Genomic DNA, 230,686 nt, shown 5'->3' with positions numbered 1-230,686 from the left:
TCTTCGTTTTTCTTTCTCCAGGTTTTCTCCCTCGATTCTACTCGCTAACGCTTTATAATAATCAACATAGGCACTATCTAATTGCCAATAGGGATGCGATACCAAATCAAAATCTTTACCACTGTAAACATAGTGGTAAATCGGGGTGATACCCCGTTCTCTCATCATACTCCTGGCCGTATTGCGTAAAAATTCATCACAAGTTTCACGATACACTGACCGCTGGGTTTCAGCCATTTTGTCTTGTATCGCCTTCGAGGGGTGGCTCCCCCAAAATACCCGCCAGCCGGTATTCCATTTTTCATCCACCGTTAAATAAATATGTTTCTCTATTTCTTTAACTTGACGTGCCGCCGAATAGCCTAGACCTGCCAGCATCAAGACGCCGCCCACAGCAAGACCAATGGGCCCTGCCGCCACAGCAGCAGTACCGCCGGCGATAAAAGCACCCGTCACCGCCAGGCCAACGGCAGCACCTGCCACCGAGAGGCTACCCGAGACGATCAGATCTTGCCGGATATCTGGGTCAGTCTCGGTAGCCAGTTGTGAGAACGATCGATAGGCGCCATAGATATCAAAACCCACACCCACTAAACTTAACGCGGCACCGCCTACTTTGATAAAGCGCGCTTTTGTCGCCATGTTGTCACCGAGTTTCGCCGCACTGCTACTCATTGAGGCAGTCATTCTACTCAGCCCATATTGTCCGATATCAACGGCGAAATTCGTGTTAATAGAAGCAATGGCAAAATTACGCTCAAATTCAAGCTGCTGCCTTTTTTCTGGCGTTAATCCCTGCTGCTTTAATGCCTCCTCATAACCGGCGATAGCTTTATATCCTAAATAATAACCGAGACCAGACATGCCCAAGCCGGCATAGCCAGTGACATTGCTAACCCGATGCCAGCGACTTTTTGGCTGCAGCGATGGCATCAGTGTCGGTTTGACGGTAAGCGTTCCGTCAGTGTTAACGAGGGTATGGCGATTAACTTTGCCGAGTAAGGCCAAGGTCTTTTTTGCAATTTTCTGCTCTTGCAGTAACCCCCGTGCTAATAGCGGCGAGGTATCCCCATCGATCCCGTTCATTCTTTGCCTGATCAGACGCAGCCCCGGTTCAAAAGCCGGATCATTGAGATTATTTTTCGTTAAAAAATCGTGCAATTGTTGAGGCCGAAAGCGAAGGGTTTTTAACGATGCACTGTCAGTATCAGTAAAATGCTCCAGAGTCCTGGGTTTGCCCTCAAAAATGGCCCCCATATCCAGGAGGATATTAGTGGGCAGCGTCACGCCGTCGAGGGTGACAGAGGATAAGAGCGTACGGGCGGCCACCTCATTATTGAGTGAGGTTTGAAATTCGCCAAGGGGGGTGAGCGCGCGGGCCTGTTCAATATTCACTTGATAGGCAGCAAAAGCGTATCTTGTGCCTGTTTTTTCAATGCCATACTGCTGAGAACGCGTCTGGCCGGCCGCGTTTGTCCCTTGTAAATAGTTGTCCAGTAGGCCGTGTAACGCCGGGCGATGTTCGCCCGTACTCAGCGCAGTTAAATCAACACTCCCCACCTGAGGATCATACAATGAATAAGTGTAACCGGATCCACTTTGATGAATATGTAACGCCACCGAGTGGTGCGTGCCTTTTAACAAATAAGCCCCTGCGGCAGGCGTTGCACCGAATAAATCCTGTACGTTATGACGGGTAAAAATCGTCGGATTGTCGACAGAGAGAGCTGAGCTATTTTTTAGCTGTTCGAACTGACCATGCAGGTAATCACTGTAAGCCATTTCACTCCCCGAAGCACTGCCATCGATAAGCCGCGCTCGCCGCCCCGCATCGGCAGTTAAGCCAGCGGAAAAAATATCATATTGTGTTTTTCCTGCCTGTTTGGCGTCTAAAAAAGCCAAAGACCAGGCATCGCTATCGCGCCCGCTGTCGATTCCCTTTCTGAGGGAATACGAGGGGGGAATCAAGTGCGTGTTAGTCTCCACCCCTGGATTCACTTTTTGAGTATTAGCACCCGCTTGAAAAAATTCACGGGCCCGCTGTTGTTGCTGCTGGTGTAAGTGCTGTTGTTGCGCTAAGGCGTCCTGTAGGCTTAAATTTGCTTGCTCATTATAAGTTGCAGGATCTTGCAACAGCTGTCGAATAGCCTTATCCCATGCTTGACGGTTTTCCGGACTATGCGCGTGGAGCAGTAATTTCTGGCTATCTAACTGCCCATCGGATAAATGAAAAGCTTCGGTGAGAAGGTCGCGTGAGGCCATGTCCAATGATTGTATTGTTGTGCGTCCGTCGGCTACCTGATCTAACAGCTCTGTTGTCCGATGTAGTTTAGTGGGCAAATTATCGGGAACTGGCGTCATCGGCAGATTAACAGGCTGGATTGGCTTCACTGGATGATTAAATCCGGCATTGCCACCGGGCATGCCGGTTTGTCTCGGTGTGGGAGCCTGCTCAACAAGATCTTGGATAATGATATGGCCTTCAGCAGACGTGGTCAGTGGAACGATATAATCCATAGTGACTGAACTCCGGAAAGGTAGAGGTTCATTATCTGCGTCAAGATCGCTGATCCCAGTAATTTGACCTAATTTAACCTGGATATTTTCTGCGCGAATGCCGGTTAAATTTTCATTAATAAAGCCGAGTATCATTTTTTGAGTATCGTCCAATGATTGCCCATTCCATCGTGTTGCTTCCGTTTGTTCATCGAGTGCATCATCTTGCACCACAAGTGTGCCATCGGGCAAAAACGCCACTTGTTCAGCCTTCACGAATCCGCTCACGTCTTTTTCACCGATAAAGAGCATGCTCACAGATGGGTTAGGGGTCAAGGCTATGGTTCTTCTAAATGCTTGCAGTGCATCTTGTGGCACATCAGCTGGATTGCCATTCGGTGAATAAAGGTTTAGATGCTCTCCATGCATACCGATAAGGAACCGACGCCCCTGATCTTCTTTTAGCCACTGTCCCGCCGCACGCATCGCATCTTCATCATGTGCTTGCACCACGACTATTTGGTAGAGAATGGAGGGGATCGAGCTCTCAGTCGGCTCACCTGAATAGGATAGCGGAGGTCTACTCTCTCGCACAGTGGGCGCAGTAACGGGAACGGAAGGCATAACCGAAAATGTATGAGCGGGTCTTGGTGGTACCGGAGGAGGTATATCCACGGGTTTGGGTGGGACTTCAAATGCACGAAATTTTTCGGAAGAGAGTAGGCTTGGATCGTCTAGTTTCATCTGTGTTGCGTGATCAATGGGAGGTTTGTAATGCCCGCTCTCGTTGGTCCATTCTAGCAATTCACCGTTGCTAAACGTTAACTCTCCAGCATAATAGACGCTCTCGGCGTCTACAAATGAGACTGAACTATCTTTATGTCTCACAGTCAGCGATGAATGTCCCTGTGCATCATCTTCATGAGCGACTATAATTTTTCCGGCATTTTTTCCGATAGGATTGACAAAAAAATATTTTCCATCTGGCGGTATTTTTCCATTCGGTGTGACTTCATTTATTAGGATATAAGTTCCATCTGTTGCTCTTTTTAGTTCAAAGATAGATATTGGCGCAGCGGGTGTTTGGTCACGCATGACAGAAGGCAATTCTGTCCTTACAGAAGGTTCTGCTGTCATTGTATTAAATCTTTTGGTTACTTGAGAGGTAGGTGAGAGTACATGATCAATTTGTGTCACGAGGCGCATGAGCTGAGGTGTGAAAACTATACGCTCATAAATATCAATACATTGATACATTGCATTTAACGCAATTTTTATATTTTCTGACTTTAAACCATGCTCATTCAGTAATTGCTTAAATTGCCCCTTAATAATAAAAATTTTTTTATTTTGCTCACTGAGATCTTTATCCTGATTTAAATAATATTCAGCCAGTACATTGCGAATATTATTCAATCCTGGTAATATTTCTCCGCTGTCTACTATTTTTATGAATTCAGTAATATATTTATCAAATTCGTTTAATGAAGGTAAGCTATCACCCCATACAATCATTTTAACTTGTTGTTGTCCATCACTGCTGGTTGTCACAGATAATGAATTGTAACTACGATTACGATAAACAATATAGCCTTGTTGATGAATATCTCTAATAACCTGTTGTGTATCTTCCCAGCGGGTTGTTAAAAAAGTTTTTCCTTCAGGTGTTATTACAAATAACCGCTGATCTTGTTCAGGGAATGGATTATCCATTTCGGAACCATGGTTTACTAACGTGCCTCCTTGATAACCTGCTTCTTTGGCCACTCTATTCAAATCGTTGATATCATCACGGAGCCATACGGGTAAACGCCCTTTTTCAGTATCACTCTGGCGTCTGGCAATTTGCCCCAAGCCCTGCTCAGAAATAAGCTGAGTAATTTCTTTTAGTGAGTGCTTTCTACCTCCTAACGTTTTAAGATCAACCACATTCTGCAGCTTCGGAGCAACCATAAACAAATCGTAATCTGCTGTCAAAGGTGTAGTGATTCCATTGATTTCTTTACCAATGACCTCTACTGGGCGCCAAGTAAAAGTTTCATTTAAGGTTGAAGCAGCAGTCGGTAAAGTTCGATAATCAACCGTATAATTATTGTCGTCTTGTTTATTTAAACGGAATTGATATGTATCAGCTCCTTTATGCAGAATAATTATTTCTCCGGTTGTAGGCTGCCAATTTAAAATACCTTTGTCTTGTAATTCTTTTAATCGATCCATGTCAATACGCAGAATGGTTTTCTTGATTGAACCCTGACTATCATTAATTGAATGAACATTATTGGCATTTCCTTTAATAACGGCATCATGATTACCAAACTGTTTACTTAAATCCTGATCAAAGGGAATATAACCTGCCATCGGTCCCCAATCTGCACTTTTACCATGTACCTCCATCCCTTTAGTTGCAGCGCCTTGCTTAATTAATGAGGTCGAAAGGCCATTGACTGGACGAAATATAAAAAAAGTATCTTTTCTTTTAGCCAGTTTAATAAATTGCTTGACATGTTCATCGACAAGACCAGATGCTTTAATTGCATCTTCTCCTTCTATAACTGGAACAAAATTACTAAAGGAGTGATGTTGTTGGCTGTTTGTCATCATATATTCCTGGTTCGGTTAAATGGTAAAACTATTTTAAATCGCAAATTTTAAAAGATAATTTCACTTTAATTGACAAGAGTAAAAAATACATCATTTTTATATAAATGATGATTATTAATATTGTATCAGGTCGTTTTTTTATATGAATATAATTTGTATTAATTGAAGACAAATAACAACAATAAATTGCTTTATAAATATTATTTTTAATTAATTTTATTAAACAGCGCTATTAAATGACCGTTCAAAACTATACATTTTTATAATTTAAGGATGATGCTTTATAAAATTAATCCGTTAACGAAAGAAGATTAATTAGCAATGAGCCAGTGAAAGAGTGGTTAACGAAAATGTGATCGGTGTGCTTAAGCGTTTCAGAATTATTGCTGAAAAATATCGCAACAGGCGAAAAAGGTTTGGACTTAGATTTAATCTTATTGCCGGAATATATAACTGGGAGCTCAATTTGCGACATATACCCTGACACAGGGCAGGGCGGGATTCCACTTTGCTAATTTTTTAACCAAAAATAAGTTTACTACGAAAATCGGCTGACCAGGCGGCACGTCTACGTTTACTGGCAATACTATCTTGTTTACCTTTGTGCTGTTTAATCACACCCAACGCGACGCGATTGAAAAGAGCGACATGGGCTGCTCCATCCGGAGCTTTTATCAAGAGTTCATCTTCTCTAAACACCACATCCAATACCCAGTGAAGTTGATTTTCTATCCCCCAATGCAGCCGAATTGCCTGTGCCGCTTGTTCTGCATTCAGCGTTAATGAGCTGACATACCAACGTGACCGACAGTGGGTGACATTATTTTTTGTTCGTTCACTAGCGACCTCAATGAAAGTACGAATGGTAGGCCATTTCGCTTTTAATTCATTGGGTAATTCCGCATTAATTTGCATAACCGTACGTTTTTCTATCCGGCCATGCCCCTGATTAGTCTGCGTATATTCGTGCAATTTATCGCTATCATAGGCAAAAGCAAATTGCTGTTTTACCTGTTCAAACAGCTTCTTTTGAGTCGCTTTAAGCTGCACCACAAAATTGCCTTTACGTTGCGTGATAAGTGATGAAGTTGAGGTTTGGCAATGCAATGAATCGAGCGTCACAATAGCATTATCCAGCGCTAACGCGTCAATGCTCTGACGGGCTAATTCTCCTTCTTTTCCCTTATTGTTCGCCGCTTTTTGATAAAGCGTAATACCAGCATCAACATCATAGGCACTCACCACATGCAGCGCAGTGCAAATCTCTTCAGACCAGGTTCTCCGCAAGGTTTTACCGTCGATGGCGAGCAACGTCTTACCGGCTCGTTGGCGTCGTTCGTTAATCCATAAAAACAAGGATTGAATCAGCAAATTTGTATCTAATGCATTGATGATTTTAGCAATACAATGACGACGTGGGCTCTCACCATGATAAGAGCCATATTTTTTTAGCCAATCGAGCTGAGCTTCGCCAAAATCCTGGATGGATTTCCATCCCGAGGCCCCACTTAACACGTCGGCAAAAAACAGGAAAATAACATCGAGCAGGTGATGTTTGATATTAATATCTTTACGCGGGTCAGGGATCAGGGCTAATTGCTTTAAAATACTCATGATTACATATTCTTTAGGATACATAATATTATGAGCTTACTGCCTATTATTAGTTCACATTAAAGTGGGATCCCGCCCTGCCCTGTACTGTAGACTACTCAACGTACACTTCCACTAGCGTACGTATTTATTTTGCCAATGATGTCCGTTTGCACGCCTTTTTTTTGAACATAAGGATCCATATGAAGACAAACGTGCTTCATTGCCAGGCAACCATCGATAAAGCCTTCCGCGACTTGTATTTTTCTGCGGATTTCACTTTCGGAGCATTTCCATTTTTTAGCGATGACGCGTTTAGGGATACAATAAACATAATGTGCCAGAATAAGCGTTAATTCTTCCGGTTTACGCACTGCTTTTAAACGTCCTACCGCATGATCAATAATCATTCCATCATCGTCACTGCATGAAATTGTTTTATTTGGACTCGCTGGAAAGAGTCCTTTAAATCCCGCCGCGATAGGTGAATAATCCATCCTTGAACTATATCTTGCCCAAGTCCCCCAACGCTCTAGTATTAAATTTATATCTCTCATGTCATTTCCCTTTTTAACATTGAATTATTTATAGAATAAATTTCATTTTATATTTGATCATATAAACCGACCGTAAAAAATCACTTTTTTATTATTAATAATTAGTAATTATTATAAAAGTTATATTCTGATTGTTAATTTATTTGAATGTTTGTATATCGATTGTTGCGTTTACTAAAGGGTCGAAAATTTAATCTCGTTTATTTCTTTTACTATTTGATTGTAAAGCAGATAATTGATTGTAGATCGTATCCAGTTTTGTGTCTATGATGTTCTGAACACGGATGTGATCCTCGCGTCGTACGTATTTTAATGGCAGATCAGCACGAAACTCCAAAAATGTCCTCTCTGAGCGGCTAGCCGTTTTCACGTTCTGATAACAGGCCATTTCCAATGCGGAAAAACGTTCATGGAAGCGCTTTTCTATTTGTGTGAGTAATATTCGGCCTGCTGCAAATAAAAAACCAAAAAAACTCAACAATAAACTGATTAATGTCCAAATTTCTAATTCGACTTTCACAGTGTTAACCCAACCCATTGATGTAATCAAGTAACCCATTAACTTGCGCTTTTAGTGCTTGACATTGTTCACCGTTGTCATTGATGTTGGCGAGGATATCTCGGGCGGTGACGCCACTGGCGTATAATTTGCCATCAGCGGGTACGCCGCCACTGGGCGTTGGGATAATGCTGCCGGTAAGGGCGGTATTGTCGTTCGTGGGTATGCCGTTCGCTTTGTTGTATTGCTGCACGAAACCACGAGTAAACACACACTGCATAGGGTGACTTTGACCCTGTTGGTCAATATAACGCTGGGTGAAATCATTGATTTTCCTTTGTAATTGCGCATTGTTGGTGGTTAAGCGCTGCCGGGTGGAGAGGTAGGTTTGTTCGAGTTGATTAGCGCGAAGTGTTTGTTGCTGATAACGCTCTATTGCAATCTGTAATTCAGCGAGATGGGCTTCTGCCTGCTGTTGTTTTTTTTGGCTAAATTTTGCCTGTTGCTGTGCTAAGGCACGCTCTCCTAACGCTTTAGCATGTTGAAAACCATGGGTGTGTCCGGTGTAATACAGGCTGGCCATTAGCACTGTGCACAATGTTAAGCCCAGAATGCCCAAGACGATAGAGGTTTTATTCCACACAATAACTGCCTCCCCATAGCAGGTAACGTGGCGCGAGTGTATGTAGGATCCGTTGCGGATAGTGGCGATTTTCACGCCAATTGGCCTGAGAGCGTCCTGCATTGACGGTTTCGACCTGTTTGAACCATCGCAGGTGATCTAACTCTTTTTGAACTGCCAGTTTTTGATCTCGCTGAACCCATTTTAGTCCACCGTTATAGGCTGAAAGGGTCATCGCCATCTGTTCACAGTCATTAGCCGCTTGGATGCGCCACCATAACCAGCGGTCGTAGCTGATCAATGCCCGAATGGCCCACGAAGGATTAAAGGGCTGATTAGCACGTAAAGCGGGGATCATATTGCTGAACCAGCGTGCAGTAGACGGTATAAACTGTGCAAGCCCTTGTGCGCCTTGTGGTGACATGGCACTGGGTATCCAGCTACTTTCTTGGTGGAACTGGGCGGCAAAATCAGCAATAGGGGCATTGATCCCCCATTCGATTCGTGCGTTACGGATCACATCGGTTCGATAGGGCAAGGATGCCGGTGCCGGATTGGCTACGGCGGTATTGCATGCGATCATTGATAGAAAAATAATGAACAATAATCGTTTGCAGGAATGAAGTCGGTAAGGAAATGTATTCATGATTTATAAACCTATCGCCACTGCGATACATACCGCGGCGACAATCAAGGCTCTGCGGATCATGATCGCTGAAAATACTCGTTGATCCCCCCTTGATACCGGGTAACGGTTTTTAGCTGTTACATCACCTTCATCACAGAGGTACTGATCGGGGCGGGCTTTAGGAAACAGTGAGCGATCAAGCCAATAGCCCAGTACCGCCGCCAACGTGATCAGAGAAAGTTTGTAGATGACAACCGGTAACTGTTGCGGCGAAATAAGACTGATAATCGCAAGGAGTAAAATAGAAGTGATGATCCAGCCACTCAGGCGGGGTTTATTTATTTTTTTCATGTGATTTATCTCGTGATGAATGGGTCAATCTCGTTTTATTTTGAAACGGACTGTCATGAGGTTATGTTATTTATAATAAGTAAAACCTCACACTATGATAAAAAAATGATAGCGTGAGGATAGCGCCAGGTTTTTAAGTAGAGAAATGGCTTGTGAAACGCTCAAAAAAAGACGTATCGTCGGCTATTTATTTACCATCTACATAAAACATATTAATTTTCATTCTATGGTCGTTAGAAAACTTGGCGAGCATGGCTGCACAGGAATGGCAGGGCCTCAGGGTTGACGTGATATTCAATGTATAATCTCCTGGATTCATACCGATATAGTGGTGCACGGCTTCTAACAATTTTGTTTCAGTATCCGTACTTCTCGAAACCGGTTGTTCCCCGCCCATGGTAGAAATCGGATATAACTTAGCAGGATTTTCGTCTCGCTCACTGCCGTGAATATAGTGAACCTCTGAGTTTAAATTGTGGAATCGATAAGTTAGCGGGTCAAAGTCACCAGAAAATGCCGTGAATTCTTGTACGATTTCTCCTTTTGACTCAAGGGTTGCATACAGGGTATTACGGCATTTCACTATTTTTCTTAGCAATAGGCCATCACGTACCATCTGATCTGTAAATGTTGCCGCCAGAGCAGGTTTTATTCTTTTCTTGTGTTCAAGATCTGTACGAATGCTCTTTGTTTTTTCGCCTCCATTGTGTACGTCTGTCAGAAAGTTTACTGTTACGCCTACCATATTCGCTGTCTGTTGAGGGGACGCTGCCTGCATAATATCGCCTTGCTCAGCAAATTTATGATATTCGGCAACGATACTCCTGGATGATTCATTTTGTTGTTCCAGAGCTTCTATGAACAATTTGCCTAAATCCTCGTCGTGTTGGTTTACCATTTCTTTATAAAATGGTTGTGCTAGTTCGTTTAATGTTCTGTCACGGAAAGGGATGTGCAGTGTTCCTTTTACATGGTTGGCGAACCCGGTAAAAGCCTGGAGACCCTCTTTATGATTAATATCGATTGGGGGTGCTAATCCATCTTGGTCAGACAATAACACAGGGTTATTCCTGACCATGCGATATAAGTTTAGGCCATCGATGGTGCCAGCAGGATCAGCGTTGAGCCAGCGGCCGATCCACGGTTGGTAATAACGGTAACCGTAGTAGTAAAGCCCTGAAGCATCCCGCTCTTTACCCGAATAACGCAGGGTTTTGTAACTGGCTTCGATTGTACTGCGTGCTGCCCACAGTGCGGTGCCACCAAAGGGGTAATATTCTTCCTGGCTGATAAGATTACCGTCACCGTCCAGTTCCAGTTGACTGCTGCCAATCGAGTTGTCGTAGCTGTAGCGAAGGGAGTTATTCTGGATCCCATGCGGTGGGGGCGTTTCCCAATGGAGTACGCGTACTTGTGCCTGCCCCGCGACACCCACATTGATCACCTGCAGTGATTCTTTTATCTCATCGCCCCTCTTTTTTGTATGCAGTTCCAGGCCAGACAGGTAGACCACTTTTTTCTGAGACAGTGTTCCACCGGTCAATGTGAACTGTTGTTTGATCACCCGTCGCCCCGTGCTGTCATAGTGATACTTTTCTACATCATCGGGGTTTCCATCACGGTTAACACGTATGACCTGCTGTAGTTGATTACGGCTATTCCACATTAATTTTTCGGCGTGATATTGCAGTTGTTGTTGATTGCCTGCCGCATCGAAAAGCGATTCTATCTGATGTGATTGCCGCTCATCGCCATCTTGAAACAGTGCGTGATTAGATTGCTGAGAAACGTTGATATGGGTGGTATACCGATTCGCGCCATGATGCTGGATCTGAATTAAATTCCCTCCGCTGTCGTAGGTGTATTCACGGCTGTAGTTGACCGTGCGATTTTGATCGCCAATGAGGGGCGGTGGCGTAACAACTTGTGGGTTCCTTTGTCCATACGACTCACGACCTGTCGCTGTGCTCAGTTGATAGAGTGCATCGTAGCTGTAGCGGCTTTGCGCTTTTATTTCCTGATTTTTGTAAAATCGGCGGTTAATCGCGTGATCTTCAATACTGAGAATATTGCCAACGGGATCGTGTTGGTAGTGTAAGTCTTGTAGAATTTTTCTATCACTTTGCCGTGTGGTTTTGCTGTTGATGAGCCGTAAGTTCTGTGGGTCGTAGCGGTATTCGGTTTTCACCCCATTACCACTGATTTCGCACAATTTTTGTCCGGCGGCTGAGTAGGTTAATGAATCGACTATGCGTTGTTCGGGTTGATTATGTATCGTTAACCGGCTTGCTTGCAGTTGGCCTGCCACATCGTACACCAAACCTTGCTGATTCCCTTTCGCATCGATGTGCGTGATCGGCTTGCCCGCGGCGTTATAGCGGTTGCGGGTGGTGAACGTCTCTTCTGCTAACAAGGTATTCCAGGTGGTTTGATCTTCTCCCCGCCAGTCCAGCGGCTGATCGATATTACGGAGTAGCTGACATGCTTCACGTAACGGCTGGCCGGTTAACGCCACACTTCTCAAGGTGTTGACACCTGTCGTGTTGTAGTGGTGCAACAATCGGCCGGACAAATTGTATTTTTTATTTTCTTCGTTCACTGGCGCGTAGATAAAACGTTCAATCACCCGATCCGCCGTGCCCCCTACTGGCTGCTCAGACACCGCCAGGAGACGTCCATTTTTTCCTGTTTCATATTGCCAGCGCTGTTCTGTGCCACGCGCTTCTCTTTTCCACACGGGACGACCCTCAATGTCCTTGAGTATCATCTGACAACCGGCATCAACACTGTCAGTGTACAGCGCATTGCCAACCAGGTCAGATTGGTAAGTGAAGTTAGGTTTTATCGATAACTGTGTTAATTGCGCGTGATATAACCGAGGGTCGATATGGTTGATCACATGCCCCTCGGCATTATATTCACTGCGGCTAATGCCTTCTTTTACGCTTTCTTGTTCGCTGGTGCGATTGTATTGCAGTTCACGCACGGCTAACCCGCGGTTATCTACTACCTTAATAGTAGGCGTGCCACGGTATAGGTTGGGGTTAAAATGTGTTGTCATGATCCTGGCGTCTCCGTCATATTTTGCTGTCTTTTTTCCAATACCTCCGCGGCGGTATCATTTTCGTCCTCGTGCACGGTAAACCAAGGAAAGAAACGTGTCCGACTCAGGTAACCTTTCGTATCAATCTTCTGTATCTCGCGCCCGAGTGGGTCATAATAAACTACATCAGAAACACGGTTTTCACGCGCGCTGTCATCATTGACGTAACGCCAATCATCGAGATAGTAAGGGGGATAAATGCGCACCGGCTGACCTTTATGATCGTATTCCTTGCGTCCGGTGACCGCCCAGCGGCGCGCAGTAAACTGGGGCGCTGTTTGCATCAGGGCGCCCTCACTGTGACGTTGATAAGCCGTGCCCGCCTCATGGCGCACTGAGGTTTGTAGCAGGCGACAAAAACCGTCGCTGAACATCACTTGCTGGCTGAGTTTTTGTGGTGCATTGTCGACATAACGATCGGTCACCACGGTGGCAATATGTGGTGGTAATCGATGAGGCTCTTTCATCATCCACGAATCGACAGCAAAAACGTGGAATTGGGCGACAGGCAGAGGGCCTGTCCATGCCAAGGCTTCATCTACTGTCCTGGGTAGATGAAATTGCCCGGGTTCCGGCTTGGGAAATCCGACAGCGATTCCCTCTTCAATGCCGTAAAAGCCGCTGGCGCATAGGCGTCCCAGGGCATCAAATTGGGCCCAATGCGTATTGTCGTTCAAATCTTTAATTTGAAAGGGTGTTAAGAAACGATAGTCGTAGTCGGCTTCAGTCATCTGACCGACACTGTCTGTTATTTTTTTTATTACACAGTAGTATTTATCCCAGGTTAGTGTGCTTTTACCCATCAATGAAGTGCTGCATTGTCTCAATGGGCGATAAAAACCCGTGCTGTTTGCATAGTCGGTTTGGCCTTGACGGATCAGCCAAATTTTCTCACTCGGGGAAAATTGTGCGCTGGCCGGTAAGTAACCCGCTGCCACTAACTGCCGCTCAAGGGCTTCCCCTGTTAATTTATCAGCAAATGCGGTTAAGGTACGTTCATTTAGCACGGCGGTTTCAGTAAAAGCGACTAACGCTTGCACCGTGGGTTTTTCCAATGGTCTATCCGATTGGTTGGCGGTATAAAATATCTGCTGTTGCCCGGCGAAGGTTGATGTCTTGTGCTCTGGGTTGAGTGGTTGCACCTCTCTTGATAAACCCTGCTCAGGTATTTGATCTTGGGCATAGTGTAAGATATCGGTTTGCTGCAAATCAGGAAGCCCTAATCGCCATACACCCTGCGTGGTCAGATGATGCCACCGTTGCCGAGTGACTGTCGAACGTAATACCTCTTGTTGTTGGTCATAACTGCTCGACCAGCTGGTGAGCGGCAGATCGGTTGGATAGGGACTTTCGGTTGCGCGCGGCCTTCTTGGATAGTGAAGGGTGGCACTGTGCAAGGGGTAGCCCCATTCATCCGATTGAAACAAGATCTGTTGCTGACATTGGGGATCACTGATGATTCGTTCGTAATAATAGTCACGTTGCTCAATCAATAAAGGCAGTACGACGATAGACAGATTTTTCCTCTCTGGGGACGGCATCGAGGCTTGAATACGTCGTACTTGATAACGTGATTCGCTGACGGTGTAGGGAGTACTGGCTTTGCTGTTTTTATCGGACAGATCGCCATCCAGTCCATAGACTTCAGTGCGTAACATGCTGCCGTTGAGCGCACGGTATAGCCAATATGCTTCTTCTGTCGGTGTGGTTGGCTGGTCTTGATCACGGTTAAATGTGGTGAATAATGTTGCTTTACGGGGAAAGGCATGGCTGTCTTTTGCCCAAAATTCGTGCTGATGACGGGTTTCGTCCTGCGTTTGTCCCGTATGGTACCAGGTGCGACTCTGTTTGGTGTTCGCTCCATTGCCTAACGTTTCGGTATCCCAGGTGTCTACGCGACCAAAACCACGAAATTCGCGTTCTCGGTTATCGTAGACACCCTGGGAGTAAGACGCAACTTGGGTTAAGCGATTGCCGGTGATCTCATCTTCAGTGCAAATTTTAGTCAATAGATGAAGAGGGAAAGGTAAATCACTGGCATGAGGTTGCGCTTTTACGGTGGCTTTTTCATCCAGCCAACATTGAGCGGAACTGCGATACTGCAGCTGATAACGCATCCCACGGTTATTATTGACGTCGGTGAGCAAGTTAGACTTCTTCTGTACCCAATCACAGCGCCAGTGACGCGGTGTTGGATGGAAGAGACTGAGGATCACACTGGTGACACCTTGCCCCTGGATATCGGCGAGTGTGATCTGACAGCTGTCGTCATAACGGATGTCGGGGGGCAGCAGCAATATTTTCGGTTCTGCAAAGTGGTTACCACTCTGATTGCAATAAATGAGCAGACGGTCTGACTGGGCATACACCAGATCAGGTAGCCCTGAGCCGTCGAGATCGGCTAAAAATACGTAATTGGGCTGAAAAGTCGCACGAGGTTGCTCAAAACCAGGCAGAGTAATCGGTTGCCCAAAACGTCCCTGACCTAAATTCGGCCAACAGGTGACGCCATCGTGTCGTATTTGTACCCAATGAGGTTGTCCAGAGCCTAATACATCACTGAATGCTAACCATGTTAGGCTGTCTGTGGGTGTAGGTAGGCTAACACCTTCCGGTAGCGTGATCCCCTGACTCTTAGAAAAACCATCCCGCTGGTTAGCATAAACTCTGACACTGTTGCCCTCAATCAACACCAGATCAAACAATCCATGACCCATTAGGTCTGCCTGTTGCGCAGCGGGGTGGAAAAATTCACTGGGCAAGGCGGATAAGGGGGTAAAGTGAGTCCAGGTTTTATCCGCGCGTATGCCGTAGTAACCGGCGATGTTAGCCTGAGTGACGACCCAATCGAGGCGGCCACTGCCTGTCATATCCATCAAACGTGCACCGTCACGTAAAGAGGGGATCTGAGGCAAACGGGTGGCGGCAGAATAAGTGACAGTGTCATTTTCTGGTGTCACTTCACCGTCACGCTGTGGTGCCCGATACCACCATGCTCCCTGATCCTGATACAGGATCCCGGGTATTCCTTCGCCATACAGATCAACCAGCTGGTAATTTCGCCCGTCTTGGAATCCATTCAATCCGTTGCTTTGTTGCCAAGAAATGGGTTGCCACGGAGACGAGGTTATTGTTGGTTGAGAAGTTTGATAGCCAAATTCTAGCGGGGGGAGGGCACAAGGGTTCCCCGTTTCTTCGTGAGCAAGATGGCGACAAGAAACCAAGGTTGTCACCGCGGTATTTTGTTCGTAGGCTAATAGCCATCGACTGACTAATGCCGGCGTTTCGTCGGTGACGTTTTCCTCACCACTGAGTGCTTTTAAGCGATGAAACATCAATATTTGGTGACAAAGTCGCCGGGTACGTAGGTTAAAACCGTATTCATAGCGAGAAAAACAGTCAAGACGCACTGGCCAGCTTATCTCGGTATTAAAGGTAGGGCGGTCTTTCACGCTGAAAGATCGTTCGCCATAATCAAACACCAGTGTAAATAGCCAGTTATCGGCAGTAGGTACCTGTGTATCCCAGGAAAATAATGCCTCTTTCGCTGCGAGGTTACCGTAATAGATATGTGAGAGATACTGTTGCGCTGAATCTGTCGTATCATCTTCTGCACGGTAGGTATAACAAATATGTTCACCTGTCGGTGAGACCGACTCTTCGAGTAGCCAAATAGCAACACGGCGGTTATCTGCGGGATCGGCGATCCGGGCGCTGGCGTTTTTGCCCAGACAATGTAGCTGGCCATCGGCTGTGTAGACGAGCCAAAACGGTCGTGTTGGGCTTTCGTCCATCGGCTGCCAATATTCGATACGGCTAAACGCTCTTTCAACACGCGGTCGATAACGGGTAACGGTAAAACTTTCGCTTAGGGGGATACCTTGGCATTCAACAATATGATTCTGACTGTCGGGCTGGCCATCAGCCGTTTTCTGAACAATCAATACTTCACCGTCTGGACCGATAAAATCGTCCTGTGAGGTATAACTTGGTACACCTTTATTACTACGGCGTCGGATCGTCATGATCCCCACTTGCCAACCTAGGCCAAAAACCCCGTTACCGGTATCGCTGTTATAACTGAGCGCTAGGTCGGGTGCATAGCCTCGCCCCTTTGAAACCGGTAGTGGTAATGTAAAGGTGGCACTTCCGCCTGATGTGATAGTTCCGGGTGTTTCACCCATGCCTTGTACGGTGCCACCACTTTTTGGCAAGGAAAGTTCAGTAACTTTGATGCCCTGTTTTGAATTTTGCATAGCAGATCCCTGACAGGCCAAAAGAGGCCTGTTTTATTGAGTGATGTGTTATTTATTTTGTAAGAAGTTTAATCACGAATGGTATAACGAATGTGTAAAATGATATCGTTTAAGCTTTGTAACAACAGGTGCTGTTTATGTCCGGATTCGGTCGCGTTGGGGAAACGCAGCACTAACGTGCCAGGATCATTGATGTTGATACCTTCAAAAGGCAGGTATTTTCCGTCATTGAAATCCAGTTGAAACTGTCCACTGTCATTCATACCACGTGATACCGCAATGGCGGTACAACCTTTCGGAAGTGGGGTCGTACCCAGGTAACTTAGGGTTGCCTGAACATCCTGATAAGGGCCTAATAGCATCGGTAAACTGACACTGATTTGTTTGATACGCTTTTTGTGGTTACTGCCCGGTAATACTTCATCGGGGTAATCATCACCGATATTGAGCGCCGAGAGCGTGATCGAAGCAGATAAAATCCCGTTTTCAATTTTCAGCTGATGTTTTTCATCATCTTCGGGAAAAAGCGACGATGGGGTGTCTTGAGGATCAGAACCGCTTTGGGGCTCAGGGATTTTACTGGTCAGCAACCACGTAATTTTTTCTGCTAAATCAAAGCCGCGTTCAAAGGCCAATCCTTTATACACCTCCGCCAAAGAAACAGTACGTTCCACTTCCAACGCCCTGGCTTCCCACTGTAAATAAGCTGTTTCCATTGTAGCCAAATTCAGCATCAGTTTTTCGCCACTGAGTAGCCCCGCATAAGTGTCTTGCCAGACTCCTGCTTTGATAAATTTGTGGGAGTCTTTCCCGGTTTCCCACAGCCAAGCACGTTCTGCCATATGACAACGTGAGAGTGTTTGGTCATAGAATCCTTGATAAATGGTCATTAATTGCCCGCGCAACCAACTATAGAGCTTTTGATTACTGAATTTACTCTGTAGGAGTGATAATTGATCCTGGATGTGTGCTTGTTGCATCTCTAAGTATTTTTTTTGCATATCCGCCGCTTGGATACGAATATTTAATCCATTAATCTGTGCGGTTAACTGATCAATTTCTAACCTTGCGCTCTCACGTTGAATATCCCATTCCTCACGACGGCGGCGATACATCTCAAATTGCGAGGTTCTATCGGCAGCTGTCATCAATCCTGACGCGACCATTTCGGCTTTCTGTGCCATGCCTGTCGCCAATGCTCCCCATCGCATACCGCCATTGGATAAGCCAAAAATATTCGGCGCCATTGCCAGCCCTGCCGCCGTCATATGGAGTGTTTGTGCAGCCATCGTTGCCGATGATGAGCCAGTACGTAAATCCATCGCACTTTGCTCACCTTGGGTGATGTTTCTTTCATACAGATTATGATAGTGTTCAAAACGGACCCTAGTCCCTGTCAGACGGCTGTTCAGTGCGGTCAATTCTTCCTGCAATTCTGCTTGTGTTTTATCCTGTAGCTGGATACTGGTGACCATTAATGCCTTAGCTTGTGTTTGTAGTAACGCGTTTAACGCTTCTGCGTCTTTGCGTTCGATAACGTTCAGCAGGGTGGCGCCAAACTGCATCAATTGTGACACCATCCCCCGTGCGTGATTTAGCATCTGAGGAAAGCGTTGTAGCATCCGCGGTTCAATGTCTTGTGTCGGTATGCTAGAAACGTCTTGCGGAGAGGAAAAGAGTGCTCCGCGTAACACGCTGGGTTCGAGGGGATTTGTGTAGAGAGGCAAGGGTAAGGGTATGCCGTCAATGGTCAAATTGTGACGTAAATTGTACAAACGTCTTTTAAAAATAGGCCAGTAGCTTCTAAGTTTGATATTTTCTTGTGGATAGAAAGGGTACCTTATTTCTGATGTTGTCATGGATAACGATGGAGCAGATCGCTCTGCCTGTTGTGCTGGCCTGGTGCTGGGATCCAGTGTGGGATTTTGCCAAATAACCATGTTAGGTTCAGGTTCTTCACCCAAGACATCCAGTGCTTGCATATACCACATTTGTGCTTCTACCAGGGTATCCCGCTCTAATTGACGGTAGGCATGATCACCGCGCTTGAGCAACAAATCGAGATAACGCATAAAGGTCGCAATACGATAATGGAGAGGGTCTGCCTGAGCGATAGCATCTGGGTCTGTGCCCCCGCTGTTTTCTAAATTATTAACACGTCCATCATTGGCGTCCTGTAAAGGAAGCACATTCCAATACTCTGTCTTACTATTGCGGCCAATATGACGAGCAGGTGCTTTAATATAGCCCGCAGGATGATAGACATATTTTAACCAGCGACTGGCTTGGCTAAAATGTTGTTCCTGTAACAAACGTTGCATGACCATCATGGGTAGATAGTAGAACAGTTCCCAGAAGTAAAGCGCATTGGCACCGCGAAATTCTATCCGCTCCTGACCAGAAATATCCTCCTGTTTTTGTGTGTCCAGATTTAATACTGCGTCGATGCTACGATTGGCTAAGGAAGTCAATTTTTTGGCAAAGCGTGTATTAAGGTGTACACGGTGACCACTGTACTTCATATATTGCACGCCATTAACGTCTTTATGTAGATCAAATATTTTATTGTCACCGACGGCGCGATAAGTAATAGGAATAGTCAGATTTTGTGTATAAGGTGTGGTTCCTATTTTAACCTCAAAAGGCACCTGGATAGCGGTATCACTAGTGATAGCAGCAACCCCTATGCTTATTTCATCCGTTTGGTAACGGTTATTTTTTTCGTTAAATGAGACGGCATTGTTTTCTTTTTTATCATTGAATGACGTCTTTATACCATGAATCCGGGTATCGATTCTTATCATTTTTTGTACAAGATTAAGGTGTGTATCTTTTTCATCTCCTTCACGTACAAAATAAGAAAAGGATTGAGTTAAGAAATTAATTTTATTTTCTGGCGTCCCTTCTACGTCTATTGCAAAGTGAGGGTCTAACATAAATTCATTAACGTCGTAAATGCTATAGAGAGCCTTAAGCATGACGGGCCTAAAAATAATTTTTTGCGTAGTGACCTCAAGATGCTCTACCTTTTCTGTTACCTGCCGATAGAATTCAATTTTGACATCGGAGGCATGAAAATAATGATAAATGCCTATTTTCATCTTATCTAAAGAGATAACAACTTTTATCATTGGTCTGTCTGTAACTTGATCATTTAACGTAGAAAGAGCAAATTCCCCGCCATGAGGAGACAGTAATTTCATCAGTTCTGTTTGATGCGGATCTCCCCCTTGATACGCAACGCTGACGCCCACTCTGAAAAATATTTTCAATGTTTCATGAATCTGTCCAATTTTTATAGAAGACAGACTGTTTTTTACTATAAGACTGAATCCGTTATGATTTACGGTATTTTCTTGTCCGTTGATTTCGGCGGCATAATGATAAGGTGAAGAGTAGCACTTATTAACTTTTATCGTATTGTCTGTATCGAGCTGGTTTTTTATACTGTCAAAGTGTATCTGTAATGCACTATTTTCAATTTTATCACAGACCATTTCATCAGAAATAAAAAAACCTTGCTTTATATTTTTTTCACCTTTTTTATAAAAAAGAATCGCTATTTTTTTATTTTTAATGTCTTCGGCGCAATAGATACCTACTTTTGCTTTATCATTAAAAAATAATTCTTCCGCTTTTTCACCGGGTCCTGATTGAAAAAATTCAATTGGGAATTCAATAGAGGAACTCCAATTACCATCATAACGATGATGCGCCACATTTAATTTATATTTGTTGACACTGTTGCTTTTTTTATCATCATCTTGATCTATTTCCGTTTCCTGACGTTTCTCTATCCATACCAGATAAAGACGTGATTGATAGACCACCGGACGGATCAGTTGATCCATTGAATTAACCGCGCAGTCAATTTTTTTCCATTGACTCCAGGCACCAATGAAGAATTTCCCCTTACTGAATTGTTTTTGATCAACATGCCGCCAATAATAGATCCCTTTTTCATCCGGATTTTCACCGACAAAATAAGTCAATCCCTCGTTACTATTCACATTGTCGTGATAAGCACTGATAATCGATAAATTCGCGATCTGTTCAAATTCGGTCAGATACGCTTTAAATGCCTGTTCTATCACTTCATTATTCAGCTGAGTCTCGCTAATCGCTTGCTGAAAATTATCCATCATTTGGCTTTGCCCAAGGCGCTGTAGTGGGTCAATATAATTTTCTGGTTGATAACGAAGCTTGGCCGTGGCAGCCCAGGTGCTATAACGACAGTTAATGCTCTCCCAATTTTGAAAGAAAGGTTTATTTAATATGTCTGTATTTAAGCCCGCTTTCTCTTGACGTTGTAAAGTCCGATTAATATAGAGCTGGAGAGCAGCGATGGCCGCCGCGATTTTGCTGGTTTTCACTTCCGCCGAAATCTGGTTATCAATCAATAAATATTGGTAGAGATGGTCGCGGGTGGTCAGGGTATTTAACCTCGGCTCATCGACAACAGAGTAAAAATTAATAGAGTGCTCGCTCAGGGCGGTGCTTAATCCTTCATCAAGCTGAATATTTACCTTCTCGGCTTGTTGTTTATTCAGTCCCGTCAATAAAGCCGTCGCGACTGCTTGCCAGTCCTGATAGGTTGACAGGGCATTGAGATCGATGAGTTGACGCAAGGTATTGGTGTCAATATTGAGCCATTGTGCGGTATTTAACCATTGTACGGTGCCGATAATGCTTAAGATATCAATAAAGGGCGAGGAATCGGTATAATCAGCCAGATTAGCGGCCTGTTGTAGCGTTTCTATGTCTGTCTGCATTGTAAGCGCTAACCTATCCGTCAACTTATCCGCCGTCAGGTTCCGCTGCTTTAATGCCATTAGCACCTGGGATGCGTGATCACCGAATGAGGTTATTTGACGGTGAACACGGGTTAATAATTGCAGATCGGTGATGTTGTTCTTAATTAATGTGAGGGATCGATCCAAACAGTGAGGCTGCTCGACGAGTAGCGATAGTTCGGCTTCACTGAGTTGTAAACGGCGATAAATGAATGCTAACTGTTGCAAACGTTGACAAAAAATGATCACCTTTTCATTGATTTCTCGATGATCTTGATTCCATTTTATTATTTCATCTCTGAATGTATTGACATTGATAATCAGATCGTCTGGAGCCGTTTGTGGAATTAATTTATCAAGCCAATTTAACAAACAGCAAGCCACTGTTTCTGAAGACAGTTCCAATGAAGAGGCAATAAAAGGAGCGATCTGTTCTGACACCTGTATGGCTGTTTCAGGTTCTGCCTGAGCAGGTACCCAATCTAAACCCATGGCGATGGTGTTAATTAATGCTTCGATTTCAGGCGTCTTTTCACCGTTATATTCTGTGGTGGTCATGTCATACAGTTCATTAACCCGCCATCCTTGCTCACGCAGCCAATAAGTGAGTTGATAGAGCTTCTCCATCAACGCAGCGCATCGATCATCGCTCATTTCTATGGAGAAAGTGATTGGATTTTCTGATAGATTACCTAACATTTTCAACAGTATAGCGAGTTCAGAAACAGTAAGTCCGTGAATACGCGCGAGTAACCGAATACGATACAATGCAGACAGGTAGGTGATTTGAGACACGGTAGTATCAGAAGTCAGCATCTCACGCATGATGCTCAGCCCTCTCTTATCGACAGCCAATGCCTGTCTTAATACCGCAGCTTCTTCGGCTTCTAAGGCGTCATCAGTGCATCTTTCCACGCCTGTGAGTTCATAACGAACCCCCTTTAAGGGTGGCGAATTAAATAATTGGTCAAATTGGCTTGGTGATCTTGGATCATGCTGACTTCGGGTTGTTAATATGGAATTATTCTCTAGGATAAATGCTTGCTCTTCCGGTATGTTATAGCGATCCTGGTATTTTTTTATTCTGGCTATTTTATTTAATTTTTCAAGTATCAAAGATCCAGGAAGTGTTGAAGATCCAAGGATAGGATCCATTATTTTTGCAGATAAGCCCCTTTCTTTATAATAAGATGCTATTTTTTTATGTCTTTTTTTACGCTATTCAATCGCAATGGCGTCAGGGTTAATTCTGTACATAAAAGAATGTCTTGATCTATTTCTTTTGCCAAAGGCATTTCTTCCATTAAGCGTTTAACGTTTATTTCACGCGCGTGTAATACCTGATAAATTATTTCCTTGGCATAATGAAAATCGCTCTTGGTAGAAAAATATTCATATATGTCACCTTTATTCCCATCGGCTGACGGATCCTGCTCCCTTTTTTCTATAAGCTTTTGTAATAAAATATCATTAGACAGCGTTAAAGTACTCACTTCCTGATCCATATTTTCCTGGCTAAGCTCGAGTGTTTTTAAATCTGGCCGCCGTTTATCTAAATGGTAGTCTGATGAGTGAGCATGTAGTGCACGTGCTTCATGGTATAATTTGTAGAGATAAGCAGGCGCTGAAAACATAGAGGCGGCAGTACCAGGCACAGCGTATCCGTGCTGAAGTGAGAGAAAACTCGAATCATATGTCGGCTTCTCCGTGGGTGGTTTATATTCGCTGATAATCCGTCCGATATTTATTTCCGGATTAGCACGCGTCAATGTTTTTCTCAGTCGGTTCTGATTTTCAATCGCGGTATCATACAGCACTTGCGTATCTTGCCAATCGAGTTGGTAAAATTCTGCCTTTTCCAAAAAATCATTAAACGGCATTTCTGCCACTTCATTTAATGAAGAAAGCTTAATTTGTTTTAGGGAATCATTAATGTTCATAAAATCCTTATTATATTTTTTCGTATAGCCGATTTAGTATTTGCTGTGGATCACAGCAAATAGGGATTTGAATGTAGACTTGCTCTGTACCCTGGACTTTTTACAAAATCGTTAATCACAAATAATGTAACGAATATGCAAAATGATATCGTTTAAACTTTGCAATGGCTGTTTTTGTTTCGAGGTCGCATTAGGGAAACGAAGCACTAGCGCGCCAGGATCTTCGATATCGATACCTTCAAATGGGAGGTATTTTTCGTCATTGAAATTCAATTGAAACTGACCGTGGTCATTGATGCCTCGTGAGACTGCGATGGCGGTACAGCCCTTTGGCAACTGGCACGAACCTTGGTAACTTAACGTAGCCTGAACATCCTGATAAGCGCCTAGCAGCATCGGCAAACTGACGCTGATTTGCTTGATAAGGCGTTTCTTCAGGCCTTTACCTGGTAACAGGGCGACAGGATAATCTTTGCTGATTTGTAGCCCGTGGATATTGACTGACGCAGACAAGGTCTTGCCATTAATTTGCAATGTATTTTGGTCTTTACCTCGCGTTTTAGTTTCCGGGTTGGTAATCAATTCTTTGATCTCTTTTGCCAAATCAAATTTATTTTCACCCAAAGCTTGCTGGTTATACACTTGCGCTAAAGAAACAGTTCGTTCCACTTCCAACGCTCTGTTGTCCCACTGTAAATACGCGGTTTCCATTTGAGTCAAGTTCAACATCAATATTTCACCACTGAGTAGCCCCGCATAAATACCTTGCCAGGCACCTGCGGGGATAAAATTTTGTGGTTCTTGAGCGGTTTCCCACAACCAAGCGCGCTCTGACATCTGACAACGCGAGAGGGTTTGGTCATAGAACCCTTTATAGATTGCCGTTAACTGACCGCGTAACCAATGATAAAGTTTTTGATTACTGAATTTACTTTGTAGAAATAGTAACTGCTCCTGAATCTGTTTCTGTTGGGCCTCCAAATATTCTTTCTGTTTATCCGCTGACTGTATACGGATCTCCGTCCCATTAATCTGTGCGGTTAGCTGATCAATTTCTGATTGCGCACTCTTGCGTTGGAGATCCCATTCTTCACGACGGCGACAATACATCTCAAATTGTGAGGTTTTATCGGCAGCTACCCTCAATCTAGCGGCAACAATTTCAGCGCTCAGCGCCATACCTCTGGCTAATCCATCCCATTTGCAACCCCCATTCGAGGCACCAAAAAGATTAGGTGCCATGTCTAGCACCGCCGCAGTCGTATTGAACCCTTGTGCGACTGTCATCACTGATGACGCATCGGCAGATAAATCCATTACACTTTGCTCACCAGGATTGATGTTTTCTTCATACAACTCATCATAATGTTTATAGCGGGCAGTGGCCCCGGCTACACTGAGGTTCAGTGCGGTCAAGTCCTGTTGCAATTCTTCTCGGGTTTTATCTTGTAACTGGATGCTGGTCGTCATCAGTGCCAGAGCCTGAGTCTGTAATAGCTCGTTTAACGCTTCTGCATCTTTACGCTCGATAACGTTCAGTAGGGTGGAGCCAAATTGCATCAGCTGTAATACCATTTCCCGGGCGTGATCGAGCATCTGTGGAAAACGTTGTAACATCGGCCGCTCAACACTCTGCGTGGGTAAACTCACAATACCTTGTAAAGAGGAAAGACTTGCTGAGTGCAACGTGCGTGGATCCGGTGGCGTTGCGTAGAAAGGCAGTGACAACTGTGCGCCATCGAGGGTCAGATTGTGACGTAGGTTGTATAAGCGATGTTCAAAAATACGCCAATAGCGTCTGAATTTGGTATTTTCTTCTGGTAAAAACAGTTGTTCTCCTGGTATCACTGTTAATGATGCTCCCTGTGGTAAGGAATAATCTTCTTCTGTGTCAGTGACCAGACTTGCCTGCTTGAGCGTGGTTTCCTCATTCCAAATAAACGCTTTAAGCACCGGCTTTTCACCTAATAAATCCAGTGCTTGCATATACCACATTTTCGCTTCTACCAAGCTGTCTCTCTCTAATTGACGGTAAGCATGATCACCGCGTTCAAGCAATAAATCGAGATAAAGCATGAGAGTCGCAATACGATAATGAATAGGTTCCGCCTGAGCGATGGCATCGGGATCTCTGCCACCACTGCTTTCTAAATTATTCTTCTTTTCGTCGACGTGTAAGGGAAGCACGTTCCAACGCCTCAATGCACCAGTATCAGTCGGTGCCTCGGCATAGCCAGCGGGATTATAGACGTATTTTAACCAGCGACTGGCCTGGGAAAAATGTTGTTCCTGTAATAAACGTTTCATCACCATCATAGGGACGTAGTAGAACAGTTCCCAAAAATAGATAGCGTTAGCACCGTGGAAATCCCTCTGTGCTTTACTGGAAATCTCCTCCTGTTTTTGTGTTTCTAAATTTAATATCGCATCGATGCCTCGCGTGGACAGAGAGACAAGTTTTTTAGCAAATTTCGTATTCAGGGGTTCTCGGTAAGCCTCATTCAATATCAAATATTGTATACCAGCATCGTTATTAATTTTTAGTCTCGACGTGTCCGCTTTATGTGTGCGCTTAATTTTAATTGCCCATTCCTTGGTGGTTATCACTGCACCTTTATGAAAATTCATACTGATGGTGGTTGTAAAAATATCGCTAGAAAACAGGGCATTTTCGATAATATATTCAATTTCATCGGATTCGAAGACGATTCTATCGCTGTCTAGCTCGGAAAAAAAATTGTCAGTTTTTTCCTTATGATGATTTCCCATCGATATAAAAAAATCGGTAATAGTGGGTTTGATTTCTTTGGATGATTTAATAAAGTTCGTTTCAAAAAAAATATTATCAAATTCTATATTTTCTTCTGCCAGTTTAATTTCAACACATTCATTAAATTTCATAATGTCATTTTGTGGTGTTTGAAATTGTATCGGGCGTTCAGATTGATATTTGAATTCAGAGATATGAAAAATATTTTTTCCGCGTTTTATTATTATCGGTTCGAAGAGTGGGTTTTCTCTGCCATAAAAATACAACTTAATATTTTTCGTTGGATCGGGACTGGAGTAAGGATTAAAAATGCCAACTGTACATTTATTCGGACAGATGACAAGTGTTATTTTGGTGCCAGACTGATGCTTCTTTTTATTTTCTATTTTATAAAAAATATAGTTGTCATGGCCAACTTCCCCCATTTTTTCCATAAGCCCAATGAGCGTATGTTGCGATTCCTCATAACCAGAAAAATAATTATGTGCAAATTGCAAACGTGGTTTGATAAATAATTTCAAATAATTTTTTTTATGACTTTCACATGTTACGAATAAATTTCTTTCAGATTCTATACTGTCTATTATCCCGATATCATTGGACAGTTTTAGACGGCCACTGATCAGTTCATCTTGATTATCTGTGATGCTATAGTTGTATAATCCAGGATAGGGATAACTTACTTTTTTATTCTTTTGATTAAGCACATCAAATTCATTTTTTACATGAGGAAAATATTCTATAAGTGATTCATGAGACATGACATGACAGATCATGTTCTCAGAAATAGCATAACCCACTGTATGCTCAGGTGTTAAACTATAATGACTGTCCTGTTTTTCATAAAGATAAACTGCGATGATGTTTTTTTCATTATCTTCTGTACAAGATAATCCTAAATTCTTAATCCGTTTTTCTTCCAAAATATTGAATGAAAACGTTGAACTCCAGTTACCATTATAATTAAGATACGCGATTTTTAATTTTTGTTTATTGATTTTTATCTGTTTTCTGATATCAGTATTATCTGCTGCCATTTCCCATTGATCTTCTATCCATACCAGATAAAGACGAGATTGATAGATCACAGGTCGGATCAATTTAGCAACCGGATTAGCGGCACAATCAATTTTTTTCCATTGACTCCAGGCACCAACAAAGAATTTCCCCTGACTAAATTGTTTTTGATCAATACGCCGCCAATAATAGGCCCCTTTTTCGTTAGGATTTTCACCGACAAAATAAGTCAATCCCTCATTACTCCTAACACTATCGTGATAAGCGCTGATAATCGACAAATTAGCAATCTGTTCAAACTCTGTTAGATACGCTTTAAATGCCTGTTCTATCATTTCATTATTCAGCTGAGCATCACTAATCGCTTGCTGAAAGTTATCCATCATTTGGCTCTGCTCAAGGCGCTGTAGTGGGTCAATATAATTTTCCGGCTGATAACGAAGCTTGGCCGCGGCAGCCCAAGTGCTATAACGACCGTTACCATTCTCCCAATTTTGAAAGAAAGGTTTATTCAACACATCTGTATTTAAGCCTTCCTCTTCTTTACGCTGTAAGACGCGGCTAATATAAAGCTGGAGAGCCGCAATGGCCGCTGCTATCTTGCTGGTTTTCACTTCGGTTGAAACCTGGTTATCAATCAATAAATGTTGGTAAACCTGGTCGCGCGTTATGACGGGTGGTGTAGTTTGGCTTCCATGGGAAGCAACATAGTAATGACTCAATCCTCTGCTGACTATTTTATCAAGCTCAAGCGCGATCTTCCTGCTCTGTTGCGCATCCTGCCCGGCGAGCAACGCTGTTGAGACGGCTTGCCAATCCGGATAATCCGCAAAGTATGCTACATTTGATAACCTGAGTAGCTTGCGTAAATCGTCAGTTTTAATACCAAGTTCTTGTGCCATAGTTAACCATTCCAGCGTATTTGTGATGCTGGAAAAGTCAGAGAAGCGCATATCCTCATGGGAATCCGCAATCTTCCGAAGATCGGCGGCTAATTTTTTCGCTTCTGTTTTTGTAGATTCTACTGCTCCTAGCGTTTGATCGAGAAGAGAAACCTCTCTCTGCCCTTTCTGCTCGCTGAATATCGACCTGTTTAGCCGCCTGTTGTAGCGTTTCTTTGTCCATTTGTATCATGGGTGCCAAAATGGCCGCCGTCAGATTGCGCTGCTTTAGGGCTATTAGCACCTGAGGAACCTGATCACCGAGTGAGATTATTTGGCTATGGATACGGGTTAATAATTCAAGATGTGCGATGCTGTGCCCGATTAATGTGAGAGAAGCGTCTAATAAATGAGGCTGTTCGACTAGTAGCGATAATTCGGGTTCACTGAGTTGTAAACGGTGATAAATGTGTGCTAACTGTTGTAAACGTTGACAAAAAATGATCATTTTTTCATTGATTTCTAGATGATCTCGATTCCATTTTATTATTTCATTTCTAAATGTATTGACATTAATAATCAGACTGCTTGGATTGGCGTGTGGAATTAATTTATCAAGCCAAGCCAGTAAAAAATTAGCCACTGTTATCGAAGGCAAAGCCAATGAAGAGAGGAAAAAAGGGGCGATCTGTTCTGATACCTGTATGGTTGTTTCAGGGTTTTCCTGGGCAAGTGCTGAACTCAAACCCATGGCGACGGTCTGAATTAAGGTTTCGATTTCAAGCGTCTTTACACCGTTATATTCTGTGGTGGTCATGTCATACAATTCATCAACCCGCCATCCTTGCTCACACAGCCAATAAGTGCGCTGATAGAGTTTGTCTATCAACTCAGCGCACTGATCATCGCTCATATCGATAGGAAAAAGGGTTAGGCTCTTTGATGGATTGACTAACATTCTTAACAGCATAGCGAGTTCGGAAATAGTGAGTCCGTGAATACGCGCAAGTAACCGAATACGATATAACGCAGACAGGTAGGTTATTTGAGAGACGACAGCATCAGTCAGCATTTCGCACATGATGCTCAGCTCTCTCTCATCGACAGCCAATGCCTGTCTTAATACCGCCGATTCTTGGGCCTCTAAGGGCGCATGAGTACGTTTTTGTGCGCCTGTGAGTTCATAACGAACCCCCTTTAGGGGTGGAGAATTAAATAATTGGTCAAATTGACTCGGTGATTGGTGATTATTATTTTTTGTTATTAATATGGTGTTATTATCTAAAATAAACGCTTGCTCTTCCGGTATGTGATAACGCGCCTGGTAGTTTTTTATTCTGGTTATTTTTTCTACTTTTTCAAAATCTGACTGTTCATGTTGAGATACAGGATCAATGATAGCGTCAATTATTTCTGAAGATAAACCAGTCAATTTATAATAATATTTTGTTTTTTTAGGCGTAGTCACTATCTGGTAAAAAAGGAAATCATTTTTTTCTTGTAATAAAGGATTTAGATTACTTTTTATCATTCTTTTCGCGAAAAAAGGGTTGTCCAATAAGCGACTGACCGTTGTTCCTTGCGCTTTAAGTGCCCATTCAATCACTTCATAATGATAGTTAAAATAGTAATTAAGATTTACATTACCGTTAGTATAAATTTTTCTCTCATAGAGGAATCGATATATATCATTTTTATTTTTCCTATCAAGCGTACTGCCCTTTTCTTTCATTTTTTCTTTTACGTATTGCAATAAAATGTCATTAGAAAGCGTTAGGGTGCTCACTTCCTGATCCCTATTATCCTGACTAAGCGCTAATGTTTTTAAATCTGCCCGCCGCTTATCTAAATGGTAGGGTGAGTGCTTAGCATGTAGTCCATATGCCTCACGGTATAATTCAGCCAGATAAGCGAAAACTGAAAACATGGAAGCGGGAGTATCAGCAACAGCATAATCATGTTTGATGGTAGTAAAATTTTCGTTATATTCATGCTGTGGTGATACATCCGTATAAATAATATTAGGAATGTTCTTTAGCATCGGATTAGCACGCGTCAATGCGTTTCTTTGTTGACTCTGTTCTTCAAGTGCTGTGTTATAAAGCACTTGAGCGTTTTTTTCTTCTAAGGAGTAAAACTTTGTTTTTTCTAAAAAATCATTAAATGAGATTTGTGCCACTTCATTTAATGAATAAAATTTAAGTTTTGCTAGAGATTCACTGATACTCATAAGATCCTTGTTATATTTTTGTTGTATAGCCTGCTTAACATCTGCTGTAAGTCTCAGCAAATAGCAAGTTAAAACCAGGCGAAAAAGAGTGATGAGTGCTACCTAGCCATTATTAATCGCTGTGTTATTAACAGCTAGGTGGCACTACCTATCACATTAATACAATTTCTGCGTCGCGCAGGAATGATTTTTTTCTCGGAGAGGAAAATTTTTTTCAGGCATTTACTGCACGGCCATCAGGTAAAGGGTGGCTGTTATCGGATGATCATTAGCTCGCTTGTTTTGTCTTGATTTATCGTCTTGACGGGACAGAATGGTTGATTCTGCTACAATTAATATATTCAAAGCATGTATAACTATGAACAAAATACAAAATGAATGTAGAAAATAAAATATTGGAGCGCCATTCCTATGAATTTAAAAAAGAATTTTTGTCTCTTTTTCGTACTTATCATGAAGTAACTTATACCTGTATTGATACAGTAAACCGTTGTGTTCATGCACTGCCCAGCAATTATATTTGGCATTTGCAATATTGGGACAGTGATTTGGATAGGCATCTTAATGAACGCTTAAAACACACAATGAGTTATTGGGGTGCCTATTCCAGCGAGCATGGCAATACGTTAAAAAAATTAGAAAATGGCATAAAAAAAATAGATATGACTTGCTACGACAAAGGTAGATTTGAGTTATTTTCCGTAAGTTTCAGAACGGATATGCTGTTGCCAGATCTTTTCTACTTAAACAAAGTAAAATCCGCTATTAGTCACTACGCAACAAGAAAAATCAGAGGGATTGATGGTGATAATATTGCTCTGCCATTACGTGCGCACATAGACAGTCCGTTAGCGCATCAGACAGCTGGCAGGGATATAAATTATAAAAAATTTAAATTTGGCGATATCTCTCTCTCTGAGCTGGAACTAGAAACAATACGTTACCTGCTGGAATTAAAATCGATTAAAGAAATAGCCTGGCTCCATTGTTGCTCAGCAACGGCGGAGAAAAATCGGATAATACGTATTAAAGAGAAAATAGGATGTGCCAATATGCCCCTTTCCAGAGTTTTTACCACACTCAAAAAATATGGGATAATAGCCGCATGTCTGGGTACTTATATTATCTCTTATTAGAACCCGTTCGACATCTCTTGTAACCTATACCCTTCGCCTTTCAAGTTACGGCGACGTTGGCTGCTCGCACTCATCCCAGTCATGTACTACTTGTACACTCCTGGGATTCGATTGATTGCCGCCTTGCTGTAACTCGAAATTCATTGGGTATAGATCTTGCGTTACGTGGAATGATGAGGATAAAAATATGTTGACATGGAAACAACGCCTTGGTGTGGTGGCAGGAAACGCGTGTGAATTCTATGATATTGCTCTCTTTGCCGCGATTTCTGGTTATATCACAGTGGAATTCCAACAAGCGGGGATGGGGAATTCAACCTATATTGTTTGGGGGATTTTTGCCTTACGTTTTCTGATCCGACCGTTAGGCGGTTATATTATCGGTTTGTATGCAGATCATTATGGACGTAAGGCGGCACTGATCCTCACCAGTACAGTTATTGGGCTGTCTACATTAACTATGGCGGTGTTACCTATTTCTAAATTAGGTGCTGCCGCTCCGTTGCTCTTTTTAATTTTACAAATGCTGCAAGCCTTCAGTTTTGGTGGGGAATATCCGACCATCATCCACTATCTGCTCAGTGAATCAGAACAGAAACAGCGAGCGAAAATCAGCAGTATGATCGTAGCCAGTTCTCTTGTTGGTGTCTTGATGTCATTACTGATTGTCTATTTTATAAACAATCTATTAAGTCCCGAGGAGATGCAACAGATTGGCTGGCGTATTCCTCTGCTGATTGCATTGGTAAATATTGCAATCAGCTTCTATTTTCGCCAAAAATTGAAAGAAATATCACCCTGTGTCATCAAAAATCAAGGGATAACGCTTTTAGCTGTTTTGAAGATTTTTCTTATCGTTATTCCCGGTGCTGTGGTGTTCTACGTGCAAAATTTAGCGAGTACTCTCTCCAAGAGAGCGCTGGATAACGGGACGCTGCAGACACTTTATCCATTACTTTCCAGTAGCCTGTTGTTGGTCTTTGTGCTATTTATCGGCTGGTTAACGGATAAATACAGTACGCCGCAAAAAATCTTTCGCCTTGGTATCTATGCGTTACTGATAGCCGCTGCCCCTCTGTATCTGCTGCTAGCCAGCAAGAGTGTTGTGCTGGTCATTATCGCTCAATTGGCGTTAACCCTGATTGCAGCACTGATCCTTAGCAATCTGGCTGCGGTGCTGTTTGAAAAAAGCGCAAATAAAACAGCGATCTTGGGCCTAGGATACAACGCGGCTTTGTCGGTTTTTGGTGGTTTATCTCCTCTTATTATCGCGCTATTGATACCCTTTGGTGGACTCTTCCCAGGGATTTATGTTGCTGCGTCAGGGGTGGCATTTGTCGTGGCGGGATACATTCCTGCAATCCGAAAATCCACATGCTGTACCAAATAGTATTGATATTAAAAATAATAAGACGGGTATAGCCTTGACGTTTGCACAAAACTGGTTTATATCGTTCGCACAATGTTGCATTTTTTTATCTATTCATCATTTCGCTGTACTCATTGATATCCCGCATTTAAAAAATAATAGACTTCTTGCAAAACCGTATTCGTTATGCGAACTCAAGGCGCCCGTCGCACAGTCACTGTGCGGTGCATAGAGTACATGAGGATTGCGGGCACCCGATAACGTAGAATTTGCGGCACGTAGCAGGTTTTGCAAGACGTCTAATGTTTAATCAAGGATGATGTATATTATGCCAAATCTAGAACTTGCCAAAGAAATAGATAATTTTCTTTCACAGAATTTTTTTATTTTAACTAAACCCGATGAAAACGAGTTGATCGCCGCCTTGGTAGAATATACCGTGATGAGTAAGAGGGAGGTCCTACCAAAATATGAAATGGAAGCGTTAAGCCGCATACTTTATTGGGCGGTGAAATGTAATTATTACCCTTTTTACAAAAGTAAGCTACTTAACATTATTAAACAACATATCGCTGTTTTATCTGAAACAGTACCACCGAAAATACATTTTATGTCCCTAATTGGGTTTGAAGCGATTCAGTTAGACTATATTAATCTTTGGATACAGGAAAACGCCGAAAATAATACAATAAACATTTGGACAGACTCCACCACCTTATTAGCAGAAGAACTTTCCACACGTATAGAAGAAGTGGCCGTTCGCCATGCCCGTAACGGAAAATATACAAGCAAGCAAGCCTTTAGATCAGAACTGATTATGTGGCAAAATAAAGCTTGTAATAGCATCATCAACACGATGTTACACAATGATCCCGCACAGGACGGAAACAAAAAATTTTGTTTTGATCAGGCTGTGATAATCTTTTTAGAAGAAGAAGGGTTAGCAAAACCGGGAGAATTGGCTGAAATTCGCCAAACCCATACTGAGCGCTTTAACTCAGCCATTCAGCAATTAAAACAGACAACCCGTCACCCTGATAACGTCACCTTTATCGATTTTCACTCTCTGAACTATTTGCCAGGCTATTTTCTATATCTTAAGGAACTGGTGTTAAGAGGTAATCCGGTCACGGCGCTGGATGTTAGCCGATTGCTGATACTCAAAGATCAGGGGGGCCTTTACCTTGATACCGACTTATTGCCCTGTTTGAATGAAATTATTTTTTCTCGATTGATCGCAACCCATTCCAGCAATACGGCCCATCAATACAGTCCAGAAGTCATTATGCAAGTGGTGTTAGATGAATTGACGCACCGAGGATCGATGCCAGGACGTGCTGCCGTTATTAAGAATACAAATCGGGGAGACTACCCTAATCCTCTGCAAATTATTGATGAATCAGCCAGACAATACATTAAAAATGTCGTGATAAGTGCACTAGATAGCGGACAGAGCCTTTTTTCACCCCTTGGCCGATTGGCCGTGGACCCTTATTTTGCATGTAGCTATAGCGGGGATAATAATAAAGCGATTGTTGCTGCAAAAGGCAGTGAATTTATTGATCAAATTTTAATCTATATTGCACAAATACATAAAGTAATGCGTAGGCATAACATTGATGGACTAGATCCTGATCAACCCATTCCACGTGAGATCAACCGAAAAATTGCTGAAGATTTACAGACAAATAAGCTGTTCCCCGATAGTCGATCATTATTCGCTTATCGCGAAGGGGGTCCGTATAGTGCTGACATTCCCAACCGGCTAGCACCTTACCGTCATGCCTATACCCTATTGATGAAAGAAGCGGGTGTGGTAGCAGATAATAGGATACAGCCCTCACTGCATAAAACGATTCCCCCTTTTCGCCGTGCTTTTTTTTCCACCGAAGAGGCTTATCTGTCACGTTTGCGTGAACGCGGGGGAAGGTTTCCCTGTGATTTGTTTCGCCAAAATAGCCAATACGACAGTCAGTATATTATACAATTGCAGGATGATGAGGAGGTGAGTCAAATGGCGCGTTTCCTCTATAACAAAAATGCTGATCGTACTGCCCATTATTGTTATCAGGCACAAACAAATACCTTGGCTATCGTAAATGCTGCCCCTGATTTTGTCTTTCACGGTAAAACCCGCATTATTTTTATAAGCCATGGTATTTTTATGAAGGCAATGGGAGGTGAAAAAATCGTTCAGTTGCTGATCACTCGCGGGTTATTACAAAAAGATACTACAGGCGACTTCCAAAAAATCGATAGAGTGTCAATAGCAGCCTGTTATATCAATGAAGCCACACCGGCTAACGTAGTCATGAACCGTCCGATTCAAGACGAAAATTTTATAGAAAATATTTATCGTGCTTTTTCCATTGAAAAAATCCCCGTTGGGAGTATCAGTGTGCGCGAAAAATTAGTGCTAATCGATGCATTAGGACGCACATGGACTGGGCTAATAAAAAATCCTCAGATACCGGAAGAGCAATGGCAGGTTGATTGGACATTAGTCAAAGAGAGTAACCGAAAAATTATTTTTACTCAGGGAGAGGATGGAGAAATAGTGAAGACGCGTATCGGTTTGCTAAAGGAGGCTTCTGCGCGCACGAGATTACTAAAAACCTCTTATAACGGTCGTTTTGGCGTAGATGATGTCTTCGACGGCTACCAAACAAAACTCAGTGGCGCCATTAATGTAAAAATCGCCCGCCAGATTGTGGAAAATATAAAGAAAGGCCCCGTTCTGATGGTGGCTGATATCATGGCATTGATAGCGGGAATGTGTGAAGAGGTCGCGCCACATCGAATTATTATCAACGCGAATAGGCCGGATATGACTGCACTGCAGCATATTTTACGGCAAACTGAACAATATCATGATTATATTCATTGGTTGAATGAACTTGACCTGTGGGGTGGGACAAAAGAATTAAAATTGCTGATGGAGAAACTATTTACCCAGCCGCAAACCGCTTTCCTGCGTTTGAAAGAACGGTATTTGCATGATAATTTTGATTTATTCAGTCTCAATCTCAGTGATCCCGCCAGTGCTGGCATTATTGAGCGTGATAAACGCGACAAAGCACCGATTAGAAGTATTTATTTAGGCCAAGTTGAGCAGCATTTCGGTGAAACAATCAAAGAAAGCCTAGCCTACAACGATGATCCCGAGACTTCTCTGAAAAAAATGAAAACCAGCATTGATAATATAGAGCAAAATCTAAAAAAATTAAGTAAGGGAGAAGGAAACACGTCACTTTATTATCATTCTGAACTCACACGCCAGTCAGAACAGGCGACTATTAATAATAGCAAATTGAAAAGAAAATATACCAGCCCGCGTTACCTCATCAAAGCACAGGTGTATTACGCCAATACATTGAGTGCTCATTCATACCGAATGGTTATCGATCACTGTGATGCATTGGTTAGCGCAAATCGAAATTTATTGACTCAAAACCATTTGGAGACGAATAAATGGGGGTGCTTGTTGTCAACCCTCACCTACAACAAAGAAATTCAGCAGTATGAGATGTATTATCTTCACCAAGATAAAATGCAAAAAATACAGCTTACAACCGATAATACTATTTTTGCTGAAATGAGGCGTTATTTGGAACAGCAACATGAACGCCTCATTAAATGCTACCAGCGAGTCAATGGACGCCTCTATCCAAATCCCTTTTTCAGCACAACAGAGATCACCAGTATGGGGATCAACACAGTATTTAGCATTATAGCCATCCAACATTGGCTAAAAAATGGGATCAGGGTACCAGGAAATACCCCATTAGCGAAAACACTGCAAGCCCATACCTATGTTGCCATGACGCAGGTCACTTTCAATACCACTAGCGACAGTATTGCTGTGTTGCAAGCGGCTTTAAAACAGACGGAAAATGGCGCTTTTACCCGACTTTTTCAATGGGTTGGGCTCCCTGTTGGCCTAGGATTAGGTCTGGCTGATGTTGTCTTTAGCACCATTGAATTGTGCAAAGCTGAAAACGAGTCACAACGTATCCTGTCGATCACACAGCTCACTTTTTCCTCATTGGGCTTGTCGTTATTTATTTGCAGCATTGTTGCCGGCTTTCTGGGCTTAACCTTGCTGGTCAGCGGATTATTTATTACCGGTATTGCGTTAGCGGTGACCAGCTATTTTGTGCAATCAGCGATAGCAAATAGGCTTGATGACCTAGAAAAAGCGAAAATTATCGCCAATTATTTTAATTGTATGCTGATGGGCTGGCAGCAAGGAGGATTTATTTTCCAGCACGGGATACTCTTGCCCAATCAAGGCGTGGTCATCACGCAAGTCGATCTCCGCAACCCACAGTCTGTTGCTGTCGTTTTGGATCCAACAGGTCAGAAAATAAAGAAAAAAGGCGTGGTTGATGATTCAGCAAGCAGTTATATCAATTTGTATCCGCTACGTCAGGCAGCACAAACGGTATCCGCTCTGCCACTCACTGGTAACTGTGCGTATATTCAAACCCTAATTTTACCCACACAACCCCGAGTAAAAATTGACCCTATTTCTAGTACAAGAGTTAACTCGGTAGAAAAGTACACTGTATTTAACGGCATGCATTTCTTTTCACGCCAAAATCGGGATTTTCCTTTTGAGATTAAGAAAGATCCGTACTCTGGTTTAGCTTACTGTAATACGCCAATTGAACTGAAGTTTCATTATATTCCCACCAATATTGATGTTTTATTGGGTAATCATCGCTATCATCTCACCGCACCGGGGATCGATAAAACAGGAGGGGTGCCTATCCTGATCACGCCTCCCGAATACAATCAACATTTACACTATAAGCTCATTGCACCCCAACAGGGCGAGGCGACCGTCACTGTGGTGCTGAATAAAGCGCAAGCAAACATGACTATTGAATGTGATAATGAACAGGTAAAATGGATCATTGATGCTCACCATGTCAATGGTATTGAATTGATCAATGTGCCCGTCATGTCAAAAGCGGAAAATAGACTCAAATTTATTTGCCGTACACTGATAGCGCCGCACGAATACAATGAAGAAGTTATTACCACCATCACACTGAAAAATACGGTACAAACCAACATTACCCTACGCCTTCCACAGGGTGAAATAGTGCTGAACCGGCAGCAAAGTGTTTTTTATTATCTTAATATTGCTCAATTGAATTTGAGTCATGATCCAAATATGTATTACGACAACAAGGTCACGCAGGCGGTACAAGCTTATCTGCTCACGCAAAACCAGCATAATTACCACGCGATCAACAGGATTCGGCTCCACGATTTTATTTATCCTGCTAACGGGCGGGAAAACGCTAAAAAAATTGAGGATTGCTTTTATTCGTTGAAATATGCCAGGTTACTCTATACAGCCAACCACAATGATACGATTTTCAATGACACCTGTCCCCGAAGCAACGTTGAGTTGCTTTTCTACAATCATACCTCTGCTTGGTACCGCGGCGATTTTTCTTTTACTTTCAACGATGGCTTACGGTGGTCTGATAGGGTGACTTATGAAAATATTTTTTGGGTATCAGATATTGCTACCAAAAAGTTACACTCTGTTTACCTGCCTATTCTTCATTTACCGGTTATCAAGACAGATACGATAAGATGGCCTCCTGCCGCCGCCTCGGAGATCATACAGACACAGGTAGTCGACAAGGGTATCGTATTTGAGCAACATTATACCTACTTTACAAATGAGATAGAGAAGCAGATCCAGCTTGTCTACCTGATTGATACAGCGTGTTTCACCGGGCATCTGACACTGCTTGAAGTGCGGAACCTCCCTCCAAACGTGATGCAGGATTTGATTAATAGTAGTAACCTGGTGGCACTGCATCAATTTATGCAACAATCGGTATCCGAGTCTTCGGCAGGGCCGCAACTTTCTTCCTCCACTCATCCTACTATCGCGACATTGCGTGTCCCACAGACGACGACCACGGTTTCTATCGGTGACAAACTAATATGGCCATTACCGGGTGACGTTACCAACGTGAATGGCAATATATCGGCAAACATTGAGGGCTATCTTCTCAATAACACCGATTATTTAATCACGCTATCTGCTGTGATCACGGGAGATCACCCTGATCACTACCTTTGGAGTGTGATAAAAACCGAGAGTTATCAACTGTACACACTCTATTTGCAAACAGCTCAAGAGACCGCAAAAGAGGTGCGATTAAGTGATTTTGGTTTGCTAGCGACAAACGTCGTGAGCATCACTGTTGCCCAGTGGGGCAGTACGATCAATATGAAAAATGGGGATGACTACCATCTCGGCATCGATGAGAGACTCAGGCTACAGAGCCTGGGCGCCTATTGGCGAGCGACGCCTCAGAATTGGTTGATCCCGTTGATAAAGGATATCCAGGTATTCAAAGAGCAACAGAAAGGACCTTTTTTAGAGAAAAGAGGACAAACAAAAGCCATCCAAATTGCACCCATCCTCGCTATTACCGGTCTATTTCGACGCGATGGCAGCACCCTGCTCCCAACCTGGTATGACAATCTGGGCCAAAGATTGTTAATTTGCCAAGAAAGCCCCCGTTCAGGTACGCAATGGCATTGTTTAGGCATGGCAAATGACCAGCAAGGGGCTTGGCTACTGGATCATTGCGGTGACAGTGTTGACATCGCTTATTTACCTGCAATCAATATCGATGCAGAATTGACGCTTTTTGATGGCCATTGTCTACTGATTACGGCAGAAATACCTGCTCTGCAACGCCTGCCAATGGACAGACTCCCGAGTCAAGATCATTGTACTGGTGTGTCTTTAGCCGGCAATGGGCATCTAAACCTGATAACACGAGGTGGGATTATTCTTGATATGAATCGACAAGTGGAAGATTTTATCGTCACCTTATTAGGGGTCACATCTACGTTTAGTGATGCCTATTACCGCTCTCCAACACAGATAAATCGTGGTGAAGTAGAGAAAGCCTTGTGTTCTCTTTGCGCAAACTATCTTTGTCCAGAAATTATCGCGCTTCCGTTGAAAGAAGGGCGATATGGCTGGTATCACCCAGAGAGTGCAGGTCTATTTATTCCCCCGGCGGAGGAGAGTCACGTGCATTATCTTGGTTCTTGTTTTAGTGAGGGTGAACAAGTTGCTTACTTTTCTGTTAATCGTTCCGGCTATTTACTGAAGATCGCGGCTTCTTATGATCATGATTTTATAGAAAATAAGGCTGGCATTTACCAACGGTTGGGTGAGTATCTGATTTTAAATGCAGACACAGGGGGCTCTTCTGATTTTAATACGGCTAAAACACCTTATTATCTCAATATTGATGAGGTAACACGTTTGTGGATCCGTACCACTGAACAGCAAAAAGCGACTCAACACATTATCTATGATATTGAGTCGTTTGATTATGATGTGATCGAGATAACACATCGGGGGAGGGGATCACTGTATTTCCGTTATAAAGATCCTCTAGAAAGCATTTCCATCATACGCAAAGGTGAACGTCTTTTGGTCGTTATCCCAGACAAAATCCTAATCATCCACGATATCTTTGATCCACACAAAAACAGCGCCTATGGCAAACTGCGGCTGATGTTTGCCCAAGAGGAAATAACGGCCAGTCAGTTGGCCAGTCATTGTGATGATTATGATGGTCCACTGGACGGTAGCGGGTTGTCTATTCTTCAAGCTGTCTAAAGAAATGAGTATGAAGATCTGAATGCCATGGGCACATTTGCCGAATCTGAGCGCTCCCTGATCAGAGAGCGCCAACGTGAAGGTATTATTATTGTCTATTTAATTTCTCGTTTATGCTCCTGCTATGAAAGGTGTGCTGAGGCTGCCTACATGGGGGTTAACCGGCGTGAGTGACGCGGGTGTCTGTGCCTGTGTAGCACGGCCTGAAGATGGAAGGCCTGACATGGCTTCACGTAATGCACTGGACACCTGAGCGTCATCTCGATGGGCCGGTCTTTCTTTTTGCACCTCTTGCAGTCCGTTGAACAGGACCTCGTTTTTTGGCGTGACATCCAATTTATCAAAGACGCCGTTTTTATCTTGTAACCAAAGATGACGGTACTCTGCATGTTTCATAAAGTGTTTGATACGGACAGTCGGATACGAACTCGGGGCGCTCGCGTGGCTCAGCACCACATCGTTGTTATCCTGTTTTTCTATCCGCATGTTTTCGAACGACCACGGCAGTAGCACGACATCTTGGGCGATGTATCCGCCGTTTTCGCTGCCATTATCTTGGTTATCAATCTCGACATTACGGGCGCCAGCCTGGATATGATACCTGTCTGCCCCCCCTTTACCCTTGAGTGTATCTTTGCCATGTTGGTGCCATAAGCGATTATTTTCCTCGTCTCCCGGCAGAGGCGTGGTTGACAAGGTGTTATTTCGTTTGTCTCCTTGCAGGTGGGTGCTAAATTTCGTCCCTACCTGCGCCAGTTGTAAAAAATGAGGCACCCGGGTCGGGCTATTATTTTCATGACGGCTGACCGGTTTTCCCTTGATGGTGACTTTCACTTGTTTTTCACCCTCACGGCTGGGGGTGATGAATTCAACCTGGATGTCCTCCGGTCGGGCCGCACGCAGAAACGCTTGTCGGCTTTGGTCATGCTCGGGAATGTAGTGCGCGGTTAACGGGGTCAGGGATGGCCAATGCCCGTCGGCGGCGCGTCTGAGCGTTTGTGGCCATCCGGTGATGCGCAGGCCATCACGGGTATGGAGGACATAGGCGTGTTGCAGGCTTTTTTGCTGACCGTCTGCGTGCAGACGGTACATGTTTTCTAACCTTAGCTCAGTGTGGGCCCCGTTATCGCCCCGCAGTTGCAGCCACACCTCTTCGCCGGCCAGCCGAATACTGGCGATGTCTTCTGCGTCATAATCCAGGAGCACGTTGCTGTGTGCCTGCGGCTCCACCTGCTCTTTTAACGTTATCTGTGCGCGTGTTGCGCTCTGATTGCGAAGGATATGGTAGCTGTCTGTTCCTTTTCCTCCGGCTGCATACCCGCGCCCTAAACCGAGGGTATTGTTACCCGCGTCTCCTGTCAGTAAGACAGACACGTCACTCTGTCCGTAGGCATGTTCAATGTGGCTTAACCGAGCCAGTGTCTTAACATGCGCCAACGCGTTTAGCTGCGTTATCGCCTCTTCTCGCGCCTGCCCCGTTAATTGCGCAATCCGGGCTAACCGATCAATCACATCCTGGCGCTGCCCCTCACGGTAATACGCGGCGAGGCCAATATCGAGCGCCAGCAGGGTGCTCTTGCCATTCATTGGTTGGCGCGAGGCGATCACCGTATCTCCCTGGTCACGATCGCTCCCCGCACCCTGCCCGCCATCCAGGACGTGCGGGGTGGTCGGCGCCGCTTGACCCAAAAGTCGAAAACTGTCTGCCTGGCTGCCCCCAGTAAACTGTTTGGTGCCGCCGCCGATGTCGAAGTCATTTTTTCTGTCCCGCTTGCCCAGGACTCTGTCATTACCCTCGCCCATATTCACCTTGTTGATGGAGTCGGCCTCCGAGGGTCGGCGAAAAGGGGCTCGGACTGCCTCGCCGGTGGGACGGAGGGACACTAAGAATTTTTCGCCGTTTTCGTCAATAATGTTCACGATTTGACTGGCGCCACGGGGCGCGAAGCGGTTCTGGCGACTTGCCGCCTTCGCCGGGCCAAAGGTGCCATCGGCTTGTCCCTCTGCAATGGTGTAGCTTCCATCGTCTTGGATCACCACTAAATCGGCGCGGTGGTCGCCATTCATATCATGCAGCTGTATTTGCGCATTATTGAATTTCTCTGGCGTGAACAGCTGTTTTATCCCGTCATGATGTTGTACTGCTTTGGCGATAAAAGGCATCTGGCGATTGCCGCTGCTCAAGAGCGTGTAGAGGTCCCCTGTTTTGGTGATGGAAACAATATCGTCATCACCATCGCCATCAATATCGCCGACCACACGATGAAGATAGGCCGCCACAGACGCGGGGACGGACGCGGGGTATAACGTGGAAAGCGCCATTGACTGCGCGGGTTCAAAAATACCGGCGGCGGCGGCCAGCGCATCGTCGGCCTTCACGGGTTTGCCATAACTGATGTTGACATGGCCTAGCCCGCTGCTGTCGCGGCTAACGTCTCGTGTAAATGACACAAAATCCGCCCGGCCGTCTTTATCCACGTCCAGTAACACCGGGGGGGGCGTCACTTAAAAATGACCGCTGCAGGCCGTTTGATTGCTCGCGACGGGCAAAGGCCCCGTTTTTATGGGCTAAAAAAATCTGTACCGGGTCGCTACTGTCGCCGACGGCCACCATATCGTCCCATCCATCCCCGTTGATATCCCCGACCGTCGTTCTTATTGTCGGCCAGATCAGCGGCACGATGCTATCGATACGCTGTTGAGTCCCATAACCGCCTTTCCCATCAGATTTTAGGAAATAGAACCCATCAATAGAATAAAAGGCGAGCTCACGGTGACCATCATGGTCAATATCGATACTGATTGCGCGCGTATCATTTTGTAAGGGATTCAAGCTCACCGTGGGCAAGGGGTGATCGGCCGTCGCAACAAAGGACCCTACCGGCTGGTCCGCGCCGATAAAGGGTTTTTTTAGCACGGTCGCGGGCAGACGCGCGTCCTCATCATTCAGATCAACGACCTCGTCGACCCCCTCCGCGTAAGGCAGGTAGTAGTTTAGTGAATATTCTTCCAGTCTCACGACGGCTTTCCCTTCGCTTTGTTGGAAGGTCAATACCCTGTTTCCTCTGCTATACCGCATGGCGTAGCTGGCCGCCTCTTGTTGCATGGCGTCTGATGACGGTATTGCTGTCGGGGGGATGCGGTCACGTATGATGTGCTCGCCCTTGGCGATGTCTGTCGCCACGATCCGCCGATAAGGGAGGGGGTTCAGCTTGACGACCCCTCGGCTGAGGTACAGGGTCTCAATGTTGATGTTAGCCCGTAATACGGTTTTAGCAGCCTGTTCCAATCGGGCGGTCAGTGCTTCCTCTGCCTCCTCTTTTAGCTGGTAGGCCGTTACCTGGTTTTCCACCTCCGGCGTCTGATCTTGCCCGGTAAAGGCCAATACCCCGGCTTGAAAGGTTTCCCACCCGTCTAATTTGACGATTTTTTTGATCTCGTCCACTTCACGGACTGCCGAATAAATGCCGCCAGCTAAGAGCAGCGCCGCCCCGAAGGCCAATCCCACCGGGCCGGCTACCGCGGCGGCGCCGCCGCCAAGTGCAAAAGCAAGGGGGACGCCGATGCTTACCAGCGCGCCGGTGAGCGATAAAGACCCTTCGACGATCAAATCTTGGCGCAATGTCGGATCGGTGGTGGTGGCGAGCTGACTGAAAGCACGGAATGCCTGGTAGAAGTCAAAACCGCTGGATAAGACGCCGAGCGCCGGGCCGCCAAAGCGAGCCAACTGCAGTTTGAAGCCTGACTGCAGGCCCATCTGGGTCAGACGACTGCCCCAAATGCCGAGCCCCTCTTGGGTGAGATCAATCGCCATGTTGGAACTCAGTGCAAACAGGGCCATATCCCTTTCTCGTGTCAGCTGTTCTCTTTGTGCGGGGGGTAAGGATTGATTTTGCAGTCGCCGGTTATATTTGGTTAGATCGCTCAATGAACGCAGGTAGCCGTAGCCTTGCATGGTGCCGCCCGCGCGGCTGGTAAAGCGCTGCAGACGCGCCCTGCCGGCTATCGGCACGCTTTTTAGCGTGTCGCCCAGTGTTGGTGCAATGTCTAACACCAGCTTGGTCGCCTGGCTGCCCGCCGTCGGCTGTGGCCTGAAGGTCACCTGCTGTCGGATCGCATCCAGCTGCGCCAGCACACTGGCTTTTGCGGCGGGATTGCCGCTGTCGATGAGGCGATTTTCCATACTGCCTTCCGCCGGTATTTGCTGCCGGAGGAAACGCACGGCCTGTTGTGCTTCAACGGTACTGTAATCAGCCTGGTGCAGATAACGCGCCAATTTTTGGGCATCAAAACGCAGTTGCTCCGCCACCTGTTGTGGTGAGAGGCGTTGGAGATGATCGACTGAAAAGGGCTTACCGTCGATGCGGGCCCCCATTTTATGGAGTACCACGACGGCTATCGGGACCGCGCTCAGGGTAATATCAGGGGCAGCGGCCAGGCGTTGTGCTTCGGGTTTATACTCGCCGAGTAGCGTCTGCAGTTGCCTTAGCCCCGAGAATTGCGCACGGGCGGCGGTCAGATCGACTTTGTACAAGGTGACTGCCGTGGAGGGCGCCATGTGGTGACGCAAGGTCGTCTCAAGTACCCGTCGGTTTTGACTGACATCCGCCCCCGTGATGTGCATCGCGCCTACATTGGGGTGATAAAGCGTAAAGTGGCCGTTCTCTTTGACAGAAAGCGCCAGGATTTGCTGATCGATTTTTAATAGATACTGGCCGGGCGTCATATCCGCGTGCGTCACGGGCAACGGTTGTCGGCCAAAAATCGAGGGATGCGCGTCAGGTGTCGCGAGCAACCCCTCGAACAGCCGGCGGAATTGTTGCACTTGCTTGACGTCATTGTCAGAAAGGGGATCCTGAGCGCGCAGCTCGTTGAGCGTGGCGTAAGTATTGAGGCCCTTCAGGTAATGCTCACTGGCCTGCCCGCCTTGTGTTTGTGCATCCAACCAGGCAAGTCCTGTGGCAGTGGCCGCCGCCTGTGCGTACCGGCTATTGTCCTCGATAAATAACGCCTGTGGCGCGAGCTGCACGTTGACGCCCTGTTCGGCCTCAACGCCTTTCCATGCCGTGATAGCACTGATTTGCTGCCTGTTCCATTCTTGACTGCGCGCCAACGCGTGTTCACCCGTCAAGTGAGCGAGCTGAGCATGGGTATCCGGTAATTGCAACAGCTGTTTTACATCGTTATGCCAGCGGGAAAAATGGCGCGCGTCAGTGGTGAAGGCAGAGATCTTCCTTTCATCAAAGGCGCCGTCGGCATCAGGGAAAAAATCGGCCAGGTCAAGACGTTGCTGGGCATCCAGCGTATCGAGGGTTAACGTATTGGCGTGCAGCGCCTCCATGAGTGCGATAACCCGCTGCAGTCGGGTAGTGAGATCGGTACGATCCACCACGGGAGAAGGAAGCGGGATTGAAGACAGGGGATCAGCATAGGCGCTATTTCCTCCGGGTAGGCCCGTCGGCATGGATATGCGAGGCTGTGCAATAAGATCGGTGACATTCATCCGGCCTTCAGCAGCGGGGGCCAGTTGCGCGACGTAATCAGTTCCTACATCGATACGGTATTCTGGCGCATAGCCGTCTTCATCAAGATCGGTGATAATAATTTGGCCCAATTTAATTTGGAGATGAGTTGCACTAACGCCGGTTAAATTTTTATTAATAAAACGGTTTATTCTTTCTCGGGTGTCAAGCAGTGATTGATCATTCCACAGTACGTTGGGGGATGCCTCCCCTTTTTTTTCACCGACAAAGAGTACTTGTACGTTCGCGGGGGAAGTATTTAATGTAAGCCAGGCTTGCGCGGCCGCTTCCATTGGAAATGCAGTGCCATTCGGTGAAGAGATATCTGCCTGTTCTCCATTCATGACAACAAGGTATCGGTGCATGGGATCTTTTCTGAGCCATTGGCCCACTGCCCTGATGGCATCGGCATCTCCCTGCTGTACCACGGCTATTTCGTAAACATGATGACTCGGTTCGACACTATTCCTGGGTGAGCTAACGTTTTCATCAGTATCCATCGGTTCGACGTCGTCTCCTGGTACGCTAGCGCTTTCATCAACCTCCATCGGTTCACCGCTGTCCCTTGGTGTGTCAACGCTTTCATCAACCTCCATTGGTTCACCACTGTCCATCGTTGGGCCAACACGCTTGCCAAACTCCATGGGTTCAACAGTGTCCACGGGCCTACTAACAGGATCGACAACAACCCTGGATTCAAGGGAGCTACCTGGTATATTTTTGGGTCGTGGTGCTGTCCTCTCTTTTGCTGAGGTAAGAGCGCCCGGACTATAATATTGATAATCATAATTATAGTTATTTTGCGTCGGTAATGCGCTTGTCATACTGCTAATATCCAGTATTCTCAAGCCTTTGGCTTCTGCTCGACCAAATAATCTATCGTAGCGTATTCTGCTCGCTCCTTGTAACGTTTCTTCTTCTAAATCGACAAGATCGTTATGGAAATGCTCGCCAAGATCAGCAATATTGAGGGCCCGGTTACCTTCAGTATCAATTAACCAGATACGATCGGCTGGGATACCCTTATCAAAAGGAGCGGAAATATGCAATTCGGCGTCCCCTCCCCCTCCGTCTGCAACGGCCTTAGGATCGAGTATATAACTCTCTACCATTGATACCACTTCAAGACCCCGTGTATCAATCCAATAGATAAAGCCACTTGTTTGACCTCGACGTAAAGGGCGACTGTATTCTTTGTGGATTCTTTTCGAAGCGATAGGATGATCGTAATCTTCATCATCGCTATCTGAGTCTGAGAATTCACGATAAGTAGGATCAGACTGGCGATCATAGTGGTACTGACTAATGTTGGCACTCTTCCCAGAAGTATAATTTTCTTGAGATACCCGATAGAGGGCGCTGCCACACATGACTATTTCAGTCACGGTGCGATCGGGATGGGAACCATGAAATGGGAGTAATCTTTCATCGGCTACTATTTCATAGGGTGTAATATGGGTACCCCGGAATACCCCGCTAATATCTCTTCTGAAAGGATAACCGCGATCATTGATTTGATATCCTCTTGAACGTAAATAGTCATTGAGAAAAGCAGGAGCATAATAATGGGCTTGTCTCGTTTCACTGCCCATACTCATGGTCTGATCGTCACTCCTTAGAAAGCGAGCGATCATCGGATCAACAACGCTACGAATATGATCAAAGCGATGCGTGTTATTACTGTCCATTGACGCGCTTTTATGTGCCTCAGCCCACTCAGGAACAGTGTTTTCTGTGATTAAATGATCCACTAGCTGTTGCCGTAATTCACCTGACATATTGAAGCTTTTCCACAATACATCAATCTCAATATTATTTTTATCAGGATGCAAGCTTTGTAGCACAGCGATGGCTTGTTGTTCTTTTTTAGGAAAAATTAACCATTTTTTCTTAATATCTTCATTATTGACGGGCTGTTCTTGTTTGGCACTTTCTCTGTTGCTTCTTGCTAACGCCTGTGCGTCGATCTGAGTGATGGAATGGTGACCATGACTTTCTACTGGACCCGGTTCTATTAAGCGGCCGTTAAAAATAAAAAAATCAGGATTCCCCAACAGCATGTCGTAGTCACGCAACCGGGTTTCTGGAGGGAAGTTATAGAGTTTGAGGTAGGCTTCTGCACTGGCAGATGACATGTAGCGCCCTTCGTTGCCAGGTTGATTTTGCACCCGATTGCGGTATTTCTCTTGCATCCACCGGATCAGTTGCATCCACTGTACTGACGTCAGCCCTTTGGGCGCAGCGCGTGATACCACTCGATTTTCAATGAGACCCGGTTTGAATTGGTCATCATCGTCCAATGTTAACCGACGGCCTTGCTCGTCAACGTCCACTGTCGTTGTGTACGCTACCACTCCAACGGGTTCTGTGCGAGGTTCTCCGGTGTTCGTCTGATTTAGCAAGTCGGCAAATTGCGTTCTATAATCGACAAATTCTGGGTTCTCATCATCGCTGGCCAGAGCAGATCCTATCAACACAATCTCATTCGGTTCAGCCCCCCCTAGTATTTGAGAAACTTGCTTTTTTACACTTAACAATCCTGAGGAATCATAGCCTGCTAACGAAGTAGGGTTATGATCATCCTCACCACCACGGCTACGCCCGACAAAATGCCAACGTGAATAACCGGTCAGCCGCATAAGATCACCATGTATTAAACGTGAGTTCCCCTCTGCATCAAGCTGCAATAACACCGACTTTTTAGGATGTTTACTGGCTAAATTGATGGCATCCCTTAGGCTTTGTTCATTGTCTTCCAATTGTATAATGAGGATGCTATCAAATTTTGAGCGTTCATCGCGAGAAAGAGCACTAATATCCCTTCTCTGCCATCCAGCAACGTTATCGCGTTTGGCTGGGCCTGGCGCGCCGCTCAGTGAATTGCTTTGTGTCGCTGCCGAGCCGCTAATGGGGGTAGAGGATACGGGAGTCGTGACGAGTGTGGGGGCTGTGTTAGTGGCTTCGTATCGGGACATGGATGTGTGTGGCATGTATATTATCCTTAATAAATGTCTATCAAGACCGTATCATCGATTTCTGATTTTATTTTTGAAATCGATAGGCAGTTTGATTAAATTTTATTGACTTAAAACAGAAATAGAAATTTTTGTTTTATCTTATTAACTATTAATTTAATGATAAAAGTTCATGTTTTTATAAACTAAAGTATAAATTACTGTATGTTTTTGTGATTTCTGTTGCAGCCAGAAGTGAGAAAATGGATTGCTTTTATCAATATAAAATAAATAATCGAGATAAATAAGTTTATAATTATTATATTTTATTCTTTTTTATTTTTGGGGCTAAATATCATTGAGTATAAAAATAAAGTTTGCCATAAAGTTTATCCTCGTTATTGATTAATGTGTGACTGAGTGTGATTTTTATGCTATTAGTGCTACATATCAATAGATTGACGAGGCAATTGATGATGGTCTTAACAAAATTGAGGCAGCAAGGCGGGGCAGTGGTATTAACTATACCCCGTGATATTGCATCGACAATGGGATGGCGGGTAGGAACAGCAGGTCACTGTGGAAGTTGAAGGTGCTAAAATCAGTTTGACGCCAATGCACCGTATTCCGCGTGGCCGTAAAAACATTCAGGAATTACTTAACGAAATAGACAGTAACGAAATATCCTCTCTTAATGAAACAGTGGCTAATTTTACCGTTACTCCACCGACAGGTAAGGAATTTTGGTAATGGTAAAACAGAGAATACCTCATAAGGGAGACATCTGGCACATTTTGCAACTGTAGCGGAAAGCTACCTCGTTGATAAAGTGGTATCAACGCTTATCGATTTAATCGATCCGCGATAAAATATTATCATTTACGTGCACTCCCGTTTGTTAATTTATTGCATATTGGGCGCATCATAATTTTCTTTACTAATCTTAAATTTTTATAAGTATTGACGCGGTGTTTTATATCAAGAAATGGTATTTTTCCTTCTTTTATTAGCTTATAGAGTTCACATGCCTCTTTTGGTTTGAGAGTTAATTGAGAACTCTTCTTAACAGAGGAAGAAAGGCAACTGATTGTATCCAGTACTATTTTAAATGTATCATCATGTTGACTACGGCCATAGTAAGTTCAATCTACTTTGGCCGTGAACACTGTCTGGAAATAATTGACTACAATATGAATTATTTGCTGCCACTAGGCTGCTCTTTGAATATATTCATTGGCCACATGAGCAGCTGTTTTTCTAACGGAACTAATAATATTTTCTTTAAAAATGCTTTCATACATCAGATCGGATAGAGCATAAGAGATCTTAGTGTTAACTTCGCTTTTTTGGTCACAGTCATTTATTCTTTTTAAAAAATCGGTGAACAGGGTATTTTTCATCAGGTATGTTGAAACCAAGTGTTTTATTGAACCCTGGGCGCAAGCAATATCGATAGTCATATCACTTTTATTTAAATAATGCATCGTTTCTTTAAATAAAGAGAGCCGTTCATTTTTGGTAAGTTGCTTATGTCCCATAAAGGCTCTATCTATCTGTAGGTTAATTAGCGCACAGAGATAAGTGCATTTCTCTTGCTCTAGCCATTGCTTGTAATACTCGCCGGGATTTATCTCTCTGATCATTTTCATAATATCTTTATAGATTGTGCCAAAATCCAGTCGCAAACTGTTCCCGTCTTTATATGCAATGGATAGTTTTGTACCCTTAGTAGCAATAGACAGGCCGTTCGACAAAGCAGGACGGGTGCGGAAATCGTCGACGAGGTCTCTGAATTCTATCGTCGGGTCGTAAAAGAAAAATTCCTTATCTAAAATAGTATAGGAAAAAATTTTATCATTTTTGTTAATGTTGATAGAGAATATGTCATTACCTCTATTGTCTTTCATTTGTAATAAATTATCGGTTGATCCAAAGTCATAGCAAAACCTTTCCTTGTATGCCGGAGAGGCTAATTCTTTTAATTTGAATAGTATTTTTTCCACTTCATCCAGCGTGATATTGTGTACGGGATGACATAATTTTTTCAGGCATTCCTGGGCTTCTTTATGGCCATGGGAAAAAAAGAATTCTTTTATCTTTTCCCATAATGTCATATAAATATGACGATCATCATTTAATATTTCTTCTATGCGGACAGTGGTAGGGAAATAACCCGTCCCTACTGAAAAAACTATATCAGTCATAATATGTACTCCACCTTACTGTTAAAAATTAAATTCCCACCACTGTAATGATTATGGCGAAATCATCTTTACGTACTACACAGTGAACTATAAATTTTATGATAAACGTGATCGTCGCTAGATATATGCTTTGGAATGGTTATTATACTCCTCATGAAAAGTGCTCAACTTCTCGGTAATCGGTGAAGTCGTTTCGTCATTTCTCTTTTTCACAACAACAGCGGGTAAAATACCTGTCAGCCAGAATTTAAATGCAGCAGCCCAAGGTACGGCTTGGCTTTTAAACTTAGCATCGGTTTTTTTATTTGAAAGCTCTTTAATATTTTTGGACAATATCTCGTTAATATCGCTTGGCACAGTTTCTGGTTTATATTTGGCGATCAGATAAATCAAGCCGAAAGCGGTGCCGGTAATGAATAGAGAAATTGCAAGATACGGCGTTAAAAACAGTGATGCAACCGTTGCTACACCAATTCCGATAGAGACTTGCTTAATTTTTTGAGTAAATTTATTAAGATTTATTGATGTTAGTTCACGGTCGAGCTGCTTGATATCTTCTACTATTGCATCCCGTAGCGTGTTATCTATACTTTCCACTGTATTGTTACTAGCAATGTTGTATTTTAAAGTCTCCCAGTTATCAGCTATAGCTCTGATATTTTCTAATCTTGTCTTCACTTTTCCGTATTTATCTTTCTTAAAAGAGAATTTTGAGTTTGATGCTTGTTCTATGTCTTCTAGAGCCTTATCAATACTATTACGTGTCTTAACTGTATATTGTATGGTATTGTTTTTATTACCTAAACCACTTTCCTTTAGATAGTCTTTAGTCATTCCATTAGCAAAAGCTTGTGTCATTCTATAATAAACCTGTTGTGCGTTTTGCAATTTATCAGCGTCATTATTAGGTTTGTTAAAATGAGTAAGAACGTTTATACTATAAGATACCTTATTACCGACAAATTGTGTCAACAAGGTTAATTTTTCTATATTGTCATTAACTGATGTTAATGACAAACCATCCTCTAAAAACACCAACTGTAACTGCCCGTTATTTTCTAACGGTTTTATTTTCATAAAAGCGGCTAATTCAGATTTTTGAAGAAATTTCGCTAAATCCTTAGCCCATGTTTTATCCGCCCTATGATGTTGCGATAGTATATTGAGTAATTTACATATTTCTCTATTATTTTTAGGAAAAATTCTAAAAACAACATTTGTTTCATCTTTTAATTCAATCACCGCATATTTTTTAATTTCTTCTTTTTTCAATGTGTCCTTAAAGCATTTCAGATGCCTATCATTATTGATATAGCCCTTCAAACAATCAGCCAATAATCGTTTATTTTCACTCATCTGTTTTGCTTCTTCCACCTGTTTTGTGTTTTCCTGTAAGTATAGGTGGTACGGAAAACCAGACATTCTGCCTAGATAGTTAATGGTTCTACCCGCAATTTCTTTTGTAAATGCTATAAATAATGGCAAAAAAGTACTTTTATTTTCATTGTCTACCTTGTTAACTTTATCATTGAGCTGCACACATAATTCACTGATGGATGAAATATCATTTTTAAGTTTAATCTCTTTGTTTCCTTGATATTTTTCGACCACACTTTCAGTGTACATCTTAACTACATCATTAATCAGCTGTTGTTCAGCCGTCACCGGATCCAACTCTTTTAGTGCCGAACTGACTTCCGTTGATTGACGACGGAGAGTGTCGATATCGATACCAGAGTGTATTTCATCAAATGGATCTTGCTTAACTTTAGTATTTGTCATCCTTCTGATTGCCTTAATTACACGCTTTTTCATGCCACAAAACTTCGTTTTAGTCGAGGTGGGAAGTCTCAGAGTATTTCCGGTCTCTACAATAATATCTTTGACGCTTTTAGTTCTTTCAGTTGAGGTGTTTCCTGAACTTCTGTTTGTAGGCACATGACTTTGAAAATAACTATTTGTGGTTTTCATACTCTCCCCTTAGATCATATATTCAATTCTTGAATAAAAAATTAAATAATAAAACTGCGGTTTGTAGGATGGTATGGAAAAAAAAAGAGGATAGATATCAATTATTGACATAATCTGTTAAAAATATGTTAACAATAAGTAAATTATATGTTGCCTTGGTAAGCATATACCCAATGAATTTCGAGTTACGGCAAGGCTGCAATCAATCGAATCTCAGGAGTTTACAGGGAGTAAATGACTGGGATGAGTGCGCGCAGCCAACGCCGCCGCATGGTTAATCGCGATGGTCATCTTTTTCAGTAGAGCAAGGTCAGGTTTCCTGTTGCAGCTAAGAATAGAGGTGAGATTGAAAGATGGTTGCATATGGCTCTATAGTGACCAGTAAGTTAACTTGATTCAATGGTTCAAGAGCCTAGAAAATAATACAGCGAGGGCACCTCTCATATGGCAGATTATGACTTTGAATGGATGTGGCAGGGTGAAGATAATGAGGCCTAACGTACGTTTTCGTTCCATTGGACTGTGAACCCCCTACTTGGAATTCTGGGAAGATTTATCCGGCTATATACCCTTCTTTAAAATATTTATAAGCTGACGGAAATTCTTTAGGGTTTTCAAGTATATAATTTTCAATGCTTCTTAATAATTCTGATTTATCGCTTTTTTTCTTGCCCACTGTTGCGTAGATATCACCATTTACGGGGCCTTTATAGTGTTTGATCACCGGAAGTTCTGACGCGTTTGATGTCATTGCCTGGAAGGTGTTATCAGTTCGTTCAGAATAATCTAGGTTTAAATCCGTCACTTTTGCATACATGGGATCTGCATATATGGGGTCATACAGATTGTTAGTCTCGTTATTAAATTTTTCAGCCAGCGATTTTTGTATGTTTTTTGTGATACTGTCTATTGATTTAGCAAAGTCATAGATCCATTCGCTTTCCGTTCCTATTGTCTTTCCCAGATCTATACCCTCAGTGGAATCCAGAGAGAAACGTTGTAGAGCATAATAATCAAAACATTTCATTTGCAACGCAATCCATCTCTGAGTCAGCCGTTGATCAAACACCATCTCTTGTTTTGTTGGCCCACTTAGCAAATGCAAGTATAACCTTTTCTGATTTGATGAAGAAATTCCCTCCAATTTATCTGGATCAGTATTGTAAGCCACCTTAGCTAAGGCAGCATCAACGCTTTCACGAGAAACGGGATTGATGTTTAAAAACTCACTGTGATTGGTTAATTGTTTTTCTGAGAAGGCACGAATATCTTTTTCAGAATTCCCGTATACCAGCTTGCGTTCATCCATCCCATCTTTTATAGAAAAGGTAAAGGTGTAAGTGCCATCCTCGTTTTCTGTGACAGATGCCTGAAATCTATTCTGAAAGCCAGGATATGTCATTTCCTTGAGCTGATAAAAAGAAATCATTGTTTTCAACGCTGATTCGGTATCTGGCTCATGATCGGTATGCGTCAACTCATAAAGTTTCTCCAGTGCTTCACTTTTTTTCGTCCTGCAAATCCAGTCCTTAATTTTATCCCAGACTCCCATGTATGCGGCCTCTTCTTTCGAAGAACTCTCAACAGCCCGTCTGATTCTTTTATCACTAATGGCTCTGCTGAATGGTAGGCAAGTATTACCCTGAATAGTCAGTGGCATAACATTTATCCTCTGTGTGACGTTATAAGTTTGTAATCATAATGTTAATAAATAGTCAATTCAATGGTTGATTGGAAAATGGGTGATACTTCAGTCAAAAAATGATAAAAAAACCCGCAATCTAGAAGATAACGGGTTAGAGAAGGAAAGGGTTAGATAAATGAAAGACACAAATTTTTTCGTATAACAGCCAGGCACGTTCGTTACTATGTCCAGCTTTTATCCAAGGTGAATTGATACATTTCATCCAGGTCAAGATTGTAATGGTCTAATGTTTCCGGACTCTTTTGAAGAGCTGTAATAAACTGCAAATCAGAGGTGTATAAAATGAAAAGTAAAAAGAAGCCATCGACATTGACACTGGAGTTTAAACAAGACGCAGCAAAGTTAGTGCTGGAAAAGGCGTATACGTGCCAACAAGCGGCAGACAGTTTGGGTGTTTCATTAAGTGCGATAAAAAGCTGGGTCAAGGCTGAAAGGGGGGGAGTGTCCCCGGTAGGATCTGAACAGGCGAGTCTTAGTTTGGCCGAGCGTGAAGAATTACTTCGTCTGCGTAAAGAGCGTAATAACTTATTAATAGAGCGTGAAATATTAAAAAAAGCGGCGGTCTTCTTTACGAAAGAAAACGGATAAGATTTTACCTGTTGGCGCGGCAATTTACCTTTACTCAGAGAGACCCGGTATGGACAACGGATATCACCACTGTTTGGACTTATGAAGGCTGGATGTATTTAGCGGTGGTGATGGACTTATACTCGCGCCAAATGAGCGTTAGCGTGATTTTTACTGAAAAATCGTATCCTGAAGAGGGAGTGTCTTCATTAATTTCCCATATTTTTATGTCGGCCATTTTTTTATTATCATAAAAGGTTTGATAGACTGATATCACAGCTAGTGGGTGTCAGCACGCCTGTTATCTTTAAAGTCGCAGATGGATTGTCAGTCATCACACTGAAAGATGCTGCACATAATAATGTCTGGATCGCAAGTCTATTGAAGATATTGCAAGTTTTTTTTCATAATCATGCCTTATAAAATAATTAAATACATATTGTGATGAAGAATTTTTAATAATACCTGTAATCAATGTTGTTTTTTATTGACCTCCTTTAAGGGGTCGTGTGAAGGAACCCCCAAAAGTGTTCGTTCTGAGTGAAGCGGCTTTCCAGAAGCATCGTTTTAAATGTTTTTCAAGCTCATTGATCATCGTATCCAAATCAACACCACTCTTGCTCTTTTTAAAATGGTACTTACCAGTAAAGGCAATGTGCGCCCAGGCAATAGGAGAAATCCTGACAAATTCATCAATAATTGTCTGGGTAACTCCCTCTACTACTTGCATTTTTTCATAAAGGGTATTTAAAATAATAGCGTTGTACGCAATGACAGAATTTGCAACCAGTCTTACTGCATGCGCGCTGACCTGATTAGTTATTCTCTTTTTTCCTTTAAAAACCCCGTGATAAATTTTCCTGATGAGACCTTGTAACTGGTGATAGGCCTCTGCTCGATTTCTGGCCGTTCGGATAGCCTTTCGAAGCGTCATATTATCGATTAAATTCAATACATGTGTGCTTTTAAAGAGGGTATTATATTCAATCAGTGCTCTTTTTAATCCAGCGCAACGCGCAGAGGAATTTAGTTTTCTAACAATGTGACTTTGCGTATATAGAATCCAATATAACAAAATTGAGCTTATTCAGAGAGTGATTATCACCCGTTACCCTGTCGATAGTAATGTCTGTTTTATTACCATGAATGACGTCATAAAGAGAATGCTCTTCATATTCATTAAGCCCAATATTCTTGGCATTAACGGCAACAAAATTGGCTATCAATGTATAAATGGACAGCCCAGGAGATTTCCCAAGATGTTTTTTTGAATACCTTGACTGGATAGTACTTTCACTGGTCGGAAGTTTTTGCCCATCCGCATCTGCTAACAATTTTTCATCTAATAAATTCCATTGCTTAAAAATAGGCAGTGAGTGGATAAAGTTAGCCACTGTGTCATTCGCTGCGCTGTGCGTATAAAATCTTCTTGAGTTGAGCGCATTAGGTTAGGGTTTAGATCAGACATTTCTGCCCTCTTTTCTATACTAATGCCAAAGGCCTCCGATAGAATACAGGCGGTAATGGCCAGCGGCGGGGGTTCCTTTTTTTTATTGTAGCGTGTTCTTATGTAGGTAAAAGAACTCCACATGTTAATCCGCTCCCCCATATACAGCATGAGGTCGGGTATTTCTACCTGAGGCAAGGTGCTGAAAAAAGCGTCCTCAAGAGGCGTCTTGCTATCATAATCCAAGCGCCAGTCTTGTCCGCCCGTTTTGGTTTCTTTTATACTGAACCCTGTATTTTCTCGATGGTTTATCCGTTTTGTCGTTTTATCCCATGTGGTGTCCAGCATCAAAAGGGCATCATCCAAGCGTTGGTCGCAATAATTTGGGATTTTTGGATAACCAAATTCAAGCGCTATTTTTTCAACATCATCGACCAACCCATCGCTGATCAAGTCATGATTGATATCACAGTGAGAAACACTTTCATTGCAACAGAGCAGGCCTTTATCCAGACGACGATACATTTTATGGTAAACAAAGCATTCAAATAAATGGGGATCGACCTGTTCCTCACTGGATCCTTTCTTCAAATAAGCGAGCTGTGTTCTGGATATAGCGTCTTTAAGTGCTTGTGGTAATATCAATGTTGATGGACCCTTTCCGCTACCATAGTGCTTTTTTATTAAATCAATCAGCGCGATAACCTCATTTTTTTCTTTATAAAATACAAATGGAACGGTTAGCACGATTGGCCTTAGATAAAGTGCGAATAAGCGTGATGATTTTAAATAAAATTCACGCATTGCTGCTTTTGTATCAAAGGTGCTTCCCTGTAAAAATTGCGCTATAACGGGGAATTGCTCTTCTGGCAGGACTTTATAAGCCGCCTGATTTAATTCATCATGATGCAGACTGAATTTTCGTTTGGGAAACCACGTGAGAAATTTAGCGAGTTTAGGCAAATCAACAACCAGATCGGAATGGTATTCGGTTTTTTTCTTATCGGCATAAGCTTTGGCTTCCGCCATAATACGCCTTACATGATACATGAAGCTGGTGATTAAATTATCCATAATTTGTTGATAACGATGATAAATAAAACAAATGGTTTGCAACCATTGTTGCGGTTTACTTAACTGCCTTAGTCTGGAAGGGGCATAAATCAGCGTAATAGCGAATAGTATTTTTGGATAGCAGAAGGGTTGGAAGAAAATCCTTTGCAAATTTATACAACTCAACCATCGCCAAGGCTTTCTCTACTTCGGCATTTATCGCAGTATAGGTAAAGTTTTTTTGATCAGCACGTAGGGTGTTTAGCCTGCTGATTCCTTCATCCCTATTAATTAATCCTGATAATTGCTTTTGTTTAATCTCGGGTATCAACATGATCAGTTGATTAAGTCTGTCGCTTTCTTTAGCAAATTCCCGGGTAAACATATCCTGCAAACACCGATAGGTCGGGATAACGATTTTTTGATTATCAAGGTAGACCAATAACTGGCGGAAGGTGTCATGGCCTTTAGGATAATACCGTAACAATTCACGCAGGTGTTCCTCAATCAGGATGGCTTGTTTTACTGACCAATCCTGATAATTAAACAGACTGAGAATAATTTGTTTTTGCTGACTGATGCGTTGACGTGTGATGCTTCCCTGAAATATCGGGTCGGTTTTTTTGAAGAATTAGGCAAGCACATAGGCAACATCAGCCAGAACATCCTCAAATACAAAAATGAAAAATTGGTTTTTGGCTTTGAAGTAGGCAAGCTGCAAAATGAAATATATTTTTGTTTTGAGCGTACCAAATTGACTGAGTTTATCTAATTCTACCTGATTCATTTCAAACACGAGTTTCGCACGAATCTAACCTGGTGCAGCCAATAGTGCTCTGATGTGTGTAGTAATAGCGTTTTTAATGACAGCCCAATTTTGTTGGTAAAGGGTTATTTTTTCGGACAGACGGCGTTTATGTTGTTCAAACCAGGCAGCCATGGCTAGAAAAATATGATTTCTTTGCGCCCGGCCCGTGCGGGCCTGACAGCGTTCTATACCCGTGATCAATGAAGATGCTTGATTTTGAAGTCGATAAGGATCATGCTCATAGCCATGAAAATAGAGCTGACTGCTGACCAGAAAATTACCCTCGAAGCCCAACATCGTCAAAGCCATGACCGCCGTGTCTGTGACAGGATCCGGTGTGTTTTGTTGTCCGCAGACGGCTGGACTCCCCCTATGATTGCTCACTCACAGCTCATTAATGAAACCACGGTGCGGCGCCACCTTACAGACTATCATAAACTCAACAAGCTCAAGCCTGAAAATGGCGGCTCCGATGGCTATCTCAATGCGGAACAGACCACGTCGCTGGTTGAACATCTCACCCAGCCGCTCTACCACCACAATCACCAAATTGTGGCGTATATCGCTGGACGCTGGAACATCACCTTTACCGTATCAGGTCTGTATAAAGGGTTGAAGCAGCATGGCTTTAGCTATAAAAAGCCGAAAGGTGTTCCGCATAAATTTGCCGTTGAGAAACAGCAGCAATTTATAAAGACCTACAGCGAATTGAAAGACGCCGCGGGTAATGACCCCATACTGTTTATTGATGCCGTTCATCCGACACAAGCCACCAAAATAAGCTACGGCTGGATACGAAAAGGCCAGGATAAAACGATAGAGACCACCGGGAGCAGAACGCGGTTGAATATCATGGGAGCCTTGAACATCCAGAATGTGGCTAACCCCATAATCCGTGATGATGAGACGATTAACAGCGAAAATGTGGTTCACTTCCTGTCTGCCATTCGCGCGCATTATCCCATCACGACAACGGCACATGTGATCCTCGAGGGTGCAGGCTATCACCGTTCACAGCTTGTGCAAGACGCCGCGCTTACGTTGAATATCCAGCTTCATTACCTTCCGCCGTATAGCCCGAATCTAAACCCGATAGAGCGATTGTGGAAGGTGATGAATGAGCAAACACGAAACAATAGATATTACCCATCTAAACAGAGTTTTAAGAACGATATCTTAAACTTCTTTGAGGTGAAGCTACCACAAATGGCAAGTTCTCTGGTATCTCGCTTAAACGATAATTGCCAGGCGCTAAATCCTGCATCTTGATTTCACTTGGGTATATACCCATCGCCATTAAAACCACTGGAAAATTTGCTCAACTAGATTAAAAATAAGGTCATGAAAATAAACTCACTGACAGCCTCTCAAAAACAAGATTTGGAACGCCTTAATCGTTACGAACACGATGGCCGTGTTCGAGATCGAATCAAAGCGGTGTTGTTGAAAAATGAAGGCTGGAATAACAAAGCGATTGCCCAAGCATTACGTATTCATGAAGAAACAGTGAGGCAACATGTAACAGATTGGCTTTCAGACGAAAAATTAAAGCCTGAAAATGGCGGCTCGTATAGTAAGTTGAGCGTGCATGAATCTTTATTGCTTGAAAAACACATTGAAAGCACGACTTATAGCCGTGTCATCGATATCTGTGCTTATAATTTGGCGTCTGTTACACCGTATCTGGCATGACAAAATGGCTGAAAGCGCATTGTTTTAGCTATAAGCAGCCCAAAGCGACGCCGGTTAAAGTGGATGTTGCTCAGCAAGAAGCGTTTATCGCGTCTTATTTCACTTTGCTAGAGAGTGCTCTTAAGAATGAACCGATTGTTTTTATGGATTCAGCCCCTCCAACGATGGCTACTAAAGTGGTCTGCGGTTGGATAAGGAAAGGCAAAGATAAGCCGCTGGTCAAAACAGGGGCAAAAACACGGGTTAATGTCATGGGAGCCATTGAATTGAGCACCATGAAGGTGGTCAGTGCCCGTCCTGAGCAGGTGAATTCAGAAACCACCGTCGCTTTTTTTGAGCAGCTCAAAGCTGCTTATCCTGATGCACAAAAGATACACATTATTTTAGATAATTCTGGCTATCATTGCCGTCAGCGAGTCAAAGACGCCGCATTAGAGAAGGCTATCGTACTCCATTATTTACCCCCTTATAGCCCTAATCTTAATCCCATCGAGCGATTATGGAAGGTCATGAACGAGCGTGTCAGAAACAACCGATTTTTCTCTTCAGCCAAAGAGTTTCGTGGGGCTATAGCCGAATTTTTTGATAGTACATTGGCAAAAATTGCTCCCTTTCTCAGGGGCAGAATTAACGATAATTTCCAAACCATCTAATCCAGACCTTCAAGTTGAATGAGTAGATACCACAAGTTTGTTTGATTTCCCGATGATAAACTTCAACAGACCAACGGGCCTCGGTGACAGCCTTCATCTGTTCCCGGGTGGGGTTCTCTTTATTCGTTGCAACATAATCAATGCGACCGTGTTTGGTCACAAACTTGAAGACTGTCACCCAACCATCGCCCCGCAGGTGTACTGAAAGCCCTTCTTCTGGAATATCAAGTGAGGCTAATGTGACGTTGCGATTAACTATCCGGTTCTTTCTCAAGGTGGTGACCCCAATCCAGCCAGGAGAACGAATGGCGTTGAGATTATCTAAACTTGAATACCGAATACCACGCATCCATTACCACCGCTTCAGGGGCTATACCCCTCGCTTTTGCCAGTTTGAGCATGTCGCAAAAATGCGAGTTTTTTGTTTTTCCGTCGGTCTCTTTGTCGTCAATTCGGTAGTCAATAGGCACTGACTCTCCCTTTTTAAGACCCTACCACAACAGATTAACCAAACCAATACCGGCTATCGCATCATGTTCATTACCAGAATGGTGATAATGAACTCGCTCTATCTTCTTACTCCGTTTTTTGGCTAGCACTCTATCATCCGCAATCAGAAAACAAGGTGCTTCCCGGTCTATCGAGGGGGCGACAAGTTGCCACAACTCTTTGGGACGAAAACACCGGCTCTTTAACCACCGGCTTACGCTATCATGCGATCCCTCGACGGGCTCACTTCTGACAACGCTAGACCAGAATATCTGACACTACTCGCTTGTAAAAATGCTTTATAAAGGTCTTTCGTACAGGGATAGTCTGACATCTCATTACCATTCTTATCTTTTTTCCTACTCTCCTTTTACCATCATTTATTACAGTGCGAAACTCGTGTCAGTGAAGGGGAGAGTATACGCTTTTTTTGGTAAGATAAACCGGTTCAGTTAATCTTGGTTCAAATATTGGTTTTCTCCCCACTAAAATGGACTATAAAAGTATGAAAATAGGTTATGCTCGTGTTTCAACGAAAGAGCAATCGGTGTCCATGCAGGTTGATGCACTGAAACAGGCGGGTTGCACGCAAATAGTTGAAGAAATAGCAAGTGGTGCAAAAACAGCAAGACCTGTTCTTGATGAAATCATGAGAAATTTAAGAGAAGAAGACACCTTGGTTGTATGGAAGTTGGATCGCTTAGGCAGAAATTTGGCACACCTGATTCATCTTACTACCCAGCTTCTCGAAAAAAAAGTGGGCTTAATCAGCTTAAATGATCCGATTGATACCACCACCGCGCAGGGTCGATTGATTTTTGGTATTTTTGCCTCATTGGCTGAATTTGAACGTGAACTTATCAGAGAGCGTACGCAGGCGGGATTAAAGTCAGCACGCGCGCGTGGGCGAAAGGGGGGGCGCCCTAAAGGAATGAACCCAACGGCAATAGAAAAAGCGGCTATCGCTGAAGCACTTTATAAAAATGGGACTATCCCCGTTAAAAAAATTGCTGAACAATTAGCCATTTCAAAAACGACGTTGTATTTGTACTTACGATCCAGAGGGGTTGTTATTGGTGAAAAAACAGAGCGGGTTGTTACACGTTGAGCATTCTCTCTAGTAGGCCTTGGTAAGGTAAAGAAAAATCATCATGTAAATGGCATTGAGATAAATTTTCGTTATTAAAAAATAGTTAATTCATAGTGTTAACTCAGAACGAACACTTTTGGGGGTTCCTCCACACGACCCCTTTAAGATATAGGCAAAGAAATGCCCTGCGTTAAACGCATACCGCATAATCCTATAATTCCCTTGCAGACCAACAAAAATGTAGTAACATAAACGTATGAAGATAACATTTGAATGGGATCAGACGAAAGCGGAAAGCAACATCAAGAAGCACCGCTTAAGTTTCGAAACAGCCATCCGTGCTTTTGCTGACCCGTTCGCGTTGGTTGAGCAAGACCGCATCGAAAATGGGGAACACCGCTGGCAAACTTTGGGACTTGTCGAGGGCTATTTGTTGGTTTTGGTGGCACATACCATCCGAGATAACGAGGACGACATCGACGTCATTCGTATCATTTCGGCTCGTCGTGCCGAACCTAAAGAGAGGAAGCGTTATGAGCAAAATCGTTCGCTATGAAATTGATCTGAAAAACCTGCCTCCGTTGACAACAGAACAGCAGGCAGAGCTTAAAACACTGAAAACGATGCCGGATGAATCCATTGACTACAGCGATAGTCCGCCATTGGACGATGTATTTTGGAAAAATGCCGTGCAAAATCCACTTTATAAGCCTACCAAAACTTCTACGACAGTGCGGGTTGATTCGGATGTCATTGCGTGGCTTAGGAGTGAAGGTAAAGGCTATCAGACCCGTATCAACACTATCTTGCGCGAAGCAATGATCCGCTCTCTGCATCACAAGGTGTAAGGCTCTAAGATTTTGACTAAACTCTATCACATGGCATTCTTCTGATTAAGCTAGGCCCGTCGGGGCAAGCGTGCCATGTTACCTTAAACAGGTTTCTTGGCCGATTGCCCTGACGGGGAAAAAGAGTGAGTAACTTGTCTATTTAATTTTTCGTTTTTATGCTCCTGCTATGAAAGGTGTGCTGAGGCTGCCTACATGGGGGTTAACCGGCGTGAGTGACGCGGGTGTCTGTGCCTGTGTAGCACGGCCTGAAGATGGAAGGCCTGACATGGCTTCACGTAATGCACTGGACACCTGAGCGTCATCTCGATGGGCCGGTCTTTCTTTTTGCACCTCTTGCAGTCCGTTGAACAGGACCTCGTTTTTTGGCGTGACATCCAATTTATCAAAGACGCCGTTTTTATCTTGTAACCAAAGATGACGGTACTCTGCATGTTTCATAAAGTGTTTGATACGGACAGTCGGATACGAACTCGGGGCGCTCGCGTGGCTCAGCACCACATCGTTGTTATCCTGTTTTTCTATCCGCATGTTTTCGAACGACCACGGCAGTAGCACGACATCTTGGGCGATGTATCCGCCGTTTTCGCTGCCATTATCTTGGTTATCAATCTCGACATTACGGGCGCCAGCCTGGATATGATACCTGTCTGCCCCCCCTTTACCCTTGAGTGTATCTTTGCCATGTTGGTGCCATAAGCGATTATTTTCCTCGTCTCCCGGCAGAGGCGTGGTTGACAAGGTGTTATTTCGTTTGTCTCCTTGCAGGTGGGTGCTAAATTTCGTCCCTACCTGCGCCAGTTGTAAAAAATGAGGCACCCGGGTCGGGCTATTATTTTCATGACGGCTGACCGGTTTTCCCTTGATGGTGACTTTCACTTGTTTTTCACCCTCACGGCTGGGGGTGATGAATTCAACCTGGATGTCCTCCGGTCGGGCCGCACGCAGAAACGCTTGTCGGCTTTGGTCATGCTCGGGAATGTAGTGCGCGGTTAACGGGGTCAGGGATGGCCAATGCCCGTCGGCGGCGCGTCTGAGCGTTTGTGGCCATCCGGTGATGCGCAGGCCATCACGGGTATGGAGGACATAGGCGTGTTGCAGGCTTTTTTGCTGACCGTCTGCGTGCAGACGGTACATGTTTTCTAACCTTAGCTCAGTGTGGGCCCCGTTATCGCCCCGCAGTTGCAGCCACACCTCTTCGCCGGCCAGCCGAATACTGGCGATGTCTTCTGCGTCATAATCCAGGAGCACGTTGCTGTGTGCCTGCGGCTCCACCTGCTCTTTTAACGTTATCTGTGCGCGTGTTGCGCTCTGATTGCGAAGGATATGGTAGCTGTCTGTTCCTTTTCCTCCGGCTGCATACCCGCGCCCTAAACCGAGGGTATTGTTACCCGCGTCTCCTGTCAGTAAGACAGACACGTCACTCTGTCCGTAGGCATGTTCAATGTGGCTTAACCGAGCCAGTGTCTTAACATGCGCCAACGCGTTTAGCTGCGTTATCGCCTCTTCTCGCGCCTGCCCCGTTAATTGCGCAATCCGGGCTAACCGATCAATCACATCCTGGCGCTGCCCCTCACGGTAATACGCGGCGAGGCCAATATCGAGCGCCAGCAGGGTGCTCTTGCCATTCATTGGTTGGCGCGAGGCGATCACCGTATCTCCCTGGTCACGATCGCTCCCCGCACCCTGCCCGCCATCCAGGACGTGCGGGGTGGTCGGCGCCGCTTGACCCAAAAGTCGAAAACTGTCTGCCTGGCTGCCCCCAGTAAACTGTTTGGTGCCGCCGCCGATGTCGAAGTCATTTTTTCTGTCCCGCTTGCCCAGGACTCTGTCATTACCCTCGCCCATATTCACCTTGTTGATGGAGTCGGCCTCCGAGGGTCGGCGAAAAGGGGCTCGGACTGCCTCGCCGGTGGGACGGAGGGACACTAAGAATTTTTCGCCGTTTTCGTCAATAATGTTCACGATTTGACTGGCGCCACGGGGCGCGAAGCGGTTCTGGCGACTTGCCGCCTTCGCCGGGCCAAAGGTGCCATCGGCTTGTCCCTCTGCAATGGTGTAGCTTCCATCGTCTTGGATCACCACTAAATCGGCGCGGTGGTCGCCATTCATATCATGCAGCTGTATTTGCGCATTATTGAATTTCTCTGGCGTGAACAGCTGTTTTATCCCGTCATGATGTTGTACTGCTTTGGCGATAAAAGGCATCTGGCGATTGCCGCTGCTCAAGAGCGTGTAGAGGTCCCCTGTTTTGGTGATGGAAACAATATCGTCATCACCATCGCCATCAATATCGCCGACCACACGATGAAGATAGGCCGCCACAGACGCGGGGACGGACGCGGGGTATAACGTGGAAAGCGCCATTGACTGCGCGGGTTCAAAAATACCGGCGGCGGCGGCCAGCGCATCGTCGGCCTTCACGGGTTTGCCATAACTGATGTTGACATGGCCTAGCCCGCTGCTGTCGCGGCTAACGTCTCGTGTAAATGACACAAAATCCGCCCGGCCGTCTTTATCCACGTCCAGTAACACCGGGGGGGGCGTCACTTAAAAATGACCGCTGCAGGCCGTTTGATTGCTCGCGACGGGCAAAGGCCCCGTTTTTATGGGCTAAAAAAATCTGTACCGGGTCGCTACTGTCGCCGACGGCCACCATATCGTCCCATCCATCCCCGTTGATATCCCCGACCGTCGTTCTTATTGTCGGCCAGATCAGCGGCACGATGCTATCGATACGCTGTTGAGTCCCATAACCGCCTTTCCCATCAGATTTTAGGAAATAGAACCCATCAATAGAATAAAAGGCGAGCTCACGGTGACCATCATGGTCAATATCGATACTGATTGCGCGCGTATCATTTTGTAAGGGATTCAAGCTCACCGTGGGCAAGGGGTGATCGGCCGTCGCAACAAAGGACCCTACCGGCTGGTCCGCGCCGATAAAGGGTTTTTTTAGCACGGTCGCGGGCAGACGCGCGTCCTCATCATTCAGATCAACGACCTCGTCGACCCCCTCCGCGTAAGGCAGGTAGTAGTTTAGTGAATATTCTTCCAGTCTCACGACGGCTTTCCCTTCGCTTTGTTGGAAGGTCAATACCCTGTTTCCTCTGCTATACCGCATGGCGTAGCTGGCCGCCTCTTGTTGCATGGCGTCTGATGACGGTATTGCTGTCGGGGGGATGCGGTCACGTATGATGTGCTCGCCCTTGGCGATGTCTGTCGCCACGATCCGCCGATAAGGGAGGGGGTTCAGCTTGACGACCCCTCGGCTGAGGTACAGGGTCTCAATGTTGATGTTAGCCCGTAATACGGTTTTAGCAGCCTGTTCCAATCGGGCGGTCAGTGCTTCCTCTGCCTCCTCTTTTAGCTGGTAGGCCGTTACCTGGTTTTCCACCTCCGGCGTCTGATCTTGCCCGGTAAAGGCCAATACCCCGGCTTGAAAGGTTTCCCACCCGTCTAATTTGACGATTTTTTTGATCTCGTCCACTTCACGGACTGCCGAATAAATGCCGCCAGCTAAGAGCAGCGCCGCCCCGAAGGCCAATCCCACCGGGCCGGCTACCGCGGCGGCGCCGCCGCCAAGTGCAAAAGCAAGGGGGACGCCGATGCTTACCAGCGCGCCGGTGAGCGATAAAGACCCTTCGACGATCAAATCTTGGCGCAATGTCGGATCGGTGGTGGTGGCGAGCTGACTGAAAGCACGGAATGCCTGGTAGAAGTCAAAACCGCTGGATAAGACGCCGAGCGCCGGGCCGCCAAAGCGAGCCAACTGCAGTTTGAAGCCTGACTGCAGGCCCATCTGGGTCAGACGACTGCCCCAAATGCCGAGCCCCTCTTGGGTGAGATCAATCGCCATGTTGGAACTCAGTGCAAACAGGGCCATATCCCTTTCTCGTGTCAGCTGTTCTCTTTGTGCGGGGGGTAAGGATTGATTTTGCAGTCGCCGGTTATATTTGGTTAGATCGCTCAATGAACGCAGGTAGCCGTAGCCTTGCATGGTGCCGCCCGCGCGGCTGGTAAAGCGCTGCAGACGCGCCCTGCCGGCTATCGGCACGCTTTTTAGCGTGTCGCCCAGTGTTGGTGCAATGTCTAACACCAGCTTGGTCGCCTGGCTGCCCGCCGTCGGCTGTGGCCTGAAGGTCACCTGCTGTCGGATCGCATCCAGCTGCGCCAGCACACTGGCTTTTGCGGCGGGATTGCCGCTGTCGATGAGGCGATTTTCCATACTGCCTTCCGCCGGTATTTGCTGCCGGAGGAAACGCACGGCCTGTTGTGCTTCAACGGTACTGTAATCAGCCTGGTGCAGATAACGCGCCAATTTTTGGGCATCAAAACGCAGTTGCTCCGCCACCTGTTGTGGTGAGAGGCGTTGGAGATGATCGACTGAAAAGGGCTTACCGTCGATGCGGGCCCCCATTTTATGGAGTACCACGACGGCTATCGGGACCGCGCTCAGGGTAATATCAGGGGCAGCGGCCAGGCGTTGTGCTTCGGGTTTATACTCGCCGAGTAGCGTCTGCAGTTGCCTTAGCCCCGAGAATTGCGCACGGGCGGCGGTCAGATCGACTTTGTACAAGGTGACTGCCGTGGAGGGCGCCATGTGGTGACGCAAGGTCGTCTCAAGTACCCGTCGGTTTTGACTGACATCCGCCCCCGTGATGTGCATCGCGCCTACATTGGGGTGATAAAGCGTAAAGTGGCCGTTCTCTTTGACAGAAAGCGCCAGGATTTGCTGATCGATTTTTAATAGATACTGGCCGGGCGTCATATCCGCGTGCGTCACGGGCAACGGTTGTCGGCCAAAAATCGAGGGATGCGCGTCAGGTGTCGCGAGCAACCCCTCGAACAGCCGGCGGAATTGTTGCACTTGCTTGACGTCATTGTCAGAAAGGGGATCCTGAGCGCGCAGCTCGTTGAGCGTGGCGTAAGTATTGAGGCCCTTCAGGTAATGCTCACTGGCCTGCCCGCCTTGTGTTTGTGCATCCAACCAGGCAAGTCCTGTGGCAGTGGCCGCCGCCTGTGCGTACCGGCTATTGTCCTCGATAAATAACGCCTGTGGCGCGAGCTGCACGTTGACGCCCTGTTCGGCCTCAACGCCTTTCCATGCCGTGATAGCACTGATTTGCTGCCTGTTCCATTCTTGACTGCGCGCCAACGCGTGTTCACCCGTCAAGTGAGCGAGCTGAGCATGGGTATCCGGTAATTGCAACAGCTGTTTTACATCGTTATGCCAGCGGGAAAAATGGCGCGCGTCAGTGGTGAAGGCAGAGATCTTCCTTTCATCAAAGGCGCCGTCGGCATCAGGGAAAAAATCGGCCAGGTCAAGACGTTGCTGGGCATCCAGCGTATCGAGGGTTAACGTATTGGCGTGCAGCGCCTCCATGAGTGCGATAACCCGCTGCAGTCGGGTAGTGAGATCGGTACGATCCACCACGGGAGAAGGAAGCGGGATTGAAGACAGGGGATCAGCATAGGCGCTATTTCCTCCGGGTAGGCCCCTTGGACGAGGTACGCTAGGTTGTAGAACAAGCGGTTGCACCTGGATAGCGCCCTCAGCGGAAACAGCAAGTGGCGCAGTATAATCAATAGCGACTTCGGTATGAGGTTGACTGTTTCCGTAAATAATTTTACCCAATGCCACCTGTAAATGGGCGACATTAACCACATCGGTTACCAGTGGATTAATAAAACGACCAATCCTTTGCCGAGTCTCGGGCGATGAAAACGACTGGGTTTCCCCCACAAAAAGTATCCGCACTTGTTGCTCAGCCAGTAAAGACGATATTTTTTGTCTCAGCGTTTGACGTGCTGACTCTGCCTCCTCTCCTTCCACGGGATTGCCATTCGGTGAATAGCGGTGGTAATTTATATCGCTAATCTCCCTATGTGTTGGATCCTCTCTTAACCATCGACAAGCCGCCGTCATCGCCTCTTCATCCTGCGGATCGATCACCGCTATTTCATGAGCATAAAAGCGATGCCTGACGGGTTGATCACTCACTCGGGCGACGTTATCGGTCACTCTTGTTCCGCCATCAGCGTTCTCTTGCCCGACAGGGCTATAATCGCGGGAGTCTGAAAGGGTTAATAATTTTTGCAAAACGGGATTGAGGTTTTCTAGAATTTGCCTTGCCATAGGTTTTGTCATGCTATCAGAAGGGGCAAGTGTTTCTTCAGCGGTAGGCGGATACGGGTAGGAGAACTCGGTACCGTCCGCAAATTGGTAACGGATCCCGCTATACGTTTCTACCTCATTTTTCATAACGAGAACATTGCGTTGTAACGATTTTCTTTCATCCATAGACAGGTTAGGGATTTTTATCAGCACACGAGAGTCTTTTTCGTCTCCAAGCGAAATAACTTTTGCTCTTATAGTGCGCTCACTGTTTAATCGAATGTTGAACTCTGCTCCCTGGTTTACTACTCCCCCTATATGGCCTGCCCTGGTATTTATCCGGTACGGATCTTTTAATAAAGGGACTGATATCCTGGTACGAGGGAATTCGATGACACGATCATCGACACCTGATATGGCCAGTTCAAAATTTCCATCAGGCGTACTCGCTATACGTGCAAAAACTCGTTTGCCGGTCGCCGTGGGTACGGTAATCATGCGATCAATGTCTTGCTGAGTAAAACGCCGATTTAATGTTAACTGGTTTCCTTGCCGTTCAATACGAAGGGGGGGCACAGAATCACTCAATGAGGCGACCAAGAGTTGTTGAATAATGACCTTCGCCTGTTGGTTAATCGCGTTTTCCCGCTGCTCACTGTCATATTGTGCATAATCGGGTGTATATTGATTCACCATGTTGTTGAATGCATCTTCCGTACTTTGGGTTAACCTCAGTGGGATGACCTCGCTGAAAATAGTATCAATCTGGGATTTGAGTTGCTGACTCAGATCAGCAGACACTCGCCCCGAATTGAGTAACGGTTTGAGTCCTACTATTTGTAAGTTAAACGGAAATAGCGTGATGAGTTTATCCACGGCGGAAGCGGTGTCTGTGGAGGGCTGTAAAATATTTGCAATTTTTTCGAGAACTTTCAGCTTGAAAAGATGGGTATGAGCCTGCTTCAAAAAAGTCTCCAGTTGTAAAGACTCTCTGATCTTTTCTGTTAACACTGTCGCTGTGGTGGCAGGCTCAGCCTTGTTCCAGAAAGATGACTCTGTACCATCGGCAAAGAGATAATGGACCCTTCGGCTGATTTCTCTGCCATTTTGCTGCACAGTAATCATACGTTGTAATAAATTTTTATCACTTTCTGATTGGGGATATGCCCTCAACTGTACGAGTGGATTTTCTTCGGAACCGATTGAGATAACCTCTGCCTTGATTGCAAAGGGGAGAGCATTACCGTTTTGATCTTGTCTGGTGATGCCAATGTTTAACTTTTGTCCTTCCTGTTCTATCACTGCCGATTGCCGTGTTTCTTCCATCAATACGGGGTAGCTAACTTTTATAAAGGGCACACTGATAGCAATATTTGCCTGAGGTTGGGCAGCCATGCTCGGAGCGGCACCAGAGACTTTTAAGCTAAATCGATTATTTTCGTATATTACCTGAGCAAATTGACTGTTGCCATCGCCCCCTGGCAGGGCCACCATATGACCAATATCTTCTTGGGAAAAATGCCGATTGGCTTGTAAAACCCCCTTTTGTCGTTCTATATTGAGGGGGATAAGCGGCTCATTCATGGCTTTTGTGAATAATTTTCTAACAATTTTCGCCACTTCTTGGTCAAGGAACACTTGCTCCGGCCGCGCGGGTTTCGTTGTATCACTATCCGAAAAATAGTCATCCAGTGCACTGGTTAATAGCTTCGCCTTTAGCCTGGGTAACATCAGCCTTTGGACTATTTCATCAATCTTCTCTTTTAGTAGGATGGTTTCTTCTGGAAAAGAATCGGTTAAACTCCGCGAGTTTGCCAATACTAATGCTGGCATATCAAGGGGTAACATGCCAGCCAGCATATTTACGGCTAAATGCGTGCTTTGCCGGAAATCAGAAGGTCGAATGGCGTCAATGATCGTGAACCAAAGTGTTGAACGAAAACGGGTTAAAACCTTGTTTGCTTCCGCTGTTAGCTGCTCTGTCAGAGAGGCCATTGTCTCAACAACCGGTTGTTGTTGATCCTGATCCCAAAAAGATAATTGAGTGTTATCGGAAAATTGGTAGATAACACGCCCGTAGTCTTTTCTTCCATTGAGATTAATGGAAATATTTCGTTGTAGTACCCCTGCAATTTCCAGATCAGCTCTAAGTTTTGGCACCTTGAGCGTAACAAAGGGGTTCTTTCCTTTACCTATTGAGTCGACTTGTGCTTTAGTGCCACCGAACAGCGTAAAAGTATCCCCTACTTTTTTTATTTCTTTTTCTGAGACTCCCTCTCTTCTTTCTAGCAGATATTCTTCACCGAAGGGGGGCCGAAGTTTTTGTCTCAGGCTTCCAAAATCATTCCAATTTGGGACACCTGATATGCGTAGCGTGAAACGCTGTGTTAGGTTATTAAAATTTATTCGTGCAAATACCGTTTTCTCATCAAGCAGTGGGATAGCTACCATAGTACCTATATCATTGATGCTAAAATTACGATTGATTTGCCAATGAGTCTCTTTTTTGGTGACTTGTAACGGGGAAAGGGGTGAAAGAGGGGAATGGAGTGGATCAGTTAATATCCCGTTGATAAAGTGAGTGGCTTGTTGCTGAATAAATTGTGCGCTTTCTTCAGGCAAGTACGAGGCTTTCGCTTGCAGGGCGTTTTGCTCTACCCTTTTTTCTAAGGATCCGGTATCAATTAGTGGCGCGATAATGTTCTGCATCAGGTGATAAATTTTAGCTAACAGGGGTTGTGTTATCCGTACAGTCAGCTGTTTAACGTTAATTAATTGTTGCAACCTTAGTAGTTTCGTATGGTTGGCATTTGGCAGTAATTTGCCAAGCAAAGTCGCAGGATCCTGTAGCGTTTTTTGAATCTGTTGAACGATAGAGGAGACGTGAGATTTTATCATCCAATCAGTCATATTAAGACGGCTTTCGATCTCTGTTTCCAATGACTGCTCGCTGTTAACCGGTGGCCGCGGATCCCAGAAAGATAATTCGCTACCGTCTGGAAATTGGTAAATGGCCCGCCCGTAGATCTCTTCTCCGTTGTGCATCACGAGAATATTGCGTTGTAACCAGATTTTTTCATCAGCGGATAGGATTGGCGTCTTCAAACGCACAAATGGATTTTTTTCGTGGTCGCCGATTGAAGAGACTTCTATCTGGATACTTTTGCTTTCTGTTAATTTAAATGTAAATGTCTCTCCTTGAGTGACCGCCTTGTCTTCTACTACAAGGCTTTCTCTCATTCGTATACAATCTAATACCTCTACTGGGGCGGGGACGTGATCGCTATCCACGAAATCTGATCGTATTTTTTGTACTATTCGGCTACTGTCGTTCAACTCTTTAACAGTATCCGCGTTAACACCTGAAATTCTTAATTCAATACGGGCCTTATTAGCAGGCAAAGCCGTGTCTCTGTCATCTCTAGCAATACGTGCAAAAACGGTTTTACCTTTTTTTGTTGTCACCTGCACCATGCTACCCAGATCTTGTTGCGTAAAATGGCGATTGGTTTGCCAATAGGTTTCATCTTTTGAGAGGCTGATACGAAGGGGGATAAGGGGTTCATTGAGCGCTTTGGTGAATAATATCCTAATGATCTTATTGGCCTGTTGGTCAATAAATTGCTCATTTGACCTATTCATGGGTTGATTAAAATCAGCGGCATGCTGATCCAGTGTTTCATTTAATAAGCGTCTATCGGCTCGGAGCAAAACACTATCACTGGCAATATCATAAACTTGTTTTGCCAGACTTTCTTTCTGTTGCACACTCATTAAGTTAATTGCATCAACCAGCGTTGGCACGGTTAAACTCTGTGGTTGCAGGCCGGCGATCATGGCTGCGATGGTCGCGCTATCTACAGGAGGCCGTAAAATCTTGCGGACAACCGCAGATGTTATGTGAAAACGTTTTAAAATAGTGTCCAGTTGTAACTGTTCTGTAATATGTTGTGTAGCAGATAGGGTTGTTTCCTCGGACTTGGTATGAGAGACCGGTGCCAGGGGAGAGAATTCAGATTTATCGGGAAATTGATAAATCACTTCGCCGTAGGTTTCTTTGCCATCTTGTAAAATAGCAACATGGGCAGGTAACGATGCTTGCTGATTATCGAATAGGTAAGGTATCTCTAATCGCACTAACGGATTTTTCCCCACCACTTTTTCAATTGAGACAACCCTGACTGTTATTGAAAAGGCAGTCACATCCGTTTCTAACGCAAGACTCAATGCGTGCCCAATTCTTAGTATCGGCTCTTTTTGTCCATTTTTTATCATTTTTATGGGGTATGGTGTCGTTAATAAGGGAGGCTGTACGGTTGCAGTGGTGAGGTATTCCTCCTGATTAACACCGGATAATTTTAAACGAAATTGTTCATTCTCAAAGACCACACGTGCTAGTAAGATTTTTCCGCTTTTTATCGGAAATGCAACCAGGCTACCAATATCTTGTTGAGTCAAACACCGGTTGATTTGCCAGGTACTTTCTTTGCGTATTATTTGTAGAGGAAGAGGAGACTGATTCAGCCATGTTGCTAATGAGCTACGAATGATTTCAGCTGAGCGGCTTCTGAGGGCTGCTTCATCCCATTCTCCCTCCACGCTGACTTGCCTTATCACCTCTTGCAGCTGTGTCTCGTTGATGCGCGGTAAGATGATAGACCGGATGATACTGTTAACTTGGGTTCGAAGGTGCTCTACGGTTTCTTGCGGGAGGCTGTCATAACGGATAGCGGACTGATCAGTCACGCTTCCTCTCTGACTCACGCGAGTGCCTTGCTTTTCGATGAGAAGTAATCTTCCCATTTCCTTTGCTTGTGGGCTATCAGGCAACAGGCTGGTGATGATCTCTGCCGTGGAGCCGAGCTGTTGGGGGTCTAGCAAAATCTCAGTAAAGATAGCGATAAATTTAGTTCTATTTTCACCAACGATTGCCGTACCGCTAGAACCGGCTTCGGGTAGGCTTTCCACCACACTGTTACTGTACCCACCCTCGGTGCTGCTCTCTGCAACCAACACAGTTTTATTTTTTTTTACTCGTATTCCTAAAAAAGAGGCCAACGCTTTTTTCATAGTTTATCTGCGAATACATTCCGTTTGCGTACACACACACACTTTCAGCATTCATCCTTATAATGTGAAGAGTAATTTTATTTAACCTGAGACGGATTTAAAAAGGAAACGCAATGCCTCTCAGGCACGAACTCAGAGATAAAATTAGTTAAACATTGAGTCAATGGAAAAAATATAACTCAAACTCATTTGGATTATTTATTAAAATTTATTATTTTCATTAAATAGACTTCTTGCAAAACCGTCGTTCGTTATGCGGAGCCAAGGCGCTTTGCGGGCAGAAACCGTGGTGTCTATGCGAGTACATGAGGATTGCTAGCTCCCCGTAACGCAGATATTATATTACTCCGGCATTAAAAATAACTTTCAAATTTAAGGATAAATGCGGAAAGAGTGCGGAAGTCTATTCGCAAAGGGAATGCATTTATAAATAGATCATGGTAGAAAATTCAGTAGTTCCTCCAGCAAAAAGAAGAAAAGTAGATGCAAATGAAACAGACTCAACTGCGGCTGCAATCGCAGGCCCGAGCAGGATAAGAACCCCCATTGAACAAAATATTATTACTATTTTTACCGGTATTTTACAACAATCACACTCACTCGGCTCCATCACTGAAATTATCACCGCCCTACTACTCGATAGCCCAGAAGTCAACCTTCTTACGCCGTTATTTCCTCAGCCGCCTCAGCAGGCACAGCCTGTATTGGGTCTTGATGCTATTCCCATTCCCTGGCAGCCCCCTATTCCCTGGCAAACCGATCTGAGGATCTCTCCAGAGAATGAAGTGAAAATACGTGCCAAGCTTGACGAGGTGATTAGGTTCATTCTGTTACCGAGATTAAGTGACCCTTTTTTTTTAGAGATGGCACAACAAATTAACCAGGATGGTGCTGATGAAGCATCGATAAGCACTCAGGCACCTGAGATCATAAGAAGGGCCTTCGGCAGATTACTGAATAAGCCTCTCGTTTCCCTGGTAATAGAACGAGAAGGGACAACCTGGAAAGCAAATCGCTATTTTAGTAGAGAAGACGTTGGCGGCATGGTTAAAATTCCAACGATAAATGGCGAACACGTCTTTGCTCAGGTCGGTTTTGATGATACCGATCGGCAATTTACATTAGAAATATTTGGCCTCCCTGCTACCGACGTCCTTCATTTACAGCACATCCGTTCCCCTTTTGGGGATGATATTCAGTATGACGTCATGATTAAAAACAGTGAAAAAAAAGCGTCAGTAGAAGAAGTCGGTGACACCGTCACTCTCAGAGACGGCACTGTCGCAGAAGTGATCTTCATTGGCGAAGAGGATGATCCACAGGTGAAACTGAGGGTAGCTGTCTCCAGATCCGATGTAGATGAAGCGGTACTACAACGTAATATTCCAGTTTTACAGCATGGCGAGGAAAAGTACGGTCGCATTTCTTATCTGTTCCCTGATCAATCAAAACTCTCCTTTAAGCACCATAGGCTTCCTGTCCATACCGAGAGATCGTTAAAAAGAGAAATCTCACGCCATTTAACACTGATGGATACAGTGATTGATACCTTGCAGCCTAAAATCATCGCTAAAATTGGGGAGTATCTCCAGTACGTCAATTTTTCCCATTTAGCGATGCTATTGCCACTCGGTGATCCACGGCGATATGCGTTACAAAAAATCCCTCCCATAGAGAGCACAGAAAAAATCTGTCGTATTTTACTCCCTAGGATCAGCGATGAATTACTGAAAAAGACAGTGGCGGACACTATCCGCAAGGAAAAACATGTCTTTAGAAACCTCGATCAATTTATAGCGGAACAAGCGAGGGCATCGATGGATATCTTACTCACTGCCGCTCTAGCGCAGCCGGTTATCCCCCTTAGCATAGAACGTAAAGGCGATGATTTGATCATGAGTAGGGCACTTAGCCTGGCAGATGTGGGCAGTATGGTTAAGGTTTCGCTAGCCGGAGGGACAACGGCATTTGCTCGAGTACATTTTAATCCGCCGAGTACAACGGCAGTCGGTCTATTACCTCAACTTCGTGGTGGGTACTTCCATTTAGAGCTGTCTGGCATCACGGGTCAGTTAAATTTTTTTCAGGTTAAGTCGCCTCTGGAGAACTATCAAATTCGGCGTAGAAGTGCGAACACAGAAGAGGAAACAAAGATAGAGCGGGCAATGGAAAGAAGCCCCCTATCCGAGGCCTACAGTAAGTGGAAACTTTTAAATGGTACAATGGCAACAGTCATCTCCATTGGCGAAGGGGATAATCCCTTCGTCGAGCTGAGAATACCGAAAACCACATCCAGAGCCTCTTTAGAACAGCAAGGGGTACTACAAGATAATATTCCCCTTTTTATCAATGGTAAAAAGAGCTATGGGCAGGCGATTTACACCTTTATGGACGGTTCGCCAGCACGTGAATGGTTAACACCACCACAAGACACGGGGGATATAGCCAGCCAGTTACAAGGGGAGTTTGACGTTGCGATAGCCAATTATCGTACAAAGCTTAAGTCTGTTGTCGTGTCAAAAATAAATCAGCCGACTGCTTATGCTAATGATCTGAAGCTAGTTCTTAACATGATCCGCGGCTTGTTGCCGCCTAATTCAACAGCGTCGGCGCTAGCACAGTTAGCACCTTTAGTGGAAATATTATCGTCACCAGAGCAAAAGCTGAAGCTACACGGTTGGCTAACCAGGGTACTTAACAGGATCATTTTACCCAGGTTAAATAATCAGGTCATAGAGCGCACACTGAACGAGTATCTCTTTGACCCTAACCATATTATGATATATGGCGATACACACACGGCCATTATTACAAAATTATTGGCCTACACCTTGAATGAACCTCTGCAGCCTCTCTTTCCAATACAAGCACCGGGTAATGATCGTTGGGTGATGAATCGGCCTCTCGCTACAGAAGACATTGGTCGAATATTTACCTTGCCGAAAGCGGACGGAAGTACAGTACCTATCCGTATAGCCGATGAAAATGGCATAATTCAAATAAAACCGGGTCAACCTGCCGTCACTGAGCAAGGAAGTCCCATTTTCCCCTCTCCAGTACTAAACGGCGCCTTGACAGCAAGGATCACCCAAACTTTACCCTTGGATGAACTGTTACAGCCGGCTTATCGTGTAGAGCTTAGAAAGGCTTTACAAGCAACCATCGACAATTTTTTTCTCCCTTCTTTCAGTGCCGCGGCGGCAATAAGGAAATTAACAACCCTGCTACCCTTTTATCTAGGTGCGTTATCGTTAAAAACCTTCGTGTATTCACAAAAGTTTCCCGAAGGAAAGTCAGAGCAACTGATAACCGAAATTGATAGGGTTATTCGTGAGGTTATTTTACCTAGATTAACAACAAATACAGAAAGGGCATTGGATACGATTGTAGAGCAGAAAATTTTTGATAATAGCCAATATAGAGATGGACAGTTAAAAGAATTCATTGCTCAACAGGTCACTGAGATAATTAAAAACACCTTTATACCCTTACTCAAGCCAAATATTGAACCTCTCAGTGTTGTACGCATCGACACCGATTTTGGCCCTATTTTGAGTTTAAATAGGCAGGTGGTGGAGCAAGACATCGGTCAAAAAGTCACGGTGCAGACAGCAACCGGTAAAACGCTCTTCGCAGAGGTAGCCTATCAAGATCTACCCCCCATGGAGAGCAGATACGATTTTTTATCGGAAACATCCGTAGTTGATAATAATGACCTAAGAAACCGCTTTGTATTGAAAATATCAGGCGTTGATAATCTAGACCTGGAGTTTCCTGATTATTCCCAACATGCTCATACGCCGTTAAACCCTTCTACTCCTCAAGGCGCCGCTCTCCAACAATTTCGCGCGACCCGGATAATATACCCATTTAAATATCTCCCCTCATTGGCAGAGGTTATTAACAGTACATCACATTTTCCTCAGTTATTACTCACCGCCAGTGCAGTGACCAAAGAAAGGAATACTCGCGTTTCTTCAGTGACATACGGAGAGGAATTTAATTTAACACAGGAAAATGGCGATGTTATCGCGGCTAAAGTGACATTAATTGAAAAAGGAGAAAACCCATTTGTGCACGTGCAGTTACAAATACCGCCCCCTCAGGAAGGTCAAAGCGCGTTTCTGCAACGTAATATTCTTATTAAGGGCCGCAATGAAAGAGTCGTCTATGGTAAAGCCATTTACCATTTTGCAGACGGTAGTACCTTGTCATTATGGAAGCAGCCACTCGCTAGCCGGGGTTCCCAGGTGCTCCCGAGTGTCACTGAACAAATTCAAAAGCAGCTTAGTCCCTTATTTAACGATATCACTGCAGATGCACCTGTAAACCCGGTAGAAGATGCAAGCGTGGGTCTTCGCGCTCTTGGCTCACCGCAACGTGATGAGGTCGATCGCTGGACGAGGCCTGTGGTGCAGCAAGAAAACGCGGATGCTCGCGGTGAGGAGCCGCGTAAAAGTCGCGTTATCATCCAATTGGAAAATGATGCCGAGAGCCTGAGAGCCGCTGGCGATCTGGCCAGTAAATATCCTAAACAAACGGTAATTTTTCAGCGGGATGTACAGGGAAAGCTGCGTTTAGTCTACCGTGACCCACAGAGCTTACTGGGTGAGCTGGATCTGTTTTTCGTCGGTCATGGGCGAGGGGGTAAAGAAGATGCACACAATAACCGTACACTCGCCGGATACAATGCGGCGGAATTGGCTGAAGTCGCCAAACAGCTCTGTAGCACACTAGCAACACAATATGCCGTCGAACAAGCGGTCAGTAAACTGGTTCTGACCAGCTGTGCACTGGTCAATGATGACCATGAAAGCGGCTTTTTGTTTGACCTGGCACCCGAATTGTCTAAACGCGGCATGGTCCCCACCGAAATCGTCGGTTATTCAGATGAAATCAAAATCAGCAGAGCGGAGGCTGAGCGGGGTATCGGGCACCGGCACTTGGTGTCCGGTGGTAAGGCAGAGCTGAGTGCACGTCATGCTAGAGTCAGTTTGACCTTTGATCACAAGCAACATCGCTATGTGTCTGTGGTGCAAAATCCGTTAACCGTCACCGATATCGCTGTGCTCAACCAGATGGGCGCGACCTTACAAGGGCAGCCCCTATCATCTGAGCACCTTAATGATTGGCAACTGTTTGCCAAATTAAAATTTACTTCACGTACTTGGCTACGTTTCTTCGCTAATCTTTCACCCAATGCCAAAGTAGCGAAAACCGTACTGAGCCTACTAAAACGCTTACGAAAACGTATTGAAAGCGGCGTCCATCATGAGCTATTGACCCTCAACCGGGACTCGTGTTTGCCTGTCGAGGCACAGCGTTTACTGAAGATGATCGGCCGCCATTTGCAATTCAGTCGCGACCCACAAGCCCCGGCTGATACGCAATTGATACCCGCATTACACCATCAAGCGCGCACTGGCTGGATGCGTTTCAATATTGGCATTAATCGCTTGTCCTACGCATCACAAATTTTTGGTTACGTCGATGGCTTCATGGGTCTATCGGCGCTACATGAAACCTTAGCCAGTGATACCTTGACACCGACAGAAAGGCGCGATCTGGAATACCAGCGAGATTGGGCGTGGGCAAGTTTTGGCTACAATGGACTAGCCGATCCACTGCAAACCTTTCTCAGTCGTGTTGCGGGATCGCTTGCCCAACAGCCGGTAAAGGGGATAGCGGTAAATGGCCTGAAACTCGGGCTGATCAAATGGGGAGGTGCGGCCTTAAGTGCTGGTGGCTTGGTGTTTGATGTTCATACAGCAATAGAGGCGTTCACCCAGGCCAGCAAAGAGAAGGATCCGGCTCGTAGAAGAGAGCTTTATATTGAAGGCGGGCTAGCAGTGGCGGGTGCGGTGGTCAATCTGACTGTCACCGCGGCTTTTTTATTCGGGGGCGCCGCCATTGCCGCAGCAGCCGGGCCAGTGGGTATCGTGCTCGGTGCCGCACTGCTGGCGCTAGGGAAAATTCATTCTGCCGTCAGTGCCATTCAACGCTTAGAAGAGAAGATCACACTGAGTACAGAAGAGAAATGGGCCAACGGATGGCGTAATTTTTGGTGGCAAGAGTTTACTGCTGATGTACAAAGGCGTTATGCCGAGGCGGTGCAACGTCCAACAGACCGATTCAATTTTGACGGATGGTTACAGCAACGGGCTTACCATACTCTGCTCGATGATCCAGAGAGTGCGTTCTATTTTTACAGTCGAGGTCGTTTTGATTATAGCGAGCATCATTATTTCAAATTGAAAATCACGCCGATACACACAATGAGGCCAATACGCACAACGGCCGTTTCTGGCATGCTTCCGATCGATCTTTTCAATACCGTGAAAATAGGGACACAAGAAGAGATGGTGCGGGCTAAGGCCAATTTTGAGCGTCAATATGACACAACTTTGGTGTCGTTTGAGGTTGAAAAAAGCGATAAATACTATTTTCAGCCCATGGCACTGCAGGACGTCGATGACATTTTTGATGCCGTGCGCTGGGAGCATGACTACCAACGTAGACTCGATGCTATTCACCATCAAGCTGCAGAATACGCACAAACTCATCATTATGTGGCGTATACCAAGGCGCTGAAACTGCAGGAAATCGATGCTGAAATCGAGACTGAGCTTTATGCTAAGGTCTATGCCAGTTTAGAATTTGAGTCTGAGTCAATGGCAGCAGCCACGACTCGCTTCTACAACAATCATTATGCCGCTAAGACGGAGAGATCCGTGGATCTCTGGTACCAGGCACAGGTTGAAGAATGTCTCTCGCATCAGGATCATTGTGACAATCCGACACACGGTGATGAGGAACGAGCGCGAATAACGGCCTATCACCAGGAAGAAAATCGCCGTAAAGCCCATCGTGATGCAATTAATGGATATAGAAAACGACCAGAAAGCGCACAAATACAAGCAACTTACCGCACTGTCCGCGCTGAGCACTACGCTAATCTGCACCAAAAGGCACTCGAAAAAATTCGCCAAGAGGTGCATGACACACTTTATAGACAAAAATATCACGCGCTGTCAGAGACGCTTTTACGTCAATATCAACCCTCTGGTTTAAACACCGTTAGTATGGTGGCGCGGTCGTCCGCTTCCCATCGCGCTGATGCCGCGGTGGTATGGGATCTCCGAGGAGGCAAAGACGATGTGCGGGGATATAAAAACCGCCCTAATCACTTTAAGACACAGCCGAATGGACGCTATATCGGTGGCCAACAGGCTGACCGCTTTTATTTAAGCGCTCATACTCTCGACGGTGCTATCAGTACCTTGAATGGCGGTGAAGATACGCCAACAGATGATGGCGACATGGTTATTCTTTCCGGGAAACCGGTCAATGGTTGGGGTTATCAGGTTAATCTTATGGAGGGAACCCTCAACTCGCTGGCAAACGAGGTCAGTGGCCGTATTGAAGGGGGACAAATCCGCCTCGACCCTGGTCGTCAACAGCGTGTCGCTCGGCTGCATAACATTGAGAATGCAATCGGGCACGTTCAATCCAATGATTATTTCACCGGCAATAACCAAGCCAACTACCTGAGTGGACAAGGTGGCGGGCACGATATATTACTCGGGCTAGCCGGCAATGATATCTTGGCATTGGCCAATGGCAGAGCAGAAGGCGGCATAGGCATAGACACCTATATTATTCAGCAACATTTACATGCTATTGATGCCACAGTTTATGTACGTGATGACGATGCTAATAAAAATTCTCAAGTAAACCAAGAATACAGCGTGGTAAAACTAGAATTCTCTGTCAATGCCATCGAGTCAATCCTTTTAGTAGAACAAGATCAGGGACGCTATCAAATACAATTTGTGTTGACCAATAAAAACGGCAGCCACACAACCTTACTGTTACAGGATGCGTATCAACTTTCCACTGATGGTCTGCAACTTGAGCTGTTAACTAACTATAATTTACGCACTGATGACGGCTTTGTGCTCTACGATCCACAGGGCGAACAGAATCGGGGATGGCCAAAAGTGATCAAGCGTCCCGCGGACGGTCACTGGCGATTGCCTGTGATTGCCGTGGAATACGTGGCGCAATTGGACGAAAGCCATCGGGATTTCTTCCGTCGGCCATTAGAAGCGGGGGAACAGATACAACTAAAACAGATTAACGGCCAAGGCACCGTCACCGTTAATGGCACAGAAAGGGTACTCCCTCCTTTTCTACAATTGCGTCTGCAGGATACTGAGCACAGTGATGACATAAGAGGTGATCAACATAACAATGTCCTCAACAGTTTATACGGTGACGACAAGCTAACAGGGGGGACGGGCACAGATATCTATAATATTGCCCATCATGCAAAAAACCACCGTGTGGTGACAATCAATAACGATGATGCCCGTTACCCTAGCAGGAGCACGCACGACCTCAGTGATCAGGCAGCACTTTCGCCCGATGTCATCGTCTTACACTCCGTCTCTATTGATCAATTCAATCGGCTCCGCAGGGAAGAGGATGATCTCATCTTGTGTGCCAACACGCCCGATCAGCGTATCGGTGTCCTTGAAATCAAGATCAAACTCTTTTTTACGGCTCCCCGCTATCGGCATTTGGTGGTGGTTGACCGTTATGGTAATGATTATGCCTTGGACATCGACGAACACGGCCAGGCCTATCTTGGGCAAAAAAAGTCAGAGATCCAAGCGACACAGGGCAGCGATACTATCGAGTTATCGGGGGCGGTGACACTGCCCAATAACACCTTTGACGCGCTAGGGGGTAACGACATCATTATCGACAAAAGTCGAGGCAATCGCACGATCCATGGAAGCGCAGGAGATGATGAAATACGGGTCATTCCCTATGCCAATGGCAATCCGATGTGGGATCCCAAACAAAATCCACAGGCTCCAGCACTCTTTGAAGGTAAGAAAACCTTTTATGGTGGCGAGGGTAATGACAAGCTCTATGGTGGCAGTGATAATGATAGACTGGATGGTGGGGCTGACGACGATATATTGCAGGGCAATAAAGGTAACGACCATTTGGCGGGAGGGACAGGAAGCGATCTTTACCTGTATCAATCCGGCGACGGTGATGATGAGATCGAAGATATCAAAGGCATCGATACACTGGTGCTGCTGCCTGGGATCACCCGCCAGCAGATCCTCTTGCGTAGAGTACACAACGATTTACAAATTGTTATTGTCCCGAAGGCAGGCGATAAAAATGATGCAATAAACATCATTACGGTGAAAAATCACTTCCTTTCTACCGACCATCAGCTAGAAATCATCAGGCTAGAGCAGCAGGATTATCACGTCAGTGAGCTGCTAGCGACGACAGTACGCATTGTTGGAGACGCAACCAATAATGACATGAGAGGCGATGAGCAAAACAATTGGCAGGAAGGCGGAGCAGGAGACGACCATTTATATGGATTAAGCGGCAATGATAGTCTGTTTGGCGAAGTGGGTAATGACTATCTGTATGGGGGAGAAGGAAACGATCGCCTGTTCGGCGGTATCGGTAACGACAGGTTGGAAGGGGAGGCTGGAGACGATCTGCTTGACGGCGGTGTTGGACATGATCGCCTGTATGGTGGCGCCGGCAACGACATCTTATTGGGCGGTACGGGTGACGATATACTCGATGGCAGTACAGGCAATGACGGTCTGTTCGGTGGTATCGGTAACGACACCTACCTCTATCGTTTGGGTGATGGCGAAGATGAGATAGAAGATAGCGAGGGGAGAAACCTGTTACGTTTGGAGGGGATCGCACTGGCTGATCTTTGGTTATATAAGAAAGCGGAGCATCTTAATATCGTTATTGCGGGGAGAGAGGGAAGGCAACCCGGTCTGATAAAACTAAAAAATCACTTCAGACCCCAGGGAACTCAACTGGCGACAGTGGAGGTTACGGGAACTTCTTACAGTATCGCAACTCTGATGCAGGCAATCGCTGACCACTATTACAATACTGCGCTACACACAGGATCACCGTCTCCCGTTATTGGCACACCACTGCTTAGCCGAACAGGAAACCACTACATTGCTGGCGGCACGGATAAAAATAAAGTTATCGATACAGGAAAAACCAATACTTGGTTACGCGGTGGCCCGCGACAAGACGAACTCATTGGTGGTGAGGGTAATAATTGGCTCGATGCCGGTGAAGGAAACGATTATCTCTTGGGTGGCAAGGGAGATGATTGGCTGCTGGGTGGGCAAGGAAACGATACCTATACTTTTCGACGGGGTGATGGCCATGATGTTATCGAGGACAGTCACGGCGACAATACGGTGAAGTTTATCGCAGATATTACACCACAAGATTTGCAGTTTACCCAGGAAGGCAATGACCTGCTGATACAGCTGTCCGATAGAGAAAACAGTATTCGGGTAAAAAATCACTTCTTATCTCCATCCCATGGTATCCACCTGATCAAGGTAGGAGAAACACGACTGAGCCGCGAGGATATCACACAACGTACAAAACCTACTTTTAATGAAAGTAATGGCTATCAAAGGCTGATTCAAGCGATGGGAGCGTTATCCGGCAATCCAATAGAGACGTCATTTACACCCACTTTATTGAATTCTTCTCTGAGCCATCATCGCTTAACGCCGTCTATAGCCAGCGTGCCATAAACTGATCAGCCTGGCTGAACTTCGTTTGGGTATGGCAGCTTTGTGATCAACCGGTGATCGACTACGCATCACCGGTTGATGTGTGCCGTGCGCCTTGACTTCACATGACGAACAACGGTTTTGCATTTTTCAAGAAGCCTATTAAAGAATTTGACACATTCCAACGGTTTCTGCCGCTTTACTGTCGAAGGTAAGCGTATATTCGCACTCAGCGGCATGAGCGCATCGCTCAATTAAACAGTCGGCAAAATCTGCTTTCGAACGGGAAAATAGACGCAGCGCTTGCCAAACGATTTCGGCACGCTCCAGTATTAATTCTCTCGTTCGCAACAGTATTTTGAGAACATGCACAATTTTTTCTTTTTCTAAGTGGTAGCAACTTCGCAGTACCCATACAAGTTCAACGACTGACACCATCGTGATGAACCCCGGCTTCTCAGCTGAAAGCGATTCAATTAACTCAGTTGCCTTCGGTGACTGTATGGGATCATCTTGCGTTACATAACGTACCAATACATTAGTATCCAAGCCAATCATCGTGCCGCCGAGGCGTTGATTCCGATGGCACGATCCATATCTTCGATGCTCACTGGCCTATCTGGTCGATGAACCAGTCCTTTCAAATCTTTGACGGAATGCGTCGCTGCCATAATAGTCACTTTTCCACTTTCTTCCGCTATAAACTCAATGCGATCACCCACAGTAATTCCCAGTGACGTCCTTATCTGGATAGGAATAGTGATCTGTCCTTTTGACGTCAACGTTGCTGTAGCCATGTCTATTCTCCAATATTATTCCTTACTACAAGGTAAGGGATTTATGTGATTGCGTCAATTGATTCATTAGATTTGTTGCAAGACCCTTGCGAGTGCTGCGAATTCAGGGTGCCAGAGCACTCTTGGGAAAGAAGGTAAACGGTGATATCGTCGTTACCTTAAACCGGAGGGATCAATGCCTTTACGAAAAATCACCTGTTTAGAACCTGTTCCAAATCTTCTTGAGTGACGCTCAGACGAGGAAAAACTGCGCGAAAAAGCGCAGTTTATACATAGAATCAATGAGCATTTTGAGTACGTTTTTGACGAATGACTTGACCAAAACACGGCGAGCACAAAAGATTTCGAACAGGTTCTTAGAAAAATCTGGCAGTTATCACAGCTAACCCGGTCAGTACCCCAAAAGGGACAACAGGAATGAATTTGACAGGTTTCGCAGCAGACAGCACAGAATGACGATTAGGTGAAAATAATGACATTGACTCTGCTAATTGGGCGATACCATTGTAAAATCCACCCGCCTTGTCCAGTTGGTCAGGTGACGGAGTAGGCGGCCTAGGGTAAGACAGTGCCAACGATAGAGGGAGCTCATGCGATGCTGAGCCAAGGATCTCGATCTTTTCAGAAGTAACGGCATTTTTTCGCACAACGGCGATCTTCTCAGAAACAATCTGAACATTGTTAGTATTCAGAACAGGCACGGCCATCACACTATTCATATCCTATCTCCTACGAATTAAGACATCATCACTTATCCCTAACAGGGATCGATCTGCCCTGCTAGCTAAACAATCCAATACGAAATAACGTTTTTTTACGTAAACCCTTCCATTATCGATGGACACAAATATTCAGACCCAATTCGAGTGTAGTCCGTGATTCACTTAATTTCCATTATGTGTGGCTGAGTTATTTGTGCTCAGTATTGATTGACATAGTCATGTGATGATGTGATAAATATCCCTATAAAAAACAACCATGGAAGGTAAATAACGTGACTTATTCAGAACTGGCAGAAATAATTGACACTTTTTTCACACAAAATCTCATTCTGTTAACAAAACAGAGTGAAGAGGAATCGGTTGCAGCCCTGAGAGCCTATGTCGAGGACAGTAAGGCACTTGCCTTGCAGGAACAAGAAATGCTAGGGAGTCCTACGAATACGCCGATGATGAGGCATAAACTCAGAGCTCAACTGCTTAGCCGCCAATCCGAAATGAAATCCTTAACCCGCATACTCTACTGGCTTGATAAATGTGATTATTATCCTTTTCACCAAAGTAGGCTGTTTAAAGCGATTAAACAACGTATCGCCACCCTATCTCTGCCAGTACCCAAAGAAATACACTTCATGTCCTTGATCCAGCTTGACGCTATCCAGCGAGACTATATCAAACTTTGGGCGCAGCAAAATGCACGAAACTATAGAATAAATATCTGGATGGATTCGGCCACTCTGCTAGCAGGTGAACTATGCGGGCGTATACAAGAAGCCGCCGTTAAACATGCTTCTACAGCAAGACACATCAGCGATGGGGCTTTTCAAACTCAGCTGACTGATTGGCAAAACAAAGCGTATAAAAGTATTGTTCACACAATGTCACAAGATGATCCCAATCAGATTGGTAGCAAATTTTGTTTTGATCAAGCGGCAATCCTATTTTTGGAAGAAAATGGCTTAGCAAAACCCGGTGAATTGGAAAAAATGGGCCAAACGCTTGCTGATAATTTTCAACTTAGCGTCAAGGAGCTGCGAAAAGCGACACCCTATGCTAGTCATATCAAACTTGTCGACTTCTACCAGATGAAGGATCAGACAAACTATTCGCTCTATATTAAGGAACTGGCGTTAAGAGGCAATTTACTGGTTGCGACTGATATTAGTCGTTTACTCATACTACAGCAGCATGGTGGTATCTATCTCAATACCGATATATTACCTCGTTTGAATGAAATGCTATTTTCTCCACGGATTAAAATCGATCGGCACAATCAAGAAGCCGTGATGCAAATAGTATTAGATGAACTGGTTCATCGTGGACAAATGCCCGGTCGCGCAGAAATGATTAATCGCATCGGCCGTGGGGGCTATCTTGATCAGCTCCAAGAGATGGATGATCGGGTAAAACAACCTATCCAGCATATTGTAAATCAGGCATTAGATCAGCATCAGGATCTTTTTATGCCACTGGGTGAACTAAAGGTAGACCCCTATTTTGCTTGTAGCTACGCCAATGGCAATAACAAAGCGATTATCGCGATAAAAAACAGCCCATTTATCAACCGAGTTTTAAACAGATTAGCGCAGATACACCAGGTGATTATTGGGGAAAATATTGATGGACTCAATCCTGAGCGGCCAATCCCGCGCACTACAAACGAAGAAATTAGAACAGTTTTGCAAGCTAAGCGTTTGCAACTCAATGATAAATGGTTACTTTCTTATCGTTCTGAAGGCATGATCACCGGTGGTATTTCAAGCAGTCGTCAGATTGTCGGTATTGCGGCTTACCAACATGCCTACGCCGCATTACTAGAGCAAGCGGGTGTGGTACTACCTGACAGGCGTCAACAACTATCACCACACAAAATTTTGCAGCCTTACACTCAAGCTTTTTTCCCCACAGAAGAGGCTTATTTGTCACGTTCGCGGGAGTCGAGGATAAAATTTTTCTACAATGTGTTTCCACAGAGCAGCCAATACGACAGCCAATACATTATACAGTTGCAGGATGATGAAGGTGTTAATCAAATGGCGCGCTTTTTATACAATAAAAATAGTCTTCGCACGGCGCACTACCTTTACCAATCAAGAACTGGGCGGTTAGTTGAAATTAATATTGCGCCAAACTTTGCGTTTAAAAATAGAACCCGCATCATTTTGATAGCGCATGGTACTTTTATGAAAACCCTCGGCGGCGAACAAATCGTTCAACTGCTTGTCAACCAGCGTTTGTTACGAAGGGATGCACAAGGGCTGTTCCCCATCATAGAACGCGTATCGATAGTCGCTTGTTACATCACTGAACCGATCCCCGGTAGCACAAATGTTGTAGAAAAAGCAGGCGAGCCGTTTATAGAAAAGCTTTATCAGGCTTTTTCCAATAAAAAAATAACGGTAAATAGTATCAGCACACGTGAAAAAGTGGTTTCTGTCGATGTATTGGGACGTAAATGGACCGGATTACCAGTAAACCCGCAAGCGCCTCAACATCACTGGCTCATTGATTGGGCGTTAGTCAAAGAGAGTAATAGAAAAATCATTTTTATCCAAAAAAATGAGGGTGGGATAATCAGTAAACGCATCACTTTGGTAGCGGGAAACAATATGCGCAGTAGTATACTGCGTACTTCTTACGATGGCCGTTTTGGCGTAGATTACGTCATTGATCTTCCCACGGAGCAGGTTGTCAAGCTCAATGGATACCTGGATAGAAAAACCGCTAAGAGCGTTATAAAAAACATGCAAAGAGGTACCCTCTTCATGGCAGCCGATAGCATGGCATTGATAGCGGGGATGACCGAAAGCCAGGTAAATCACGGGATTATCGTCAACGGTACTGAGCATGATATGACGGCTTTTCAGCAAATTTTACGGCTGACTGAACATCATAATGATTACAGAAATTGGTTGACTGAAATCGATCTGTTAGGTGGGACACAAGCGTTAAAATCGGAGATGGAAAGACTGTTTGATTCTCCACAAACGGCGTTTATGCGCCTGAAAGAACGCTATTTACATGATGATTTTGATCTCTTTTGCCTTGATTTGAGTAATCCGATGAGTGCTGGCATTATTGAGCGCGATATGCGTGGAACAGCACCGATTGAAGGTATTTATTTAAGCAAAATTGAGCAATATCTGAGCCCGACCATCAAGCTAAGCATAAAACGTATGGATGGTCCTGCAGAGCGTCTGAACAAACTCAACGGGGTCATTGATAAAATTGAGGCCAACCTGGTCTACTTAAACAAGGGTAGAGATGACACGCCACTTTATTATCACTCTGCACTGACCAATCGATCAGAACAAACTACCGTCAGCCAGAACGAATTGGCAAAAAAATACACTCATGAACGCTATCTCTACAAAGCGCAAGAGCACTATGCTGACACCTTGATTCGAAATTATTTCACATTACCCATCGTACTCTGTGACGCGCTGGTCAGTGCAAACGGTGAGTTGCTGGCAGAAAACAACTTGCCAGCCGATAAGTGGGCACCCTTATTATTGGCAATGAAATACGACAAAAAAACCAAAAAGTACGTCGTACCTTATCTGCACGATGATGGCATACAAGAAAAATGGCTGAGTACTGACAACGACCAATTTGCCGAAATGCAGCGTTTTTTGCAGCAACAACATGAAACACTGACGGAAGATTACCCTCTTTTCAATGGGCGCCTTTATCCCGGTAAAACAGAAATCGCTAGCATCGGTGCCAATGCAGTGTTTGCCATTATGGCGATACAGCATTGGCTACACAATGGCATTACCGTGCCGGGTAATACACTGTTAGCCAAAACGTTACAGGTACACACTTACCTTGCCATGACGCAAGTCACCTTCAATGTCACCGGCGATACAACGACTTTGCTGCAGGCCGTATTCAGAAGTGTGAGAATCGGCGATTTTTTCCGCCTTTTTCAATTAATCGCCCTGCCAGTTGGCCTGGTATTGAGTATTGCGGATGTGGCTTTCAACGCCATTGAATTAAGTAAAGCCGAAAACCAGGTACAGCGTCACCTGTCGAGAACTCAGCTAACTTTCTCGGTGGCGGGGCTGTCATTATTTGTCGGTGGTGTTATTGCTAGCTTGCTGGGCGCGACCTTGCTGATCATTGGGCTATTTATCGTTGGGATCGCCTTGGCAGTGGCAGGCTATTTTTCCCAGGCTGCAATTTTAAAGGCGATGAAAAATCTAGATAAGGCAAAGGTGATCGGCGGTTATTTTAATGCCATGCGAGCCGGATGGGAACAGGGCGGCTTTACTCTAGCACGAGGAATACTACAGCCCTGTGAAGGGGTGGTGGTCACACAAGTTGATCTACGCAATATTCACGCTATTTCTGTGGTGTTCGATACAATGGGCCAGAGCATAAAAAAGAAAGATGCCGTCGATGGCACCAGCCAAAACTATATCGATTTATATCCGTTACGTGAGGTGGGGCGTACGGTTAACACCACCGCCACGCCACCGGATAACGCAACTGGCATAACGACACTGATCTTACCCACACAACCGCGGGCAAAGATTACCCCAAAGTCCACCCTAGGTTTTAATGCGGCGCCTATACACAGAGAATTTCAGGCAATGCACTTTTTCTTTCGCCAAAATTCCGCATTTCCGTTTAGTATTGCCTCTGATCCTGTTTCTGGTCTGCCTTATTTTTCTGTACCCACGGCACTTGAATTGTATTATTTCTTTACCAATGTAGACATTGTATTGGGTAACCATCACTATCATCTGATTGCGCCAGGCGTAGACGAAACATCGCCAGTAAACCCACTGATTAATCAGCCGGTATACAGTAAACACCTGCACTATACCCTGCTCGCCCCTGAACAAGGTGCGGCAACGGTGGTGTTGGTGTTAAATAACCAGCAGGCTCCGATAATTATTGATTGCGTTAATGATCAGGTGAACTGGATAATAGAAGCCCGCCACCTCAAGGGGGTTGAGCAGATATTTTATCCTGCCCCTGTATCAACTCAGGCCAGCGTGGTGAAATTTATTCGCCGTCTGCCGACCACGAGCAGTGAACATAGCCAGCAACTTATCAGCACTATCACCCTTAAAGATAGCGCGAAAACTAAACTTACCGTACGCATGCCATAGGGTACGGTGGAACTAGACCAACAACAGAGTATTTTTTATCATGTTAATTTTTCTGATCTGAATAACACTCACCAAACCACTGACATTAGCGACGACCAGGCGGTGAAACTCGCAGTACAAAACTATCTGCGAGTGCAAAAACTGCGTAATAACCACGCCATTAACCAGATTCAGATCGACAATTATATTCACCGTGATAGTAGAGGTGGCACCGAAAAGATTGACGGCTGCTTTTATCATTTAAAGCAAGCCACTTTGTTCTATACCGCCAACCACGACGATACTCCCTTTAATAACAGCAGTACACGCAGCAATGTTGAACTGATTTTCCATAACTCGCACTGTGCCTGGTATCGTGGCGATTTGACGCTGGCCTTGCAGCAGGCCCAAGGTAACATTGAACCCACCACCTATGAAAAAATCTTTTGGATGTCAGACATCAGAACCAAAAAGTTACGCTACCTGTATCTGCCAGCCGTGCATCTGCCGATTACGGTCAATAAGGAAAGGCGCGCCAACGCAGCCACATCAGATATTATCCAGACGCAGGTTTTTGCCAAGGGTATTTTATTTCAGCAACGCTATAGCTACGTTGTGGAGGGTGCTCGCAAACAGATCCATTTTCTCTACATGATTGATACGTCCTCTTCTGAAGGACATCTGACCCTGTTGGAAATCCGTGATCTTCCCACTGGGGTCGTGACCGATTTAATCAACAGCAGTAACCTGGATGCCCTTTATCACTTTATGAATAAAACCACCTCTGTTTCTTCTGCTGGCGCCAAATTTTCTTCATTAATGCCGACACATGCCGATATTGTCAAGATGGGCATCCGGCAAAGCGACGCCACGGTATTGATCGGTAACCGATTGATATGGCCACCACTTGATAGCCTGGGAGGGGTGAGCGGAAATATATCAGCAAAAATTGATCCCTCTGTTCTCAATGATACTCGCTATTTAACCACCCTAACGGCGGCGGTAAAAGGAGACAACCCGAATAATCATCATTATTTTTGGAGTGTGACCGAACCGGATAATCACCAGCAGTTCTACAAACTCTATTTACAACAAGGCTATTCAGCGGCGAGGGAAATCCAATTAGCTGATTTTGGTTTGATAGACCGCGAAGTCGTGGGTAGTAGCGCTGCTCATCAGGGCATTGCTATCAGTATGAAAAATGGCCATGCTTATCATCTCACCATCGATGAACAACTCACACTACAAAGTCTAGGTAAAACCTGTATAGAGAATGATCAGGGAGGGTTAGCGTCGTTAACAACCTCTATTCGCGAACTGAAAGAAAAGCAGGGAAGGCCCTTTTCAGTTGAGAGCAGACAAAAAAAAGCCATTCAGATAGCACCGATCCTGGTTATCACCGATTTGCTGAACTGTCGCCGTAGTGTGGATGATAACGATGATGAAAATAACAGGTTATCGACCTGGTATGATAGCATTGGCGAAAAATTGCTGATTTGTCAGGCAAACTCGTACTCACAGTGGCAGTGCTTGGGGATGGCAGATCAGCAGGGGGCCTGGTTGGTGAAGCATAGCCATGACAGCCTGGAAATAGGTTATTTACCGACAATTCCTGTCGACGCCAAGGTAACGCTTTTTAACGGCAATCGCTTGCGGGACAGCATTGAAATACCGGCTTTACAACCCCTGCCTGCGGATACACTCGCTGACAGTGATAGTTTCACTGGCGTATCTTTAACAGACAGTGGACACCTCAGGGTGATCACACAAGCTGGGATCATGCTTGAGGTGATTAAAAAACAGCATGAATTTGTCACCAAATTGCTGGGAATAACCCGGGCTTTTAGTGACGCCTGCTATACTTTTCCACATCGCCCCCACAGACTGAATAGGGGTAAAATGGCGCGTACATTGAGTGGTCTTTGCGCAAAATATCACTGCCCAGAAATTATCGCTATTCCACTACGAGATGACCGATCCGGTTGGTATCACCCGCAAACTGACGGTTTGTTTATTCTCCCCACTGATGAGGGCGATGCGCAATACCTTGGTTTCAGTGAAGATGAACAATGCGCTTATTTTAGCGCCAAGCGACACGGATTTTTGCTGCAAATATTTTCTCCAGATGATCATGATTTTATTGATAACCAACAATGCATCTACCAGCGGCTGGGTGAACTACTTATTTTAAATGCTAATCAAACCGAAACGCCTTTTTATCTCAATATTGATGCCCTACCCCGTTTGTGGATAACAACCAATGGGCAGCAAAGGGCGGATAAACCGTTTACCTTTGATATCGCGTCGTTTAATTATCCAGTGATAGAAATAACTCATGGTGGCTCTGGGTCAGTACACTGTCATACTCAAGTCCCTCGGCAAGGTGTTTCTGTCACACGTAAGGGGGCACACCTTATGGTGTTTTTTGCGGATAACACCTTAATCATCAATGATGTTTTTGATCCACAGAAAAATAGCGCTCATCACCGATTACAACTCACCTTTGCCGCCCGCCCTATTACCGCCAGTGAGCTGGCGGCTTATTATATCGAGAGTGCCAGTCATGGTGATAACGGACTAGTGAAACCGCATGAATATGCTGTGATCCCGCTGCCTGATTGATAATAAACTACATACCCAGCGACTACATGTCGCTGGGAATTGAAAAATAGCAACAACCTTGGAATATAACTCAATTATAATTCACGAGCGCCGTCGGTATTACTCTGGTTAGCGTTGTTTTTTGCATAAAATAGGAGTAGAGTGGCGGGATCTTGGAATATTCTATTTCCCATTAAGCGTGAAGCTGCAATTTGACAGCACTCAGCTTTTATCACTGAAATCACTTTCTCATCAATATAAAATCCCCAAACCTTTTTGATGGTCAATCGGGCTAAGCCCGCCACAGCTTGATGTGATAGAACCTTTTTAATTCATCATTTATTTTTTTCTAAGTCATTTTTTATAAATTCTTTTTATTAGACTTCTTGCAAAACCGTCGTTCGTGATGCGAATTCAAGGCACCTGGCGCACAGCAACCGCAGTCACGATAAACCACAAATAAAAATGGAGCAAAAACAAAATGGAATACAAAAATGTCGCGATGCAACTAGAAAATATCACTGTAGATCAAACGGAATACAATAAAGAAAATGGTAATTATCATAAATTTATCCAAGCCAGGAATAATTATTTGTCCCTTACGAAACCTATATCGTCATTAGAAGAAACCAAACTCTTATTTAAAATGCTGGACTGCTTGGATAAATGGATTGTTATTCATAATAAAAAAGGTGAAAAACGATATAATGCTTTCTTATCAAATATACTTTTAGCACGTAAAAACGCTCTAATGACCCGCGTGCCTAAAATTTTGCATTTTGTCTGCCTGTGTGAAATAACAGATATCCAGAGGGATTATATTAATCTTTGGATACAAACCAATCCAGATTATGCCATCAGGGTCCATGTGGATGAATACGCGGTTTTGGCAAAAGAGCTTGCTGTACGAATACAAAAACAGGCCAGCAAAGAAGTATTGAACGATTCAAGAAATACCTTTCCAACGACACTATTTCGCTGGCAAAACGAGGCTTTTAGCTACGTAAAAAAAAATATAAAAACCAATATGGGGGATGGTAAACCGAGTTTTGATAACTGTGTCAAAGCATACTGTCAAAATAGAAGGTTAGGCAGTGCTGAAGAGCTGGAAGAGATAGGTTACGCAAATAGAATGGGGATGGGAGCTGCCCATAGAAATTTGCAGAAGGCTAATCCAAAAACAGATATCAAGCTCATTACCAGTGGTGAGGCACTTGTTCCCTGGTCCTCGCATTACTTAACGGAACTGGTCTTACGGGGCAATATGGTTACCGCAAGTGATATACTCGGCCTAGAGCGGTTGCAAAAAGACGGGGGCATTTATTTGGCGACTAACTTGCTGCCCGCTATCAACGAAAAACTCTTCTATGTTGGGCACCAAAACTTGATTCAAACCACGGTCCAGGATCCTAAAGGGACGCAAAGTGTTGCAGCAATTACCAGTCTTATCCTCGATGAACTAGGAAAGACCGATCAGAGCCCCAATCAAATCCCCGCGCGTGCAAAATTGATCAAGGACTATCCCATTTATTCTATCGTTCCCAAAAAGCGAGCAAAAATAGAACAAGTGATCAAAGATGCCTTGAAGAAACAGATCCCATTATTTAAAAGGCTGGGTGACGTTAAGGTCGACCCTTTTTTTCAATGTTCTTATGCTGATGGTAATATCAACGCCGTGGCAGTACAAAAATTTAGCGACAGACAAGACAATCCCTTTATTACTCAATTGTTAGCCAATTTTGCCAAGACCTATAAGATCATTGAGGACTATAATCACCACGGTCTTGATACAACCGTCCGAACATTATGGCATCCCATCATCCCTAAGATTACAGAAGATGTGCAGCGTGCAGGTCTTCATATCAGTGCTAAGGCGGTTATTTATTATCGATGGGATATTTTCAATCAGTATCCACAAACCAGCCCTGAGCTTTTGGGCACGCCCGCCTATGATTTGACGTATTCACAGCTATTACAGGAGGCCCTGGATGCACAAGGTGATCAAGTGTTTCCGACCAATCCTTATACTTTTCAAAAAAGGTATACACCTTCCTTCAGTGCGGTGAACCTGTTAACCGAAGAGGTCGCGCGATCTCATTTGATGGGACCAATGCACTATATTAAACCTTTTGCCAACGCTCCCCAGTACGGCGGTCAATACATTATACAGCTCTACAATGATGAGATAAGCAAAAAAGCCGCCGAGTTTTTATACAATCAAAATAGGGATGTTAGCGACTGGTATTATTACGATGAGGTAAAAGATCAGCTCGTCCTTCAACCAGCCACAGTAGCGACTGTCAATGCAGGTAAATACATCCTATGGGTAGGAAATGGAACCTCCATCACCACCTTGCACAAGCTAAAAATCGTAGGACTATTGAAGGCTATGCTACCAATCAGTACCTCCATAGAACAGCTGACCCTTGTAGCTTGTCAGCGATCAGCACAAGGCACCCAGCCCCTCTCTATTGAGGGCCTCTATGATGCTTTTGATAAGCCTGATCGTAAGATAAAGGTCGATCACATTGTTGTACAAGAAAATCTCTTTACTGTCGATGGGATGGGCCGTAAATGGCAGGGTAGGTTATCCACAGTGGGGGCAAATCACTCCGTAGTAACAGAAATCGACTGGAATCGCGCGACAGAGAATAGCCGAGAAGTGATCGCCACACGATCGACCAATGGATTGACGGTATCCTATGCAACCCGGCCTCTTAGCGAGAGTAGGGTGATACGCAATGAAGTTATCACTCTGGTTGACGCTAATCAAACCATTTTTGGACTCGGTTCGGTGATAGAGATACAGATTATCCATCCCGCAAAACAAGTAACATGGATGAAGGATCCGACAAAGCTCGACGGATGGATAGATCAAACAACGATTGAAGGAATATTAAGCGCGATGGAGCAAGGTGTCGTGGTAACCGTGGCCGAGAGTATGGCATTAATCGCCGCGATGGGTAAAGTTGATCATGAGTTCATCATTAATGATCCTAACCTTTCCCGGATTGCTGCAGTGATGCAAGCTTTGAAGCAGAGCCTTGAGATCAAAACCTACGCAGATTGGTATGAAATACTTGATTTTAGCTGCGGAAAAACGGCATTCAACCGGCTGGTCAATACCCTTTTTCCAACCTCCAGAGCGCGAGATCAAGCCTTTAAGCGCCTGCAATGGCGAGTAAGAGGCAAACGCACCACCTTTTTCAACCTCGATCTAGGCAAAAATGACAGTGCGATGGCAATATGTAAGGAGATGAAAAGTAAAACCGCGATTAAGGCGATTTTTTTGGGGAGTCTGGAGGCGCTGCTATTGTCTAATAGACAGGCAGACAAAGGCAATCTTCCTCAATTAGAATGGGCTACTCGCCGTTTAGAAAACCTCGAAACCAATTTAAGCCGCCTGGAGAATAGCGGCCAAGCACCTCATTCCCCACTCAAGCGTTATTATTACTCGTTGTGGGATCCTAAGTTCAGCTTACAACAGGGTCAGCGCATTACGCTGAAAGACTATGTCAATAATGATTACATACGAAGATCACAGCAACTTAATTGGCAGGGAGAACCCTACCCGAGCTTGGTTACTGCTGATAATTACGTACGTAAACAGACATGGAAACGTATCAATCAGGAGACATTGCAGAATAATCGGTTAGCACCGGGAGAATGGGTGATACTCTTCTCAACGCTGCAATACAATACGTTGGATGAAAAATACACCATCAGCTATTTGAATACAACCAACTACAAAATGGTGGATGTTACCACTCACAACTCCATTTTTGCTGAAATGAGGATCTATTTAGACAAAAATGCTGAATTAATTAAGCAAAATTACCGACTAACCGGAAAAAAGGAACCGATTGCCAGGAGCCTGGGGCGTATGGGCGGAGTGGGTGGCTTCGCCAATTTTGACGATTCCGTTGTGTCTATTTATCGTTTTTTAAAGCACGCGATCTACGCCGGCAGTAAAGAGGAAGATCCTGCCATGAAACTTTATACCCAAATGTCAGTGGCGGCAGATATAAATAACCTACTCAGTTTAACGCCGACTCTCGCCGAAGGTGCTGAGAGATTGGCACCCTCTATCGCTCAATCCAAATGGTTATCACAGCGCTTCCCTGGAACGGTTAATGCCTTTTTAGGCTACAGTGAGAAGTTTTACCAATCAAAAACCATACAAAATTTAGGTGAATTTACCACAGCAGCCGGTTTTATTGGGGCTGGCATAAGCTTTTTGCCTAATCTCTATCTATTAAACACCACCAACAACGATCGTCAACGCAGTCTTGCTATCACCAGGATGGCATTCGACAGTGTGGGTGTGCTTTTTAGCGCGGTAAGTTGGAAATTGATGGCCACCACAGAAGGCTTTTTCCCGTTACTGTTAGTTATTGGCGCAAGTTATGGTTTGTCCAGGTTAAGTGAGAAAGTGAGTCAAATCCTGGGAGAAAATATTGATAATATCACTACTGCCCAAATTTTAGGTGAGCGGTTTAACCAACTCAAAAAAGGTTTTGAGCGGGGTGGATTTGCTGTGGTTAATCATGAAGTACTGGTGCCATTAGAAGGAGCGGTTATTAAAGCCATCCACCTAGAAGAAATCCGAACGCCTCGAGTCATATTCGATGAAATAGGGGCGCAAATGCGCAAAAAAACCGACCAAGGAAAGGATCTGATTGCTGACAGCAATGACTCTGCCGCTTACATCAACCTGCGTGAGTTAAGTGGTATAGCCGAAAACCAGTTCATCACGGTCGCCAATCTCCCCGCCGCCCATCAACCTGCCTTGAAAACGCTCATTTTACCTTGGTCACCCCGTGCCAAAATTAATCCGTCGTATGCCGAAGCAGACTTCGTTGAATGGCGAAATGATGCCGAGTTTGGCGCTATGCGTGACTTTGCTGCTCAGGATCCGCATTTTATTTTTGAATATCACAAGTCTCCGGATTCTTTCACGCCCTATTTCTTGCCTGTTTTAGACGAAGTTGAGGAATTTGTGGGAATCGACTGGATGGTCATCAACGATCTGAAATATCACTACGAAAAAACAGATGTCAACGTTTATTTCGGTAATCACACTTATAAAGTGATGGCTCCGGGGATTAAGAAAGATAAAAAAATTAGCGAGTCTGTATGCAAAAATTATTTGCATTATCGGCTATATGGCCCAGAGGAGGGAAAGGCGACCATTTTCCTGGTACTGAATAGAGGTCAGGCTGATATTACCATCGAACGTAGTAATCCTGATATCACCTGGATCGTCAATGCTAATCATTCCTATCTTTCCGATATGCTTGCACGTCCAACCCCCGGTGGCTACGAGATATATGACAAGGATCCGGATGCACAAGGTGAAATCAATGTCATTGCCATCAACGTTACCCAGCGTAATAACACCCAATTTACTTTTCAGGTACCCTTAGGCGTGGTGACAACCAATCCCACCGACAGTAATCGGTTAATTGTCAGGGAGTTTAACGCCAAGTATTTCATGTTTTTATTAACACCAGCATTAATCCGCCAGCTTGATCCTGATAATAAGACCAAGAGCATGTCACCGGCAATGAAAGAGTCAACACTGGTAAAACGCTATTTGCAACAAATGATTAAAGATAAACGCTTTTTCCCGCTCTACATTCCCATACAAAAATTTTCCCTTACTGGTGACGAAAAAAGCGATCAAGTTTATTATTCCGTACACAATGAAGATTTTGTCCATACCAAAAACCAGCCAGGTACGCTATTTGAAAATACCCGGCGTAGCAATGTCCAGACCCTTTTTTTTAGCGAGGAGTATGCTTGGTTTAAGGGAGATTTGTTGATACAGGAAGTGTCTGAAGGCATGGAGTATCTTTACTGCTATCGAAATCTCTTTTGGGTATCAGAAATTGCTACCAATAGGCTGAAACATATTTATCTCCCCTTCTGTCATCTGCCCGACGTGCTTAATTCTCAAAATCAAGCTGAGCGACAACAGATAAAATTTCCTTCTCAATCTACCATTAACATCATCAATCAACCCAAAGATATCACCAGATACATCAATTTTGAACAACGCTATCGCTATCAGCAGCCTAATGGTAAGCAATATCTGGGTATCAGATACAAGATTGATACCCGTTATCCTGAAAAAGGATTGATAGTGACTGAAATTGATAACTTACCGCCAGAAATACAAAATCAACTTATCCAAAATTTGGATTTAAATACACTTCATCATTTCATGAAACTCAATATCCATGCAGAGATCAGCCCTCTACCCCATAGTAAGCTGGATCCCTCGACAGGAACGGGACAAAATGTAAAAGCAATAGATAATCTTAAAACAGATACCCTTTTTTCCGTAGGACGTGGCGTCATATGGCCATTGCAAGGCAGCATAGTGGTAAAGGGGCATGTCGACGCAAGTCTTCCTGATACGGTACTCAATAATCCCAATGAGATCATTAGCTACGCAGGAACAACAACCAAAATTATCGATGAAAATGTCGCTGTGGAAGGCGAGCTACAAACCAGCACCAAACATTACCATTTCTGGTGTATTAGCGATAAGCACCGAAATTTTCTAAAATTATATAGTCAACAGGATACAAATCCGGCAATAGAAATGTGTTTAAGTGATTTTAATATAAATAATAACCAGGTATTGAGCATAGATAATGCGATTATTAATACAGTGAACGGATTATTGTACGGCCTTGACGATGACCACACTATTTTATTGGCAGGAATAGGGCAACCTTGGTTATTGAAACAAAATAATTGGTGGGTTTATTTTAAAAAACATATTGATCAGCTGACAGAAAGAATGGAAGGCTTGATTTCACTGCCACCAGGGCAAACAAAACCCATTGGTATTGCCCCTTATCTAACGTTATCCGGCTTACTACAGAGTGACGGGATAAAACCGCTATCTGCCTGGTATGATTTTGCTAGTAAGCAGTTTATTCTTTGTAAAAACGAAGAAAACCAACAGATAACTTACCTGCAAATGGACAGTAAAAGCAAAAACGGGGCTTGGATCGTCAAAATTAAGGACAACCATCAGAAGGAAATAGGCTACATTACTTCCATGACAATCGATGAATTAAGCGTGTGCTTTCACAAAATAATCTTAAAAAATGCGACAAAAATACCGAGTCTGATGACACTCATTTCGCGAATATCTGCCACTCCCCTCTCTTTTATACAAGTTAGCCCAGAAAGAGGAGTAATAAAAGGGACAACCACTGACGGACTGTTACTGTATATCAGTAGAAAAAATGCAGAATTTAAAGCCACGTTATTAGCCGTTACGCCTGTTTTTACTACAGCACAGGCAAAGAAAGAAAATTTATCGGCAATCACGCCTAATTCTGCTATTTGGCAGAAAACCTATAGGTTGACTCTCCAAACTGAGCTTAACCAGTTAATTCAATATTATTTCTACTTTGAAGTTATCAGAGTGATGTTAGCTAATGATCAGCAGGGTTGGTATCACGCGGACAGCAATAAACTGTTTTTACCTTTTTCCACGGATGGATCGGGAAATGTAAAAATACATAATTTGAATAAATATCTTGGCTATGACAGTAAAAATCACTGTGCTTATTTTAACAGCCAAGAAGGTGAACAGTGGGATTTGATAAAGATGGATCAAAATGGTGGATTAGCAAAGAGAATAGTGAATAAGGGCATATTATACCAACGCACCTCCTTCCTCCTTATTTTGGACAGTGGCCCTGTCTCAGTGCTTGATGAAGATAACTATATCAATGTTGATGTGCCAGCCTTACTGATAACCACCCCTTTTAACCAAGCTAAATATGAATCTTTTACTTTTCAGATCGATAAATTTAGCTACGCCATGATATACCTGGCACATACTAACCCAGGAAGGCTAAGATGTATTATGCCGAATACGCCAAAAAAGCCGTTGATTTCACAAAAAGGCTGGTCTATTTGCGTGATTGTAGAAGAAAACTTGTTAATGTTATTTGCTTCGGATAAGAATAATATTGAGTTCATGTTCAAAGGAATCGCTATGCCAGCGACAGGCTTATCAGAATACTATGGCACCACACTCGATAGTCTGCCGCCGGCGGGTTCTCCAATTGATGTTAGCATCTCTCTTCTCGTCTTGGAGAAATATTACCATGCCCTGTATATAAGCGAAGATAAACGGACAATGGACGGTCATCTTGCGGCTCCATTTCCTGCATTCGCCGCATAACTAACCGGCTACTTTTTGCAACAGTGAATCGACAATAGGAAGCAAAATATTGTCAGTTTGATCGCTGTCAAACATACCGACTCCACCGATCCTATCACTATAGTATGTCGCCAGTGTTTTAGCTGTTGTGTATTGGTTGTTAAAAACAAATTGTATTTTTCCACCCGTCTCGCCATCTTCACCCTCTAGAAACGCACCAATAACCACCAGTAGTTTATCACCAACAAACACTCTCAAATCTTCCTGTTCCCGGGTGATAAGCATCTTAGAAAAATCAGTGCTATCGGAGAACTGGCAATATATTTTCTTCTGATTGTTAGTAGTAATGTTACAAATATAAGTCACTGCGTAATGAAACAAGGTGGCATTAAACGTAAAGCTCATGTGTTGCTGATCGTCGGTCATGATCACTAATAAAGCCGGTACGTCAATTTCTACGTGTGCTTGCTCAGTGAGCTTGAGCACGTGATCCGCTTTTAATACCAGCAAATTATCCCAGCGTTGGTAACAGGGGCTTTGGTTTGGAAAAGTGATCCGGCCACCATTATCATAAATTTTAAGTAATAGCTGGCTTGAAAATACGCTAGCAGCACGAATAAACCAAGCCGATTTATCCCATTTGTTAAAACCAAGATAACGATATAATCGATCGGCATCATGGATAATAAACAGCTTTTGACTGGCGGGGTGATACCAGCCTCGATGCTGATTTCTACAATTCATTGGTATTACTTCGGGAACACCATAATAATGGCAGAGTGTGCTAAAATCTTGTTTTAATTGTGGGATGTCTACTATTTCGTTTTGATAATAACCATCAATGAAGTTATCGGTGGCGGATAACAATAGGATATCGAACCCGTTAGCTTGCTTGCGGATATAAAAAATCAATCCGCCCTCAGTAATCGCCTTTATATCGCCATTATCCTGCAGAATAATATAAGCTAAAAATTTATCTTTTTCCGCTAATACGTTGCCCATACTCTGTATGATCAGATGGGGGATTAGCGCTTTATTGGCCAATAGATTGCCGCTAAAAATAGCCGCTAATTGATTCGGATCCAGAGTAGATACGTAGCCAAGCGTTTTTTTTCCGCTAGTATTTTCTGCTGAAATCCAGGCCCCTTGCTGGCCGTTGACCTCATGTGCCATACCCAGGTAGCACAGTTTTTGCCAATAACTACTTTGGCAAAGAATAAATTGCTCTCCATCACATTGATACCAGGCGTGCAGTGGCTTCCCTTCCTCATCCATGAGTAAGCCAAACAGAGTAAGATGTGATCCTACCTTAATCGCTTTTTTTTTGCCCGGCAGGCAGCGCTGAAACACCATGTAGCCGATCTTGCTGTGTTCTTACGTAATGTTGTAGCGCGATCGGCCAATTTATCTGCTGTTCGAGCCAAATCTTTCTTACCCCGACCAGGGTAAGAGAATCACGATCAGATAGACGATAAATTAGCCCATTTCTTATGCTGAGCAGTGTATCCTGAATGCTTAATACCTGTTGGTTATCCAGGCCGAAATCACTCAGATCTATTTCTCTAGCATCGTCGTTGTCTTGTTGCACATACAATTTAACCGGTTGATGATGATCAGCTGGCGGGGTGAGGGACCAAAAATAATAGTGACGATGGTTATCACTGCTTTTTTCTACCGGCGCTCTTCCCGCCGGCTTGATAAGATAATCGACATTATTCATCATGCTGGCATCTATTTTGGCAGAAATTTTCTCATTTAGGTCATAACTCTCACTCAGTACTGGCCATATTAGCTGATGGTTAAAAGATTCTATGGGGTGATCGTCTACCAGCTGGGATTGCGTTTTTTTGATGGATAGTAGCGCCGTTTGGGGTACGCGGATTGGAGACAGACTTTTATGTAGCAGCTGCGGTCTGGCCTCGTCAAGTAGGGGATTAATATTCAACATGGGATCAATGTTACCGCTGCCACTCTGTCTGACGATAAGATCGGTCAACACCCGAAAGCTTTTCTCTGTTGAGAGCGTATTTAGCACACTTTCTGGCAACCCGCTGGCTTGAATGAGCTGTAAGCTGTTATCAATATCATCAGTGTCAATAAGATAGTCAAGCAAAGCTTGAACGGTGTGGGAAGGATAAAAGTCAGAGCCTGGATTGAGATAAGTGTATTCCTGCTGAAAACGAATAGTACCTGGAGAAACTTGCCAATTGATTAGTGTCCCCGGAGATTTATACTTATACTCTTCTGTCTGCATATTACTGGATTCTGTATCAACTTGATGATGTATATTAAAATAGATCTTTATCAACCGTTGCCAATTGAAGCGCTCTAACAAAGATGTATCTATATCCCGTTCTATATCCTGCTCTATCTGTGCCCTCACTACTTTTATATCCATTTTGTAGTTTACAGGCAGGTAGATTTTTATCAGCTCTTTAGTATTAAAATCGGATACCCAGCAGATATTACGATAAGTATAAATACTGGCTACTATGGTTTGAGCAGAAAATTGATCATAATCAATCTGATGTGGAATAATGACTGAGATATTTCCCTTATACCAGGCATATTTTTCATTGCTAAATAATAACTCAACATGAGTGCGTTTTATTTTATGCGTAAAAAGTGTGTTGTCGGAGGTTTTTGTGTAAATAAAATCGTTTTGCCATAAAGAATAAAAACAATATTTACTTTGTTCTTCTTCAATGGGATTAAAATTATTGATCCGCAGTAATTTAATAATTTCTTTCATGCCTTTGGTATATTCAGCCAGATATTTTTTTACCGTTCTATGATCTTTATTGGCAATAACTTTATTATCCAGCAGGGTTTGTACATTAACCTGTAATGGAACTATCCTTAGGTTTTTGCTATCGACTTCAAAGAGACCGCTAGGTAGTTGAATAATAATTTGTGTATTTTCGATGTCAGTAATATTAATATTAATGGCTTCCGTTTTATTATTATGAGTTTCATTCGATGCCTTGTCCGGTAGATGACGATAAAAGTTTAATACTGAATCAGTCAGGATCACCTGTATACCGAACAGATGGCTGGCAGCAATAACCCACTTTACTTTATTATTACTGCATTTTATTGTGACATTGGCTTGGACTTTATTTAATCCTAACACCACAACAGCATCTCCTGTTTCTGGTGCACAGAACGTATAATGTAAATATTTTTTGTATATATTATATTTTACTTGTTGATCTTCACTAATACCGGGCGCAATAAATTTATAGTCACCATTTCCTAATAAAATATCTATTTTCGTCATACTGTAGCTAAATATTATCTTGGTTAGTGCCATCCATACTGGTATTATTCCCGCTCCTATTTTTATCTGTTTTGCAAAGATAAATCCGGGATTTTTTTGCGCGAAGCCGCGCATGGTTTTAAATTCAGGTGAGGTTTGCAAAACGGGGAATAATACGGAATCATAAACAGGCTCCATATTGGCTTTCGGTGTGACCGGTAAGATAAATTTGTTCAAACTAGGGTTGTCTTGCAGATCAGTGATGGTTTTTTTTTCGTCTACGCCTTCTAATATACGTAAATTAATATAAGTGTTCATATCTACAGGAATGCCAATATCTTGCATTTTTCGTATTTGTTGACCCTGTTTATCGAACAGTACGGTAGGATTGTTGTGTTTTCGTAGATCGATTTGGCTAATGACAACCCCTTCCGACGGAAGTAAAACGCCTTTCTCAAGACTAAATCCTCCCCGCTGCCATCCCTCACTCATATGATTGAAATAGTGCCCCCAAGCCTGTACATTTTCTCTATCTTCCAATGAATTTTTTGTCTTATGCATCATAAATTGGCTAAGTTCAGTCAGCATAATGTTAATTATGGATAGCACTACCGTTGCAATAATACCCGGGATGCTAAAAGCTGTGTTCATGACATCATTTGTGATCCGTATCATAGTAAGATGATGTTTTTCTTGCTCTTTGGTTTCGATTAACTCATCAGTATTCAGTACAAAATTTTTTCTGGCTAATCGAGAAGCCATGATTTCGGTTTTTTTATTGTTTGTTCTACTCACCATGTTAAAAAAACGGTTAACACTTTTCATTCTTTCTGGAATTTTACTGAGTTTACCCTCTCTAAATAATGTTAATTGTATATCAGTTGCGGTATCGGCGGTGTTGGACACGTTGTTAATATCTATCGGAACAGATAGAGCGAAATAGATATCGAGCGCTTTTCTTAAATCAATAAATATTCGGCTAATATTATTAATCCCCGTATCAATATCATCTCCAAATTGATATACCGATGTAGTAAAATCAGCTTTATTTTCTATATTGTCAATATACTTTTTTTATTCAAGTGCTTAGTTGGTAATTGTCCATTGCCAAATCGACAAAATTGCCGAATGATTGCTGTTGACTTGTCTAATAATGGGTTGATGGCAGTAAAAATTTGATTGGTTGTTTCTAATGTTTTTACTTCAACAAGATTTTTAATATTCAGGTAGGGTATTCTATATTTTTTTTCCAATGGGTAGTAGCGGATATCTGATAACATCGCTATCCATTCATCTCCAAGTCTACCTGCAATTTTTATCTGATTAGCAGCGAATGATAAAATGTAAGGGGAAACATTATTGCTAATATAGTCCGCTTTTGATTGTTTAATGCGTTCTATATATTTAATCTTGCTATAATTGTCTTGTAATCTATTTATTTTAGTAGAGAATGTTTTTGTATTATAATCAGTGATATAAAAAGAATGATAATAAAGCGCAATGTTTTTAGGTAAAAGTTTAAGAAAATTATTAATATCATAAATAGTAGACGCCATCGTTGTAATATTTAATTCCATGCTATTCTTTATTACTTTTTGACGATCTGAAAAAATAATATCATCAATATTTCCTAGATAAATGGCGGAAATAATGTCGCTTTTACTGTACATTTTTTGTAATATTTTGTTGATGTCCCGTGTGTTTTTATTTTTAGCTAAATCTATATGGTAAAACGTAAATTGGTTGTGACGTACCCGACTTTGTAGCCGCTCAAAAGCGACTTGAGGATCATGGAATAGTTTGTTGATCAAAGATTGCAATGCTAATTTTCCGTTGGAAAGATTCAGCGAATCAAACCAAGCGGTGTAATTCTTCTTTAATAGTGAGCTGGTTAATGCCTCCATCAGGAGTGCTATCTTAGCGAGTTGGCGATCAAAAATAATGATTTCTCCCCCGCCTCCCCCCATAGCAACCAGTAATACCATGCTATCGGCAGACACTAACAGTGCACCTTGTTGTCCGCTGTCCAACAGTGCCTGGGCGGTGCCTTCATGAATCCAGCAGGCGGATAGCTTTTCCTGATGAATGATAGGTGTCTTAGTGATGTAACCTAGTGTAAAAGGCTCTGGTTGGAAGGCAGTAACGATTTTATTGGGATCAATAAGGTATTTTTCTAAGGGGTGAGAGAGTAACGTTTTTTGATCATCTTCTTCATTATTATTGATAATGATTTTTTTGTCGCCAGGTTGTGTCAAATTCCATGTCATGCCTGATGATGTTGCCGTACCTGTCCATTTCAAGCCGATGGTATCAACAGTAATGAGTTTTTCCTGGATTATTGTGCGTTTTATTTCTACTTCTTTTTCAGTAAGAACAGCACAAAAATCAACAATAAAACGGGGCGGCTGAAAATTTTCGCCGGGCTGCTTAATATCTTTTTCTAAAAATTTAACTGTTTCCGTAAATTCAACGATTGAAAACTCAGTAACCATGAGGCTCAATTGCGTAATGATGTCGCGGTTTCTCAATAGTGGTTGATTAATGAATAGCGGTTTATGAAGCAGTAAATTAGCGATTATTTTTCCATCGATGTTGAGGTCGGCGCTGTTGTTCTCCATTCTATTATCCACCAAAATAATTCTTTTTTTTCGGTGGTCGCCAAGGTATTCAGTGCCAGCAACTTTGGCTAATTGTTGTGTGCTGGGATCATAGCAATACCAAATACTTAACAGAGGATTTTGCTGATAGAGGAAATTAGCGGCTGCTAGCGCTGCTGTGTTGGCGTAGAGCTGGATAATGTATTGCTGATCGTAGCACGGGCGGTTAATGAGCAGGCTGTTGTCGTGCATCGGCCCTGATAAATGTGATTGATAAGTTTCTTCGGTTAAAAAGAACACATTGATAAAAGGTTGTTCGGATGCCATGAGTGTTTTAGTGCGTTCAATCTCGACCTGATTATACAAATCGGCACAAGCATAGTCATAAGCACGGCTCCCGGTCAGTTCATCGCTTGAACGAGCATGTTTCCCCTTGTGGGCAATATTGTCATCACGATACTGAACCAATACACTCGCATCAAACCGCAACGATAATTCCACTAGCCGTTGCTTGAGGGCTGTTTGAGCGAATTCAGGGTTCCATTCGATCAGGGTTAACCGGTCAATGCTGTAAAGGCTATGTTTAATGAGCAAATGACCCTTATTGAGATTGTCTAGCATCTTTTTGATGCATAAACTGTCCCTTTTCGCGACCACTGCCCGGTTATAGCCCGCGTCATACTGACATTGAAAATAGGGATCCACTTTCAATTCGTTAAGCGATTTGAAGAGAGGAATATTTTGTTCATGCGCTCTGGCAAGCACATCTTTTATCTTGCTGACAAAAAGAGGAGCAACAACTTGATTGCCTTCCATCTCTTGCGCTTCCGGCATATTCCCCGTTTGTTTCTGTTGTTCTAAAATAACATTGACAATGCGCCGTTGACTTTCAGCGCCCTCTGGGTCTTCCGCTGTGCTGTCGATAAGCGCGCTAAACAACGTTGTATTTATTGCGGGCAACAGGTCAGTATGCAAACAAATCCCGCCATATTCTTGCAGTATCAACAGGCGACAAATATCGCTGGCCGCGGCTAGGTTGCCGCGTAACGCCAACTCTTTAATGTACCATTCGCTTTCTTTTTTATCTGGCTGCGTTTGTGTATTATCCGTATCCGGAACAAGATAAAAGACAGTCTCAGTCGAGATATCAGGTAAAAGTTGCGATAAGTTGCGTAGGTTTAATCGATAAATTTTGGCTGTAGGATTGCGGCTTTGCAGCTCACTCAATGCATCCTCAATGCTTTTTTCATTTTTTCGTTTGATTTGTCTCAGTGCATCTTTTGTTGCTAAATTTTCATTTTGTAGAAATTCTGAGGTGGCTTGATCAAAACTAAAAAAATGGGTCTCCATAGAGGTTTTAATGGTTTGATAAGCCTGATTTTGCTTTATGATCCGGTTTTCTTTAGATAAGGAATAAAGCTCACCTGTTCCGATAGTGAGCGTAGTAAGTGCTGCTTTACTCGCCTCGTTCTGTAAACGCAGTGCCAGCTCCCAGGCTAAAGCAGCCGTATTATCAACCCAGATATTTATTTCATAATCTGGATTATGTTTTATCCACAGATCGATATATTGTTTTTGTATTTCAGTTATTTTTACTAGGCAAATAAAATGTATTTTTTTATCCACGGTTTCTTTAATTGCTTCCATTCGCAAGTGGATCACATCAGTTAATTTATTTTTTTTTATTATTTTATTTTTTTCATCGATAAATATATCGGAATTCTCTTTCAATGAATCAAGCAGCTGTAGCAATAATAACATTTCTTCTGAGGTGGTTTGCTCAGACGTTAGATTTTCATAGCAGTTCTTGATGTTGATAAATTTTTTATAAAATATATTCTGTTGATAATAATCACTGTTGACATGAATGTTTCTTAGAAGGCTGATAACGAATGCGCGTTGAGCAGTTTGGTCAAGTATGCGCTCTACATCAAATTCAAATAGCATATCAATTTCCCTATTAATTAGCGTAAATGTTGGTGTGAATAGTGAGCAAGGAAGAAAATAGATTAAGTCACACGAATCGGCTCTGGGAGGGTTCGTCACATTAACTGAGAAATAGACGAAAATAAGCCGAATGTGGCGCAGTCTATGCCAACTGTATGCAAAATACAAGCGCCCAATCTAGGTGCTTCGCAACCCCAGTCGGCAATAGACTTATTGCAAAACCTACTATAACGACGCAATTTAATTTTGATCAGCACACAAATATCAGCCACTCCGTAGATTTACTCCTCAATGTATCCGTTAGGTAACAAAAATTAAATCGCTCAGCTGTCTGTGTTTGCAAATACATGCTGCGAATTCTGCATTACGTGGTGCTCGCAATCCTCATGTACTCGTATATACCGCGTAATTCTGCGTACGGTCTTGCAAAAAGCCGACTATAGAAGTGAAAGAAAAATGATTAAAAGGGAGTCGGTTTCGTTAAGTGAAATGCTTTATTGTATTGCTCCGTCTGATCCTGATGTGCTGGCACCCGTTCTCCCGGTGAAGAAACAAAAGCAGACATCTCTTGCACCAAACTTTCTACACCCAATTTTGGCTCTGGTACCGGTTTATTAACACCGTATAATTTCTGTAGCGCTAATATATCAACAGGTTGTAATCTTGCTATATCTAGGGAATTTGACATAACACTATCGTGACGGGGATGAAAAGAAGAATGATTTAGCCCCAGAGCGTGCCCTATTTGATGACTGACTAGGCTTCTAAAAATTTCACGGTTGGTATGATTGAAGGTATCCGTCCCAATAGTACTCATTTGCGAAGCAGGTAAATAATCAGTAAAACCCGCATTTGCCCCTTCGCCGTGAGTGTTGTAATTGATAAAGCTAAGGTCAGCATCTTGATCATTGGCAACCTGGGAAAACGCTAGACCGGTTTTTTCTGCAATTTCATCAAGAACAGACTTTGTGATCTCTTTTTGTTCATCGGTATAACCCGTCAAGTTCGTGTAATTATATTTTGATGTTGTAGCGTCATATTGCGGAGTAGGATATTGATAACGGAGTATAATACGCTCTTGATGCGCTTCTTTATTCCACTTAGATCCACCTTTAAGCCCTTCCGCGACATCATTAATATGACTTTCTTCACTTGTTTGATTTTTTATCTCATGACCTACTGCCTGCTTTTGTAAACCCGTCGCGGTCATCAAAAAATTCGTTTCTTCACCCAGGACTTCTGTCATACCGGTAACACCATTTGATATCCTTAGACGATCCTCTGATTCTTTCGCTAATTCCACTATTTTTATCTGATAACCGTCACTGAACGGTATTTCATACCGTGAATATTTTCTGTTATTTTTTTTTATATTTTTCTGAAAAACAATCGCGCCTTTTCTATTTGCAATAGAGATGATTGTATAATAAGAACCATGTTTGAATTTTTTATTAAGGTGCAAACGTAACATGCTATTTTCTTTATCAATAGAAAAAGAAGCGAATTCTTGATCATCAGCCCCACGTAATGTGAGTTTTTTCTGATAGTTTTCCGGCGGTATAAACCTCTCTGTACCGCAGCGCCTGATGTGTGTACCACGCTTCAATCTACGTTTATCATCTGTGTTATCATTTGTGTCACGGCCATACAGATTCTGTAATGCTAAAATGTCAGCAGGTTGTAATTCTTCGACAACATGGTTATAAGACATCACACTGTTGGGATCCGAGGTGTCCGGGGCATGGAGCAACCCAAGCGCATGTCCTATCTCATGGCGAATGAGTCGATTGAATCTGTACATGTCATCAAAATTCGTCCAAATTTGGCTAGTCCCAGACTGCGGGGGGTAATCAGCATAACCACCGGGAGCAAACGAACCCTTGCTATCGTAATTAGCAAAAACCAGATTGCCTGCTTCATCATCTTGTGCTATACGGAATTCTAGACCGGTTTTTTGCGCAATTTCATCAAGAACAGACTTTGCGATCCTTTTTTGTTCGTCGGTATACGTGGTTAAATTGGTATGGCCTTCAGTAGTTTTTCCGTTATATTTTGGCTTAAAAAATCGATAAGTGAGCACCCGCTCTTTATAAGGATTTTTATCCCATTTTTGTGTGTGCTCTAGACTCTTTGCTAATGCGCCAATCTCGCTCATAATATATATTCCATTCATTTTTTTCGCTTTCTATTTATATTTATTTACAAAAAATTTTTATATAAAAATAATAAACAGACAGAATAAATTTTTATTAAAATAATATTTTTTAGAGAGACTCAGAATTAATACTGATAAGATGTTATATTTTCTTATAACATCTCTATTTTTATTTGGCGAAATGAATATATCTCGTTTTCAGAAAATCATGATAACCGGCTTGCTCTCGCTATAATACGTTGATTGTATTTCTCGTAGGCTGTATTACCCGGTTGCACCGAAACAGCATGTGAACGTGAAGAGGGAAAGGTAGACATCACCTGAGCCATCTTTGCTGTTGTATTGTGCTGTTCTGGCTGAAGTGAAAACGTCTGCTTTTCTAAACCGGTGGATGTCATGATAAACGTACTGGTTCTTGAATTAACGCCAATCACGTTATTATCAGAAAATATTTTTAAACGGTTTTCTGCTTCTGCGTGGTATATTTCTAATTGATACCCTTGAGCGAAAGGGATCTCAGCACGCGAAACTTCTCTATCAATGCCTTTTATTTCTTTATTAAAAATAACTTCACCCTGTGTATTTTTAATCTGAATACTGGCGTAAAGATGATCCCTGAAATAGTCATCAAGTAATGGTTTGCTGACATCAATATTCATGATTTCCTTAGTTGCATCCACAGAAAGGGAAGCAAATTTCCAATTACTTCTGTCTAGGAAAGTAAATTGATGTGAAGGTAGGATCCTTTCCAAACCCGTCGCTGTCATAGTAAAATTATTTGTTTTCGAAGTTGAAACGGAGATACCTTTCATGTCAGAGGATGACGCTAAACGGGTTTCTGCTTCAGCGTGATAAATTTCCAATTGATAGCCCTCACGAAAATGGGTATCAACACGTGAAAGTTCAGCATCAGTGCCTTTTATTTCTTTGTAAAAAACAATCCTTCCCTCTTTATCTTTAACCTGAATGCTGGCATAAGTCTGATTACTGAAATAATCATGTGCCGTTGCGGCAATCACATCAACACGGATAACGCCACGTGTTTCATCAATAGAAATAGAAGAAAATTCGGCATCTTCTATCCCCAATAAGGTAAATTTTTTCTGATAATTTTCTGGTTTTACCCGTGCCTGATTCATGACTCTTATACGTCGTTTCTCAGGCTGTACTTCTTGTACCTCATCCTGTCGATTCACGACTCTTATACGTCGTTTCTCAGACTGTACTTCTCTTACCTCATCTCCTAAGCGTGCCCTTTGCCATGTTTCCTCTCTTCTTGCAGATCGCTCCTCATGTTGCTGTCTTATCTGTTCATTCTGCTCCTTGATACGTGCCAATTCTTTCTCATATTCCTGTTTTTCCCATTCCCGTCGTTTCAGTTCCTCTGCCCATCGTTCATTATCTTCCCGTTCTACTCGGGCCTGTTCCTCAACTTGTTTCCTGTGTTCCAGTCTTCTGTCTTTCTCCTCTCTCTCTGCTCTTTCTTGTGAGCGTCTCTGTACCCGTTCATTGTATGCTTGTGCCTCCTGCTGTGCGATTTCTTCTCTTCTTAACCCTTCGCTTTGCCGTTCTCTTTGCAGAGTTGCTTCTCTTCTTGCAGATTGCTCTTCATGTTGCTGTCTTCGCTGTTCCTGCTGCTGCTTTATACTTGCCAATTTTTCCTCATATTCCTGTTTTTCCCGTTCACGTCGTTTCAATTCCTCTGCCCATCGCTCGTTATGTTCCCGTTCTATTCGTGCATTTTCCAGTGCTTGTTTCCTGTTCTGTGCCTCTACCTCTGCGATTGCCCGTGCCCGTCTCTGTGCCCGTTCTTCTTCATCTGTTTGCGCCTTCTTTTTTACAAGCTCTTCTCTTTTATGCGACGCTTGTCGGCGTATTTCCATGGCAAGGTCTTGCTGTTCCCGCAATTTCCGGTGATGCTCTCGCCATTCGAGCTCTCGTGCTTTCCGTACTTCCTGTGCTCTCTGCTCCCGTTTAATTTCCTCTGTCCGTTGCACTTCCAGCCGTTTTTGCTCTTCTTCCTGCCTCTGTTGATTCTGCTGATCCCGTGCCTGTAGCCGCTTTTGTATTCGTTCTGCTGCCCGCGGATCGGTGTCATGACCATACAAAGCCCGCAAAGCGACAATATCAGCAAGCTGTAATTCGTCTACAGAAAAGTCATACGACATCACACTATTAGGATTAGCAAGACTATTAGTGTGCTTCAGCCCAAGAGCATGCCCTATTTCATGAATAATCGTCTTTTTAAAATTACTCAGATTTTCAGAATTTATCCACACTGGACTGGGATTGGGAGGGTTGGGATAGAAAGCATACCCTTTTATAGGGTTACCTGGAGAGAGGAAATTACCAAAGGTTAAATTGCTCGGTTGAGCACTTTCAACCATGCGAAACTCTAAACCCGTTAGATCTGCAATCTCATTAAGAACAGATTGGGTCATTTCTCGTTGTTGATCTGTGAAAGTGGTCAAATTAGTATAATATTGATCGCCATCGTAGTGTGCTCTACCTTGATAATTTGGCGTCAGATATTTGAATGTGAGTGTGAGTTCACCCTGTCTATCGGAGGGATCCCCTCGCTCTGGTGATGAACCTGATTTCCATTTTCGGCCATCTTGTATTTCTTTTGATACAGAATGAACATGACTCATAATGACTTCACTCCCTTTTCATCTTAAATTTATAATTAATATAAATTTATTTTTTTTGGAATGCATCATAGTAATCATTGTTTAACATTATTTTTCATTATTTCATCGATAAGTTAAATACTTTTAAAATATAAAGATGATTTAATGGAATAACTATTTTATTTTTCGTGAATTGATTATGTAATATTTCACGTCATGTATCCATTCACACTACGTATAGCGGTACGGTTTAATTTTGATTACATACTGAATACTATTCAGTATAAATATACGACACGATTCATCTTTATGCTATAATTAGAATAGAAGCGTTCTGCTATAGTAGGTTATGAAAAAGATTTCGAATAGGGTTCTTACAATTTCAGGGCCTGGTTGATGCACGGAGGGCTGGATTGAATATGTACACGTTGCAAATGGCGCGTAGAGCAGTGAGTGAAGCCTTCACGTCCATGTAATAACGAAAAATTATCAGCGATCACGACGTCTCCCTTTTGCCAGTGATGCGCATAGAAGTGGCGCACATCGTACAAACTTTTATGTAATACCCGGCGGAATTCTGCTTGTTGCTCTGGCGCTATTCCATGATATTCCAGTGTGTGCTGATTGAGAAATTTTTTCCCTTCAACCGGAGGTTCATTGTAACGCATAATCATACCCTTCCCGGTGGGGTGCTTAACCAATAGAGGCGAACATAATGTACCACCGTAATTCACGACCTGTGCAATTCGGTAAGTGACAGATACCGCCTTCCATTGTGCCAATACCTGCTCACTGGCATTAGCAATCATTAAGCTGGTATCAACAAAAGTAGTGCGTCCTCCTTCGTTAGCCGCAGGAGCGGCGGCGCAGTGAAACAACTGAAATTCAGGAATAGTCGATTTGTACATCCCGTCCCAGTGTAATGGGACATAGCTATTATCAAAAATATGATCTGTCGCGTGCTGATCCTCTATTACGTTCAGTACTGCGCCAAACGGCCACATCATAATCTCACCCCACATCTTGGCATACTCGGCTAATACTTCCGCGTCGGCGAAATCCGAAGTAAAACCACGCAGTACCACCAAGTGATGACTACGTGCCAGGGTGCGTAATCTGTTGACGGAGAGCGTCATGACCTTTTGCCCGTCATTCTGTGGATGTAATACTACACCAAAAGGTTGGTTTTTTACCCTTTTGCAATTTAAATCCAGTGATCCTGATTTATTTTCCATCATTAACATTCCTGGTAAAAATTATGCCCACTCACAAGGCCACCACTTTTGTTTGTAAAAAGAGTGGCAATAAAAAAACGATAGGTTTTACACATGACTCATGTGTAATATCCCACTCCTTTATCGGGAGTAACTGACGCCATAGCAGAATTTATAATCAGATAATGGCTCGGTGTACCCCGAATCATCACCAGTGTGCCGTTCAGTTCTTCGGCTTTTTTACGTTTCATCAGCACAAACTGGCCGTTGATATTTACTGCTACACCATGCCAGGGTGTCAGCCAGTTATCTTTAGTGGCTATCATGTGGATCCCAATCTTCAGGCTATCTGCAGGTTGAGGATGAATAGAAAGGCGGATCGCCATAGGAAAATGCTGAGCCAGTAGGTTCCCCCAGGCTAAGCTACGCTGGATCAGGTTACAGGCTCGCCGTTTGGCATCCTTCTGTAAAGCCGCATTGGAACCGTTGTAAACGGATGATTGATTGTCTTCAAATAAAAAACGGGTAACAGCACGATATAACTGTAAGCCTTGTGCATCCTGCATCAGACGTGCCTTAATCTTCTCTTCTGGTTCGACGTAGCTATCAACCAATAGACTGCGCAATCGATCATAATCGTTGGCATGCCCCGCCAGCTCTTCGATATTCCCTAGGTTAAACAGGCTTAAATGTGTTATTCCTAGCTCATGCAATAAATTTCTCATTCCACACTGATAATTGTGGATCACTTCATCAGTCACCCGTATCACATCACCAAATACATGCCCGTCCGCACAGATAATAATATGGGCGCCAGGCGAATAATAAAGTTGAATGCGTTTACATAATGAATCAAGAAAAATCAGTGATATTTTTTCGGCCATATCCGGTAATTTACCGATGACTTTATTGATATTAGGTGATTTAACCGGAAATGCAGGTAAAATAAATTCAATACGCTGATCATTTTTAATAAACTCACAGATCCTTGGAAGCTGAACGTCAATGATTAATTTTTCTTCATCCTCTATCTGTGCCTCAGGTTCAGGAAAACGTCGACGATATAACAAAATTTCTTGTAGAATTTTTAACGCCAACTTTTCGATGTGAATATTACCCACGATTCATTCCTTTAAAATTTTTATTATTATAATGATGGTGAAATTACGTACAAAAATAATAGCAAATAACAATTGTTAGCACAGTTGCTTAACAAGATAGCAAAGTATCAACGTATTTATTATTTTGGTTTAATACCGGTTATCACACTGTAATAACCTAAAGCGGGTGTTATTTTTATTTCACGGAAACCAACATCACCGAGCAACCTGGTTATTTCTGCACCTGAATATTGTTTTCCCTCTGTCCAACCTAGCATGATTACACTGTATGCTGCAGCAGCTAATGGACCCGAGCCATCATCATGATACAAAAGTTCATGTAAAATTATCATTCCCCCTGGGGATAAATCTTTAAAACTTTTTTTTGCTAGGAATTTATTTTTCTCTTATGGCCAATCGTGGAAAATATTAGAATAAAAATGGATATCAGCTTCTGGAAAGGAAGCGTTTTCGTCCCACATATTGCCCGAACGAGTTGTTATCTTCTTTTCTAAATCATAATCCTTCACGAATTTACTCGCTAATTCACATATTTCAGAAAAATCATAAATAATACCGTGAATATGTGGCCAGCGTGTCACCACACCCAGAGTGTGAGCACCAGACCCCCCGCCAATGTCCAACATTGTGTTATAAGTGGATAATTTCAGTTTATCCGGCCATATACTGGCAGCCCCCATACTTAACGCATGCATAGCATCAGTAAAAAGTTTTGCTTTTTCAGGTTGCTGTAAATGTGATGTAAATAACTCATCTTGATTGTATACCTGAGGCTGATTGTTTGTAATGGCCGCTCGAAGATTTGTTAGGGAAAAATTTTCACTGTTTTCATACATTAAATCCCAGAAATAACCAAAATAGTTGGGATTAATCTCCGATAAACGTTCCTCTAACAAATATTCTTTCGACACCCGGGTGAGTGAATAACCCTTTTCTGTGTATTCTATTAATCCCAATGCTCGTATGACAGATAAGATCGCATCGGCCGGTCGAGCGGCAAGAGTAAAACGGTTGCAAATTTCTTTTAAGGTTTTACTCTCCTCAGAAATATATTTAAAAATACCTAATCGGTGCGCAACCAGTACAGTAGGATACGCATACATACCCATCGTAATATCTAATATTATTTTGTCATCACACTTAGGTTGGCAAATAGTTTGCTTCATCATGACATCCTTCTTCAGCAACATCACAATTATTGTTGCTGGTTATATTTTTATGGCTGATATTGTATAAACTAATCATTCCAGATAAAAACCATTAAATTTATTAGACGAACAAAAAAACACAATCATCATTTTTTAACAGGGGATTTTCACTATAAGTGACAAATTTATCTTGATAATCCAGCATTCATGCAATTAAGAAGAAAAAATAAAATATAATCATTATTATATTTATAATTTTTACTGGTTGTTTATATTAAAAGAAGACTCCATTTTTTTATTAGACAAACTTCATGCAACAACTCTGCAACTTATTTGTATAAATACACTTTAATTTATACTCATTATTCTGACACCATATTAACTTTCAGGAAATAATCATGCCCCCTTATACACGCCACCCTAGCCAGATAGGTATTTCATCGCAAAAATGGATCGAACTGGTTAAACGACTCAGAAGAGTGGATTCATTAAATTTCCCTGCTCATACCGCAGGGGATAGAGCAGCAGAGGCCTTCCTGAAGCAGTTTACTTTTCCATTGGAAGACAAAATCAGCAAATATGATTTGCTAATTATTCATCTGGAGCAACATGACGGCAAAATTCCACGATGGGCGAGATCGTCTAAACATACCACTGCACGGCAAGTACAAGCCCCATCTGTTGTGGAACCAGAAAAATCCTGGACACAGCGAGTGCAAGAAAAGTTTGGCTCCCTTGAAGAAGGCAAGAAGCAAGCATTACAAATGCTGCAAAGGCTGTACCCACTGCGGCCACAGCATCTCGAGGAAGATACAGGGAAAATTAATGCGCTATGGAAAAGCTTTAATATGTCGGGTGAACTGCGACAACAACTGGTTTTTGAGTTGGCCAGCAAGGGAGTCATTCCGGTGTGGGCTGAACAGCACAAAAACCTGTCAATGGATGTCAATAATCCTGATAGATTTAAGCATATTCAAGACATGACTGATCCACAGATTGCTGGACAAGCAGGGGGCCGCCCTTCTTTGGAGGAAAACAAAGCGATTCATCATTTTTCCCCTGAATTTCTTACCACCTATGCTGCAACACAGGGCTATCAAATCAATAGAGAAAACGCCTTCTTTCTAACCCATATCAGTGGCGTATTTCGAGGTGATCACCGTACACCCCATGAATTAGCCGATGATGGAAAATTGCTTGCCTTCGAAGGCGGACATACCTGGAAGCACACCACAGATATCACACTTTGCAGCAGCACTCATTATCGAGATGCTATTGCATACGGTCGCAGTAATACAGGGGGAGTCGGAGGAGTCGGGGGTGCAGCACAATTTCACTACGGCTATCAAAATGATCCTACTTATTATGATTTTGATTCAGAAGACTCAGTAGATTCTAACGATTCAGATGCTGATCAAGCACTGCGACGCAGGCAAAAAGACGGCTTTGTCTACCTGATAGACACACGCGGACTGGAGGCCGTACCCGTGGGGGATAATAGCGTCCTGAATCCGTACAATTCAACGACCGGCGGCATGACGGTTCCCGCTGAGGTACACATTTCCGTTCCCGCAACGGGCATCCCTTCTAACCGTATATGGTTAGTCAACTCGGACGGCACAAAAGCCGTCAAAATTGATGACCTGTACAGACATTTTAAGCGCGATCTTTACGAGCTAGAAGAGCACACATTGAGCGGAGGGAGTTCAGAACACTACGAATCTTTATTTTATAAAAGCGAACAACGAGGACTCAAAGTGCTCAATATGAGCGACCTGACCCGATCAGGCACCACTCACAATGTTCGTTACTACCAACATGCTGATTATCCATTGATTAACCCGGGATTAAGCGCCCCAGGCTCTGGCGCGAGTAGGCATAATCACCCTCTTACACCTTCTACTTTTACGCTCATCCAGCCGATGGATGGCACCAGAACGCAATTAGGTCCAGACCGGTCTGATGAGCCTCTTGCGGCGGCTAAGCGAGACGACGTTACGAGCTGGCGCTCAACCTTTATCATCCCCGAAAAGCAGGATGGCGAAATACCTTACAACGGGTTCGATGGCCAAGTTATTGTTCAGCTGGAAGATGACCCTACAGTGATGGAAGCCGCGTCCGATCTGGCTGCCAAACGTCCTGGAGCATCGGTGTTATTTCAGCTAGATGCTGCCGGTGCTCTCCATTTGGTTTATGGTGATCCGAGCCTGCTGCGAGGTAATTTACGGTGGTATCTGGTGGGGCATGGCCGTGGCTATAATGAAAGTGATCATAACACCTTGGCGGGATACACGGCGAGTGAATTGGCGAAAAAAGTCGCTGACCTTAGTAATAGGCTTGACACAGACTACAGTGATAGCGGTATTCGTAGTGCACCTAGCTACGTCAGTCTGGTCGGTTGTGCACTGACTGATAATAATAACGGCGGCTACACTCGACAATTTGCGCTATCACTCAAAGAACAAGGGATCACGGCCGATGTCTCTGGGCGTAGAACCCCCATTATTGTTGATAGGGACGGCCGTAAATTCACGCGCTCAGCAGACAATCGCTGGATTAATGGTCTTGATGATAACAAGCTCGTGCTCACTTGGGATCAGCAAAACAAATTAATCCAGACAACGCATCTCAACATGCGTGTGACAAACATGCTAGATATTATTAACAAGATAAACGTCAATCAATTGCAACTGACGGCACTGAATAGCGAACAACAAAGGGTGCTCGCTTATTTCTTCCCTCGCCCCACCGATGGCTCGTTAGATATACAAAAAGTGGCCTCGTTAATCAAGAATCGCTGGCAATTTCAGCTGTTCATCAATAATACGCAGCACTTGTTGCAGTCTCCTCGAGCACAACGACAGTTAGCAACATCCAGCGGCAAAAAAGCGCTATTACAAAGTCATATTTGGCATGAAAAACAAAGCGATGTCATTGCAACCTGGCACGGAATTGCCACTGAACAAGGCAGTGTTAACCTGAAACTCGCTCCCCAAGCGCTATTTATCGGCGACGGCAGTCCCTATGCACGAGCATCGGCTACTGCAACCAGTCTGGCCTGGTTGGATAGCCAAGCGCAAGGAGGGAATGCCAGTGAAAACTACCTTAATGGGCTAAATAATTACGCCGACATTCACGAGCAGCGTGCCGAAGGCCCGCTTTCCGATAATGACACTCAGCAGGTGCAGCAATTAGACCCATTATTTGATCGATTACTCGCTGTACCTGAGGACCATCCCCGTGTTTTTATCCGCCAAAGCTTGCCAACAACCTACGCTGATGTCGCCTTGGGTCATTATTTGTTAAACATCGGGTCAGATACATTGACGCTATCGAAAAGCAACGATGGCTTTTCCCTGTATGATCCCACGGTAGGAACCCTGCGTATTACGGGTCCCAAAGCGAATCAGATACTCACGACAACCTTGCAAACATACTTGCGCCCTGTGTCACCGGGTCCGACAGGTGATCAGCAGCCTGCTTTACCGCCTATTACCCTGTATAAAGTCGATATGGCTGCCGCACAGACGCATTTTCCGACCTTGGCACCACTGCAAGACTTGCTCAGTGATTATCAAACGGAAACACAGCGTCTGGCAAACGCAGCCGATATTACCCTGAGTGAGGTCGTCATTCCGGCGCGTATCCTGAACAAAATGGGGGCCAGAGTGAGGGGTAAACCTTTTGCTATGCAGCACCTCACACAAGCTGATTTAGCCGACCAGCTGTCTTTTGATGCAAAAAAACTCTCTCGTTATCTACACCAAGCCGATTACAACGATCTCGCGACCCAGCAAGCGGTGCGTTTCCTCAAACAACAGATCGCCTCGAAAGGCTCGGTCGAAAGTGTACTGGTAGCCGATGGCGATGCTCAATCCCGGGTCAGTGCCCTGGCGCAATTACAAAAAATTCATCAGTATGTCACCCCGATGCTAAACCCTGAGGCGCTCCCTGATCAACACCTCACTGATCACACCGCAAAACTGACGCTACAGATTGATCCTACGCTCGGCGCCACAGTGAAAGCGGTCCCCGTTGCGCCACGTTGGGGACGGACTCAACGATTAAGCAGCCGTTTAGGCGGTACTATGCAAGGGTATGGTTATCTTCGGGCGTTGAGTGATATGGCTAAGTATGATGCGTTGCTGCAAAGTGACACACTGACCGCAAAGCAAAAAGAGCAGATCACTTTTGAGAAAAATCTGGCAATGTCCTCTTTGATCACTAACCTGGTGATTGATGTCACACAAGAAGGATTGGGTCGCTGGGGAAATCGTTTAACACGGCTGGGTGTTCGATCCGGTTTTAAACTTCAATTGGCACGATTTGGGGGCCCCGCACTGGGAGTATTATCCAGTGGTTTTGATATCTACCAAGCGCTTCGTGCTTTCAGCGAACTGGCCGCCACGACCGATCCTAAACTACGTCAAGATTTGATCGTCACAGGTTCCTTATCGACGGCCGGAGCACTGGTCAGCATCGGCGTACCCATCGCTTTTGCCGTCGGGGGCACCGCTGCCAGCGTAGCCGGCCCACTGGGTATTACGGTGGGAGCCGCGCTACTGTTGGCCGGCGCCATTTATTCTGCTGTGCGCGAAGTAGAAAACATCAAGAAAATCCTCACATTAACCGATTGGGAAACCTTGCGCAGCGGTTGGTTCGCCTTTACTGGGCAGGATCAGGAGCCGCATATCGCCAATCAGCTCATGCGCCACGAAACAGAACAGGCAGCACAGCGGATCCTGCAAGAAAAACGGCAAGAGACCGCTATCGCGTTATTACGTGCCAATATTAACATTGAAACCCTCTATCTGAGCCTGGGTCAACCCGATCTGGCCGAACGCAGTTACGATAAAGTCACAGCAATGGGAGAAAACGGGCGTGAGATCCTACGTGATAAAATCTCCCCCAAAGAAACGGTCAATCCTCGCACGCTCGCAGAGAGCACACTGATACCAAACCAGAACGCAGAATACCACTGGGGTAGAAATCTGTACTACCGTGACGGTCAATTAGAGCCGAGTGCCTATAAATATTACGACGTTCAGTTTTCATCAGCTGATGATGTGGTCAATAGTGCCGGGGAAGTGTCTGCTCAAGTGCTGAAAAAACCGTTTATGGGTGTGTTTAATCAAGTCGGTACCTTTTTCCGACAAGAAGAAGGCAAGCAAAAAACCCAGCTTCCTGGCCTGAATCCGCGGCAAAATGACTATCGCTCGGTGATGGGCGATTTTAACGGTGATGGCCAGCAAGATATTGGCTATTTTTCCACACAAGGGTTATCGCTATTACTTGCCGATGGCAAAGGCGGTTATGCTCAACCACAACTTATCGAAAAAGGTAAATTGATCGATGGCTTAACCGTACACACGTTGGTAGGGGACATCGACCATGACGGCAAAGACGATATCGTTATCACCATAGGCAGCGGAGAGCCTATTCGTATTCTGTTAGCCAAAGAGAACAATACCTTTATTGAAAAACCGCAACCCATACGCTTAGCTTTGTCATATTCAAGTGACGCTGCACCCGTGCTGCTAGATATAGACAGGGATGGCCATGCTGATCTTGTTTCATGGAGCCGGCAGCTTACCCCGGCCGTGAATACAGTTAAGGATCCTCGCGGTTATATCAACATCAGCTATGATAAAGCAGATGGCACCTTTGAGCGCTCCGCTTCACTGCCTTTCTCACAGTTAAAAGTACCCCAAGCCGCAGTATCCGCGCATACCCACCATGTTGCCGGTGATATCAATGGTGATGGCTACGGTGATCTCGTTACTCTGACTGCAGAAGGAAACCTCTATACCCTACTAGGCACAGGCGATCGGGCCAACCCCTTTAAGGCACAAGATGTACAACAGCATCAAGGCATGACACAACTCGCCAGAAATTTTAATACCGCGCAAATACAGCTACGTGATATGAATAACGATAACCGAGCCGATTTAGTGCTAATACAGGATAATGGCAACCACAGCATCGCTTACGGAAAAAGCGATGGCTACTTTGCGATAAACACCGAGGTGAAGCCTCAACAAGGCCAGCCGCGTCAGAACTTACTGGCGCTGCGTAACGAACATCAAATACTGGGTATTCGCACCGATGCACAGGGAAATAACCAGCTGTTATCCCTGAACAAAGCAGGCGAAATCAATGCGCATCCTTTTACTAGCACACCCCCTGAGGAACGCGTCGCCTGGTTTAGTTTAGGCGGTGGTAATGATGATGCTATGGGGCATCAAGAGCAGAAAAATATCTTCGAAGTCGGGGCCGGTAAAAAACGCTTTATTGGTGGCCGTAAAGCAGACACCTTCTTATTGATGGGGCAAGCAGCCCCACAGGATCAGCGTCATGCCAGTGTATTAAATGGTGGGGACCTGTCACCATCAGATAACGCTGATACGGTCATGGCGGCGATCAAACGGGATGGCTCAGGAGGCTATCATATCGATCTGACGGCGGGTATTGCTCGCTATCGTTCTAGTGAGAAAATTATCGCCAAATTGCAGCAGATAGAACATGCTGACGGGCACAGTGAAACTGATGACGAACTGATGGGGAACAGTGCTGACAACAAATTGAATGGCATGGGTGGCAGAGACGTGCTAAACGGTTACGCCGGTAATGACTGGTTAACGTTACAGGCCGGGCAGGCAAATGGCGGGGTGGGCATAGACACCTATCGTATTTTGCAAAGTCACAGCAATGCCCAGGTTGTATTGTCAGATACGCCCAACACGCAGGAACACAGTGCAGTATTACTGGACTACCTGGCAGCAGACATCGTTAGTATTACTATGGAAGACGCGGATGTGGTGCTAACACTGCGTAATAAAAATAAGACACATACCCAGGTATTTTTACGTGATATGTACAGCGCAAGGGTGGGTAACCAACGAACCCTGCAGCACAATTATGCACTCTATACCTATGACGGATTGCATCTCACGGGTTGGCCATCTACCCTGAGCCCAAAATCAGAGGGTAGCGTGCCGTCCCTGCCCAACTTGACAGCACGATATATCGCCATCCATGATAGAAGTCGCGCTGCAGCATTAAAAACAGTGCAACCCGGAGGCGATGTCAGCGCTCATCTGCAAGTAGTCGATGGCCGGGGACAGGTTGAAATCAAGGTTAACGACCAACCGGTCAGTAGTCATGCAGATAACAGCCCTACTGTTTTGCCAAGTTTTCTACAACTGGCTCTGGTCGGTACAAAATTTCACACCACCCTGACAGGGGATAACAAAGACAATTACCTGACAGCCTTACCGTTATCCGGACGTGAAGACACTAACCGTTTATGGCACCAGTACAGTTACGATACGCTAATGGGTAAGGGGGGTGCCGATACCTACGAGATTGGCAGGAGTGAACGCGGTATCTGGATTGACAATGAGGACGACGGTAGCGCGACAGGAGGAGAAGCGGCGCAGGACAGGCTGTTATTACCCTGGTCATTGAAAGAGACCCAGCTGATACAGGCCGGTAACGATATTGTGCTCCGTCACCGTGACACATCCGCTTCATACCCCATTATTCGTATTCGCCACTTTATGCAGGATGAACGTTATCGCCATCTGTGGCTGCAGGAAAAAAACGGCCTCCTTGCCGAGCTGTTCATTAACCAGGGGCAAGTTGTCATCGGGCGGGTGGACGTTAGCGAGCAGGATGACCATGTTGTCGTGCTTCACGAAAGCGCACTCATAGACAAAAAGATAGCATTACTTGATGGTGATGACAGCTTTAGCGATTTAAGCGACACAGATTGCCAGATAACAGGCGGTCGAGGTGATGACACCCTACTAGGCGGTGCTGGCAATAATGTTTATTGTTACGCCACAGGTGATGGCCACGACGCCGTGCAGGACAAAGGCGGTAATGACAGACTGGATTTCACCTCAGCAGAAATCAATAAAGACGCTTTATGGCTGGAAAAAGTAGGCTACGACCTCAGGGTTAGGGTTAAGGGGCGTGGTTCCTCTGAGGGTGTCACAATAAAAAATCATTACAGGGGGGCAGACTCGAGAATAGAAAAGATAATTGCCGGCGGCTTCCAGCTATCAGGTAACAGTATTGATCAATTAGCCGAGACCATGGCCAGTTTTTCCACGACAGCAAGTGTTTCATCCCCTTCCACCTCCTCCCTTTCCACACAGATTAACCGCCACTGGATAACAGTGTCAGCGGCATAGGAACAGGATAAACAGAAGAGGCATTTGTCAAAAACAGCGGATATGGACGGTTAAAATTAATCGCCCATGTCTTCTGTATCCTGCCCTGATTATTCTCTAAGCAGATTCATTGGGTTGGCCAAGGATTTATCTTCTTCAGATAACGCATTAATCTTCAACATATTAAACATACTATTGGCAAGCTCGCGTTCTCCCATGATCACCTGACTTGCCCCACACTTTGAGATATAAACCACAGCATCGTCATAATGAGCACGTACCAGAATCTCAATATCAGGTCGTTTAGCACGTGCAGAAGCCACGATTTCCCCCGCTTCGTAGCCGTCGGGAATAGTCAGTAGCAGCCAGCGGGCGGAGTCCAAACCAGCAAGAGACATGATTTCAGTATTAGTTGCATTGCCTTGTATTGCATTTATCCCTTGTTTTCTCAGTGTTTCTATCCGTGGACGTGAATTTTCGACCACTACCAGCGGTATTCCTTCAGCACTGAGCCTTGCCCCTAGTAAGCTGCCGACGCGACCATAACCCACTAATAAAGCATGATTGAATAAGTCAATTGGAATTTGTTTTTTTTCTTCAACCACCTCTTCTAAAATTTGGTCTTGTGATGTTTCTGTGTTACGTAGATAACGCTCAAGTAGGCTAAAGAGCAGTGGATTGAGCATAATGGAGAAAATCGCACTGGCCAGTACCAGATTACGACCATATTCAGGCAATAAACCGAGAGCACTCCCCAAACCTGCCAAAATAAATGCAAACTCCCCAATTTGCGCCAAACTTGCCGAAATCGTCAGAGCCGTGCGTTTTGAGTGACCAAATAGACGAACAAGCGTAAATGCTGCAATTGATTTTCCAAAGATGATAATGCTCACAGCAGCAATAATCGCTAAGGGTTCACGCACTAAAATTATCGGGTCAAGTAGCATGCCAACGGAGACAAAAAATAATACTGCGAAGGCATCACGTAGCGGTAAGGTATCCTGAGCAGCCCTGTGACTAAGTTCAGATTCATTCAATACCATACCCGCAAAGAAGGCGCCCAACGCGAAGGAAACATCAAATAAAGCCACGGCACCATAGGCAATACCTAACGCAAGCACTAATACGGCCAGAGTGAACAGCTCTCGTGAGCCGGTGCGAGCGGTTCTAACTAGGATCCAGGGAACCAAGCGGCTGCCAACAACAATCATCAACGTAATAAAAGCGATGACCTTACCGATGGTAATAGCCAATTCAGTAAGAAGTTGACGAGTACCGCTATTTTCATTCCCTAATACCTCAGCGAAAGCAGGAAGCAGTACTAATGTTAGCACCATAACCAAATCTTCCACGATTAACCAACCGATAGCTATTTTTCCACGTTGGCTATCAATCAGTTGCCGTTCTTCCAACGCGCGTAGTAATACTACTGTACTGGCGGTCGACAAACATAAACCAAACACCAGTCCAGTCATGGGCTCCCACCCTAACAGATGAGACAGACCAACACCCAACAGGGTAGCGACGATAATTTGAGCTATGGCTCCGGGAATAGCAATAGATTTTACTGCCAGGAGATCCTTAAGAGAAAAATGGAGCCCAACCCCGAACATTAACAAAATAACACCAATATCTGCCAATTCTGGCGCCAACGAGAGATCAGCCACAAAACCAGGTGTGAAAGGTCCAATCAAGACCCCCGCGGTAAGATACCCAACCAGGGGTGAAATACGCAGGCGATGTGCCAATGTTCCTAAAAAGAAAGCGAGAACCAAACCACCGACTATCGTAGTGATTAATGGGGTTGAATTGTGCATCCAGACTCCTATGAGTTGCTATATACCTACAGATCATACGAGTAATGTGTACTACCAATGGTAGCGTGTCAATGCTGGATACATTTGTTGCAAGCGTTTTTTTGGTTACGCACTATCACTGAAGACAGTTACATTTTTGTAAATGCGAGCCTATCCTGAAATTTGAACGCATACCTGTAATCAATGTGTCCTAAAAATCTGTCCGGTTTTACTTGACCACTACACCATCCTGATGGTAAATCTAAACTCGACCATATACAGGATATAGCATAGGCATTATAAATTGATGTATCATTTAAGAATGACTTATCCATTAAAATTCCGCCAACATGTATTGGCTATTAAAAAGCAAGAAAAGCTCACTTATGCTGAAACAGCGTCACGTTTTTGTGTAGGGATAGCGAGCCTAATGCGCTGGGCTAAACGTATCGACCCTTGCCTGACTCGTGATAAACCGGCGACCAAAATAAACCGTGCAGCGTTGCTCCTTGATGTGGAAACTTACCTTGATGCGTCTCAATACAAAACGAGCCGGGTTTAGCTATAAAAAAAACATTTTATCATCCCAAAATCGACGTCCAAGCTCGAAAAGATTTTCAGAGCAAGATTCAGGCCTATGAAGCCTGTAATACCCCGATAATTTACGTGGATGAAAGCGGTTTTGCCCATCATATGCCTCGTCTTTATGGTTATTCAATTAAAGGTAAGCGCTATTACGGCCAACACGATTGGCATGCCAAAGCACGAACTAACGTCATTGGCGCTCAGCTTAACGGAAAATTAACCACAGTTCTGCCATATCAATAGCGATATTTTTTATGCCTGGGTCACTCAAGATTTATTGCCAAAATCCCCTCGAGGGGCCGTCCTCGTGATGGATAATGCAAGATTCCATAAACGCCAAGACATCCAGTCTGCTAGACAGAAAGCCGGCTTTATTCTGGAATATTTCCCCACTTATTCCCCTGATATGAACCCCATTGAGCATAAATGGGCTCAAGCAAAAGCACTTCGGAGAAAGCGACAATGTGATATCGACACTCTCTTTTCTGACCCTTTATTTTAAATCAATTTATATCGCCTAAGCCATAAATATACGACATGACTCATCTTTATGTTGTAATTAGAATAGAATTGTTCTGCGATACGTGTTGACCCTCATGAATGCATAGTCTGTGGTTGTCGTTTAGTTTTAAGTGGGATAACACCCGGATTACCATGGCATAAATTAATAAATCATCATGAATCTCTGGCAAAAATGAAAGGGATTTAGCCTCTACAGGGAAGTTGCTCCTCATAAAATCCCAATGGGAACGATGGGTAAAGCGAAATCGCTGTTTGCGCATACGTACATCCATCTATCGGGAAGGGGGGGGAAAGCTCTTCATTATCTGCATTAAAATATCTACTTATTAAAATATATCTTTGAAAAAGTAGAATTTATAAAATAGTATTGATTGGGTTAATACCCCCCACCGCCATTTCTCAAAAACAAGATTTGGAACTGTTTAATCATTACGAACACGATGGCCGTGTTCGAGATCGAAGAGAGCACTACATCATAGATATCTGTGCTTATGTTGAAACAAGATTTGGTGTCTGTTACAGGGTATCTGGCATGACAAAATGGCTGAAGGCGCGTCGCTTCAGTTATAAGCAACCTAAAGCAACACCGGTTTACGAGTCAGACACAACCGGTTTTTCTCCTCAACCAAGGAGTTTCGTGAAGCTAAGCACATGGGCAAAAATTGCTCCCTTTCTCAGAGGCAGAATTAACGACAATTTTCAAACTATTGACGCCGTACCTTCAAGTTGAATGGATATATACCCATCGCCATTAAAACCACTGGAAAATTTGCTCAACTAGATTAAAAATAAGGTCATGAAAATAAACTCACTGACAGCCTCTCAAAAACAAGATTTGGAACGCCTTCATCGTTACGAACACGATGGCCGTGTTCGAGATCGAATCAAAGCGGTGTTGTTGAAAAATAAAGGCTGGAATAACAAAGCGCTTGCCCAAGCATTACGTATTCATGAAGAAACAGTAAGGCAACATGTAACAGATTGGCTTTCAGACGAAAAATTAAAGCCTGAAAATGGCGGCTCGTATAGTAAGTTGAGCGTGCATGAATCTTTATTGCTTGAAAAACACATTGAAAGCACGACTGATACCCGTGTCATCGATATCTGTGCTTATGTGGAAACCCAATTTGGCGTCTGTTACACCGTATCTGGCATGACAAAATGGCTGCAAGCGCATTGTTTTAGCTATAAGCAGCCCAAAGCGACGCCGGTTAAAGTGGATGTTGCTCAGCAAGAAGCGTTTATCGCGTCTTATTTCACTTTGCTAGAGAGTGCTCTTAAGAATAAACCGATTGTTTTTATGGATTCAGCCCCTCCAACGATGGTCACCAAAGTGGTCTGCGGTTGGATAAGGAAAGGCAAAGATAAGCCGCTGGTCAAAACAGGGGCAAAAACACGGGTTAATGTCATGGGTGCCATTGAATTGAGCACCATGAAGGTGGTCAGTGCCCGTCCTGAGCAGGTGAATTCAGAAACCACCGTCGCTTTTTTTGAGCAGCTCAAAGCTGCTTATCCTGATGCACAAAAGATACACATTATTTTAAATAATTCTGGCTATCATTGCCGTCAGCGAGTCAAAGACGCCGCAGTAGGAAAAAAGATAAGAATGGTAATGAGATGTCAGACTATCCCTGTACGAAAGACCTTTATAAAGCATTTTTACAAGCGAGTAGTGTCAGATATTCTGGTCTAGCGTTGTCAGAAGTGAGCCCGTCGAGGGTATCGCATGATAGCGTAAGCCGGTGGTTAAAGAGCCGGTGTTTTCGTCCCAAAGAGTTGTGGCAACTTGTCGCCCCCTCGATAGACCGGGAAGCACCTTGTTTTCTGATTGCGGATGATAGAGTGCTAGCCAAAAAACGGAGTAAGAAGATAGAGCGAGTTCATTATCACTATTCTGGTAATGAACATGATGTGATAGCCGGTATTGGTTTGGTTAATCTGTTGTGGCAGGGTCTTGAAAAGGGAGAGTCAGTGCCTATTGACTACCGAATTGACGACAAAGAGACCGACGGAAAAACAAAAAACTCGCATTTTTGCGACATGCTCAAACTGGCAAAAGCGAGGGGTATAGCCCCTGAAGCGGTGGTAATGGATGCGTGGTATTCGGTATTCAAGTTTAGATAATCTCAACGCCATTCGTTCTCCTGGCTGGATTGGGGTCACCACCTTGAGAAAGAACCGGATAGTTAATCGCAACGTCACATTAGCCTCACTTGATATTCCAGAAGAAGGGCTTTCAGTACACCTGCGGGGCGATGGTTGGGTGACAGTCTTCAAGTTTGTGACCAAACACGGTCGCATTGATTATGTTGCAACGAACAAAGAGAACCCCACCCGGGAACAGATGAAGGCTGTCACCGAGGCCCGTTGGTCTGTTGAAGTTTATCATCGGGAAATCAAACAAACTTGTGGTATATACCCGTGATCAATGAAGATGCTTGATTTTGAAGTCGATAAGGATCATGCTCATAGCCATGAAAATAGAGCTGACTGCTGACCAGAAAATTACCCTCGAAGCCCAACATCGTCAAAGCCATGACCGCCGTGTCTGTGACAGGATCCGGTGTGTTTTGTTGTCCGCAGACGGCTGGACTCCCCCTATGATTGCTCACTCACAGCTCATTAATGAAACCACGGTGCGGCGCCACCTTACAGACTATCATAAACTCAACAAGCTCAAGCCTGAAAATGGCGGCTCCGATGGCTATCTCAATGCGGAACAGACCACGTCGCTGGTTGAACATCTCACCCAGCCGCTCTACCACCACAATCACCAAATTGTGGCGTATATCGCTGGACGCTGGAACATCACCTTTACCGTATCAGGTCTGTATAAAGGGTTGAAGCAGCAGGGCTTTAGCTATAAAAAGCCGAAAGGTGTTCCGCATAAATTTGCCGTTGAGAAACAGCAGCAATTTATAAAGACCTACAGCGAATTGAAAGACGCCGCGGGTAATGACCCCATACTGTTTATTGATGCCGTTCATCCGACACAAGCCGCAAAAATAAGCTACGGCTGGATACGAAAAGGCCAGGATAAAACGATAGAGACCACCGGGAGCAGAACGCGGTTGAATATCATGGGAGCCTTGAACATCCAGAATGTGGCTAACCCCATAATCCGTGATGATGAGACGATTAACAGCGAAAATGTGGTTCACTTCCTGTCTGCCATTCGCGCGCATTATCCCATCACGACAACGGCACATGTGATCCTCGAGGGTGCAGGCTATCACCGTTCACAGCTTGTGCAAGACGCCGCGCTTACGTTGAATATCCAGCTTCATTACCTTCCGCCGTATAGCCCGAATCTAAACCCGATAGAGCGATTGTGGAAGGTGATGAATGAGCAAACACGAAACAATAGATATTACCCATCTAAACAGAGTTTTAAGAACGATATCTTAAACTTCTTTGAGGTGAAGCTACCACAAATGGCAAGTTCTCTGGTATCTCGCTTAAACGATAATTTCCAGGCGCTAAATCCTGCATCTTGATTTCACTTGGGTATATATGCCAGCCCTTAGCTCCATCACTTACAACCCAATAATAAAATCTCAATGGAAACGATGGGTAAAACGAAATAAAGGGGGAAAAGTCGGTGTCTGTGCTGCAATGCGTAAATTACTCCAACTGGCCTATGGCGTGCTGAAATCAGGTCTCCCTTTTGATACAAAAATAGCGCTTGCAAAGACGTAATCAAGACGGTATCTGTCGAGCACACGGTGTTTGATAACGCCCTTTTGCGTAAACGGTCATTGGTTGAAACCGTTTTTGAACAACTACAAAATATGTGACAAATAGGGCAGATTCGTCACCGCCCACCACAGCATTTTATCGTCAATTTACTCGGCGGCATCGACGCTTACTGCCTTACACCATCCAAACCAAAATTAGCTCTGCATTGTGCAAATATCGTCACATTATAAAATAGTCGGCTTATTCCGAACTCAGGTTAAGCATACCGCTCACATTTTCGTTAACCACTCTTTCACTGGCTAATTGCTGATTACTCTTTTTGTCTTCTTTCGTTAATGGATCATTTTTGCGCTGTTTTTTAGGCAAACAGGTGTTTTCATGAACCTTCTTTATTCCCTGATATCCCGTATCAGTGATGACTTTAATTTCAGGATGAAGGTGAGTACCTGATTCTTTAAACAACCGAAAATCATGGCGTTTTCCGTTTGAAATACTTTTTTGTTTTTCTGTCGACCACTACCTGGCTTTTTAACGTATGTTTTTTCTTCTTGCCTGAATAAAAGTGCTTTTGTTTTTTTGGGGCGTTCAATCGGGGTTTCCGTCGCATCTATTAGTACAATCTCATGCTCCACCTTACTTCCTTGTAGCACTTTACGTCCAGGCAAGGCAAAATCCCGATGTTTTATAAGCGTGTTTTCTACCCACCTACTCGTTTTATACGCTGAATTTTCGCTTACCCCATAATTTTGGCCAATATGAAAGTAGATTCGATATTCCCTGATATATTCCAGTGCCATTAGTAGCTGCTCTTCTAGGGTAAGCTTATTCTTGCACCCCCCGCGCGATTTTTTCTGTTGGTCCGCATCACGGAAAATATCAATCATTTTTTCAAATGTTGGGCACTGTACACCCGTTAACCGCCGAAAGTTTTCATCTTCTAATTCTTTAATCTGATTGTATTTCACACACAGTACCTCCAGTCAGCTATTTTTATAAAATTTCCGCTTTTAACGCTAGTTTCGAAAGAGGTCTAGTGCATTGGCAATACCGCCAAAGCTGTCCCGGATTTTTCCCCCTTACTGGATGGCAATCAGGTACAGCGGCATCCCCCCGCCGGCAATCGAGGTCGCAATGTCGGTAAACTGCATCGGCAATTGATGTAATGCCATCTGGTATTGACCTGCCAATACGGTCCCTTTTTCCACGTGGCTTCTTGCGCGTTATATCAACAACAATCTAAAAGTGATCCACTACACTTTTGGTTTGTCCATTAATCCGGCTTGTTTTTTTTCTCTGATCCGATAGCTTTCTCCTTTGATTTGCAAGATATGTGAGTGGTGTAGTACCCGGTCTAACATAGCGGAGGTGAGTGCTGTGTCGTTTGCAAACACCTGGCCCCACTGACCAAACGCAAGTTGCTCGTTAAGATCACTGAAGCTTTTTCATAGCGTTTGGCTATGACATCAAACAGCAATTTGGCTTCATGTACGGTAAAGGGCAGATAGCCGATTTCATCAATAATTAGCAGCCGGGGTGCCTGTACGGCGCGCAGCATGACCTGTTTATAGTTGTCTTGTCGCTGCGCTGTGGCCGGTTGCAGAATTAAGTCAGATGCACTGATAAACCGGGTTTTGATTCCTGCCTGCACGGTTTTGTAACCTAGCGCTATGGGTCTTGCCCACTCCTGAGGGCCCCAGCATCACCACATTCTCCTGGCGCTCAATAAATGACAACGACGCTAACTCAATGACCTGTTTTTTTGGCATACCAGCGGCGAAGGTAAAATCAAAATCCTCCCGCGTTTTCAGGCTGGGGAATCCAGCCATTCGGGTGAACATATGCTGCTTCCGTTGATGGCGTGAACGCTTCTCACACTGCAGAATCTGCTCCAGGAAGGTCAAGTAATCCCACTCTTGTTGCGCAGCTTACTGGGCTAAATCGCAGGCATTTGCATCAATCCCCGGCAGTTGCAGTTCTGACGTAAGTTCGCCAATACGCGATAATTGCAGCTATATCTTTTGCGAAACCGCGTTCGTCAAGATAAACCAACGATTTTCCCTGCTTTTTATAGCCGTCTCTCTTTTTCTGGAAGCTGTGCTGTGCGACTTCACCCAATGTAGCGATCAGCGATCCTTTGGTTTTTATTATCAATAATCCTTGGGGCTTACAATTCGCTCGGCTAATAAAAAACAGTCGATTTCAGTCGGAGACAATTAAAAGCCAGGAAGAAGAAAAATATTGGTATAAGGTGTATCGATTAGAAGCGGTGGTGCAATTGCAAAATCTGCTGGAAAGCACCATGCATAAGCTGACTTTTGACCAGATCCGGCAGCCTGTTTTAAATCTGTATTATTACAAAAACAAACAACAGCAAGATTCAGTGGTAAAAGTACCCGCCATACTGAAAATGCATCAAGAACTCGCGACAGCGCAACGCAACAAACAAGCCGTGGCTATCCCCAATGCCAATACGCATAAATTAGGTTCTGGAATCCATGCGTACGACTTACCTGCCGTGAAAAATGCTATTAATAAATTTATTGTTGAGGTGTTGAAGTTATCACCTGTATTAAATAAATGACGAACACCAAGCACAGCAAATGGTGTTGAATCCACGGGGCTATCCCACTGAATGAACAGGTTTTCCGGCACACCGGATAAGAGTACAAAACGTGTGATTTTTCTGAAAAATTTGAAGCTTGCGTAATATTAGTCCACTCACTGAAAAAAACAGTTCCTATTTTGGTAACTATCGCGTTTTATTTCTTACCCTTAGTCTGAATGCGCTTATCACGAATATATGCATGCATCACTAAGTGGAAAAGAAGTATGAAACATTCAATTTCCCAGCTCCAATCTTGCTCCATAAAAAATAAATTTGCCTGTAAAAATAGGACGTTGCCATTGCGCAACGAAATAATATTATGAATAACAAATTAATTTTATTGTCCATGTTACTAACTAACATGATTCTAGCCAATTATTCATACGGAGAGGAAGTGACTGACGAAACTGGCGACAAGAAGCACATAGATACAGCTGAAATTAAGAATGATAAGTATGGAATTATGAGAAAAAATGCTCTTGCAGCAGGTCATCAAGCTACGACTGATGGAGATAATACTGTTGTGTTAGGTAGTCATTCTACAGTTAAGCAGTACGGAAGCACAGCTGTTGGAGCTAGCGTTACAGTATCTGGTATTAATGCCACCGCAATTGGTAATAATGCAAAGGCAGAAGTAGACGAATCTGTAGCCTTAGGTGCTCATTCTATAGCAAACAGATCATCAAAAACCATGACTGAAGCATTTTCGAATAAGGCCGTTAATTCGGAAGGTGAAGTTTCTGTTGGTAATGATGATTATGAAGAATTACGTCAAATAACTCATGTTGCGGGGGGTACTGAAGACACTGATGCCGTTAATGTTAGACAATTAAGAGCGGTAGATAACAAAATCCATGATATGCAGAACGCCATCAGCCATAACGAAACTAACGCCAAAACAGCTTTAACCAGGACGCAACAGCATGAAACTACGGCCAGTACACATGCCACGAATGCTAAAACAGCTTTAGACGCCGTCAGTGATCACGAGGCTAAAGCCAAGACAGCCTTAGACAATATTCAGGAGCATGAAACTACGGCCAGTACACATGCCACGAATGCTAAAACAGCTTTAGACGCCGTCAGTGATCACGAGGCTAAAGCCAAGACAGCCTTAGACAATACTCAGCAGCATGAAACTACGGCCAGTACACATGCCACGAATGCTAAAACAGCTTTAGACGCCGTCAGTGATCACGAGGCTAAAGCCAAGACAGCCTTAGACAATACTCAGCAGCATGAAACTACGGCCAGTACACATGCCACGAATGCTAAAACAGTTTTAGACGCCGTCAGTGATCACGAGGCTAAAGCCAAGACAGCCTTAGACAATACTCAGCAGCATGAAACTACGGCCAGTACACATGCCACGAATGCTAAAACAGTTTTAGACGCCGTCAGTGATCACGAGGCTAAAGCCAAGACAGCGTTAGACAATACTCAGCAGCATGAAAATACGGCCAGTACACATGCCATGAATGCTAAAATAGCTTTAGACGCCGTCAGTGATCACGAGGCTAAAGCCAAGACAGCCTTAGACAATACTCAGCAGCATGAAACTACGGCCAGTACACATGCCACGAATGCTAAAACAGTTTTAGACGCCGTCAGTGATCACGAGGCTAAAGCCAAGACAGCGTTAGACAATACTCAGCAGCATGAAACTACGGCCAGTACACATGCCACGAATGCTAAAACAGCTTTAGACGCCGTCAGTGATCACGAGGCTAAAGCCAAGACAGCCTTAGACAATACTCAGCAGCATGAAACTACGGCCAGTACACATGCCACGAATGCTAAAACAGTTTTAGACGCCGTCAGTGATCACGAGGCTAAAGCCAAGACAGCCTTAGACAATACTCAGCAATATGAGGCTGATTTCAAGACAGCTATCGAGTCGACTAAAAATTCCGCTCAATTGACCCACTCCAGCGCCCATCAGGCGCGAGCGTTAGTGGGGCAACTCGAAAGTGAAATATCGCACATCGGTAAGATGGCTAAGCAAGCCCCTGATAGCGTCATTCATATCGGTCATGATTTAGGGGGCAATGCCATCTCTGTCGCGGGAAAGCAGGGGGATAGAGTGCTTACCGGTGTTACCGATGGCATCAGAGATCATGACGCCGCCAATATCTCCCAGTTAAATCGCGTTAACAGAATGACGACTGTCGCACATGCATTAGCCTATAAAAATGCATCAAAAATTAATAATCTTCAATATGAGTTATCTAAGACAAACAAAAAAATTGACCGAGGACTAGCCACATCTGCGGCGTTAACAGGGCTTTTTCAACCCTATAATGTAGGGAAAGTAAACGTTACGGTTGGAGTTGGAGGGTATAATGCCTCTACGGCCATCGCTATCGGTACCGGATATCGCTTCAATGAATATACGGCGGTGAAAGCGGGTGTCGCTTATTCTGGAGAAAATAACCTCATGTACAATACTTCTTTTAACCTTGAATGGTAATCAGCTGGAATGGCCAAGCAACGCTTAATAATGATCTTTACATTTAAGTTATGTGGCTCAATCCACTGGATCAATTTTTCACCAATAAAAAACACAGAGGGTGCCCACACCAGAAAGTAGTTTTATGGATGGGGAGCCTGTCCTGAAAATTGTGTAAGTGCCTATATTCAGATAATTAGTGAATTTAAAAAGGATATGAGCAATGGCAAGAACGAAGAGATTACCCGATACTCCCCAGCAAGCACAGCCACGACGAATAGCCGTAATGGCTATTCGTCAAAGATCCTCATTTTCCAGTACGGTGAATTACCTATCTAACCTCAATTAGGGATAAGCATACATTAGACCTCTTTCGAAACCTACTGTGTGACGCGAATCCTGCGTTGCCCGGTGCTCGCAATCCTCATATACTTATACACTCCGGTTGCTGTGCGCCAGGCGCCTTGACTTAGCATCACTCGCTACGGTTTGGAAAGAGGTCTATTGTATCTCTAAAAAAAGAAAGCGTTATGTTACAAAACGTGATGAAAGAACCGTCAAGAGATGATTTATACCCAAGTGAAATCAAGATGCAGGATTTAGCGCCTGGCAATTATCGTTTAAGCGAGATACCAGAGAACTTGCCATTTGTGGTAGCTTCACCTCAAAGAAGTTTAAGATATCGTTCTTAAAACTCTGTTTAGATGGGTAATATCTATTGTTTCGTGTTTGCTCATTCATCACCTTCCACAATCGCTCTATCGGGTTTAGATTCGGGCTATACGGCGGAAGGTAATGAAGCTGGATATTCAACGTAAGCGCGGCGTCTTGCACAAGCTGTGAACGGTGATAGCCTGCACCCTCGAGGATCACATGTGCCGTTGTCGTGATGGGATAATGCGCGCGAATGGCAGACAGGAAGTGAACCACATTTTCGCTGTTAATCGTCTCATCATCACGGATTATGGGGTTAGCCACATTCTGGATGTTCAAGGCTCCCATGATATTCAACCGCGTTCTGCTCCCGGTGGTCTCTATCGTTTTATCCTGGCCTTTTCGTATCCAGCCGTAGCTTATTTTGGTGGCTTGTGTCGGATGAACGGCATCAATAAACAGTATGGGGTCATTACCCGCGGCGTCTTTCAATTCGCTGTAGGTCTTTATAAATTGCTGCTGTTTCTCAACGGCAAATTTATGCGGAACACCTTTCGGCTTTTTATAGCTAAAGCCCTGCTGCTTCAACCCTTTATACAGACCTGATACGGTAAAGGTGATGTTCCAGCGTCCAGCGATATACGCCACAATTTGGTGATTGTGGTGGTAGAGCGGCTGGGTGAGATGTTCAACCAGCGACGTGGTCTGTTCCGCATTGAGATAGCCATCGGAGCCGCCATTTTCAGGCTTGAGCTTGTTGAGTTTATGATAGTCTGTAAGGTGGCGCCGCACCGTGGTTTCATTAATGAGCTGTGAGTGAGCAATCATAGGGGGAGTCCAGCCGTCTGCGGACAACAAAACACACCGGATCCTGTCACAGACACGGCGGTCATGGCTTTGACGATGTTGGGCTTCGAGGGTAATTTTCTGGTCAGCAGTCAGCTCTATTTTCATGGCTATGAGCATGATCCTTATCGACTTCAAAATCAAGCATCTTCATTGATCACGGGTATATATTGGCGCGACACTCCACCAAGCACTTGAAACCTTTGCTGCATCTATCAGTGCTCACTCTGAGTATAAAATCACTGCAGCTCATTTCGCTCAATACCTTGCCGACCATTATGGTGAAATAGCGAAAGACACGATTATTGCCACACTGAAAAATCAAAAATGGATTTTATTACAGAATAAATAGAATAGCTTTGCTCGTCAAGACTATTTTTATTGGATAAATTTTATATGATTGTCTCATTATTCGGCCTATAAAGAGAGGACCCTATTTTAATACTACCCCTCATAACAATGAAAGACTCTATTATTTATTGATATTGATTATCCCTCTCATTATTTTTTATTAGACCTCTTCGGAAACTAGCATTCATGTAGGAATTTTGTTAAAAATCTCCTGAACAAGGAGCCCTCATGAAATATGAAGTAATAAAGGTACTGGAAGAGGAAAAATTTCGTCGCTTAACCGGTGTTAAACGCAGTAGATTTGAAAAGATGATAAAGATATTGAATAAAGCGGATAAGTGTCAGCAAGGGAAAGGAGGTCGGAAACCCAGGCTGTGTTTAGAAGAGCGCTTATTAATGGCCCTTGAGTATCTACGAGAATATCGCACTTATTTTCCTGTCAGCCAAAGCGATGGGGTGAGTGAGAGCGCCTGCTATGAAACGATTAAATGGATAGAGAATACGCTAATAAAGCATCCTGATTTTGCCCTACCTGGACGCAAAGCTTTATTAAAAAGTGATAGGGAGTATGAGCTCGTTCTTATTGACGCCACAGAAACGCCGATTGAACGTCCAAAAAAAACAAAAGCAGTTTTACTCAGGAAAAAAGAAACGACCCACCTTAAAAACCCAAGTGATCGTCGATAAAAAAAGCAAAGTAGCCATCTGTACAACCTTTACTAATGGGAAGCGTCATGATTTTAGGTTGTTCAAGGAATCTGGTGTGCGAATACATCCTGAAATCAAAACAATTACAGATACAGGTTACCAAGGGCTTGGCAAGATCCATTCAAACTCGGCGTTGCCTAAGAAAAAGACAAAGAAAAATCCCTTAACAAAAGAAGATAAACGCAACAATCTTAAGTTATCAAGCCAGCGTGTATTAAACGAAAATGTCATTGATATGATTAAACGATTTAAAATTGTATCAGATCGTTATCGAAACAGGCGAAAACGGTTTGGATTAAGATTTAATCTGATTGCAGCAATTTATAACATGGAAATTAGACAAATGAGAGTTTCCGAAGAGATCTAATGTTTTTTTATAGCTAAACCCAGCGCGTTTTAACGCATCGCAGATCCCTCGAGCACTGCCCCCCATACGCTGAGCTCGTTCGTATTGAGACACGTCAGGATAGGTTTCCACATCAAGGAGCAACGCGGCGCGATTTATTTTGGTCGCCGGTTTATTACGCGTCAGGCAAGGGTCGATACGTTTAGCCCAGCGCATTAGACTCGCTATCCCCACACAAAAACGTGTCGCCGTTTCGGCAGTGTCATCTTTGAATTCATCAGCCTTGGGGGCGCATGATGCTTTTATTAATAAATTTTATTATTAAATTATACTGTGTTCATTATATTAACGAATGCAATACTAGGTTATTTAACCCAAGGTAAATTTATTCTTTTTTATTTTTTAAAATAAAACAAAAGATTACTTATTGATATTTTTGCATTTTGCATAGAATTGGTGTAAATTACGTGCAGAATGAATTCTTTTTATTCTAAATCAATTCCTTGCATAATAAATTCCGCTGTATTAACCCTGCCTTTTTCTTAAAACTTATTCGAAGTCTCTATGAGCGACGCCTAGACGCGGGAAAAATTGTGTCACATTGATTACCCCAATAATATTAAAATTACAATCAGAGAATCAAAATATGGAACGTTTAACAATAATCAATGAATTAGCAAAAATAAAAAGAGAAGATCTTTCTTACAACGATAACATATTATATAAAAACTTTATCGATGCAAAAGAAAAATATGAAATAATCACCCCCGCAGTGACTACAAAACAAGAAATGATACTATTATTAAAGATGATTAATAGTATCTATCAAAGCATTTCCATTATATATAAAAATGATACACTCCTAAATAATAAATCACTTAAAGATTTGTTATTATCTCGCACAGAGAGACTTATGGAACTTGTAAATAAAACCTTACATTTTATTTGTCTTGGCAAGATAGAAGATATCCAACGGGAATATATCAACTTATGGATACAGCAAAATCCTGATTATAATATAAAAATATGGACTGACAATACTACCTACTTGGCACGCGAACTTTCTACCTATCTGCAAAAACAAGTCAGTAAGGAAATACTCAATGATCCCCAAAAAAACCACACTGCTTTGTATAATACTTTTAAGAAACGTATTATTGATTGGCAAAATAAAGCCTATAAGTATATTAAACAACAAATGGAAAGCCCTACTATCAGAGCTACTTTCGATCAAGCGGCGCTGAATTTTTTAATCAACCATCATATCAGCACATGGGAAGAGATCGGCAATATCGATACAATCCATCATAGCAGTTTTATTTACGCTTTAGCCAAATTAAAACAAGACAATCCCGACACCATAATTTCTATTGAAAGTATAAACACAACGAATTATACAGCAAAAGAATATCAGATATATGTTAAGGAACTGGTTCTAAGAGGGAATTTGGCAGCGGCTATTGATATATTTCGTTTACTGATATTAAGAAAAGAGGGCGGTATTTGCCTATATACCGATGTATTGCCAGAAATTAATAAAAAATTGTTTATCAATATAATCAAAAAAACATCTAATGACCCTCAAGGGATGAGAGAACAAGCTACTATCGTCAGAACTATTCTTGATCAACTCATGGAAAAAAATAAAATTCCCGGGCGATTGGCGCTCATGGATAGCTATCAACTTGCCCCTATTGACTCACAGATTAAGCAAGCCATCGAAACCGTACTCACATTGGCGCAAAAAGAGCATATTCCGCTATTTGTGCCATTGGGAGAACTCAAAGTCGATGCTTATTTTCAATGTAGTTATACTAATGGCAGTAATCAAATACTTATCGCCCAAAAAAACAGCCTCTTTATTGAGAAGCTTTTGGTTAATTTAGAAAAAACACACCAGATAATTGATAACAAGGACTATAATATTAATGGCCTCTCAGAAAGATTGACATTACCAGAAAAAGTCAGCCCTCAACTTACCATATTGCTCCCTAAAAAGCGATTCAGTTTAAATGCCCACGCCTTAATAAGCTACCGGCACGATATCATGAGCCGATATGACCGTGTGACCCCTGAGCTGGCAGGTGTTTCTGCTTATGATCGTGCCTATTTCCAACTACTGAGCGATATAGATATCGTATCGTTTAAATATGACATGCCCTATAAATTTCAACACTTGATCAGCCCCCCTTTTATTCAGGCTTCTTTTTTAACTGAGGAATTTGACCAATCACGCCTTAGAGGGACAATGCGCTACCTTAATACTTTTACCCTTCATCCCCAATACCACGCCCAATATATTATACAACTTTATGACAACGACCCAATTTCTGAAGCAGCATGTCGATCCCTGTATTATCAAAACACTGAGCTTAATGCTTGGTACCGTTACGATAGAAAAAATAATCAGCTAAAAAAAGTAGAGTCAGCCGCTAACTTGCATCTAAAACATGAAACTCGCGTTACGTTAGTTGGTAATGGTAGTCTCATCGCTTTTTCAATGGATACAATAGCGCATATATTAGGCAAAAAATCTTCAAGAGGCGGATACGATAGAGTAAATAGAAAACAAGTCACCCTCCTTGGCTGTGGGTTGACTAACATGCTGCCCACCAACTCGCCTAAACGAGGAGAACTAAAACAAGGTATTATCAAACAACTCTATCAATCTCTTCGGTCTAATAATGTATTCGTTAATAGTATCATTGTTCAAGAAAGCCTGTTTACTATCGATGTAATGGGCCATCGATGGAGTGGTCAACTATTTTCTGAGCGAGGTCGATCCCTACACAAAATTGATTGGATCCCAACAAAAGTAGATGCTGTAAAAATTAAATTTACCCGACAAGATAATACCATAACATATGAATATCAATCTATTGAACAAGATGTGGCACGGCGTACTAAAGTGATTACACCCTTTGAAAAAGACGGCTTTCTGCTCACAGATACAATACAGCTTTCGACTATCTATATTACCGAACTCAGTGACTGGGTAACTGAGACTTCCGAAAAATTAGACGGATTAATGGATGAAGATATTGCTAGAAGCATTAAAACAGGTGCTTCGTTGAACACATCTCTGTTGATGAATAGCGAGAGTATGGTGCTGATAGCAGGTATGAGCGCAGGCTGCGGTGAAATTTTGATAGCTGATGGTCACTATCATAAAATCGCTATTTTGATGAAAATTTTGGAACAAACCCAGGAGAAGAAAACATACAAAGATTGGTTTGAGGCGCTTACTCTTACCTGTGGCAGAAAAAGACTCGAAGACCTGATAACCAGATTATTTGGCGATCCCCAAACCGCTTTTCTACGGCTGAAAAAACGTGTAACACATAATCGGTTTACTTTTTACCAATTTAATCTTAATGGTAATGCAGATCTTATTCTGCAAAGCAAACACAGTAAGGAAATGATTAGCAGAATTTATCTAGGCGATATTGATGATAGCTTACTTGTTGAAGACATGCGTGACGATGACAATCCAACCAAACTCAATAAGGTAACAGCAACGATTACTCAGCTCAACGCGGCTATCAATAAATTAAATCGGCAGCATACTATTCCTCTTCATTATTACTCTTTTTTCCAACGCCAAGATAAATCTGAACAACCTAATAATAAAAATACTCAATTGATGGAAAAATATGGTAATACTAAATATATACAAAAATACGAAAATTTTAATTTTACTCGTCCGCACCCCAATATCCATGTTATTAGTCGGTTCAATTTACGAATGAGACTCAAACGTACAGAATTGGCATTGAAAGATAAAAATCAGTCTTTCAGTAAGGACTGGGTAATGATATTCGCAGAGGTAAAATACAATCCAATCGGTTCAAAATATGTCATACCTTTCATTAATACTAAAGATTTCACTAGCGTAAAAGAATTGGAAGTTTCTGATAATTTTTTTGAGGAGTTACGTCAGTATTTAGATGATCAGACACAATCTATTGATCAGTATCATCAATTCGCACAAGGGCGAGTACGCCCTAAATTAGTGGGTAAGATAGGGGGGGCCGGTGGTATCGCCAGTGTCTATCATTCATTTTTGTCTGTATATGATGCTTTTCAATATGGTGTTAATCAGATACCAGGCGATTCTATGCTAGCCAGAGCAGTACAGGCACATGTGTATATTTCTTTGATGGCAGACAGTAACAACCTAGCGAATACGCTAGGCACCGCGGGTGAGCTAACCCTCAAGGCGATAGCAAATCAGCTAAGAAATAGCGGTCATTTTGGCATCGCAGCGACGTCTCTCGGTAAATACAATACCTTATTGGCAAAAGGAAACTTGGCACTCAGTATCTTCAGTTTTGGATTGAATTCGTTTGAATTACTCCTGGCTGAAAATGAGACACAACGTAGTACTGCACTAACGAGAATGGCCTTTGATATCGTGAGTATTGTTTTGGGATGCGTCGGTTTAGTATTCACCTCCCCCTTTGCTGTAGTCGTCTTATTCGTTGTCGGTATCGCACTCGCCGTTGCGAGTTACTTCATATCACTCATGGTAGAGAGTGCCCTTGAGCGTATAGAGAAAGCCAAAGCCATCGGTCGTTATTTTAATAATATGAAAACAGGATGGATTCGGGGAGGATTCTATCTGGTTAAAGGTACATTAGTCCCCTATACAGGGACAGTTATCACGGAAATCAATTTAACAGATACTGATAATATGTTTGTCACCTTTGATGATAATGGGCAGAGAATGCTTAAAATGGCAGATACTTTTACCCAGATAACGCCTAAAGCTTACGCTAATCTAAGAGAATTATATGGTGTTGGCAAAAAGCAGGAAATCGTTGCATTGCAACAAGAAGATAATGATTCAATCACCTTAGTCTTACCTACAGCACCTGAAGCGACGATGGAGCCAAGGTACGATTCCGTCCTCTTTGTGCAACTCAGGGGAGATGCTGAATTTGACACCGAACGGTTTTTTGCTAAACAACCTGACTCCGGATTTATATTTGAAGACAAAGAAAAATATAGAGCTATTACCGCTCTGAAGTTTGATTATAAATATACCGAAATAAAAATTTTCTTGGGTACCACTCCTAAGTACAGGTTGATTGCTCCAGGGGCAGGGGAACATCAGCGAGTTATCGACAACACTTACAAAAAATATCTTCACTACAGGATTTATGCCCCAGAAGTAGGAAATACCTCTATTTTACTACTGTTGAATAAAGCACAAGCGGATATTACGATTGAATGCGAAAATAAAGCTGTGCAGTGGAATATCAATGCACACCACCTCACGGGTATTAAAACCAGTTTTCATGTCACTAATGAAGGATCTGTCCAGATCTATTTTGATCGTCTCGTGGATAGCGGTAACCGTGAACGCACTAGCGACAAAATAACGATAACCCTTATCCACCGTTATACCACCAAGACAACGATTCAACTGCCTGAAGGGACCTTCGACGTTAATTTAAGGGAGTGCCGTCTTATTCCTTTGATATTTGATGTCAGTATTATCCCCAACCTTGCTCAACAACGTGATAAAAAAAGCGCAGTGAAACGGCATATCGCCCAGAGTATTCAAGGCTTCGGTGAGACAAGAAGATATATCAATGTCAACGGGTTTACACCTGACCCTGACGAGCAGAGCGATGATCCCTGCATTTATGCCTTCGCACAAGACACTTTTCTCTATACTGCTAGCCACCAAAATACACTCTTTGCTGGTACGCAACGCAAAAACGTCCGGCTCATCGTCCCCTACGATGAATGTGCCTGGTACCAAGGTGATCTTGTTATACCTGCGATTGATGATCCCAATGTCATGTATACCTATGAAAATATTATTTGGGTATCAGAAATTGAAACCCATAGGTTACTACAAATTTATCTTCCTCTATGTCATAGACCGACTATTACAAAAAACACCAATCACACAGAGGTATCACCCCTAACACTTAGCAAGAACATACTGCTCGCACAAGCCATACTCTTTGATCAAGAATACGTTTATAACGGTCAGAAAATCCGGATCAAGTATATGATTGATATATCAGATCCTGAAGAAAAACTTGCATTGATTGAAATAAATGGTTTACCCACAGAGATCAGGGATCAATTAACGAGAGATCGTGATCTCACCCACCTAATTCGTTTTATGGAAAGAACATTATCTAGCCGTCAATTTTCATTTCAGCACCAAAAGATCAATCCATGGCGGAGAGTGGGGCAGAATATTAAAGAACTGCGTAACGCTAAGACTGATACCACTATCAGCATAGGAAACAGGCTAATATGGGCTCTTAAAGACAGCATGGCAGTGACCGGAAATATATCAGCCAACATCAGTAACAGCATAGTGAATAATCCTGGCTACCTGATTAATCTTGCTGGCGTTTTTAAAGAATTTGAAGAGCCAGAAAAAATTGAAGAGTCTTCGGAACCTGAAGAGTCTTCAGAACCTGATGAAAAAATTGCAGAATGCAAAGAATCGAAAGAACCTAACGAGTTGAAAATCTCCAGAAAATCTGAGAAACATAAGGGATGTGCAACACCTAAAGCCCCCATACAGGTGAATTACTTTTTCTGGAGTGTAGTTATTCCCCATAACGATCCGACAAATGATGATAAACCACTTCACGCACTTTATGTACAGAAAGATAACACCGACGCCAAGGCAATGAATCTAGCGGATTTCGGATTAACTAACGGTGAGGTATTAACGATAAAAAATGCCCTGATTACTACTAAACAGGGTTTTATTTACCAACTTTCTAATGACAGGATCCTCACCTTATCAGGCATAGAAAACGCTTTTATAGAAAACAACCGAGATTGGTCAATAGCCTTTGCCACTCATATAAAACAACTACAAGGATCCACGAGAAAAAAAGAAACGATTCAAATAGCGCCTCACCTTAGTATCTCTGGTTTGTTACAAGGTGATGAAAATCAATCGATTCCTTTGCTTGCTTGGTATGCCAAAGATAGTCAACATTTTGTTATATGTAAGACTGACCTGGGCCAAAACTTGACAATTTGTGGAATATCGGATGGCCTCAAGGGAGCGTGGATGCTGAATAACAAGGGCGTAAAGAACAAAGAAATTGGCTACGTACCTGTCATGAACGCCTCTTTATTACCCAGTCTTTTTACTGGTTCTGTTTTGCAAAATGAAGACTCGGTCCCGGCTGCCAACGTGCTAACGTTAGATAACATGTTAGGTGATGGCTTCATTAGTGCTCGAGTGAATAGAAAAGGAACAGTGATAGAAGGTGACATACAAGGTGTTACTTCCAAAGGGATCCTACTTAACATCAGCATGACGCATGATAACGAATTTAAAATAACATTAATTGCAGTCACTGATATTTTTACCGATGAATACCGTGGAGATCATTTAAAAACGGCCCTACACAGCCTTTGTCAAAACTATAGCTACAATGAAATGGTTATAGTGGCGTTACCAGATAATAAAAAAGGCTACTATCAACCGGAGAAAAATATACTTTTTATTCTTGCCAATGAGAAATACAACTACTTCGGTTTTGATAGTAAGAAAATTGAAGCTTATTTTTCACGCTGTGATGAACAGTATTTAATCAGAATCAACAGCCAGGGTCAGGACAAGCTCATAGATAACCAACAACACTGTTACCAACGTGAGGGGGGGTTATTACCCTAGATACGGGTTCTACCGTAACACTGTGTCATGATGCACATCTCAACATCGATGTGCCCAACCTGGTCATCTCGACATCTGTTGAGCAAACTGAAGAGGCTTCATTTAACTTTGAGTTCGCGTTATTTGACTACCCCATAATATGGTTGCTTCACTACGGTAAAGGCGCATTGCTTTGCCACATTTCTCCTGATATCGGTCCAGCAAATGTCAAAATCTCAAAACATAGCGATACTCTATGCGTGATTATCAGTAATACGCTAATTTTCATCGCAAATGTGTTTGAGCCTGTAAAACCGGCAGACAATGCCTATCATCATAAACTGAAACTGGTGTTCTCCCGTGAACACAGTATTTCAGTTAACGCTATGAAAGAACACTATCTCAGTGTTGCTGGCAACACCAATGATGGCCATATGATTATCCCACTGCCGGCTCTTGGCTGACATGACTACTCATGAGACCTCTTGCATAACTTGCTGTGTGGTGTGAATTCGGTTTTACATAAAAAAATTAAGGCGCTGGTGGTCAGCACCTGAGCCTTAATGCACCAGCAAGGGTACAGTTGCCCACAAGGTATTAATCTGTGCCCGTAAATTATGATTCTGCAATGAGGGCATACTCCCTTGTACGGAAGAAAGAGTAGACATCACACTGACCATTTGAGCAATATTTTCACCGCTTAGCTGGTATCCCCCTGCTTTTATGGTTTCTACTGAGTATTTTGGTTGGCTGTAATAGTTTTTAATCAGCACGCTTCCAGTCACTGTGCCATTATCGGCACCCCTAATCAGCACCTTGAGAGACTTATCCTGTTTTTCTAGCCATATTTTTTCTTTAGTGATGCTCACAGAAACAAATGCTAACGTATCTTCGCCACCACTTTCGGTGATGATATCGTGACCATCACCATTGGCAAACTGATAAATATCGTCTCCTTTGCCCGCTTCAAGGGTGTCGTTGTCTCGCCCACCAGACAGAATATCGTTCCCTAAGCCACCATAGAGGAAGTCAGTCCCCGTGCCCCCGTCAAGAATATTATCACCTTCTTCAACCCATAATATATCGTTGCCTTCACCTCCGTTTAGCGTATGATTCCTGCCACTATAATCTGCCACCATGTCGTCCCCAGCCAAGACATCCAGCTGGTTATTGCTAAGGGCCGTTCCATTATAAATTACGACTCGGTCATTACCTGCGGTAGCGTTCACCCGTCCAAGTGAGACTTGATTTGCGTCATCAACATATAATTCGATTACGTGGTGAGTTTCACTGATGAGTGATAAATGCCTGTGCCGCTCGTTTTTCATAAAGTGGCGAATACGTGTTTTAGGATACTGTGCTGGCTGATCACGATGACTGAGCACGACATCATCACCCTCTATTGCCAAACGGATGTACTTAACGGGAAAGGGTACCGATAAACTATCCCGCCGTACATTTTTAAAATTCTCTTCAGAGCCATCATAATTGTCGATAACGACTTCACGTTGAGGGTTTGTCCCCTTGATAAGATAAAGGTCAGCTCCTCCTTTCCCCATCAAGACATCGTTGCCTTCCTCGCTCAAAAATTGGTTTTTGTCATCATCGCCTTCTCGTCGATCATGATACGGGGTATCTGCGGTAAACAGTTGGATGAACTTTGGTAGCAAAATGATACTGTTACGACTTTTGCCACTCACAGTAATCTGCCCCTGATCTTGCTCATTGCGCGTAACCTGATGAAGCTGTATCTGCTTATTCTTCAATCCTAAAGTACGATTTTGCCAACCGCGATCCAGGTTGGGCTCATATTTCGCTATCAGTGTTGTGATCAACTGCCAGCTATTTTCTGGATCCTTAGCCACCTTCGACGGCCAGCCTTTTATCAAAAAACCATCACGGGTATACAGGAGAAAATCGTGTTGTAGTTCCTTTTGTTTACCGTTTGCAGCAGTAGCATACATATGGTGTAGCTCTAGTGTAGTCAGTGTATGATTATCGTTACGTAAGCTGATAACAATATGCTCCCCACGCAGCGTCACAGATTCTATTTTATCGGCTTGATAATCAATTAGAATATTGCTGATGTCTTCTGTGTTCCCTGTTTTCTGTAAACTGATTAAAACAGAGTGCTCCTGGTGATTTTGCAGAATACGATAGCTATCTGTGCCTGTGCCGCCTTTGGCCGTTCCCTCCGATAAAATCAACACATCATTGCCGCCATTACCGATAAGTACATCTCGGGATCCTGCCCCGTTAAGCACATTGTTACGATGATTGCCGATCAGAATATCGCAGGTTTTACTGTGTCCTTGCGCATTTTCAATATTGCGTAAAATGGCTAGCCGTTTATTTTCGTCGATGACCATTTCAGTTTCTTTTATTTCACCTTCTGTTTTATTTTTCGCTATATAGCCGACATAGTTCGAGGCAAGATCGATCAAATACCCCCGTCCATCCGTAGGCTCAGCCGTTGCCATCACGATATCATGGTCACTCAGTGGGATAGGAGAGGTAGGATCTGTCCCCCCATCGAGTAAACTCGCTTGACCTGATACCGGGCTTCCCATAAGTAAAAAACTGTCCGCATAGCGTCCACCGGTAAAGGTTTTTTTGCCGGAACCCACTTCAAAATAGTTACGTTGTTCCCAGGAGCCAGTCGCCGTATCATCACCTTCATCCAATTTGAACCAAACTATCCTATCCTGCTTACGTACAGCGACAAAGGAATGCGCGTTGACCTCTCCGGCCGTATTGAGCGACAACAATACTTTTTGGCCTGCTTCTCCTCGCGTGATCCCCATAATATGTTGCTGCTCTCGTATTGCCAGAAAATTGGGCTGATCATCGCCGTTTTCATCCCGCTCTCGACGGGTATGACCGTCAATCATTGTGCCAAACTGCCCATCAGCTTTCCCCTGGGCGAAGGTATAGCTGCCATCGTTGTTGACAATCACCAAATCTGCTCGACCATCTTCATCTATGTCATCGAGCTGTATCTGTGAAGTTTTAATCCCCATCACGCTGTTGAACATGTCGCCGAGCCGCTCACAAGACTGTGTGTTCAAGGCAGTAAATTTTTTCTGTCGATTACTACTGCCCAATAACGTGTGTATTTTTCCTTCTTCAGTGAATGAAACGATATCGTCACAACCGTCGCCATTGATATCAGCTACGCCTTGGTGCACATAATGGCCACTAAAAAACGCGAGAGGAATAGCAGGCACTATAACCGGTATGGGATCTGAATTAACTGTTTGTGCATGTATCCGCTGATAGAGATGCATTTGGCTTCTACTGAATGGCGTATTAAAGGGGGTTAGATTAGTCAACGAAAAGATGTCAGTAGAGATAGGGGTCAAAGGTTTCGGCGAAAGTAACGTGTTATAAATGCTAAATTTTCCGGAACTGGTACCGTAATAGATCCAAATCTTTCCACCACTAAACGACACCAAATCAGCATGGCCATCACCATCAATATCACCGCATACCGGCCCAGGATTTGTTAAATCGTTCAGAATATCTTGCGGCAGTGTTTGTCTGAAAGAGGAAAAACTCCCATCCTCTTGTGCCAACATAATGTTCAGAGTAGTCGTTGCCATCACGGATGAGTTCGAGGAAAAAATAATAATATCATCGCGCCCATCAGAGTTAATATCACCGACCAAAGGTCGTGGATGAGCAAAATCGCGCGCCCGAAAGGGCATATTTTCAATTAATTGTGCTTGACGATAAGCCCCATTTTCACCCGCGGTGAGCAGATAAAATCCCTGAGGAGCAAAGTAGCCAATATCCAGACGACCATCCCCGTTAAAATCCCCCATCAGCGCGTGATAATCATCACTCTCCAGATTTAATGCACTACTGAGCACCAGCGAACTCTCTCCCTTATCAACGACAAGCCGAGCTACCTGCTGCTGACGCCGACCGGTGAATTGTGCTCGCACCGCATTGCCGCTACCTGCATTCGCATCAATGGTATCATCGATACTCTGTAAATCATTTGGCGTATAAAATTGATAATTACTGTCTTGCAGATAGGTGTTAATAAACTCTTTTTGATTAAAATATCGACGTCGACGATATTGCGCATGCACGGTTTCACTTTCTTCAGGCCTAATGTTGTCTTTAATCACCTGATTGTCGATGTAATAGACCGTCGGATTGACATGCCTCGTTGTGGTATGCCTGGCAGGTTGCCCCATCAACCGCTTATAAGGATGTGCTTGTAGGGTGACCTGGCCACGGCTGTAGTAAAGGGTGCTGACATTACGACCATGATTGAGGAAGTGCATGGCGTATTGCTCTTGCTGGTCATTGTACTGTTGACGCACCTGATCTAATGTCTGTTGGTAGCTTGCTTCATTTGAAATAGTGACATCCAGCGGCCGATGCCAGAAAAGCAACCAGCCGCTGTGCAACGTCTGCATGAACGTTAGATTGACATGTTTTTTCAGCTCTTCAATCTGACGTATTGAAGAATAAATCTGTGAGGAGATAATCAGTATAAGCCCTGCCGCGAGCGCCACGGGTCCTGCCACTGTGGCTGCGGTTCCCCCTAAGGCACAAGCGATGGCGGTGCCGATACCCACGGCAGCCCCGATAACCGAGAGTGATCCACTGACAATCAAATCCTGTCGTTCTTTTTTGCCAGTAGTATGGGATAAAGCCGAAAACGACTCCTGTGCATTGTAAATATCGAAACCACTGCCAATCACACTTAATATTGGTCCACCAAATCTCACTATCTTTTGGCCTACCTTGAGGGATGACGGCTTCGAAGCTGAGCTGATGGCAGTTGATCCCACTGTTTTACTGGAATGCAATCCCGTTATCAATTTCTCTCCCAGTTTGTTCAAACCATACTGGGTGCCATCAATAGCCAAATTAGACAGTAAAGAAGCTGCTGACATCTCTAGACGAAATAACGCCTCCTGTCTCTTTGGATCCGATAATTCTTCATTTTCGAGTATTTCAAAATATTTTGTCAGATCATAGATGCCACGGGCGTAACCGTATCCCTGCATAGTTGATCCGCCATAATGGCTGAATCGATTAATATGCCGATACTTGTTTGCAGGCGCCTGGGTATTTAGCCTACCTACCGCTATGGCTACTCTGCTTGATGCTGAGCGATCGACGAGCACAGAATTACCGGTTGGTGCTGAATGTTCAACTCCCAGTGTCCTGTTTTGTTGTGGCGCTGTTTTTTGCCCACTGGTCGCTTGCCCCGGCACGCTAGGCTGCCCTGGTGCAGAGGGTTGCCCGGTCGAGATACTGTTACTGGAATGGGTGAGATAGTAATTAAGTCGTTCAAGATCAAAATGCATCCCTGAGGTTAACGTAATATCAGCTAGACTGGCAGCACTGATGGCATTACCTTCAATGGTTATCTTCATCTGATCCAGCAATTCGGCGGCGAGATCCACATCATGAGTAGGCAAAGACACCGCCGATTGTTGTAAATTGTCTGAAAAATTGTCAAATACTGTCCGTAACTTGTTGAGCACTGGCCAAGCCTCTCTCGCCTGCAGGAGGTTGATTTGGTAAATCTCGAATGCGTATTGACCATTGATTTTTTCCACGCCATAACGTTGAGCACGAGTTTGGTTGTTGGCCTGGTCATTTTCCTCCTCCAGGTAATCGTTGAGTAACGCCTTAAGTGCCTCGGCAGTTTTTGTGGCATAAACCCCACGAAGATGTACCTCTCCTATATGGGGATCATACAAATAATAAACATGTTGTTCATTCTCAACACGGATAGACAGCATCAGCACATGATTGGCTGTTTTTAACAAATAATCACCGACACCAGCAGTAAAAATAGAGACTGAAGAGCGGGTAAAAACCGGCCGTTTACTGATACCCGATTTCTTTAATTGATTGAAGGTTTGAGATAATTCCCTCGCTAACGTGATTTGCGAAAAGGAATAAGTCGGCATTCTATTAAAAAATAGTGCTCTGAAAAAACGTTTCGCATTGCCTGATGAGCGTGCATCAAGCCAAATCAAGCCGAGAGCCACCGCTTCAGTCCAGGTATATCCCATATACAAGCCGTGAATGGCATCGCTCGTTTGTGCCTCAATGTCAGGTAACCGCTTCGCTTTCATCCCTGCGTTTTGTAACGCTACTTCACCCGTTTTTTGCCTGCTGTACCAGGCTTCACTTTTTTCCAGTGCTACTTGCCCACTTAACGAACTGAGTTGAGAATGTATTCCTCCTAACTGCTTCAATTGACGAACCTGAACACTCCACAACCAATATTCCATTTCATTCACTGTGGTTAACATTAATCTTTGGACATCCAGCTCACCGTCACGTTGGAAAAAATCGAGAAGATCGGCACGCTGATTAGCATCCAGCGAAAAAAATGTTATTTTTTTAGGTGAAAAAGTCAGTTGATAAACCAGCTTCCTTGTCCGCTCCAAACGTGCTGCCAAAGTCATTTCCGGCGCAGTCACTTCTTTTTGTTGCGAGGGCTGGCTAGTACCTGTTGCTGGAGCAATAGGTAATCTGCTCCCTTCGACTTTCTGATAAAAAGTATCCAGGTCTAACGCAAGTTGCTCGGTGATTTGCTGCTTTAGAGATTTAACAGGGGTGACAGATGAAGCCTCATCTTGTGGGGAAATAGAAGATCCACTGAGTAAATCAGTGAATATTTTTTGTGTAATAGTGTCGGCCTGTTGTTCAACAAATTGAGCAGGTTTGCCTATTTCATAGGTATCATAATCAAGCAGGTGCTCGTTCACTTTTTCTTTTAGAAAGGGTGTGCTGACTTTCGGCAAAATGAGTGATTTTATCACTTGATCAATTTTATCATGCAGCTGTGCTATCAATTGTTGAAACACAGACTCTGTATGTATTAATTGTTGTTCTTCCTGTTGATCCATCCATTGTCGTAACGATAACACGGACGGATGAAGTGGCAGCAACATTGTCAGTCTTTTAAGTAGTGAGCTCATTTTTAAAACAGTGCCGAAAAGGGTACGCCGTAACATACTCGGAATAATTTTAGCCTGGATCTTTTCTGCAAAAATTCCCGCCAAAAATGTATCCAGTTTTAGTTGATCAGTGATTTTTTGTGTCAAAGATTCGGCTGTTTCGGCAGGAAGCACCTGTTTATTAAAATCGGATAAACGACCTCCAAGTGGAAACTGGTAAATAGCACGACCGAAGGTTGCTCTGTTACCCTTCTGATGAACAGAAATATTGGCAGGTAAAGGAATATTTGTCGGTAAATTTACCTTTTGTCGTGTCACGCTGTTTTGTATTGAAATAAACGTCGGCATTTCTAAAAGCACAAAAGGATTGTCTCCTGTGCCAATTGAGGCGACGGTAACAAAAAATTGGATACCTTCAGCTTCGTCTTTAAACTCAATTTGTTGTCCGGCTGTTGTTACCACTGTTTGTTGTAAACTTTTTTTTAGCTGTATTCGATAGTTACCTGTGCCAAAGAGTGGCTGGACGCTGAAATCTTCAGAGAGTGCCTCAGGGCCAACACCAGATAAATGTAAATCGAAATGACCCTTTGCAAAATCGACACGGGCAAAGGCAGTTTTTCCATCCAATAAAGGCATGGCAATCATACTACCCACATCCTCCTGGGCAAAATTTCGGTTTACTTTCCACCCGTTTTGTTGGCCATTGGGGGCAAATGTGCGTTCAATATGTAAAGGAACTAACGTATTGTTCAATAAGGTAGCTAACGATTTTCGAATAATTTCAGCTGCCTCTTTTTTTACAGTAGCAGGATGAGGGGCGATTTGGCTGATCATCTCCGCGAAATCGTTTTCATGTATCCGTGGTAACACGAAAAATTTGAGAATAGTTGCTACAGAGATACCTAGTTGAACTCGCTGTTCCCGATAAGTTTCGCTGGTGGCATATTGCACTGAGAGTAGATTACTTGGCGTATTTTGATACATGAAAACGTCTTGCAACACCCTCGCCAATTTGCTCTGCGGAAGCAGGGCGGTAACGATTTCTATTGTAGAGCCGAGTTGTTCCGGGCGTTGTAGTATGTCGATAAAAATAGTTTTGAGGGTATCCGAAGAAGGAGTAATTTGTTGAGGGAGTGGGGTATCTCGTTTTGCTGTCAGCATAATAATTCTCTCCGTAGATGATATGCTTCGCGTATTAATGGCAAACTCATGGGGTTTATTCACTAAGAGCCTATTCGAAATCGACTACTCTCGTAGATACTAGGCTTGTTACCTAATAAAAACGTTTTTAGGCATTTTTAGGGGTGCGTTTTGCATCTACGGTTTTATAGGAAGTCATTATTCATCATTAACTATAGTTCATAAAAAACCAGCATCAAGAAACAACAGCAAAGAGTTAGATGATTCTTCCTTTATCCATTGTTCTACTTATCTGTGTCTATTAGGCAACTAAAATTAAATTGCGCAGCTATATATACCGTTACTAAAACAGGCTACTTATTTTACTATTAGGCAACAAGTCTAGTTTTGCAAAAAGTCTATTGACGTTGAATAAAAATCAGGAGTAACCTACTTATATTGAGCTACGAGCTCATGTGATATAAAGATGAACTTTCCGAGCAATTTTATTAAACAACGGAGTGTTGAATGAAAAGCATGAACGTACCTTTGGCAGAAAAAAATAGTAGCGATTTGTCAACGGTTCGCCTTTTTCGGATCATCACAGATCTACCTGAAAATCACCCTCAAATTGTCACTAGAGATAAATTCCATATCATCGATCCTGTAAAAGATGCTAATAGACAACATGTTAGCAGCAGTCGTATTGAGGTAGGATACGACGTGGATAAACAGTTATTCTTCCGACTTGAGACTAAGCCCGATGCAGATGGGCAAGTGCTCTTCCCTGCGCGAACTTAAACACGATGCTAATGGACAACTAACCTATCACACTGTAGTCAGCCATAAATACGATGCTGATAGACAATTCATTGGCAGCAGTTATGTTGAGAGAAAATACGACGCGGATGGACAGTTGCTTTTTCAGCTTGAAGCTGAACTCGATGCTAATGGAGAATTAGTCAATTATGGTGTAACCAAAAGTCAACACGACGCTGGTGGCCGGTTAATCGGCTACACTGAATCCCAATACGGTGATACTAATCACCAATTGCTTAGCCAAAGCGAGCTTGATGCTCATGGTCAACTGATTATCCATTCCAAGTCAGAATGTGATTCCAGTAATAAATTAGTAGAAGCAATACATAACTGGGCAAACATCGGAGAAATTAGCGGTTCCTTCGTAGTAGCGGGCGCCTCTATTTTAATTGGGCTTTCTGCTGCAGTGGCTGACGTCTCTGCTACGATAGCTACCAGATTACTTCACCTGACAATGGCCAGGTAAAACCATGATCTTTCTTAGGTCATCTTGATTAAAATATAGCGTGAGCGATGTGACAGGATCACTTTTATTTATGATCTTAAAATTAGTTTATGTCGCTTCCGCTAAGAGCTGTTGACATTTGATCGTAATCATTTGAAAAAAAGATGAAAAATCGTAACATTACGGTTCTGATACCCAATAAAAAGTGCCATATCCAGAAAACACAACTCAATAATTGGCGATGGAGAAATGGATTGGGGTCTCTATTAATACCGGCATCTGGTAAAAACCAGAAAAAACGGGCGAAAAAGCGCAATTTACATAGAGTCAATCAGCACTTTGAGCATGTTTTTGACGGAGTATAGCTGGGCAATATAATTTTGATTGTCTAATGGATACGTTAAGGAGTCAATCTACGGAATGGCACATCTTTGTGTTCTAATCAAAATTATATCGTCCAGCTATATCAGCGAGTACAAGAGATTTCGAACAGGCTCTAAGATATGGCGCTAAATTTGTTCAGCACCGTCACTGTGAACTGTATGACAAACGACGCCGATACTGTCATACTACGACGCGAATAACAGGTCAAAAGAATAGATAACTCATTGACAGGAATTTAGCCAATACATCTTGACCCCGTACTACAAATTGCGGTTTCGCCAGAGGTCTATTTATTTTTCAATCGCTAACCTACCTGATAAAAAACCACCATGAAGTTTATCATCAAATTGTTCCCAGAAATCACTATCAAAAGTCAGTCGGTACGCCTGCGCTTCACTAAAATTCTTACCACTAACATTCGCAACCTACTTAAACCCTATGATGATTCATTGGCGGTTGTTCGCCATTGGGATCATATCGAAGTGCGCACAAAAAATAGTGAATTGTCACCGGAAATTTGTGATGCGTTGACACGTATACCCGGTATTCACCATATTCTTGACGTTGAAGAACGGTACTATACAGATATACATCATATTTTTGAGCATACGTTGGAAGCTTATCGCACGATATTGATCGGTAAAACTTTTTGCGTGCGGGTAAAGCGTCGTGGTCAACATGAGTTTACTTCAAGTTATGTGGAACACTATGTTGGAGGTGGCCTTAACCAACATATTGAAAATACTAAGGTCAATCTTACTAACCCGCAAATAAAAGTACAATTGGCGATAGATCAAGACAAATTAACCTTAATCAGAGCACGTTATCAAGGGTTAGGAGGCTTCCCGATTGGTACGCAAGAAGAAGTATTGTCACTGATTTCGGGGGGATTTGACTCAGGGGTATCGAGTTATATGTTGATACGTCGTGGCTGTCGGGTGAATTTTTGTTTTTTTAATCTTGGTGGCTCTGTTCATGAAATCGGCGTTAAGCAAGTTGCTCATCATTTATGGCGTCGTTTTAGTCTATCCCATCGAGTACGCTTTATCACGATCGATTTTATTCCGATCGTCGCTGAAATTTTGGAAAAAGTGACCGATGGTCAAATGGGAGTGGTGCTAAAACGCATGATGGTACGTGCGGCATCACAAATAGCCGAGCGCTATGCGGTACAAGCCTTGGTGACGGGTGAAGCTCTCGGGCAAGTCTCCAGTCAGACATTGACGAATCTGCGTTTGATCGATAATGCTTCCGATACGCTGATTTTACGACCGCTGATCTCTTATGATAAAGAGCAAATTATCAAACTGGCACGAGAAATTGGTACTGAAGATTTCGCGAAAACTATGCCAGAATATTGCGGTGTGATTTCGAAAAAGCCAACAGTGAAAGCAGTAAAAGCGCAAATTGAAGCCGAAGAATCTGGTTTTGATTTTTCCATTCTTGATCATGTGGTCAATCAAGCCAAGAAGATCGATATGCGTGAGCTTGACCATGAAATCATACAGCAAAGTAATGAGTTATCGGTGCAAGTTGAAACTGTGACTCAATTGACTGACAACGACGTACTGTTAGACATTCGCGCCGAAGATGAGCAGGAAGAGAAACCCCTGAACTTGGACAGAGTACAGATTTTGCCATTTTATAAATTGAATAGCCAATTTAGTAAACTTGACCAGAGTAAAACTTATTTGTTGTATTGTGACCGCGGTATTATGAGCCGTTTGCAAGCGCTTTATTTACGTGAACAAGGGTTCGCCAATGTTAAAGTTTTCCGAAGGGAAAAAAGTACAGAACACATTTAGCGGTGAGTGTAGCGTTCTGCCTTTGACTTCACTGAGCTAGTACTACAGTCGTAGCTAGGTTGTGCATAATGAAGGGCTGCGAGATTGGTGGTTTTTTAACCTATGGTATTAGATGACGTCGGTGGCTCAGCGATTTTTGACAAATTAACGAACAGGCTGGGGAGTTTATTCTCTCGTTCTGAAACCCGTGAACGGGCAGCAAACGGTAGGGCACGACCCCTTCTTTTCACGAAATCAGAAGCTTATCAGCCAGGCTGCACAGTGAGACAAAAGGTAACACGTTTGCGCAAAAATTACTGGGACATAAATCTTCGGCTATGATGGACAAATACTGTGATAGCAGAAGGCAGGGTTGGGACAAAATGTGAGGCAGTTTTATGTTGTTTGGGTGACCGAAGAGACGTGAAGAGCACGACAATTCGGCACGCATTTTGACCTTATTTCGATCGACTGTGACCTTTCCGTTTTAATCACATGATATTTATAGTAAAAATAACACTACGGATATGGAAGACCTATTCGCTGTGGTTTCACTTTACGTTTTTGTAGCAGCCAATATGCTACTGATAAAATAACGAACCATAATGGTGTGACCATCAACGCTTGACGGGTATGGGTTTCAAAGGTGAGTAATATCAAAATAAAGGCAAAAAAAATCAGACAGACCACTGACATCAAAATACCCGCTGGCATTTTATAGGTGGATCTTCCATGCAATTCTGGACGTTTTTTGCGGTATACCAGATAAGAGCACAAAATGATTGTCCACACAAACATAAACAGAATGGCGGATACTGTAGTCACCAGAGTAAATACAGTGATCACATTGGGGATAAGATAAATTAATACCACGCCGCCTAGCAAACAAATACAAGAGAATGTTAAACCGAATATTGGTACGGAATAACGTGACAACCGACTAAATTGTTTGGGCGCATCTCCTTCCTGTGCGAGGCCAAATAACATACGACTGGTAGAAAATACACCACTATTAGCGGAGGACAGCGCAGAAGTTAACACCACGAAATTGATCGCACTGGCAGCGGTAGGTAGGCCAGCCAAGATAAATAATTCAACGAAAGGGCTTTTATCTGCGGCAACAGAACTCCAAGGAATGACAGACATAATCATGATCAATGAAAAAATATAAAACATAATAATACGAACAGGAATAGCGTTGATGGCGCGGGGTAATATCACTTTAGGATCTTTCGTCTCTGCTGCGGTGGTTCCAACCAGTTCAATACCGACAAAAGAAAAAATGGCTATTTGAAAGCCAGCGAAAAACCCCATCAAACCTTGGGGAAACATACCACCATCGTTCCATAGATGACCAAACGAAGCGACAGAGCCGGAAGGGGACGGATAACTCATCAATACCATAATGATACCAATGACAATTAATACCACGATAGCCACAATTTTGATCATCGCAAACCAAAATTCCATCTCACCAAACATCTTTACTGTTGCCCAATTCAGTGACAACAACAGTAAAACGACCAATAGAGACGAGAGCCAGTGTGAAAATTCGGGTAACCAAAATTGTGCATAGGCAGTAACAGCGACGACATCAGCTATCCCGGTAATGATCCAACAGAACCAATAAGTCCAACCGGTAAAAAATCCAGCCCAAGACCCCAATAAATCAGCAGCAAAATCGCTAAACGACTTATATTGTAGATTAGACAATAATAACTCACCCATAGCGCGCATCACAAAAAATAACATAAATCCGATGATCATATACACGAAAATAATCGATGGACCTGCAAGACTGATGCTTTTACCTGCTCCCATAAACAATCCGGTACCGATAGCACCACCAATAGCAATCAATTGAATATGGCGGTTGGAAAGATCGCGTTGCAGATATTTTCCTTCTTTTTGTCTAGAGCTTTTATCAATTTCAGTTTGTTCTGTCATGTCTCAGATTCTCTCTTATTATTTTATTTTGTTTGTATTTTGAGCCGAAAACTTATTTTTGTAACCCCTTATAAACCTATATGTTGTTGTTATGTCTATTAGCTACTAGCTACACGAGCATCATTTTCAAAGGTAGATTTTTCAAGTACTGACAGAGAAAAATCGCTTAGTGAACCAAATTTCATAGAATGTATGTTTAATTTTCTGATAGTTTTTAAACGAACAGCAGTAAACTAGCGATTAATGAACAAAATAAGATTTTTTACGACCTATTGCCAGTGGCGTTAATTTCATAGTGTGTCTTTTAATTCATTTCAAAGTAATTTTCCAGTGGTTTTAATGGTGATGGATATAATCGCATCACGATATTCTGGAATTACATCACGTTTTTAATAGAGCAACAATATGAGATAAATTACATTGAGATTACGGCGCTTCAGGCGCCTTGAATCTGCATAACGCACTACGGTTTTGCAAGAAGTCTAATGAAGTATTTGACAGTAGCACCGAAGAAAGGAATAATCCCCGCCGCGTGGGTCGTTAGCTCAGCTGGTAGAGCAGTTGACTCTTAATCAATTGGTCGCAGGTTCGAACCCTGCACGACCCACCAGTTTTATCAATGAATTACAGTGTTTTGGACGATTCTGGAATATTCTCGCGTGCTGGATTAGTCTTGTTGACATGTAGCATCCCGTCGATTTTTTTAGCATGTTACGTTAAATGACTCTGTGCTAAATGGGTGTACCTGCTTGTTGTTTCAATACTTTCCCATCCCCCCATTTCTTGTCATGCAGAGATAGGAATCCCGGACTGAACTAGCCAACTTGCCCACGTGTGACTTAACAGGTGTTATACGAATAATCCAGTTGAAAGGTGCGTTTACAGGACAGGCAACGAACTTCTATTTTCGCTATCGTCCATTACCCTGCTAAAACTATGGATTATGACAGAGAATAAGCCTATCGAATACATGACCTTTTTCTGAATATTGAGGAAATCCAAATTAAAAATGATATGGTCTCGTGAAAATGCCTAACTGTAGAAAATGACTGTGTCGTATTTGTGTCGTCACTGAACAGCGTTGAATGTCGATCAAGGACATTAGAATGCACTTAATGACACAAACCCCGCCACTAACGTAGATTATATCAATAATGACAATAAGTTAAATCACCATCTACGGCCTTCTAAGCCGTAGGTCACAGGTTCGAATCCTGTAGGGCGCACCAAGTAAATCAATGAGTTACATGCAATTTTATCATTAATTTTTAACCGCCTGTTTTAAAAGTGTCAGATTGGTGACATGAAGGCTCATCACGTCATCAATTTTTCTAGCATGCTCGGTCAGATGGCTTGACGAAAGATGAGCATAGCGGCGAACCATCTCAATACTTTCCCAGCCTCCCATTTCTTGCAATGCTGATAATGGCACGCCAGATTGAACCAACCAACTTGCCCAAGTGTGTCGCAAATCATGAAAACGAAAATCCGTAATACCTGCCGGCTTTAAGCCCGTTTTCCAGGCTGTGTTATCATCAACTCGTATTTTTCTCACTTCGGCCGTCTTTGTACCATCAGCACGATACCCTGGGGTATTGTGAACAAAGACGTAACGAGAGTGACGACCTATCTGCTCCCTCAATACTTTGCAGGAGGTATCATTCAGAGCCACACCAATTGCCTTGCCCGCTTTGGCGTTTTCTAGATGGATCCAGGCCACCTTTCTTTGCATATCAATCTGCGACCACTCTAAATCGATAATAGACCTCTTCGGAAACTATAGCAGGCGCCATGTAACATGATCACTTTTGTTAATAAATATTAATTAATATCAATATGTTATTTCTAATTTTCATAATCAACTGATACGGCGCCTGCTATAGCATTCATGTAGGAATGTTGTTAAAAATCTCCTGAACAAGGAGCCCCCATGAAATATGAACAAATAAAGGTATTGGAAGAGGAAAAATTTCGGCGCTTAACCGGAGTTAAACGCAGTACATTTGAAAAGGTGATAAAGATATTGAATGAAGCAGATAAATGTAAGCAAGGGAAAGGAGGTCGGAAACCCAAGCTGGGTTTAGAAGATCGCTTATTAATGGCCCTTGAGTATCTACGGGAATATCGCACTTATTTTCATGTTAGCCGAAGCGATGGGGTGAGTGAGAGCACCTGCTATGAAACGATTAAATGGATAGAAAATACGCTAATAAAGCATCCTGATTTTGCACTCTCTGGACGCAAAGCTTTATTAAAAAGTGATAGGGAGTATGAGCTCGTTCTTATTGATGCCACAGAAACGCCGATTGAACATCCAAAAAAAACAAAAGCAATTTTACTCAGGAAAAAAGAAACGACCCACCTTAAAAACCCAAGTGATCGTCGATAAAAAAAGCAAAGCAGTCATCTGTACAAGCTTTACTCATGGGAGGCGTCATGATTTTAGGTTGTTCAAAGAGTCTGGCGTGCGAATACATCCTGAAATCAAAACAGTGACAGATACAGGTTACCAAGGGCTTGGCAAGATCCATTCAAACTCGGCGTTGCCTAAGAAAAAGACAAAGAAAAATCCCTTAACAAAAGAAGATAAACGCAACAATCGTGAGTTATCAAGCCAGCGTGTATTAAACGAAAATGTCATTGGTATGATTAAACGATTTAAAATCGTATCAGATCGTTATCGAAACAGGCGAAAACGTTTTGGATTACGATTTAATCTGATTGCAGCAATTTATAACATGGAAATTAGATAAATCAGAGTTTCCGAAGAGGTCTAATGTTTGACCGACGTAAACCGGTCGCCAAAGCAAAAATGACTATTGGCCGGAATTGATCCGGCATACAGTTTATTAGCGTTGTTGCTTCATCTTTAGTAAGCCAACGAATACGTTTGTTTTGCGGTTTCTTGGCCTTGATCGGGGGTGCCTGTTTTAGCCATCTCCATTCGTCAGCCGCGGCTCGCAACAAGCTTCTGATAAATGAAAGATACTGGCTACGTGTCGCCGCTGAAACCAGTTTCTCTGTGTATTTTGGAACCGGCTTGCCTTTCCTTATCGCTGCATCCCTTTTTAATTCCCATATTTGCCGATGTTTCCTATTCGGCATTTTCGCCACCACTGCCATGACTTTGTCTTCCGTGAGCCAGGAGAGAAGTTTGCCAGAAAAATGGCTGAGGAAGAATTCTATCTTTGTACGGTCATCATCCAGTGAGCGTTTGTGTACTTTCTCTACCAACCAGCGGAGACAGGACTCATCGAATGTATGTTCAGGAATATCACCCAGCTTATGCACTCTCCATGATTCTGCCTTTAACTGATCGTACAACTCCTGCGCTTGTTTTTTATCTGTCGTTTCAAGGCAGCGCCTAACTCTTTTTCCACTCCCCGCCTCAACGAAATCACAGTACCAGTATTCGCCGTACCTCTGTTTAAGTGCCATCTAGTCGTCCTTTCTATAAGGCCGTCTTCTGCATTCACGGCCTGATTATGTTGGTTGTTGTCGATATATTCAAGACACGCTGATTTTAAGATTTCAAAATTACCCCCACCGTTTTGCCCGCTTTTACCCGCTCGTAGCCGATGTGATTTAATTAGCTGGCGCACAGTACGAGGAGATTTTTGTAGAAAGTGAGCAGCTTGCGTGAGAGTAAATAACTCATCATCAAGCCTTATAGTATTCATGGTTGTCCTCTTTTTTTTTATCCATGTTAAAAACGTAATCATTCAACCCAGGCTTGGCAGGCAAAGTGTTGAGTGGGTGAACGATTATTTGTTTTATGTACTTGTTGAAACTGGCAGTGAGGGGACTAATTTTCTGCGCGATGTTCAGCCGATTGACTCGTAGCCTGCTTTATAAATTCGATGAGAACGCTGTTTTCAGCGCTGCTTACGCAATAACGTACATATTAGGGGCAACACTTTGTCCTGGTTCAGTGAATTATTCGCCCCCTGGAGGGGGCCTGAACGGAGAGGGAGAAGGAGATCAGAATCTTAGTTATCGTCTAAATGGTCAGCGGTGATTTCAACTCAAGAGCAGAAAAAATTTAAGGTCAAGCGTATTTTATAGAAAGGTCTGACATAGGTCTTTCTTTTATTTCGTTATCATAATAAGTGTTCACGGGGTGAGGGTCAGCTTCGGGATTTTCTTTCAATATACTTTCCGTGTCGGTTGGATGTCTATCAAATTTTAAGACTGTAGTTTTTATCTCCGACGATTCAGCTTCAATCAACTCGCTTACTGCCACGTCACCACCACCAAGGGCATAAAATTCGCCTTTATCCTTACAAACGTAGACCATATAGGATTTCTTCTCCTCTTTCTCCTCATATAGCACTTTCCAATTGTTTTCCGGATCAGGGATATAAACCACATCGTTACAAGAAGGTGATATATCCTTAGGATGTTTTTTAGCTTGCTCAGAAACGATACCTAAAGTACGAATCTCCATCTCTTCTGCTATTTTATAGACTTCTCCAATACCACTGCTCGTGGCACCTGCTACAACTAGTAAATTGTTGTAGCCATGTTCCTTAACTGCGTTTTGTAGAATGCTTTTTAGTTTATTGGTAAATAATTCAGGATCTGCATAACCGGCGGAACCAGAAAATCCACTAAACACCAGCACATATTTTCCTTGAATTAGGGTGTCTAATCTTTTCTTTATAGGGTCTATCTGAGCAGGTTCTGATACAGTAGAAGACGTAATTGGTGAGAAGGTTGCGGAACTAGCACCAGTAGCAAACATAATCATACCCCACGACGAATATTAATGATGTAACATCATAATATTGATGATTTCTTTTAGATATGGCTAGAGATATGTAATCTCCTTATTTATATTAATAGCTATTATTATTTAATATTACTATGAATTTCACAATCAATTGATACAGTCGATACCCTACACTTGTGTGATTCAAACTCGATGGATAATCCCATGAGTTAGCGGGGATGTGCCGGATCCAACTGGCTTCCACTTTTATTTTAGGAATAAAAAAACCCTGGCAAACTCTCTCTGCCAGGATGAAGTTATTGAGTTATAAAAATCTTATATAAATAACGGAGTAGAGAATATTATGGCAATCGATGTTTAGGCTTTTTTTTCGTCTTAAACCAACTTCTTAATCGGTTAAACCAATTTTTCTTTTCATTTCGCTTAGCTTCCAAGACCTTATCTTTTAACTCGCGTTTTCTCGCTCTGCTCTGTCTGTTGCTCATAAGAAAACCTCCTACTCAATAAACTGTATCCCGGGGCGTATAAACGCGTGGGGAACAGTGCGGTCAAAGCCGGTTTGATGACAAAAATGTTTAAAGTCCAGCAATGAATGCACTTTCGCTTTTTGGTATAGAATACGAATTCTGTTTTCTATTGTGCGATGAGAACGTGCCAATTTTTTACCTATTTCCTTGGCACTCATCGTGCGTAATAAATAAAAGACTATCCTCAGTTCAGATTGTGTGAAGAGATTCGAGGGCGGTTCCAATAATAGCGTGGCAGTCAGCTTATCCACGTAGTGTGGCAGTGAAATAATAGCCAATTTTCTGCCATAAAAAACGGTGCCGATGCATTTCTTTCTTTATTATGCAACGGAAAGGTTTCGTATAAATAAGGTTGCAGTTTCTGCTCACGACCAAAGAAATGCGTTTTAATGAGGGTAATTTTCTGTCCGCTTTTTATAACCTCTCTTTCCAGTTTTTGAATTATTAAAGCAAATTCTGCAATACACGTAGGAAGTTCATCATCACGTCGTCCTATTACATCAAATCCTTGTGGCAAATTTAAAAAGTCAAAAAAAGCACGATTGGTATAAATAAAGCGTGAGTCACTGTCTTTTATTCCCCAAACATCTTGACTGTTTTCCATCATTGATGTCAGAGGCAATGAACTTGAGACCTTTGCTATTTTTTTCATCATCTGTCCTAACTCCATTCAGCCCCTTTCATTGTGGATGACGCCCATTTAGGAGAGGGTAAATTACTTAGTCAGTGCGAAAGTCTAATTAGAAAAATAAAATGGAATAGTCTCCACGAGAGAGACTCTCTTTTCTATTTTTATCATGCTAGACGCTATCGCTTTCTACATCCCTTCAAAGCAAAAAGCGCAAGGCGGACATGAAATACGGTAAACAGACCATGCAGAGAATACGGTTCAAATTTGAGTTTTGCACTTGCCAACGTCTGTTTCACTGCGGGATAGGATACCGAGCGTAATAAAGCGATGTCTTTTTGTGATACGCCTAACGCGAAAAGCATCGCCGTTTCAAATTGCACCGGTGTTAATTCAGGAAACACTTCCCGTAATTCAGGAAATTGGGTAATATCGATGTTAGCCATTGTAGCCTCCCATGAGGTTGTGGTGGTTAGCTGACAGGGGTGGTTGCTGCCATCTCTGTTAGCGCTAGGGTTAAGTGATATAAAACGGTGATTGCGTCACCGTCGCTATTTGCAACTTGTTGTAGCTATTTATGTTTTCATGGTGAGTGACTCCGTGGGTTTATGATTTATGACGCAATATTGAGTTCTTTGGTGTGTGTAAATTGCCCGTCCCAATGGGTTTTCATTGGCAACTTATTTTTGCGGTAGAGGTCAAATAATCGGATTGCGCCCTTGCGCAATAAAACCGGTTGGTACTTGATAAAGTCATCACCGTTATGAATGCTGATTTTATGTTGATGTTCCGTTAAATATCGGTCACGCGCATAAGAGGTTGCACGCCACCGGGTATGGGATTTACTTTCGTTATAAAGCCAATTCCTTTCTGCCAAACAGTGATTAATCTGTTGTGTGTTAATACCGTTGAGCATTTTGCAAAACTGAGTGGTCGTTATTCCTTCCTTAAACAGGTTCTTCAACTCCTGTAATTCCGCTTCCTGTTCTTTGTTCACTAAAACTAACCTGGTTTTTTCACGAAACTATTCTGCCCATGCTATAGCCGCAACAGGGGGGTCTTCGAAATTAGGTAATATGCAGACAGGCCGCGTTGCTTTCTCTTCCAGCTCTCGCCAGCGAGTGGCGACTCTATGGCGAAATTGAATACTGTAACCCATGACCAGTGTCATGGTTAAATCCTGGTCAAGCAAATACTCTTGATAGGTGCGACCACTGGTGTCTTTATAATCAGCCGAAAACTCGGCCGATTGAATGTTGATCGATTCGAACATTTTGCGACAATCATCGAGAACATGTTTATGCTGTTTACCCGTTAGTCGAGCAATTTCACGGCTAGACATTTTTACCTGTTGATAGATAGTGATGACATTTGACATGGAGAATTCCTTGCAAGTGAATTGCGATTAATGACCTCCGGTACGTTACCGGAGCGGAAGATTAATTAAGCTTTGATGTTGCGTCAGCGGGGGGTTGGGCTTTGCTTCTATTAACAAAATTAACGAATACCATCCCATCTTTGAAACAGTCACAAAGACGGCAGGCTAAAGGTGAATTTAGTTTTATTGAAGGTGTATAATTGCTCACTATCTGACCCATAACACACTATGGGCGTAAAAAAACCGCACTACTTGCGTATGCGGCATTCGCTAGTTAAAGGTATTTAACACCTTTAACGAAATATTCCCCGAGGCTGAATCATCATTCAGCCCGTCCGGGTATAGCAGGTGTTAAGACACCTTAATGTAGCAATACTTCAATATCTTCAATATCTTGGTCAGAAAGTCCAGTAGATGTTTTAACCAAAGCCCTATCCACACCATTCTTAAGAAGCGCTTTGGCAATTTCTGTGTTTCTTTCCTGACGTCCCTGTTGCATGCCCTGTTGCATGCCCTGTTGCATGCCCTGTTGCATGCCTTCCTCACGGCCCTCTCTTCTCAGGTCTTGTGCAATCGTCATGATGTCCTCACTGTAAGTCGGTGCGTGCTCCACAATCGTTTTGAAAAATTGCGGTGTATCCGCTGTTTTTCCTCTCTGAGCAATATAATACATTAATGTCTTAACCAGTTCACTCTCTGTATAACCCGTATTCAGTAAATGTGCAATAGACTGACTTATCACTATGATATCACGCGCATAAATGTGCTTTTGTACTAATTCAAGAAGAGCAACACTGCGGTGAGTCAAGATTTCTTCATCGGGTATCGTGGTCACATCCACCAAAGGAAAAGGCTGAGAATAGACTCTTTGTGCTAAGTCTCTGTCAGCAAAACAATCCAGCCAATCCATACTGTAGGGATAAGGGCTTGTTTCTCCATGATAAAAGAGGATCGGTATTACCACCGGCAACTCGTCATGGCCTTGGTCAAGATGCTGTTGCATGATGGGAATACTGTAGCGGAACAAGCGGAAAGCCATTAATTTTTTTGGCGTGCTTTGATGTTCGATGAGACAATGAATGTAGCAACGCTTACCCTCCTTCGTTTTGAGTGAATAAACAATGTCAGAATAATGTTGTCTCAAATTCGGCTCAATGAATGAACCCGGTTCGATCTTCAACGTAGAAAAATCGCATTGCTCCTTGATTTCAGGCGGTAAGTGGAACTGTAGGAAATCACGGGCAACGTTAACATTGCTCATGCACTTCCTAAATGTTGCATCATGTGGGTTCGGTACCTGAGGCACGGCGCAATCTCCCTGTGATTATTCTCTACAATGTGGCGTCGATATTATCGACAGGCAACTCTACGCGTATTTCATCCGCTAAACGATCACTTTTTTTCAGTGGCGTTATCTTCATGCCACTTTTCCATAGGGTTTTAATGCTCAACGGGCGCTTTGGATTTGACTTGATATCTTATAATCATAAAGACACAGTAATCTACGGTAAGGCGTCTCATTTTTTTTAGGATAATAAATGTTCTCTCACTTCGTTGAGTGGGATCTGGTCACGATATACGCTATAAATGATACAATTTTCTTTTCTAGCGTCAGAGATAGCGTTATCACATAAAATGGCGCGTAGGGAGGTAGGGCTATTTTTACAGATTTGCTCTATACGTTGAAAATGTTCATTGACTTTTTTAAGTTGTTGTGCTTTTAAACAGTCAACATTATCCAGAAAAGAACAAATAGCGCTAAATGCAAAAACAGAAAAAAACGGGTTAGATTGCATTTTTTATTTATTCAATGACTCTACCATTTTACCCTTCGCCTCATCAATGATACTGAAATAATTTTGCCTCATCTCAGATTTCGTTCTCATTCATAGGAGAGGGTTTTTTCTGAACCAACAGCAATAACCCTCTCCTCATTTTTTAGATCGTCGATGTTTTCCGTTATTTTTACCTTAATTTCTCCGCCGCTTATTATTGTGTTCCACACTTTTTGTACTTTCCTGATATCCCTTGCTGAGACAGGAAGAACAAGACGAGACAGGGCGTCATAAATTGCTTTATAGTTATCCGTTTTGATTTTATTGATCCGTATCGTTGCCATACCTTCTATTTCTATGTCATGTTCAGTGATGTCTATCGAGTCGGTCCCTTTCTGATATTCAATCAATAAAAAATTATCACGAATTCTCTTCGCTAATTCAGTGTTCACATTCACATAGGAAAACACCGTTTTAAGTAAATATTTAATATTTTGGTCGCTTATGCTATAACCTATAAATACTATGGGATTATGGATAAATAAAGAAAGCAGGTGAGACCTGATTAATTCGTATTTATTATTAAAATGGGCATAGTCTTCATGCGTTATGATGATATTGCAAGGGTCTTGGGCACACCCGTGAATTTTGTAAACTGACCCGTAGGGATTACTGAGTAATATGTCATTTCCTATTAATGGGGTAAAATTAAAAAACTTCTCTATCAATCCATCGTAGTGGGTTGTTATAACAGAACCCATATTTTTCCTTGCTTTAATCAGGTCACTGATTTCTTCCTGCCGCTCTTCTCTTATCTTCAATTGAGAGAATAGGGATGAAATGTATATTTTAAATCGACTTAATTTAATATTTTTTTTCATGTTTTCATAAAAACAGTATTAATCTCTTTAAATTTACCGTCTCTCTCTTTAGATAAACGTTGATTAAATTCTTTTTCTAATTTTGTCGCCAGGCGATCAAAGTGACAAACACCAGATAGCATACAGGACGCTTTGAGATCATAATAGAATTCAGCATTGTCGGTTAACTCCAAGGAAATCTTTGATAATAGCCCATCCCAGCTATAGGCATTTTTAAGGTAACGTAAGCTAAAGCCGGTACCTATAAACAGAACGGGGTGGTTTTTATAATGACTGATAAATTCTTGAATATTCATGTCGATTTTTAGCGTTGACAGAGGGAATATTTATTAGCGAAATTTTCGCTAAACACCTATTTGGGTTGTCGTTTAATGACCTTTCAGACAATATGATGACCTCTTTGGAAACATAGGATCAGAGGGATGAAGACACCCTCTTCATGCTACCCGCCCATAGGTTTTAATCTGTTCGATTTCACGTTCAAGTTCCTGCAGAAATTTTCGCACTTCGGTTTCAATTTCCTTGCCCAGCGCTTCATCAAAGTGAATGCGCTTTTTGAAGTAGGCTAATGTGTCAGGCAGTCGATTGTCATAACTGACAAAGTCACACCATCGACGCCCCGTACACAGCATTTGTGCGTGCATTTGCAGGCGGTATTTTTTTCTGGTTCACCTGTTCTTATCGTTTTCAGATGCGTCCAGGTTTTGGGGCATTTAATCTCGATCAGGCCATCCTCATTAACCAATCCGTCGGGACTGGCCGCAAACCCCTCAATAGTGGGGTGGTCGACGAGACCGACCTCCGTGACCTCTACTGCAAATTCACGCAAGATGTAAGCCTCACGGGCGACGGGTTCCAGTGCCGTCCCGTGCTTCATATCGAGCGTGACAAAGGTGTCTCCCCGTTTCCCCGTCAGACGCTGGCAAATCAGCTCGGCCCTGTATTTTTTTCGCGTTGCTGCGTCGCCTGTTTTTACTTTTGCCATCACCTCTGCCAATTTGCTGGCTGTGACCTTGCCGCATCTTGCAGCAAACCAGGCTTCTGTTCGTTGTTCCATTTTTACCTCGATAAATTGTCTTGTCATCAAAACGGAGAACCGCTCGTAGAGTAGGTCTCTGGTTTGACATCATCTCCCCAGCGACCTCTCGTCAAACCGTGCTTGCAGTTTTCCCGCACACGGCTTTCCGACTGTCTTCTTTCCACAGCGTTACGACGGCACAGGTCGGGCATACCGACTCCCTTCATCTCCGGTTATGGACAGGCTGTACAGCTTAAACAGCCCGTGGTAATCGTAGAACCAGGACGGCGGGTGGTCCCTCCACCCCTTACCCCGTTTCTTGTGCTTCTTCCGCAACATGATGCAGAGTGTCCATATCGTGTAATTCGCTATGCTCAAGAAATGCTTCCTTGAATTACCTGTCTTGAAGTAATTCCCCCATCCGCGAAGAATCGGGTTTACCTTTTCTTTCACCAATGTGGGCCAATCCCAGTGCTGCCCTTTTCGGACAACATCACGGATTTTCTGCTTAACAGACTTCATAGCCTTGGTAGTCGGATAGTAAAAGGTCTTCAACTCGCCCGTCACTTTCGATGGTTGAACTGCGAACCTGTGACCTAGAAAGTCAAACGGCTCTTTCATGGCATTAACTATCCGCGTTTTCTTGGCATTAAGCGTCAACCCAAGTCGGTCTAAGACTTTCTTGGCCTGATCCAGATAAAACTCCGGGCGCTTGCTGCACAAAATCACAAAATCGTCGGCATATCGCACGATATGAGCATCATGCGGACGTTTACCGAACGCCTTTTTCTCCCACGTCGAATCAAGCCAGTGCAGGTAGAGATTAGCGAGCAAGGGAGAAATTACTCCGCAAACAATAGTGCAAACTTTCGCGTAAGCTGGGGCATGCGTTTTCACCGGCGCTGCCTCAAGTCTGGTCATCCGGATGGGAGCATCACTGAGTTTTCCCTCGTTATTGAGACTGATAACGGCACACGGAGTGACCCTCAGCAATGAAACCGAAGCCATTTTCACAACACGTACGTATCACTTTCGAGCCCAGCCGGTTTTCTGACGACCAGCTGACGGATGTTTATGAACAGCTGACTCCCGTTAACCACCACGTGCTTACCCCTCACGACCAGGCCCAGGCCAAACCTCACCGGGCTCCTGCCCGCTCAACCGCTAGACGGAGCAAAATGTTATGAACAAGGCACTGGTCGCACTCTACGCCCGCGTTTCTTCCGGGCAACAGGTAAAAAATGGCACCATCGGCAGTCAGCTTGCAGCAATCAAGGACCGCATCCGTGAGGACGGCCACGTGTTGCCTGACGCCATGCTCTTTATCGATGATGGTGTCAGCGGTGCTACACTTATCCGCCCGCAACTAGAGCGCCTGAGGGACTACGCGGCGGCAGGCGATATTGAATGCCTGTACATCCTGTCGCCCGACAGGCTAGCCCGTAAATACGCCTATCAGGCTCTGCTGATGGAAGAGTTCAGCGCCTGCGGCGTGGAGGTTATCTTTATCTGTCACACCCCCGGCGACACGCTGGAAGACATGATGCTTCTGCAGATGCAGGGGATGTTTGCTGAATATGAGCGGGCAAAGATTATGGAGCGCAACCGGCGTGGTAAGCTTCACGGTGCACGCTGTGGTAATGTCGGTGTCCTTTCCGGTGCACCTTACGGTTATCGGTATATCCGCAGGCAGCCGGACGGGACACCCGCACAGTATATTGTCAACCTTCATGAAGCCTCCGTGGTCAGGAAGATATTTAGTTGGGCTGGCATAGAGCGCCTGAGTCTAGGCGGTGTGGTCAGACGTCTGGCTGAGAAAGGCATAGAAAGCGCCACCGGCAAACCCGGCTGGGACCGCAGTACGGTATGGGGCATGTTAAAGAACCCCGCTTACAAAGGACTTGCTGTGTTCGGAAAAACGAAAAACTGCGCCCCCCGTCCCCGGGTGAGAGCAGCGCGCAACAGTGCAGATATCCTCAAGAACGGTTATTCAGTAATACGAAGTAAGCCGGATGACGGCATCGGGATCCCTGTGCCTGCCATCATCAACAGCGCTCTTTTCTTGACGGTCAACGAACAGCTGGAAGAAAACCGCCGACATGCACGACAGGGGCGCCGGGGAGCCGCTTATCTCTTACAGGGGCTGACTGTGTGCGGCCACTGTCGCTATGCGTATTATGGCAAAAAAGTCAGTAAATCTGCGGCAAAAGGGGGGGCGCAGTATTCTTATTACCACTGTACTGGGACGGATGCTTACCGCTTTGGGGGCATTCGGGTGTGTGACAATAAACAGGTCAGGACATCCATGCTGGATGAAACGGTCTGGGCACAGGTCATTGCGCTGCTGTCTGAGCCGGAACGGCTGAAAAAAGAATATGAGCAGCGTCTAACGCAGGCGTCAGAGCACAGTGGACAGACCGCAGATGCTGAGCGTCTGAAAAAGCAAGAAAATCAGCTAAACGTGGGGCGGTCCCGATTGATTGATAGTTTTGCCGAAGGGCTGATTGGCAAAACAGACTTTGAACCACGGATCAGAGTGATGACGCTCAGGCTGGCGGAACTTGCGCGCCAGAGAGTGAAGGTGAAACAGGCCACAGAGAACCAGCATGAGTTGCTGCTACTGGTTAACCGGGTGGAGGATTTTGCTGCTGCGGTCACGGAACGCCTGAGTACGGACGATTTTCTGATGAAGCGAGAAATTCTGCGTGCGCTGGTGAAACGGATAGAAATTTATCGTGATGAAATTGTGGTGGTTTTTCGGGTGAATCCCGGGAATGATACCAGCCTGGAAGCAGGATCAGACAAAACATATGGCAGAAGTTTGCCAGATTGTTTGCGGAGTAAGTTCTCCCTTGCTCGCTAATCTCTACCTGCACTGGCTTGATTCGACGTGGGAGAAAAAGGCGTTCGGTAAACGTCCGCATGATGCTCATATCGTGCGATATGCCGACGATTTTGTGATTTTGTGCAGCAAGCGCCCGGAGTTTTATCTGGATCAGGCCAAGAAAGTCTTAGACCGACTTGGGTTGACGCTTAATGCCAAGAAAACGCGGATAGTTAATGCCATGAAAGAGCCGTTTGACTTTCTAGGTCACAGGTTCGCAGTTCAACCATCGAAAGTGACGGGCGAGTTGAAGACCTTTTACTATCCGACTCCCAAGGCTATGAAGTCTGTTAAGCAGAAAATCCGTGATGTTGTCCGAAAAGGGCAGCACTGGGATTGGCCCACATTGGTGAAAGAAAAGGTAAACCCGATTCTTCGCGGATGGGGGAATTACTTCAAGACAGGTAATTCAAGGAAGCATTTCTTGAGCATAGCGAATTACACGATATGGACACTCTGCATCATGTTGCGGAAGAAGCACAAGAAACGGGGTAAGGGGTGGAGGGACCACCCGCCGTCCTGGTTCTACGATTACCACGGGCTGTTTAAGCTGTACAGCCTGTCCGTAACCGGAGATGAAGGGAGTCGGTATGCCCGACCTGTGCCGTCGTAACGCTGTGGAAAGAAGACAGTCGGAAAGCCGTGTGCGGGAAAACTGCAAGCACGGTTTGACGAGAGGTCGCTGGGGAGATGATGTCAAACCAGAGACCTACTCTACGAGGGGTTCTCCGTTTTGATGACAAGACAATTTATCGAGGTAAAAAATGGAACAACGAACAGAAGCCTGGTTTGCTGCAAGATGCGGCAAGGTCACAGCCAGCAAATTGGCAGAAGTGATGGCAAAAGTCAAAACAGGCGACGCAGCAACGCGAAAAAAATACAGGGCCGAGCTGATTTGCCAGCGTCTGACGGGGAAACGAGAAGACACCTTTGTCACGCTCGACATGAAGCACGGGACGGCACTGGAACCCGTCGCACGTGAGGCTTACATATTGCGTGAATTTGCAGTAGAGGTCACGGAAGTGGGGCTCGTCGACCACTCTACCATCAAGGGATTTGCCGCCAGTCCCGACGGACTGGTTAATGAGGATGGCCTGCTCGAGATTAAATGCCCCAAAACCTGGACGCATCTGAAGACATTAAGAACCGGCGAACTCAAAAGAGAATACCTCCTGCAAATGCATGCGCAAATGCTATGTACCGGTCGTAGGTGGTGTGACTTTGTCAGCTATGATAATCGACTGCCACCGGAATTGGCTTACTTCAAGAAACGCATTCACTTTGATGAAGCACTGGGCAAGGAAATTGAGACAGAAGTGCGTAAATTTCTGCAGGAACTTGAACGTGAAATCGAACAGATTAAAACGTATGGCAAAGTGGCATGAAGATAACGCCGCTGAAAAAAAGTGATCGTCTACCGGATGAAATACGCGTAGAGTTGCCTGTCGATAATATCGACGCCACATTGTAGAGAGAACCCCAGGGAGAGCATGCCGTGCCTGACATATCGAAACCTCATGATAAACTATTTAAAGGCACCCTACAGCATCGACAGATTACGTTGGATTGGTTGAAGGCACATCTTCCAAAGAGGATCCTGAAATTAATTGATATCTCCACGTTAAAGATGGTACCCAACGAGTTATCCCCTAAATGGCCTGATACGCTGTATAGCGATGTGGTTTTCAGTTGTAAGATTAAAGGCCAACTGAGCTACATCTATATTTTGGCGGAACATCAAAGCAGTGATGATGAAATGATGGCATTTCGTATCCTCTGTTACGTTGTCGAGTTGATGAACTACCACTTAAAGCAGGGTCATAAAAAATTGCCGATTGTGTTGCCTTTAGTGCTCTATCACGGAGGAAAATCGCCTTATCCCCACTCACGAGCAATCTGGGAATGTTTTGAGGAGCCAAAATTAGCAAAAAAATTGGCACTGAAACCCTTTCAACTGATTGATTTAACGGTCATGTCAGATGAAGAAATAAATACACATGGTTTAGCGTCAGTGATGGAAATCTTATTCAAACACTACCGCGAAAAGCAATCTCCCCTCACCTGGTTAGAGGTGTTGTTATCTGAAGAGAAAATGACTACAATTTACACACAAGTGAGCCGTGACTATTTCAAAGACGTACTGAGGTACTTTATTGAAATATGTGGTAGAGCCAGTGATTTGGCAGAGTCAGATGATCTGGACAAGTCATTAGCACTGTGGCTTAATTCCGTTCCACAAGCAAAGGAAGACATTATGACATTTGCACAACAACTCGAAAAACGGGGCGAAAAACGGGGCGAAAAACGGGGCATGCAACAGGGAATGCAACAGGGAATGCAACAGGGAATGCAACAGGGCATGCAACAGGGACGTCAAGAGACTAAATTCGAGATTGCGAAAGAACTTCTTGCTGACGGAGCAAGCAAAGAAAAGATTAAAAAATATACTGGACTTTCTGACCAAGATATTGAAGTATTGCTACATTAAGGTGTCTTAGCACCTGCTATACCCGGACGGGCTGAATGATGATTCAGCCTCGGGGGAATATTTTGTTAAAGGTGTTAAATAACCTTAACTAGCGAATGCCGCATACATAAGTAGTGCGGTTTTTTTTACGTCCATAGCGTGTTATTGGTCAGATAGCGAGCAACTATACGCCTTCAATAAAACTAAATTCACCTTTAGCCTGCCGTCTTTGTGACTGTTTCAAAGATGGGATGGTATTCGCTCATTTTGTTAATAGAAGCAAAGCCCAACTCCCCGCTGACGCAACATCAAAGCTTAATTAATCCTCCGCTCCGGTAACGTATCGGAGGTCATTAATCGCAATTCACTTGCAAGGAATTCTGCATGTCAAATGTTATTAATATCTATCAACAAGTAAAAATGTCTAGTCGTGAAATTGCTCAACTAATGGATAAACAACATAAACATGTTCTCGATGATTGTCGAAAAATGTTCGAATCGATTAACATTCAATCGGCCGAGTTTTCGGCCGATTACAAAGACGCCAGTGGTCGCACCTATCAGGAATATCTACTTGATCAGGATTTAACCATGACATTGGTCATGGGTTACAGTATTCCACTTCGCCATAAAGTCGCCACGCGCTGGCGGGAGCTGGAAGAGAAAGCAACACGGCCTGTCTGCATATTACCTAATTTCGAAGACCCCCCTGTTGCGGCTATGGCATGGGCAGAACAGTTTCGTGAAAAAACCAGGCTAGCCTTAGTGAACAAAGAACAGGAAGCGGAATTAAAGGAGTTGAAGAACCTGTTTAAGGAAGGAATAACGACGACTCAGTTCTGCAAAATGCTCAACGGTATTAATACACAACAGATTAATCACTGCTTGGCAGAAAGAAATTGGCTTTATAACGAAAGTAAATCCCATATCCGCTGGCGTGCAACCTCTTATGCACGTGACCGATATTTGACGGAACATCAACATAAAATCAGCATTCATAGCGGTGATGACTTTATCAAATACCAACCGGTTTTACTACGCAAAGGGGCAATCCGATTATTTGACCTCTACCGCAAAAATAAGCTGCCAATGAAAACCCATTGGGACGGGCACTTCACCCACGAAAAAGAACTTAGCATCGCATCATAAACCCACGGAGTCACTCACCATGAAAACATAAATAGCCACAACAACTTACAAATAGCGACGGTGACGCAATCCCGTTTATATCACTTAACCCTAGCGCTAACAGAGATGGCAGCAACCACCCCTGTCAGCTAACCACCACAACCTCATGGGAGGCTACAATGGCTAACATCGATATTACCCAATTTCCTGAATTACGGGAAGTGTTTCCTGAATTAACACCGGTGCAATTTGAAACGGCGATGCTGTTCTCTTTGGGCGTGTCACAAAAAGAAATTTCAGAATTGCGATCAATCTCATACAAAGTTGTGAAACAGACCCTGGAGGCGGCAAAAATCAAATTTGAGCCTCGTTCACTTCATGGATTGCTCACTATCTTCCATGTGCGTCTTGTGCTGTTTGCTTTGCAGCAATGTGTAAGATGAACGGACTCTCGTTCTGTTAAATAGCAACAGCAAACCCGTACTACAAAATAAAAAAGGAGCATAGGTGCCTTTAAGGCACCTACGGCATCCTGTTTATTCCCTTTAGCATTATCTGGCTTAAGTAATTAATACGTTCCAATCTGCATTGGAAAAAAGGCGCATTTTTAACGCAAAAGCCGATGTTACTTCAAAGGAGAAACCGTGATGAAGAATCCCGTGATTGAAAACGTTGTATTCTGGATGACGGTGCCTTTTCTCATCCTATTAGCCCCGCTTATTTTAATATCGGTTATCTATTTTATTCGCGACTCATGTGCACGAAAAAAAACAAAAAAAAACTCATAGAATAATTTATGAATAAGATTAACTTGTCGTTACGTTCATTGTCTCTGACATCAAATGATGGAAAATAGTCAAGATGTTTGGGGAATAAAAAACTGTGACTCACGGTTTATTTATACCAATCGTGCTTTTTTTGACTTTTTCAATTTGCCACAAGGATTTGATGTGATAGGGCGGCGTGATGATGAACTTCCTACGTGTATTGCAGAATTTTCTTTAATAACTCAAAAATTGGAAAGAGAGGTTATAAAAAGCGGGCAAAAAATTACCCTCATTAAAACGCATTTTTTTGGTCGTGAACAGAAACTGCAACCTTATTTATACGAAACTTTTCCGTTGCATAATAAAAGAAAGAAATGCATCGGCACCGTTTTTTATGGCAGAAAACTGGCTATTATTTCACTGCCACACTACGTGGACAAGCTGACTGCCACGCTATTATTGGAACCGCCCTCGAATCTCTTCACACAATCTGAACTGAGGATAGTCTTTTATTTATTACGCACGATGAGTGCCAAGGAAATAGGTAAAAAATTGGCACGTTCTCATCGCACAATAGAAAATAGAATTCGTATTCTATACCAAAAGGCGAAAGTGCATTCATTGCTGGACTTTAAACATTTTTGTCATCAAACCGGCTTTGACCGCACTGTTCCCCACGCGTTTATACGCCCCGGGATACAGTTTATTGAGTAGGAGGTTTTCTTATGAGCAACAGACAGAGCAGAGCGAGAAAACGAGAGTTAAAAGATAAGGTCTTGGAAGCGAAAAGAAATGAAAAGAAAAATTGGTTTAACCGATTAAGAAGCTGGTTCAAGAAGATAAAAAAGCCTAAACATCGATTGCCATAAAACCATTTTATTGATTCTTCGAAAAACAATGCGTTTAGCGAAGGGCTTCTCCTTGTCAATACAAGTGGAGTGCTTACATGTTATCTCTAAAAAAAGGAAGCGTTATGTTACAAGACGTGATGAAAGAACCGTCAGAGATGATTTATATTGGCACGACACTTCACCAAGCACTTGAAACCTTTGCCGCGTCTGTCAGCGCTCATTGTGGATACAGTATAACTGCAGCTCATTTTGCTCAATACCTTGTCGACCATTATGGTGAAATAGCTCAAGACACGATGATTGCCACATTGAAAAATTAAAAACATGTGCTTATTGCATCACTTTACTGATAGAAAACCTTCTATATAGAACAGGATAAATTAATGAGTTCACGTTCGTTCATCGAATAAGTTTAAAGAATGTGCATATCAACCGGATTTAGTCACACTATTTCCTGCAACCTTACTTAGATAAAGTTTTTATAACCAATAACCCTATCCTGGCAGAGAAAGTTTGCCAGGATTTTTTTATTCCTTAAATAACGTGGAGGTCAGTTAAATCTAGCTTATTTCCGCTGATTCATGAGGCCCAAACTATTTTTTCACTTCGGTGCAGATGAATTGATGACGTTTTTAACATGGATAAAGGATTAATAAACAGACAATGGATGAAGATACACGATTAACGCTAAAGGGTGCGGCTGAATTATTGGGCCTGTCCCCCAGGACAGTGAGCAAAATTATCAAATCGGGTGCGCTCTTCGGGCGGCGTTCAGACGGAAAGGGTGGGAAGTATATGATCCTGAAATCAGCCTGTATTGACTATCTGCGCAATCCACAAGCACGTGGAGGTGATGACACTTTTAAAGGAGGCAAACGATGCCACTCATACTCAGAGGGGGAATATGGCACTGCCATTTCTTTACCTCGACAGGCAAAAGAATTAGGCGATCGCTTGGTACAAAGGACAAGAAGCAAGCAAAGGAGTTGTATGACCGTTTGAAATCAGAGGCATGGCGTGTTGATCATCTGGATGATCTGCCAGTGAGAACCTTTGATGAATGTTGTCTACGCTGGCTGGATGAGAAGAGCCACAAACGTAGCCTGGACGATGATAAAACAAAAATCGAATTTTTCTTGCTGCATTTTTCGGGGCGAGATGTGTCAAGTATCACCGTGGAGCAAGTATTTTTAGCCCTCTCAACATTGACTAACCGAAAACACCGGCAACTATGGGAATCGAAACGGGACGCAGCAATCAGGAAAAATTTCTCTGTCCCCGAATACGAGCCTAAACCGGTTTCTCTTGCGACAAAAAGTCAATACCTGTCATTCATTCGTGGACTCTTTAGGATAATCGCTAATGAATGGAACTGGATCAAATCAGCACCGGTTATAAAAGCTAAGAAACCGGTCAACAAGCGGATACGATGGCTCACGACCGATGAGGCCACCCGGCTCATCGACTGTATGCCAGACAGTATTAAACCGGTAGTTATTTTTGCGCTGGCTACGGGGTTAAGGCGCTCAAATATACTGGATTTGGAATGGTCACAGATTGATATGCGAAGAAAAGTGGCCTGGGTCAACCCAGAAAATGCCAAAGCAGGGAAGGCGATTGGGGTTGCTTTAAATGAGACGGCGTGCAATGTGTTACGGGGTCAGCGAGGCAAACACGCGCGCTGGGTGTTTGTCCATACGGTTGCGAAAACGCGATCTGATGGCACCTTGACGCCTGCAATCAGGAAAATGCGCGTTGACGACAATGCAGCCTGGTATACTGGATTGAAGCGAGCGGGGATCACGGATTTCCGCTTTCACGATTTGCGGCACACCTGGGCGAGTTGGCTGATTCAGTCTGGCGTACCATTGAATGCGTTGCAAGAAATGGGCGGCTGGGAATCGGTTGAAATGGTGCGCAGATATGCTCATTTAGCACCCAGTCATTTAACGGAACACGCGAAGCAACTGGATCCGCTTTTGCGAGTTTACGACACAAATACGACACAGGATGATTTTTAACTTAAAAAAAAGGGTGCTAACCTATTGATTTACTTGGTGCGCCCTACAGGATTCGAACCTGTGACCTACGGCTTAGAAGGCCGTAGATGGTGATTTAACTTATTGTCATTATTGATATAATCTACGTTAGTGGCGGGGTTTGTGTCATTAAGTGCATTCTAATGTCCTTGATCGACATTCAACGCTGTTCAGTGACGACACAAATACGACACAGTCATTTTCTACACTTGGACACGTTTCTACACAATTATCTCATCTTGATTCGGGCATGCTCAATGCTCAGACACGAGTTTCTCACAAATCTAACTAAGGCAAGTCAACAGTAATCTAATGTGATCAAAAATGGCGTATTTAATAACATTCCATTTTTGCTGATAAAGAGTGATTTCTTGAGATACCCGCCGCTTATGACATGGCATCACATCACATAACCCTTCTTAGTCGTTTTTCCTGCTCACCTTTTACCATTATTTATTCAGTGCGAAACTCGTGACCGATAAAAATGGTTGTGAATACGTCAATGTCCTCGCTGATTCTTATCAACTGAGCGAAATGGGTTTTAGCTTGCCGGAAGCGATGGCGATGCATCAACAGGCTTTTGACTGCCCAGCAAACGAAAACACGCGCCGAAAAGCGCCGTTATTTACTCAGAGAATCGATGACGAAAATCGCGCCCTTGCAAGATGCGGTGGAGTTAGGGATTGCTACTGAGAATGAGATTACTGAGCTTAACACATGGAAACACTACCACGTGGCGTTAAATCGGCTGCATATCACGACGGCAAAGATGATTGTTTGTTTCATTTTTACCATCAGCTACTGAATCATTAGGCAGATTAGGACATGATAAATTACATCAAGCATGTCTTTTTGTAACTGCTCGAGTTCTGTTTTGGCTGTGTTGATTTGTAAACGTAATTGACTCTGATTCATTTCAATTTTATGGAGTAGTCGTTCAATGGCCTCACCACACGCCTTAGCAGCAGCGATCAATTTTGAATTCAATTTCGAATATGCATTGGCGTTTTGCTTCTAAACTTTCTTTCCTAACCTGTAAACGCTTATGCCGTTCGAGTACCACTTACCTGGCAAGGCTGCTCTTCTTCTTAATTTTATCACTGAATATTGTCTTGTAATTAGAGTCAATCAGTAATCGTTTGAATAGGGTCACTGCAAGGATTTATGTAAAAATAGGAGATAAAAAATAGGTTGGCATGATGGGTTCCGATGTTATGTTAATTGTTTAATTTATTTTTATAATGTTATTTTTTTATATGTAAATATTATTGTTTATGTAAAAATATTGTTATAAATTCGCGCCTTTGAAGCACAGAATGGACTGTTTTCTGCAAAAAAATGCGGGCATCCGGTTGATATAAAAGAAAATTTCAAAGCAGCTGGCAGCTGTAGTAATTTAAACTTTAAGCTGATCCTAAAATCGTTATAAATGCGAGCCCTACCCTTTTCAAATACGAACAGCTACAGCTAGCTGTAGCACACTGAGGACTAGAATTGTGAATAAGATTTTTTCGTGCGGGTAAAACTGATGTATTAACCGCCCACTATGCTAGTGGGGGCAAGGGAGTTCAGAGAAAAGGTCAGACTTTGTTAATGTGTGCCATCGAGGTTAATAACAGTGCAGCGGTTGATATGATATTGGCAACCCCAGCCGGTAAATGGGGATTAAATAATCTGGTTGACCAGCTGGGTAATACCGCCCTGCACTACGCCTATGCTGCCAGTAATCAACAGTTCGTTAGACACCTGCTGGCGTCTGGCGAAGTGAACGAAGCCACCCTCCAGCACCGTAATACGGCGGGGCAGTTGCCGCAAGAAAGCACAGTCTCTAACAATGCTCAGATCGCCGATAAGGTAAATATTCCTGTAGTCACTCCCCCTGCTTTACCGGTTTCACAGGCCAGCGGATTGAGTTTTTTACTGGCGCATGGCCGTTACACCGCTTTGTTCGATGACATTCAGATGACCTCAAAAATCGTATCAGTCATCTTTATTACTCCTCTTACTCTTATCTTACAGAAGCAGGAGAAGAAGACGTTTATCTTGCAGAAGCAGGAGACGAAGAAGAAGACGTTGATCATTTTTCAAACGAGTTACAAGAACTGGGAGAGCGCTACGGGTTCGAAGCCATAAAGCGAATGGCACTTGATAGTACTGCTTTAATGGTAACATCAAAGGCTGAACGTAATGAAAAAGCTGCATATAAATGGATGGAAGATAATATGTGGTTATCTGCCGATGGCAAGTATGCTTTTCAGCCTCAGACACCTTTGTACAGTGAAGACAAATTCACCAAGTTTGTGACCGCACTGAGCAAGGATACTCCTGGTGCAGAAGAGGAAGGACATCATAGTCTAGATACCCCAGACAAGGCCGAGACACAGGGGCTGAATCAGACAACATTGGATGTGGCTGATAACATGGTAAAAGCGCGCGGAATGCAAATGATCAAAACATTGTCCGTCATCGATGGGGGAAATATGCTGACTGGCCGACGCGCCGATGGTCGGCCTTACGTACTGATTGGGCGTGATGCAATATTACAGACCACACTGGTCAATAAGCATACTTATAGCGATGCTTTAATCGATGAAAAATTGAAAACGTTTGATCCTGATGCTAGCGCTGTCAGCCGTATGATAGTTATGCTGAAAGCAGGGGATTTTATGAGCCAAACGCTTACCGGGGAGGAGGCTAATAATCAGGCTATTCGTTTCCTGGCGATGAATGAGATTTCTCAGGATATCATGGCCGATGAGCTAAATGTGCCACGTGAAGATCTGGTTATCATTAGTCAGCCTGGGTTTCATATTGACATGTATTTACGTCCGCTGGCGGACGGACGCGTGCTGATGCAAGATGATGAGGAAACCCAGAAACTGGTGCAACGTGTATTGAATGACGAGAGTAACAAATCAGTCATGAGGCGTAGGAAATACAAGACAGATTTGGAAAAAAATCTGGAAAAAACGTTGTCTGACCTTGCACAATCACGTCAGGAAAGGGAAAAAGTTACCGCATTGATTAATAAGCAATTAGAGGATGCTGGGCTACAGGTGATCAAAACTCCCGGAGTGTTCAAAGTAGGATATCGTCAAGTGAATTATATGAATGGCATCATGGGGACCAGTCCGACAGGTGAAATGTTCTACCTCACCAACGCTTCTAGCATTGAACCGTTGAACCAAGCCTTTTCTGCATGGATACAAGAAAAACAATCCGGACTAAATGTCCATTTTGTTGGCCTTAAGGACAGGTTTACGGAAAGTCTGTTAAACGGCAACGGAGGTTTTGACTGTATCACCCTTCATCATGGCACAGAAAATCTGGCTCAACAGATGGCGGCCTTCTCTGAGGGACGTGTCAGTGTATCGTCTACGTCTGGTCCAACAGCAGAAAAAACGGTAGTGCAATTGTCATCATACAATAATAGTCTAGACAGCTCTGTGCGTGTTGCTTAATAACGTCGGCTCTAAGGCGTGAATATTGTCATCCAAGAAGGGCTGGTTTCTCTTTTCGAAACCCAATCTGAAGGAAAACGCTGTCATTTTTTAAGGTTGCAGGTTGTTCAATAAATCCGAGGGGAATACCAGGGCGGGATCCCACTTTAATTTGAACTCTATGTAGGCAGAATGATCAGAAGAGTATTTATCCTAATGAATACCTAACTATGAGCCTTTTTAAGCAATTAGCCCTGATCCCCGACCGGCGTAAAGATATCAATATTAAGCACCCATTGATCGATGTGATTTTCTTAGTTTTTGCCGCGGTGTTAAGTGGAGCCTCGGGGTGGAAATCTATCCAGGATTTTGGCGAAGCTCAGCTCGATTGGCTAAAAAAGTATGGCACTTATCAAAGCGGGATCCCACGCCGCCGTTGCATTGCAAACATTATCAATGCATTAAAGACGTATTTGCTCGTTCAAACCTTGCTATCATGGATTAATGAACGACGTGAGCGAGCGGGTAGGACTCTGATAGCACTCGACGGTAAAACCTTACGCAGAACCTGGTCTGAAGAGATTTGTACCGCCTTACATACCGTCAGTGCCTATGATGTTGACGTCGGTATTACTCTCTATCAAAAAGCGGCAAACAGTCAGGGCAAAGAAGGCGAACTCGCTCGTCAGATCATTGATGCATTAGCGTTGGATAATGCGATTGTTACGCTCGATTCATTAAACCTCTTCGGAAACTCTCATTTATCTAATTTCCATGTTATAGCGGTACGGTATAATTTTGATTACATACTGAATACTATTCAGTACAAATATATGACACGACTCATCTTTATGCTGTAATTAGAATAGAACCGTTCTGCTATATAAATTGCTGCAATCAGATTAAATCTTAATCCAAACCGTTTTCGCCTGTTTTGATAACGATCTGATACAATTTTAAATCGTTTAATCATACCAATGACATTTTCGTTTAATACACGCAGGCTTGATAACTTACGATTGTTGCGTTTATCTTCTTGTGTTAAAGGATTTTTCTTTGTCTTTTTCTTAGGCAACGCCGAGTTTGAATGAATCTTGCCAAGCCCTTGGTAACCTGTATCTGTCACTGTTTTGATTTCAGGATGTATTCGCACACCAGACTCCTTGAACAACCTAAAATCATGGCGCCTCCCATTAGTAAATGGTTGTACAGATGACTGCGTCGCTTTTTTTATCGACGATCACTTGGGTTTTTAAGGTGGGTCGTTTCTTTTTTCCTGAGTAAAACTGCTTTTATTTTTTTTGGACGTTCAATCGGCGTTTCTGTGGCATCAATAAGAACGAGCTCATACTCCCTATCACTTTTTAATAAAGCTTTGTGTCCAGGTAGGGCAAAATCAGGATGCTTTATTAGCGTATTCTCTATCCATTTAATCGTTTCATAGCATGTGCTATCACTCACCCCATCGCTTTGGCTGACAGGAAAATAAGTGCGATATTCCCGTAGATACTCAAGGGCCATTAATAAGCGCTCTTCTAAACACAGCTTAGGTTTCCGACCTCCTTTTCCTTGCTTACACTTATCTGCTTCATTCAATATCTTTATCATCTTTTCAAATGTACTGCGTTTAATTCCGGTTAAGCGCCGAAATTTTTCCTCTTCCAGTACCTTGAGTCCCTCATATTTCATAGGGGCTCCTTGTTCAGGAGATTTTTAACAAAATTCCTACATGAATGCTAGTTTCCGAAGAAGTCTAGTGAATCCAGCGTTGTGACTTCTCTTGCAGAAGAGCTTCCTACCAACAAACTATCTACCTGCTAGTAAAAAATACAGTGGTAGCACGTTGTTACTCAGAACTCACATGATTGCCAATAAGCAATCATGTAATATTCTGCTTTTTAATTTATTTTAAAATGGAAAATAAATTAGGCGTATTGACCAGGAGGCACAGCATGTGAAGCTGGTTTTATTCCTGACGTGTTCCCTTTGGGCCAAGGGTAAACATTTCTTCCACTATTTTGGCGATTTTCAATTTGTGGACTAGAGCTTTCAGATTTTTTAACATCTTTTGCTTGACCATTACATCCAACACCATGTTGTTCGTGGAAACATTTATGAGAACGATGTCCGTTTTTTATATAGAATTCTGCTGCAGCGGCATGATCAACCATATATGGAAATTCTGAGGATCCCTTTTCCAACTGTGAAGGTGCTTTTTCTTGGGACATAGCTAAATAAGCAGTCTCTTGCGGAATGTTTGCAACATTAGGTATCTTAGAGGTGTTTTGCAAACTTCTCTTTTCGAGTACTGTTTGTTTTGTAGAGTATCCACTACTACTAGCTTGCTCTGAGCTAATTTTAGGTTTGGCTGTAAGTAGTGAAAAAGGCAAGTTATAAGCTCTTATCATCACCCTTTTCAGGTTTTCTTTGGAGGATGACTTTTTTTCATCATGACTGACTTTTATCTCAACACCGCCTGAAGATAAACGAGTCTTAGCACTGCTTTCAACACTTCTTCTTTCTGTAGTCTGCGAGCTAGAAGAACCTACTATTTCGCTAGCTGAACCGGTTTTCATAATCTTATTCCTCTAATATCTTGTCGTTTATGTGGGATGGGAGGGTTATCCATATAGGTACGCCAACCCTCGGTCACTTCTAGCAGTGATTCCAATACTTTTTTAATGTCCTTATTTTCATCGTCAATGACCTGAGCAACCAGTGATCGGCTCTCTGGATCAAACGCCAGGGTACATCCTTGAGTCGATTTCCAATACAGATTGGCCGCCAGTAATTTAGCGAAAAAATCAGCTTCAGTATTTTCCGGCAATTCAGCGATATAAATTGTCATCACCAAGCGGTCATCAATCGTTTGAAAATTAATCGGGATACCATCGAAAGTAACGATGCAACAGCCTTCTTCATCAAACACTAAGCTGGGTAGTTGTAATACATCTTTAAGATAATCAAGTCTGCTTTCGGGGTTCATTGTTAACCATTAATGCCATCATAAATTAATAGGCAGTAGATAATGTGTAGCCAAAATGCCAGAAGATGAAAGAGGCAATATTTATCTTTATTTTCTAGCACTAATGGATGCTAAGAATTAATAACATTCAGTGTTTATTTAGCGCTCATTTTTTTACCGATTGTAATGACGGAGATGAGTAAAATCTGCATGGTTGTCAACTCCTTGACGGCTAACTGGAGGGTATGACCGTTTGGGGTTATTGGTTACACATCCAGGAGGTGCCTCTTCTTCCCGAGTACAGTGTTTAGTGCTTAAAGGCATAGAAGCGGTTTCATTTTTAGCCTTAAAAATAACTACTTTCTTCTCTTCTGTACCAACTTGCTGACTTCCTCTTTCAGAAGTAGACAGCAAGGGTAGTAGAGCCTGAGCCTGACTTCCCACTAAGGCACGACAACTAGCATATTCACTGTGTGATAATTCTTCTTCCATCTTGAAAGGTTGTATTGCTAATGTTTTTAGACTTTTTCTTTGATTTTCTAGAAGGACATAAATTGTAGCGGGGGATCGATGAAATGTTGGTGCCTGGCGAATAATATTAGACGAAACTTGAGCAGTATCACGATGTGCTGTTCTACTCACACTAAGTAAATTTGCCACACCGTTATGCCCAAATGCATGACGCCATTTTTTCTCTCTTGCAAAGTCTAACAGAGAAAAAGAACGATCAGTGGACCCCTTTCTTAAGGATATCCGAGAGCTTTGAAACTTTGGAGTGTCTTGATGAGATTGGGGGTGAGTAACTTCAGAGGAAACAGGTGCTACCACGGTTCGTTCCTTTAATGCTTTGTTGGTCGTTAAACATCCATTAGCGTCGTGCAATAAAATGAGCTAATAGCTTAATGTATAAAAAACACATTCATCGTTTCTGTACGTATCAAATCGTCTTATTTATCGTCAAAAAGTATTTTATACTCTATTTTAATTTGCTAAGATAATTATTTATTTTTTAATGATAATTATTATGAATAGATAATAGAATAATAATATATATTAAAATAGGTTAATACTAAATTTTAAAAAATTTTTTCCCATGCTTGTTGCTTAAGGCTAGTATCGCTACTGCCAGCCTTAATGGTTCCACGGTGTAACAGCTGACCGATGGGGATCCCCATAAGTGGTCGTAACTAGCAACCAATCTACCTGTTTCAGCCAAGATGCCTACGCGACACACATGGTCATAAATTCCATGTGTTGAATGTCGGTGAAGGGCTGCTTGTTAATCGAATAGTTAATCAAGGTCAGTTTGTGAGTGGTAATAATAAACACATTTCGCAGTTGACCCGCTGTGGTGGCAAGTTTTTTTCTTCTACTGTCCATTCCTTGCCGTTCCATTTATATCAGCTCTAACGGTAACAGTTGACAATCAAGATGGTAGCTTATTACATTAATCTAGTGATGGATCACTATGCAAATGAGGGATAACTTACTAATATGGAACCTATTATGAAACTAAAGAAAATGTCTTATCTTGCCATCGTACTTTTCGCTCTCACCAATACTGCATTTGCAACTACATCCGAGGAACTTGCTCAACAACGTCAGGAAGTCGTTAAAAAATACGTTAATGGTTTGGGAGCAGCAAAGTATCAAGAAATCGCTACAATTTTTACTAAAGAGTCCGTCGTTTTCTCAACAGGTAAAGGTAAATTCAACGCCCAAGAATTCTTTAAAGATTTTTTACCAAAGGTTCGTTCTGCTAGTACTAAATTTAAGCAATATTTCATCAACACAGAGGATACTGATCGTGTTGCAGCCAGATTTTATTTAGCTTTTACTTTGAAAGAAGGTGATGGAGAGAGGCATGAAGGTGAGTATATGGATGAGTTTGTATTTGAAAAAAATTCAGATAAATTATTAGCAGTTTATATGTTTGAGAATCTTAAAGCATATAATCAGCTCAAATGACGAAAAGGCGACTTACGTAAAAGTAAGCCCCTATAAATAGTGATGTTACATATACTCATTTGACCAGAAGATACTGGTTTTTGTGTTTAGAATAATATTATAAATTTTTCATAAAAATTATAATTTCACATATTATTTAGTAATCTAATTTTTCCAGTGTTTCGAATGATAATGAATACATACAGCACCTACTATAGGTTTAGGGAATATTTAAGGACTTATTTTTCCCGTCAGTAGGGAAGGCTAAATACAGTCGTATGTATTCCATGCTTATCTTGATAGATAGGAATTTTAATAATTTGGTTTTATTGTCAAAAACAGAATTGGATCAAAAAATAAACGATATTATTTTCAAACTTTAGGGTTATTCTCCTTAACGTAGAGAGTCCCGGGTGATAATAGGGTCATTTTCGTTTAAAAAACCAGCATTTTCGAACGCGAGGCGCCCCTTCCCTGCAGAGGCTAAATCCCCTTCATTTTTGCCAGAGATTCATGGTGAAGCATTAACTGATGCCACGGCAAGCCTGATGTGATACCGCTTAGCACCAAACGAGAGCCACACAGGATGCACTCATGAGGGTCAATACGACTTAGGCGTTTTAACATTGCCGCATAAGTGATGTTGACGGTTTTTTCTTTTTCCTGCCCCAACAAAGCATCTATAATCGGCAGCAGTGTAGTCCGACGGCGGGGCGCTAAAAAACCATAATAGCGGACCATCCTAAAATGTTTATCCGGAATGTGGCTAATAAAACGCTGAATAAACTCGTCCATACTGAGGTTAAGTTTTTCTTGCTCTCGGGTTTTATGACTGAGGTAGCGATAGGTCACTTCCTGGCCGTTATAATGTTCCAGCCGGGATAACGACACCGGAGGCTTTTTTAAATAACGGCCTAAATAATTGAGCGTTTGCTGGGCATTGTCTGTCGGCTTTGCCAGGTCGATATTCCAATGCCGTTGGTAATGGAAATCCAGAAACTGCTCCCGTTGACCCGGCCTCGTGAGGGTTTGTGATAACTCCGGTGGTAATTGCAAGGTATCCCACTGTTGACGAAGTAGTGTGATAATCTGATAACGCCACTGTTTCATCAACGTTTTTCCGCTAAACGTGATTTTTTTCCATTTTTCGGCATTGTCATCGAGTCCGCCACAGGTCACCGAAAGATGCACATGAGGATGCCAATTCAGCGCTCGCCCATGCGTATGCAACGCCGTGAATAGGCCAGGCAATAGGTTTTTTGGCTGGCAAAAATCTAAAATAACCTTGGCAGCGAGACGACTGAGATGCGTTAACAGCGCACGATTTAGCTCAAACAACGGCCAGAACTCACGGGGAAAAGTGAACGTAATGTGTTGCCATTTTGTGATGGGAAGCACCGTGCGCTGTTTGGCCACCCACCGCTCTGTGGCTTTCTTACCACAGGAAGGGCATGAACGGCTGTGGCAGGTAAAGCAAATCCGTTTGGTGTGCGTACAGCCTGCCTTTTGACAGCGCCAGCTGGCAAACCCCAGCGCCGATGTTCCGCAGGAAAACAGTTTAATCAGATTATCGACCACCACCGGCCGTATTTTATCCGCATGAGCACAATAGTAATTCCACCACGCATGACCGACCTGAAAAGGATGACGCAGTTTACGGTTCATCTTTCGGCTCAAGCATCACGGGTGTTCTAGATCAAACGACCGACACTCCGGGCAAAAATAGACCGCATTCATTGCAGACTCTGCGGGAAAGCGAGCCCAGAATATTTCCCAAAACGTCTCTGTAATGAAAAGATTATCTCCGCCAGTAAAGGCCTGATGCGTTTTCTGATAAGGCATGGCTAAGGCTTTAGCAACCTCTTTCAAGGTCTGCTTCACCATTTTGGTATGCGCTGTTTGATGTGAGTGACAGATATTTTTAGGCATAACACCTTAGCTGAACGAGTAACGGGACCGGCTAATAGATAACACCGTTTCTTAAAAAAAATCAAGAGATAACAGACTACTTCACGTCGCCGACCTTAGGAGGCAGCCTTGACGAACGATACTCTATATCAGACCATCTTTATTTTCGTAATTTGTGTGGTTATTTGTCATCTGTTTTTATATAAAATTTTAGATGACAGAAAACGTCATCTTACATACGGTAAAATTCATAGGCGGGTAGTTATTTTAATCAGGCTATTTTGATACTGGCTGCGTTTTTCATGGTGTAGATATCACCGCTTGCCGTCCAGTTGAACATTCTAAGCTTACCCCGTGTAGATTGTAATCTTAAACCAATTAATACCTCCCCTTCACCTGCCGGGAGGGTGATATCAATATCTTCGTTGACAGCGTTAACATACTCTCCTAATAGCCCCGCCCCGGCTTTCCCAAGGTATTGCACATCCATGCCATCACGGGTTATCGTTGCTCTGACCCAATCGGGTGATACGCTCAAGGCTATCCCTTTCTCTTTTCTCCCTAATAGCAACACTCTTCGTGGTGAGGCTGTTTTTTTATATAAAACAAAGGGAATATTACAGATTGGCTATCGGGAATGCTGCCTTTTTTTGTTTTAAAAAAATTAGGAGACATGTCCAGAATATCCCCTTCTATTTTATCCGCAGACACCGTCCCTTTAAACCAGCCATCGGTGGCATATATTGTCCCTCTGAAGGTAGCATCGTTAAACTCGGCGTTGCCGGCTTTCTCTATTTTCCATCCTGAACGGCCTGCTGCCCAGTTGGTCGACTGGAGAGGTCCACCAATTTTTGTATTAGTGATGGCGGCCTCTTTTATTTTAGCCGTGTCAATGGTCGCATCTTGAATAAAGCCCTCACGTATAAAGACCTGATTATTTTTTACCGCAAAGGGCGAGAACTTTTTGCCATTTTGCCCACTTAATAAAATAAAATTATCGGCATTAAAACCTATCTGTGATTTTACACTCCCGTTACGGGTTTCCACGCCGACCACCATGCCCGCATCATAATATTTGCCCTGGTGATGAATGCCCGCTTTTATGCTGTACAGGGCGTTACCGCCTGATGAGGTAAATTGTGTTGTGGCTTTGGTTTCAATGGCAGCGTCGTTGTCACGGAATCGCGCGGCAATCATGTTTTGATATTCCGCTAACGCCTGGGTCGCCGTGGTTTGAGCGCGTTTGACCCGGCTTATCGCCGTTTCATTTTTGCCGAATCGGGCACTTATCCGGTTTTGATAGTCGGCCAGGGCCTGGGTCGCCGTGGCGTGCGCCGTGTGGATGTCGGTTATTAACGCGTCATTTTTATCAAAGCGGGCAGTGATATCCAGGCGGTAAAGGCTGAACGCCTGCTGCGCATCGGATTGAGCCTGTCTGAGTGCCAGCATATCCGCGTTAGCACGGTCAAATTGCGTGTCCATCTCCTCTTTGTAGGTGACAAATGCGGTATCCAGATGCGTGGCGGTCTTTTGCACGTCTTGTGTTTGTAATTGGCTTATTTTGAAGCGGGATTTAAGTCCCTGGTTATACCGTTGCAATGTTTTGTCTTGTCGCTCTAGTCGTTCATTCACCTGCAGCAGCGTTTCTTCTACCCGGTCTTTGACCTCCTTTTGGAGTGTGATACGACTGTGTTCCTGTTTTCTTTCATTGGCTTGGCTGGTTTTTATGAGGGTATCGAGTTGAGAGGTGAGTCTTTTACCGGCCTGCGTGGTCATGATGTCATCACGAATGTGATCGAGCACAATATCTGCATCGTCACTCGATGTCCCCTGGACCCACGGTGTCCAGGCACCTTGATTGCCCAGTCGATCGACCAGACGGGCACGAAAGTAAAAGGTTTTCCCCGCAGCCAGACCCTGCATCGTGTAATGACGCTGCGGGTAGGCAATGTCAATCAGTGGCTTCTGATGGGCGTCATGAGCAAAACGGCTGCATTCCACCTCGGTTTTTAAGGTATCTTCAGCGCCCGCAGGAAAGGCCCAATTGAGTGTGATGCCAAACACAATTGGCGTGGTGGTCAAGCTAACCGGTTGGGGTGGCGGGTTTGCTTTCCCCTGGAGAGGGATTTCTGGCGTCGTGACCCACAGGCTAGCCATGCCTGCTGCGTTAATGGCCCTCACCCGTGCTTGATACTGTCCCGCAGTGCTGTTGGGGACCTCAAAGCCGCAAGTCAATACCCGCAGTAGCGGCGTCCAGTTGCCCTTGTCCCGCCGCCATTGTGCGTCGTAAGCGGTCGCACCGCTGGCTGCCTGCCAATTAACCTGTAAAGTGGTGACGGCTAAACCTTGAGCAATCACCGCATGGCTGGTCAACGTGATGTGTGTCGGAGGGGGTTGAAGGGTCAACGGAATCACACTGATAGGCCGCTCGTCGAGGCGCGTGCCGCTGTCGATACGTTCATATTTATCAGGGTCATGTTGGACAGCATTAATGCGATAAGTGTTGTCGTTATTGTCCTCGATACGGGTCACCCGGTAGTGCTGAAGGGCTACGTCATCGGCCTCCGCCGACCAAATCGCCTCCGGTTGCGGCGTTTCACTGTAAGCCACACTGACGGTGATAAGTTGACCGTTAACCGCGTGGACGGTGCGTGCTTGGGCGGACCCACGGGGTAAGTTGACGATAAGTCGATCGCCGGGTTTGACGTCAGCGGGTCTATCTAAGGTAATGTCGCAGCCTGCGGCTTGATTGATGCGCCCCCCGATTTTTCTTCCTGATAACATTTCATCGGCAACCGCAATGATGTGCCCTGGTAACGGAATCGCGCCATCTAAGCCAACATCAAAGGTCACCAAGCGGTCTTTGGCATTGGTGAGCAGCGCCCAACGACCACGCCGGTGGGCTTCTGTCTGACGGATACAACCGATTGCCGTGGTACTCAGTTGATTGATGCCATAGCGTCGCACCAAGGCTTCATCCGAGACCGCTTCAAGGGTATCCTGATAGCCGTTAGCCGGGTCGCTCCAGCTGACCATTGCCGTACTGTAGCGGCTTTTTTCTGAGCTGCTGGCGTAGGAAAAACGTCCCTCAATGACATTGGCGCGGGTGTACAGGTAATCTCGGTCACGGGGCATGTCGGCCAGGGCACAGAGTTGATTATTCGCCCAGTAGGTCATGCCGCGGAATATCGCCGCCAAATCCCGCAGTACGATAAAGGCTTCAGCCTGGGATTGGATATACACATCACACAGAAAGCGCGGTTCGGTCCCGTTACCCCCTTTGCCATCGGGGACGAATTGGTCACAGTATTGCGCGATGCGATACAGCTCCCATTTATCCACCTGTGCAGCGGTTAAGCGATGGCCGAGGCCAAAGCGCTCGGCAAGCAAAATATCATAGAACACCCAGGCCGGATTATTGCTGTACGCCCATTTGAAAGTGCCATCCCACGTGCCCTTATACGTCCTCGTTGCGGGGCCGTAGGTCGTGGGCACCCGTATTATCCGCATCTTGGGCTCACAGGCAATCACGGGAATGTGCTGAAACTGGCTGGCATCAAATTCGATATACAGCAGAGCGGTGTTGGGATAACGCAACTTGGCATCAATGATTTCGGCCAATGCCTCAATGTGCATGTTATCGGCGAGTCGGTTACTGGTGCTGTTCGGTGTCAGACGACGGACACGGAGTTGCCAACCGGTTTTCGCGTCAGGCAAGTTAATACGGTGTGAACGCTGATACCCTGTACTGGTTTTGCCCTCCACTGCGGTCTTGAGGACAGTATGGTAAGCCCCGCCATCGGTCGCCATCTCTATCTCATACTCAACGCGAGTGCCGTTAACATCGCCGTTATCAGTCTGACGTTGCAGCGCCGGCCAGCTAAATCGAATACGCAGCGCAGATAACTGGGTGTTGCTGATAGCCCGCACCCACGGGGTGTCGGCCTTTAACTCGGTGTTGACCGTAACTTCATTTTCAACGTTCGGCATCCCGGGAATGTAGTCTTGCGATGGGGTGCCGGGGCGGTAGTCCCAGGTGACACCGGTAAAATTAGCGCTGCCGTCTGCATTATTAAGCGGGGTGCCATCCAAATAAATACGGGTGCCGTCTAATTCGCTCGCAAATTCCCCTTCACCCAGGGCCAATAATATTTTAGCTTTGGCGGTAGAATGCAGGCTGTCCGGGGATTCTGTGGGCGTAGGTGGCCGCTGGCTACCGCCTTTGTTTCCTGTGATGACCATAGTTTACCCATAAAAAAAGATCGCCTTGGCGACCTGGATTGTGTTCGCTGTTCTGTTATTTTTACATCTGGTCTTCCGCGTAAATGCCCGCCGAAATCACTGCACCCCCGATACGCCGCTTGCCGTAGCCAATCGGCACCGGATTGCCTTGTGCGGTGGAATTGACGGGCTCCCCGAAGGCGTAGCTGGGCTTGTTATCAGGGTCCTCACGGCGTGATAACCCACTTTGTTGTGGGGATAGCATTTGGATAACCCCGCCGACCATCATGGAAATGCCCACAGGGGCTAAGAATTGAGCACCAGGAATGAAGGATGCTGCCACTAACATCGCACCGATAATGGTTTGAAACACGCCACCCCGTTTGCTGCCGATAATCACCGGGGCAATGCGAATATCCTGGCTGCCGTGGGCGCTGGCTAATTCTTCTCTGCTAATATTGTGCTGGCCGTTAAATACTGCAAAGGTCAGGCCTTGTGCTTGACTGCGTAACATAAATTGCTCAAACCCAGGCAGGATAACCGACAGCGCTTTTATCGCTTCTCTGGGGGTCTCGACCGCGAGTTGATGCACACGGCCAAACAGGTGCCCGAGTTTTCCGTACAGACGGATTGTTCGTAACGGTTGGTGGAATACTGCCATGTTATTGGCTCCTGATAATAAAAAAGGCTGCATAGGCAGCCCTTGTTCAGAGTTAATGTGATATTAATCCTGAGGTTTTGAGTTTATTCTTTTTTAGGTTTTTGCCAGTTAGAAACAGTGCTTGATTTTAGATTTAATTTCTTGCGAACAAACTTTTGAGTTGATGTTGGATAAGGCTCTATGAGGTCGACAAATTTCTCTTGTATTTTTTTGTTAAATGAACACCTAGGTGTATTACAGAGACCAGTTTCGGTACTAACCGGATGAATAACGTTATCTTTATGGCTCGCCTGTAATTTTTGTATTTTTTTTATTTGAGCTCGCATAAATGGATCATTCAAAGGAGAGCTAGCCTTCCTATTAGAAACCCTAACTAGTGAGCTTGCTTTTTCATCGAAGGAATTTGGAGAATCAGAAGGTTTTATACGCTTTGCTGATTGAAGATTAGGATCACTAGCAGGTCTTTTCCCGGATGAAGCACTCAAATCAAGTACATCGTGTGAGTCCTCCGAATCGAGAACACGATAGGGAGGACTTAGAGACCTGTAAGTATTATGAGCTTTATTAGGTTGATTGTCTTGAAATCTAATTGGTGGGTGGAGAGTAGGACATAAGAATAAGGAAGGAGCATCAACAACCTTACCTGGTGATGGATTACTAACTCTGACCATTCTAATCTCTTTTAATTCTAAATTGTACAAACCACAATAATGCCCTGTTTGATCATATTATGCACAATATAATTACGTAACAAAATATAACGAATATTACACAACTCCAAGTTTTGCAGTTCAATCAAAGTTCGTTGAGCTGATAGTAAAATGGTTCAAAAGATACAAAATCAGATTATATCAATTCCCGATACCTGACCACCTTCACCGTACGCTCTTGCCAATAACCGCCGTAAGGTACTCGTTGGCTGGGTTTGCCATACAGATGATGCAATAACATGCCGTCTGCCAGCAAAATCCCTGCATGATTAGCAACCGGGGCTGAAACCTGCATCATCACTACATCACTGGGTTGCGTTTCTCCGCTAAATTCCCGAAATCCACATTGATACCAATTATCCAGATATCTGTTTTCCTGACCTGATTCCCACCAAGGGTGGGTTACCCGATAATCGTTAAGTTCAATGCCATGCGTCTGGCGAAAATATGACAATATCAGTCCCCAGCAGTCGCTATGCCCCAGCACAAATTCACGCCCTATCAGCGGTAACTCGCCTCGAGGCTGAAGTGTGCGCACATCGCCCTCGGGCCAGCTGACGATATACCAGGGCAGTTGGGTATGGTCACATTGTGCCCTGTCCAATTCCGATGGCTGACTAGTTGCATCGGGATGACTGTGCACTATCGCGGTGACGGTACCCCAATTTTCGGCATCCATGTAGCCTTGAGGATCGAGATAAAACTGTTCTGTTGGTTTAGCGGCTAAATTGCGGCAGGGAAAATAACGCTCTTGCCGTGATTGTTGAGCGATGAGACCACAACACTCGTTGGGATAGGCGGCAGCAGCGTGAGCCAGCATCGCCTGTAGCGTTTTTTTACGCATCATCATCTCTTTATCAGTGCTGAGCCTGGAAACCCACCAAAAGGTAACGGATTATGTCTGCCAAACCGGTTTTTACATTCCACTAACCGGCCAGTGCATCTGTCTTTAGTCGGATCATCGGTGGAGTTGCCCTGCTCATCAAAGTATCGATTGTCTGCATAATCACAGCCGTTACCGCTGCGGTAGTCACCACGCATCGCCCAGGTGCACAGCGAATGGATTTGCCGTGTAGGAATTAGCAAACCTTGCAAATCCGCCGGGCTGGAGAGGGTGAACTCAACCATCTCGCTGGTTTCCAGTGATTTGCTGTCAATGGTGTAGACCTGGACTTTTTCTTGTGTCGGATCGGCTTCGAGATTGCCTTCTAGAAAATTACGCGCATCCAGATAATGTTTGAAGGTGTCGTGAATGATAACTTTAGCTTGTACCATGTCGTCAAATTTCAAGCACAGGGCAGTAATGCTGCCATCGAGGTTAGCAACGGTTAATCTGGGCTGTGCTTGTTGTCCATCACTGGCGGTTTCCAGTCCTTCTATCTGTACCGGCCAGGGAGCATATTCCTTACCTTGCCACCAGATGGATTTTGCGTTGAGCTTGGTTTCATCAGCTGCAGCGGCAGTCAGTTCTTCCGGTGTATGGGCTAAAGTATCCGCGTGGAAGCGTAAAATAGTTGCCTGGAACGCCGTGCCATCGACTTCGAATAAACGAATACGATTGCCTGGCGCCAAGCGTTGCAGGTCAGTATGGATTGCCATAATGTTACTCCCTATTTTTCCTACATTCTGGATAAATACAGGTCCAATTAATTTAAATTATTATGGTATAAAGAAGTAATAACCAGAATAAGCGACAAAAATTGTCTTTTTGAGTTTCATGTATTTACTTATTCGTAATTATTAAGCCAACATTTTTATTAGATACATTTAAAAACCAATAGTTACTAAATGCCTTATCCCTAATTCAGATTATCAATATGATGTCATCTTTTAAGACGCCAAAACACATAAAAAATCATTTAATATTTTTTATCAATGATGGATATATTCTTTATAACGCATTCAGCAGACCCACTCAAGCATAGACTCGAATATAAGCGTTTTTTGATAGTAATTTTACGCTTTTAATCTTAGTATTAATTTTTGAAAAATAGTGTTCCCAATAACATTTATTAGAAATGCATTAATGATAATTTTAAATAGAGAGATATCATGCCAAAAATAAATTCATCTAACTCAGCTAACGTTAGAGCTGCACCATATTCTATGGATACCACAACTTTACGTGGAAAAATTGATGAAATAAATGAAAAATTAATATCATTTGATAATAAAGACTTATCACAAGAAGATCGCGTATTTTTTAAGCGTGCTAGTTGTGAGTTCATCTCATTATATCGTGATGAAATAAATAGCAAGCACAAAGAAATTTTTAAAGAAATAATGATAAAATGTTCTTTAAAAGCTATTAATTTTAATCCGGAAACAGCACATGCATTGAAAAATCAGGAGAATAAATTTTCTGCTATAGAAAATTTTAGTCCTAATAAGTATCTTAAAGGAAATGGTATTCAAGATTATAAAGATACACTTTATCATAATTATGTCAGCCATCTTCTTGAGTCTAAATCGGTTACATCAGAAATCGCAGATGAGGCCCATAGAGTTTATGATAAAGTCATTAATAAAGAGCCTCCTACCCAAAATATTGTCGAGAAATTACAAGTAAATTTTCAAGAATTAAAAAAAGCAATTCAACAAATGACATCAAATGAAAGTATCTCAGTAGACATATCATTATTGAATAAAAATTTTAATGATTTGAGAGAAAAACATAAAATTGATATTTCTGCTCACGTCATTGAAGATCTCAAGCAACTTAGAGAATATTCTAGTTTAGAAAAAACTTTAAAAGAATCCAATGTGTAATGATTGTTTTTTAATCTATCGATAAAGGCTGAAAAGCCTGTTCAAAAGTAAAGTTGATAGACAGGATATTGCCGCCCAAGGGAGTCATCTTGATGGAATCTGCTGCCACACGGTACAGACCCAGCACCCCATAGGGTGGCGTCCATAAGCAAGGCTGTGTACAGTGTTGGCGAATAAAGGTGAGCAATGGCAGCATGTTTTTTTCAGTGCCCTGAAAAGTCAGAGGCCATGACTGGCTTTCGGGGTTGATACCGTCGCCTGCGACCTGTTTATAGCCATCACCGAACTGCGCCACCCTGACGCGATGTAAAAAGCTGCCTTCCGGTGTACCTTGAGTACGCCAACTGAATGTTTTAATTGCCATGATTCAATAAATTGCCTCGTGACCTTATTTGTGTCAAGGCATGTCAATATTAGCGTTGTGTATCTATAGGGCAATCGCGCTATGTTTTATAACCATATGATTATTAACTAATTTTAAAATTGCGTAGCGAGCGTACTATTTTTTAATTACTTGATTTTTAAAATAAAAATAACATAGCGCAATCGTCCTGTGTGTCTAACTAATAGATGCTTTTATGTTTATCATTGATTATAATAATTATTATATAACTAATTATTGAGAGAAAAAATATGGCATCTACCCTTGGTGCAAATGCATCGTCATATACTGGGAGTCTTGGTACATTTGAACTATTAGATTTTGGGTCTGTTGGGGTTGTTGGGTCTCCTCAGAGGAGTGGTGCTCCCTCTCCCTCGAGCCTGAGAAATATTGCGTCAGAACCTGCCATGAATAAAAAGTCAGCTTCATTCTCTAAGCTGAAGATATTTATAAGAAAAATAACGCATGTTGGAAAGGCTTTGTGTATAGGTTTCGTTGAGGGTGTAAAGATCCTCCCCCATGCACTGGCGCTTGTTGCAGCTGGGGCTAGTCTGGGATTCATGATTGGAGCGGGAGTAGTGCCTGTGCCTGGTGGCGCGATCGCCGGAGCTGCTATCGGGGCCGCCGTTACAGCTGTTCCTGCAGGTATCTGTGTCATCGGTGCAGCTGCTGATGCATATAACAAATATAAAGATGAATACAGAAAAGCGAACGAACCGCTTCCTCCCCTTGTTCGCTAATATAGCAGGCGCCATGTAACGTGATCACTTTTGTTAATAAATATTAATTAATATCAATATGTTATTTCTGATTTTCATAATCAACTTATACGGCCCCTGCTATACAAAATGCCCTCATATTACCTAAAAAATGTTCTCTTGATTATTAGGCAATGGGTTATTTGATCACCCCCGCCCCTGCACAGCCAGCCATAAGGGCGTACCGGGCTTACTGAGCTGTTCACTGATAGTCGACGTAATCGCCGTTTTGATTTGTTTTCGCAGAGCGGCGCTATCCTGTGTGCTTGGGCTGGATTGCTGTCCCATCCCTTGATTCAAAATATTAATATCCCCCACGTTGATTGCTACCGCTGTAGCTTTCCCTTGCCTCCCCAATGAAGGGGGGGCACGGTGATTTTGTTTGGCGATGACTGACCGGGCCCCCTTCCGCATAACCGCGCATCAGATACCGTCTTGCCCATCATGATGCAAGTGCTATTTTTGTATCGAATGGGATGCCTGATTTCAGCACACCATACGCCAGTTGGAGTAATTTGCGCATTGCTGCACAGACGCCCATTTTACCCCCTTTATGGCGTGATACGAGTCGTTGCCACTGTGCTTTCACTATCGGATTACAAGAAAGGGCAGCCAGAGCGGGCATATACAACGCTTTCCTGAGCTCGGTATGACCCCGTTTTGATAGGCGGCTCCGTCCTTTAAATAAACCTGATTCACAAAGTTTTGGGTTAAGCCCGGCATAGGCCACCACTGCCTTACTGTTAGTGAATTTTGACACATTACCCACATACGCCAGCAAACTGGCACTTAGTATTTCACCGATACCAGGAATACTCTCCAGCAACGCTTTATTTTTCTTTAAGTCAGGATCGTTATCGATATGGTTTTTTATTTTTTCTTTGGTGGCCTGGATTTGTTGTTTAAGTGCAGAAATGATTTCAAGCAGTGAGGATTGAACGACATCGTCAGCCACTGATTGCCGATTTTCTTGCATTTGCCTCATTTCCTCTAAACTCTTTAGATGGCGTACTAGCGCGGTTAATTGACGTTCGCTCAAGGGAGGAGGAGTCCAGAGGACAGGTGTATGCAGTGCGCAGTAGCGCACTATCATTTTTGCATCCCCCTGATCCGTCTTGTTCCGACTCAGTTCACTCTCACCAAAGGCATGAATACGTGATGGGTTTTCTAGGCTGACGTCAATGCCATTATCAACTAAGAACATAGCCAGTGGAACACTGTAACTCCCTGTGGCTTCGAGACAAATATGACAATCCCCGTAAGGGATAAGCCATTTCAGTAGTTGGCTAAATCCAGAGGGGGTATTCGGGAATGCTTTTGTTTTATACTTTTTTCTCTCTACCCACACTGCAACATCGAATTTTAATTTGGCAACATCAATACCCACTGCGGTCTTGTCCATGGCTGATTCTCCCATGAAAAACAGATAATTAAATGATCGCCCCGACCTTCCTTATAAATACGTGCTCTTAGCACAAGATACCGTTCGGTCTTACAGGCGACGATAAATATGTCACCGGGGTTTTATCTGACTGCACAAGCTTTAAGCCTAAGGGCGCAAACAAACTCTCCGGTGACATCCCAATGATCAGTTGGGGATCATCAACCTTTGAAAGTTAATAATCAAGATATAAGGGCATAAAGATTATCGACGCCAATACGCTCGGTGGCGTCTTTAGTCATCACAAATTCGCCTTTGTGGACGATACCCGCAGGCTGGTATTTGTCGCCTTCCCCGGTGTAGCCACCGCTCGCATGGCTGGGCACGGTGCTTTGCCAGCGGGTGTTCATGCCCATTACACCGGTTCCCATGGCGCTGTGACTGGTTGCATTTACAGGGTTCGTGGTAAACGACCCCCCTATCCAGCCCATGGCTGCCTGTATTGCTTGAGCAATCAGTAATCGATTAATGATATCGACGATATTTGTCAAAAATGCCGTGGCAAAGCTTTTCAGATTCGCCTGACCGGTGGTGGTCAATTCGGTCATCATCGAGGACAGGTTGCCCAGGGTGGTGCTAGCCAGTGTTTGCGTCGCAGCGAAGACATGATGGGCGGTTTCACCGTATTCGGTTATTCCTTGTTTCATGCCCGCGAGCCAGTTTCCTTCGTTTCGCTTTTCCTGATGAAAACCCGCCTGTAACGTGTGTTTTGCTCTGAGATAGGCGGCGGTGATTTTTTCTAATTGTTCGGCATCGGTGATGCCTTCTTTTTGTTTCTGATAGGTATTATCCAGCTGAAAGGTCTGGTCAACGCACCTGGCCTGTTTATCGGTGAGGCCAAACCTGGCCTGCTGCTGAGCGTTACGACGGGCAAGAGACTGGCTGGTGTCTTCCATCTGTTTGAGTGCGGCGAGTGCTTTTTGCCGCTGACTATTCTCACGGGATAGCTGAGCTTCCAGTTGCAGGCTGGCATTGATTTCTTTGGCACGAGCTAGTAGCGATTGTTGGTCAGCAGTCAATAACGATTTGGTTTTTAAATCCGCTATCTGCTGCGTGAATCTCACCTGCTGCTTTTCCTGCTCGCTCATCGAGGTGGTGAGCGTGGCTTGTTCACGTAACATCGCGACCCGCTGGCGGCTTTCCAGTAAGGCGCGGGTAGCGGCATCATCACGGTAGACTGCGGCTGGACGGCCTGTTGCCTGGCGGATAGGGGGTGATTTTTTGCGCTTCTCGTCGGGAAATCGTGCTTCGATAGCCGCACGGATACGCGCTTGTTCCTGCGGGCTGAATCGGGTAGCAATCTCGTTAAATTTTTTCAGCTCTTTGCTGCGCTGCTGGGCTTGGTTGGCATAGCGTTCACGCCAGTGGTCTTGGCGTTGCAGCGACGCTTTTTCGATGGCTTCGGCCTGGCGCTCGGCGGTTTGGCGGGCAGCTGCAAGGTCTGCCTGAAATTTCTTCTCCGTTAGCAGTGCTTTTTGCTGTTCTAGCCCCTGAATCATCGTGCGGTTAAAGTAACCTTTTTTGAGGTCATTTAACTGAGCATCCACCCGAACGATTTGATTGCTCAGGCTTTGCTCTCTGCCGATATCCAGCATCGCATTCCAGGCGCTTTTGGCGGTGTTTTTCAGGCTGTACCAGGCTTTTTCCATCGTACCCAGATTGGCGACGATGTCATCCGCCCGGGTTTTCAGGGCATTGGCATAGGCCTCCATCGCCAGGCGTGCTGCACCTAGAGTATTGCCCGCACGTTCCAGCGCGGCTATCTGTTCATACTCGGAAGCCGTCAGAAAATGTAATTGCTTGTCTAATGCTTTGACCGCAGTAAGCGGTTCCTCCTGTAAGCGGGTAAAATGTTTGACGGTGTCATCGACGGATTGCCCCGTTGCCGCGGCCATTTTGGCGGCCGCCACGCTGACCTGTTCAATTTGTGTGCTGTCAAACGCGCCGCTGCCCACCACCTGTGCCAGAGCTGCCGATAACGCCGATTGGGTTAACCCGTCACCGGAGAGTCGTTTAGCCAACTGTTGTAATTGAGTGGCGGTTTTGCCCGCATACTGGCCGGTCAAAATCAGCTGCTTATTGAAGGTGCTGCTTTCTTGTGCACCCCGGTAGTAGGCCAGTCCGACGCTTGCCAGCGCGGTCGCGGCGCCCCCGAGCAGGATTTTGGTCGGTGTCAGCCACTGTCCCATGGCTTTGAGTGCATTGGCGATGCCACCAAAGCTGTCCCGGATTTGTCCTCCTTGCTGAATGGCAATCAGGTACAGCGGCATCCCCCCGGCAATCGAGGTCGCAATGTCGGTAAACTGCATCGGCAATTGACGTAATGCCATCCGGTATTGACCCGCCGATATCGTGCCTTTTTTCCAGCTGTTTTCTTGTTCCCTGAGTGTGGCAATGAAAGGTGCAGCCTGTTGGGTGACGCCCAATTGTGCGGCTTTGTAGGCCAAAATCTCCGCAGTGGTTTTCCCCTGACATTCACTTTGTTCACGCAGTTTAGCAATAAAGGCGTTTTTTGCCTGAGCGGCGACTTTGTCTGCAGCGGCTTGCGCCGCCGCGGCACGACCTTCAGCGGTTCTCGCTTGGGCAGCTTGAGCGAGTTCATCACGCGCCTGATGAATTGCCCGGGCGGCTTGGTCAAAGGTGTCCTTGTCAAGGAACGGCAAGTTTTTATACCGCCTGAGCTGCGCTTCCCTCTCATCAAGCTTGCCAAAGGCCGCGGTGACCGGATGAATTTTACCCAATAAGCGGTGCAGCTCATCACGCTGTTGTTGCAGGCTAAGATTGGCCTGGGTTGTTTGATGGCCGAACGCATTGAGCGTACGGGTAGCCGGTGTAAACGATGAATTGAAATCCTCGGCTCGGGTGGCAGTACGCGCCGCCGTGTCGCCAAAGTGTTCGAGTGCCCTGTCCCCTTTTTCCAGGTTTGAGGTGTCGACACGTAGCGAAATCGTTGCAATCTCTGTCATGTTGAATGCCTCTTGTGAATAAGGGACAAGGCGATACTTTTCAGGGTGCGGATATCGTCAAAAACGGTTGCGCGGGGTTCTACGCCTAGTAGAGTCATCACGTGGAGTAGGCAGCCATAATCCAGGCCAGTCGGACCCGCCATCCCCGTGCGCCATTGGGTCGACATCGCCCGCATGACGAGGAAAGACGGCCAGATGTCAGGCCAGACTTCAATGCACTGTGCGTTAAAATCCTCAGGGCGTAAGCCTGCGCTGGCTAATTCTTCCGCACAAGGCGCTGGGGTGTAGAGCGCCGTCGCAACCGCCCTCAGTTTTTTTCGCGTTGACCCAAGAGCTCACGGTAAAAGGTGTGAATGATGGCTTCAATGGCTTGGGGATAGTTATTCGCCAATTTGGTCAAATTGTCACGATTTAACTCATCGGGCAGCGCCCAGGCGGCGGTAATGTGTTCAACAAAATCCAATCCCGTTTGGTTTTTGCGTTTTTCCCGCTCCGCCATCTCGTTGAGTGGCACATGTTTGAAGGTAAAGGTCACGATACCGGCCTCCAGGCCCGCGCGTGGAATAGCCACATCGGCTTTAAAGCGTGGCTGGGGTTGTAAGGTAAATTCAATCGACATGGGGTATCCTTAGGCGGGTTCTTTGTAAAACGTCATCGCGGGACTCTGCAGATTCAGGACCAGCGAGACGGTTTCAACGGCATTGACTTCGGTATGGGGGACGTCGTTAAAGGCCACCGTGGCTGACCAGTAGCGTTTTTCTTTCGGGCCCGGGACGAACATCGAGAAGGCGACGATTGCTTGACCCTGATCGACGGCCCGTAATAGCGGATAAATCGCCAAAGCAGGATCATGTCCCAAGGTATAGGTCAAGGTGCGCGGGGCTTTCACGGTGTTAACATTACGTTGCACTGTATCCGATAAAAATTGCAGGCTGACCGTTTGTTGCTCGCCACCAGAACTGGACACCTCTTTGATTTGCGGAATTTCTGTCCAAGTTTTTATTTTGCGGATGCTGCCCATTCCACCACCGGCAACAAATTGCGTGGTCTGGCGGGTGTCGATATTTTCCAAGGTGATGCTGGTTGCCGTCGCCGCCGACACGCGAGCAACCCGTTCATTGAGTCCCGTCCAGCCGGAAGAAATGTGAACAAGGTCATCCTTTTTAATTTTATCGTTGCCGACTACTGTGAGCATCGCATGGGCAGCATTCGTGATAGCCGTAAACGGTAGCGCGGTTTCGTAGTCTGAGGCCAGGTAAACCTGGGCACCATTCGGTAAGGCAAAGCCCATAAGCTGTCTCCGAGTGTTAAGATAATAAGATGATGTTTAGAAATAAAGTAATAACGAAATAATTGTTGAGGTCAGTTGATCAAAATAATGCCGTTTGCCAATCAGATCACATACGCCCGATAGCGCATACTGAGGGGTAGACTGTAGGTGTGACAGTGGGTGATACCCGTAAATACTGTAGGGACACTGATGATAGCACAGCGGATAATGCCATCGGTTAAAAGGGTGCCCAAATCAAACAGACTGATGAGGTCATCAGCGATAGCCTGTACCTGAGCCTGGCCGCTGCCCGTCGGGGCACAGAGGGTAATTTGATAGACCCCGTGATAAACCCGTGAAACTTGCGCCAAATCCAGGCATTCCGTGGTCGCAGGCAAGAGATGCGATTGCAAATACAAGCCGCCGGTGTCGCTAAACTGCACGTTTTGACTGGCGACGGGAAACCCTTTTTGTGCTGCCCAGGCGCCCAAATGGTGTTCAAGTAGCGCTATGACACGCCCCGTGCTCATTTTTTAACCTCTTTAACCGCCTGGTTAAACAGCGTCTGAAATTCTTCCGCTGTCACCCTAATCATACCGTTGGGGGCCTGTTTCGAGTGACCGAATTCTAACCGATAAGCATAGGGCACGGTGTTGCTGAAATAAATGGCCTGAGTTCCCTGATTAAACTGCGTTAATCGCTGTATTCCCTCAGTGAGCGTCAGATTGCCACGGGGGTCAATGCATCCGGTTTCCGTTTCTGCGGGCGCATCAAAGGTCACCTGCCAGTTGCCGCGAAATCGACCACCGGTATAGCCTGGTGGCGCTTTGCCTTGCCAGGTGTCCGCGTTACCCACTGGTGACATCGTCACCAATCTTGCCAATATTTTCATGCCCAGCACCTGGGGGAGTGCCTGATGCGCCTGTTTACTCTGGTTGACAAAGGCAGTCATGGAGGCCATAAAGCGTTTGTTATCCTCCATATTAGGCCCTCAGTTGCAATTGGTAACACAGCAGCAGCGTAGCGGGTTTCACGGGCGTGACCTGTATCACCCGATAGGCTGTGCCTTCGATAAGAAGGCGATCGCCCTGACGAATTTCCGTTTCAGCTGTCGCCATCATTTTACTGTCACCCTGTTGGATAAGCGTGCCCTCTGTTTCACCCTTGGTGTAATGAGTAATGACGCCCGTCAACCTGTGATTCTCCCGCGGAACAGCGACTTCAACGCCTTTGATGACCTGCACACCCCCGCCTCGCTGTAGGGTATAAGGGGCGCCATTGTCACGCAATACACGGTCGGCAGTACGGCGTAAGCCTGCATAATTGATCGCCATGTCATCACCCCCTGACGAGCTGACTCTGTCTGCTGCTGATGAGAAGGCCGCGCAGTAAGCCAGGCAACCAGCTAAAATGAGGTGACGAAGCAGAACCCGACGCATAGGTCACACTGACAGCTCCAGCAATACTTTCCTGAACCACTTCCTTGCCACCCGAAAACGAAGGCGTCAAATCGATAGCCTGTGCCGTCAACGCCAGACGGCATTGCACCTGAAGGAGTTGTGATGGAATAATATTTTCGGGTAATAAATAGCCATCGAAGATAACCCCTGAGCGCGGCCAGGCCAGGGGCTGAGAGGCGGTGGTACGTTTGCCTTGCCAGTTCAGTCCTGCTAGGTAATCCATGGCTTTTATCAACAAGCTTTCACAGGCAGCGTCCTCCGTGGGAAGCGGATCGCCTCGTTTACTCGCCAGCTGTCGTAAATCGGCGACACTGGCATAACTTTCCCTCTCGGGGGAGCTGATATCCGTGATGAGCATGTTATTTTTCCTGTTCACTGTGTTGCCATCCTTCATTCAGCCAGCGTGTGACTTCATCGGAATGCACATTAGCGGTTATTGGATCATCAGGGTGACGTGGGAGCGGGTGTATCATTGGGATTAAAGTTGAAGGTGGTTGGGTGACGACAGTGTCTTTTTTGCTTTTGGTCATGCTGTTTTCCTAACATAAAGTGGCTATCACGCCGCTGTCTTAGCCTAAAATCAGCGCACTGTGCTCCGGTTTCACTGCCGCAACACCCCAGGCTAGCCCGACTTCATAGCGTATCTGATGATACTGACGGTAGAGCGCCACTTGGAAAGTCATGCCGGAGACCGGATCGGTGACATTCATCACATCATCGGCGATATCCCCGCCTTGAGGCATCGCCGGTGTCCGTGACGCCAGCAGGAACGCATTGCGATCGAATGCCATGTTAGCGGTGTAGTGACCAACCAGCGTGACGACGGTGTTGTCCGCCAGGTCTTCCAACAAGCCCGGCGCAGACAGGGTGATAGTCGAGGCGCTGGCCGCTGCCACCACGTATTGATGCATATCGCCGGTAAAGGTGACAATATCCCCTCGGTTTACTGTGCCAGTTCCACTGTCTATGGCAATGAGCTGATTGCCGACGTGATAACCGCCCGCTTTGTTGACCAGAAAACCACTGCCGGTCCCTGCTGTGACCCGTTTGATGCCCGCGGAATTGTGCAAATTAAAGCCTTCAATACGCCCGATGGTCCCTTCCCGCAACAGGGCTTCGCTGCCCGCTTCGTTGACTTTAAACAAGACGGATTGTTTGCCGCGAATGTTGGAAATAGCCGCTGACCCCAAGACCATTTGTAAATCGGTAGTCGGGGCCCCGTTATCTTCCAGCACGCGACGCGCATCGGCAAAATCGGCCAGGTCTTCTTTGACGCCAAAGGGAGTGCTCCCTGCCTTTCCGACAGCCCGCGCTGAGCCGGTGTACAGTGCCCCTAAATCGCGATCGACTTCGTTCGCCAGGGCACGAAAGGCTTGTTTGAACTGGTCAGCCAGCAGCAGGTTATAGGTGCCTGCCGACCCGACAGCCAGTTGTTCTTCCCCGTTGCCGTGGGACCGGGCACGATATCCACCGTTTTGGCGATGGGGGCCACCGGTGCGGTGATATTTTGATCGAGGGCGGCGGTTTCCGCTTTGCTGTTACGGGCGACGGCGGGAATAAAACCGACTTGCTCACGGGAAACGCTGTCTAATGCGGTATAAATGGTGGGGATCAACCCCGTTAAGGTATTGCCTGCCATGCTGTTGCTCCAGGGTTAAGGGTAAGGTGTGTAATTAATCGACGATCGAGATACCGTCTTTGAGTGCGGCCTGTTTGCTGCCGATGTCCAAGGCATCAAAGGCGCTGCGTTTGAGTGTTTTGTGTCCGTGCTGCTGGGGTGTGGGTTGTGAACCGCCGCCACGGTGGCCGGAGGCTTTCAGAATGTGGTCTTTGTGCGGATACTGTTCGATGAGGTATTCTAAGGCTTCCTCAAACTCCGCGATTTCCCCGGGCTGACGGCGTGAGAATACCTTGTTGCCTGCCGCATCCGTGGCGACCACTTTACCTGCGTCAATGCTGAATGCGTGACCGAACCGGGCTTGCACCAAATCCGCCGGGATCGCCAGGTTATCCTGGATAAACGTCGAGCTGCTGAAACGTCCGCCAATCATCTCTTGATACAACTGGGCTTCCAGGGTTTTATTTTTGCTGCTGGCCTCGTCAAGCTGAGTTTGAAAAGCTTGAGTGATTTGTGCTTTCACCTGGTCGACCGCACCGGCCTCGATTAATTTCTTTTGATCGATGTGGGTGAGCGTTTGCAGTGCTTCACGGGCTTTCGCTGGGTCGTCAATGCCGGCAAACGCCTTGAGCTTGGCTTCGAGTGCTTCCTTGGCCTCACGGTGGCTTTTGGCTTCCCCATTGAGGGCGCTAATTTTGTTCAAGGCTGCCACCGCATCAAAGGGGATCGCTTTGCCGTCCTCATGCAAATACACCGGCATGCCGTTTTCCAGTACCGCTTTTCCTTCTGTATCGAGGTGCAATTTCATTGCTATTGTCTCCGCCCGCAGGCTGGGTTAACCGGTCATCCGACCCGGGCGCTGTGTCGCTTCCGCTCACAGCTGTTCATAAAAAAAGCCACCCTGGGGTGGCCTGTGTGAAGTTGGTTATCAACGCTATTTTAAAATGTCCAGTTTTTGCTACTTTACGTGATGAGAGAACATGTTAAGTTGTGCTGACATGTTGATTTTTTACTCTATATGGAGGGTTTCGCGCAGCTGTTCTAACGTGAGCCATTCCCCTTTGTCGCTAAAAAATGCGTCGGGACGCCGTCCCTCCTCTCGCAGCATTTTAGCGCGGGTTTTACCCAGGACTTGGATTTGCCGCGCGTAAGGTTGTTGCTGTAACCAGTCAGAATACGTGGTATCCGCAGGCACTTGCCCGTCCAGGCTGGCGCGTGTGCCCGGGTCCAGCTCATCTAAGTCAATGCCCAGGGCGCGCCAGGATTTGATGACCAGTGTCTCCGTTGAGCGACAGCAAAAGTGCAGGCGTCCCGGTCCTTGCAGATAGGGGATTTTGTGGCCGAGTGGCTGGCCGGCTAGGGTGTAGCACAAACGGTCACGGATAACACAGGGTGATGAGGTTTTGTTATCCAGCGTACTGAGCCACTGTTTTCTGTCTATCATTGCGGCGTTATTTTCAGCAAATTTATCCCGTGCTACCGCTGAAACATGGTTAACAGCGGTTTTGACCACACTGGTGAGATTTTTGCGACTGATGTCCAGTACCCCATCTTGATACTGTTTTGCCCTGCTCCCGCGTACTTTGCGTGTAATTTGCTCGACGGTATCACCCAAGAGAAACCCGTTTTTTACCGCGTTGTTGATACGCTGAAAGCGATCGCTTTCCAGATGACTGACCCAGTCGCGCAGTAAACGCCCTTGAAAGGGCTGCGCCATCGCTGCCGCGTAAACCTGTTCTGCGGTGATAATCGCTAAGGGATAGCGGTGTAGCACCCCATCAGGCAGCAGGGTATCAAAGAGACGGCAGTGATAACCCGCTTCGTGCTCAGCAAAGGCTAGCAATTCCTCGCTGAGCGATAAATACAGGGTACTCATTGCCTGCTGATTCACCTCTTGGACACAGGCTAACAAGCGGGCTAACTGTTTGACTTCGATGTGTTGCGGATTAACCTTCTCCAATTTCCCGAAAAGTCGGGCGGTTAGTTCAGCATCATATTGGTTGAGTAGTGCCACCTTTTCTTTAACCACCCCGAGAGCATAGCGTGATTGAAACAGACTGTGTGCCAGGGCTTCATCACGCAGACGTTGGTTGACTGTGGACATGGTAACCCCTTAATAGAAAAACCGGTTTGATGGCATGAGGATAACGGGGTGTTTTTATACAGCCTGCGCGTCACCTCACGATGCCACGCGGGCGTTACAGTAAATCCGGTGGCAAATTGTTAAGTTCATCACACAGGGTTTCCGGGTTGGCATCGGCATCAATAAGGTTCAGTGCCTGTAAGGCGCGGATGGCATCCACCTGACGAATATCCCCGCCTTGCCGCAGTGCCTGTATCGCCAGGGCGGCCGGGGCATTGAAGGCTTGCTGGGTGGTTTCAAGCTCGGTGCGAATGTCCACCTTGCCGCCGTCTTTTTCGCCTGACCAGTCTGCCATCAGTTGCAACAGGGTATCGAGGGCATCTTCTAGCGAGTTAGACAGGGTGTAGAGCGGGGATTGTTCTTGTAGGCGCTCTTCGCTCACTTGGTCGAGGGTCTTGGTGCTACTGTTTTGACTGCGCAACAGCTTGCCACCGGCTTGACGCATCTGCTCGACCAAATCCGTCAGTGCCTCTTTGCCTGCTCCTACGGCGGCGCCCGAATGTTCGGTGTACGCACTGCCCTGTTTGGTGCGGTCAGTAAAGTGTGTCGCGCTTGAGGCACCAATGGTCAACTTTTCGCCGGTTTCAAGACCAAACACATTGAGGATGGGCACCCGGGCCACATGCAAAATATTGTCTTGCTCACTCTGGCTTTGCCAATGTTTGATATTGAGTAACGCCAGATTCAATAGCGGCGGGGCGCCACACATAAAACCGGTGCGTTTGCTGTACAATGTCACCAACGGAATGCGAGGGCAGGAGGTTGCCCAGCTGTCGTGCAGTATCCAGGTTTCCCTGCCATCGGCTTGCCTGATTTTACGGTAGAGTTCAACCCGACCGGGCGTCAACTTGCGGATTTGCGCGATTTTCTGTTGGCGGTAAGGGGCGGTCTCGACGACAATCTCTTCTCTAATTCGCAATTCTGTCAGCTGGACCGGCCCTCCTTGGTGGCTGGATTGCCAGCCGATGACCTGGCGGGGGTTAATCAACACCGCATAGGGACGGGCGCCACGGGCTTTTTCCTCAGCACGGGTTTTCAATGCTTCCACACGGGGGTAGTCAACCAGCGCATGCGCCACGCCGTATTGCAGCGCCAGGCTGAAATACGCTTGCGCCCAAACATCCAGCCGGTTGCCCAGCAAATCCATATCCTGGCAGTACTCGACAATCACGGCGGGGGTGGACTCACTCAATTGGGTCGGTTCTGAAAAGACACGACCTAAGTTATTTTTGAGGGTTTCCTCGTAAGCCGGCAGCAGCGTGGCGACGGAGAGACGTTGCTGATAGCTGTGTTTATCTTCATTCGTCCAGCGCGGTAAATAGGTTTCGCCCTGTTGCCGTAGGCATAAGGTGCCGCCCATCAGGGCGTCATTGATGTCCCAGGCAGCTAGCAGGCTGTTGTAGTCAAGATGGGGCGTGGAAATATCGGACATGGTTTGACTCTCATGGGTTGTTAACGCGACTGTAGAGGGCCGTTACAGTCTTAAGGGGGTTACCTGCCCCCGAAGCTGACGGTGATTTCTTTTGGCGACGGCAAAATAACGAAAGGCATCGGCGGCGTGGGAACTGGCATCGTGCAGCGGTTTGTCTTTCCAGCAGCCGTACTGGTTATCCCAGGCTTTGCGGTAGCGCTCCAAATGACTGAGGCCTTGTTCACAGGTCACGCTATCAAAGGCACAGCGCGGCAGGATTTCCCGTACCGACTCAATGCCTTCATCGACACGCAATCGGGGGACCACCTTGAAATTGATGCGGTAAATGTCACCGTCCAGCGCATAACCTTCATAAGCCAGTTGCCGACGGCTTTTGCCGTCGCCCGCTAATTCTCGATTATCAATATCGTGCGGGGCCCAGTGTTCGCCATAGTGATAGGCGCGGGCTTTCAATACCTGCATGTAATGCCGCAGGCCTTCGCCACTGTTTTCGTAATAATCCATCAGGTGAAATTCACTGCCGACCTCACGGACAAACCAGATAACCGTGGCATCGCCTACTCCTAAATCCCAAAAGGTGTGCACCGGCAGGTGCGGATTAGCCGGTAAGGTACCAATGCGCTGATTCTCATAGAGATAACGGAACTGATTGGCGTAATATGCGCCCTCAATCGATTGCTGAAAGGCCTCGCTCGGGATTGACGGATACTCGCGTTTCATGTCGTCACCCAGTGTGCTTTCTTTGGCGTAATACCAGGCTTTTTGTTCCGCCGTTAGCCTAATCGACTGTTTGGTTTGCAGCTCGCTAAAGTAGGCTTGCAAGCGCGGCGGCAACGGACTGCTCACCGGCAAGGCATACTGCGGATTGTTCCACCAGGAAAAGAAGAAGAACTTCCAATCCAATGGGCCTAAGGGTTTGTTGCTGAGTAAGGCTTTTTCCGCCGTTTGGCAGTAATCGAAAAAATACCCCGCACGGCCCTCTGCCGTCGATTCAATGGTGACCACGCAGTCTGTGGCGACCGCTTCAAAGGCACCAGTGACGATTTCACGGGCTTTCTCAGGAAATTTGGCACACAGCTTGCCGAATTCGGAAATATGCAAATAGCGCAAGGTGCCACCGCGAAAGGAGGTGCTGATGTACAGTGAGCCGCCGTTGTGAAACACCAATTCGCCTGCGGAATCATTGCGGGCGGGATTAGCACGTTTAAGAAGGTCAGGCAAATGGTCGTAGGCGTATTTCACTTTCTCGCGGAACAGGCGTTTGGCATCGTTTAAGGTATGTGCAATCAAGGCACATTTGGCTGACTCAAAGAGTGCGGCATCCAGTTGGATAAGGCACACCTCGGTGGTAAAGCCCAGCTGACGGGCTTTCAAAATCAGATTGCGTGTATGCATCCCCGTGAAATAGGCACGCTGCTGCGCCGTCATCGTAAAACGGATTTTACGTCCGTGTTTATCGGTAATAAAATACAGGTGGTTTAAGCGCCAAAAGCGATCAGCTAATTTTGTTTTCAGCGTTGGATCGAATGCCATGGGCGTTGCCTTCCGCGAGGTCTTTCATCCATTGTGCCAACTCTTTCTCGGCCCCTGGCGCCGTCTCGTTGTTCAAGCCATAGGCATCGCGCTCACCTTTAATCAATTTCAGTTGCGCATCCACCCCGGCGCTGAGCGTTCTGGCAAGAGCAGCATGGTTGTCTTCGGTGATAACGGTACTGCTGAGGAAGGCTTTCAGATGGTTAGCAATCTGCCGCCAACCGGCTAAGGCCACACGATGGGATAAAACGACAGACAAAGCTTCATCCGAAGCTTGTTCAATAATATCGTGGTCGGTGCGCACAGTATTTTTAGTAGAAAAAGTGCGCACAGCCGCACTGCGCACCACTTTATCTTTTGTGGCCGCCGCCACTTTCTCGGTCAGGTCTCTTTGCCACGCGTTTCTTACTGCAAATTTCCTGAGGGTCGATTCAGGTACCTGATAGCGTTTTGCTATCGCACGGACAGACAACACACCCGCGCGGTAAGCCGTAGCGTTTTGCTATCGCACGGACAGACAACGCACCCGCGCGGTAAGCCGATTCGATGGCCTCCCAGTCAGGCTTTGCCATGATGAGAATTCCTTGGGTTAGGGGGATTTATCGAGATGGGTATAGGTCGCTACCGTCTGGCCTGCGGCGTTCAGCACAAAGGCAGTATCTGAGGGGGCAAGATGAATGGCATCACTGATACCGTTGGAGGCGATATCAAGGCGTTGAGCATTGCGGTTCCAGCCCCAATGGGCGCTCGGATAGCCAACTTCACCTTGACCGTTGCCGAAATTAACTTTGATGGTGTACATAGGGTGCTCCTGTGTTGATGCGATCGACATGTCGTCGCGTTATGTCGATAAAAGTGAATAAAATGAATAGGAAGAAACAGCGTGTGGCAGTGCTAACTGGTGGATTTTATTCCAGAGTGTGATTTTGCATTCTGAACATTATCCATAAAATCAATTTATTAAAAATTGAGCAGGGTAAGTTCATCGAAATATCAATGCAATCCGCCTCCTCAACATTAAAGCGAGCAGTTGTCTTCATAATGAAGACAACTTACCTCTATTTAATTTACGGATTTTAAATCCGAAAGTGACGAAGACTCCCAAGGGTCGCATTTCAAATGCGCATGGCACTGCACACCCTGAGTCTACATACACCCAATTTCATCTTTTCGATTATTTATTGCGCCAAACAGACTTGGGTAACGTACGCCTGCAAGCCTGCAATTTGCTGCGTGACTATTTCAATGCCTTTTCGGAGACGGAAATAATCGTTGACAACGGCGTCGTCAAGTCGGGCACCGGCAGCATCATCCAAGCGGGTGGCCGTGGGGGTGGCGGGCAATGTTTCACAGCGGGCAGCGAGCTGCACCCGACGCTTGCCAACAAGAACATCATGTTCAAGGGCAGCGAGCTGAGTTTTTGCATCGGTTAATTCCTGGGTGTGTTTGTTATCGAGCACGGCTATTTGTTGGTATTGCTTTTGCCTTGTTTGGAGCGTGATAAAGAGGTTATCGCGCTCATCCCTTATTGTTTTGATGACGCTGTCTTTTTTTGCTGATTCAGTGTGATAATAAACCGCCACCAGACTGACGAGCAGAATGAGACTCATCAGGATAAAAAATAAGCAATTAAACATCGAGTCCCCAACAGGTGAGTTCACTTTCTTGCGCGCGTCTTATTACTTGACCCGCACAGTTATTGGCTCGAATGCGGCAATCTTTACCGCCGTCAAATAGCCAACGTTTAATTTCAGTACAAGCACCGAGGTAGTCACCGGCATTCAATTTTCGATAAAAAGTCGACGAGAAGCATTTGCCTACACCGATGTTATACGGACAAAACGAAGCAATACCGGCTTTCTGGGTATCGGTTAACGGTACCTGAACATGACGTTCTACCCAGGCAATCGCGTTATCTACCTCAAATTTGTTAACTTGCTCGCATTTCTCTGCACTGAGTTGCAGGCCTTGCATTACCGGCTTGTCATCAACTCGTGTCGCACCGCTGCAAATTGTCCACACGTTAGCGCCGTCTCGGTAAGCTGTCAGCCGATTGCCTTCTTTTTCATGCAGAAATTGTGCAAGAATGGCGGTCGCTGTCGTCCCTGCCAAAATCAGTCCCAGCATGGGTTTGCTTAGCTTGCTCATTGGCTTGTTGCGCTCTTACGCCGGTCTTCTTTAATCTTGAAATACAGATTGGTCAGATAGGTCAGTACCGCCAGAGAGACGCCAGCCAGTACACCAATGGCGTTCCATTGTTCCGGGCTGTAGCTGTTTAGCAAACCATTCAGGATGCTACCGGCGGAAGCACCATAGGCAACGCCGGTGGTCAGTTTTTCCATGCTCATTCTCGTCTCTGAGTGGGGATACCGTTTCCCGCTAGGGGTCGGGGGGGTGTCATAGAAATAGTGTCGCACCCTAAACCCTCGTGGATAAAAGTGATGGGCAGTGAGGGGAGGCAAACATGAAGAAGTCAATCGTTACATTCGATTACACTCGTTAGCTACCTTTAGAATGGCGATTTTCAATATACTTTCTCAGTTGCCATTGGAATATTTTTTTCAAGTTTATCGTCAGAACCTGTCCTGTTGATGTAACAACCCCCCGGTGAGTAAATGAAATAATTCTAAAAAGGATACAACATGCCCTCTATTGTTACCTCTGCAACCTATTCAAATCACATTCCAGGCACCAATACTCGTACACCAGCGGATAGGTATAAAGAAATTGGCGATAAATTTTTGATAATGGTGGGGAAAACCCCAACGGATTCCTCCTTAGAGCAAGTGAAAACAAAATGTCTCTTTTGGTTGAAATGTGACTCAGAAGTTAGTTTTGAAACCCGTTGTGATAGTGTTAATTTGCTTATAGATTGGTTAAAAGAAGGTCAAGCTTCAGAGTACCGCTCGGCTAAGGCGCATCGTCTTTTAGACTGGGTAGTCCCAGATTCCCGAATGAAGCAGTATCAGGAAAGAAGAACATATAATGGTGAGTATGAATCAATAGATAATGCAATGGTCAAGATTGTACACTCTGCAAGATATAATGAGCTCATACTGGATCTGTCAGGATTAAATCTAACTGATACACCAGTGATTCTTCAAGATAAGCTACAAAAACTTGATTTATCTAACAACCAATTGCCTGTGTTTGATACCCGTCTTTGTTATCATAAGAGAGATTTGGGTAATTTAGAGGAACCGAATGAGGAGGAAGATAAGATTCAAATCGATGGTCAATTTTACGCTGTTTGTCCAATAAAAGTAAGAGAACTTTACCTATCCGGAACTTCCCTTTCCCAAGCACCACTTATATTACCGCAGGGAATAGGATATCTGAATATCTCCGACATTCCCGAGCTAGAAATACCTGCAATATCAAGCGAATTACGGGTAGCATTACAACTACAGGAAGTCCGGCTCATCTCTTACTATGAAGTATTAAAGTCTTGTAATCCAGAATTAAAAGTAGTAAATATCGTGGCAACACCGCTTGAAAAGCTTCACGATTTTCAAACGATAGAAGGATTATGTGAACATGCTTCTGAGTATGGAATACATATTATCGCTCAAGACCCATCTAATAAATGGATAACTGTTTAGCTAAAATTAAAATGCAATAAGGTCATGTATAGTAGAGCGAGAGTGTGAATATTTTTTTGAGATCTAAATGAGCATTATCAATTATACGACTGTGGTTATACTGGCAGAATGCGTTAATCTTACGTTCTTCCCGCTTCATTTATTACCGTTTCGATGAGGGAATACCCTATTAATTCAAAAACAAAAACCCCGACAGCGAAGGTCAGGGTTTTACGGTTGTTCGTTATCAATGTACAGACACGGCAGGGTACCCTGCAATCATTGCTCATTTGCTCTTTTCAGTCAATAGCATTACGCCACTTTTTTAATTTTATCGACACGTTTACGACTTTTAAATGCCTGTTCGAGGGAAGGATGGAGTAGATACAGACTTTCTTCGAGTATTTGATCAATTTCCCTACGGCAGGTAGCCAGTGAGGGGGTTTTAAATCGGTTGCCCCCTCGTGTGCTGATATTGCGCGGTATAGCGGCTTTCTGGCTATAAACCGCTATCGAATAACGGGAAAGGCGTTGTACGTAGTAACTGAGCAGGATGCCAAAAGCCTGGTTATCCACCGGTATCACCGTATCCACCACCCGAGAAATCAACAACCCGTCATCATCATTACACATTGGCCTGGTAGGATTTTCTTGCTGCTTTTTTGTCGCCATACAGTGGGCGATGAGGCTACTCTGTGGCTTCTCCAATCGACCGCTGTATACCCAGGCTCCCCAGCGTTCCAGCCAGCTGTTAACCCAGTGATACTGCTCATTATTGAGCCTAAGTTGTGTGACGTTCATGCTGCCTCCTGTTCCGTTATGATTATCTCCCTCCTGCCGCCTTGCACCTGTTCACCCCGAATGATGTGCAGGTCATCAATCACACTGTCATCGGCAATCATGCCCGCGTGTACCAAGGCATCCAACGGTGCCTTTAGCAGATTATCTAAATCGCGTTTCCTGCGGTATGGGACATGAACTCGTACCTTGACACGAAGTTTGCTTTTTAGGCACAGGGTAAGCCCCTTACGTGCAATTAACGCAATAACCTCGGTACGGTACTGCCTGCCCTGTTTGCTGATGTAATGTCGGCCTCTGGCATGTCGCCAATAGGTATTCACTGTCGGCGGGTAAGGCAGCACTATTCGATATTCATTCATGTTTCATCTGTCTCTACTGGCGCCGGTTGATGTGTTATGCCGTCCTGACCCGATAGCTCTCCCAGGTAAACGCCAAAGTACAACCGCCACCTTCGTTCATTCTGTCCAGTACTCGCTCACCGAGGTAAGTCGTTAAGTCTTCTTTCGGCAAATTGCTCAGCAGCAGCGTCGGTTTCATGTTTTCATAGCGGGTGTTGATGATTTCAAATAAAATCAGCTTTTCGGCCTCACTGCCAAACTGCACACCGATTTCATCGATAATCAACATGTCGACACCGGTGTAGTGCTTAATCACCTCGGATTCGGTTTGGGTGGCGTCTTTCGCCCAGGTGCTCTTGACCTCTCGAGTAATACGTAGCGCGGATGTCAGAACAACCGAGGCGTGGTGTGTCGTAATGATGTGTTTAGCAATCGCAACCGCCAGATGATTTTTTCCTGTCCCGGGTTTGCCGCACATCACCAACCCACCGCCTTGCGCTAAACGCTCATGCCATTTTTGTGCATAGGCCTGGCATACCTTCTGGCAACGCAAGGATTCAGCATTAATCGGCTGATAAGACTCAAAACTGGCAGTGGTAAAGCGCGCAGGGATACCCGTCTGGCTCAGCAAATTTTTAATCAATTGGGCCTGATTTCGCTGCTGGTCTGAGGCGATATTCTTTTTCAATACGGTGATTTTTTCGTGTAAACACGCCGGACAGTCCGTTTTCTGTTGCACGTTGGCAAAGCCCTGCAGGGTTCGACAGCGTTGTTCAAAAGCCCCGTGTTGTGGGCAGAGGACCTCTGCTACATCAACCCGAACCCCTGCTATTTCCTTCAGCGGGGCACGGGCACTTTTCAACCGGTCTTCAAGAAAAGTGAGGTCTTGCTGCTGACGCGAATTTTCTATTTTTTCAATGACATTCATCACATTACCCTTCCATCCACGCCGGAAATACCGTGGTGCCGTAGTCTTTTTTGGCGAAGCGGTCGCCAGAAACCCGTTTGAAGGTGGTGCCATCCACTGCCCGTTTGTTCTGGTAATTCAGTTTCTGACTGGCGGTGCAAAACCAGCTTTTAGGCGTGTCGTGACGAAACTCTAAATCCAATCGTGTCAGCTCGTAGACCAAGTCCAAATGCGGGAATAGCGTTTGCCAGCTGTCGAAATCTTGCGGGGTCAGGCGGATTATCTTCCCTTCGAAGGCGTAACGGCTCGCTAGGCTGGTCTGAGTGTCAACGTGAGGGGAATTACGCTGAGCAGGAAAACAGTCAGGGTGGGGGATGGGGTCTTCTCGCTTGGCAGGACACTCATCGACTTTGATTGCACAAATTTTGCTCGCAGTTGGGGTGTTAGGTTCTATGACAGGTTCTATGACTGGTTCAAAAGAATGACTGATTCTGGGTGTTCCTGATTCACCCCTTCCTGGTGTTCCAGATGCGCTACCCCGTGTGCCAGATACTCCACCCAGCGTTCTTGATTCACCAGGAGGTGAACCTGTATCCTCCCCGGGTGACTTATTTTCACCCTTCACTTTTGGGGCATTGTTTAACGTCAAATGATAAACATTCGATTTATTCACGCCCTGCTCATTTTTACGATATTCAATCCACAGCAAGCCGTCTACTGCCAACTGGTGAAGATGTTTTTGTACCGAGCGATCTGTCATTTCACACTGATGAGCGATATAGGGCACTGACGGCCAGCATTCGCCTTGGTCGTTGGCATTATCAGCCAATTTGAGTAAAATCAGTTTTCTCAGCGGATTCCCCACTTTGATACTCATGGCGTGTGTCATTAATTTCATACTCATTGTCTATTCCCTATGCCGCGTTTGTGATCGTTTTCAATAAGCCTGCTTCACATAGCTTTTTTGTTAGCCACGCTTGGCCCTTGCCGGTCAGTAGCGGGGTGAAGGTGATTTTCATCCCGTGCTCCGTCTCGATGGGCGTTTCTCTGAAGGTGAAATAGTCCCGCTCCAGGTACTCCTGTCGAGGCACATTTCTGCGAGAAGGAATACCCATTAGCACGTGATTTTTGCGTAACCAAACAAACAATTTGTTGGGACGAAGGCCCATCAGCTTGGCAAAATTGCCCACCAGAATGCCACTGGCTTCGCTCACACGGTCGGCGAAATCTATCTTAGGGGCAGCCCGTGCTAACGGGTTTTCTAGCCGTTGGCGTCGCTCAACCTCTTGCGTTAATGTTTTCAAGGCTGATAAATAATCGACCGGTAAAAACGAGTAGGCCGCTTTCTCTTCCAGTTGCTGCCAACGATCGACTACGCGGGCGGTAAATTCAGGGGAGAGTTGGGCGACCACCACATATGGCTGAACGACATAATAATGATTATGCACTATATTGAGAGAATAAGGCGTCAAGGCTGCAATTTAAGTCCCTTCTTTTGCTTTTGGCTTGTGCCCATTTATGTTCAATGGGATTGAGAGCAGGTGAGTAGGGAGTGAGATATTCAATCCGATGCCCGGTTTTACTGATAGCCTGCTGAATGTCGAGACGTTTGTGGAAACTGGTGTTATCCATCACGATGACACAATGAGGAGGAAGAGTAGGCAAAAGGCGCTGGGTAACCCAAGCGTAAAAAACATCACTGTTAATGGAACAAAAAAATAATCCGCCCGCCATCAGGACGGTTCCCAGTAACGCGCCAATGACATTTGTTCGGCCCTTAGCCTGTCAATCCTGGGTACCCCAACAGCGTTGACCTCGTGCAGCATAACCGTGGGTTCGTGGCCTATCGTGTGCGAAACCGCTTTCATCCAGATAAACGACCGGTTTTCCCTGCTTTTTATAGCAGGCTATCGTGTCCTGGAAGGCACGCCGTGTCTCTTCGTCTGCCTTGGGATGACGCAGGGTTTTTTTTATAGGTGACACCCAGGTTTTTCAGTGCCTGCCAAATGGCTTTCTGGCACACCTGAAAGCGCGCCGCCCGTTCCCGTTGGTAAGCATCGGGATAAAGTGCAACATCTTCAGCTAACGCCACTTTATCAAGCTTACGCCGACGGGGGGAAGAAGCTTTAACCTCGATACGACTGAGCCAGCGAGTAACGGAAGCTGAACCAATGTGGAAGCGTTTAGCGGTCTCTCTGATACTCAAGTTTTCTTGCTCTCGAATACCCAGAACTTTACGGCGAAAATCGACAGAGTGGCTCATCGCTAACTCCCTGTTAAATAATTTAGCTATACATTGTAATCAAAATTAATACGTTACGCTGTAGCCCATGACTTTACACGCTGACTGAACATTACACAGCTGTTTTGCCAGGTCAAGTAAGCCGAGTTTCGGTTTGATTATTTTTGCTGTTTGATTCATTTCTAACACGCTTTCATTTCATATTAAATATATTGAAATGTCAGATTAAATTCAAACTTTTACACCTGAATTTGTGTCCAAAATTACTTGACCAGAACGTTACCATAGAAGTCCATGTTTTTATACTACAAAACCCCACTTATTCAATCCATAAATGCTGGATTTTAATAAATGGGGCTATCTTTGTGCAAATCATTACTGGCGTTGGCTTAAAGACAAATTCGACTGCCTAAAGAAACCGCAACACATTCTACAACAACACCTTTACACCTCCATGCACTAACGTCAAACTAAGGCTGCCTGGTTTGGTAGTAGGAGCCAACGTGGGGTCACTGATATCGGTGTGGAATGAATGGCCTGCGTGGCACTCCCGGCTTGTGCATCAAAACTTGCCATCGCCTCATTCAGCAGACTCACATCCACTTGGTATTGGCCCGCTGTGATCATTTCGATCTTATTTTCAGTAGACGCAAAATGTCCTTTTAGTGTCACACTACCCCTTTCCCCTACCGCTATTTTTAAATCAGTATGATTTCTCTCAAATCTTAATTCCTCTTTGCTGATCCCCGCGGCAAAAACGAGTTTGTCATATCCGCCGCTGTCCCGCACAAGATCATGCCCATCCCCCGCGGCATACTGATACACATCAGCGCCTGCACCGCCTTGCAAATAATCATCTCCTTGACCACCGTTAATCTGATACCCCCCATCACTGGCATCAAGGAAAATATCGTCGCCAGCACCTAATACCACGCTGTTATCCCGCAAGGTGGTTTCATGCAGGACCATAATATAATCGTTCCCTTCTGTGGTGACTATCTGCTGGCCAAGTGAGATCCGGTTGCTAGCGTCAAAGCACAATTCGGCAACAGCGCTATCTTTTGCCTGTACCCAAAGATGGCGGTATTGCCCAGACTGCTTAAAATTGCTGATGCGGATAGTCGGATGCAAGGCGGGTGCGTCTCTGTGGGTGAGTATTATATCGTTACCCTCCTCTTCCAGCCGGATCTCTTTTAACAGCCACGGTACTATCAGGTTATCTGACGCAATTTCACCTCCGTTGGTACTACCGTCGTCCTGATTATCAATCACAATATGACGAGATCCTGGGCCAATGAGGTACTGATCCATCCCCCCATTGCCTTTTAGCCTATCGCTGCTAGAAGAATGCCATAACCTGTTATTCTCTGTATCTCCCGACAAAAGCGTAGTGGATAACCTGTTGTCGTGGCGATCCCCCTGCAGCCTGGTGCTAAATTTTGTCCCGACATACGCCAGTTGTAGGAAGTGAGGTATCACGGTCGGGCTATCATGCTTACCGTTAATGCTGACCTTAATCTGTTTTTCACTCTCACGGCTTGGGCTAATAAGTTCAACCTCTACCGATCCTGGCTGCGCCGCGTTCAGCGCAACTCTTCGACTTTGGTCATAGTCAGGAATATACTGCGCAGTCAAATTGAGCTGCCGTGGCCAGTCGCGATTGCTGTTGCGGAATACGGTGGTTGGCCAGCCGGTGATGCATACTCCGTCACGGGTATAGAGTATATACTGATGTTGTCGTGTTTTGTGCTGTGTATCCGTACTCAGGCGATACATGTTTTTTAAATACAATTCAGTGTATTGGCCAGTATCGTTACGTAGGCGCAGCTTCACATCCTGGCCAAAATGCGAAATATCCGCTATCTCTTCTGCATCATAATCCAGGAATACATGACTATCTTCCTGCTCACTCACCTGCTCGCTGAGTACCACACTGGCCGCTTCGTTTCCCCGATGACGCAGAATAGCGTAGACGTCAGTTCCTTTACCTCCGGCGGCATAACCTCGTCCTAAACCGAGCGTATTATTGCCGTCATCTCCCCTCAGCAGCACCTCGATTTCACTCTGTCCGTAAGCATTTTCAATATTGTTTAACTGCGCGACCTCTTCAACATAGGGTAATGCTTTTAACTGTGCAATCGCCGCTTGCTGGGCCTCTCCATTTAATTGAGCAATGCTATCTAATCGTTCAATGATTTCCTGACGCTGACTTTTACTGTAATAAGCCGCGAGGCCAATGTTGAGTGCCAGCAGATAACTTTTGTTATCAACCTGTCTGCCTGCTGCCACTAAGGTATCGCTTTTATCCGCAAGTTCACTTCCTCCATCGAGCAGACTCGGCATGGTAGGCGCCGCTTGACCCAACAACAGAAACCTGTCGGCCAGGTGACCCCCGGTAAATTTTTTCGTGCCTTGGCCTATGTCGAAGTCATTTTTCTTCGTCAACTCACCGATGGCCGTATCGTTACCCCCGCCTAGACTCACCTTGTTGACCGACTCAGCTTCCGACGGGCGGTGGAACGGTGTGTGGACGATTTCACCTGTGGTACCGAGTGACCTGAACTGTTTTTCACCGTTTTCTTCTATCATATCCACGAGTTGATATTCACCCCGTGGCGCGAACAGGTTCTGGCGCGCCGCCTCTCGCTCCTCCCCAAAGGTGCCGTCGGCCTGCCCCTCTGCGATCGTATAGCGGCCATCATCTTGTATCACCAGCAAATCCGCCTGCCCATCATCATTGGTATCACGCAGCTGTATTTGCCTACTGTTAAAATCTTTTGTACGCAGCAGCGCGGCGAGCCCGCTATGGTGTTGCACCGCTTTAGCGATAAAAGGGGCCACTCTGTCTCCGCTGCCCGCCAATATGTATAGGGCGCCGGTTTGGGTCATAGAGACAATATCGTCATTGCCGTCACCATTAATGTCACCGCTAATACTATGAAGATAGTTAACAACGGAAGCAGGACGCGGTGATAGCGTCGCTAGTGACACGGAAGTTGCCGCCTCGAACGTGCCCCCCGCCTGACCATAATGAAGGTTGACATCACCCGATCTGCTACCCTGACGGAGAGGAACCCCGCGGGTAAAGGAGACCAAATCTTTCCGGCCATCTTTATCAACGTCCGCCAAGACCCAGGGCGTATCATCCAAACGCGACAGCTTCATGCCTGATGTCTGTTCGCGATGGCTAAAGGTACTGTCTTTATTGGCCACATAAATCTGTAGTGGAGCCTGATTGTCACCACTGACAACCAGATCGTCCCAACCATCACCGTTGATATCTCCGACCCCCGTGCGTAGTGTCGACCATTCGATGAGCGGGGGGATGCTGGTGATATGCTGTGGCGCACTATAGCCATCTTTAACCGTATATTTTACAAAATGGAAACCACTTTCCTGAGAAAAATAGCCCATCTCAGTATGACCATCGCCGTCAATATCGATAGCGATCGTGCGGTAGTCATTCTGTAAGGGATTCAAGCGCGTTGTAAGTACCTTTTCACCGGTCGAAAAAGTGCCTGTTGGCAGCTGCGCACCAATAAATCCTTTTTTAAGTGCCGTTGCCGGGAGGGGCTCGGTCTTATTATTAAGATCAATGACATCGTCAGTTTCCTCCAGTTCAGGGGTGTAATAGAAGAGAGCGGAATTCTTCATTTTTACGCTCCCAGGCAGTAGGTGCAGCGAGTGGTTGCCGTGCTGATATTTCGACAGCCAGGCGTTCACTGCATCCTGTCGCCTGTCCGGTGTATTGTCGGCAGGCAAGATCCCGTCCTCGATAAGATGCTCGTGGCCGGCGATGTCGGTGGCCACTATTTTTGTATACTGATTCTCTTTTATCTTCAGCTTTCCTTTACTCTGATAGAGAGTGTCAATAGTGATGTTGGCGCGTAAGCGCATTTTCGCGGTCTGTTCCTGTTGAGCAGCGAGGGCGATTCTGGCAGCCTCTTCTGTTGCATGGTGTGCCAGGTTATTTTGGATCCACGTCGATTGTTGTTGCCCGAAGAAAGCACGGCTGCCGGCGAGGAACCTCTCCCAACCGCTCAGATTGACCACTTTTTTAATCTCTTCCACTTCCCGCATCGCAGAATAAATTCCTCCCACCATCAGCAGGACGGCACCGAAGGCTAGCCCAACGGGACCGGCGATACTGGCTGCCGTGCCACCGATAGCAAAAGCGATGGGCACACTAATGCTGATCACCGCCCCCGCTAACGATAATGAACCGGCGACGATTAAATCCTGCCGTTGTTGTGGATCGGTGGTGACCGCCAATTGACTAAACGAACGGAGAACCTGGTAGAAATCAAAGCCACTGGATAATGCCCCGAGCAACGGCCCGCCAAAACGCGCCAGCTGCAGTTTAAAGCCGGAGCGCACTCCCAATTGCGTCAGACGACTGCCCCACTGGCTGAGGCCTGCCTGTGTCAGATCAATCACAATGTTCGAGGTAAAAGAGGCTATCGCGAGATCTTTTTCAAAGGTCAGTGCGGCCCGCTGCTCAGCTGTCAGCTCCTTACTTTCTAACAACTTGTCGTACCTGGCAATATCACTGAGCGCACGCAGATAAGCGTAGCCCTGCATTGTGTTACCTGCCCGGCCGGTAAAGCGCTGTAGGCCCGTACCTGTAAGATCTATCGGTACGTTTTTAAGTGCAGCACCTAATGTCGGGGCAACCTCCAGTCTCAGTGTAGGTACCCGGCTACCCGCCCTATCCGGTATTGGCGCCACCGGCTGAGGTTTGAAGATCACCTGACGGCCAATAATCTCCAGCTGTGCCAGTGCACTGTCCCTGGCGGCAGTATTGTTGCTGTCCACCAGCAGGCTGGCCATACTGCCTTGGGAGGGGAGTTGCTGGCGTAGAAAACACACCGCCTGTTGCACGTCAGCCTGACTGTAATCAGCCTGGTGCAAATAACGTGACAATTTTTTGGCATCAAAACGCAGCTTTTCAGCTAAGGCGGTGGGGGTCAGTCGTTCGAGATGATCGATAGAAAAAGATTTACCGTCTATCTGGGCACCCATTCGACGCAACAGTTTTACCGGTAAGGTGACTTGACTCAGGGTGATATCCGGAGCCCGTGACAGTCGTTGCCCGTCGGTTTGATAATCGCCCAGCAGCCGTTGTAAGGATGCTAGTGCAGAGAATTGACGGCGAGCGGACGCTATGTCCACTTTATACAGGCTCACTTCCGTAGAGGTATTCAGCTGGGTTCGCAAGGCAGCCACTAGCGCCTGGCGGTTTTCATTAGCCTCCGCGCCATTAATCTGCATCAGCCCGACACGGGGACGATAGAGAGAAAAGTGGCCATTTTCTTTGACAGAGAGTGCCAGTACCTGCTGGTTGACCTTTAATAGATAATGGCCCACTGCCAATTCAGTATAGGTTGCGGGTAAGCTTTGACGGCTAAAAATAGTGGGATGCGCCTCAGGGAGCATGCGCAAATCATCAAATAGCTGCCGTAATTGCCGCACCTGGCGGCGGTCATAATCGGACTGT

At 44.4% G+C, this 230,686-nt stretch carries 146 protein-coding genes, 1 tRNA gene and 17 pseudogenes (2 of these 164 cut by a window edge); 56 read left to right on the top strand and 108 right to left on the bottom strand.

The features are described from left to right. Positions 1 to 5,097: the 5' portion of an anthrax toxin-like adenylyl cyclase domain-containing protein gene (locus AAHH42_RS11790; protein WP_342221204.1), read on the bottom strand. Its footprint begins 573 nt before the window's first position; only the first 5,097 of its 5,670 coding nucleotides appear in the window; the start codon lies at positions 5,095 to 5,097; the stop codon falls past the left edge of the window. A gap of 325 nt (positions 5,098 to 5,422) precedes the next feature. Here AAHH42_RS11790 and AAHH42_RS11785 point away from each other — a divergent pair. Beyond that, positions 5,423 to 5,581 (top strand): annotated as a pseudogene (locus AAHH42_RS11785) (IS5/IS1182 family transposase); the annotation flags it as partial. A gap of 35 nt (positions 5,582 to 5,616) precedes the next feature. Here the strand turns inward: AAHH42_RS11785 and AAHH42_RS11780 are convergent. The 12 genes from AAHH42_RS11780 to AAHH42_RS11725 all read right to left on the bottom strand — a co-directional run bounded on the left by AAHH42_RS11780 (position 5,617) and on the right by AAHH42_RS11725 (position 30,337). Continuing rightward, positions 5,617 to 6,711 (bottom strand): ISAs1 family transposase, encoded by a 1,095-nt coding sequence (locus AAHH42_RS11780; RefSeq protein ID WP_342221203.1) that lies wholly within the window; start codon positions 6,709 to 6,711, stop codon positions 5,617 to 5,619. Positions 6,712 to 6,809: 98 nt separating this feature from the next. After that, positions 6,810 to 7,247, bottom strand: coding sequence for an antiterminator Q family protein (locus AAHH42_RS11775; protein WP_072550813.1), 438 nt, complete (start codon positions 7,245 to 7,247; stop codon positions 6,810 to 6,812). 190 nt (positions 7,248 to 7,437) lie between these two features. Then, the gene (locus AAHH42_RS11770; RefSeq protein WP_072550816.1) at positions 7,438 to 7,767 is read right to left on the bottom strand and encodes a hypothetical protein; all 330 of its coding nucleotides are present in this window, start codon (positions 7,765 to 7,767) and stop codon (positions 7,438 to 7,440) included. Between the two features lie 4 nt (positions 7,768 to 7,771). After that, a complete protein-coding gene (locus tag AAHH42_RS11765; RefSeq protein ID WP_342221202.1) occupies positions 7,772 to 8,389 on the bottom strand; it encodes a hypothetical protein in 618 nt (205 codons plus the stop codon). Then, positions 8,379 to 8,951: a lytic transglycosylase domain-containing protein gene (locus AAHH42_RS11760; RefSeq protein WP_342222073.1), complete on the bottom strand. Its 573-nt coding sequence runs from the start codon at positions 8,949 to 8,951 to the stop codon at positions 8,379 to 8,381. The genes AAHH42_RS11765 and AAHH42_RS11760 overlap by 11 nt, the downstream gene beginning before the upstream one ends. 66 nt (positions 8,952 to 9,017) lie before the next feature. Beyond that, positions 9,018 to 9,347, bottom strand: coding sequence for a putative holin (locus tag AAHH42_RS11755; protein WP_119797110.1), 330 nt, complete (start codon positions 9,345 to 9,347; stop codon positions 9,018 to 9,020). A gap of 187 nt (positions 9,348 to 9,534) precedes the next feature. After that, on the bottom strand, positions 9,535 to 12,408 hold the full coding sequence (locus AAHH42_RS11750) for an RHS repeat-associated core domain-containing protein (protein WP_342221201.1): 2,874 nt from the start codon (positions 12,406 to 12,408) through the stop codon (positions 9,535 to 9,537). Continuing rightward, positions 12,405 to 16,706: a SpvB/TcaC N-terminal domain-containing protein gene (locus AAHH42_RS11745; RefSeq protein WP_342221200.1), complete on the bottom strand. Its 4,302-nt coding sequence runs from the start codon at positions 16,704 to 16,706 to the stop codon at positions 12,405 to 12,407. The genes AAHH42_RS11750 and AAHH42_RS11745 overlap by 4 nt, the downstream gene beginning before the upstream one ends. Before the next feature lie 68 nt (positions 16,707 to 16,774). Next, complete coding sequence (locus AAHH42_RS11740) at positions 16,775 to 22,654, bottom strand: neuraminidase-like domain-containing protein (protein WP_342221199.1); 5,880 nt, start codon at positions 22,652 to 22,654, stop codon at positions 16,775 to 16,777. Between the two features lie 38 nt (positions 22,655 to 22,692). After that, entirely contained in the window at positions 22,693 to 23,439 is a 747-nt protein-coding gene (locus tag AAHH42_RS11735) for a Tc toxin subunit A (protein ID WP_342221198.1), read from the bottom strand. A 111-nt stretch (positions 23,440 to 23,550) separates the two neighbouring features. Continuing rightward, positions 23,551 to 28,128: a neuraminidase-like domain-containing protein gene (locus tag AAHH42_RS11730; RefSeq protein WP_342221197.1), complete on the bottom strand. Its 4,578-nt coding sequence runs from the start codon at positions 28,126 to 28,128 to the stop codon at positions 23,551 to 23,553. A gap of 55 nt (positions 28,129 to 28,183) precedes the next feature. Next, complete coding sequence (locus tag AAHH42_RS11725) at positions 28,184 to 30,337, bottom strand: Tc toxin subunit A (protein ID WP_342221196.1); 2,154 nt, start codon at positions 30,335 to 30,337, stop codon at positions 28,184 to 28,186. 374 nt (positions 30,338 to 30,711) lie between these two features. Between AAHH42_RS11725 and AAHH42_RS11720 the strand changes: the two genes are divergently transcribed. The 3 genes from AAHH42_RS11720 to AAHH42_RS11710 all read left to right on the top strand — a co-directional run bounded on the left by AAHH42_RS11720 (position 30,712) and on the right by AAHH42_RS11710 (position 40,520). After that, positions 30,712 to 31,473: a helix-turn-helix transcriptional regulator gene (locus AAHH42_RS11720; protein WP_072550806.1), complete on the top strand. Its 762-nt coding sequence runs from the start codon at positions 30,712 to 30,714 to the stop codon at positions 31,471 to 31,473. Positions 31,474 to 31,660: 187 nt separating this feature from the next. Further along, the gene (locus AAHH42_RS11715) at positions 31,661 to 32,863 is read left to right on the top strand and encodes an MFS transporter (protein ID WP_119797115.1); all 1,203 of its coding nucleotides are present in this window, start codon (positions 31,661 to 31,663) and stop codon (positions 32,861 to 32,863) included. 307 nt (positions 32,864 to 33,170) lie between these two features. Further along, positions 33,171 to 40,520: a TcdA/TcdB catalytic glycosyltransferase domain-containing protein gene (locus tag AAHH42_RS11710; RefSeq protein WP_342221195.1), complete on the top strand. Its 7,350-nt coding sequence runs from the start codon at positions 33,171 to 33,173 to the stop codon at positions 40,518 to 40,520. A gap of 111 nt (positions 40,521 to 40,631) precedes the next feature. Here the strand turns inward: AAHH42_RS11710 and AAHH42_RS11705 are convergent, their stop codons facing one another. After that, positions 40,632 to 42,998, bottom strand: a complete 2,367-nt coding sequence (locus AAHH42_RS11705; RefSeq protein WP_342221181.1) for a hypothetical protein — start codon at positions 42,996 to 42,998, stop codon at positions 40,632 to 40,634. Continuing rightward, entirely contained in the window at positions 42,991 to 49,032 is a 6,042-nt protein-coding gene (locus tag AAHH42_RS11700; protein ID WP_342221194.1) for a C80 family cysteine peptidase, read from the bottom strand. The genes AAHH42_RS11705 and AAHH42_RS11700 overlap by 8 nt, the downstream gene beginning before the upstream one ends. A gap of 543 nt (positions 49,033 to 49,575) precedes the next feature. Here AAHH42_RS11700 and AAHH42_RS11695 point away from each other — a divergent pair. Continuing rightward, positions 49,576 to 49,746, top strand: a complete 171-nt coding sequence (locus AAHH42_RS11695; protein WP_338067552.1) for a hypothetical protein — start codon at positions 49,576 to 49,578, stop codon at positions 49,744 to 49,746. Positions 49,747 to 50,204: 458 nt separating this feature from the next. On the opposite strand, the gene AAHH42_RS11690 is transcribed toward AAHH42_RS11695, so the two are convergent. The 3 genes from AAHH42_RS11690 to AAHH42_RS11680 all read right to left on the bottom strand — a co-directional run bounded on the left by AAHH42_RS11690 (position 50,205) and on the right by AAHH42_RS11680 (position 54,831). Further along, positions 50,205 to 51,200, bottom strand: a complete 996-nt coding sequence (locus tag AAHH42_RS11690) for a hypothetical protein (RefSeq protein WP_342221193.1) — start codon at positions 51,198 to 51,200, stop codon at positions 50,205 to 50,207. Between the two features lie 117 nt (positions 51,201 to 51,317). Then, the gene (locus AAHH42_RS11685; protein ID WP_342221192.1) at positions 51,318 to 53,171 is read right to left on the bottom strand and encodes a hypothetical protein; all 1,854 of its coding nucleotides are present in this window, start codon (positions 53,169 to 53,171) and stop codon (positions 51,318 to 51,320) included. A 553-nt stretch (positions 53,172 to 53,724) separates the two neighbouring features. Continuing rightward, a complete protein-coding gene (locus tag AAHH42_RS11680; protein WP_119797125.1) occupies positions 53,725 to 54,831 on the bottom strand; it encodes a hypothetical protein in 1,107 nt (368 codons plus the stop codon). Between the two features lie 327 nt (positions 54,832 to 55,158). Here AAHH42_RS11680 and AAHH42_RS11675 point away from each other — a divergent pair, with 327 nt between their 5' ends. Next, entirely contained in the window at positions 55,159 to 55,464 is a 306-nt protein-coding gene (locus AAHH42_RS11675) for a transposase (RefSeq protein WP_342221191.1), read from the top strand. An 11-nt stretch (positions 55,465 to 55,475) separates the two neighbouring features. Continuing rightward, a pseudogene (locus tag AAHH42_RS11670) lies at positions 55,476 to 55,598 on the top strand (IS3 family transposase); the annotation flags it as partial. Here AAHH42_RS11670 and AAHH42_RS11665 read toward each other — a convergent pair. The 7 genes and pseudogenes from AAHH42_RS11665 to AAHH42_RS11635 form a co-directional block, all read right to left on the bottom strand. Continuing rightward, the gene (locus AAHH42_RS11665; protein ID WP_205411452.1) at positions 55,544 to 55,681 is read right to left on the bottom strand and encodes a hypothetical protein; all 138 of its coding nucleotides are present in this window, start codon (positions 55,679 to 55,681) and stop codon (positions 55,544 to 55,546) included. The pseudogene AAHH42_RS11670 and the gene AAHH42_RS11665 sit on opposite strands and share 55 nt — an antisense overlap. Positions 55,682 to 55,927: 246 nt before the next feature. Then, positions 55,928 to 56,518, bottom strand: coding sequence for a Tn3 family transposase (locus AAHH42_RS11660; protein ID WP_342221190.1), 591 nt, complete (start codon positions 56,516 to 56,518; stop codon positions 55,928 to 55,930). Beyond that, positions 56,478 to 56,837, bottom strand: coding sequence for a Tn3 family transposase (locus AAHH42_RS11655; protein WP_342221189.1), 360 nt, complete (start codon positions 56,835 to 56,837; stop codon positions 56,478 to 56,480). The genes AAHH42_RS11660 and AAHH42_RS11655 overlap by 41 nt, the downstream gene beginning before the upstream one ends. After that, positions 56,786 to 57,919 carry a hypothetical protein gene (locus tag AAHH42_RS11650; protein ID WP_342221188.1) on the bottom strand — a complete coding sequence of 378 codons (1,134 nt, stop codon included), beginning with the start codon at positions 57,917 to 57,919 and terminating at the stop codon, positions 56,786 to 56,788. Before AAHH42_RS11650 ends, AAHH42_RS11655 begins: the two co-directional genes overlap by 52 nt. 100 nt (positions 57,920 to 58,019) lie before the next feature. Then, positions 58,020 to 58,493: a hypothetical protein gene (locus AAHH42_RS11645; protein ID WP_240313881.1), complete on the bottom strand. Its 474-nt coding sequence runs from the start codon at positions 58,491 to 58,493 to the stop codon at positions 58,020 to 58,022. 81 nt (positions 58,494 to 58,574) lie between these two features. Beyond that, entirely contained in the window at positions 58,575 to 58,739 is a 165-nt protein-coding gene (locus AAHH42_RS11640; protein ID WP_342221187.1) for a hypothetical protein, read from the bottom strand. Positions 58,740 to 58,754: 15 nt separating this feature from the next. Next, positions 58,755 to 58,943: pseudogene (locus AAHH42_RS11635) on the bottom strand (IS701 family transposase); the annotation flags it as partial. A 54-nt stretch (positions 58,944 to 58,997) separates the two neighbouring features. Here AAHH42_RS11635 and AAHH42_RS11630 point away from each other — a divergent pair. After that, a complete protein-coding gene (locus AAHH42_RS11630; protein ID WP_342221999.1) occupies positions 58,998 to 60,020 on the top strand; it encodes an IS630 family transposase in 1,023 nt (340 codons plus the stop codon). Positions 60,021 to 60,092: 72 nt separating this feature from the next. Further along, positions 60,093 to 61,096, top strand: a pseudogene (locus AAHH42_RS11625) (IS630 family transposase). A 25-nt stretch (positions 61,097 to 61,121) separates the two neighbouring features. Here the strand turns inward: AAHH42_RS11625 and AAHH42_RS14905 are convergent. Then, positions 61,122 to 61,919: pseudogene (locus tag AAHH42_RS14905) on the bottom strand (IS701 family transposase); the annotation flags it as partial. Positions 61,920 to 62,090: 171 nt separating this feature from the next. Here AAHH42_RS14905 and AAHH42_RS11610 point away from each other — a divergent pair. The 3 genes from AAHH42_RS11610 (at position 62,091) to AAHH42_RS11600 (ending at position 63,523) form a co-directional block, all read left to right on the top strand. After that, positions 62,091 to 62,693 carry a recombinase family protein gene (locus tag AAHH42_RS11610; protein ID WP_342221184.1) on the top strand — a complete coding sequence of 201 codons (603 nt, stop codon included), beginning with the start codon at positions 62,091 to 62,093 and terminating at the stop codon, positions 62,691 to 62,693. A gap of 238 nt (positions 62,694 to 62,931) precedes the next feature. After that, on the top strand, positions 62,932 to 63,231 hold the full coding sequence (locus AAHH42_RS11605) for a BrnT family toxin (RefSeq protein WP_342221183.1): 300 nt from the start codon (positions 62,932 to 62,934) through the stop codon (positions 63,229 to 63,231). Next, the gene (locus AAHH42_RS11600; protein WP_342221182.1) at positions 63,209 to 63,523 is read left to right on the top strand and encodes a BrnA antitoxin family protein; all 315 of its coding nucleotides are present in this window, start codon (positions 63,209 to 63,211) and stop codon (positions 63,521 to 63,523) included. Before AAHH42_RS11605 ends, AAHH42_RS11600 begins: the two co-directional genes overlap by 23 nt. Positions 63,524 to 63,679: 156 nt before the next feature. Here AAHH42_RS11600 and AAHH42_RS11595 read toward each other — a convergent pair whose 3' ends face one another. Both AAHH42_RS11595 and AAHH42_RS11590 read right to left on the bottom strand, forming a co-directional pair. Further along, positions 63,680 to 66,046, bottom strand: coding sequence for a hypothetical protein (locus AAHH42_RS11595; protein WP_342221181.1), 2,367 nt, complete (start codon positions 66,044 to 66,046; stop codon positions 63,680 to 63,682). Next, positions 66,039 to 74,711 (bottom strand): VCBS repeat-containing protein, encoded by an 8,673-nt coding sequence (locus AAHH42_RS11590; protein ID WP_342221180.1) that lies wholly within the window; start codon positions 74,709 to 74,711, stop codon positions 66,039 to 66,041. Before AAHH42_RS11590 ends, AAHH42_RS11595 begins: the two co-directional genes overlap by 8 nt. 437 nt (positions 74,712 to 75,148) lie before the next feature. Here AAHH42_RS11590 and AAHH42_RS11585 point away from each other — a divergent pair, with 437 nt between their 5' ends. Beyond that, positions 75,149 to 85,336, top strand: a complete 10,188-nt coding sequence (locus AAHH42_RS11585) for a C80 family cysteine peptidase (protein ID WP_342221179.1) — start codon at positions 75,149 to 75,151, stop codon at positions 85,334 to 85,336. 141 nt (positions 85,337 to 85,477) lie between these two features. On the opposite strand, the gene AAHH42_RS11580 is transcribed toward AAHH42_RS11585, so the two are convergent. From AAHH42_RS11580 to AAHH42_RS11570, 3 genes are all read right to left on the bottom strand, one after another. Next, positions 85,478 to 85,873 (bottom strand): PIN domain-containing protein, encoded by a 396-nt coding sequence (locus AAHH42_RS11580; protein WP_119797501.1) that lies wholly within the window; start codon positions 85,871 to 85,873, stop codon positions 85,478 to 85,480. Continuing rightward, the gene (locus AAHH42_RS11575) at positions 85,870 to 86,112 is read right to left on the bottom strand and encodes an AbrB/MazE/SpoVT family DNA-binding domain-containing protein (RefSeq protein ID WP_119797500.1); all 243 of its coding nucleotides are present in this window, start codon (positions 86,110 to 86,112) and stop codon (positions 85,870 to 85,872) included. The genes AAHH42_RS11580 and AAHH42_RS11575 overlap by 4 nt, the downstream gene beginning before the upstream one ends. Positions 86,113 to 86,468: 356 nt before the next feature. Next, positions 86,469 to 86,831, bottom strand: a complete 363-nt coding sequence (locus tag AAHH42_RS11570; protein WP_119797499.1) for a hypothetical protein — start codon at positions 86,829 to 86,831, stop codon at positions 86,469 to 86,471. A 275-nt stretch (positions 86,832 to 87,106) separates the two neighbouring features. Between AAHH42_RS11570 and AAHH42_RS11565 the strand changes: the two genes are divergently transcribed. From AAHH42_RS11565 to AAHH42_RS11555, 3 genes are all read left to right on the top strand, one after another. Next, complete coding sequence (locus tag AAHH42_RS11565) at positions 87,107 to 91,951, top strand: TcdA/TcdB catalytic glycosyltransferase domain-containing protein (protein WP_342221178.1); 4,845 nt, start codon at positions 87,107 to 87,109, stop codon at positions 91,949 to 91,951. 6 nt (positions 91,952 to 91,957) lie between these two features. Further along, a complete protein-coding gene (locus AAHH42_RS11560; RefSeq protein ID WP_342221177.1) occupies positions 91,958 to 94,552 on the top strand; it encodes a hypothetical protein in 2,595 nt (864 codons plus the stop codon). Between the two features lie 460 nt (positions 94,553 to 95,012). Then, positions 95,013 to 102,746, top strand: a complete 7,734-nt coding sequence (locus AAHH42_RS11555) for a TcdA/TcdB catalytic glycosyltransferase domain-containing protein (RefSeq protein ID WP_342221176.1) — start codon at positions 95,013 to 95,015, stop codon at positions 102,744 to 102,746. Here the strand turns inward: AAHH42_RS11555 and AAHH42_RS11550 are convergent, their stop codons facing one another. The 8 genes and pseudogenes from AAHH42_RS11550 to AAHH42_RS11515 form a co-directional block, all read right to left on the bottom strand. Continuing rightward, a complete protein-coding gene (locus AAHH42_RS11550; RefSeq protein WP_342221175.1) occupies positions 102,747 to 104,078 on the bottom strand; it encodes a hypothetical protein in 1,332 nt (443 codons plus the stop codon). It abuts the gene before it with no gap. Next, positions 104,035 to 106,746 carry a TcdA/TcdB pore-forming domain-containing protein gene (locus AAHH42_RS11545; protein WP_342221174.1) on the bottom strand — a complete coding sequence of 904 codons (2,712 nt, stop codon included), beginning with the start codon at positions 106,744 to 106,746 and terminating at the stop codon, positions 104,035 to 104,037. Before AAHH42_RS11545 ends, AAHH42_RS11550 begins: the two co-directional genes overlap by 44 nt. 290 nt (positions 106,747 to 107,036) lie before the next feature. Further along, entirely contained in the window at positions 107,037 to 110,528 is a 3,492-nt protein-coding gene (locus AAHH42_RS11540; protein WP_342221173.1) for a TcdA/TcdB catalytic glycosyltransferase domain-containing protein, read from the bottom strand. Between the two features lie 460 nt (positions 110,529 to 110,988). After that, positions 110,989 to 112,683 carry a M57 family metalloprotease gene (locus AAHH42_RS11535; protein ID WP_342221172.1) on the bottom strand — a complete coding sequence of 565 codons (1,695 nt, stop codon included), beginning with the start codon at positions 112,681 to 112,683 and terminating at the stop codon, positions 110,989 to 110,991. Between the two features lie 206 nt (positions 112,684 to 112,889). Next, on the bottom strand, positions 112,890 to 115,334 hold the full coding sequence (locus AAHH42_RS11530) for a putative mucin/carbohydrate-binding domain-containing protein (protein WP_342221171.1): 2,445 nt from the start codon (positions 115,332 to 115,334) through the stop codon (positions 112,890 to 112,892). A 353-nt stretch (positions 115,335 to 115,687) separates the two neighbouring features. Then, on the bottom strand, positions 115,688 to 116,548 hold the full coding sequence (locus AAHH42_RS11525) for a TauD/TfdA dioxygenase family protein (RefSeq protein WP_342222072.1): 861 nt from the start codon (positions 116,546 to 116,548) through the stop codon (positions 115,688 to 115,690). A 98-nt stretch (positions 116,549 to 116,646) separates the two neighbouring features. Further along, on the bottom strand, positions 116,647 to 117,648 hold the full coding sequence (locus AAHH42_RS11520; RefSeq protein WP_072550938.1) for an L-tyrosine/L-tryptophan isonitrile synthase family protein: 1,002 nt from the start codon (positions 117,646 to 117,648) through the stop codon (positions 116,647 to 116,649). 119 nt (positions 117,649 to 117,767) lie between these two features. Beyond that, positions 117,768 to 118,751, bottom strand: a pseudogene (locus AAHH42_RS11515) (methyltransferase). A gap of 443 nt (positions 118,752 to 119,194) precedes the next feature. Between AAHH42_RS11515 and AAHH42_RS11510 the strand changes: the two are divergent. After that, positions 119,195 to 126,994: a C80 family cysteine peptidase gene (locus tag AAHH42_RS11510; protein ID WP_342221170.1), complete on the top strand. Its 7,800-nt coding sequence runs from the start codon at positions 119,195 to 119,197 to the stop codon at positions 126,992 to 126,994. Positions 126,995 to 127,083: 89 nt separating this feature from the next. Here AAHH42_RS11510 and ybaL read toward each other — a convergent pair whose 3' ends face one another. Then, positions 127,084 to 128,790: a YbaL family putative K(+) efflux transporter gene (gene ybaL, locus AAHH42_RS11505; RefSeq protein ID WP_072550942.1), complete on the bottom strand. Its 1,707-nt coding sequence runs from the start codon at positions 128,788 to 128,790 to the stop codon at positions 127,084 to 127,086. Between the two features lie 286 nt (positions 128,791 to 129,076). Here ybaL and AAHH42_RS11500 point away from each other — a divergent pair, with 286 nt between their 5' ends. From AAHH42_RS11500 to AAHH42_RS14885, 8 genes and pseudogenes are all read left to right on the top strand, one after another. Beyond that, complete coding sequence (locus AAHH42_RS11500; RefSeq protein ID WP_342221169.1) at positions 129,077 to 129,331, top strand: IS630 transposase-related protein; 255 nt, start codon at positions 129,077 to 129,079, stop codon at positions 129,329 to 129,331. 300 nt (positions 129,332 to 129,631) lie between these two features. Then, positions 129,632 to 129,856, top strand: a complete 225-nt coding sequence (locus AAHH42_RS11495; protein ID WP_240313743.1) for a transposase — start codon at positions 129,632 to 129,634, stop codon at positions 129,854 to 129,856. 81 nt (positions 129,857 to 129,937) lie between these two features. Beyond that, positions 129,938 to 130,063: pseudogene (locus AAHH42_RS14900) on the top strand (IS91 family transposase); the annotation flags it as partial. Positions 130,064 to 130,672: 609 nt separating this feature from the next. Continuing rightward, complete coding sequence (locus tag AAHH42_RS11485) at positions 130,673 to 131,569, top strand: IS630 family transposase (RefSeq protein WP_342221168.1); 897 nt, start codon at positions 130,673 to 130,675, stop codon at positions 131,567 to 131,569. Then, positions 131,494 to 132,292, top strand: a pseudogene (locus AAHH42_RS14895) (IS701 family transposase); the annotation flags it as partial. The gene AAHH42_RS11485 and the pseudogene AAHH42_RS14895, both read left to right, overlap by 76 nt. Positions 132,293 to 132,350: 58 nt before the next feature. Continuing rightward, positions 132,351 to 133,373 carry an IS630 family transposase gene (locus AAHH42_RS11470; protein ID WP_342222071.1) on the top strand — a complete coding sequence of 341 codons (1,023 nt, stop codon included), beginning with the start codon at positions 132,351 to 132,353 and terminating at the stop codon, positions 133,371 to 133,373. 16 nt (positions 133,374 to 133,389) lie between these two features. After that, a complete protein-coding gene (locus AAHH42_RS14890) occupies positions 133,390 to 133,575 on the top strand; it encodes a hypothetical protein (protein ID WP_425286298.1) in 186 nt (61 codons plus the stop codon). A gap of 14 nt (positions 133,576 to 133,589) precedes the next feature. Next, a pseudogene (locus tag AAHH42_RS14885) lies at positions 133,590 to 133,805 on the top strand (transposase); the annotation flags it as partial. Positions 133,806 to 133,833: 28 nt separating this feature from the next. Here AAHH42_RS14885 and AAHH42_RS11460 read toward each other — a convergent pair. The 3 pseudogenes from AAHH42_RS11460 to istB form a co-directional block, all read right to left on the bottom strand. Further along, positions 133,834 to 134,540, bottom strand: a pseudogene (locus AAHH42_RS11460) (IS5 family transposase); the annotation flags it as partial. 114 nt (positions 134,541 to 134,654) lie between these two features. Continuing rightward, a pseudogene (locus AAHH42_RS11455) lies at positions 134,655 to 134,762 on the bottom strand (phage tail length tape measure family protein); the annotation flags it as partial. A gap of 63 nt (positions 134,763 to 134,825) precedes the next feature. After that, a pseudogene (istB, locus tag AAHH42_RS11450) lies at positions 134,826 to 135,584 on the bottom strand (IS21-like element helper ATPase IstB). 125 nt (positions 135,585 to 135,709) lie between these two features. Between istB and AAHH42_RS11445 the strand changes: the two are divergent. The 3 genes from AAHH42_RS11445 (at position 135,710) to AAHH42_RS11435 (ending at position 138,978) form a co-directional block, all read left to right on the top strand. Then, complete coding sequence (locus AAHH42_RS11445; protein WP_119797185.1) at positions 135,710 to 136,156, top strand: hypothetical protein; 447 nt, start codon at positions 135,710 to 135,712, stop codon at positions 136,154 to 136,156. Between the two features lie 418 nt (positions 136,157 to 136,574). Beyond that, positions 136,575 to 138,650: a YadA-like family protein gene (locus tag AAHH42_RS11440; RefSeq protein ID WP_342221166.1), complete on the top strand. Its 2,076-nt coding sequence runs from the start codon at positions 136,575 to 136,577 to the stop codon at positions 138,648 to 138,650. A 202-nt stretch (positions 138,651 to 138,852) separates the two neighbouring features. After that, entirely contained in the window at positions 138,853 to 138,978 is a 126-nt protein-coding gene (locus AAHH42_RS11435) for a hypothetical protein (RefSeq protein WP_275887678.1), read from the top strand. A gap of 236 nt (positions 138,979 to 139,214) precedes the next feature. Here AAHH42_RS11435 and AAHH42_RS11430 read toward each other — a convergent pair whose 3' ends face one another. Next, positions 139,215 to 140,237 (bottom strand): IS630 family transposase, encoded by a 1,023-nt coding sequence (locus tag AAHH42_RS11430; protein ID WP_342222070.1) that lies wholly within the window; start codon positions 140,235 to 140,237, stop codon positions 139,215 to 139,217. Between the two features lie 471 nt (positions 140,238 to 140,708). Here AAHH42_RS11430 and AAHH42_RS11425 point away from each other — a divergent pair. Beyond that, positions 140,709 to 141,555, top strand: a protein-coding gene (locus tag AAHH42_RS11425; protein WP_342221165.1) for an IS5 family transposase whose coding sequence is annotated in 2 segments (ribosomal slippage) — positions 140,709 to 141,097 and positions 141,096 to 141,555 — 849 coding nt in all. Because the reading frame shifts where the segments join, the coding sequence is not laid out codon by codon here. Here the strand turns inward: AAHH42_RS11425 and AAHH42_RS11420 are convergent. Continuing rightward, positions 141,484 to 141,750 carry an IS630 transposase-related protein gene (locus AAHH42_RS11420; protein WP_240313833.1) on the bottom strand — a complete coding sequence of 89 codons (267 nt, stop codon included), beginning with the start codon at positions 141,748 to 141,750 and terminating at the stop codon, positions 141,484 to 141,486. The genes AAHH42_RS11425 and AAHH42_RS11420 overlap by 72 nt on opposite strands. A 430-nt stretch (positions 141,751 to 142,180) precedes the next feature. Here AAHH42_RS11420 and AAHH42_RS11415 point away from each other — a divergent pair, with 430 nt between their 5' ends. Together AAHH42_RS11415 and AAHH42_RS11410 are read left to right on the top strand one after the other, a co-directional pair. Next, complete coding sequence (locus tag AAHH42_RS11415; RefSeq protein ID WP_342221164.1) at positions 142,181 to 149,203, top strand: TcdA/TcdB catalytic glycosyltransferase domain-containing protein; 7,023 nt, start codon at positions 142,181 to 142,183, stop codon at positions 149,201 to 149,203. 50 nt (positions 149,204 to 149,253) lie between these two features. Next, positions 149,254 to 149,646, top strand: coding sequence for a hypothetical protein (locus AAHH42_RS11410; protein WP_342221163.1), 393 nt, complete (start codon positions 149,254 to 149,256; stop codon positions 149,644 to 149,646). Positions 149,647 to 149,742: 96 nt separating this feature from the next. On the opposite strand, the gene AAHH42_RS11405 is transcribed toward AAHH42_RS11410, so the two are convergent. After that, positions 149,743 to 157,284: an FG-GAP-like repeat-containing protein gene (locus AAHH42_RS11405; protein ID WP_342221162.1), complete on the bottom strand. Its 7,542-nt coding sequence runs from the start codon at positions 157,282 to 157,284 to the stop codon at positions 149,743 to 149,745. Positions 157,285 to 157,770: 486 nt separating this feature from the next. On the opposite strand from AAHH42_RS11405, the gene AAHH42_RS11400 reads away from it, so the two are divergent. The 3 genes from AAHH42_RS11400 to thiI all read left to right on the top strand — a co-directional run bounded on the left by AAHH42_RS11400 (position 157,771) and on the right by thiI (position 160,695). After that, positions 157,771 to 158,043, top strand: coding sequence for a hypothetical protein (locus AAHH42_RS11400; protein ID WP_342221161.1), 273 nt, complete (start codon positions 157,771 to 157,773; stop codon positions 158,041 to 158,043). After that, complete coding sequence (locus AAHH42_RS11395; protein WP_342221160.1) at positions 158,012 to 158,527, top strand: hypothetical protein; 516 nt, start codon at positions 158,012 to 158,014, stop codon at positions 158,525 to 158,527. Before AAHH42_RS11400 ends, AAHH42_RS11395 begins: the two co-directional genes overlap by 32 nt. 692 nt (positions 158,528 to 159,219) lie before the next feature. Next, positions 159,220 to 160,695, top strand: coding sequence for a tRNA uracil 4-sulfurtransferase ThiI (thiI, locus tag AAHH42_RS11390; RefSeq protein ID WP_342221159.1), 1,476 nt, complete (start codon positions 159,220 to 159,222; stop codon positions 160,693 to 160,695). A gap of 498 nt (positions 160,696 to 161,193) precedes the next feature. On the opposite strand, the gene cycA is transcribed toward thiI, so the two are convergent. Continuing rightward, the gene (cycA, locus tag AAHH42_RS11385) at positions 161,194 to 162,621 is read right to left on the bottom strand and encodes a D-serine/D-alanine/glycine transporter (RefSeq protein WP_072550950.1); all 1,428 of its coding nucleotides are present in this window, start codon (positions 162,619 to 162,621) and stop codon (positions 161,194 to 161,196) included. Between the two features lie 534 nt (positions 162,622 to 163,155). Between cycA and AAHH42_RS11380 the strand changes: the two genes are divergently transcribed. Beyond that, positions 163,156 to 163,231: transfer RNA gene (locus AAHH42_RS11380), tRNA-Lys, on the top strand. Positions 163,232 to 163,335: 104 nt separating this feature from the next. On the opposite strand, the pseudogene AAHH42_RS11375 reads toward AAHH42_RS11380, so the two are convergent. Beyond that, positions 163,336 to 163,470, bottom strand: a pseudogene (locus tag AAHH42_RS11375) (tyrosine-type recombinase/integrase); the annotation flags it as partial. A gap of 412 nt (positions 163,471 to 163,882) precedes the next feature. Beyond that, positions 163,883 to 164,392, bottom strand: a pseudogene (locus tag AAHH42_RS11370) (site-specific integrase); the annotation flags it as partial. A gap of 159 nt (positions 164,393 to 164,551) precedes the next feature. Here AAHH42_RS11370 and AAHH42_RS11365 point away from each other — a divergent pair. Next, a protein-coding gene (locus AAHH42_RS11365; protein ID WP_342221158.1) for an IS5 family transposase occupies positions 164,552 to 165,374 on the top strand; the annotation gives its coding sequence in 2 pieces (ribosomal slippage) (positions 164,552 to 164,940 and positions 164,939 to 165,374; 825 coding nt in all). Between the two features lie 22 nt (positions 165,375 to 165,396). Here the strand turns inward: AAHH42_RS11365 and AAHH42_RS11360 are convergent. The 14 genes and pseudogenes from AAHH42_RS11360 to AAHH42_RS11300 form a co-directional block, all read right to left on the bottom strand. Then, positions 165,397 to 166,038 (bottom strand): annotated as a pseudogene (locus AAHH42_RS11360) (integrase); the annotation flags it as partial. Continuing rightward, the gene (locus AAHH42_RS14880) at positions 165,930 to 166,301 is read right to left on the bottom strand and encodes a helix-turn-helix domain-containing protein (protein WP_425286297.1); all 372 of its coding nucleotides are present in this window, start codon (positions 166,299 to 166,301) and stop codon (positions 165,930 to 165,932) included. The gene AAHH42_RS14880 and the pseudogene AAHH42_RS11360, both read right to left, overlap by 109 nt. 368 nt (positions 166,302 to 166,669) lie before the next feature. After that, on the bottom strand, positions 166,670 to 167,365 hold the full coding sequence (locus AAHH42_RS11355; RefSeq protein ID WP_342221157.1) for a hypothetical protein: 696 nt from the start codon (positions 167,363 to 167,365) through the stop codon (positions 166,670 to 166,672). Positions 167,366 to 167,694: 329 nt separating this feature from the next. After that, positions 167,695 to 167,838, bottom strand: coding sequence for a hypothetical protein (locus tag AAHH42_RS11350; RefSeq protein WP_342221156.1), 144 nt, complete (start codon positions 167,836 to 167,838; stop codon positions 167,695 to 167,697). Positions 167,839 to 167,849: 11 nt separating this feature from the next. After that, positions 167,850 to 168,158 carry a hypothetical protein gene (locus tag AAHH42_RS11345; RefSeq protein WP_342221027.1) on the bottom strand — a complete coding sequence of 103 codons (309 nt, stop codon included), beginning with the start codon at positions 168,156 to 168,158 and terminating at the stop codon, positions 167,850 to 167,852. Then, the gene (locus tag AAHH42_RS11340) at positions 168,119 to 168,550 is read right to left on the bottom strand and encodes a PAS domain-containing protein (protein ID WP_342221026.1); all 432 of its coding nucleotides are present in this window, start codon (positions 168,548 to 168,550) and stop codon (positions 168,119 to 168,121) included. The genes AAHH42_RS11345 and AAHH42_RS11340 overlap by 40 nt, the downstream gene beginning before the upstream one ends. Positions 168,551 to 168,687: 137 nt before the next feature. Further along, entirely contained in the window at positions 168,688 to 168,954 is a 267-nt protein-coding gene (locus tag AAHH42_RS11335) for a transcriptional regulator (protein ID WP_342221025.1), read from the bottom strand. A 167-nt stretch (positions 168,955 to 169,121) separates the two neighbouring features. Further along, positions 169,122 to 169,505, bottom strand: coding sequence for a phage antirepressor KilAC domain-containing protein (locus AAHH42_RS11330; protein ID WP_240313813.1), 384 nt, complete (start codon positions 169,503 to 169,505; stop codon positions 169,122 to 169,124). 27 nt (positions 169,506 to 169,532) lie between these two features. Beyond that, positions 169,533 to 169,886 carry a Rha family transcriptional regulator gene (locus tag AAHH42_RS11325; RefSeq protein WP_240313812.1) on the bottom strand — a complete coding sequence of 118 codons (354 nt, stop codon included), beginning with the start codon at positions 169,884 to 169,886 and terminating at the stop codon, positions 169,533 to 169,535. 361 nt (positions 169,887 to 170,247) lie between these two features. Next, the gene (locus tag AAHH42_RS11320; protein ID WP_205411461.1) at positions 170,248 to 171,147 is read right to left on the bottom strand and encodes an Rpn family recombination-promoting nuclease/putative transposase; all 900 of its coding nucleotides are present in this window, start codon (positions 171,145 to 171,147) and stop codon (positions 170,248 to 170,250) included. A gap of 621 nt (positions 171,148 to 171,768) precedes the next feature. Next, a complete protein-coding gene (locus AAHH42_RS11315) occupies positions 171,769 to 172,542 on the bottom strand; it encodes an SIR2 family protein (protein ID WP_342221155.1) in 774 nt (257 codons plus the stop codon). Next, a complete protein-coding gene (locus AAHH42_RS11310) occupies positions 172,539 to 172,838 on the bottom strand; it encodes a hypothetical protein (RefSeq protein WP_342221154.1) in 300 nt (99 codons plus the stop codon). The genes AAHH42_RS11315 and AAHH42_RS11310 overlap by 4 nt, the downstream gene beginning before the upstream one ends. Positions 172,839 to 173,107: 269 nt before the next feature. Further along, positions 173,108 to 173,626: a lambda exonuclease family protein gene (locus AAHH42_RS11305; protein ID WP_342221153.1), complete on the bottom strand. Its 519-nt coding sequence runs from the start codon at positions 173,624 to 173,626 to the stop codon at positions 173,108 to 173,110. A 123-nt stretch (positions 173,627 to 173,749) separates the two neighbouring features. Then, positions 173,750 to 174,568 carry a group II intron maturase-specific domain-containing protein gene (locus AAHH42_RS11300; RefSeq protein ID WP_342221152.1) on the bottom strand — a complete coding sequence of 273 codons (819 nt, stop codon included), beginning with the start codon at positions 174,566 to 174,568 and terminating at the stop codon, positions 173,750 to 173,752. Positions 174,569 to 174,743: 175 nt separating this feature from the next. On the opposite strand from AAHH42_RS11300, the gene AAHH42_RS11295 reads away from it, so the two are divergent. The 12 genes from AAHH42_RS11295 to AAHH42_RS14875 all read left to right on the top strand — a co-directional run bounded on the left by AAHH42_RS11295 (position 174,744) and on the right by AAHH42_RS14875 (position 184,501). After that, positions 174,744 to 176,423, top strand: a complete 1,680-nt coding sequence (locus tag AAHH42_RS11295) for a recombinase family protein (RefSeq protein ID WP_342221151.1) — start codon at positions 174,744 to 174,746, stop codon at positions 176,421 to 176,423. After that, positions 176,371 to 177,057, top strand: a complete 687-nt coding sequence (locus AAHH42_RS11290) for a group II intron maturase-specific domain-containing protein (protein WP_342221150.1) — start codon at positions 176,371 to 176,373, stop codon at positions 177,055 to 177,057. Before AAHH42_RS11295 ends, AAHH42_RS11290 begins: the two co-directional genes overlap by 53 nt. Positions 177,058 to 177,208: 151 nt before the next feature. Beyond that, positions 177,209 to 177,829, top strand: coding sequence for a lambda exonuclease family protein (locus tag AAHH42_RS11285; RefSeq protein ID WP_342221149.1), 621 nt, complete (start codon positions 177,209 to 177,211; stop codon positions 177,827 to 177,829). A gap of 110 nt (positions 177,830 to 177,939) precedes the next feature. Then, positions 177,940 to 178,932, top strand: coding sequence for an Rpn family recombination-promoting nuclease/putative transposase (locus tag AAHH42_RS11280; RefSeq protein WP_342221148.1), 993 nt, complete (start codon positions 177,940 to 177,942; stop codon positions 178,930 to 178,932). A 363-nt stretch (positions 178,933 to 179,295) separates the two neighbouring features. Further along, positions 179,296 to 180,060, top strand: coding sequence for a Rha family transcriptional regulator (locus tag AAHH42_RS11275; protein ID WP_342221147.1), 765 nt, complete (start codon positions 179,296 to 179,298; stop codon positions 180,058 to 180,060). Positions 180,061 to 180,218: 158 nt separating this feature from the next. Then, entirely contained in the window at positions 180,219 to 180,482 is a 264-nt protein-coding gene (locus AAHH42_RS11270) for a transcriptional regulator (RefSeq protein WP_342221016.1), read from the top strand. A gap of 399 nt (positions 180,483 to 180,881) precedes the next feature. Next, the gene (locus AAHH42_RS11265) at positions 180,882 to 181,520 is read left to right on the top strand and encodes a helix-turn-helix transcriptional regulator (RefSeq protein ID WP_342221146.1); all 639 of its coding nucleotides are present in this window, start codon (positions 180,882 to 180,884) and stop codon (positions 181,518 to 181,520) included. An 11-nt stretch (positions 181,521 to 181,531) separates the two neighbouring features. Beyond that, positions 181,532 to 181,675: a hypothetical protein gene (locus AAHH42_RS11260; RefSeq protein WP_342221145.1), complete on the top strand. Its 144-nt coding sequence runs from the start codon at positions 181,532 to 181,534 to the stop codon at positions 181,673 to 181,675. A gap of 104 nt (positions 181,676 to 181,779) precedes the next feature. Continuing rightward, positions 181,780 to 181,977, top strand: a complete 198-nt coding sequence (locus tag AAHH42_RS11255; protein WP_342221144.1) for a hypothetical protein — start codon at positions 181,780 to 181,782, stop codon at positions 181,975 to 181,977. Between the two features lie 343 nt (positions 181,978 to 182,320). Then, entirely contained in the window at positions 182,321 to 182,659 is a 339-nt protein-coding gene (locus tag AAHH42_RS11250; protein ID WP_119797381.1) for a helix-turn-helix domain-containing protein, read from the top strand. After that, positions 182,545 to 183,678, top strand: a complete 1,134-nt coding sequence (locus AAHH42_RS11245; protein ID WP_240313899.1) for a tyrosine-type recombinase/integrase — start codon at positions 182,545 to 182,547, stop codon at positions 183,676 to 183,678. The genes AAHH42_RS11250 and AAHH42_RS11245 overlap by 115 nt, the downstream gene beginning before the upstream one ends. 598 nt (positions 183,679 to 184,276) lie before the next feature. After that, a complete protein-coding gene (locus tag AAHH42_RS14875; RefSeq protein ID WP_425286296.1) occupies positions 184,277 to 184,501 on the top strand; it encodes a tail fiber assembly protein in 225 nt (74 codons plus the stop codon). Here the strand turns inward: AAHH42_RS14875 and AAHH42_RS11235 are convergent. Continuing rightward, positions 184,495 to 184,683, bottom strand: coding sequence for a hypothetical protein (locus AAHH42_RS11235; RefSeq protein ID WP_342221142.1), 189 nt, complete (start codon positions 184,681 to 184,683; stop codon positions 184,495 to 184,497). The two genes, AAHH42_RS14875 and AAHH42_RS11235, sit on opposite strands and share 7 nt — an antisense overlap. 606 nt (positions 184,684 to 185,289) lie before the next feature. Here AAHH42_RS11235 and AAHH42_RS11230 point away from each other — a divergent pair. The 3 genes from AAHH42_RS11230 to AAHH42_RS11220 all read left to right on the top strand — a co-directional run bounded on the left by AAHH42_RS11230 (position 185,290) and on the right by AAHH42_RS11220 (position 187,996). Beyond that, a complete protein-coding gene (locus AAHH42_RS11230) occupies positions 185,290 to 185,829 on the top strand; it encodes a hypothetical protein (RefSeq protein ID WP_342221141.1) in 540 nt (179 codons plus the stop codon). 5 nt (positions 185,830 to 185,834) lie between these two features. Beyond that, positions 185,835 to 187,157 (top strand): hypothetical protein, encoded by a 1,323-nt coding sequence (locus tag AAHH42_RS11225; RefSeq protein WP_342221140.1) that lies wholly within the window; start codon positions 185,835 to 185,837, stop codon positions 187,155 to 187,157. Positions 187,158 to 187,366: 209 nt separating this feature from the next. After that, positions 187,367 to 187,996: an ISAs1 family transposase gene (locus tag AAHH42_RS11220; RefSeq protein ID WP_342221139.1), complete on the top strand. Its 630-nt coding sequence runs from the start codon at positions 187,367 to 187,369 to the stop codon at positions 187,994 to 187,996. On the opposite strand, the pseudogene AAHH42_RS11215 reads toward AAHH42_RS11220, so the two are convergent. The 5 genes and pseudogenes from AAHH42_RS11215 to AAHH42_RS11195 form a co-directional block, all read right to left on the bottom strand. Continuing rightward, positions 187,957 to 188,825, bottom strand: a pseudogene (locus tag AAHH42_RS11215) (IS5 family transposase). The gene AAHH42_RS11220 and the pseudogene AAHH42_RS11215 overlap by 40 nt on opposite strands. A gap of 236 nt (positions 188,826 to 189,061) precedes the next feature. Then, on the bottom strand, positions 189,062 to 189,712 hold the full coding sequence (locus AAHH42_RS11210; protein WP_342221138.1) for a hypothetical protein: 651 nt from the start codon (positions 189,710 to 189,712) through the stop codon (positions 189,062 to 189,064). After that, positions 189,709 to 190,122 carry a type III secretion system chaperone gene (locus AAHH42_RS11205; protein WP_119797086.1) on the bottom strand — a complete coding sequence of 138 codons (414 nt, stop codon included), beginning with the start codon at positions 190,120 to 190,122 and terminating at the stop codon, positions 189,709 to 189,711. The genes AAHH42_RS11210 and AAHH42_RS11205 overlap by 4 nt, the downstream gene beginning before the upstream one ends. 153 nt (positions 190,123 to 190,275) lie before the next feature. Beyond that, entirely contained in the window at positions 190,276 to 190,929 is a 654-nt protein-coding gene (locus AAHH42_RS11200; RefSeq protein WP_119797087.1) for a hypothetical protein, read from the bottom strand. A 393-nt stretch (positions 190,930 to 191,322) separates the two neighbouring features. Continuing rightward, the gene (locus AAHH42_RS11195) at positions 191,323 to 191,496 is read right to left on the bottom strand and encodes a hypothetical protein (RefSeq protein ID WP_162859951.1); all 174 of its coding nucleotides are present in this window, start codon (positions 191,494 to 191,496) and stop codon (positions 191,323 to 191,325) included. Between the two features lie 111 nt (positions 191,497 to 191,607). Between AAHH42_RS11195 and AAHH42_RS11190 the strand changes: the two genes are divergently transcribed. Next, the gene (locus tag AAHH42_RS11190) at positions 191,608 to 192,069 is read left to right on the top strand and encodes a hypothetical protein (RefSeq protein ID WP_119797088.1); all 462 of its coding nucleotides are present in this window, start codon (positions 191,608 to 191,610) and stop codon (positions 192,067 to 192,069) included. Positions 192,070 to 192,531: 462 nt separating this feature from the next. Here AAHH42_RS11190 and AAHH42_RS11185 read toward each other — a convergent pair whose 3' ends face one another. From AAHH42_RS11185 to AAHH42_RS11150, 8 genes are all read right to left on the bottom strand, one after another. Further along, positions 192,532 to 193,713 carry an IS91 family transposase gene (locus AAHH42_RS11185; protein WP_342221137.1) on the bottom strand — a complete coding sequence of 394 codons (1,182 nt, stop codon included), beginning with the start codon at positions 193,711 to 193,713 and terminating at the stop codon, positions 192,532 to 192,534. Between the two features lie 15 nt (positions 193,714 to 193,728). After that, entirely contained in the window at positions 193,729 to 193,977 is a 249-nt protein-coding gene (locus AAHH42_RS11180; protein ID WP_342220947.1) for a hypothetical protein, read from the bottom strand. A 250-nt stretch (positions 193,978 to 194,227) separates the two neighbouring features. Further along, positions 194,228 to 194,494 carry a hypothetical protein gene (locus AAHH42_RS11175; RefSeq protein ID WP_342221030.1) on the bottom strand — a complete coding sequence of 89 codons (267 nt, stop codon included), beginning with the start codon at positions 194,492 to 194,494 and terminating at the stop codon, positions 194,228 to 194,230. A 23-nt stretch (positions 194,495 to 194,517) separates the two neighbouring features. After that, entirely contained in the window at positions 194,518 to 198,198 is a 3,681-nt protein-coding gene (gene gpJ, locus AAHH42_RS11170; protein WP_342221031.1) for a TipJ family phage tail tip protein, read from the bottom strand. Between the two features lie 61 nt (positions 198,199 to 198,259). Next, positions 198,260 to 198,838, bottom strand: a complete 579-nt coding sequence (locus AAHH42_RS11165) for a tail assembly protein (RefSeq protein ID WP_342221136.1) — start codon at positions 198,836 to 198,838, stop codon at positions 198,260 to 198,262. Between the two features lie 83 nt (positions 198,839 to 198,921). Next, positions 198,922 to 199,509, bottom strand: a complete 588-nt coding sequence (locus tag AAHH42_RS11160; protein WP_342221135.1) for a hypothetical protein — start codon at positions 199,507 to 199,509, stop codon at positions 198,922 to 198,924. A gap of 175 nt (positions 199,510 to 199,684) precedes the next feature. Continuing rightward, on the bottom strand, positions 199,685 to 200,392 hold the full coding sequence (locus tag AAHH42_RS11155) for a C40 family peptidase (RefSeq protein ID WP_342222069.1): 708 nt from the start codon (positions 200,390 to 200,392) through the stop codon (positions 199,685 to 199,687). Positions 200,393 to 200,394: 2 nt separating this feature from the next. Then, a complete protein-coding gene (locus AAHH42_RS11150; RefSeq protein WP_342221134.1) occupies positions 200,395 to 201,147 on the bottom strand; it encodes a phage minor tail protein L in 753 nt (250 codons plus the stop codon). A 453-nt stretch (positions 201,148 to 201,600) separates the two neighbouring features. On the opposite strand from AAHH42_RS11150, the gene AAHH42_RS11145 reads away from it, so the two are divergent. Further along, the gene (locus AAHH42_RS11145) at positions 201,601 to 202,317 is read left to right on the top strand and encodes a hypothetical protein (RefSeq protein ID WP_342221133.1); all 717 of its coding nucleotides are present in this window, start codon (positions 201,601 to 201,603) and stop codon (positions 202,315 to 202,317) included. Between the two features lie 10 nt (positions 202,318 to 202,327). On the opposite strand, the gene AAHH42_RS11140 is transcribed toward AAHH42_RS11145, so the two are convergent. Then, a complete protein-coding gene (locus AAHH42_RS11140; RefSeq protein WP_342221132.1) occupies positions 202,328 to 202,681 on the bottom strand; it encodes a phage tail protein in 354 nt (117 codons plus the stop codon). Between the two features lie 269 nt (positions 202,682 to 202,950). On the opposite strand from AAHH42_RS11140, the gene AAHH42_RS11135 reads away from it, so the two are divergent. Beyond that, positions 202,951 to 203,439: a hypothetical protein gene (locus AAHH42_RS11135; RefSeq protein WP_342221036.1), complete on the top strand. Its 489-nt coding sequence runs from the start codon at positions 202,951 to 202,953 to the stop codon at positions 203,437 to 203,439. Positions 203,440 to 203,604: 165 nt separating this feature from the next. Here AAHH42_RS11135 and AAHH42_RS11130 read toward each other — a convergent pair whose 3' ends face one another. From AAHH42_RS11130 to AAHH42_RS11115, 4 genes are all read right to left on the bottom strand, one after another. Beyond that, positions 203,605 to 203,871 carry a hypothetical protein gene (locus tag AAHH42_RS11130; RefSeq protein WP_342221037.1) on the bottom strand — a complete coding sequence of 89 codons (267 nt, stop codon included), beginning with the start codon at positions 203,869 to 203,871 and terminating at the stop codon, positions 203,605 to 203,607. 28 nt (positions 203,872 to 203,899) lie between these two features. After that, on the bottom strand, positions 203,900 to 204,874 hold the full coding sequence (locus AAHH42_RS11125; protein ID WP_342221038.1) for an IS110 family transposase: 975 nt from the start codon (positions 204,872 to 204,874) through the stop codon (positions 203,900 to 203,902). Positions 204,875 to 205,080: 206 nt separating this feature from the next. After that, complete coding sequence (locus AAHH42_RS11120; RefSeq protein WP_342221039.1) at positions 205,081 to 207,864, bottom strand: phage tail tape measure protein; 2,784 nt, start codon at positions 207,862 to 207,864, stop codon at positions 205,081 to 205,083. Continuing rightward, positions 207,861 to 208,061 (bottom strand): DUF1799 domain-containing protein, encoded by a 201-nt coding sequence (locus AAHH42_RS11115; RefSeq protein ID WP_342222024.1) that lies wholly within the window; start codon positions 208,059 to 208,061, stop codon positions 207,861 to 207,863. The genes AAHH42_RS11120 and AAHH42_RS11115 overlap by 4 nt, the downstream gene beginning before the upstream one ends. Here AAHH42_RS11115 and AAHH42_RS11110 point away from each other — a divergent pair. Next, positions 208,012 to 208,152 (top strand): hypothetical protein, encoded by a 141-nt coding sequence (locus tag AAHH42_RS11110; RefSeq protein ID WP_342221040.1) that lies wholly within the window; start codon positions 208,012 to 208,014, stop codon positions 208,150 to 208,152. The genes AAHH42_RS11115 and AAHH42_RS11110 overlap by 50 nt on opposite strands. Positions 208,153 to 208,171: 19 nt before the next feature. Here AAHH42_RS11110 and AAHH42_RS11105 read toward each other — a convergent pair whose 3' ends face one another. The 18 genes and pseudogenes from AAHH42_RS11105 to AAHH42_RS11020 form a co-directional block, all read right to left on the bottom strand. Then, positions 208,172 to 208,483: a phage tail assembly chaperone gene (locus tag AAHH42_RS11105; protein ID WP_072551181.1), complete on the bottom strand. Its 312-nt coding sequence runs from the start codon at positions 208,481 to 208,483 to the stop codon at positions 208,172 to 208,174. 9 nt (positions 208,484 to 208,492) lie between these two features. After that, positions 208,493 to 209,155, bottom strand: coding sequence for a phage tail protein (locus AAHH42_RS11100; protein WP_342221041.1), 663 nt, complete (start codon positions 209,153 to 209,155; stop codon positions 208,493 to 208,495). 101 nt (positions 209,156 to 209,256) lie between these two features. After that, positions 209,257 to 209,664 (bottom strand): phage tail terminator-like protein, encoded by a 408-nt coding sequence (locus AAHH42_RS11095; RefSeq protein ID WP_342221042.1) that lies wholly within the window; start codon positions 209,662 to 209,664, stop codon positions 209,257 to 209,259. Next, entirely contained in the window at positions 209,661 to 210,116 is a 456-nt protein-coding gene (locus AAHH42_RS11090) for a hypothetical protein (protein ID WP_342221043.1), read from the bottom strand. Before AAHH42_RS11090 ends, AAHH42_RS11095 begins: the two co-directional genes overlap by 4 nt. Position 210,117: 1 nt before the next feature. Continuing rightward, on the bottom strand, positions 210,118 to 210,468 hold the full coding sequence (locus AAHH42_RS11085; protein WP_342221044.1) for a hypothetical protein: 351 nt from the start codon (positions 210,466 to 210,468) through the stop codon (positions 210,118 to 210,120). A gap of 4 nt (positions 210,469 to 210,472) precedes the next feature. Continuing rightward, positions 210,473 to 210,952, bottom strand: coding sequence for a DnaT-like ssDNA-binding protein (locus AAHH42_RS11080; RefSeq protein ID WP_342221045.1), 480 nt, complete (start codon positions 210,950 to 210,952; stop codon positions 210,473 to 210,475). Position 210,953: 1 nt separating this feature from the next. Continuing rightward, a complete protein-coding gene (locus tag AAHH42_RS11075) occupies positions 210,954 to 211,124 on the bottom strand; it encodes a hypothetical protein (protein ID WP_342221046.1) in 171 nt (56 codons plus the stop codon). A 39-nt stretch (positions 211,125 to 211,163) separates the two neighbouring features. After that, positions 211,164 to 212,233 (bottom strand): annotated as a pseudogene (locus AAHH42_RS11070) (P22 phage major capsid protein family protein). 34 nt (positions 212,234 to 212,267) lie between these two features. Further along, a complete protein-coding gene (locus tag AAHH42_RS11065; protein ID WP_342221047.1) occupies positions 212,268 to 213,020 on the bottom strand; it encodes a DUF6651 domain-containing protein in 753 nt (250 codons plus the stop codon). 201 nt (positions 213,021 to 213,221) lie between these two features. Beyond that, positions 213,222 to 214,316 carry a hypothetical protein gene (locus AAHH42_RS11060; RefSeq protein WP_342221048.1) on the bottom strand — a complete coding sequence of 365 codons (1,095 nt, stop codon included), beginning with the start codon at positions 214,314 to 214,316 and terminating at the stop codon, positions 213,222 to 213,224. A gap of 94 nt (positions 214,317 to 214,410) precedes the next feature. Next, positions 214,411 to 215,787, bottom strand: coding sequence for a DUF4055 domain-containing protein (locus tag AAHH42_RS11055; RefSeq protein ID WP_342221049.1), 1,377 nt, complete (start codon positions 215,785 to 215,787; stop codon positions 214,411 to 214,413). A gap of 42 nt (positions 215,788 to 215,829) precedes the next feature. After that, the gene (locus tag AAHH42_RS11050) at positions 215,830 to 217,320 is read right to left on the bottom strand and encodes a terminase (RefSeq protein WP_342221050.1); all 1,491 of its coding nucleotides are present in this window, start codon (positions 217,318 to 217,320) and stop codon (positions 215,830 to 215,832) included. Further along, the gene (locus AAHH42_RS11045) at positions 217,283 to 217,795 is read right to left on the bottom strand and encodes a hypothetical protein (RefSeq protein ID WP_342221051.1); all 513 of its coding nucleotides are present in this window, start codon (positions 217,793 to 217,795) and stop codon (positions 217,283 to 217,285) included. Before AAHH42_RS11045 ends, AAHH42_RS11050 begins: the two co-directional genes overlap by 38 nt. After that, positions 217,752 to 217,892: a hypothetical protein gene (locus AAHH42_RS14870; RefSeq protein ID WP_425286293.1), complete on the bottom strand. Its 141-nt coding sequence runs from the start codon at positions 217,890 to 217,892 to the stop codon at positions 217,752 to 217,754. The genes AAHH42_RS11045 and AAHH42_RS14870 overlap by 44 nt, the downstream gene beginning before the upstream one ends. 17 nt (positions 217,893 to 217,909) lie before the next feature. After that, positions 217,910 to 218,122 (bottom strand): hypothetical protein, encoded by a 213-nt coding sequence (locus AAHH42_RS11035; RefSeq protein ID WP_342221131.1) that lies wholly within the window; start codon positions 218,120 to 218,122, stop codon positions 217,910 to 217,912. A gap of 376 nt (positions 218,123 to 218,498) precedes the next feature. Next, positions 218,499 to 218,957, bottom strand: coding sequence for a lysis protein (locus AAHH42_RS11030; protein ID WP_342221130.1), 459 nt, complete (start codon positions 218,955 to 218,957; stop codon positions 218,499 to 218,501). Continuing rightward, positions 218,950 to 219,468 carry a lysozyme gene (locus tag AAHH42_RS11025; protein ID WP_342221129.1) on the bottom strand — a complete coding sequence of 173 codons (519 nt, stop codon included), beginning with the start codon at positions 219,466 to 219,468 and terminating at the stop codon, positions 218,950 to 218,952. Before AAHH42_RS11025 ends, AAHH42_RS11030 begins: the two co-directional genes overlap by 8 nt. Further along, a complete protein-coding gene (locus AAHH42_RS11020; RefSeq protein ID WP_342221128.1) occupies positions 219,465 to 219,668 on the bottom strand; it encodes a class II holin family protein in 204 nt (67 codons plus the stop codon). Before AAHH42_RS11020 ends, AAHH42_RS11025 begins: the two co-directional genes overlap by 4 nt. Positions 219,669 to 219,962: 294 nt before the next feature. Between AAHH42_RS11020 and AAHH42_RS11015 the strand changes: the two genes are divergently transcribed. After that, positions 219,963 to 220,922: a hypothetical protein gene (locus AAHH42_RS11015; RefSeq protein WP_342221127.1), complete on the top strand. Its 960-nt coding sequence runs from the start codon at positions 219,963 to 219,965 to the stop codon at positions 220,920 to 220,922. Positions 220,923 to 221,213: 291 nt separating this feature from the next. Here AAHH42_RS11015 and AAHH42_RS11010 read toward each other — a convergent pair whose 3' ends face one another. From AAHH42_RS11010 to AAHH42_RS10975, 8 genes are all read right to left on the bottom strand, one after another. Continuing rightward, positions 221,214 to 221,702 carry an antiterminator Q family protein gene (locus AAHH42_RS11010; protein WP_342221126.1) on the bottom strand — a complete coding sequence of 163 codons (489 nt, stop codon included), beginning with the start codon at positions 221,700 to 221,702 and terminating at the stop codon, positions 221,214 to 221,216. Further along, positions 221,699 to 222,061 carry a RusA family crossover junction endodeoxyribonuclease gene (locus tag AAHH42_RS11005; protein ID WP_342221125.1) on the bottom strand — a complete coding sequence of 121 codons (363 nt, stop codon included), beginning with the start codon at positions 222,059 to 222,061 and terminating at the stop codon, positions 221,699 to 221,701. Before AAHH42_RS11005 ends, AAHH42_RS11010 begins: the two co-directional genes overlap by 4 nt. A gap of 34 nt (positions 222,062 to 222,095) precedes the next feature. Then, the gene (locus AAHH42_RS11000; protein WP_342221124.1) at positions 222,096 to 223,061 is read right to left on the bottom strand and encodes an ATP-binding protein; all 966 of its coding nucleotides are present in this window, start codon (positions 223,059 to 223,061) and stop codon (positions 222,096 to 222,098) included. Further along, complete coding sequence (locus tag AAHH42_RS10995; protein ID WP_119797011.1) at positions 222,973 to 223,851, bottom strand: helix-turn-helix domain-containing protein; 879 nt, start codon at positions 223,849 to 223,851, stop codon at positions 222,973 to 222,975. The genes AAHH42_RS11000 and AAHH42_RS10995 overlap by 89 nt, the downstream gene beginning before the upstream one ends. A gap of 10 nt (positions 223,852 to 223,861) precedes the next feature. Then, on the bottom strand, positions 223,862 to 224,419 hold the full coding sequence (locus AAHH42_RS10990; RefSeq protein WP_342221123.1) for a phage antirepressor KilAC domain-containing protein: 558 nt from the start codon (positions 224,417 to 224,419) through the stop codon (positions 223,862 to 223,864). Beyond that, on the bottom strand, positions 224,388 to 224,681 hold the full coding sequence (locus AAHH42_RS10985; RefSeq protein ID WP_342221122.1) for a transposase: 294 nt from the start codon (positions 224,679 to 224,681) through the stop codon (positions 224,388 to 224,390). Before AAHH42_RS10985 ends, AAHH42_RS10990 begins: the two co-directional genes overlap by 32 nt. Before the next feature lie 163 nt (positions 224,682 to 224,844). After that, entirely contained in the window at positions 224,845 to 225,210 is a 366-nt protein-coding gene (locus AAHH42_RS10980) for an IS630 transposase-related protein (protein ID WP_323586042.1), read from the bottom strand. A 444-nt stretch (positions 225,211 to 225,654) separates the two neighbouring features. Further along, positions 225,655 to 230,686, bottom strand: the 3' portion of a protein-coding gene (locus AAHH42_RS10975; protein WP_342221121.1) for an FG-GAP-like repeat-containing protein. The gene runs 2,153 nt beyond the window's last position; 5,032 of the gene's 7,185 nt are visible here — the last part of the coding sequence; its start codon lies beyond the right edge, outside the window — the gene reads right to left on this strand; it ends in the stop codon at positions 225,655 to 225,657.

Source organism: Candidatus Fukatsuia endosymbiont of Tuberolachnus salignus (genome assembly GCF_964030845.1).
In the GTDB taxonomy this organism is placed as follows: Bacteria; Pseudomonadota; Gammaproteobacteria; order Enterobacterales; family Enterobacteriaceae; genus Fukatsuia; species Fukatsuia symbiotica.
Note: the sequence above shows the minus strand (reverse complement) of the source record. Positions and strands in the feature narration are given on the sequence as shown.

Excerpts from the sequence above, each read along its gene's own strand:
- AAHH42_RS11550 (WP_342221175.1), bottom strand. The coding sequence starts at position 104,078 with ATGGTGTTTCAGCGCTGCCTGCCGGGCAAAAAAAAAGCGATTAAGGTA.
- AAHH42_RS11690 (WP_342221193.1), bottom strand. The coding sequence starts at position 51,200 with ATGACTGATATAGTTTTTTCAGTAGGGACGGGTTATTTCCCTACCACT.
- AAHH42_RS11470 (WP_342222071.1), top strand. The coding sequence starts at position 132,351 with ATGAAAATAGAGCTGACTGCTGACCAGAAAATTACCCTCGAAGCCCAA.
- AAHH42_RS11760 (WP_342222073.1), bottom strand. The coding sequence starts at position 8,951 with ATGATCGCATGCAATACCGCCGTAGCCAATCCGGCACCGGCATCCTTG.
- AAHH42_RS11265 (WP_342221146.1), top strand. The coding sequence starts at position 180,882 with ATGATGGAAAATAGTCAAGATGTTTGGGGAATAAAAAACTGTGACTCA.
- AAHH42_RS11090 (WP_342221043.1), bottom strand. The coding sequence starts at position 210,116 with ATGGAGGATAACAAACGCTTTATGGCCTCCATGACTGCCTTTGTCAAC.
- AAHH42_RS11260 (WP_342221145.1), top strand. The coding sequence starts at position 181,532 with ATGAGCAACAGACAGAGCAGAGCGAGAAAACGAGAGTTAAAAGATAAG.
- AAHH42_RS11430 (WP_342222070.1), bottom strand. The coding sequence starts at position 140,237 with ATGAAAATAGAGCTGACTGCTGACCAGAAAATTACCCTCGAAGCCCAA.
- AAHH42_RS11590 (WP_342221180.1), bottom strand. The coding sequence starts at position 74,711 with ATGAAAAAAGCGTTGGCCTCTTTTTTAGGAATACGAGTAAAAAAAAAT.
- AAHH42_RS11130 (WP_342221037.1), bottom strand. The coding sequence starts at position 203,871 with ATGCGGAAGGGGGCCCGGTCAGTCATCGCCAAACAAAATCACCGTGCC.
- AAHH42_RS11075 (WP_342221046.1), bottom strand. The coding sequence starts at position 211,124 with ATGACCAAAAGCAAAAAAGACACTGTCGTCACCCAACCACCTTCAACT.
- AAHH42_RS11435 (WP_275887678.1), top strand. The coding sequence starts at position 138,853 with ATGGCAAGAACGAAGAGATTACCCGATACTCCCCAGCAAGCACAGCCA.
- AAHH42_RS11355 (WP_342221157.1), bottom strand. The coding sequence starts at position 167,365 with ATGTTTGCTACTGGTGCTAGTTCCGCAACCTTCTCACCAATTACGTCT.
- AAHH42_RS11510 (WP_342221170.1), top strand. The coding sequence starts at position 119,195 with ATGCCCCCTTATACACGCCACCCTAGCCAGATAGGTATTTCATCGCAA.
- AAHH42_RS11500 (WP_342221169.1), top strand. The coding sequence starts at position 129,077 with ATGTATCATTTAAGAATGACTTATCCATTAAAATTCCGCCAACATGTA.
- AAHH42_RS11065 (WP_342221047.1), bottom strand. The coding sequence starts at position 213,020 with ATGAAATTGCACCTCGATACAGAAGGAAAAGCGGTACTGGAAAACGGC.
- AAHH42_RS11585 (WP_342221179.1), top strand. The coding sequence starts at position 75,149 with ATGGTAGAAAATTCAGTAGTTCCTCCAGCAAAAAGAAGAAAAGTAGAT.
- AAHH42_RS11775 (WP_072550813.1), bottom strand. The coding sequence starts at position 7,247 with ATGAGAGATATAAATTTAATACTAGAGCGTTGGGGGACTTGGGCAAGA.
- AAHH42_RS11135 (WP_342221036.1), top strand. The coding sequence starts at position 202,951 with ATGGCATCTACCCTTGGTGCAAATGCATCGTCATATACTGGGAGTCTT.
- AAHH42_RS11570 (WP_119797499.1), bottom strand. The coding sequence starts at position 86,831 with ATGAATAGTGTGATGGCCGTGCCTGTTCTGAATACTAACAATGTTCAG.
- AAHH42_RS11080 (WP_342221045.1), bottom strand. The coding sequence starts at position 210,952 with ATGCTCATCACGGATATCAGCTCCCCCGAGAGGGAAAGTTATGCCAGT.
- AAHH42_RS11060 (WP_342221048.1), bottom strand. The coding sequence starts at position 214,316 with ATGTCCACAGTCAACCAACGTCTGCGTGATGAAGCCCTGGCACACAGT.
- AAHH42_RS11325 (WP_240313812.1), bottom strand. The coding sequence starts at position 169,886 with ATGTCAAATGTCATCACTATCTATCAACAGGTAAAAATGTCTAGCCGT.
- AAHH42_RS11485 (WP_342221168.1), top strand. The coding sequence starts at position 130,673 with ATGAAAATAAACTCACTGACAGCCTCTCAAAAACAAGATTTGGAACGC.
- AAHH42_RS11095 (WP_342221042.1), bottom strand. The coding sequence starts at position 209,664 with ATGAGCACGGGGCGTGTCATAGCGCTACTTGAACACCATTTGGGCGCC.
- cycA (WP_072550950.1), bottom strand. The coding sequence starts at position 162,621 with ATGACAGAACAAACTGAAATTGATAAAAGCTCTAGACAAAAAGAAGGA.
- AAHH42_RS11630 (WP_342221999.1), top strand. The coding sequence starts at position 58,998 with ATGAAAATAGAGCTGACTGCTGACCAGAAAATTACCCTCGAAGCCCAA.
- AAHH42_RS11525 (WP_342222072.1), bottom strand. The coding sequence starts at position 116,548 with ATGGAAAATAAATCAGGATCACTGGATTTAAATTGCAAAAGGGTAAAA.
- AAHH42_RS11155 (WP_342222069.1), bottom strand. The coding sequence starts at position 200,392 with ATGCGTAAAAAAACGCTACAGGCGATGCTGGCTCACGCTGCTGCCGCC.
- AAHH42_RS11005 (WP_342221125.1), bottom strand. The coding sequence starts at position 222,061 with ATGAATGAATATCGAATAGTGCTGCCTTACCCGCCGACAGTGAATACC.
- AAHH42_RS11225 (WP_342221140.1), top strand. The coding sequence starts at position 185,835 with ATGGCACTTGATAGTACTGCTTTAATGGTAACATCAAAGGCTGAACGT.
- AAHH42_RS11730 (WP_342221197.1), bottom strand. The coding sequence starts at position 28,128 with ATGGCACAAGAACTTGGTATTAAAACTGACGATTTACGCAAGCTACTC.
- AAHH42_RS14870 (WP_425286293.1), bottom strand. The coding sequence starts at position 217,892 with ATGGCAAAGCCTGACTGGGAGGCCATCGAATCGGCTTACCGCGCGGGT.
- AAHH42_RS14890 (WP_425286298.1), top strand. The coding sequence starts at position 133,390 with ATGCCAGCCCTTAGCTCCATCACTTACAACCCAATAATAAAATCTCAA.
- AAHH42_RS11605 (WP_342221183.1), top strand. The coding sequence starts at position 62,932 with ATGAAGATAACATTTGAATGGGATCAGACGAAAGCGGAAAGCAACATC.
- AAHH42_RS11675 (WP_342221191.1), top strand. The coding sequence starts at position 55,159 with ATGAAAAGTAAAAAGAAGCCATCGACATTGACACTGGAGTTTAAACAA.
- AAHH42_RS11610 (WP_342221184.1), top strand. The coding sequence starts at position 62,091 with ATGAAAATAGGTTATGCTCGTGTTTCAACGAAAGAGCAATCGGTGTCC.
- AAHH42_RS11535 (WP_342221172.1), bottom strand. The coding sequence starts at position 112,683 with ATGAGCGAGATTGGCGCATTAGCAAAGAGTCTAGAGCACACACAAAAA.
- AAHH42_RS11150 (WP_342221134.1), bottom strand. The coding sequence starts at position 201,147 with ATGGCAATCCATACTGACCTGCAACGCTTGGCGCCAGGCAATCGTATT.
- AAHH42_RS11195 (WP_162859951.1), bottom strand. The coding sequence starts at position 191,496 with ATGGAACGGCAAGGAATGGACAGTAGAAGAAAAAAACTTGCCACCACA.
- AAHH42_RS11745 (WP_342221200.1), bottom strand. The coding sequence starts at position 16,706 with ATGCAAAATTCAAAACAGGGCATCAAAGTTACTGAACTTTCCTTGCCA.
- AAHH42_RS11010 (WP_342221126.1), bottom strand. The coding sequence starts at position 221,702 with ATGAACGTCACACAACTTAGGCTCAATAATGAGCAGTATCACTGGGTT.
- gpJ (WP_342221031.1), bottom strand. The coding sequence starts at position 198,198 with ATGGTCATCACAGGAAACAAAGGCGGTAGCCAGCGGCCACCTACGCCC.
- AAHH42_RS11420 (WP_240313833.1), bottom strand. The coding sequence starts at position 141,750 with ATGCGCTGGGCTAAACGTATCGACCCTTGCCTGACGCGTAATAAACCG.
- AAHH42_RS11015 (WP_342221127.1), top strand. The coding sequence starts at position 219,963 with ATGCCCTCTATTGTTACCTCTGCAACCTATTCAAATCACATTCCAGGC.
- AAHH42_RS11665 (WP_205411452.1), bottom strand. The coding sequence starts at position 55,681 with ATGGCCGACATAAAAATATGGGAAATTAATGAAGACACTCCCTCTTCA.
- AAHH42_RS11185 (WP_342221137.1), bottom strand. The coding sequence starts at position 193,713 with ATGAACCGTAAACTGCGTCATCCTTTTCAGGTCGGTCATGCGTGGTGG.
- AAHH42_RS11275 (WP_342221147.1), top strand. The coding sequence starts at position 179,296 with ATGTCAAATGTTATTAATATCTATCAACAAGTAAAAATGTCTAGTCGT.
- AAHH42_RS11305 (WP_342221153.1), bottom strand. The coding sequence starts at position 173,626 with ATGACAAGACAATTTATCGAGGTAAAAATGGAACAACGAACAGAAGCC.
- AAHH42_RS11415 (WP_342221164.1), top strand. The coding sequence starts at position 142,181 with ATGGAACGTTTAACAATAATCAATGAATTAGCAAAAATAAAAAGAGAA.
- AAHH42_RS11750 (WP_342221201.1), bottom strand. The coding sequence starts at position 12,408 with ATGACAACACATTTTAACCCCAACCTATACCGTGGCACGCCTACTATT.
- AAHH42_RS11140 (WP_342221132.1), bottom strand. The coding sequence starts at position 202,681 with ATGGCAATTAAAACATTCAGTTGGCGTACTCAAGGTACACCGGAAGGC.
- AAHH42_RS14880 (WP_425286297.1), bottom strand. The coding sequence starts at position 166,301 with ATGAATACTATAAGGCTTGATGATGAGTTATTTACTCTCACGCAAGCT.
- AAHH42_RS11055 (WP_342221049.1), bottom strand. The coding sequence starts at position 215,787 with ATGTCCGATATTTCCACGCCCCATCTTGACTACAACAGCCTGCTAGCT.
- AAHH42_RS11580 (WP_119797501.1), bottom strand. The coding sequence starts at position 85,873 with ATGATTGGCTTGGATACTAATGTATTGGTACGTTATGTAACGCAAGAT.
- AAHH42_RS11000 (WP_342221124.1), bottom strand. The coding sequence starts at position 223,061 with ATGGCACCACCTTCAAACGGGTTTCTGGCGACCGCTTCGCCAAAAAAG.
- AAHH42_RS11575 (WP_119797500.1), bottom strand. The coding sequence starts at position 86,112 with ATGGCTACAGCAACGTTGACGTCAAAAGGACAGATCACTATTCCTATC.
- AAHH42_RS11545 (WP_342221174.1), bottom strand. The coding sequence starts at position 106,746 with ATGGCTTCTCGATTAGCCAGAAAAAATTTTGTACTGAATACTGATGAG.
- AAHH42_RS11100 (WP_342221041.1), bottom strand. The coding sequence starts at position 209,155 with ATGGGCTTTGCCTTACCGAATGGTGCCCAGGTTTACCTGGCCTCAGAC.
- ybaL (WP_072550942.1), bottom strand. The coding sequence starts at position 128,790 with ATGCACAATTCAACCCCATTAATCACTACGATAGTCGGTGGTTTGGTT.
- AAHH42_RS11120 (WP_342221039.1), bottom strand. The coding sequence starts at position 207,864 with ATGACAGAGATTGCAACGATTTCGCTACGTGTCGACACCTCAAACCTG.
- AAHH42_RS11715 (WP_119797115.1), top strand. The coding sequence starts at position 31,661 with ATGTTGACATGGAAACAACGCCTTGGTGTGGTGGCAGGAAACGCGTGT.
- AAHH42_RS11035 (WP_342221131.1), bottom strand. The coding sequence starts at position 218,122 with ATGTACACCATCAAAGTTAATTTCGGCAACGGTCAAGGTGAAGTTGGC.
- AAHH42_RS11340 (WP_342221026.1), bottom strand. The coding sequence starts at position 168,550 with ATGGAGTTAGGACAGATGATGAAAAAAATAGCAAAGGTCTCAAGTTCA.
- AAHH42_RS11255 (WP_342221144.1), top strand. The coding sequence starts at position 181,780 with ATGTTACAAGACGTGATGAAAGAACCGTCAGAGATGATTTATATTGGC.
- AAHH42_RS11250 (WP_119797381.1), top strand. The coding sequence starts at position 182,321 with ATGGATGAAGATACACGATTAACGCTAAAGGGTGCGGCTGAATTATTG.
- AAHH42_RS11105 (WP_072551181.1), bottom strand. The coding sequence starts at position 208,483 with ATGTCGATTGAATTTACCTTACAACCCCAGCCACGCTTTAAAGCCGAT.
- AAHH42_RS10995 (WP_119797011.1), bottom strand. The coding sequence starts at position 223,851 with ATGAGTATGAAATTAATGACACACGCCATGAGTATCAAAGTGGGGAAT.
- AAHH42_RS11310 (WP_342221154.1), bottom strand. The coding sequence starts at position 172,838 with ATGAATATTCAAGAATTTATCAGTCATTATAAAAACCACCCCGTTCTG.
- AAHH42_RS11220 (WP_342221139.1), top strand. The coding sequence starts at position 187,367 with ATGAGCCTTTTTAAGCAATTAGCCCTGATCCCCGACCGGCGTAAAGAT.
- AAHH42_RS11400 (WP_342221161.1), top strand. The coding sequence starts at position 157,771 with ATGAAAAGCATGAACGTACCTTTGGCAGAAAAAAATAGTAGCGATTTG.
- AAHH42_RS11230 (WP_342221141.1), top strand. The coding sequence starts at position 185,290 with ATGTGTGCCATCGAGGTTAATAACAGTGCAGCGGTTGATATGATATTG.
- AAHH42_RS11350 (WP_342221156.1), bottom strand. The coding sequence starts at position 167,838 with ATGAGCAACAGACAGAGCAGAGCGAGAAAACGCGAGTTAAAAGATAAG.
- AAHH42_RS11710 (WP_342221195.1), top strand. The coding sequence starts at position 33,171 with ATGCCAAATCTAGAACTTGCCAAAGAAATAGATAATTTTCTTTCACAG.
- AAHH42_RS11145 (WP_342221133.1), top strand. The coding sequence starts at position 201,601 with ATGCCAAAAATAAATTCATCTAACTCAGCTAACGTTAGAGCTGCACCA.
- AAHH42_RS11205 (WP_119797086.1), bottom strand. The coding sequence starts at position 190,122 with ATGAACCCCGAAAGCAGACTTGATTATCTTAAAGATGTATTACAACTA.
- AAHH42_RS10985 (WP_342221122.1), bottom strand. The coding sequence starts at position 224,681 with ATGGCGGGCGGATTATTTTTTTGTTCCATTAACAGTGATGTTTTTTAC.
- AAHH42_RS11295 (WP_342221151.1), top strand. The coding sequence starts at position 174,744 with ATGAACAAGGCACTGGTCGCACTCTACGCCCGCGTTTCTTCCGGGCAA.
- AAHH42_RS11405 (WP_342221162.1), bottom strand. The coding sequence starts at position 157,284 with ATGCTGACAGCAAAACGAGATACCCCACTCCCTCAACAAATTACTCCT.
- AAHH42_RS11755 (WP_119797110.1), bottom strand. The coding sequence starts at position 9,347 with ATGAAAAAAATAAATAAACCCCGCCTGAGTGGCTGGATCATCACTTCT.
- thiI (WP_342221159.1), top strand. The coding sequence starts at position 159,220 with ATGAAGTTTATCATCAAATTGTTCCCAGAAATCACTATCAAAAGTCAG.
- AAHH42_RS11540 (WP_342221173.1), bottom strand. The coding sequence starts at position 110,528 with ATGCTATTTGAATTTGATGTAGAGCGCATACTTGACCAAACTGCTCAA.
- AAHH42_RS11335 (WP_342221025.1), bottom strand. The coding sequence starts at position 168,954 with ATGGCTAACATCGATATTACCCAATTTCCTGAATTACGGGAAGTGTTT.
- AAHH42_RS11270 (WP_342221016.1), top strand. The coding sequence starts at position 180,219 with ATGGCTAACATCGATATTACCCAATTTCCTGAATTACGGGAAGTGTTT.
- AAHH42_RS11780 (WP_342221203.1), bottom strand. The coding sequence starts at position 6,711 with ATGAGTATTTTAAAGCAATTAGCCCTGATCCCTGACCCGCGTAAAGAT.
- AAHH42_RS11285 (WP_342221149.1), top strand. The coding sequence starts at position 177,209 with ATGGAACAACGAACAGAAGCCTGGTTTGCTGCAAGATGCGGCAAGGTC.
- AAHH42_RS11020 (WP_342221128.1), bottom strand. The coding sequence starts at position 219,668 with ATGAGCATGGAAAAACTGACCACCGGCGTTGCCTATGGTGCTTCCGCC.
- AAHH42_RS11030 (WP_342221130.1), bottom strand. The coding sequence starts at position 218,957 with ATGTTTAATTGCTTATTTTTTATCCTGATGAGTCTCATTCTGCTCGTC.
- AAHH42_RS10980 (WP_323586042.1), bottom strand. The coding sequence starts at position 225,210 with ATGAGCCACTCTGTCGATTTTCGCCGTAAAGTTCTGGGTATTCGAGAG.
- AAHH42_RS11290 (WP_342221150.1), top strand. The coding sequence starts at position 176,371 with ATGGCAGAAGTTTGCCAGATTGTTTGCGGAGTAAGTTCTCCCTTGCTC.
- AAHH42_RS11725 (WP_342221196.1), bottom strand. The coding sequence starts at position 30,337 with ATGAGTATCAGTGAATCTCTAGCAAAACTTAAATTTTATTCATTAAAT.
- AAHH42_RS11315 (WP_342221155.1), bottom strand. The coding sequence starts at position 172,542 with ATGAAAAAAAATATTAAATTAAGTCGATTTAAAATATACATTTCATCC.
- AAHH42_RS11720 (WP_072550806.1), top strand. The coding sequence starts at position 30,712 with ATGAATGTAGAAAATAAAATATTGGAGCGCCATTCCTATGAATTTAAA.
- AAHH42_RS11600 (WP_342221182.1), top strand. The coding sequence starts at position 63,209 with ATGAGCAAAATCGTTCGCTATGAAATTGATCTGAAAAACCTGCCTCCG.
- AAHH42_RS11320 (WP_205411461.1), bottom strand. The coding sequence starts at position 171,147 with ATGAGCAATGTTAACGTTGCCCGTGATTTCCTACAGTTCCACTTACCG.
- AAHH42_RS11160 (WP_342221135.1), bottom strand. The coding sequence starts at position 199,509 with ATGGTCAGAGTTAGTAATCCATCACCAGGTAAGGTTGTTGATGCTCCT.
- AAHH42_RS11555 (WP_342221176.1), top strand. The coding sequence starts at position 95,013 with ATGGAATACAAAAATGTCGCGATGCAACTAGAAAATATCACTGTAGAT.
- AAHH42_RS11700 (WP_342221194.1), bottom strand. The coding sequence starts at position 49,032 with ATGCCACACACATCCATGTCCCGATACGAAGCCACTAACACAGCCCCC.
- AAHH42_RS11050 (WP_342221050.1), bottom strand. The coding sequence starts at position 217,320 with ATGGCATTCGATCCAACGCTGAAAACAAAATTAGCTGATCGCTTTTGG.
- AAHH42_RS11180 (WP_342220947.1), bottom strand. The coding sequence starts at position 193,977 with ATGCCTAAAAATATCTGTCACTCACATCAAACAGCGCATACCAAAATG.
- AAHH42_RS11735 (WP_342221198.1), bottom strand. The coding sequence starts at position 23,439 with ATGAACATTAATGATTCCCTAAAACAAATTAAGCTTTCTTCATTAAAT.
- AAHH42_RS11300 (WP_342221152.1), bottom strand. The coding sequence starts at position 174,568 with ATGGCTTCGGTTTCATTGCTGAGGGTCACTCCGTGTGCCGTTATCAGT.
- AAHH42_RS11165 (WP_342221136.1), bottom strand. The coding sequence starts at position 198,838 with ATGGCAGTATTCCACCAACCGTTACGAACAATCCGTCTGTACGGAAAA.
- AAHH42_RS11530 (WP_342221171.1), bottom strand. The coding sequence starts at position 115,334 with ATGAGTCATGTTCATTCTGTATCAAAAGAAATACAAGATGGCCGAAAA.
- AAHH42_RS11395 (WP_342221160.1), top strand. The coding sequence starts at position 158,012 with ATGGGCAAGTGCTCTTCCCTGCGCGAACTTAAACACGATGCTAATGGA.
- AAHH42_RS11685 (WP_342221192.1), bottom strand. The coding sequence starts at position 53,171 with ATGAAAACCACAAATAGTTATTTTCAAAGTCATGTGCCTACAAACAGA.
- AAHH42_RS11025 (WP_342221129.1), bottom strand. The coding sequence starts at position 219,468 with ATGAGCAAGCTAAGCAAACCCATGCTGGGACTGATTTTGGCAGGGACG.
- AAHH42_RS11210 (WP_342221138.1), bottom strand. The coding sequence starts at position 189,712 with ATGAAAACCGGTTCAGCTAGCGAAATAGTAGGTTCTTCTAGCTCGCAG.
- AAHH42_RS11740 (WP_342221199.1), bottom strand. The coding sequence starts at position 22,654 with ATGGATCCTATCCTTGGATCTTCAACACTTCCTGGATCTTTGATACTT.
- AAHH42_RS11680 (WP_119797125.1), bottom strand. The coding sequence starts at position 54,831 with ATGCCACTGACTATTCAGGGTAATACTTGCCTACCATTCAGCAGAGCC.
- AAHH42_RS11125 (WP_342221038.1), bottom strand. The coding sequence starts at position 204,874 with ATGGGAGAATCAGCCATGGACAAGACCGCAGTGGGTATTGATGTTGCC.
- AAHH42_RS11190 (WP_119797088.1), top strand. The coding sequence starts at position 191,608 with ATGAAACTAAAGAAAATGTCTTATCTTGCCATCGTACTTTTCGCTCTC.
- AAHH42_RS11650 (WP_342221188.1), bottom strand. The coding sequence starts at position 57,919 with ATGGCGGAAGCCAAAGCTTATGCCGATAAGAAAAAAACCGAATACCAT.
- AAHH42_RS11085 (WP_342221044.1), bottom strand. The coding sequence starts at position 210,468 with ATGGCGATCAATTATGCAGGCTTACGCCGTACTGCCGACCGTGTATTG.